Here is a 226,745-nt window from a genome sequence, read left to right as displayed (position 1 = left end):
ACCGCCCACACGATCCTGCTGGACGCCGGGGAGAAACGGCTGGCGCGCGCGGTCCGCGCCAAGTTCCTCGACCACGACCTGCGCATGTACGTTCGCGAGCTGCCGCTGCGCGACGAGGCCTACCGCCGCGCGTGGTGGGCGCACACCCGCGACCACCTCGCGGAGTACGACGCCGCCGACCGCTCGGGCGACCCGGCCGCCCCCGGCACGCTGCTCGCGCGGGTGCTGCTGGCCTCGCCCGAGCCCCGCGACCTGCCCCGGCTGCGGGACCTGGCCGCCCGCCCGGCACGCCTGTGCCCCCCGTACGCCCGCACGGCCGACGGCACGCCCTGCTGGTCGCCGGACCTGCCCCAGGTCACCCTGGAGTCCCTCCCGGAACGCCCCGTCCGCCTGCTGCCGGTCGCCGTCGACGCCGAGCTGCGCGCCCGCACCCGCCTGCTGCGGCTGCGCCTGCACGAGCTGTACGGCGCGGTCGGGCGGGCCGGCCCGGTGGACGCGGAGGTGGAGTGGCGCCACCGCGACCGCGCGGGCCTGGTGCTGCGCCGTACGGTCCCGCTGCGCCCGACCGCCGACGACACCTGGACCGCCGAGGCGCCCGTCCCGCTGGAGCGGCTGGCATCGCTCGCCCCGGGCGCCTGGGACCTGCGCCTGCGCCTCCGCTTCCGCGACGGCGCGACCCGCACGGTCTCCGCCCACGCCCTCACCGGCCCCGGCCTCCTCCGCCCCCACGCCACCCCCAGCCCCCGCCACGGCCTGATCCTGGTCCGCCCCCACCCCACCCACGGAGGCGCCCTGTCCCTCCGCCTGACGGCGGGCCCCCAGGGGGCGGGGCGGGTCCTGGCGGGGCGGCTGCGGCGGTGGTGGAGGTGAGGCGGGGCGGGCACCTGGAGAAGGCCCGGCCGGCCGCGAGGGCTTGACCGGGCGGCGCCCGAAGAGCCCGGCGGCCCAGGCGATCACCTCTAGGAAAGCCCTGGCGGTCACACGGGCTGAGGCCGCGCGCGCCGGGGCCGGAGGGCCTTGCAGACACGCGCCGCGCCGGGGCCGGAGGGCCTGGCAGACATGCGCCGCGCCGGGGCCGGAGAGCCCGGCGGCCCAAAGGATCGTCGCCGAGGGAGTCCGCGCGGTCGCGCGGGCGAGGCTCAGGGAGGCCGGCGGGCCCTGGGTGCCGGGGCGGACGCGAAGGAGCTGACCGGGGCCGGCCGGCGAGGGCTCAGGGGCCGAGGGGCCGAGGGCCGGGACCCGGGCAGACGCGGCCCGGGGAGCCCGGGGAGCCCGGGCGACCTGCTTTCAGAGGGCCCGGAGGGCCTGGGTCGTCGCGCGGGCCAGGCCGTCCAGGTAGCCCTTGGGCAGCTTCGGGCTGCGGATCACCACCGAGCGCCAGTACAGCGGCCCGGAGATCAGGTCCAGGGCCAGAGCGTGGTCCACGGCGGGGGCGATCTCGCCGCGCTCCTGGGCCGCCGTGACGATGCCCTTGGCGACTCCGTCCTGGCCCTCGCGCAGGGCCTTCTGCACGGCCTCGGCGATGTCGGGGTTGCGGGCGGCCTCGGCCTGGAGGTCGGGGAGGATCTGCGAGGCGACGGGGTGGCGCAGGGCGCGTGAGGTGACCTCGTAGAGCAGGCGCAGGTCGCCCTCCAGGGAGCCGGTGTCCGGCGCGGGCAGGCCCTGGACGGCGAGCGCGGAGACCACGTCGAGGACGACGTGCAGCTTGGAGCGCCAGCGGCGGTACACCGCGGTCTTGCCGACGCCCGCGCGGCGCGCGATGCCCTCGATCGACATCCGGGCGTAGCCGACGGCGGCGAGCTCCTCGAAGACGGCCGCCCGGATCGCCTCGGTGACGTCCTCGCGCAGGACGGCGGCCCCGGCGGGAGCCCGGCGGCGCGGACGTGGCTCGGGCGCGTCTGCGTTCGTCATGGGCTCCAGCATAGGCCGCCCGCGTAGCGACGATACGGTTGCGTTCCGACGTGCATTCGACCTACGCTCGTCGTCACGACGATACGGTCCCGTTCCGACGTCGGAACCGTCACCCCCCACCTCCCTCTAGCGAAAGCAGCGGATGTGAGTCAGGCACTCCACACACCGCCCGCCGCGTCGGCGCGCCCGGAACCTCCCGAGGCCGACCTCGCGGCCCTCGCCGCCCGCCACGGCCTCACGGTCAGCGGCGCCCGCCCGTCCCTCGGCGCGTACGTCCGCCAGCTGTGGGGACGGCGCCACTTCATCCTGGCCTTCTCGCAGGCCAAGCTGACCGCGCAGTACAGCAAGGCGAAGCTGGGCCAGCTCTGGCAGGTGGCGACGCCGCTGCTCAACGCGGCGGTGTACTTCTTCATCTTCGGCCTGCTGCTGGGCGCCCGTAAGGGCATACCGAGCGACGCGTACGTGCCGTTCCTGGTGACGGGCGTGTTCGTGTTCACCTTCACACAGAGTTCGGTGCTGGCCGGCGTGCGGGCGATCTCCGGCAACCTCGGCCTGGTGCGCGCGCTGCACTTCCCGCGGGCCTCGCTGCCGGTCTCGTTCGCGCTCCAGCAGCTCCAGCAGCTGCTGTTCTCGATGATCGTGCTGGTCGTCCTCATGGTCGGGTTCGGCAACTACCCCGCCGCGTCCTGGCTGCTCGTGCTGCCCGCCCTGGTGCTCCAGTTCGTGTTCAACACCGGTCTCGCGCTGATCTTCGCGCGGATGGGCAGCAAGACGCCCGACCTGGCGCAGCTGATGCCGTTCGTGCTGCGGACCTGGATGTACGCGTCCGGCGTGATGTTCTCCATCCCGGCCATGCTGGCGGACAAGAACGTCCCCGCCTGGCTGGCGGACGTCCTCCAGTGGAACCCGGCCGCGATCTACATGGACCTGGTGCGCTTCGCGCTGATCGACCAGTACGACTCGTCGTACCTGCCGCCGCACGTCTGGGCGTTCGCCCTGGGCTGGGCGGTGCTCGCCGGCGTGGTCGGCTTCGTCTACTTCTGGAAGGCAGAGGAAAGGTACGGCCGTGGCTGACACCCCCCAGGACAGGAGGCCGACGGTCGTCGCCGACGGCGTCGACGTGGTCTACCGGGTCAACGGCACCGGCGCGGGACGCGGCACCGCGACCGCCGCGCTCAACCGCATGCTCCGCCGCAAGCAGACCGAGAAGGCGTCCGGCGTGCGCCGGGTGCACGCCGTGCGGAACGTGTCCTTCGTGGCCTACCGTGGCGAGGCGATCGGCCTGATCGGCACCAACGGCTCCGGCAAGTCCACGCTGCTCAAGGCCGTCGCCGGACTGCTCCCGGTGGAGAACGGCCGCATCTACACCGACGGCCAGCCGTCCCTGCTCGGCGTCAACGCGGCGCTGATGGCCGATCTCACCGGCGAGCGCAACGTGCTCCTGGGCGGGCTCGCGATGGGCATGTCCCGCGAGGAGGTGAAGGAGCGCTACCAGGGCATCGTCGACTTCTCCGGCATCAACGAGAAGGGCGACTTCATCACCCTGCCGATGCGCACCTACTCCTCCGGCATGGCGGCCCGCCTGCGCTTCTCCATCGCCGCCGCCAAGGACCACGACGTGCTCCTCGTCGACGAGGCGCTCGCCACCGGCGACCGATCCTTCCAGAAGCGCTCCGAGGCCCGCATCCGGGAACTGCGCAAGCACGCCGGCACGGTGTTCCTGGTCAGCCACAACAACAAGTCCATCCGCGACACCTGCGACCGCGTGCTGTGGCTGGAGCGCGGCGAGCTGCGCATGGACGGGCCGACGGACGAGGTGCTCAAGGAGTACGAGAAGTTCACCGGGGCCCGGTAGCAGGCAGGGCGTTACCACGACCGGCGCGGGCGCGGCGAGCGCCGTTCGGGTGGACCTCCCCCGCCCGATTCGTCCCATAGGTGTCACTATGACTGGATACGACCGACGGGACCGTCCGCGCCGACGAGCAGCCGAAGGAGCCCCGTGATGCCCCAGCTCAGCGTCATCGTCCACGGGCCGAACACCCAGGACCACCTGACCGGCCTGCTCGACTCGCTCGTCGCCCACCCGCTGCCGGACGTGGAGGTCGTGGTCGCCGCCGTCGGCGACTGGGCCCGTGAGACGGCCGAGCGGCACGCCCCGCAGCTCCAGGTGGTCCCGCTGCCCGACGGCACGTCCGACGCGGCGGCGAGAGCGGCGGGGGCCGCGCGGGCCCGCGGCCGCTGGCTGCACTTCGTCCGCGCCAAGGACGGCCTGCCGCCCGGCAGCCCCCGCACGGTCGCCGAACGCACCGCCGAACTGCCGGACACCGTGGACGTCCTCCTCCTGGACCATCTGCGCAGCACCTGGCGCAGCTCCGCCCTGCCCTCCGCGGACGGCCCCCTCCTCGCCCGCGCCGGACGCACCGAGCCGGCCCTCGCCGACAGCGCCTACCTGCTGCGGCTCACCCCGCTGCTCGGCACGCGCGTGCTGCGCGCCGACTTCTGGCGGGCCCACGAGGAACGGCTCACCACCGACGACGAGCCGCGCGCCGCCCTCACCGCCCTGCTGCTCGCCGGGCGCGTCTCCTGCCTGCCGCACGTCGCGTACGAGGACCGGCGGCTGCGCCCCGCGAGCCTCCCGCCCGTCACCCCCGGGCAGCACCTCGCCGCCGTCGACCGCTACGAGGCCCTGCTCGACCTCGCCCAGGACCGGCCCGCCGTCTACACCGTGCTCTACGAAATCATGGTCCGCGACTGCCTGCGCACCTTCGCCCGCGGCGCCGTGCCCGAGCCGGCGGCGCGGGAGTTCTTCCTGCGGGCCGGCTCCGCCGCCGTACGCCGCCGCCCCGAGGGGTACCGCCGCCCCGGCGGTCCGGAGGGCGTGCGCCGCTCGCTGCTCGAGGAGGGCGCCTACACCCGCTACCGGGCCTTCCAGGCCGCCAACCACGCCCGCCGCGCCGTGCGGTCCACGGTGCGCGCGGGGCGGCGGCAGGCGGGCGCGCTGATCCGTGACCGGCAGTACCGCGCGGCGCTGCGCCGCCCCGTCGACCCGCACCTCGCGGTGTTCTCCGCCTACTGGAACCGCGGCGTCGCCTGCAACCCGGCGGCGATCGCCGCCACCCTCGCCGAACTGGCCCCGCACATCCACCCGGTGTGGGTGGTGACCGCCCGCAACGCGGCCCTGTTGCCGCCCGGCACCGACCACGTGATCCCCGGCACCCGCCGCTACTGGGAGACGCTCGCCACGGCGAAGTACCTCGTCAACAACGTCAACTTCCCGAACGCGGTGGTCAAACGCCCGGACGCGGTGCATGTGCAGACCCACCACGGCACCCCGCTCAAGCGCATGGGCCTCGACCAGACGGCCTACCCGGCCGCCGCGCAGGGCCTGGACTTCGACGCCCTCCTCGAGCGCGTCGACAAGTGGGACTACAGCGTCTCCGCCAACAGCCACACCACCCGCATGTGGGAGCGCGCCTACCCGTCCCGGTACGTCTCCCTCGACCACGGCTATCCGCGCAACGACGTCTACTACACGGCCGGCGCCGACGAGGTGCGCGCGGTCCGCGAGCGGCTCGGCATCGCCCCCGGCCGCCGGGCCGTCCTCTACGCGCCCACCCACCGCGACTACGAGGCCGGCTGGACCCCGCGCCTGGACCTCGCCGCGCTCGCCGAGCGGCTCGGCGAGGACACCGTCCTGCTGGTGCGCGCCCACTACTTCTACGACCCGGGCGTCTCGCCGCCGGCCGCCCTGCGCCGCTCCGGCCGCATCGTCGACGTGTCCGCGTACGACCCGGTCGAGGAGCTGTGCCTGGCCGCCGACGCCCTGGTCACGGACTACTCGTCGATCATGTTCGACTACGCCAACCTGGACCGCCCGATCGTCATCCACGCCGACGACTGGGAGACGTACCGCACCACCCGGGGGGTGTACTTCGACCTGATGGCCGAGGCGCCGGGGCCGGTGGCGCACACCCAGGACGACCTCACCGAGATCCTCGCCACCGACGCCTGGCGCGACGAGGGGGCGGCGAAGGCGCGGGCCGCCTTCCGCCGCCGGTTCTGCGAGTTCGACGACGGCCGGGCCGCCGAGCGGGTCGTGCGGAGAGTGTTCCTCGGCGAGGACGAGGCGTCCCTCCCGCCGGTGCTCCCGCTGGAGGAACGCACCCCGGCGCCGGCGCCCCAGGAGGTGACCGCGTGATGTCCGCGTCCCGCACACCCGACGTCACCGTCACGGTGATCGTGCACAACGACGCCGGGCGGCTGCCGCGCGCGGTGCAGTCCGTGCGCCGCCAGACCCACCGGAACGTCGAGATCGTGATCAGCGACGACCACTCCACCGACGACACCCCTCAGGTGGCGCGGGAGCTGGCGGCCGCCGACCCGCGCGTGCGGTACCTGCGGCTGCCGGAGAACAGCGGCGGGTGCAGCGCCCCCCGCAACCGCGCCCTGGAGATCGCCCGGGCCCCGTACCTGATGTTCCTCGACAGCGACGACGAGCTGCCGGAGGGGGCGGTCGCCGCCCTGCTCGCCGCCCACCGGGAGCGGGACATCGACTTCGCGATGGGCGCGGTGCGCCGGATCCGGGTGGACACCGGGCGCCGCTCCACCTGGATGCCGCACCTGGTGGGCGAGCGCCGCACCCTGGACGGCATCGAGGACGACCCGCGGCTGTTCTTCGAGCACCTGGCGACCAGCAAGATGTACGCCCGCGCCTTCCTCGACCGGCACGCACTGCGCTTCCCGGAGGGCATCCACTACGAGGACCAACTGTTCTCGGCGCAGGCCTACTGCCTCGCGGAGCGGTTCACGATCGTCCCCGAGCCGGTCTACCTCTGGTACATAGCCCCCTACGTGCGCTCCGACGCGGCGTCCATATCCAACCAGCGGCATCTGATCGGCAACGTCCGCGACCGGATCCACGTGCAGCGGCTGATCGACGCGTTCCTCACGGAGAGCGGGCACGCGGGACTGCGCGAGGACAAGGACCACAAGTTCCTCAAGCACGACTTCCGGATGTACGCGGGCGACCTGCCCTACCGCGACGAGGAGTGGCTGGCCGCCTTCGCCGACGAGGTGAACCCGTACCTGGAGACGCTGTCCCCGGGCGCGTACGCCCGGCTGCCCCGCGCCGAGCGGGTGGTGCTCCAGCTGGTCCGGGACCGCAGGCTCGCGGAGGCCGCGCTGGCGGCACGGGGGCTGGGATACGGCGTCGCCCCGAGGCGGCTGGCCGCCGACGCGGACGGCCGCGTCTACTGGGGCGACCGCGTGCCGGACACCGTGGCCGCCCGCCGCGAGCTGGACCTGACCGAGCTGGAGCCGGACACGCGCCCGTTCCCCGGCGCGCTGTTCCGGCACGAGATCACGGAAATCGCCCGCGTCCCCGGCGGCGGCGCCCGCGTCGACCTGACCGTGCGGACCTACGACCCGGCGCTTCGGCTCCCCGTCGGCCCGCAGCGGGCGAGCCTGGTGATCTCCCCCGGCCGGCGCCGCCTCACCGTGCCGTTCCGCCTCGACCCGGTGCGGCCCGGCGTGTTCGAGGGGACGGTACGGCTGGACCTGGCCGGGGCGCGGCTGCCGCTGGGCGGCTTCACCGGGGTCCGGCATCCGCTGGTCCGGCTCTCCGGCGCCGGCCAGGCCCACCAGGCGCTGCTGCTCGCCCCGCTGGAGTTCCCGGCGCTGACCGCCCGCGTCCCCTACCGCGCCGGCGCCGCCCCGCACCGGGTCACCGTCGAGCCGGAGGGCCACAACCCGGGCCGCCTGCAGATCCGCTGGGAACCGTCCGGCGCCGCCGCGGCACTCCGCCCCCTGGCCACCCACCTCACCCACCCACGCCTGCGCCGTGCGGTCCAACTGGCGACGGACGCACTCCACTGACGCCCGCCGGCCTCACGGCACGGCCAAGTTCCCCACGCCGCCTGCGGGCAGTCGTGCCGCTAGGGGCGGCACGGGTGGGCGCAGGCGGCACCCCTCCAGCGGGCCCGCGCCACCCCCCCGTACGGCCACCGGGGTGCCGGGCACTGTTGTAGGCCGGGTGCGGCCGCATCGTGGCTGGTCGCGCAGTTCCCCGCGCCCCTTGAGGCGCCTGCCGCCTGCGGGCAGTCGTGCCGCTAGGGGCGGCACGGGTGGGCGCAGGCGGCACCCCTCCAGCGGGCCCGCGCCGCACCGCCATACGGCCACCGGGGTGCCGGGCACTGTTGCACGCCGGGTGCGGGCCGCACGGGGCCGATCGCGCAGTTCCCCGCGCCCCTGAAGGGGCGCTGCTCCCGCCGCCTGCGGGCCCGCGCCACACCCCCGTACGGCCACCGGGGTGCCGAGGACTGTCGCACGCCGGGTGCGGCCACACCGTGGCTGGTCGCGCAGTTCCCCGCGCCCCTTATGGGCGCCGCCCTCACCGCACCGCGTACAGCACCTCCCCCCGCGGCCCCCGCGCCACCTCCCGCAGGGCCGGGTCGGCCAGCGCGCCGCGGCGGTCCAGTACCCACCGCACCTCGTACTCCCCCTCGATGCGCCGCCGCTCCGCCGCGGACGTGCCCTCGGCGAAGTACGCCTCTGTCGCGGCCGTGCGGCGCTGTTCGTCGGGAAGGAAGAAGTCGGGGTAGCCAGCCCGAGGGCCCGCCCGTAGGTGTAGTGGCCGCTCACCCAGCCGTACGTCACGACCGCGCAGTCCAGGGCGAACATCAGCAGCAGCGGGTCCCGCCACGAGCGCCGGGCCCGCAGCCACAGGGCCGGCAGCCCCAGCAGCGCCAGCCCGAACTGCCCGGGCAGGTCCAGATACAGCCGCCGGTGCATCGCGTCCACGCTGGTGTCCCCGGCGAGCGCGAACACGTCGAAGTACGGCCAGCAGGCCGCCGTCAGCAGCGCCACCGCTCCGGTCAGCGCCCACCGCCCGGCCAGCGCCGCCGACCAGCGCCGCTGCCACCCGGCGACCAGCGCCAGCGCGCCCAGCGCCGCCGCGACCGCGGTGATCGGGTGCACCAGCAGGATCAGCCCGTACAGCACACCGAGGCCCGCGTACCCGGACAGCGGGCGCAGGCCGCCCGGACCCAGGTAGCGCACGGCCCTCGTGCCCCGGGCCCGCGCGCCGGTCAGCGCCCACGCCCAGAAGGCGAGCCCGATCGCGAACGCCGACGGGTAGGGCAGATTGCCCGTCATCGACATCAGGTTCAGATAGCCGCTCCACCAGGCGCGCTCCACCCCCCACAGCAGCGCCGTCGCGGCGAGCGCCAGCACCGGCGCCCAGGGGCGCGGGGTCAGCACCCGCACGAAGCGGCCCAGACCGGTGAGCAGCACCAGCAGGTTCAGCGGCCCGGTGAGGCGCAGCACCTCCCAGCCGCCCAGCCCGGTCCACCGGGCGAACGCGCCCTGCGCGACGGCGTACGGCGAGTAGTACGGGCTGCCCGCGCCGGGCAGGTCCGCCATCGGGTGCCGGGGGTGCAGCAGATCGTCCTTGAGGCGCTCCACGACCGCCGCGTGCTGCCCGGCGTCGCAGCACAGCGGCACCCGCCAGAACGCCAGGGTCATCGTCAGGAAGAACAGGAAGCCGGCGCACTGGTACGGCGTCGGGCGCCAGGACCCGCCGCCGCGCAGCGCCGTGGCGCCGTCCACCGTGCGGCGCCGGACGAGGACGCCGGCGCTCATCGGACGCGAGAAGAAAGGGGCATTCGGGGCATTTGCCCAATGTTCCCGGATGCCGCCCGGCTGTGACCAGCCGTCACCGCTTCGGGTGACGCCCGGTCAGCCCTTGGGTCCACCAACGCGCCCCGCGCCGGTTCAGCCCACCGGCTCCACCGGCGCGCCCTGCGCGGGCACCACCGCCCGCCGCAGCACCGGCTCCAGCAGCAGCGGCACCCCCAGCACCGGCAGCAGCCAGGCCAGCGTGATCAGCCGGTCGCCCCAGATGTTGATGTCCGGGTGCCCCGCCTGGTTGAGGAACCCCGTGCAGGCCGCCGCCGCCAGGAACGCCCCGAACGCCGGCCGCCGCCGCGCCCCCAGCGCGCCCGCCGCCAGCGCCGCCAGGAACACCGGCTCCCACAGCTGCCGCCGCGCCCACTCCATCCAGAAGTTCCCCTGGAGCTGGAAGAACTCCGCCCACGGCTCATCCCGGTCGGGCCGGGAGAAGTGCCCGGTGAGCAGGTCCTGCACGCTCTCCGACACCGACGGATACCCCAGCAGCCGGGACACCAGCACCGTGCCGAGCACCCCCGCGCACCCCACCGCCGCGAGGGCGACCGGACCGCGCCCGGCCGGCATCCCCCGCCACCGCCGCCCCGCCACGACCGCCGCGCCCGCCGCCGCCAGGCACGCCCCGAGGAACAGCGCCTGGGAGTGCTTCACCGTGAACAGCGCCGCCGCCGCGCCCCCGACGAGCGCCAGACCCGCCCGGGGTCTCGTCCCGCCCAGCACCAGGGCGCAGCCCCACAGCGCGGCCAGCGTCAGCGCCAGCATCAGGCCCTCGGTCATCGGGCGCATCGCCGTCGTCCCGCACGGCAGGACGAGGTAGAGCGCCATGCCGGTGAGCGCGAGCGGCACCGGCGCGGCCAGCGTGCGCAGCACCAGATACGCGAACACCCCGCCCGCGCAGGTGATCACCACGCCGGCCGCCCACACCCCCCACGTCACCCCGAACAGCGCCACGAACGGCGCCAGGACCAGCGGATAGCCGGGCCGGACCTCGAAGATCCGCATGAACCGCTCCGGCATGAACGGCACCGTGTGCCCGCCGGTCTCCCCGGCCGCCAGCCGCGCCTGAACCTGCCGCCACTCCTGCTCCCGGCACTCCTGGAAGACCCGGGGCGCGGGGTCCGGGGCGTGGAAGCGCACCACGTCCACGTTCTGCGCGCGGTGCGCCATCGCCGCCTTCCCCGCGCAGTAGTGGTCGATGGTGGCGGTCGCCGCCTCCCGCTTGCCCAGGCCGGTCAGACTCAGCGCGTACGACACGTAGTTCTTGCTGTCGGGGGTGTCGCGGCCCTCCACGGTGGCCAGTTGCATCAGCGCGAACAGGGCCGCCAGCAGCAGCACCCAGGTGCGCGGCCTCACGACGGGGTCAGCAGGTCGCGGCCGGCGGTCTGCGCGGGCACCAGGCCGGGATCGCCCGCCGGCTCCGGCAGCGGCTCGCCCAGCATCACGGCGCGCACCACCCGCTCGGCGGCCCGGCCGTCGTCGTACTCGCAGAACCGCTCCCGGAACGCCGCCCGCAGCCGGTCCGACTCCTCGTCCGCCCAGGCGCCCGACGCGAACAGCCACGCCAGCTCCCGGTAGGAGCGCGTGACATGGCCCGGCGGCTCGGCGGTGACGTCCAGGTACGCGCCCCGGCTCGCCCGGAAGGCGTCCCAGTCGTCGGCGTGGACCACGACGGGCCGGTCCAGCAGGGCGTAGTCGAACATCACGGACGAGTAGTCGGTGACCAGGACGTCGGCCGCGAGCAGCACGTCCTGCACCTCCGGCTCGTCGGTGGCGTCCACCAGTACGCCCCGCCGGTGCAGCTCCGACAGACCCAGGCCGCGGGCCGGTCCGTCGGCGAGCGTGGGGTGCAGCCGGACCACCAGGGTGCGGCCCTCGCCCAGGTCGGCGGCGAACCGGGCCAGGTCGATCCGCTCCACCAGCCCGTCCCTGCGGTAGTCCCGGCGGGTCGGCGCGTACAGCACCACCGTGTCGCCCTCCGGGATCCCGAGCCGCTCCCGTGTGGCGCGGGCGCGCCCCTCGTCGCCGCGCACCAGCACGTCGTTGCGCGGGGAGCCCGACCGCAGCGAGGTGAAGTGGCAGGGAAAGGCCCGCTCCCACACCAGCTCGGAGTGGCGGTTGGCGACCAGGCTGTGGTCCCAGCGGTCGGCCCGGCGCAGCATCTGCGGCACGTCGAAGTGCAGCCGCGCGCCGGGCTTGTCCAGCAGATCGGCGCCCGCGTACTTCAGCGGGGTGCCGTGGTGGGTGTGGACGTGCACGCTGCCCGGCCGTTTCACCAGCGTGCCCGACCAGTTGACGTTGTTGACGAAGTACGTGGCCCGCTCGGTCACCCGGCGGTACTCCGGCGTGCCGGGCAGCACGTACGGGGTGTCCGGCGGCAGGGCGGCGGCCCGCTCCTCGTCGGCGACCACCCACACGCCCCGGATGTGCGGGGCGAGTTCGCGGGCCGCGCGGTACACGGCCGCCGGGTCGCCGAGCATCCCGCGGTGCGAGAACGCCGAGTACACCGCGAGATGGGGGTCCAGCGGGCGGCGCAGCAGGGACCGGGCGCGCACCGCACGCGCCGCCGTCGCCGCCCGCGCCTGCCGGGCCCGCCGCTGGAGCTCCCGCCCGGTCCGGGTGGCCCTGCGGCGCAGCACGTAACCGGCGTAGGTGCCCTCAAGGACCCGCAGTTCCGGGGGGATCCGGGCGCCCGGCGGGCGGTGCGCGTGGAACATCCCGGCCGTGCGGCGGAAGAACTCGGCCCGGTCCGACGGCGGAAGCCGGTCCGGCTTGGACAGGATGTCGAGACAGTGCTCGCCCATCTTGGCGTGCAGGAACGGCCGCCAGTGCGCCAGCGCCGGGCGGGCGTCCACGAACCGGAACACCCGCGCGTACTGCTCGTGCACGTCGAAGTGCTTGCGGCTGGTGGTGGACAGGATGTTCCCCTGGCGGCGCTGCCGGTAGTACAGGCAGATCCGGTCCAGGGTGGCGATGCGCTCCGCGCTGAGCAGCACCGGGAACGTCCAGGGCGTGTCCTCGTAGTAGCCGGGCGGGAAGGAGAAGCCCTCCCGCTCGACGAAGTCGCGGCGGTAGACCTTGTTCCACACCACCATCAGCAGGTCGAGGATCTCCGGCCGCTCGGCGGCCGTGAAGGTGCTCCCGGCGGCCTCGGCCAGCACATGGGCCAGCACGTTGCGCCGGGTGCCGCCCCACCAGTAGGTGCGGGCGTAGTCGAAGACCAGCACGTCCGGGTCGCCGGTCTCGTCGAGGCGGTCCGCGAGGGCCCGCAGCGCGCCCGGGGTGAGGGTGTCGTCGCTGTCGAGGAACAGCAGGAAGTCGCCGGTCGCGTGCGGCATCCCGGCGTTGCGGGCCCGGCCGAGCCCCACGTTCTCCTCCAGGTGCAGCACCCGCACCCGCTCGTCGCGGGCCGCGTAGTCGTCGAGGATCGCCCCGCAGCCGTCCGGGGAGCGGTCGTCGACGGCGATCACCTCGAGGTCGCGGTACGACTGCCCGAGCACCGAGTCGAGACAGGCGTGCAAGTAGCCCTGCACGTTGTGCACGGGGACGATGACGCTGAAGCGGGGCACGTCAGCTCCTCACCAGGGTGGCGGCCGCGGGGGCGGGGACGCGCTCCGCGAGCGGGATCACGGGCGGCAGGGCCTCGGGCGGCTCGCCGAGCAGCACCCGGCGCACCACCCGCTCGGCGGCCCGGCCGTCGTCGAACGGGCAGAACCGCTCCCGGAACGCCGCCCGCAGCGCCGCCGCCTCCCCGTCCGCGTACGAGCCGTCGCGGAACACCTGCGCCAGCTCCTGAGGCGTCCGCGCGACCCGGCCCGGCGGGGCGGCCATCAGGTCGAAGCAGACGCCCCGCGTCTGCCGGTACACCTCCCAGTCGTCGGCGTACACCACGATCGGGCGGTCCAGGTTGGCGTAGTCGAACATGATCGACGAGTAGTCCGTGACCAGGGCGTCCGCGGCCAGGCACACGTCCTCCGAGGAGCGGTGCGCCGACACGTCGATCACCCGGCCGGACCGCCGGCCGCTCCCGCCCCCCTGGTCGTAGAAGTAGTGCGCCCGCAGCAGCACCACCACGTCCTCGCCGGCCGCCTCGCAGAACGCCTCCAGGTCCAGCCCCGGCTCGAAGCCGGTGAGGTGGTCGCGGTGGGTCGGCGCGTACAGCACCGCCCGCGCCCCCTCCGGGACGCCCAGCTCGGCGCGGACCCGGGCCACGTCGTCGGCGCCGGCCGTCACGTACACGTCGTTGCGCGGATAGCCGTACTCCAGGTGCTCGTACGAGCCGGGGAAGGCGCGCTCCCAGACGCGGGTGGAGTGCGGGTTGGAGGAGAGGTTGTAGTCCCAGCGGTCCACCCGCCCGAGCAGCTTGGTGAAGCTGCCCGTGGCGGCCGCGACCACCGGGTACACCGACTGGTCCACGCCCATCGTCTTCAGCGGCGTGCCGTGCTGGGTCTGGAGGTGCACGCTGCCGGGGCGTTTGACCACGCCCTCCGCGAAGTTGGCGTTGTTGACCAGGTACGTGGCGCGGGCGAGCAGCTCCCAGGCGCGGCGGCTGCCGAGGACCGCGTACTCCACGCCGTCAGGCACGGTGTGCGCCTGGTCGGCCTCCACCAGGAACACGCCCCGCAGGTGCGGGGCGAGTGCGCGGGCCTTGGCGTGGATCGCGGCCGGGTTGCAGGCGTACCCCCGGCCCCAGTACGCGCAGTACACCGCGAGGTCCGGGTCGAGCGGGCGGCGCAGCTGGAGGCCGTAGTGCAGCCGGGTGCGCAGTCCGCGCGGGCGGGGCAGCGCGGCCGCCGCACGCCCGGCCGCGCGCCGGGTGTCGCGCAGCGCCGCGAACGCCTCGTACGACCCGGCCGCCAGCAGCCGGTGCTGCACGCCCAGGCTGCCGCCCGGCGGCCGGAACCCGGCGGGCCGGTGCCGGCGGTACAGGGCGCTCGCGCGGCGGAAGAACTCCCGCCGCCCGGACGGCAGCCGCCGGGGATGCGCGGCCGTCTTCAGCACCGCCGCGAACAGCTGCTCGAACAGCGGCCCCGACCGCTCGTCCGGCAGCCCCAGTCCGGCGGCCTCCTCGAGCACCCGCTCCGCCTGGTCCAGCAGGTCGTGGTGGTGCGCCCCGGGCAGCCGCAGCCGGTCGCCCTGGCGGCGGGCCCGGTGCCGCACCAGCACCCGGCGCGACACCGCCACCCGCTCCGCGCGCAGCAGCGCCCGCCCGCACCAGCCGACGTCGGTGAACCACCCGGGCGGGAAGGCCAGTTCGTGCTCGGTGACGAAGGCGCGCCGCCAAGCCGCGCTCCACGCGGGCAGCCGCACCCCGGTGAGGTGCGGGGCGCGGGCCGGGGCGAAGGCGCCGGCCGGGGCGCGCTCCAGCAGCGGCGCCACGGGGCGGGTGGGCTCGCCCTCCCACCAGGGGACACGCTCGTGCTCGCAGGGCAGCACGTCCACCGGGCCGGTCTGGGTCAGCCGCGCGTCCAGGGCCGCCAGCGCGCCCGGCGCCAGCACGTCGTCCCCGTCCAGGAACAGCAGATACGACCCGGTCGCCGCCCGCACGCCCGCGTTGCGCGCACCCGCCAGCCCCTCGGACGGCGGCGCGTGCACGGGCGCCACCCGGGAGTCCCGCTCGGCGTGCCCGGCGGCGACACCGGCCGCCGGTGACCTGGCCGCGTCGCAGACCGGGATCAGCTCGAAGTCTCCGAACGACTGGGCGAGGACCGAGTCCAGCGCCTGGCCCAGCCGGCCTGCGACCCCATGGGACGGGACGATGATGCTGAAGCGGGGCATTCTGCTCTTTCCGTTGACGAGGGCGTGACGGCGGCCGCTCAGCGGGCGGGCCGCCGCCCGGGCCGCCCCGTCGGACGCCGCGCGGGCGGCCGGGCCGGGGCGGGCCGTGACGAGCCGGGGGACATGCGTACTCCCAGTGGGGCAACGACGGGCGGACGGGGTGAGTGACGGCCGACGGGACGAGTGACGGTCAGAAGACCGCCGGCTGCGGCGGCAGCGACACCACGGGGGCCACCGGCGCGACGGCGGCCGCCGGCACCGGGCGGCGCCGCTCCGGGGGGACGGACCGCGGCTCGGCGAACTCCCCGAGCAGCACCGTGCGCACCACCCGCTCCGCGGCGCGGCCGTCGTCGTGCGGGCAGAAGCGGTCCCGGAACGCCGCCCGCAGCCGCGTCGCGCGCGGCCCGCACCAGCGGCCCCCGGCGAAGATCTCGATCAGCTCGTCCTCGCTGTCCGCGACCGCGCCCGGCGGGACCGTCCACGGGTCCACGTACAGGCCGCGGGCCGCCGCGTACGCCTCCCGGTCCTCGGCGTGCAACACGATCGGCCGGTCCAGGCCCGCGTAGTCGCACATCAGCGGGGAGAAGTCGGTGACCAGGGCGTCCGAGGCCAGGCACAGCGTCATCACGTCCGGGTGGGCGCTCACGTCCACCACCCGGTCGGAGGCGGCCTCCGGCGGCTCGTCAGGGGAACGCCCGGCGAGGGACAGGATCACGAACCGGGGGCCGAGCCGCCGCACCACGCGCTCCAGGTCGAGCGTCCGCACCGGGGCGCGGCGGTAGTCGCGGGGCGCGGGCGCGTACAGGATCGCCACCGCGCCGGAGGGGACGCCGAGGGAGTCCCGCAGCACGGCCACGTCCGCCGGGGTCGCCGTGTGGAACCGGTCGGTGCGCGGCCTGCCGTACTCCAGCGTCCGGTACCGGCCGGGCAGCACCCGCTCGTAGGTCAGCGTGGAGTGGCGGTCGCCGGTGACGACGTGGTCCCACTGGTCGACGCCCGCCAGCAGTTCCGCGAAGTCCGTGTCCCGGGCCGCCGCCGGACGGTCCTGGAGGTCCAGCCCCGCGTACGCCAGCGGGGTGCCGGGCGGCGTGTGCACCAGGATCTGCCCCTTGCGCTTGACCAGGCCGGGCACCCGGTGGCGGTCGGTCACCAGGTACGCGCTGCGGGCCAGCGCGGTGAGATGCGCGGCGGTGCCGGGCACCAGGCGGCGGGTGGCGGTGGGCAGGGTGTGGTGCAGCTCGCGCCGGGCCGCCCACGCGGTGCGGACGTGCGGCGCGTGGTCGCGCACCGCGGACTCCAGGGCGGCCGGGTCGCCTCCGTAGCCGCCGTCGTCCTCGACGGTGAACAGGACGCGGCCGGTGTCCAGCGGGAGCAGCCGCTGCACCCGGTAGTGGGCGCCCAGCAGGACGCGGCGCAGACCGCGCAGCGCCCGGCGGCGCAGCCGGCCCGCGCGACGGCCCAGGGCCGAGGCCAGCCGCAGCGTGCGGTAGGTGCGGTGCAGCCCGAACCGGACCAGCGCGTGCCGCACCCGGGCGCGGGCGGGGACGGGCGCGCCGGGCGTGCGGTGGCGCCGGTACTGGTCGCGGGCCCGGCGCAGGAAGCGGGCGCGGGAGCCGCGCGGCAGCCGGTCCGGGCGGGTGTAGACGGTCAGCAGGTGGTCGACCATGCGGCGGAACAGCACCGGACGCCAGCGCTCCAGGTCGGGGTGTTCGTCGAGGTGGGCGAAGACCCGGTCGTACTGACCGAAGACCTCGAAGTGGCGCTCGCTGGTGGTGTGCAGGATGCCGCCGGCGCGCCGCTGCCGGTAGTGCACGCACACCCGGTCGAGGGTGGCGATCGTCCCCGCCGTCATCAGCACCGGGTACGTCCAGGGGGTGTCCTCGTAGTACCCCGGCGGGAAGGCGAACCCGGCGCGCTCGACGAACTCCCGGCGGTACGCCTTGTTCCAGGCCACCGCGAGCAGGTTGAGCAGCCCGGGCCGGTCGGCGAGGGTGAACGGCGCCGGGCCGTGCTCGGCGAGCAGGGCGGCGACCTGGTTGCGCACGGTCTCGCCGGTCCAGTAGGCGCGGGCGTAGTCGTAGACCAGGACGTCCGGGTCGCCGGTCTCCTTCAGCCGGTCGGCGACGGCGAGCAGCGCGTCCGGGGTGAGGGTGTCGTCGCCGTCCAGGAACACCAGGTAGTCGCCGGTCGCGTGGGCCATGCCCGCGTTGCGGGCGGGGCCCAGGCCGACGTTGGCCGGCAGGTGCACGGGCCGCACCCGCGGGTCGCGGGCCGCGAACTCGTCGATCACCGCTCCGCAGGCGTCCGGCGAGCAGTCGTCCACGGCGATCAGTTCGAGATCCGGGTACGACTGGGTCAGCACCGACTCCAGGCACTCGCGCAGATACGCCTGAACCTGGTACGCGGGGACAATGACACTGAACCTGGGCAAGGGGCATCCAACGGTCGGTGCGGGCGTTCTGCCCGGCAACGCCCGTTGGCCCGCCTTGGTTACGCCCCCTGCGGCATCCGGGGGAACCTCGTCGCACGAAGGGGCGGACCTCGGCAGGTCCGCCCCTCAACTGCGCTCATGATGTGCCTACTTGACGGCGCCCGCCATCACGCCGGAGACGAACTGCCGCTGGAACGCGAAGAACACCACCAGCGGCACCACCATCGAGATGAACGCGCCCGGCGCCAGCACGTCGATGTTGTTCCCGAACTGCCGCACCTGCGTCTGGAGCGCGACCGTGATCGGCTGGCTGCCCGAGTCGGTGAAGATCAGCGCGACCAGCATGTCGTTCCACACCCACAGGAACTGGAAGATGCCCAGCGCGGCGATCGCCGGACCGGCCAGCGGCATCACTACCCGCACGAACAGCCGCAGTTCGCCCGCGCCGTCCAGCCGGGCCGCCTCCAGCAGCTCCTTGGGGATCTCCGCGAAGAAGTTCCGCAGCAGGAACACCGCGAACGGCAGACCGAAACCGACGTGGAACAGGATCACACCGGTCAGCGAGCCGAAGATGCCGAGGGCGCCGAAGAGTTCGGCGATCGGGATCAGCGCCACCTGCACCGGCACCACCAGTAGCCCCACCACCGCCAGGAACCACCAGTCGCGGCCCGGGAACTCCATCCACGCGAACGCGTACCCCGCGAGGGAGCCGATCACCACCACCAGCACGGTCGCCGGCACGGTGATGTACGCCGTGTTCAGCAGCGAGCCGGTGATGTCGTCGTTCTCCAGCAGGGTCTCGTACGCGCCGAAGGTGAGCTGCGAGGGCTCGGTGAACACATGCCACCAGCCGTCGGCGGCCATGTCCTCCGGGGCGCGCAGGCTCGCCAGCAGCAGCCCGACCGTCGGCACCAGCCAGAACAGGCCGACGACGATCAGGAACACGCGGACCGCCCCGCCGCTCACCCACCGGGCGAGCCGCGACCCCAGGGACGGTTCCGTCCGGACGGGCTCGGCGGGCCGCACGCCCGCCTTCGTGACGCTTCCGGCGTCCGCGCTCATCGCCGCACCTCCCGCCGCAGCCGGCGTACGTTGAACCACATCACCGGGATGACGAGCAGCAGCAGGAACACCGCGATCGCGCTGGCGATGCCCGGCTGGTCCGACGCGAAGCCCTTGCGGTACAGCTCCAGCGCGAGCACGTTGGCGTCGTCCTGGGACGAGCCCGGCGCGATGATGAACACCAGGTCGAACACCTTGAGCACGTTGATCATCAAGGTGACGGTGACGACCGCGAGGACCGGCGCCAGCAGCGGCACCGTGACCCTGCGGAACACCTGCCACTCGTTCGCGCCGTCCACCCGCGCCGCCTCCAGCAGCTCCCGGGGCATCCCCGCGAGCCCGGCGGCGATCAGCACCATCGCGAAGCCCGCCCACATCCAGATGTACGAGCCGATGATCGCGGGCGTGACCAGCGACGGGCCGAGCCAGTCCAGGCCGTTGTACGGCTCCTTGAAGTTGCTCGCCGGGAGCCTGAGGTGCGCCCCGTCGGCCTTGGACGAGAAGGAGAACGTGCCGTCGGAGGCGGCCGTGGCCGTCTCCACCACCGTGCCGTCCTTCACCGCCTCGATCCTCATCCCGGCGTAGCCCAGCTCGGAGGCGTCCACCTGGTTCAGGGCGCCGACGCCCTTGCCGCGGGTGAAGTCCTGCCAGGTGCTGCCGGTGATCCGGTCGCCCTCCGGCTTCGGTGCGGCGGCCGGTGCGGCGCCGTCCGGCATGGCGTCCGGGGCGACGCCCACCAGCGGCAGCGTCACCGTGTCACCGGCGCTCACCGTGCCCTTGGTGACGAACGCGCCCCCGCCGGCCGGTTCCAGCGGCGACTCACGGCCCGGGTGCGCCTTCGGGAACGCCGACGACTGGGCGAAGGTGTCGTGCACCCCCACCCACACGGCGTTCGCCACGCCCTTGTCCGGGTCCTGGTCGTAGACGAGGCGGAAGATGATGCCCGCCGCCAGCATGGAGATGGCCATCGGCATGAAGACGACCAGCTTGAACGCCGTACCCCAGCGGACCCGTTCGGTGAGCACCGCGAAGACCAGCCCGAGCGCGGTCGCGACCGTCGGGGCGAACACCACCCAGATGATGTTGTTCTTCAGCGCGGTGCGGATGCCGTCGTCGGTGAACAGCGCACGGTAGTTGTCGATCCCGGCGAAGGAGTCGCCGGACTGGTCGTAGAAGCTGCGGACGACCGAGTACCCGATCGGGTAGACCACGAGCGCACCGAGCAGCACCAGGGCGGGCAGCAGGAACAGCGCCGCCACGGTCCTGCGGGTGCCGGTGACGCTCTTGCGCGACCTGGGAGCGGCAGGGGCCGCCATCGGCGCCCCTGCCGTCGTGTCCGACGCCATCGCCGGATCAGTTCCCGTACGCCGCGGCCGCGTCGGCCTCCAGCTTCGCCTGCGTGCCGGCGATGTCCTTCGGGTTCTTCAGGAAGTCCTGGAGCGCCTTCCACTCGCCCTTGCCGGGCGTGCCGCCGAAGGCCTGCGGGGCCTGGTCGGACATGTCGAAGCGGAAGTCGTCCCCGGACGCCACCAGCGCCTCGGCGATCTTCTTCTGCACGTCGTTCGGGTACGCCGACGGGTCGACGTTCTTGTTCGGGGAGACGAAGCCGCCCAGCTTCGCGTGGATCTCCGCCGCGTCGGGGGAGGCCAGGAAGGTGACCAGCGCCTGCGCCGCCTTCGAGTCCTCGAGGATCACGGCCGCGTCGCCGCCGGAGACCACCGGCGCGGTGTCACCGACCGCCGGGAACGGGAACACCTTGGCGTCCGTGCCCACCTTCGCCTTGGCCTCGACGATGTTGACCTGCGCGAAGTCGCCCTCGTAGACCATGCCGGCCTTGGGCTGGTCGCCGCCGGTGAACGTCTGGGTCACGGAGGTCGGGAAGTCGGTGCCCAGGGCGCCGGTCGCGACGTAGTCCTTCGTGCCCCAGATCCCGGCGAGCGTGGTCAGCGCCTCCTTCACGGACGGGTCCGTCCACTTGATCTCGTGCTTGGCCAGCTGGTCGTACTTCTCCGGGCCGGCCTGCGAGAGGTAGACGTTCTCGAACCAGTCGGTGAGGGTCCAGCCGTCGGCCCCGCCGACGGAGAACGGGGTGACGCCGGAGTCGTAGACCATCTGCGCGGTGTTCAGCAGCTCGTCCCACGTCTTCGGCTCGGCCGCGCCCGCGTTCTCGAAGACCTGGGCGTTGTACCAGATCAGCGACTTGTTGGCGGCCTTGTAGTAGACGCCGTACTGCTTGCCGTCGACCGAGCCGATGTCCTGCCAGCCCTGGGAGTAGTTCTCGGCCAGCGCCTTGGCGGCCTCCGGGCCGAGCGGCTTGGCCCAGTTCTTCTCCACGGCCTGCTTGATCGCGCCGGGCTGCGGCAGCATCGCCACGTCCGGCGGGGCGCCGCCCGCGATCTTCGACCCGAGGAAGTTGATGATCGGGTCCTGGGCGGGGACGAAGGTCACCTTGGCGCCGGTGCGCTTCTCGAACTCCGCGAGGACCGCCTTGAAGTTCTTCTGCTCCGCACCGGTCCACACGGCCGCGACCTCGAGGGACTGGCCGTCCAGCTTCGGCAGGGTGACGGTCGTTCCGGTGTCGCCGGTCGCCTTGCCCTTGTCGTCGTCACCGCCACCGCCGCCGTCGTCGCCTCCGCAGGCGGTGAGGGAGACCGCCAGCACACCGGCGGCCAGGGCCGCGGCGGCCCTGACGGCCCGTCGGGTGGGGGGAGTCGGCCCGTGCGGCTCGGGCGACCTGCGTATCCGGATGATCCTGCTCGTCCTGCGCATCACTGCCCCGTTCTCGTACTCCGTCGTACTCCGTCGTACTTGGCCGAACGTTCGAGCGCTGTCCCGTGCGGTCTGGTCTACGCCCGGCACGTGGGGGTGGCAAGAGCGCGTCCCGTGTCAACTCGCCGATCGTGACCGCGTCGTGATCGGGCGTCATGTACGCCGCGGCCCCCGGTCGGTCGGTGGCTGGTCGCGCAGTCCCTCGCGCCCCTGGGTGTGTCTGCGTCGCGGTCGCTGTAAGCAGATCCCCGCCGCGCACCTCTGGCTCGAGCGAGCCGGGAGTGGGGGAGAGTGGGGGGCACCCTTTGCAGCGCCGGGCGCGGGTGGTCGGTGGCTGGTCGCGCAGTTCCCCGCGCCCCTGAGGGGTGCTTCCGGCGCGGCCTTGGCATCCCGCGCCGGGGCGTCACGCGCGGGCGCCTACAGCAGCGACGGCACGCGGGTCGCCGCGACCTGGCGGGCGGCGCGGTCCAGGGCGCTGGCGAGGAGGGCCAGGTCCGTCGGGCCGTTGCCCAGTTCACGGACCTGGCGGCGGGCCGGCGGGTCGCCCATGCGGTGCCACTCCAGCGGGACCACCGTCGGCCGCAGCGTCGCCGTGCGCGGGATGCGGCCCGTCACCCGGCCGCCCTGGAACGCCGTCTCCCCTCCGTCCGGGAGGGCCAGCCTGCCGCGTCCCGGCGCCGGGTCGTCCGGGCCGCGCCCCGCGACCGGCGCGTCCAGCGTGACCCGCAGCGACGCCTGCTTCACCGGCTCGGTCTGCGCCGTCCGGGGGCAGGGCGCGGTGGCGGCCACCAGGTGCACCCCGAGCCGCTCGCCGTCCCGCGCCACCGCCTCCAGCGCCCGCATCACCGATCCGGCGGCCGGGCGGCCCGGCGCGCCGAGCGCGGGCGAGACCAGCTGGTCGAGGTCGTCCACGACCACCACGAGCCGGGGCAGCGGCGGCGCGGCCCGCGTCCCGCGCCGGTCCGCGCCCGGACGCAGCCGCACGGTCGCGCTGGGCGGGCTGTCCAGGTCGCCGTTCGCGGCCGAGCGCTGGGCGACCATCCGGTCCGCCAGCTCCCGGCCCGTGTGCCACTCGGCGAAGTCCGAGCGGCCCAGCAGCTCCGTGCGCCGCTTCAGCTCGGCGCTCAGCGACTGGGCGAACTCCCGCATCCGCACCGGGTCGTCGGCGCTCAGGTGGGTGGAGACGTGCGGCACGTCCGTGCACACCCGCAGGCCCTCGCCGGGCCCGGAGCCGGTCGCCGGGCCGCCCCGCCCGTCGACCAGGACGACGCCCAGCCGGTCGGGCCGCTCGGCCGCGGCCAGCGAGGCGACGACCGCCCGCAGCAGCTCCGTACGGCCGCTGCCGGACGGGCCCTCGACCAGCAGGTGCGGTCCGTCGGCGACGAGGTCGGCGGTGACGGGGCCGCGCGGTCCGGCGCCCAGGACGGCGGTGGCGCGTCCGCCGAGCGCCCGCGTGTCGTCCGCCGCGTCGGCCCAGCGGGCCATCAGCGACGCCGGCGTGGCCCGGGCCAGGCCCAGCTCGTCCAGCAGCCGCGCCGACGGGGGCAGCGGCGCCGACACGCGCGGGTGCCCGCCGGCCGCGGGACCGTCGGGCCGCAGCGGGGCGAGCGCCCGCGCGAACCGCTCGGCCCAGGCCGCGGACACCGCGTCCACGGTGGCGAGGGTGCCGTGCCCGACCGGGCCGGGCGGGGAGCCGTCGCCGGTCCGCGCCACCCGCAGCAGCCGGAGCGCGGTCGCCACGTCCCCGCTGAGCAGGGCGACCGCCCCGCAGTCACGGAACGCGGGAGCCACCGCGCACGCCGCCTCGTACGTCTTCGTCACCGGGGACGCGGGCGAGGCGGCGGGCGTCTCGGCGAGGCACAGCAGATGGACGCCCGCGCGCGGCCCCTCGTGCGCCAGCCGCGCGACGGCCTCCCGCACGTCGGCGCCGCCCGGGTCGCCGTCCACCACGACCACCGTGTACGGGGCGTCCGCCGGGGCGCCCGCGTGGTCGTGGTCGGCGAGGCGGCGCAGCAGCTCGTCGGCGCGGGCCGCGGCCTGCTCCCGGTCGTGGGCGAGGAGCAGCCGGCAGTCCTGGCCGTGCCCGGGCCGCAGATGCGGCAGCCAGCCCAGCCAGGACCACTCGGCGGTGCGCTCGTCCGACGGACGGGACGGGTCCGCCGCGATCAGGACGATCTCCAGCGTGTCGGGGGAGTGCAGCGCGGCCAGCTGCGCGAGCGCCGCACGGGCCAGTCCGGCGAGCCGCTCGCGCGGACCGGCGAGACCCAGTGCGCCGACCTCGCGCAGACCCACGGTCACCGGGACCGCGGGCAGCAGCCCGGAGCCGTCCGGCGCGGGCCGGTCCGCGGTGCCGAGCCGCACCGCGAGCGCCTCGGGGTGGTCCGGGCCGCGCTCCCACAGCCGGGGGCCGGGGCCCAGCGCGGTCAGCAGCAGCGTGGCCGGGTCCGGCCAGGTCTCGGGCTGCGCGGGGGCGACGGGGGCCGGGGCGTACGCCGGTTCCTGAGCGGGGTCGTCGTACCCGGCCGCGTCCGCCTCCCGCTCGCTCCGCCCGCCGGTCAGCCGGCGCGCCCAGGCGCCGATCCCGCCCCGCTTGCGCGCCCGAGGCGGCTCGGGGACGTCGGTGCCCCGTACGGGGGTGCCTTTGCGGGTGCCGTCGGGGGCGTCGGAGGCCTGCGCGGCGACGGCGTCCGCGTACCGCCCGTCGCGGGCGTCGCCGGTGGTGCGGCCGGTGGGTCCGGCGGGCGGCGTCCCGGGGCGGGCGGTGGGCGCCTCGTCCCGCGTCTGGCCGTGCGCCTGGTCGGCGTACAGGCCGTGCGCCCCGCCCCGGCCCGCGTGGGTCTCGTCGGCCGGGGCGGGCCGGGACACGCGCCGCCCCTGGGGCATGCGGGGCACGTCTCCCTGGGCGGCGATGCGCACGGTGCGCTGTCCGGGCGTCGCCCCGTCGCCGCGCCGCTCGGCCTCCGGAGGGCCGCTCTGCTCGGGCACGTGCGGGACGGGGCCGGGCGCGGCGGTCGTTCGGGGGCCGGGCGCGGGGCCGGCGGGGCCGGGTGCCGCGTCCGCGCGGGCGGGCGTGGCCCAGCCGGCGGAGCCGTAGGCGTGGCGGGTCGGGGCGCGCGGCCCCTCGGGGCCGCTTCTCCCGGGGCCCGGCGTCCCCACGGCGGCGCGCGCGCCCTCGGTGTCCGCCGCGCCCGGTCCCGGCACCCGTACGTGCCCCTCCCCGTCCGGGGTGGCCGCCGTCCGGGCGGACGGGCCCTCCGCCAGGGTCAGCCGCAGGGCAGACTCGCCGATGCGCAGCAGCGCGCCCGGGGCGAGCCGCACCGGGCGGGGGCCCACGAAGCGGCCGTCCAGCAGGGTGCCGTTGGTGGAGCCGAGGTCGGCCACGGCCACGCGGCCGTCCGCGCCGACCGTCACCGCGCAGTGCAGCCGGGAGACGTCCGGGTCGTCGAGCGGCACGTCGGCGTCGGCCGAGCGGCCTATGCGGATCTCTCCGCCGTGCAGCAGGTGCACCCCGCCCGCGTCGGGCCCCGCGACCACGTGCAGCCGGGTGGGGGTCACGTCCAGCTCGGGGTGCGGCTCGGGCTCGCCCGGGGCGCCCACCGCCAGCACCGCGCCGTCGATCAGCGGGGGCTCGCCCAGCGTGCAGCGCTGGGCGTCCAGGCGCTGGTCACCGGCGTACAGCACGGGCGCGCCCGTGGAGCCGGAGGAGCCGTCGCCGCCGGAGACCGCCGAGGCGAGCGCGGAGGCGACCGCGGCGAGCGCCGTGCCCGCGGGCGCCGTGACCAGCACGTCGCAGCTCACGGCCCGCTCCCGGGCGGGGGAGGAGGGGCCCAGCGGGTCTACGACGGTCAGCCGGATCTGCATCGCCGTCAGCGGTCCCTTCTGCGCGGGCGCCCGCGACACGGGGGACGAAGCCGCCCCGCGGTCCCCCTCCGCGGACTTCCCCCACCGCCACACGCGCACGTACGGCCAGTACTGCCCGCATCCTCGCACCTGTCACCGACAGCGCGCCCGCCTCCGGGCATCAAATGATCTTGATTGGTCGGCTCTGCCCGTAAAAATGCCTGACCAGTGACGCGCGGATGATCGTTGTGCGCCGACTTGAGATCGGTCACGTCCGGCCCGCGGCAACCAACGGACCGGGTCGGGCGTCTTTCCTCCCGACTCCGCCTACCCGCCAAGGCGGCGGGACCGCGGAATCAACGGAACCGTCGAACAGGAACGGGCACCGGCGCGTACCACCCCGCACAGGGCGACGCGTAAGTCGGCCGGCCGGTGTCCCGCGCGGCGGCACTACAGTGGGTCGGAACATTCAGCAGGGTGGACCACGGTGTACGCCAGCCAGCAAGCAGCAGGGAGCGCATGACGTGCGGCCGGTAGGGAGCAAGTACCTGCTCGAGGAGCCGCTCGGACGCGGCGCCACGGGCACCGTCTGGCGCGCGCGCCAGCGGGAGACCGCGGGCGCCGAGGCGGCCGTGCCGGGCCAGCCCGGCGAGACCGTGGCGATCAAGGTCCTCAAGGAGGAGCTGGCGGGCGACGCCGACGTCGTCATGCGCTTCCTGAGGGAGCGCTCTGTCCTGCTGCGGCTCACCCACCCCAACATCGTCCGGGTCCGCGACCTGGTGGTCGAAGGCGAGCTGCTGGCGCTGGTCATGGACCTCGTCGAGGGCCCTGACCTGCACCGCCACCTGCGGGAGAACGGCCCCTTCACGCCCGTCGCCGCGGCCCTGCTGACCGCGCAGATCGCCGACGCGCTCGGGGCCAGCCACGCCGACGGCGTGGTCCACCGCGACCTCAAGCCCGCCAACGTGCTGCTCAAGCAGTACAACGGCGAGCTGCACCCGATGCTCACCGACTTCGGCATCGCGCGCCTCGCCGACTCCCCGGGCCTGACCCGCACCCACGAGTTCGTCGGCACCCCCGCCTACATCGCGCCCGAGTCCGCCGAGGGCCGCCCGCAGACCTCCGCCGTCGACATCTACGGCGCCGGCATCCTGCTGTACGAGCTGGTCACCGGCCGTCCGCCGTTCTCCGGCGGGTCCGCCCTCGAGGTGCTGCACCAGCACCTGAGCGCCGAGCCGCGCCGCCCCTCCACCGTCCCCGACCCGCTGTGGACGGTCATCGAGCGCTGCCTGCGCAAGAACCCCGAGCAGCGGCCCAGCGCCGAGAACCTCGCGCGCGGCCTGCGGGTCGTCGCCGAGGGCATCGGCGTGCACGCCACCTCGGCGCAGATCTCCGCCGCGGAGAACGTCGGCGCGCTCCTCGCCCCCGACCCGGCGCCCGCGCCGGTCCCCGGCGAGCCGTCCGCCCCCGGTGTCTCCGACCCCACGCAGGTGCTGCCGCAGAACCCGCCCGGCGCCTACGACCCCAACGCCGCGACCAGCGTCCTGCCGCAGACCGGCCCCAACGGCGCGGCCGACCCGACGGCCGTGATGCCCCCGGTGCCGCCCGGGCAGCCCGGCGGCGGCCCCGAGGACCCGCACCCCTGGCAGAGCCAGCTCCGCGCGGCCCGCGACCGCAACGAGCAGACCCAGGTCCAGTACCTCGACCCCAACGAGGACCCGCTGCGCCGCCGCCCCCAGCGGCAGGTGGCCCGGCCCCAGCAGCCGCCGCAGCGCCACCCCCGGCAGCAGCCGCAGCCCGGCCCCGGGTACGGCTACCCGCAGCAGCCCCCGCCGCAGCAGTACGCCCCGCCGCCGGAGCGCCAGCGGCGGCAGCAGCCCCAGCCGCCGCAGCGGTACGCGCCCCCGCCGGAGCCGCAGCGCCCCGCGCGGGAGCCGCGGCAGCCCCGGCAGCGCAGCGCCAACCCGATGCGCATCCCCGGTCTGGGCTGCCTCAAGGGATGCCTGTTCACGCTGCTCATCCTGTTCGTGGCGAGCTGGCTGATCTGGGAGCTGAGCCCGCTCCAGGACTGGATCGGCACCACCAAGGGCTACTGGGAGCAGCTCAGCGACTGGTTCGGCTCGGTCACGGGCTGGATCGAGGACCTGGGCGGCCCCTCGGACCCGACGAACTGAAGCGTGTCTGCCGCTTTGTCGACATCCGGGGCCCGATTTCCGGGTCTGCGGTGAAGGTCACCTGTCCGGACGCGTAGCTTTGGCGACAACACGCGTCGGTAGGAGCAGTCTTGGCACGGAGAATCGGCAGCCGGTACACCGCCCATCAGATCCTCGGGCGGGGCAGCGCCGGCACGGTGTGGCTGGGCGAGGGCCCCGAGGGGCCCGTCGCCATCAAGCTGCTGCGTGAGGATCTCTCCTCGGACCAGGAGCTCGTCGGCCGCTTCGTGCAGGAGCGGACGGCGCTGCTGGGCCTGGAGCATCCGCACGTGGTGTCCGTGCGGGACCTGGTGGTCGACGGCAACGACCTCGCCCTGGTGATGGACCTGGTCCGGGGCACCGACCTGCGCACCCGGCTGGACCGGGAGCGCAGGCTGGCCCCCGAGGCCGCGGTGGCGATCGCCGCCGACGTCGCGGACGGCCTGGCGGCGGCGCACGCGGCCGGTGTCGTCCACCGCGACGTCAAGCCGGAGAACGTCCTGCTGGACATGCAGGGCCCGCTCGGCCCGGGCGGCTCGCACCGCGCCCTGCTCACCGACTTCGGCGTGGCGAAACTCATCGACACGCCGCGCCGCACCCGCGCCTCGAAGATCATCGGCACGCCGGACTATCTGGCCCCGGAGATCGTCGAGGGCCTCCCGCCGCGCGCCGCCGTCGACATCTACGCCCTCGCCACCGTCCTCTACGAGCTGCTCGCGGGCTTCACCCCGTTCGGCGGCGGCCACCCGGGCGCGGTGCTGCGCCGGCACGTCACCGAGACGGTCGTCCCGCTGCCCGGCATCCCGGACGAGCTGTGGCAGCTGCTGGTGCAGTGCCTGGCGAAGGCCCCGGCGTCCCGCCTGCGCGCGTCCGAGCTGGCCGCCCGGCTGCGGGAGCTGCTGCCGCTGCTGGCCGGGATGCCCCCGCTGGACGTGGACGAGCCGGACACCGACCAGCCCGAGGAGACCGCCGAGGAACTGTCCGGCGCCGCCCCCGCCGCCGGCCGGCCGGTACGCCGCGGCGCGGTCCCCCTGGTCCCGGGCGCCAAGCCCTCCGACTCCAACCGCGACACGCACACCTCGATGCGGGTCCCGGCGCCCGACGAGCTGGCCGGCGGAGCCCACGGCACGGCCCGCGCCCCCCGAGCGGCAGGCGCCCCCCGCCCCGGCTCGGCCCGCAACCGGGCGGTCACCCGCAGACGCCGCCTCACCCTGGCGGTCGCGGCCACCCTGGTGACGGCGGCAGCGGTGGGCACGTGGCTCGCCACCACGGAAGACACCCCACCCCCACCCCGGGACCAGAAGAACTCGGCCCCGGCGACCCCGTAGCCCATGGGAACGCGGGGAAGCAGGCACCCATAGGGGCGCGGGGAACCGCGCGAACGGGGGCCCGGGGGCGAAGCCCCCGAACAGGCCCGCACCCGGCCACGGAGGGAAGTCACCTCCTAGGGGCGCGGGGAACTGCGCGAACGGGGCCCGGGGGCGAAGCCCCCGAACCCACCGGCACCCGACCGCGCCGGGAAACCCCCTCAGGGGCGCGGGGAACTGCGCGAACGGGGCCCGGGGGCGGAGCCCCCGAACCCACCCGCACCCGGCCACGGAGGGAAGCGCCCTACAGGGGCGCGGGGAACTGCGCAAATGGGGATCCGCAACCGCACCCGACCCCGGAATCGGAAGCCGCCCGGCAAGGCCCCCGGCGGGAAGCCGTTACGCTGGAGGGCGTGGCAGTCGTCGACGTATCCGAAGAGCTCAAGTCCCTCTCCTCGACCATGGAGTCGATCGAGGCCGTCCTGGACCTCGACAAGATGAGGGCAGACATCGCCGTGCTCGAGGAGCAGGCGGCCGCGCCGTCCCTCTGGGACAACCCGGACGAGGCGCAGAAGATCACCAGCAAGCTGTCCCACCTCCAGGCGGAGGTCAGGAAGGCCGAGGCCCTGCGCTCGCGGATCGACGATCTCGCCGTGCTCTTCGAGATGGCCGAGGAGGAGGACGACCCGGACACCCGCGCGGAGGCCGAGTCGGAGCTCACCTCGGTGCGGAAGGCACTGGACGAGATGGAGGTCCGCACCCTCCTGAGCGGCGAGTACGACTCCCGTGAGGCTCTGGTCAACATCCGCGCCGAGGCGGGCGGCGTGGACGCCGCCGACTTCGCCGAGAAGCTCCAGCGCATGTACCTGCGCTGGGCCGAGCAGCGCGGCTACAAGACGGAGCTGATCGAGACCTCGTACGCGGAGGAGGCCGGCATCAAGTCGACCACCTTCGCCGTGCAGGCGCCCTACGCCTACGGCACCCTCTCCGTCGAGCAGGGCACGCACCGCCTGGTGCGCATCTCGCCCTTCGACAACCAGGGCCGCCGCCAGACGTCCTTCGCGGGCGTCGAGGTGCTCCCCGTGGTCGAGCAGACCGACCACATCGAGATCGACGAGTCCGAGCTGCGGGTGGACGTCTACCGGTCCTCCGGCCCCGGCGGCCAGGGCGTGAACACCACGGACTCCGCGGTGCGCCTCACGCACCTTCCCACCGGCATCGTGGTCTCCTGCCAGAACGAGCGGTCGCAGATCCAGAACAAGGCCACCGCGATGAACGTCCTCCAGGCCAAGCTGCTGGAGCGGCGCCGCCAGGAGGAACAGGCCAAGATGGACGCCCTGAAGGGCGACGGCGGCAACTCCTGGGGCAACCAGATGCGTTCGTACGTGCTGCACCCGTACCAGATGGTCAAGGACCTGCGCACGGAGCACGAAGTGGGCAACCCGGAGGCCGTGTTCAACGGCGAGATCGACGGTTTCCTCGAGGCCGGAATTCGCTGGCGCAAGCAGCAGGAGAAGTAGGACTCCTCCCGCACACCGATTTGTCGACAAGGCAACTGCCGCTCGCGTAGCGGCAGTTGCCTTGTCGTGTCGGGGATGTCCGGGATTTACATCACACTCACAGCTTCCCTGTCCGGCAAAGCGTGCGGAGCCGGACATCGCGCCCGCAACGCCCTTGACGTTCTTTTGGAAAGTGGGAAGGGTGAAGCGTGGCATGCGCATTTCTGGGGCGCATGTGAACCGGGGGGCGTTTCACGACAGTTACCTCCGTTGATCACGGCCCCGGGCGCCGCCTCACTGACGATGAGCTACTGGGGGTAGCAACCACATGACCAAGAAGACGCGGATCCGTGTCGCACGTATCGCGGCCGGTGCCGTGATAGCGGCCGGCGCCTCGCTCACGGCGGCCGGAGCCGCCTCCGCCCTCGAGATCGGCGTGAGCGCCGAGGCGAACGACGCGGGCCTCGGCCTGGGCCTCGGTCTGAGCGCCGGCGAAGAGGACCCCACCGGCACGCCCACCGACCCGGAGGAGCCCACCGACCCGCCGACCACCATCCCGGAGGACCCGACCGGGGACCCGACGGAGGACCCCACCGGGGACCCGACCGAGGACCCGACGGGCGACCCCACCGAGGACCCGACCGGGGACCCCACTGAGGACCCGACCGAGGACCCCACGGACGACCCCACCGAGGACCCGACCGAGGAGCCCTCCGAGTCCGCCCCCGGCGGCGGCCTCGACCCGGACGGCGGCGCCTCGCCGCAGGAGGAAGGCTCCTCCTCCCTGACCGACACCGGCGAGGAGGCCCCCGCGGCCTCGGCGCAGGGCAACGGCAAGGAGCTGGCCGAGACCGGTGCCGCCGAGACCACCTTCCTGGTCATCGGCGCCGCCACGATGATCGCCGGCGGTATCGGCTTCCGGGTGCTGCCGCGCCTGATGACCGGCCGCGGCGGCGCCGCAGCCTGACTGTGGCCGCGCGCGCACGCACCGTGCGCACGACATGACGCAAGGGCCCGGAGCGCCGCCGCGCTCCGGGCCCTCGCCGTGTTTTGTGTCCCCTGTCCGCCCAGGTCAGACGGTCTGATGGGCGAGCAGTGCCACCGCCGCGACCAGCACCGCCAGCAGGACGATCAGGGTCATCGGGGTCAGACCCGCGAAGAAGTTCTCCTGCTGCATCCGCTCGCGGTTCGCACGGCACACGGGGCACCGGCCCTCGCTCACGGGCGCGGCGCAGTTCGCGCACACCAGCCGGTCGTACGTCATGCGCTCGCCCTCCTCGCACCGGTTCCTGGGGTTCAACGCCCACCACCGTGTGAACGTTCCCCTTCCACTGTGCCAGGTTCCCGCCGCGACCGCGCCAGGTCCTCCCCAGTCAGGGCCCTTCCCAGAGGCGCCCCGGCTTCCCCTGGGAGCAGGCGCCGCCCGGAACAAAGGGCGCATCTCTTCCACAACCCCCTCCGGTGACTGCGCTCGGCTCCCCGGGTCGCGTAAGGTCACGCTCATCTACCCCCGGCTACCCGTGGTGCATCCGTGATCCGATTCGACAACGTGTCCAAGGTCTACCCCAAGCAGACCCGCCCAGCCCTCCGGGACGTCTCCCTGGAGGTCGAGAAGGGCGAGTTCGTGTTCCTCGTCGGGTCCTCCGGCTCCGGAAAGTCCACCTTCCTGCGGCTCGTCCTCCGCGAGGAGCGGGCCAGCCACGGGCAGGTGCACGTCCTCGGCAAGGATCTCGCCCGCGTCTCCAACTGGAAGGTGCCGCAGATCCGGCGGCAGCTGGGGACCGTGTTCCAGGACTTCCGCCTGCTGCCGAACAAGACGGTCGCCGAGAACGTGGCCTTCGCCCAGGAGGTCATCGGCAAGTCGCGCGGCGAGATCCGCAAGTCCGTGCCGCAGGTGCTCGACCTGGTCGGGCTCGGCGGCAAGGAGGACCGCATGCCGGGCGAGCTGTCCGGCGGTGAGCAGCAGCGCGTCGCCATCGCGCGGGCCTTCGTCAACCGGCCCAAGCTGCTCATCTGCGACGAGCCCACCGGCAACCTCGACCCGCAGACCTCCGTCGGCATCATGAAGCTGCTCGACCGGATCAACCGGACGGGCACCACCGTGGTGATGGCGACGCACGACCAGAACATCGTGGACCAGATGCGCAAGCGCGTCATCGAGCTGGAGAAGGGCCGCCTCGTGCGCGACCAGGCACGCGGCGTCTACGGCTACCAGCACTGACGCTCCACGGAAAGGCTTGATCAGACGCCATGCGCGCCCAGTTCGTCCTGTCGGAGATCGGCGTCGGTCTCCGCCGCAACCTGACGATGACCTTCGCGGTCGTCGTCTCCGTAGCCCTGTCGCTCGCCCTGTTCGGCGGGTCGCTCCTGATGAGCGACCAGGTGAGCACGATGAAGGGCTACTGGTACGACAAGGTCAACGTCTCCATCTTCCTCTGCAACAAGAGCGACGCCGAGTCCGACCCCAACTGCGCCAAGGGCGCGGTGACCGACGACCAGAAGGGCCAGATCAAGGCCGACCTGGAGAAGATGTCGGTCGTCGACACGGTGACGTACGAGTCGCAGGACGAGGCGTACAAGCACTACAAGGAGCAGTTCGGCGACTCGCCGCTGGCCAGTTCCCTCACCCCGGACCAGATGCAGGAGTCGTACCGCATCAAGCTGAAGGACCCGGAGAAGTACCAGGTCATCGCGACCGCCTTCGACGGGCGGGACGGGGTGCAGTCCGTGCAGGACCAGAAGGGCCTGCTGGACAACCTCTTCGGCCTGCTGGAGGGCATGAACATCGCCGCCCTCGCCATGATGGCGCTGATGCTGGTCGTCGCCCTCATGCTGATCGTGAACACCGTCCGGGTGTCCGCGTTCAGCCGCCGGCGCGAGACCGGGATCATGCGTCTGGTGGGCGCCTCCGGCTTCTACATCCAGGCGCCGTTCATCATGGAGGCCGCGGTCGCCGGACTCATCGGCGGCACCCTCGCGTGCGCCTTCCTCATCCTGGCGCGGTACTTCATCATCGACCACGGGCTCGCCCTGTCGGAGAAGCTGAGCCTGATCAACTTCATCGGCTGGGACGCCGTCCTGACGAAGCTTCCGCTCATCCTGGCGACCAGTCTGCTGATGCCGGCGTTGGCGGCGTTCTTCGCGCTGCGCAAGTATCTGAAGGTGTGACTCTTGCCAACAGGGGCGCGCGGCCAACGGGCCGTGCGCCCCTTTCGGTTGTCCTAGACTCACCGGCATGTCAGGTCGTGACCCGTTCTGTCGGCCCCGCAGCGTCCGCCGCGGCGCCGCCCTGACCTTGGTGTTCGCGAGCGTCCTCGTCGCCGGCGCGGCCACGGGCAGCCTTCCCGGCGCCGCCCGCGAGGACACCGCGGAGGGCGCCGCACAGGCCGCTCCCGTGGGCCACCACGCCGAGGTCACCCGCGCGGCCGAGGAGGCCGCCGCCCACGGGGCGTCCCCGCTGGAGGCCGCGGAGCGCGCGGTCAGCCGCAGCGGGGACCGCTGGGCCGCCGTCTACTCGCGCGGCGAGTACGAGACGTTCGAGGCGACCCTCGACGGCGCCTACACCGGCGTCGGCCTGTGGGCCCGCGAGCGGGACGGCCGCATCGAGGTGAGCAAGGTCGGCAGCGGCACCCCCGCCGCCGAGGCGGGCATCCGCGCGGGCGACCGGCTGCGCAGCGTCGACGGCGAGAAGGTCGACGGGCGGCCCGTCACCGAGGTCGTGTCCCTGCTGCGCGGGGACAGGGCGGGCAAGAGCGCCGGCAGCACCGTACGGCTCGGGCTCGAGCGCGGCTCGCGCTCGTGGAGCGAGACCGTGCGGCGCGCCCGGCTCTCCCGCAAGGCGGTCACCGTCCGCTCCCTGCCCTCCGGGGTCACGGTCGTCCAGGTCGCCGCCTTCACCAAGGGCTCCGGCGAGCAGGTCGGCGCCGCCGTGCGCGAGGCGCCGAAGGAGTCCGGCATCGTCCTCGACCTGCGGGGCAACCCCGGCGGCCTGGTCGCCGAGGCGGTCACCGCGGCCTCCGCCTTCCTCGACGGCGGCCTGGTCGCCACCTACGACGTCGCCGGCGAGCAGCGCGCCCTGCACGCCGAGCCCGGCGGCGACACGACAAGACCCCTGGTCGCGCTGGTCGACGCGGGGACGATGAGCGCGGCCGAACTGCTCACCGGCGCCCTCCAGGACCGCGGACGGGCGGTCGTCGTGGGCTCCCGCACCTTCGGCAAGGGCTCGGTGCAGATGCCCACCGAGCTGCCCGACGGCTCCGTCGCCGAGCTGACCGTCGGCCACTACCGCACCCCCTCCGGCCGCGGCGTCGACGGCCACGGCATCACCCCCGACCTGGAGGCCGGCGAGCGGGCGCTGGAGCGCGCCGAGTCGGTCGTCGGCGGACTCGGCCGGTAGCCCCCGATCGTTAATCGGCTTCCCTGGAAGCCCCTCCGTAGTGCGAAAATGGGCGCACTATGGCTAAGGAAAAAGGGCGCAAGCTGATCGCGCAGAACAAGAAGGCGCGCCACGACTACCTCATCATCGACACCTACGAGGCGGGCCTGGTGCTCACCGGCACCGAGGTGAAGTCCCTGCGCCAGGGCAGGGCGTCGCTGGTGGACGGCTTCGTCCAGCTCACCGACCACGAGGCGTGGCTGCACAACGTGCACGTCCCGGAGTACAGCCAGGGCACCTGGACCAACCACAGCGCCCGGCGCAAGCGGAAGCTGCTGCTGCACCGCGAGGAGATCGGCAAGCTGGAGGCCAAGTCCCAGGAGACCGGCCACACCATCGTGCCGCTCTCCCTGTACTTCAAGGACGGCCGGGCGAAGGTCGAGATCGCGCTCGCCAAGGGCAAGAAGGAGTACGACAAGCGGCAGACGCTGCGCGAGAAGCAGGACCGGCGGGAGACCGAGCGGGCGATCTCCGCGGTCCGCAGGAAGCAGCGGGCCTGAGATCCCGGGGCCCGGGGACCTCGCGGGAATAGGCTGGCATCGACCCGCGTTGGTCACGTACGATGGCAACGCACCTCACAGCGGGTGCGCGTCACCTCCTCCGGGAGGGTTTGACAACACAACATGGGGATGATCGGTTTCGACAGCGGCTGTCGAAGCAGGGGAAGCGTGTCGAGGAAGCGGCCATGATCTCGTAAACCACAGGCCGAAAAAAATAATCGCCAATTCCAAGCGATCTGTCTCCCAGGGCGAGCTCGCCCTCGCTGCCTGATCTTCAGGTAGCGAGCAGCGGCTCCCCTACTTAAGGGAGTGTCAGCCCGGGGGTGTTCCCGACCCGGATCCTGGCATCAGCTAGGGAACTAAACCTTGATCCCGGTCACGGGGTGAAGAGGGAAATCACACAGTGACTGGGCCCGTCGGAGACTTGTCGGCGTGATCTCCGGGGCCGAGAAAAGCACAGCCGACTGCACACGGAGAAGCCCTGGTTCCGCACCGTTGGACGCGGGTTCGATTCCCGCCATCTCCACTTACCCCATGTGGGCACAGGCCCCGTCGCGCGAGCGGCGGGGCCTGTGTCATGCGCGGCCACATGCGTGTGGCCCCGGGATGTGGGGGCCGCACCCATATCGGTGGGTGGTTCACGCTTCTACCTTCGCTCTCCATGACACAGACCAGAGCCGCACTGCGCCCCACCGTGCTGACGGCCCTCCTGGCCGCCCTCCTCTCCGTCCTGCTCGCCCCCGCGCCCGCCTCCGCCGCCTCCCTCCAGGAGGTCACCGGCTTCGGCAGCAACCCCGGCGCCCTGAAGATGTACCGCTACGTCCCCGACGGGCTGCCCGCCGGCCGCCCCGTGGTCGTCGCCCTGCACGGCTGCACCCAGAACGCCGCCGGGTACGCCTCCGGCACCGGCTGGACCACGCTCGCCGACCGCTGGGGCTTCTCCGTCGTGCTGCCGCAGCAGCAGAGCGGCAACAACCTCACCCAGTGCTTCAACTGGTTCCAGACGTCCGACATCGCACGCGGACAGGGCGAGGCCGCCTCCGTGGCCCAGATGGTCGACCGGCAGCTCGCCGACGTCTCCGGCGACCCGTCCCGCGTCTACGTCACCGGGCTGTCCGCCGGCGGCGGGATGACCGCCGTGATGATGGCCGCCTACCCGGAGAAGTTCGCCGCGGGCGGGATCGTCGCCGGACTGCCCTACGGCTGCGCCCAGGCCGCCGGCTCGCCCTACGTGTGCATGTACGTCGGGGCCACCCAGACCCCGGCGCAGTGGGGCGACCGGGTGCGGGCCGCGCGCCCCGGGTACACCGGGCCCTGGCCCGCGCTCACCGTCTTCCAGGGCACGGCCGACTACACGGTGAAACCGGCCAACATGACCGCCCTGGTCGACCAGTGGACCGACGTGCACGGCGCCGACCGCACCGCCGACGTCAGCGACACCGTCGCCGGCTACCCCCACCGCGTCTACCGGGGCCCCGGCGGGAACGCGGTCGTCGAGACGTACAGCCTCACCGGGATGGGCCACGGCCAGCCCGTCGACCCCGGGACCGGGGACGCGCAGTGCGGAGCGGCCGGGGCGTACTTCCTGGACGTGAACCTGTGCGCCGCCTACCGGCTGGGCAAGGCCTGGCAGCTCGGCTGAGTCTCAGTGCCCGCGCGGCGCCGTGCTCGCCCGCTCCGTCAGCCGGGGCGGCAGCAGGGTGGTGCCCGGTACGGCGGCCCCGGACAGCTTCCGTACCAGCAGATGCACCGCGCGGGCGCCCAGCTCGGCGGCCGGCACGGCCACCGAGGTGACCGGGACGCGGGCCGCCGCGGCGACCGGCGCCGGGCAGACGGCGATGAGGGACAGATCGCCGGGAATCCGCATCCCCAGCTCCCCGAACGCCTCGATCAGCGGGTCGATCAGCGGCTCGTTGTGCACCACCACCGCGGTCAGCGCCGGCAGGTCGCGCAGCAGCCGCTCCACGACCGCGCGGGCCGCGTCCCTGCCGGTGCCGCACGGCAGCACCGCCGACGCCAGCCCGTGCCGGTCGGCGGCCGCGGTGAAGCCCTCCACCAGCCGCCGGGCGAACGCGGTCCGCCGCACGTACACCTCCGGCGGCGAGCCGACCAGCGCCACCGCGCGGTGCCCCAGCCCCGCCAGATGGTCCACGCACAGCTCCCCGGCCGCCCGGAAGTCCAGGTCGACGCAGGTCAGCCCGTCCGCCTCGGCGGGCACCCCGATCAGCACGGACGGCACGGAGCGGGAGCGCAGCAGCGGTAATCGGGCGTCCTGCAACTGCACGTCCGTCACGATCACCCCGTCCGCCAGCCCCGTCTCCGTGACCCGCCCGAGGGACCCGTCGCCCTCGCCCTGGGTGAGCAGCAGCACGTCGTGGTCGCGGGCGCGGGCGGCGGTGACCACCGACACCGCGAACTGGGTGACCACCGGCACATGGATGCCGGGCCGCATCGGCACCGCCAGCGCGAGCACCTTCGCCCGGCCGCCCGACCGGGGCCGCCCGGCGCCGTCCGCGCGGTAGCCCAGCTCGCGCGCCGCGGCCTGCACCCGGCGCCGGGTCGCGTCCGAGATCGGCCGCTTGCCGCTCAGCGCGTACGAGACCGTACTGGGGGAGACGCCGGCGCGCCGGGCCACATCCGTGATCTTCACCATCGGCAGTCCTCGTGGGCACGGTCCGTGGGGGGAGTCAGCGGCCGACACGAGTGTCGAAGCGCTTCGACGGGTGAAGGTATGTGCGGGACCTGTGCCCGTCAATGGTGCCGACGGTCATCCGTGAAGCGGTTCGACGAGCCGAACGAGACGAGGGTTCCGGCGACCGCGAAGGCCGTCACCGCCGCCGCCACCGGCACCCCGTACCCGGCGGTGGCCGACACGTGCTCCACGATCCAGCCGCCGGCCGCGCTGCCGCAGGCGATCCCGCCCAGCAGCCCGGTGACCGCAAGGGTCATGCCCTCGTTCAGCCGCCCCTCGGGGGTGTACCGCTGCACCAGGGTCATCGTGGTGACCATCGTCGGCGCGGTGGCCATGCCCGCCACGAGCAGCGCGCCCGCCAGCACCAGGAGCGAGCCGGTCAGGGCCGCGGCCAGCAGCGGCAGCGTCATCAGCGCGGCCATCACGGCCAGGCACCAGCCCAGCCGGGTCAGCGCCGGCCCCGCCGGGCGCACCGCCCCGTACAGCAGACCCGCCACGCAGGAACCCGCCGCCTGGAGCGCCAGCACCGCGCCCGCCGCCGTACGGTGCCCCTGCCCGTCCGCGAACGCGATCGTCACGACCTCCAGCGAGCCGAACACCCCGCCCGTCGCCAGACAGACCAGCAGCAGCGGCCGTACGCCCGGCGCGCGCAGCGGGGCCCGCCCGGCGGCGCGGCGGACGGCCGGGGGCTCCGTGGAGCGCTGCGCGGTGAACAGCGCGACGCCCGTCAGCAGCAGCACCGCGCCCGTCAGCGTCCCCGCCTCCGGGAAGAACGTCCCGCACAGCACCGCCGCGAGCACCGGGCCGAGCATGAAGCACAGTTCGTCGGCGGCCTGCTCGAAGGAGTTCGCGGTGTGCAGCGCGTCGGGCCGGCCCTTCAGCAGATACGCCCAGCGGGCCCGGGACATGCCCCCGGTGTTCGGGGTGGTGGCGGTCGCGGCGTAGGCGGCGAACAGCGTCCAGTCGGGGGCGTCGTACCGCACGCACAGCACCAGCGCCAGCGAGCCGAGCACCGCGAACAGCGTGGCCGGCAGGGCGACACGGGCCTGCCCGTGGCGGTCCACCAGGCGCGCGGTCCACGGGGCGACCACCGCCGTGGCGGCGAGCCCGGTCGCGGTGACCGCCCCGGCCAGGGCGTAGGACCCGCGGCTCCCGGCGATCATCACGATCGCGCTCACCCCGAACATCCCCATCGGCAGACGGGCGAGCAGGTTCCCCGCCGTGAAGGCGCGGGCGCCCGGCACGGCGAACAGACGGCGGTACGGGCCCGGCTCGCGCGGGGCACGCGGTTCGCGGGGTTCGCGCGGTTCGCGCGGGGTGAAGTCGACGGCCACCAGGGTGTCGGAGGTGACGGTGAACAGGCGGGTGTCGCGGGAGGTCGGCTGCGGCATGGCACCACCGTCGCCCCGGGCCGGGCGGCCGGTCCAACACCTTCTCCGCACCGATTGACGCACCTGTGTTGTAGGTTCGCGGGATGTCCGCCCCCTCCCACGTCGATCCCCGCCTGCTGCGCGCCTTCGTCACCGTCGCCGAGGAGCTGCACTTCACCCGGGCCGCGGCCCGCCTCTACGTCGCCCAGCAGGCGCTCAGCCGGGACGTGCGGCGCCTGGAAGGGGAGCTGGGCTGCGAGCTGTTCGTCCGCAGCACCCGCCGGGTCACGCTCACCGCCGACGGCGAACGCCTGCTGCCGTACGCCCGCGCGGCGCTCCAGGCCCAGGACGACCTGCTCGCCGCCGCCGGACGGAGCCGCCCGCTGCTGGTGGACCTCAACTCCCCGGGCCTGGACACCCACCGCGAGGTGCTGCACCGGGCGCGCGAACTGGCCCCCGCGCACGAGCTGATGGCCCGCTACGAGAGCGGGCTGACCTGGGCGGCCGGGGAGCTGCTCGCCGGCCGCCTCGACGCGTCGTTCGGCCGGTTCGCGGGGCTCGCCAAGGCCGTGCGGGCCGGACTCGAACAGCAGCCGGTGCGGTACGAGCCGATGGCCGTGGTGCTGCCCGAGGACCACGCGCTGGCCGGACTGCCCGAGGTGCCGCTGGCCGCGCTGGCGGGCGAGACCGTCTACGCCGGGGCGGGCAACACCCGCACCGAGGAGTGGACGGACCTGGCGCGGCGGCTGTTCGACGGGCGGGACATCGCGCTCGCGCCGCCCGCGCCGCTCGCGGTGGGGGAGGAGGAGTTCCGGCGGATGATGGCGCGCACCCGGAATCCGATCCTCGCCGTGGTCGGTTTTCCGCCACATCCGGGGACGGTTTCCCGGCCCCTGGTGGACCCCGTACCCCTCTCACCTGTGTCTCTTGTGTGGCGGAAGGGAATGATCCACCCCGCTCTGACCGAACTGCGCAGGTCGGCGGCCGGCCTCTCCGCCGCGCGCGGCTGGCTGAGGCGACCTGCGGACTCCTGGCTTCCGGCGCAGGACGCCGAAGTGATGGGAGCGCACCCAATGTCTCGCTGCTGACACAAAAGGTCGCCGCGCAAACACACAACCTCCGCGTGCGCTACATTCGATGCCCGAGCACGGTGTGATAAACGGGGCGCTCGGAGCGGGTGGGGGCCCGGTCCGCCGACGGGTGCTCGGGTCGTACGCGCGCCGATGGTTCCGTTGGGGGGAAGGGCGAGCGCGTGGAAAAGTGGCGAGAAGACGCCCAACCGGGGCGGCCGCAGTCGGCCGACGGTTCCCGGAGGTTCGCGGACGCGGACGAGGACGCCCGTGAGACGCGGGTGCTGCCCCTGGCGGAGAGACCCGCCGGACCCGGCGTGAGAGACGGCGCGGAGAACCTCCGCGCCGGTTCCGGTTCCGGGTCCCTCGACGGTTCCGGGTCCCTGGACGAGCGCTGGGCGCGGCTCGGCGTGTTCCCGTCCGGGAACGGCAGGGACGACGACCGGACGCAGGTGCTGCCTGCCTCCGGGAGCGAGGACGGGACCCAGGTGCTCCCCGGCACGGGCGGCCGTCCGGGTCCGTCCGCCGCGTCCCGGCCCGGCCCGTCGGGTGCGTCCCGGCCCGGCGGTGAGGACCGTACGCAGGTGCTGCCCGAGGTGGGCGGCCCCCAGGCGCCGTCCTCGCGCCCCGGCCCGTCCTCCCGTCCCGGCCCGTCCTCCCGTCCCGGTACGCCGTCCCGCCACGGCACGCCGTCCGGCTCGGGTGAGGCCGGCGGCGCCCGGCGCGCCGACGGTCCCACGCCGTCCCCCGGCCGCCACCGCTTCGACGCCTTCGGCAAGCCGCCCGCGCCCGCCGCACGCCGGACCGCCGAGGACGCCTACGACTCCGAGCGCACCACCGCCCTGCGCGTGCCCCGCCCGGCCGCCTCGTCCGCCCCGGCCGCCGGCACGGCCGACGCCGGCGCCACGACCCGTATCCCCGCCGTGGACGCGCCCGGCCCCGGCGACGGCGGCACCGCCGTGCGCGACCCGTGGCAGGAGGAGCCCGGCAGCCTCGAGGCCACCCACGACCCGCACGAGGTGACGGTCCAGCTCGACGCCGTGCAGATCGGCGCCGGCGGTGTGCTGAGCCGTACACCCGGAGCGGGCGCGGCGCCCGAGGCGGCCCCCGTGTTCGTCGACGAGTCGGGCCGCCGCAACCGGCTCTACCGCCGCATCGGCCTGGCCGTCGGCCTCGCCTGCGCGGGCTACGCCGTCGTCATGGTCGCCACCCTGCTGTCCGGCAACTCCGACGCACCCTGGATGCCCGTCCCGGGCCAGGAGGACAAGCCGGCCGAGCAGGTCGAGACCACGCCCCGGCCCTCCGCGACCGACCCCGCGCCCGACGCCGGCACCAGTCTCGACCCCGGCGTCGGCACGCCCACCCCGGGCGCCTCCGACCTGCCCGGGCCCGGCGCCTCCGCCCCCGCGGCGGGAGGCACCGGCGGCACGGTGCGGCAGCCGGACGGCGACGCCCCGGCGTCCACCCCGGCCGGCCGTGCCAGCACCCAGCCCGCCACCGGCGGCGGCGACGCGGGCGGCGGCACCGCCGCCACCACGCCCCCGGCCGGCGGCGGCACCGCCACGCAGCCCACCACGCCGACCACCCCGGCCGGCACGACGCCTCCCGCGACGCCCGACCCCACCACCGGTGGCGGCGGCGAGGTCAACGGCACCGACAGCCTGTCCGCTCCCTCCGCCGACCACCCGGTCGCCGCCGAACCCGCCGCGGGCGCCGACTCCGCCCCCGCCGCCGCACCGTCCCCGGAGAACGTCCTCTGATGGCATCCCCGTCCCACCGCCGCAGTGCGCCCCGCCCGGACCGGCGCGGCGCACTGCGGCGCCGCGTCCCGCTGCGCCTGCTGCTGCCGCTGCTCGTCCTGGTCGCCCTCGCCGCCATGCTGATGCTGCGCGGCTACGTGCACAGCGAGATCCTCGCCGACCACCGCATCCAGAAGCCGGCGCCCACCACCGAGGTCCCCGAGGAGATACTCGAGGGCGGCCCGGTGATAGACGCCCGCAAGGGCAAGGCCGCCACGCTCAGCGTCCCGGACCACCGCCTGGTGCTCTCCTTCGACGACGGCCCGGACCCCACCTGGACGCCGAAGGTGCTCGACGTGCTGAAGAAGCACGACGCGCACGCCGTCTTCTTCGTCACCGGCACCATGACCTCCCGCTACCCCGACCTCGTCAAGCGCATGGTCGACGAGGGCCACGAGGTCGGCCTGCACACGTTCAACCACCCCGACCTGTCGCTCCAGTCCACCAAGCGCATCGACTGGGAGCTGTCGCAGAACCAGCTCGCCATCACCGGCGCGGCCGGCATCCGCACCTCGCTGTTCCGCCCGCCGTACTCGTCCTTCTCCGACGCCATGGACAACGAGTCCTGGCCGGTCACCCAGTACATCGGCAGCCGCGGCTACCTCACCGTCGTCAACAACACCGACAGCGAGGACTGGAAGCGGCCCGGCGTCGACGAGATCATCCGCCGCGCCACCCCGAAGGACGGCAAGGGCGCCATCGTGCTGATGCACGACTCCGGCGGCAACCGCAGCCAGACCGTGGCCGCGCTCGACCGGTTCCTGCCCGACCTGAAGGACAAGGGCTACGAGTTCGACAACCTGACCGAGGCCCTGGACGCGCCCAGCGCGCACAGCCCGGTCACCGGATCCGAGCTGTGGAAGGGCAAGGCCTGGATCTTCCTGGTGCAGGCCTCGGAGCACATCACCGACGTCCTGGTGGTCGGCCTCGCGATCATCGGCACCCTGGTCATCGCCCGCTTCGTGCTGATGCTGCTCCTCTCCGGCGCCCACGCGCGCCGGGTGCGCCGCAAGGGGTTCCGCTGGGGCCCGCCGGTCACCGAGCCGGTCACGGTGCTGGTCCCGGCGTACAACGAGGCCAAGTGCATCGAGAACACCGTCACCTCCCTGATGGCCAGCGACCATCCGATCGAGGTGCTGGTCATCGACGACGGGTCCACCGACGGCACCGCCCGCATCGTCGAGGCGATGGGCCTGCCCAACGTCCGGGTCATCCGCCAGCTCAACGCGGGCAAGCCCGCCGCCCTCAACCGGGGCCTGGCCAACGCCCGTTACGACATCGTCGTGATGATGGACGGCGACACGGTCTTCGAGCCGTCCACCGTCCGCGAGCTCGTGCAGCCGTTCGCCGACCCGAAGGTCGGCGCCGTCGCCGGCAACGCCAAGGTCGGCAACAAGGACAGCCTCATCGGCGCCTGGCAGCACATCGAGTACGTGATGGGCTTCAACCTGGACCGCCGGATGTACGACATCCTGCGCTGCATGCCGACCATCCCGGGCGCCGTCGGCGCCTTCCGGAAGTCGGCCCTCGAGCCCATCGGCGGCATGAGCGACGACACGCTCGCCGAGGACACCGACGTCACCATGGCGCTGCACCGCGCCGGCTGGCGCGTGGTCTACGCGGAGAACGCCCGCGCCTGGACCGAGGCCCCGGAGACCGTGCAGCAGCTGTGGTCCCAGCGCTACCGCTGGTCGTACGGCACCATGCAGGCCATCTGGAAGCACCGCCGCGCCCTCGTCGACAAGGGCCCCTCCGGCCGCTTCGGCCGGGTCGGCCTGCCCTTCGTCTCGCTGTTCATGATCGTGGCCCCGCTGCTGGCCCCGCTGATCGACGTGTTCCTGCTGTACGGCCTGGTCTTCGGACCGACCCAGCAGACCATCCTCGCGTGGCTGGGCGTCCTGGCCATCCAGGCGGTCTGCGCCGCCTACGCGTTCCGCCTCGACAAGGAACGCATGACCCATCTGATCTCGCTGCCGCTGCAGCAGATCCTGTACCGCCAGCTCATGTACGTCGTGCTGCTCCAGTCCTGGATCACGGCGCTCACCGGCGGCCGGCTGCGCTGGCAGAAGCTGCGCCGCACCGGTGTCGTCGGGGCGCCCGTGAACGGGTCCGTGCCGGGCGGCCAGGCGTACCAGGACGACCGGAGGCCGGTGGCATGACCCACGGACACCCGACCGGCGCCGGCCCGGTCCCGGACCCGGCCGGCCCCTACCCGCCCCCGTACGGCACCCACACGGACGTGGCCCCGCAGCCGGCGTACCCGTTCCCGCAGCAGCACACGGCTGAGCCGGAGCCTGCGGCGCCCGCGGAGACCCCGGTGGCCCCGAAGAAGCCGGGCCGGGACCGCTACCTGGACCTCCTGCGCTCCATCGCCCTGGTCCGCGTCGTCGTCTACCACCTCTTCGGCTGGGCCTGGCTGTCGATCGTGTTCCCGTCCATGGGCGTGATGTTCGCGCTGGCCGGCTCGCTGATGGCACGGTCGCTGAAGCGGGGCGCGTGGAGCGTGATCCGCGGACGCCTCCGCCGTCTGCTGCCGCCGATGTGGCTCTTCGGCGGGGTCGCGCTGACGCTGCTGTTCCTGAGCGGCTGGAACCCCGGGGACGACCCCGACCAGGGCGGCGGGTCCTGGGGCCTGGTCAAGTTGTTCCACTACCTGGTCCCGATCGGCGCCCCGCCCTACCCGTTCGAGGCCGGGGACCTGGGACCGCTCACCGGCGGCACCTGGGCGGACGACGCGGTGGGACCGCTGTGGTACCTGCGCGCCTACCTGTGGTTCGTACTCGCGTCCCCGCTGCTGCTGTGGGCGTTCCGCAGGGCGCCCTGGCCGACGCTGCTCGCCCCGCTCGGCCTGACGGCCGTCGTCGGCACCGGGCTGGTCACCATCCCCGGCGAGACCGGCAACGCGGTCACCGACTTCGCGGTCTACGGCTCCTGCTGGGTGCTGGGCTTCGCCCACCAGGACGGCATGCTCAAGCAGGTCCCGCGCTACATCTCCGTGTCCGGCGCCGCCTTCGTGATGGCGTTCGGCCTGTGGTGGGCCTCGGGCCACCTCGGCGACGAGGGCTGGGACCTCAACAACATCCCGCTGGCGCAGGCCGCCTGGTCGTTCGGGTTCGTGGTGATCCTGCTCCAGTACTCGCCCTCGTGGCAGGAGCTGCCGGGACGGCTCGCCAACTGGGACAAGCTGGTGACCCTGTCCAACAACCGCGCGGTCACCATCTACCTGTGGCACAACCTGCTGATCGCCCTCACCTTCCCGATCGTCGACCTGCTGTACGAACTGCCGTTCATGCAGAGCGAGCGCGGGGTGGAGGCGCTGAACAGCACGTACGAACTCTGGGCGTTCGCGTTCGTCTGGCCGCTGATCGGCCTGGTGATCCTCAGCACGGGCTGGGTCGAGGACCTGGCGGCGAAGCGCAGGCCACGCCTGTGGCCGAACGGCACGAAGCCCAAGCGCCCGGAACCGGCCGGCCGGGGCCGCCGCCACTGACGTGTCGGGCCGCTCCGCCTGCGCCTTCGGCGCCGGAGCGGCCCGTACGTCGGCGTACTCAGCCCCCTGGGGCGGTGTGCATGTCCCCGGCTCGTGCCACGATCCGCCTCATGAGTGACCGATCGCTTTCGCCCGCCTGGCTGGCCTCGTGGACAGACAGGGTCTCCGGGGCTCTCACGGCCATGACAGACGAGTTCGAGGATCGGCACGGCTTCCCCTGTGGGACCAACGCGATCCGGGCGGCTGACCACGACGACCAAGCGGCGGCTCGCAGGCTGGCCCAAGTCGCCCCTGTATCGGCCGACCTGATCACCTTCTACGACAGCATCGGCGATGTCACCTGGCCGGATGTCGGCAACGGCCATTTCCTCGAGCCGGCCGTTGACGTCCTGCACCGGCTCCAGGAGCACTGCATCACCGAAACCGGCCCGGGAAGGAAGATCCACGGTCTGGTCATCGGCTCGACCGGCGGTGGTCCGGCATACGTCGCGGGTCGAGACGGAGCGGTCTACCGCACGCGGACCGCGTCACTGGACGAACCGGAGCTCGACAAGGTGGCCGACGACCTACGCCAGTTCCTCGAGCTGCTGGAGCACGCCCTGACCCTGTTCATCGCGGACGGTGGGACGGGGAACCCGTAACCGCAACGGTCGCCGCCGCGGTATCCAGAATTCAGGCGCGGAACCGCGCCGGCGCGGCCGGCCCGTTCCTGTCACCGGCTCTTGAGTGCTCCCCTCGGTTCGAGGCCGTGGTCGTGGACGTAGCGGGCCAGGGCGACGCGGGAGCGGATGCCGAGCTTGCCGTAGATGCGGCGGAGGTAGTAGTTGACCGTGTGCGGCGATAGGTGCACGCGTTGGGCGACCTGACGGTTGGTCAGGCCCCGTGCGACGAACTCGGCGATGGTGCGCTCCATGTCCGTCAACGCCTCCGCGTCGCCGGCCGGACCGGGCTGCCGCTGGTGGGCCGTGGCGTCGACGAGGGCCATCCGGCCCGCGTGCTCGCGGATGGTCCACGGACCGGGTCGGGGCGATGACACCTGCCGTTCGTCCAGCAGAGCCGTCAGGTCCTCGGCCGCGCGGGCCCGGGTCCAGGCGTCGCCGTGCTCCGCAGCGACCCGCGCGATCCCCTCCGGGTCGCACTCGTACAGGCTGCGGGCGTACACGGCGGCCAGCCGGACGTCGGGAGCGTCCGGGTTGTCCGCCGCCAGTTTCTCCACGGCCTTGAGGGCCGTATCGGCGAGCGCGGGGTCACCGGCCCGGCGGGAGAAGCGGACGAACCAGGCCGCCGCGCCCGGCTCCGTCAGCAGCAGCGGGCGCGAGGACGGCAGCGGCACGGGGGCGGCGGCGAGCAGGCCGGCCGCCTCGCGGACCTCGTTCCGGGCGGCGTGCAGCAGCACGTCCAGCCAGTGGCAGCGCAGGGCCAGGTACGGGAGCGCCTCCAGGGCCGCCCGGTGTTCCCGGCAGCGGGCGAGGTGCCCGGCCGCCGACCCGGTGTCGCCCGCGAGCAGGTCGATGCGGCACAGCGTGGCCCACGCCCAGGCGGCGAGGCCCGACAGCCCGTCGTCGGACGCGGCCGACCGGACGTCCCGCGCCCGTCGCCGGGCGGCGTCGAGGTCCCCGGCCCGCAGATGCGCCGCCGCCCGTACCAGGTTCGCGGCCGGCCGGTGAACGGCGTCGTCGCTCTCCGCCGACACCTGCCCGAGCAGTACCTCCGCCTCCTCGGTCTCGCCCAGCGCGACGAGTTTGGCCGCCAGCGCAACCCGGGGATACGCGCCGCCGGCCGCAGGGACGGGCGGCAGCGGCTGGTCGACGGCCCGGCGGCCCCAGCGGACGGCTTCCGCCGTACGGCCCTCGGCCCACTCCAGACCTGACAGGACCACCGCGGCCGTTCGCCCGGCCTCCGGCCCCGCCCCCGCCAACTGGTCGATCACGGTGTCGGCCCAAGCATCGGCGAGCGGTACGGACCCGGCCGCCGGCCCGGCCGGGTCCGCCGCGTCCACCTGCCCGCCCGCCAGCAGAAAGTCGGCCATCAAGCCCCGCAGGACCAGTGTCTCCGGGGCCGGGAGCCGCCGGTCGAGCGCGCTGCGGACGAGCAGGACGGCCGACTCGGTGTGCCCGGTGCGCAGCAGCGTCCCGATCGCGCCCGTCGTCCCCGTGCCCCCTGGCGCCACCGGCGCGTCCTGCTCCCGTACGCTGCCCCGGCGCCCCGGCTTGCCCCGCCCGGGCTCGACCAGCCCCAACTCGACCAGCCCCGGCTCGGTCATGCCCAGGTCGGCCACAGCCTGGACGGAAGCGTGGGGCCGGCCCGCGCACCGCTGCGCATCCTGGTGCAGAGCGGCCCGTACGGTCGCCGGGATCGACTCGTACACGGCCCGCCAGAGCAGCGGCTGCTGGAAGCTCATCCCGTCGTCTGTGAAGGTCAGCAGCCCGGCGGCCACCGTCTCGTCGAGGGCGGGCAGCAGCGCGGCGGTGCCGGTGCCCAGCATGGCCGCCGCCTGCGACAGCGGGAAGGTACGGCCGAGGACGGTGCCGACCCGCAGCAGTTGCACCGACTCCTTGGACAACTGCCGTAGATGCTCGTCGACCGCGGCCCGCACCCGCGCCGGAAGCCGCCGCGGGGTGAGTCGGAGCAGCTCGCCCTCGGGCCCGATGCGGCCCTCCTCGGCCAGTCCCGCGACCAGTTCCACGATCAGCCGAGGATTGCCGTGGGCGCAGTTCACCACGTTCAGCAGCCCGGCCGTCGGCGGTACACCGATGAGGTCACGGACCAGGCCGCGGATCGTCCCGCCGGTCAGCGGCGACAGCTCCAGCGCGTGCACCTGGGCGCCGGCGGCCCCGTAGGGCGTGGTCCGGGCCGTGGCGGCGCGGGCGAGCAGCAGCGTCGGCGACGTCGCGGGGTCCTGCCGGACGGTTCGCAGCAGCGTCTGAAGCTCACTCGCGGTCAGGACCTCCACGTCGTCCAGGACCAGCAGCGCGCGGTCGCCGGGGGAGTGCGGGTAGCCCGGCACCGACCCGAGGTCCGCCGTGCGCGGATGGTGGACGGCCAGTCCGCGCCGGCGCGCGCACCGCGCCGCTTCGCTCAGCAGTCTGGTCTTGCCGATGCCGCTCTGGCCGCTGACGACCAGGATTCCGGGCACGTCGGATTCCGCCCGGTTGAGGAAGCCGGCGATGCGCCGCTGCTCCTCCTCGCGTCCGTGCAGCCTGACTTCGGGCATCTTGTACCCCCGTGACGACGTCCAGGACCAGGAACCGCCGGCCCGGGAACCGCCCGAACCGGTGTACCGGGAATCAACCATTCCGCACGCGGCGGCCCGACGCGGTGACGCCCCTCACCATCACGCCCGATCGTCTTGTTTCGCTACGACCCCGAGGTACGGGGATCCGGCTGCGCGGTCGGCCCACGGACGTCCCCAGCGATTGTCCACCGCGCTGTTCGGCCGCACTACTGGACCGGGTAATCCGCGCACGCCGACCGTTCTACTCACTTGGGTAGTGGCTCCCGGAAAGGACGGTGAACACAATGACGAAACACCTTGCCGGCAGAGAGAAAGCAAGCGTGGAATGGCTGACCCTCTGTGTGCGAAGGGCTGATCGCGTTGTCCGCACGACCCGGCTACCGGCAGCTGATGACCCGTGAGCTCCTGCTGTGGGCCGCGATCTCCCTGGCCGGCAAGGTCCCGGTGGCGATGGCCCCGCTGGCCCTGGTCTTCTTCAGCAGGGAGAGCCCCGGGGGGTACACCCTCGGCGCGAGCCTGGCCTCCGCGTACGTCCTCGGTGAGGTCGTCGGCGCCCCCCTGCTCGGCACCCGGCTGGGCGACGGCCGGATGCGGCGGGAGCTGTCCGCCGGGCTCCTGGCAGGCGCGCTCGCCTTCGGCGTCCTGCCGTTCGCGCACTCCGCCCCGTCGCCCGTCCTCCTGGCCCTCGCCTTCCTGGCCGGCGCGGCACCGGCCGCCTGCCCCGGCGGCCTGCGGGCCTCCCTGACCCGGTTGGTGGACGACGACCTGGTACCCCGCGCACTGAGCGCCGAGGCCACCCTCACCCAGTGCGTCTGGGCCGCGGCACCTGGCCTGGTGGTCCTCCTGGCCCTCCAGGTGCACCCCGGCGCCCCGCTGCTGCTGGGTGCGCTGCTCGCGGCCACCGCCTCCCTGCTGCTGTTCCTCCTCCCGGAGCAGAGGGTCCCCGAGTCCGCCGGGCGCTCCGCCGCGCCGATGACACGGACCCTGCTGTCCGGCTGGCCCGTGTACCTCACCAGCGCGGCCGCCATGGCGATGCTGGCCACCGCCGAACTCGTCCTGCCCGCGCTCCTGGAGGACCGGGACATCGCCGTCGGCTGGTCCGGCCCGCTGCTCGCCGGGTTCGCCCTGGCCGGCGCGGTCGGCGCGCTCTGCTACGGCCTGCGGACCTGGCCCGGCCCGGTGCGGGTGCAGAGCCTGGTTCTCCTCGCCGTCACCGCCGCCTGCGTCTGCCTGATCACCCTGCTGCCGGGCCTGGGCGGCATCGCCGCGGCACTGCTCCTGGCGGGTGTCCTCCAGTCCGGCGTCATGGTCACCCGCAACCTCAGCCTGCGGGAACGCCTGCCCGAACACGCCCACGCCGCCGCGTACTCGGTGATGTACGCCGTTCAGGGCGTGGGCTACAGCGCGACCGCGTCCCTGTCCGCAGTGGCCCTGGACCTGGCGTCCCCTTCGGTGGCGATCCTCGGCGGTGTCGCCATCACCCTCCTCATCACCGCCGTCAGCGCCCTCGCCGAACGTGGCCCCGAACCCCGTACCAACACCGACTCCGCCGCCCTCGCCGACGCGGACGACTGCACCTGACCCGTCCGTCGCCGGACCCGGCAGGTGCGGTCGGAGCCGCGGGGGCGAACTACCGAACTACCCGGTCATCTCTGGCCGGCGCTCCGCCAGGCCCGCCCCGCTTCTCAACGCCCTGTGGGATCGAGAGACATCCAAGACTTCGCTCAGTACGGGCGCATCGAAGTGCCCGGGGAAGCCACAGTCTGCGGGACGAGGATCGTTGTCCTCGTGAGCAAGTTCAAGCCATTGGCAATGGTGGCAGCCGATAACCCCGGCGCGTTCTTGGGAACGGATGAAGCGCGCGCTGAAGGCGAGCTCGCCGCGAGTGACCTTGAGAAGGTAGAGCAGGTGCTCGTTGCATCGGGGTACGTCACGGTTCCGCTGGACATGGTGACTTCACGTCTCCTTGGCGAGGCGGTGGATCAGGTCCCGGGACTCGGCAGGCTCGGGGGTGTTCGACTTCATGCGGTCGAGCACTGAACGGTACTTGCTGAACTGGTTCGAGGCGGGCCGCCGTGCCACACTGCCTCCTGTTGCTGAAGTGAACGGTGGGCCAGGGGGCGAGGGCGGATGAGCAAGCGGCAGACGCAGAAGATGCTGCAGTTGATGGCGAGCGGGGAGCCGGTGGAGCTCACCAGTCCCATGGCATCCGTGAAGAAACTCGCCCGACTCGCCTTCGTCGCCCAGCAGTTCGGGTACGAGTACGCGGATGTCCGGCAGGGCGGCGGGAACAACAGCCAGCTGAAGATGCTGATCGTGCCCGACCTCAGCCCGCAGGCCCAGACCCGCGCCGCGCAGAACTGGGCGCAGTACCCCAACGCCCACGACGGCGTCTCCCTGCCGCCGCTGGTGCCGGACGCCTTCGAACTGCTCAAGGCGCGCATCAACTTCGACCTCACCGGCAAGAACGCCGAGAAGCGGATGGGCTACGGCGCGATCGGCGTCTCCATCGGCGCCGTGATCATCGCCTACCGGCTGGGCGGCACCTCGGACGACTTCGTGATCGCGGCCATCATCTGGCTGGCCCTCATGGCGGTCTTCGGTATCGGGTTCGCCGTCAACCGCAAGCGCAACGCCAAGTTCGCCGCCCGCCTCCACGCGGCCGGCTTCACCCCGGTGACGGACGAGACGGGCCGCGTGCGCTATCTGCCCCCGGGCGGGCAGTTGCCGGGCCACGGCAACCCCTTCGGGGGCGGTCCGTACGGTCCGTACGGGGTACAGGCCCAGGGTGCGCCGCCGGTCCCGCCGCAGCCGCAGCAGCAGCCGGCACCGGGTTACGCCCCGCCCGCTCAGCAGCCGCCGGCGTACGGACAGCCCTTCCCGCAGCAGCAGCAACAGCAGCCCGGTCCGTACGCCCCCCAGCAGCCGCCCGCCTACGGGCAGCCCGGCCAGCCCGGCCCGTACAACCAGCAGCCCCCCGCCTACGGCCAGCCCGGCCCCTACGGCCAGCCCCCGCAGCACTGACCCCTCACCGCACCCCCGGTGACCGGTGACGGACTCCTCTCACCCCGCCCCCCGCCGGGGTGAGAGCAACGTTCCCTGCCGGTCACCGCGTGCCACAGACCGGAAACGCTCCCTCCCTACCTTCGGGACCAGCCCTCGCGGCACCGCCGCGCCCCGGAGAGCAGTGGAGGCCCCATGACAGCCCGCAGCGGCCGTTGGATCCAGCAGTGGGACCCGGAGGACGAGACCTTCTGGAACCGCACCGGCGAGCGGATCGCCCGCCGTAATCTCCTCTTCTCCGTGCTGTCCGAGCACATCGGCTTCTCGGTCTGGACCATGTGGTCCGTGCTCGTGCTCTTCATGGGACCGGAGTACGGGCTGACCCCGGCCGACAAGTTCCTGCTGACGTCGCTGGTCACGCTGGTCGGCGCGGTCGTCCGGGTCCCGTACACCTTCGCCGTGGCGGTGTTCGGCGGGCGGAACTGGACGATCGTCTCCGCCGGCCTGCTGCTCGTGCCGACCGTCGCCGCGTTCGCCGTGATGGAGCCGGGGACGTCCTTCTCCACCTTCCTCCTCGTCGGCCTGCTGGCCGGCATCGGCGGCGGCAACTTCGCGTCCTCCATGACCAACATCAACGCCTTCTTCCCGCTGAGGAAGAAAGGCTGGGCGCTCGGTCTGAACGCCGGCGGCGGGAACATCGGCGTGCCCGTCATCCAGCTCGTCGCCCTCGCGATCATCGGCGCGAGCGGGGGGCCGCGGGTGCTGCTCGGCCTCTACATCCCGCTGATCGTCGTCGCCGCCGTGCTCGCCGCGCTCTTCATGGACAACCTGGCCTCGGTGAAGAACGACACCGGCGCCGCCAAGGACGCCGCGCGCGACCCGCACACCTGGATCATGTCGTTCCTCTACATCGGCACCTTCGGCTCGTTCATCGGCTACAGCTTCGCCTTCGGGCAGGTGCTCCAGAACCAGTTCGACCGCACCCCGCTGGAGGCCGCGTACGTCACCTTCATCGGGCCGCTGCTCGGCTCCCTGATCCGCCCGGTGGGCGGCTCGCTCGCCGACCGGTACGGCGGCGCGCGCATCACCCTGTGGAACTTCGTCGCCATGGGCGCGGCGACCGCCGTGCTGATCGTCGCCTCGATGCAGAAGTCGCTGGTGCTGTTCACCGTCGCCTTCGTGGGGCTGTTCGTGCTGACCGGCCTCGGCAACGGGTCGACGTACAAGATGATCCCCGGCATCTTCCAGGCCAAGGCGCACGCGCTGGGCCTCGAAGGGGAGGCGGCGGCCGCGTACGGGCGGCGGCTCTCCGGGGCGTCCATGGGGCTGATCGGCGCGGTGGGCGCGCTCGGCGGCGTCGGCATCAACCTCGCCTTCCGCCAGTCCTTCCTCTCCTACGGCTCCGGCACCGGCGCGTTCGTGGCGTTCCTCGCCTGTTACGCGGTGTGTTTCGCGGTCACCTGGGCGGTATACCTCCGCCGGCCCGCCGCCCGCCCGGCCGGCGCGTCCCCCGCCACGGAGGAGAAGCCGCAGCTCAGCTATGCCGAGGTATGACGGCGGGTGACGTAACACTGGTGACATGAAGCCGAACCGAGCCTGTCATGGTTGGTTGACAGGCTCGTTCGGCACGGACGTGGAGCCGCACCTCCGTGCAGGACGCCGACTCGAGCCGGGACGAGAGTGATGGACGACGAACGAGAGCAGTCACCGGAGCACGGCCCCCTCGCGGGATTCACCGTGGGCGTGACCGCGGCGCGCCGGGCCGACGAGCTGGGCGCGCTGCTGGAGCGGCGCGGCGCGGCGGTGCTGCACGCCCCGGCCCTGCGGATCGTGCCGCTCTCCGACGACAGCGAGCTGCTGGCGGCCACCAAGGAGATCATCGGGCGGGCCCCGGACATCGCGGTCGCCACCACCGCCATCGGCTTCCGCGGCTGGGTGGAGGCCGCGGACGGCTGGGGGCTCGGCGAGGACCTGCTGGAGCGGCTGCGCGAGGTGCGGATCCTGGCCCGCGGGCCGAAGGTGAAGGGCGCGATCCGGGCGGCCGGGCTGACCGAGGAGTGGTCGCCGGCCTCGGAGTCGATGGCGGAGGTGCTGGACCGGCTGCTGGAGGAGGGCGTCGACGGGCTGCGCATCGCCGTCCAGCTGCACGGCGAGCCGCTGCCCGGGTTCGTGGAGTCGCTGCGCGCCGGGGGAGCGGAGGTGCTGGGCGTACCGGTGTACCGGTGGCTGCCGCCGGAGGACATCGGGCCGGTGGACCGCCTGATCGACGCGGCCGTCGCCCGCACCCTGGACGCGGTCACCTTCACCAGCGCGCCCGCCGCCGCGTCGCTGCTGTCCCGCGCCGAGGAGCGCGGACTGGCCGACGACCTGCTGGCCGCGCTCGGGCACGACGTGCTGCCCGCCTGCGTCGGCCCGGTCACCGCCCTGCCGCTCCAGGCGCGGGGCGTCGACACGGTGCAGCCCGAACGCTTCCGCCTGGGCCCGCTGGTCCAGCTGCTGTGCCGCGAACTCCCCTCCCGCGCCCGCACGTTGCCCGTGGCCGGGCACCGGGTGGAGATCCGGGGGCACGCGGTGCTGGTGGACGGCGAGCTGCGGCCCGTGCCGCCCGCCGGGATGTCCCTGCTGCGGGCGCTGTCCCGCAGGCCCGGCTGGGTCGTCTCCCGCGCCGAGCTGCTGCGCGCCCTCCCGGGCACCGGCCGTGACGAACACGCGGTGGAGACCGCGATGGCCCGCCTGCGCACCGCCCTCGGCGCCCCGAAACTGATCCAGACGGTGGTCAAGCGCGGCTACCGCCTCGCCCTCGACCCGGCGGCGGACGCCAAGTACGACGCGGCGGTCTGACCCGGCGGCACAAGCCGCCTCCGCCCCGCCGGACTCCTCCGCGCGGGGAGGCCGAGCCGAATGCACGCGGCAGGAGGGGTTCCGGGGGCCGGGACGGGCGGGCACTGTGGAGACAGAACGTTTCCCGGTTCGCGCACGGCCCCCACGCGCGCGGGGGCCCACCTAGGCGGTGGCAGGACATGGCACTGGGCACGGTCACGGCGTCCTACGAGCTGAGGTTCGACACCGGGCGGGTCTGCCTGGATCTGCTCGCGACCACCCATCCGGAGGAACGGCTGGGCTCCGTCGACGCGCTGCGGGCCTGGATCACCGGCGCCGGACTCGTCCCCGAGGGCACTCCGCTCACCCACGCCGACCCGTCCTGGCTGGACGCCTTCCGCGAACTGCGCGCGGATCTCGTCCCGTTGGTGCGCGCGCCCGGCTCCCCGTCGTACGGCCGCGCGCTCGCCCGGGTCAACGACCTCGCCCGCTCCGCGCCCCCGGCGCCCCGCGCGGTGCCCGGCGCGGACGGGACGCTGGTGCGCCGGCTCGACGGCCCGCCCGGCCGCGACGCGCTGCTCGGCGCGGTGGCGCGGGACGCGGTGGACCTGCTCACCGACCCGGCCGCCCGCGCGAGCCTGCGCCAGTGCGAGGGCGACAACTGCCCCATCGTGTACGTCGACACGTCCCGGGGCCGGCGGCGCCGCTGGTGCTCCAGCGAGGTGTGCGGCAACCGCGAGCGCGTGGCCCGGCACCGCCGCCGTACGGCAGCCCTCACCCGCGCCTGAACACCCGCGCACCCGTGCTCGAACACCCGCGCACCCGTGCCTGAACACCCGCGCCGGCCGTCGGCGCCCTCGTGCGTCCGATTGAACTCCCTTATCCCCTTCGCGGTTTTCGCGCGCCGGGAATCCCGAAAACCGCTCAAGTGATGTCCATCACGCCCCCGTTGGGCCCTTGCGCCCGCCCCTCGGCGCTCTCCCGCCCGCGCTGTGTCGGAAATGTGAAGGAGGGGCGGGGGGAATGTGGGTGCATGTCCCGGTCGTCGTGATCCCCGCGAGAAAACTGCCGTCTCTCTTTGAACACCCCACCCCCTCCGTGCGTACCGGTTGTCGAGCGACCGACTGGGGGATCCCCCGGACACCGGAGGTGGGCGTGCGCAAGGATGCGGCCGTGGCCAATGAACGTGGAACGAGGGCCCGACATCGCATGTCTTCACAGCCCTCGGAACCTGACGAGGAGCTGATGCGTGCGCTGTACCGCGAGCACGCAGGACCCCTTCTGGCGTACGTCCTCAGGCTGGTCGCAGGAGACCGGCAGCGCGCCGAGGACGTCGTCCAGGAAACGCTCATCCGTGCCTGGAAGAACGCCGGTCAGCTCAATCGGGCGACCGGTTCGGTACGCCCCTGGCTGGTGACGGTCGCACGCCGCATCGTCATCGACGGCCACCGCAGCCGGCAGGCCCGGCCGCAGGAGGTCGATCCGTCGCCGCTGGAGGTCATCCCCGCGGAGGACGAGATCGACAAGGCGCTGTGGCTGATGACGCTGTCGGACGCACTCGACGACCTGACCCCGGCGCACCGGGAAGTCCTCGTCGAGACCTATTTCAAGGGGCGTACCGTCAATGAGGCGGCCCAGACACTCGGCATACCGAGCGGCACCGTACGCTCGCGGGTGTTCTACGCCCTGCGGTCGATGAAGCTGGCTCTGGAGGAGCGGGGGGTGACGGCGTGATGAGTGTGTACGGGGGAAACCAGGGATTCGGCACGGGCGGGACGGGTATGTCTGGTGCCATGGAGGGATCACCGGTGCCGAACGAACACGAGACCGTCGGTGCCTACGCCCTCGGCATTCTCGACGACGCCGAAGCGACCGCCTTCGAGGCGCATCTGGCCACCTGTGAGTGGTGCGCCCAGCAGCTCGACGAACTCGCCGGGATGGAACCGATGCTGGCCGCGCTCGCGGACCTGCCGGACGCCGCCGGATCGCCCGCGATCGGCGAGTCGCTGTCCGCCAAGCCGTCGCCGCGCGTGGTGGAGAAGCTGGTCGACGAGGTCGCCGAGCGCCGTGCGCGCAAGCGCCGCCGGAACTTCTACATGGTCGCCGCGGCCGGCGCGCTGATCGTCAGCGGCCCGTTCGTGGCCGTCGCCGCGAGCGGCGGGGACGACGGCAGCGGCGGCGGGGGCAACACCAGCAGAACGCTGGCGGCCAACCCGGCGAAGGACGCCTTCGACAAGAGCTCCGAGAAGGTCACGGCGACCGATCCCGGCACCGGGGTGACCGCCACCGTGGCCCTGGCGGACAAGCTCTGGGGCACCGAGATCATCACCGAGCTGAAGAACGTCAAGGGCGAACAGAAGTGCTCGCTCATCGCCGTCGGCAAGAACGGCGAGCGCGAGACGGTGAACTCCTGGGCGGTCACGGGAGAGGGCTACGGACTGCCCGACGCCGCGACCGACAAGGGCAAGCAGCCGCTGTACGTCCAGGGCGGCGCCGCCTTCGAGCGCAACCAGATCGACCACTTCGTGATCGCCACCTTCGACGGCAAGACGCTCGTCGAGGTCGACGCGTAGCCTCACGGGGCCCCCTTCGCGTACGGTTGACGGCTGCCCAGCACGTCAGAAGGGGGCCCGGTGGCCGCTCAGGCTCAACAGGAATCCGCGGTCGTCCCGGTTCACGACTCCGTTCGCGACCGGGAGATCCGTGTGGAACAGGAACACCTGGACCGGGTGTACCGGCGCCTCGAGGAGAAGATCTCCGAGGCCGAGTTCCTCATGCGCGACGCCGCCCAGCGCGGCCATGTCGGCACGCCCGGCGCCCTCGCCGAGCGGGACGCCCAGGTCTTCCGGGCCGGCGTCCACCTCAACCGGCTGCACAACGAGTACGAGGACTTCCTCTTCGGCCGGATCGACCTGCTGCTCGGCAAGGACGGCAAGAAGGGCCCGGACGGCGCGTACACCGCCGTCGAGCCCGCCGAGGGCGCCGTCCGCCCCGACAACACCGCCGACATCGCCGAGACCCTGCACATCGGCCGCATCGGCGTCCTCGACGAGGACTACGCCCCGCTCGTCATCGACTGGCGGGCGCCCGCCGCGGCGCCCTTCTACCGCTCCACCCCGGTCGACCCGGGCCGGGTCGTGCGGCGCCGGGTGATCCGCTCCAAGGGACGCCGGGTGCAGAGCGTCGAGGACGACCTGATGCGCCCCGAGCTGACGGCCGCCCTCGACGGCCGGGAGCTGGCCGTGATCGGCGACGGCGCCCTGATGGCCGCGCTCGGCCAGGCCCGTACGCACACCATGCGGGACATCGTCGCCTCCATCCAGGCCGAGCAGGACCTGGTGATCCGCGCGCCCGCCGCCTCCGTCACCTACGTCGAGGGCGGCCCCGGCACCGGCAAGACCGCCGTCGCCCTGCACCGTGCCGCCTACCTGCTCTACCAGGACCGCCGCCGGTACGCGGGCGGCATCCTGATCGTCTCCCCGACCCCGCTGCTCGTCGCCTACACCGAGGGCGTGCTGCCGTCCCTCGGCGAGGAGGGCCAGGTCGCCATCCGCGCCATCGGCTCCCTCGTGGACGGCGCGGAGGCCACCGTGTACGACTCCCCGGCCGTGGCCCGGATCAAGGGCTCGTACCGCATGCTCCGGTTGCTCAGGAAGGCCGCGCGCGGCGCCCTGGAGCTGAACGATTCGCCGCAGCGGCTGCGGGTCGTCGCCTTCGGGCGGCGCCTGGAGCTGGAGGCGGAGGAGCTGGCGGAGGTCCGCCGCACCGCCCTGGGCGGCACCGCCCCGGTCAACCTGCTGCGCCCCCGCGCCCGCAAGCTGCTCCTGGACGCCCTGTGGGAGCGCTCCGGCGCCGGCAACCGGCACACCGACCCCGAACTCGCCGCCGAGCTGCGCTCCTCCTTCGACGAGGACATCACCTCCGAGGACGACTTCACCGCCTTCCTCGACGCCTGGTGGCCGGAGCTCACCCCCGCCGCCGTCCTCGACGCCATGGCCGACGAGCGGCGCCTCGGCCGCTGGGCCCGGCGCGTCCTCAACCCGGGGGAGGTGCGCAAGCTGGCGCGCTCCCTCCAGCGGGACGGGCGCTCCGTGCACGACATCGCGCTGCTGGACGAGCTCCAGGCGGTCCTGGGCGCCCCCGCCCGGCCCCGCAAGAAGCGCGAGATGGATCCGCTGGACCAGCTCACCGGCCTGGAGGAGCTGATGCCGGTGCGCGAGGAGACCCAGCGCGAGCGGGCCGAGCGGCTGGCCCAGGAGCGCGTCGAGTACGCCCACGTCATCGTCGACGAGGCGCAGGACCTCACACCGATGCAGTGGCGCATGGTCGGCCGCCGCGGACGCCACGCCACCTGGACGGTCGTCGGCGACCCGGCCCAGTCCTCCTGGTCCGACCCGGACGAGGCCGCCCAGGCCCGCGACGAGGCCCTCGGCACCCGTCCGCGCCGCCGCTTCGAGCTGACCGTGAACTACCGCAACCCGGCCGAGATCGCCGAGCTGGCGGCGAAGGTCCTCGCCCTGGCCATGCCGGGCTCCGAGTCGCCGCGCGCGGTGCGCTCCACGGGCGTCGAGCCGCGTTTCGCCGTGGCCCCGGGGGCGCTGGGCGACACCGTGCGCGCCGAGGCCGCCCGGCTGCTGGAGCGGGTGGACGGCACGGTGGGCGTGGTCGTCGCGATGCGGCGGCGCGAGGAGGCGCGGCGCTGGCTCGACGGGCTCGGCGACCGGGTGGTGGCGCTCGGCAGCCTGGAGGCCAAGGGCCTGGAGTACGACGCGACGGTGGTCGTCTCGCCCGCGGAGATCGCCGACGAGTCCCCGGCCGGCCTCAGGGTGCTCTACGTCGCTCTGACCCGGGCCACGCAGCAGCTCACCGTGGTGTCCGCCGAGCGGGACGAACCGGACGCCGCGGGGGTGCCCGACCTGCTGCGGGACTGAGCGGGCGGCGGCCGGGGCGGCCCGGCCGAGGGATGCGGGAAATATCCCCGCGTCATGGGAATGGCCCCGGGCGATCCGTTTGTTAGCCTGGACGTGGCACCGGCTCGATCCAAGCCCCCGGGCCCAACCTTAGTCGCTTCGAGCGACCACTTGCCGCGAGGCGAGCATGGCGGGTCGGTGTCACCAAGCGTTCGAAGGGCCCTCGTCACGAGATGTGACGGGGGCCCTTCTGGTGTGACGGGGGCCCTTCTGCTGCCCCGTCGGCCTCTCGTATGGTGGAACCCGCTTTCCGTCTGACGGCAGACGGCGATGAACACAACGTCCGCAATCCAAGGCGGCTACCACGTACTCGGTGGTAGGTGCGACGATCGGACGGCACGATTCGCGACACGGTTGAAAAAGCAGAGGAAGTCGGCCATGGCAACGGCGCCCAGCGTCTCCTACTCGATGACCATCCGGCTGGAGGTGCCCGCGGGAGGAACCGCGGTGTCCCAGCTCACCGGGGCAGTCGAGTCCCACGGAGGCCTGGTGACCGGCCTCGACGTGACCGCGTCGGGCCACGAGCGGCTCCGGATCGACGTCACCATCGCGGCCACCTCCACCGCCCACGCCGACGAGATCGTCGAACAGCTGCGCGGCATCGAGGGCGTCAGCCTCGGCAAGGTCTCCGACCGTACGTTCCTCATGCACCTCGGCGGCAAGATCGAGATGGCGTCGAAGCACCCCATCCGCACCCGTGACGACCTGTCCATGATCTACACGCCCGGCGTGGCCCGGGTCTGCATGGCGATCGCCGAGAACCCCGAGGACGCCCGCCGCCTCACCATCAAGCGCAACTCCGTTGCGGTCGTGACGGACGGCTCCGCCGTGCTGGGCCTCGGCAACATCGGCCCCAAGGCCGCGCTGCCGGTCATGGAGGGCAAGGCCGCCCTCTTCAAGCGGTTCGCCGGCATCGACGCCTGGCCGCTGTGCCTGGACACCCAGGACACCGACGCGATCGTGGAGATCGTCAAGGCGATCGCCCCCGGCTTCGCCGGCATCAACCTCGAGGACATCTCCGCGCCCCGCTGCTTCGAGATCGAGGCCCGGCTGCGCGAGGCCCTGGACATCCCCGTCTTCCACGACGACCAGCACGGCACCGCGATCGTCGTGCTCGCCGCCCTGACCAACGCGCTGCGGGTCACCGGCAAGTCCATCGAGAGCATCCGGGTCGTCATGTCCGGCGCCGGCGCGGCCGGCACCGCCATCCTCAAGCTGCTGCTGGCCGCCGGGGTCAAGAACGCCGTGGTCGCCGACATCCAGGGTGTCGTGCACGCCGGCCGCGAGGACCTGGTCGACGCCGCCCCCGGCTCCGCGCTGCGCTGGATCGCCGACAACACCAACCCGGAGAACCTCACCGGCACGCTGAAGGAGGCCGTGCGCGGCGCGGACGTCTTCATCGGCGTCTCCGCCCCCAACGTGCTGGGCGCCGAGGACGTCTCCGCGATGGCCGAGGGCGCGATCGTGTTCGCGCTCGCGAACCCCGACCCCGAGGTGGACCCGGCAATCGCCCGTCAGACGGCGGCGGTTGTGGCCACCGGCCGCTCCGACTTCCCCAACCAGATCAACAACGTGCTGGTGTTCCCGGGCGTCTTCCGCGGTCTGCTGGACGCCCAGTCCCGCACCGTCAACACCGAGATGATGCTGGCCGCCGCGCAGGCCCTGGCCGACGTGGTCACCGAGGACGAGCTGAACCCGAACTACATCATCCCCAGCGTCTTCAACGAGAAGGTCGCGGGCGCGGTCGCCGGCGCCGTCCGCGAGGCCGCCAAGGCCGCCGGCGCGTGACATCGGCGGCGATCCGCACGTTGTGAGGATCGCCACGGGGTTTGATCCGGCGCGTCGCGGAACCCGTAGTCCTGGCCGCCCTCTAGGGTGGCGGCCGGACCTGGGCTCCGGCCCCCTGTCTGTCCGCTGCCGGAAGCGGACGGAGCGTCACCGTGCGGAGGCCGTGGCGCTCTTCGTGTGACTCCCTCGGGTGTTCTCACGACTCCTGCGGGTGCCGGATTGGCATTACCGCCGCAGGTAGAGGCAGGATGCGTCCCTGGGCGCGAGGGTCCGACGAAGGACCCGGGTCCGGGGACTCACCGAGGAACCTGGCAGCATCGGCTTTCGCCGTGCCCGACATGCGGCTCCGCCGCGTGGCACGCCTCAACGGCAAGAAGAACACGGGAGTAACAACATGAACCGCAGTGAGCTGGTGGCCGCGCTGGCCGACCGCGCCGAGGTGACCCGCAAGGACGCCGACGCCGTGCTGGCCGCGTTCGCCGACGTCGTCGGCGACATCGTCTCCAAGGGCGACGAGAAGGTCACCATCCCCGGCTTCCTGACCTTCGAGCGCACCCACCGCGCTGCGCGCACCGCGCGCAACCCGCAGACCGGTGAGCCGATCCAGATCCCCGCGGGGTACAGCGTGAAGGTGTCGGCGGGGTCGAAGCTCAAGGAAGCGGCCAAGGGTAAGTAAGGCGCCTGCGCGCCTGCGCGTTTCAACGCCGTTCGGCCAGGTGCCCGTGGGCGGGTGCGGCGTCGTTGTGGCTTGTCGCGCAGTTCCCCGCGCCCCTGAAAGGGGCGTCGCAGTGAACGTCGATGGGGCGGTCACCCACACTGGGTGACCGCCCCATCGGTGTCTGCGCCGGGGTGTCTAGCCGAGGGCCTTGCCCGGGAGTTCCACCTTGGCGCCGAGGGCGGAGAGCTTCTCCATGAAGTTCTCGTAGCCGCGGTTGATCAGGCCGATGCCGTGGACGCGGGAGGTGCCCTGGGCGGCCAGGGCGGCGATCAGGTACGAGAAGCCGCCGCGCAGGTCGGGGATCACGAGGTCCGCGCCCTGGAGCTTCGTCGGGCCCGAGACGACCGCGGAGTGCAGGAAGTTGCGCTGGCCGAAGCGGCAGTCGGAGCCGCCGAGGCACTCGCGGTAGAGCTGGATGTGGGCGCCCATCTGGTTGAGCGCGGACGTGAAGCCCAGGCGGGACTCGTAGACCGTCTCGTGGATGATGGACAGGCCCGTGGCCTGCGTCAGGGCGACCACCAGGGGCTGCTGCCAGTCGGTCTGGAAGCCGGGGTGCACGTCGGTCTCCAGGGCGATGGACTTCAACTGCCCGCCCGGGTGCCAGAAACGGATGCCCTCGTCGTCGATCTCGAAGGCGCCGCCGACCTTGCGGTAGGTGTTGAGGAACGTCATCATCGAGCGCTGCTGGGCGCCGTGGACGTAGATGTCGCCCTCGGTGGCGAGCGCCGCGGACGCCCAGGAGGCGGCCTCCAGGCGGTCCGGCAGGGCGCGGTGGGTGTAGCCGCCGAGCTTGTCCACACCGGTGATGCGGATCGTCCGGTCGGTGTCCATCGCGATGATGGCGCCCATTTTCTGGAGGACGCAGATCAGGTCCTCGATCTCCGGCTCCACGGCCGCGTTGGACAGCTCCGTGACGCCCTCCGCGAGGACCGCCGTGAGCAGCACCTGCTCGGTGGCGCCGACGGACGGGTACGGCAGGGCGATCTTGGTGCCGCGCAGCCGCTGCGGAGCCTCCAGGTACTGGCCGTCCGCGCGCTTCTCGATCGTCGCGCCGAACTGCCGCAGCACGTCGAAGTGGAAGTCGATGGGGCGTCCGCCGATGTCGCAGCCGCCGAGACCCGGGATGAACGCGTGCCCGAGGCGGTGCAGCAGCGGGCCGCAGAACAGGATCGGGATCCGCGAGGAACCGGCGTGGGCATCGATGTCAGCGACGTTGGCGCTCTCCACGTAGGTGGGGTCGAGCACCAGTTCGCCGGGCTCGTCGCCCGGACGGACCGTCACGCCGTGCAGCTGGAGCAGACCCCGGACGACCCGGACGTCGCGGATGTCCGGAACGTTGCGCAGCCGGCTCGGTGAGCTGCCCAGCAGCGCGGCGACCATGGCCTTCGGCACGAGGTTCTTCGCACCGCGGACCCGGATCTCGCCCTCCAGCGGGGTTCCGCCGTGGACAAGCAGTACGTCATCGACGTCGTTGACGGTCATGAATCTCGCGTTCCGTGGAGTGGGGCAGAGGGTCAGAAGGGAAAGGGTAATCGCCCTTCACCCCCCTTCTGTAAGCCCGAGGAGGCCCTGGGAACGTCATGGGTCTGTCACAACACGAACCGTTCAACGGCGGCCACGCGGGGTCACCGCGCGGTGTCGTGCGCCGGGCGCGCTCCCGGACGCCCGTCCGCACCCCTTCACCTCGGCCGGACGACGCCCGACCTGGACGCTCTCGCGCGCGGCGGCCGTGTTCACTCCGTCACCCGCATTGCCTCCCCGCGCGGCGGGAAGATGCGGGATCATGTCTGGCATGACCGAGGTGTCCTCGCTCACAGGGCGGCTGCTCGTGGCCACTCCCGCCTTGGCGGACCCGAACTTCGACCGCGCGGTGGTGCTCCTTCTCGACCACGACGAGGAGGGCTCCCTCGGTGTCGTCCTCAACCGCCCGACGCCGGTGGACGTGGGCGACATCCTGGAGGGCTGGGCGGACCTGGCCGGCGAACCCGGCGTGGTGTTCCAGGGCGGCCCGGTGTCGCTGGACTCGGCCCTCGGCGTCGCCGTCGTCCCGGGCGGGGCGGCGGGGGAGGAGCCGCCGCTGGGCTGGCGCCGGGTGCACGGCGCGATCGGCCTGGTCGACCTGGAGGCCCCGCCGGAGCTGCTCGCCTCCGTCCTCGGCTCGCTGCGGATCTTCGCCGGCTACGCGGGCTGGGGTCCCGGCCAGCTGGAGGACGAGCTGGTCGACGGCGCCTGGTACGTGGTGGAGTCCGAGCCCGGTGACGTGTCCTGCCCGGCGCCCGAGCGGCTGTGGCGCGAGGTGCTGCGCCGGCAGCGCAACGAGCTGGCGATGGTCGCCACGTATCCGGACGACCCTTCGCTCAACTGAGCCGCGCGGGCTTCAGTACCCTTGGCTGTTATGAGCACTCTTGAGCCCGAGCGCGGGACTGGTACGGGGACCCTCGTCGAGCCGACGCCGCAGACCTCCCACGGCGACGGTGACCACGAGCGCTTCGCCCACTACGTCCAGAAGGACAAGATCATGGCGAGCGCCCTCGACGGCACTCCCGTCGTGGCGCTGTGCGGCAAGGTGTGGGTGCCCGGCCGCGACCCGAAGAAGTACCCGGTGTGCCCCATGTGCAAGGAGATCTACGAGTCCATGGGCGACGGCGGCGACGACAAGGGCAAGGACGGCAAGTAGTCCCCTTCCCCTCCTGACGGCCGGTCCGAGTCCTCCGAGGCCCCCGGGGTGCGCTTTGCGTGCCCGCGGGGGCCTTTGTGCTGCTTGCCCGTTGCGCAGGGTGCGCCGGCCGGTCACAGAGTGGTTGAGACCTCTTGTGGCGTGGTTCACCCAGTCCCTAGCCTCCGGTGTTGTTGTGCACAGCGAAATCGCCATTGCGTATGCTGCAACGCACTCGGAGGAGCACTCCATGAAGCTGTCCGTCCGCATGGTCGCCGTGGCGGCCGTCCTCGCCACCGCCGCCTGCGCCCCCCAGACCTCCGGCAACTCCTCCTCCGACAAGGACGAGAAGACCGGCACCCTGCGCGTCTGGCTCTTCCAGGAGGTCAACAACAAGCCCAAGGAAGAGGTCGTCGACTCCGTCCTCGCCGAGTTCGAGAAGGCGCACGAGGGCACCGACGTCACCGTCGAGTACATACCCGTCGAGACTCGCGCCCAGCGCATCAAGGCGGCCTTCAACGACCCCAAGTCCGCGCCCGATCTCATCGAGTACGGCAACACCGACACCGCGGGCTATGTGAAGGACGGCGGACTCGCCGACGTCACCGAGGAGTTCGCCGCCTGGGACGAGGCCAAGGACACCGACCCCACCGCCCGCCAGTCCGTCACCGTCGGCGGCAAGATCTACGGCGCCCCCTACTTCGTCGGCGTCCGCGCCCTGTACTACCGCACCGACGTCTTCGAGGAACTCGGCCTCGACGTCCCGAAGACACAGGCCGAGCTGATCTCCACCGCCAAGCAGATCCGCGCCGCGAAGCCCGAGCTGTACGGCCTCGCCGTCGGCGGCGCCTACACCTACGGCGCGATGCCCTTCATCTGGGCCCACGGCGGCGAACTCGCCACCGGCAAGGGCGGTTCGTACGCCGCCGCCATCGACAGCGCCGCCGCGCGCAAGGGCATCGAGGCCTACACCTCGCTGTTCGGCGACGACAACTGCCCGGCCGCCAAGTGCGCCGCGATGACCGGCAACGACACGATCACCGCCTTCGCCGCGGGCAAGGCGGCCATGGCGATCGGCGGCGACTTCAGCCACGCGGCCGTGGAGGCCGGCAAGGTCAAGGGCAAGTACGCGGTCGTCCCGCTGCCGGGCCTGAAGTCCGGGTCGATCGCGCCCGCGTTCGCCGGGGGCAACAACCTCGGCGTGCTCAAGTCCACCACGCACCGCACTCTCGCCGTCGACCTGATGAAGCGGCTCGCCTCCAAGGAGGCGCAGGGCGAGCTGTTCGAGGCGATGGGCTTCCTGCCGACCTTCTCGGACGTGCGGCAGCAGGTGGCTGCGAAGGAGGCGTTCGTGAAGCCGTTCGTGGCGACCTTGGCCGCCGACACGAAGTTCGTGCCGGCGTCGCCGGCGTGGGCGCAGATCGATGCGGGGCAGGTGTTGCCGTCGATGTTCCAGGAAGTGGTGTCCGGCAAGAAGGACGTGGCTACTGCGTCGGGGGATGCGGCGAAGAAGATGAACGACGCGTTCGGGTCGGTCGGGTGAAGGGGCCTACGGGGGCGGGGGTTCTGGAGCGTTCGCGGGTGCCGGTGCGTGGGGGGTTGGCGCGCCCACGCGGCGGTAGCCGCAAATTCGGTACAGCCCCGCGCCCCCGGAGGGGGCGCTCCAGCACACCCTGGTTGTATCTCGCGCCCGCCCTGGTGGTCCTCGGAGGGCTGCTCGCCTATCCCATTTACCAGCTCGGGCTCATCTCGGTCTTCCACTACACCCAGGCCCAGGTCAGCGGTGGTGAGCCGACCACCTTCGAAGGGTTCGGGAACTACTCCGCGCTGTTCTCGGACGGGCAGTTCTGGGAGGTGCTGCTGGCCACCGTGGTGTTCGCGGCGGCCTGTGTCGTCTCCACGCTGGCCGTGGGGTGTGCGCTCGCCGTGCTGCTCACCCGGGTGCGGGCGGTGCCGCGGCTGGCGCTGATGCTGGCCGCGCTGGGCGCCTGGGCCACTCCCGCGATCACCGGGTCCACGGTGTGGCTGTTCCTCTTCGACGCCGACTTCGGGCCCGTCAACCGGGTGCTGGGACTCGGCGACCACTCCTGGACGTACGGGCGGTTCAGCGCGTTCTTCCTGGTGCTGCTCGAAGTGGTGTGGTGCTCCTTCCCGTTCGTGATGGTCACCGTCTACGCCGGCATCCGTGCCGTGCCCGCCGAGGTGCTGGAGGCGGCCGCGCTGGACGGGGCGTCGCAGTGGCGGATCTGGCGGTCGGTGCTCGCGCCGATGCTCCGCCCGATCCTGGTCGTCGTCACCATCCAGTCGGTCATCTGGGACTTCAAGGTCTTCACGCAGATCTACGTCATGACGGGCGGCGGGGGCATCGCGGGACAGAACCTGGTGCTCAACGTCTACGCCTACCAGAAGGCGTTCGCGTCCTCGCAGTACAGCCTGGGCGCCGCGATCGGCGTGGTGATGCTGCTGATCCTGCTCGCCGTGACGCTGGTGTACCTGCGGCTGCTGCGCCGCCAGGGGGAGGAACTGTGAGCCTCGTGAGCCAAGACGCGGAACCCCGGGTGAATCTTCTGCGGCGGTTGGTCCGGCGCCCGGGCCGGACGGCGGCCGAGGTGACCGCCCTGGTGGTCGCCGCCGTGGTGGCGTTCCCGCTGTACTGGATGGTGCTGAGCGCCTTCAAGCCGGCCGGGGAGATCGAGTCCAGCGAGCCGCGGCCGTGGACGGCGGCGCCCACCCTGGACTCGTTCCGGCGGGTGTTCGGGCAGCAGGATTTCGGCCGCTACTTCCTCAACAGCGTCGTCGTCGCGGTCGCCGTGGTGATCGCCTCCGCGTTCATCGCGTTTCTCGCCGCGACCGCCGTGACGCGATTCCGGTTCCGTTTGCGGACCACCCTGTTGATCATGTTTCTGGTGGCCCAGATGGTGCCGGTGGAGGCGCTCACGATCCCCCTGTTCTTCGTGATGCGCGATCTCGGCCAGCTGAACACGCTGTGGTCGCTGATCCTGCCGCACATCGCCTTCTCGCTGCCCTTCGCGATCTGGATGCTCAGAGGCTTCGTGAAGGGCGTTCCGGAGGCGCTGGAGGAGGCCGCGTACATCGACGGCGCGAGCCGCGCGCGGTTCCTTTGGCAGATCCTTTTCCCGCTCGTCCTGCCGGGCCTCGTGGCCACCAGTGTGTTCTCGTTCATCTCCGCCTGGAACGACTTCCTGTTCGCCAAGTCGTTCATCATCAGCGACATCTCCCGGTCGACCCTGCCGATGGCGCTGCTGGTGTTCTACAAACCCGACGACCCCGACTGGGGCGGGGTGATGGCGGCGTCCACCGTGATGACCATTCCGGTGCTGGTCTTCTTCGTACTCGTGCAGCGGCGTCTGGTCTCCGGACTGGGCGGCGCGGTAAAGGACTGACATGGTGACGACTTCACTGATTCCGGCGCCCCGGCACGTCGTCCCCGGCGCCGGGGAGACGCGCCTGACGGCGGACTCCGCGCTCCACGCCGGCGCCGGGACGGAGGGCGTGGGGCGGTGGCTCGGCGCCGCGCTGCGGGCCGCCACCGGACTGCCCTGGCCGGAGGCGCGGGAGCCCGCGGAGGCCGAGGGCGGCGTCCGGCTCGCCCTCGCGCCGGGGCTCGGCGCGGAGGCGTACCGGCTCGTCAGCGACCGTACGGGCGTCCTCGTCGAGGGCGGCGACGCGGCAGGCGTGCTGCACGGCGCGCAGACGCTGCGGCAGCTCCTCGGCCCCGACGCGTTCCGCCGGGCGCCGGTGCGCCGCGACCGGGTGTGGACCGTGCCGCACACGACCGTCGAGGACGCGCCCCGCTTCCGCTGGCGCGGGCTGATGCTGGACGTGGCACGCCACTTCATGCCGAAGGAAGGCGTGCTGCGGTATCTCGATCTGATGTCCGCGCACAAACTCAACGTGCTGCATCTGCACCTCACGGACGACCAGGGCTGGCGCGTGGAGATCCAGCGGTATCCGCGCCTCACCGAGGTCGGATCCTGGCGCGCCCGCACCAAAATCGGCCACCGCGCCTCGCCGCTGTGGGACGAGAGGCCGCACGGCGGCCACTACACCCAGGACGACCTCCGCGAGATCGTCGCCTACGCCGCCGAACGGCATATCGGCGTCGTCCCCGAAATCGACGTGCCGGGACACTCGCAGGCCGCCATCGCCGCGTATCCGGAACTCGGCAACGGTGATGTCGTCGACACCGCCGCGCTGACCGTCTGGGACACCTGGGGCATCAATCCGAACGTCCTCGCCCCCACCGAGGACACCCTGCGCTTCTACGAAGGGGTGCTGGAGGAACTCCTGGAACTGTTCCCCGCCGACGCCGGGCCGTTCTCGCCGTTCGTGCACATCGGCGGCGACGAATGCGTCAAGGACCAGTGGCGGGCGTCGAAGACGGCGCGGGAACAGATCGCGAAGCTGGGGCTCGCCGACGAGGACGCTCTCCAGTCCTGGTTCATCGGCCACTTCGACCGCTGGCTGGCCGAGCGCGGACGGCGGCTCATCGGCTGGGACGAGATCCTCCAGGGCGGGCTCGCGCCGGGCGCCGCGGTGTCGTCCTGGCGCGGCTACGCGGGCGGGGTCACCGCCGCCCGCGCGGGCCACGACGTGGTGATGTGCCCCGAGCAGCAGGTGTACCTGGACCACCGTCAGGACGCGGGCCCCGACGAGCCGGTGCCGATCGGGTACGTGCGCACCCTGGAGGACGTCTACCGCTTTGAACCGGTCCCGGCGGAGCTGACGCGTGAGGAGCGGGCGCGCGTGCTGGGCACGCAGGCCAACGTGTGGACCGAGGTGATGGAGGACCAGGGGCGCGTGGACTACCAGACGTTCCCCCGGCTCGCCGCGCTGTCCGAGGTCGCCTGGAGCGAGCTGCCGGCCCCCGCCGACCGGGACTTCCCCGGCTTCGAGCGGCGCATGACCGAGCACTACCGGCGCCTGGACGCCCTCGGCGTCGCCTACCGCCCGCCCACCGGCCCCCGCCCGTGGCAGCGCCGCCCGGGCGTCCTGGGCCGCCCGATCGACGGGCCGCCGCCGGCCGGGTAACCGCGTCCCCCCCGTCGTCAGCCGCGTACCCCGCTCGTCCCCCGGTGCTCCTCTGCCCCGGGGGACGACCCGTGCCACACGCGTTCGCTGCGGGCCGAACAGGTCGGGCCATAACGGAACAAGAGCTTCCGAAGGCTGAGATTCCGCGGCGCCACGGTGATTCGGGGACTGAATCGGCCAGGTCCGGGCCCAGGCGGGCGAATGCCTCCTAGCGGACCCCCGTCTTCGGCACCTGCCAAGATGTGCCAGAGTTGCCACGTCCGCCCTGTCAGCACGTACCGTACGGCGCACGGGCGGGACCAGGTGGGGCAGCGGGAAGGGGCAGCCGGTTTTGAGCACGCACGCACCGCAGGCGGCGCAGGCCGTGACGCTGCCCACGACGCTGGACGAGGCCGTGGCGGCCCTCACCGCCATGCCCGCCGCCGTGCCCGTCGCGGGCGGCACCGACCTGATGGCCGCCGTCAACTCCGGGCAGCTCAGGCCCGCCGCGCTGGTCGGCCTCGGCAAGATCAGCGAGATCCGCGGCTGGCAGTACCTGGACGGACACGCGCTGCTCGGCGCCGGACTCACCCACGCGCGCATGGGGCGCCCCGACTTCGCCGCGCTCATCCCCGCGCTCGCCGCCGCCGCGCGGGCAGCGGGACCCCCGCACATCCGCAACGCCGGCACCCTCGGCGGCAACATCGCCTCCGCCGCCCCCACCGGGGACGCGCTGCCCGTGCTGGCCGCCCTGGAGGCGACCCTGATCGTCGCGGGACCGGGCGGCGCCCGCCGCGAGGTCCCGGTGTCGCACCTGCTGGCCGGCATGGACGTGCTGCGCCCCGGCGAACTGATCGGCTACGTGCGCGTGCCGCTGCTGCACGCCCCCCAGGTCTTCCTGAAGGCGACCGGCCGCACCGGACCCGGCCGTGCGGTCGCCTCCGTCGCCCTCGTGCTCGACCCCGCCCGGCGCGGGGTGCGCTGCGCGGTGGGCGCCATAGCGCCGATGCCGCTGCGGCCCCTGGAGGCCGAGCAGTGGGTCGCGCAGCTCATCGACTGGGACAACAACCGCGCGATCGTGCCCGAGGCGCTCAGCGCGTTCGGGGAGTACGTCGCCGCGGCCTGCATCCCCGACGCCGCGCCCGGCGAGGACGGCACCGTCCCGCCGCTGCCGCCCGCGGTACTGCACCTGCGGCGCACCGTCGCCGCGCTGGCCCGACGAGCACTGGGGAGGGCGTTGTCGTGACCGACGACCAGCACGGACAGGGCGGCACGCCTCCGGGCGGCAGCCGCTGGGACCCGCTGCCGCAGGGCGACTACGACGACGGCGCCACGGCCTTCGTGAACCTCCCGGAGGGCGGCATCGACGCCCTGCTGGACGCCATGGAGAGCCCGCTGGCCGCGCCCGGCCACGGCTACGTGCCGCCGCAGATCACGGTCACGCCGGCCACCACCGCGGGCACCGACCCGGCGGCCACCGGCAGCTGGGCCACGCCCGGCGCCCCCGTCGACGGCGCCGGCTGGCACGACCGGGGAACGGCGGAGCCCGACGCGACGGCGGGCGACCGGTTCGCCTACGACCCGGGCGCGAGCGGGCAGTGGGCCTACGACCCGAACGCGGCCGGACAGCAGCACGCGCAGGGTCAGCAGCACGCGCAGGGACAGCAGCACCCGCAGGGACAGCACCGCGCGCCGAGCCAGGACCCCGTCGGACAGCACCAGGGGCACGGCCAGGCGCCGGGGCAGGACGTCACCGGGCAGTGGTCGATCCCCGTGGCGGGCGGCGACCTGCCGGACGAGTCGGGTGAGTTCACCACGTCCGCCCTGGTCGAGCAGTGGGGCGGCACCCCTCCGGCGACCCTCCCGGGCGGCGCCGCGGCCCCCTGGGCCGAGTCCCAGTCCATCGGCACCCCGTGGGGCCCCGGCGTACCGGGCGTGCCGCAGGACCACGAGCAGCAGGGCGGTGCGTACGGGCCGCAGGGCGGCGCCCACCCGGGCCAGGGCGGCGCGTACGGCCACGAGGCCGGCGAACACGGCCCCGCGTCGGAGACGCAGGACCCCACCGCGCACCAGCACGCGGGCGCGCCCGGCTCCGCCCCGGAGCAGCCGCAGGCCCGCCCCGCCGAGGACGCCTCCGCGCACGACGCCCCGCACGCGTCCCAGCCGCTGCCCGCCGAGGAACACCCGGAGCACCCCGGGCCGTCCGGGGCCGAGCAGCCGTGGCAGTCCGGCGACGGTACGGACGGCGGGAACGGCGCGGTCGGCGCGGACGGTGCCGCCGACGCGGACGCCGAGAACGCCGGGGGCCGCGAGCACCCGCACGCCCCGCAGGGCGCCGAGGAGCCCGCCTCCGGGGCGTCCGACGCCGACGGCGGCCCGGAGGACGCCCAGGCCCCCGCCGAGCCCTCCGAGGGGCCCTCGGAGCCCCCCGCCGACGACGACGCGCCCGCCGCGGACGGTCCTGGAGGCCCGGACGGTCCGGAGGCCTCCGACGCACCGGACGCTCCCCCCGCGGCCGTCCTCGTCGCCCCTCACGAGGACCACCCCCTCGCCTCCTACGTGCTCCGCGTCAACGGCGCCGACCGGCCCGTCACCGACGCGTGGATCGGCGAGTCGCTGCTCTACGTGCTGCGCGAGCGGCTCGGCCTGGCCGGCGCCAAGGACGGCTGCTCGCAGGGCGAGTGCGGCGCGTGCAACGTGCAGGTGGACGGCCGGCTCGTCGCGTCCTGCCTGGTCCCCGCCGTCACGGCGGCCGGCAGCGAGGTGCGCACCGTCGAGGGACTGGCCCAGGACGGCCGCCCCTCGGACGTGCAGCGCGCCCTCGCCCGCTGCGGCGCCGTGCAGTGCGGCTTCTGCGTGCCCGGCATGGCGATGACCGTGCACGACCTGCTGGAGGGCAACCCGGCGCCGACCGAGCTGGAGACCCGCCAGGCCCTGTGCGGCAACCTGTGCCGCTGCTCCGGCTACCGGGGCGTGGTGAACGCCGTGCAGGAAGTCGTCGCCGAACGCGAGGCGCAGGCCGAGGCCGAGGCGGACGACGGCGACGGCACCGCGCGCATCCCGCACCAGGCGGGCCCCGGCGCCGGAGGGGTCAACCCCTCGGCGTTCGGCGTCGTACCGCAGGACCGGTCCTACGGCCAGGACGGAGGCCAGGCGTGAGCAACGAGGCAGCCACCGTGCAGACCGCCGAGGCGGCCACCGAGGAGGAGGCCCTCCCGCGCGGGCTCGGCGCCTCCCTCCCGGCCGCCGACGCGCGCGCCAAGACCGAGGGCACCTTCCCGTACGCCGCCGACCTGTGGGCCGAGGGCCTGCTGTGGGCCGCCGTGCTGCGCTCGCCGCACCCGCACGCGCGCATCAAGTCGATCGACACCACGCACGCGCGCGAGATGCCCGGCGTCCGCGCCGTCGTCACCCACGAGGACGTCCCCGGCACCCCGGTGCTCGGCCGCGGCACGGCCGACCGCCCGGTCTTCGCCTCCGAGGTCGTACGCCACCACGGCGAGCCGCTCGCCGCCGTCGCCGCCGACCACCCGGACACCGCGCGCATGGCCGCCGCCGCGGTCATCGTCGAGTACGAGCTGCTCGACCCGGTGACCGACCCCGAGCAGGCGTTCGAGGCCGAGGCGCTGCACCCCGACGGCAACCTGATCCGGCACATCCCGCTGCGCCACGGCGACGCGGACGCGGTCGGCGAGGTCGTCGTCGAGGGGCTGTACCGCATCGGCCGCCAGGACCCCGCCCCCATAGGGGCCGAGGCCGGGCTCGCCGTGCCCCGCCCGGACGGCGGAGTCGAGCTGTACCTGGCGTCCACCGACCCGCACGGCGACCGGGACACCGCCGCCGCCGCGTTCGGCCTCCAGCAGGACCAGGTCAAGATCGTCGTCACCGGTGTGCCCGGCGCCACCGCCGACCGCGAGGACCAGAGCTTCCAGCTGCCCCTCGGGCTGCTCGCGCTGAAGACCGGCTGCCCGGTGAAGCTCGCCGCCACGCGCGAGGAGTCCTTCCTCGGCCACACCCACCGCCACCCCACCCTGCTGCGCTACCGCCACCACGCCGACGCCGAGGGCAAGCTGGTCAAGGTCGAGGCGCAGATCCTGCTCGACTCGGGCGCCTACGCCGGCACCTCCTCCGACGCCCTGGCCGCCGCCGTCGCCTTCGCCTGCGGCCCGTACGTCGTGCCCAACGCCTTCATCGAGGGCTGGGCGGTGCGCACCAACAACCCGCCCTCCGGCCATGTGCGCGGCGAGGGCGCGATGCAGGTGTGCGCCGCGTACGAGGCGCAGATGGACAAGCTCGCCAAGAAGCTCGGCCTGGACCCGGCCGAGGTGCGCATGCGCAACGTGATGGCCACCGGCGACGTGCTGCCCACCGGCCAGACCGTCACCTGCCCCGCCCCGGTCGCCGAACTGCTCGAAGCCGTACGGGACTTCCCGCTGCCGCCGCTGCCCAAGGACACCCCGGCGGAGGAGTGGCTGCTGCCCGGCGGCCCCGAGGGCGCGGGCGAGCCGGGCGCGGTGCGGCGGGGCGTGGGCTACGGCCTGGGCATGGTGCACATGCTGGGCGCGGAGGGCGCCGACGAGGTGTCCACGGCCACCGTGCGCGTGCAGAACGGCGTGGCGACCGTGCTGTGCGCGGCCGTCGAGACCGGGCAGGGCTTCTCCACGCTGGCCCGGCAGATCGTGCAGGAGACCCTCGGCATCGACGAGGTGCACGTGGTGCCCGTCGACACCGACCAGCCCCCGGCGGGCGCGGGCTGCCGCGGCCGCCACACCTGGGTGTCGGGCGGGGCCGTGGAGCGCGCGGCCAAGATGGTCCGCACCCAGCTCCTCCAGCCGCTCGCGCACAAGTTCGGCATGTCCACCGAGCTGCTCCAGATCACCGACGGCAAGATCACCTCGTACGACGGCGTGCTGTCCACGACCGTCACCGAGGCGATGGACGGCAAGGAGCTGTGGGCGACCGCGCAGTGCCGGCCGCACCCCACCGAGCCGCTGGACGACGCGGGGCAGGGCGACGCCTTCGTCGGCATGGCCTTCTGCGCGATCCGCGCGGTCGTCGACGTCGACATCGAGCTCGGCTCGGTGCGGGTCGTGGAGCTCGCAGTCGCGCAGGACGTGGGCCGGGTGCTCAACCCGGCGCAGCTCGCCGCGCGGATCGAGGCGGGCGTCACCCAGGGCCTCGGCGCCGCGCTCACCGAGAACCTGCGCACCCCGCGCGGCCTGATCCGCCACCCCGACCTCACCGGGTACGCCCTGCCGACGGCGCTGGACGCGCCCGACATCCGGATCGTGAAGCTGGTGGAGGAGCGGGACGTGGTCGCGCCGTTCGGCGCGAAGGCGGTCAGCGCGGTGCCGGTGGTGACCTCGCCGGCCGCCATCGCCTCCGCCGTGCGCGCCGCGACCGGCAGGCCCGTGAACCGGCTGCCGATCCGCCCGCAGGCCGCCGTGGTGACCGGCGCCTGAGCGCATTCACGGCGTGATCGCCGTCTCCTGGGCGGTCCTGGGCAACGCGAGAGGCCTCTCGAGCGTCTTGTAGGACAGGGCGCAGGCCGCGCCCCGCGGTTCTGAGGCGTTGTCAGTGGCGCCGCGTACTCTTCTGAGCAGTGGGGGACGGCCGTGGGCCCGGCAGGGCGCGGGCCGTCCTGCCCGGGGCGGGACGTTCGCGGGCCCGGGACCGAGCACACGTATCGCGGGGGAATCATGAGCACGACCGACACCGTTGTCGCGAGCGCGATCACCTTCACCGAGGACGACCTCGGTCCCCGGATCACGCACGCCTCGACGCGGCGCTGGCTGACCGGACCCGGACTGCCGTGCGGAAACGGCCTGTTCCGCTTCACCGAGCCGGGCCGCCCGGGCGGCCCGCACACGGTCGCCGAGGCGACGGGCGCGGCCGACCGGCTGCCGCCCGCGCTGCGCGACCAGCTCGTCATCGGCGCGTTCGCCGTCCCGGCGGGCCTGGAGCCGGAGTCGGTGCTGCTCGACGGCGCGACCGGCGAGGTCTCCACGACGTACGTGCACGACCGGCCCGACCTCATGGACTGCCGTCCGCTGGCCCCCTCCCTGCCGACCCTGGTCCGCTTCGCCGCGGCCACGGACGAACTGGCCGGGCTGCGCGGCCAGTTCGCCGCCTACGCCGGCCGCTACGGCACCAAGGCGGTCGCGGAGGCCTCCCGGCAGCTGCTCGCGGTGTTCGAGGAGGGCGCGGACGGCGAGCCGGCGCCGTTCTGGCGGATGGCCGCACTGATCCGCCCCCTCGCCCTGGTCGCCGGCCCCGGCACGGCCTCCGGTCTCGCCCTGGACCTCCCCCTCCGCCTGCTCGACGACGAGTTCGGCCGGCGCGGCGTGGTCCGCTTCGAGGACGTCGACTTCCCCGCGACGCTCACGCACGAGCCGACCCGCCGCTTCCTGCGCGAGACGGGCCTGCCCGAGGACGGCTTCCTGTTCTCCCTGGACACCGACCAGCCGCTGCGCACGCTCACGGAGTACGCGGCCGACGACTGCGGGGGCGGCTTCCCGCCGGGCCACCTCCCGGCCCACGCCGACCGCCTGATACGCGTCGGCCACCTGATCGACGACCACAGCCTGGTCGTCGACGGGGCCACCGGAGCGGTGCTCAGCTGGAGCGAGGGGGACGCGGCGCTCCGCCCGCTGAACACGGACATCTCCACGCTGGCGTTCACGCTGTGGCTCCTGCACCGGGAGCGCTCCCTCGACGAGGCCTCCGGCCACGCGCTCACGAGCGACGCCTACGACCAGCTCGCCCTCACGATGATCCAGGTCCTCGCCTCGGTCGACCCCACGGGCACGGGGTCGGACACGGACTGGCACTACTGGACGTGCCTGTTCCAGGACGAGGCGGGCGGGGTTCTTTGACGCGCGCGTGAAAGGGCGGGCGTTCCGGAGAACGCCCGCCCCCTGTGGAGGCCGTGGCGGGAATTGAACCCACGTAACTCGCTTTGCAGGCGAGCCCCTGAACCACTCGGGCACACGGCCGTGTCGGTGAGGGAAGGTGCCGTCCCCGACCGGTGTGTCGACCGTACGGCCGTCCGCTCGCGGGGCTCAAGGGAACACCGGGGTGTGCAACGTGACTGCCATGCCTCGTTCACAGTCCCCCGTTCACAGTCCCCCGGTCCTAGGACCAAGGTCCCGGTTCCGGTCCCGACCCCCGACAGGGGTCAAACAGGGCTGTGGCCCTTACTCTGGCGGGCATGACCGCCCCGAACCCCCGCGACACGGGTGTCGCCGAACCCGCCGGCGCCTCCGCCCCGGCCGTCGTCCCCGACGACACCGTCCTCAGCCGCCGGTACCGGGCGCTGAGCATCGGGGTCGTCTCCGTCGTGCTGCTGATCGCCTTCGAGGCGACGGCGGTGGGCACGGCCATGCCCGTCGCGGCCCGCGAGCTGAACGGCGTCCCGCTGTACGCCTTCGCGTTCTCCGGGTACTTCACCACCAGCCTGTTCGGCATGGTGCTGTCCGGCCAGTGGTCCGACCGGCGCGGCCCGCTCGCCCCGCTGACCTGGGGCATCGCCTCCTTCGCGGCGGGGCTGCTGATCGGCGGGACCGCGGGCTCGATGTGGCTGTTCATCCTCGGGCGTGCGGTGCAGGGCCTCGGCGGCGGCCTGGTGATCGTCGCCCTGTACGTGGTCGTCGGACGCGCCTACCCCGAGCGGCTGCGCCCGGCGATCATGGCGGCGTTCGCGGCGGCGTGGGTCGTGCCCTCCATCGTCGGACCGCTCGCCTCCGGCGCGGTGACCGAACACCTCGGCTGGCGCTGGGTGTTCCTCGGCATCCCGGTGATCGTGGTGCTGCCGCTGGCCCTCGCGCTGCCCCAGATCCGGCGGCTCGCCTCCGGGCCGGTCGGGGACGCGGCCGAGGCCCCGGCCTCCTTCGACCGCCGGCGCATCAGGCTGGCGCTCGCGATCTCCTTCGGCGCGGGCCTGCTCCAGTACGCCGCCCAAGACCTGCGCTGGCTGTCCCTGCTCCCGGGTGCGCTGGGCGTGGCCCTGCTGATCCCGGCGGTCCTCGGCCTGCTCCCGCGCGGCACGTACCGGGCGGCCCGCGGCCTGCCCTCGGTCGTCCTCCTGCGCGGGGTCGCGGCGGGCTCGTTCATCGCGGCGGAGTCCTTCGTCCCGCTGATGCTGGTCACCCAGCGCGGCCTCAGCCCCACCCTGGCCGGCTTCTCCCTCGCGGCGGGCGGCGGCACCTGGGCGCTGGGCTCCTGGGTGCAGTCCCGGCCCCGCCTGGAGCGGTACCGGGAGCGGCTGATGACCGTCGGGATGCTGCTGGTCGCGTCCGCCATCGCGGCGGCGCCGAGCGTGCTGATCCACTCCGTGCCGGCCTGGACGCTCGCGGTCGCCTGGGCGTTCGGCTGCTTCGGCATGGGGCTGGTGATCTCCTCCACCAGCGTGCTGCTGCTCCACCTCTCCGCCCCTGAGGAGGCGGGCACCAACTCCGCCGCCCTCCAGATCTCCGACGGCCTCTCCAACGTCCTCCTCCTGGCGATCGGCGGCGCCGCGTTCGCTGCCCTCGGCGGCGGCACGGTCAGCCACACGGCCACGGAGGCCACGGGTTCGCACCCGGCCGCGTTCGCGGCGGTGTTCCTCCCGATGGCGGCGGTGGCCCTGGCGGGCGCCTGGATAGCGACGCGGCTCCATCCGGTGCCGGACGGCAAGGTGTGACACCGGGTGGTACCACGTAGTACCGTCGAGTCATGGCTGGACTGAACGTGCGTTTCACCGATGAAGAACTCGACGCGCTGCGCGAGCGCGCCTCTGCCGAGGGGCGCAGCATGCAGGCCTTTGCGCACGACGCGGTGGTGGCGGCGATAAACGAACATTCCAGGCTGTTCAATGAGGCGGCCGACCATGTGCTGAAGGCGAGTGCGGAGCTGAACCGGAGGCTCGCCTGATGCACTACCTCACCTTGCCCGAGCTGCTGAACCTCGCAAAGCGACTCGGGGAGGAGACAGTGCGCGACTACGGACTGCTGGACTCGGCGCTGGCACGCCCGCAGTCGAGCGTGTTCGGCCAGGACGCCTATCCCGACGTGTGGCAGAAGGCCGCGGCCCTGATGGAGTCTCTCGCGCGCAACCATGCGCTCGTCGACGGCAACAAGCGTCTCGCCTGGTACGGGACCTGGGTCTTTCTGCACATGAACGGGCACCCGCTCGACCCGGAGTTCGACGTGGACGAGGCCGAGCGGTTCGTGCTGGACGTCTGCCAGGGTGAGCTGGACGTGCCCAAGGTCGCAGCCCTGCTGCCGCGCTTCGCGCGGTGACTGTGATGTGAATCCCACCCTCGGGCGACGCGGGGCTTCGGCGGCACGTCGGGGGGTGGGCCATCGGTAGGGTGGCCCGGTTGTCATCCGTACCGAGCCGCCCGACCACCCCACGGAGACCGTGACTACCACCGCCAGCTCCGCGTCCCACTCGCACCACCTGTCCCCGGCCTTCCCCGGCCGCGCCCCCTGGGGCACCGCCGGCAAGCTGCGCGCCTGGCAGCAGGGGGCGATGGAGAAGTACATCCAGGCGCAGCCCCGGGACTTCCTGGCGGTGGCCACCCCCGGCGCCGGCAAGACGACCTTCGCGCTGACGCTGGCGTCCTGGCTGCTGCACCACCATGTCGTGCAGCAGGTGACGGTCGTCGCGCCCACCGAGCATCTGAAGAAGCAGTGGGCGGAGGCCGCCGCCCGGATAGGCATCAAGCTCGACCCCGAGTACAGCGCGGGCCCGCTCGGCCGGGAGTACGACGGCGTCGCCGTGACGTACGCCGGTGTCGGCGTGCGCCCCATGCTGCACCGCAACCGGGTCGAGCAGCGCAAGACGCTCGTGATCCTCGACGAGATCCACCACGCCGGCGACTCCAAGTCGTGGGGCGAGGCGTGCCTGGAGGCGTTCGAGCCGGCGACGCGGCGGCTCGCGCTGACCGGTACGCCGTTCCGGTCGGACACCAACCCCATCCCGTTCGTGACGTACGAGGAGGGCGACGACGGGATCCGCCGGTCGTCCGCCGACTACACCTACGGGTACGGCTCCGCCCTCGCCGACGGCGTCGTCCGTCCGGTGATCTTCATGTCGTACAGCGGCAACATGCGCTGGCGCACCAAGGCGGGCGACGAGATCGCCGCCCGGCTGGGCGAGCCCATGACGAAGGACGCGATCAGCCAGGCCTGGCGCACCGCGCTCGACCCGCGCGGCGAGTGGATGCCGTCCGTGCTGCGCGCCGCCGACCAGCGGCTCACCGAGGTCAGGAAGGCCATCCCGGACGCCGGCGCCCTGGTCATCGCCTCCGACCAGGAGTCCGCCCGCGCCTACGCCAAGCTGATCCGCGACATCACCGGCCACAAGGCCACGCTGGTCCTCTCCGACGACGCCGGCGCGTCGAAGCGGATCGACGACTTCAGCGCGAGCGACGACCGCTGGATGGTCGCCGTCCGCATGGTGTCCGAGGGCGTCGACGTCCCGCGCCTCGCGGTCGGCGTGTACGCCACCACCATCTCCACGCCGCTGTTCTTCGCCCAGGCCGTCGGCCGTTTCGTACGGTCCCGGCGGCGCGGCGAGACCGCGTCCGTGTTCCTGCCGACCGTGCCGGACCTGCTCGGCTTCGCCAACGAGATGGAGCGCGAGCGCGACCACGTCCTCGACAAGCCCAAGAAGGAGGGCGAGGAGGACCCGTACGCCGAGTCCGAGAAGGAGATGGACGAGGCGAACAAGCAGCAGGACGAGGACACCGGCGAGCAGGACATGCTGCCCTTCGAGGCGCTGGAGTCCGACGCCGTCTTCGACCGCGTCATGTACAACGGCGCCGAGTTCGGCATGCAGGCCCACCCCGGCAGCGAGGAGGAGCAGGACTACCTCGGCATCCCCGGACTCCTCGAACCCGACCAGGTGCAGCTGCTGCTCCAGAAGCGGCAGGCCCGGCAGATCGCGCACAGCAAGAAGAAGCCGGCCGAGGAGGCCGACCTGCTCGAACTGCCCGCCGAGCGGCGGCCCGTGGTCTCCCACAAGGAGATGATGGAGCTGCGCAAGAAGCTCAACACCCTCGTCGGCGCCTACGTCCACCAGAGCGGCAAGCCGCACGGCGTGATCCACACCGAGCTGCGCCGGGTGTGCGGCGGCCCGCCGTCCGCCGAGGCCACCGCCGGGCAGCTGCGCCAGCGGATCGCCAAGGTGCAGGAGTGGGCCACCCGCATGCGGTGAGACGCCCGGGCGCCGTCCGTGGACGGTGAGGCGTGCCGGACCGGTGCCGGAGCGGTCACCGCGCAAGCGCACCGGGACAAAAGTGACCAGTTTGTTCAACTGGTGACCGGATTCTGGACGGAGCCTTCCGCTCAGCGGACCGGCTCGCTACTGTCCCGCTACGCACACGCCCCGTGGCAGCGCCGCCGCGGAGCGCAGCCGTGAAGCGACTGTGCCCGGGACTGGTCCGGGCCGCCGGCCGATCGGCGGCCTCTGAAGCGCGTGACCGCCGGGACCGGTGACGCACATGCAGCGAGGGGCCGTCGACCTCACCACTGAAGGAGTGGGCGTCGTGACCGCGGAGACCTCTCAGACGCTCGACAGGGGCCTACGGGTCCTCAAACTGCTCGCCGACACGGACCACGGGCTGACCGTCACCGAGCTTTCCCACAAACTGGGCGTCAACCGGACCGTGGTGTACCGGCTGCTCGCCACGCTGGAACAGCACGCCCTCGTCCGCCGTGACCTGGGCGGGCGGGCCCGCGTCGGGCTCGGCGTGCTGCGGCTGGGACGGCAGGTGCACCCGCTGGTACGGGAGGCGGCGATGCCGGCGCTGCGGTCCCTCGCGGAGGACATCGGCGCGACCGCCCATCTGACCCTGGTCGACGGGGCGGAGGCCCTCGCGGTGGCCGTGGTCGAGCCGTCGTGGACCGACTACCACGTGGCGTACCGGGCGGGGTTCCGGCACCCCCTGGACCGGGGGGCGGCGGGCAAGGCGATCCTCGCCGCCCGGCAGAAGACCCCCGGCGACCCCGGCTACACCCTGACCCACGGTGAGCTGGAGACCGGCGCGTGCGGGGCGGCTGCGCCGCTGGTGGGGGTTACGGGGGTCGAGGGGAGCGTGGGGGTGGTCATGCTCGCGGATGTCGTGCCGGAGCGGGTCGGCAAGCGGGTGGTGGAGGCGGCCCGGGAGGTCGCCGAGGCCCTGCGCTGACCGCCCCTCCAGGGGCGCGGGGAACTGCGCGCCCAGCCCCGTACGGCCTGCACCCGGCGTGCAACAGTTGCCGGCACCCCGGTGGCCGCCCGGGGGCGCGGCAGCGCGCCCTTCAGGGGCGCGGGGAACTGCGCGATCAGCCACGGTGTGGCCGCACCCGGCGTGCAACAGTTCCCGGCACCCCGGTGGCCGTACGGGGGTGGGGGCGCGGGCCCGCTGGAGGGGTGCCGCCTGCGCCCACCCGTGCCGCCCCAGCGGCACGACTGCCCGCAGGCGGCGGGGAACCACGCGGCCGGCCCTGACGCCCGTCACGTTAGATTGGCTGCGTGCTCACTCGCCTCACACGCCCCCAGGCCCTGGCCGTCTGCGCGACCCCCGTCGCCGCGCTGCTGGCCACCGCCGTGCTCGCGCCGCTGCCCTTCTCCGTGGCGCAGCCCGGGATGACGGCCGACGTGCTCGGCGAGAACAAGGGGCAGCAGGTCATCACCATCTCCGGCGCCCCCGTACGCGAGACCACCGGCCAGCTGCGCATGACCACCATCGAGGCGACCTCGCCGGACACCCGCGTGAACCTGCCGCAGGTGATCGACAGCTGGTTCCGCACCGACGAGGCGGTCATGCCCCGCGACGCCGTCTACCCCAGCGGGGACGACGTGCGGGAGATCGAGCAGTACAACCAGAAGCAGATGAAGGAGTCCCAGGACGAGGCCACGCGGGCCGCGCTGACCTACCTGGGCCGGGAGAACGAGGGCATCGACGTCACCCTGAAGCTCGCCGACGTCGGCGGCCCCAGCGCCGGACTGCTGTTCTCCCTCGGCATCGTCGACAAGCTGGACGGCGACGGCAGCGGCGGCGACCTCACCGGCGGCCGGGTCGTGGCCGGCACCGGCACCATCGACGCCCAGGGCAGGGTCGGCGCGGTCGGCGGCGTGCCGCTGAAGACGCAGGCCGCCGAGCGGGACGGCGCCACCGTCTTCCTGGTCCCGCGCGACGAGTGCGGCGAGGCGAAGGCGGAACTGCCCAAGGGCCTGCGCCTGGTCCCGGTGACCACGCTCAAGGGCGCCGTGGACGCGCTCGTCGCGCTGGAGAAGGGCACCGGCACGGTCCCGAGCTGCTGACCCGGCGCCCCGCGCCCCGCTACCCCTCCTTCACGAACCCCTCGGCCACCATCCAGTCCAGCGCGACCTGGTGCGGGTCCTCCCCGTCGACGTCGACCCGGGCGTTCAGCGTCTGCGCCACGTTGTTGTCCAGCTTCTGAGTGACCGGGGCCAGCACCTCGGCGATCGCCGGCCACTTCTTCAGCGTCTCGCTGTTCACGGTCGGGGCGGCGTTGTAGTTGGGGAAGAACTTCTTGTCGTCCTCCATCACCACCAGGTTCATCGACTTGATCCGCCCGTCGGTGGTGAACACCTCGCCGTAGGTGCAGGCGCCCTTGGCGGTCTGGGTGTAGATGATCCCGGTGTCCATCTGCGTGACGTTGCCCGCCGGGATGTCCATGCCGTACGCCTTCTCCATGCCGGGCAGCCCGTCCGCGCGGTTGGCGAACTCGCCCTCCACGCACAGGGTCACCGCGCCCGGGTCGGACTTCGACAGCTCCGCCACCTCCGAGAGGGTGCGGGTGCGGTACCGCTCGTAGTTGGCCTGGTTCATGGCCAGCGCGTACGTGTTGTTCAGCCGCGACGGCTCCAGCCAGGTCACGCCGTTCTTCGCGTCGGCCTCCCGCACCGCCAGCCACTGCTCACGCGGGTCCGGGATCGGCCTGCTGTTGCCCTGGTACGTGATCCACGCCGTGCCCGTGTACTCGAACCCGGCGTCCGCCTCGCCCTTGACGACCGCCTCCCGCGAGCCGACCGAGCCCTGGATGCCGGTCCGGTCCACCACCTCCGCGCCCGCCGCCTGGAAGGCGATGCCCATGATCGCGCCGAGGATCAGCTGCTCGGTGAACTCCTTGGAGGTGACGGTCAGGCTGGCGCCCTCGAGCGGCTTGCCCTGTCCGACCGTGCCCGGCTCCACGTCGTCGACCATGGGCGACCCGCTGGTCAGCCCGCACCCCGACACCACCGCCAGCAGCACCACCGCCACCGTCAGCCGCACCCCCGGCCGCACCGCCCGCACCCCCGGCCGCACCGCCCGCACCCCCCGCCGCCCGCTCACGGCCCGGCCTCCAGCCCCCGCGGCCGCAGCAGCAGCTCCGCCAGCGACGCCAGCCAGTCGACCAGCAGCGCCAGCGCGACGGTGAGCACCGAGCCCACCACGAGCACCGGCATGCGCTGGCTGGTGATCCCGGTGGTGATCAGCACGCCGAGCCCGCCGCCCCCGCCGAAGGTGGCGAGCGTGGCCGTGCCCACGTTCAGCACCAGGGCGGTGCGTACGCCCGCGAGGATCAGCGGCACGGCGAGCGGCAGTTCCACCCGGGTGAGCACGCCGAGCGGGGACATGCCGATGCCGCGCGCCGCCTCCAGCAGCGCCGGGTCGTTGGCCTTCAGACCGGCGATGGTGTTGGACAGCACCGGCAGCACGGCGTAGGCGATGATGCCGATCAGGGCCGCCCGGCGGCCGATGCCCAGCCAGATCACCAGCAGCGCCAGCAGACCGATCGCCGGGGTGGCCTGGCCGATGTTGGCGAGCCCGATGACCACCGGCGTGGCCCGGCCGGCCTGCCCCCGGGTCAGCAGGATGCCCAGCGGGATGGCGATGATCAGCACGAAGAACGTCGAGATCACGGTCAGTTCGATGTGCTGCCACAGCGCCTTCGACACCCGCCCGTCGGAGAGCGCGTTGCGGGTGAGGGCGTCCAGGTCGGCCTGCTCGAACCACAGCCAGGTCGCCAGCAGCACGGCGATGAGCAGCACCGGCAGCAGCGTCAGCTTCTGCCAGCTCACCCGGGAGGGCGCCACGGCCGGCCGGAACAGGGGAGGGGTCTCCTCGCCGTCCGGCTCCGCGTCCTCGGGCGCTCCGGGCCCGTCCCCGCCGAGCCGCCCCTCGGAGGTTCTCACGCCTGCGCCTCCCCGCCCGCGTCCGAGGGGTGCGCGCCCTCCTGCTCGGCGTGCGTCTGCCCGGCCCGCTGCTCCTCGAGCCCTGCCTGCGACTCCCGCGCCTCCAGCCGGTCCGCCTCCAGCAGTTCGTGCACGGAGTTCATCAGCGTCTCCACGTCCACGACACCCTCGTACGCGCCGCGCCGCCCGGTCACCGCGACCCGGCCCGTGTTGTCGGTGAGCACCGCCTCCAGCGCGTCCCGCAGGGTCGCGTCCCGGGTCACCGTGTCGTGCACCAGCACGCCCGCGCGGGCCAGCGAGCCCTGGGCGCGCACGATGTCGCCGCGCCGCAGCCACTTGTAGGGGCGGCCCTGTTTGTCCAGCACCAGCACCTCGTCCGTGCCGGCGGAGCGCAGCCGGGCGGAGATCTGATCCAGCGGGTCGTCGACGCCCACCGTCGGGTAGTCGGTGATCGTCACGTCCCCGACCCGGGTGAGGTTGAGCCGCTTCAGCGCCGCCCCCGCGCCGACGAAGCCGGACACGAAGTCGTCGGCGGGGTTGGTGAGGATCGCCTCCGGGGTGTCGAACTGGGCGATGTGGGACTGTTCGCGCAGCACCGCGATCCGGTCGCCGATCTTGATCGCCTCGTCGAAGTCGTGGGTGACGAAGACGATCGTCTTGTGCAGCTCCCGCTGGAGCCGGATCAGCTCGTCCTGGAGGTGGTCGCGGGTGATCGGGTCGACCGCGCCGAACGGCTCGTCCATCAGCAGCACCGGCGGGTCCGCCGCCAGCGCCCGCGCCACGCCGACGCGCTGCTGCTGGCCGCCGGAGAGCTGGCGCGGATAGCGGTCGCGGAACTCGCCGGGGTCGAGGCCGACCAGGTCCAGCATCTCCTCCACCCGGTCCCGCACCCGCGCGGACGGCCAGCGCAGCATCTTCGGCACCAGGGCGACGTTCTGCGCCACGGTCATGTGCGGGAACAGCCCGCTCGCCTGGATCGCGTAGCCGATGGTGCGGCGCAGCTTCACCGGGTCCATGTCGGTGACGTCCTCGCCGCCGATGCGGATACGGCCGCCGGTCGGCTCGATCAGCCGGTTGATCATCTTCAGGGTGGTGGACTTCCCGCACCCGGAGGGGCCGACGAAGACCACCGTCTCGCCCGCCCCGATCTCCATGCTGACGTTGTCGACGGCGGGCCGGTCGCTGCCCGGGTAGCGCTTGGTGAGGCCCTCCAGCTCGATGGGCGCCCCGACCGACGTGGGGCCGGCCTCGGTCGTCTCGGGCTCAGGCACGGATCCCCCTGGAGATGGTCAGCCGCCCGATCAGGACGTACGCGGCGTCGAACAGCAGGGCGAGGACGACGATCCCGAGGGTGCCGGCGAGCACCTGGTTCAGCGCGTTCTTGCTGCCCAGGGAGGCGATCCCGCGGAAGATCAGGTTGCCCAGGCCCGGTCCGGAGGCGAAGGCGGCGATGGCGGCGATGCCCATGAGCATCTGGGTGGAGACCCGGATGCCGGTGAGGATCGGCGGCCAGGCCAGCGGCAGCTCGACCCGCACCAGCCGGGACAGCCGGGACATGCCGATGCCGGTGGCCGCGTCCACCAGCGCCGGATCGACCCCGCGCAGCCCCACGATCGCGTTGCGCACGACGGGCAGCAGCCCGTACAGGGTCAGCGCGATCACCGTCGGCGGCACGCCCAGTCCCACGATCGGGATGAGCAGGCCGATCATCGCCAGCGCCGGCACGGTCAGCAGGGTCGCGGTGACGGTGGTGGCGAGGCTGCCCGCCCACTCGCTGCGGTAGGTGAGGATGCCGATCAGCACGCCGATGGCGGTGGCCACCACCATGCACTGGAAGACGACGCTGGCGTGCTGGTAGGCGTCGGTGAGCAGTTGCTGATGCCGGCTCTCCAGGTACTCCCAGAAGTTCACATCCGCTCACCCCAGCTCGGCCAGGTCCGGTCACTCGCCGAGCGCGGCCTGCTCCACCAGCGGGATGATCCGCAGCGGAACGGGGTTCTCCATGACGATCGCCGTGGAGGCTCGGACGATGCCATCAAAACCGACGACGCGGTCGATCACCCGCTGAAGATCGGCGTTCGAGCGAGCCACCAGCCGGCACAGCATGTCACCCGTGCCGGTGGTGGTGTGCAGCTCCAGCACCTCGGGGACGGTCGCCAAGTGGGCCCGTACGTCGGCCCCTTGACCCTGTCTGATCTGCAACGTGGCGAACGCGGTGACCGGGTAGCCGAGGGCCGCGGGATCCACCTGGGGGCCGAATCCGCGGATGACTCCGTTCGACTGAAGCCGGTCCAGGCGGGCCTGCACCGTCCCGCGCGCCACCCCCAGCCGGCGGGACATCTCCAGCACCCCGATCCGCGGCTCGCGCGCCAGCAGCAGGATGATCCGCCCGTCCAGATGATCGATCGCCATACCGCTCTCCCCAGTGGTCATCCTGTACAGAAAGCCCGCCGATACGGGTCTCCGGCTGTGCATGTTGCCCAGCGATTGCGCGAACTATTGCGCACCTTGCAGGGCTGTTCCACCCTGCCCCTATGACGCAGACCACACACACCGCTCCCGACACCGCACGGCAGGCAGACCCCTTCCCGGTCAAGGGAATGGACGCGGTCGTCTTCGCCGTGGGCAACGCCAAGCAGGCGGCGCACTACTACTCCACCGCCTTCGGCATGCAGCTCGTCGCCTACTCCGGACCGGAGAACGGCAGCCGCGAGACCGCCTCCTACGTGCTGGAGAGCGGCTCGGCCCGCTTCGTGTTCACCTCGGTGATCAAGCGGTCCACCGAGTGGGGCGCCTTCCTCGAGGAGCACGTGGCCGCGCACGGCGACGGGGTGATCGACCTCGCCATCGAGGTGCCGGACGCCCGCGCCGCGTACGCGTACGCCGTCGAGCACGGCGCCACGTCCGTCGCCGAGCCGTACGAGCTGAAGGACGAGCACGGCACCGTCGTGCTGGCCGCGATCGCCACCTACGGCAAGACCCGGCACACCCTGGTCGAGCGCACCGGCTACGACGGCCCCTACCTGCCCGGCTACGTCACCGCCGCCCCGATCGTCGAGCCGCCGGCCAAGCGCTCCTTCCAGGCCGTCGACCACTGCGTCGGCAACGTCGAGCTCGGCCGGATGAACGAGTGGGTCGAGTTCTACAACAAGGTCATGGGCTTCACGAACATGAAGGAGTTCGTGGGCGACGACATCGCGACCGAGTACAGCGCGCTGATGTCGAAGGTGGTGGCCGACGGCACGCTCAAGGTCAAGTTCCCGATCAACGAGCCCGCCATCGCCAAGAAGAAGTCCCAGATCGACGAGTACCTGGAGTTCTACGGCGGCGCCGGCGTCCAGCACATCGCGCTGAACACCAACGACATCGTGCACACCGTCCGCCAGATGCGCGCCGCCGGCGTGCAGTTCCTGGACACCCCGGACTCGTACTACGACACCCTCGGCGAGTGGGCGGGCGAGACCCGCGTGCCGGTGGAGACGCTGCGCGAACTGAAGATCCTCGTCGACCGCGACGAGGACGGCTACCTGCTCCAGATCTTCACCAAGCCGGTCCAGGACCGCCCGACCGTCTTCTTCGAGATGATCGAGCGCCACGGCTCCATGGGCTTCGGCAAGGGCAACTTCAAGGCCCTGTTCGAGGCGATCGAGCGCGAGCAGGCCAAGCGCGGCAACCTGTAGGCGCCGCACCCCGCGCCCCGCACCGCGCCCTGCCCCGCGCCCTCAGGAGGACTGCGGGCCCGCCTGGACGGACGGCTCACCCAGGCGGGCCAGCGCCTCCTTCGCCCGAGGCGCGTGCAGCGGCGAGAACCAGGGGTTGATCTGGAGCGCCTCCGTCAGATGGCGGCGCGCGGCCCCGTACCGCTCCACGGCGTGCTCGATCATCCCCCGGTGGTAGGCGAACAGCGCGCTGCGCACGCCCCCGCCCTCGGTGCCCTCCGTGGCCCGCACCGCGAACGGCAGCGCCTCCTCGTGCTCCCCGGCCCGGTGCAGCGCCCAGCCCAGCGCGTCCGCCACCTCCGTCGACGGCTGCCGCTTCCACTCCGCCCGCAGCCGCCGCACCGCCGCCCCGGCGTCCCCGTGGTCGGCCTCGAACCGGCCCAGCACCAGCTCCTCGTCCCCGCCGTGCGCGGCGGCCAGCCGGACCCGCTCCCGCAGCAGCCCGTACTGCACCTGGGCGGCCGGCCGCATCCCCAGCGACTCGTACAGCTCGCCCAGCTCCAGCGCGTACTCCGGCCGCGGGCGCCGCGCCAGCGCCGTCCGGTACGCGCTCAGCGCCTCCGTGGTGCGGCCCAGCGCCGCCAGCGCCCTGCCCTGCCCCGCCTGCGCCGCCCGCTGGTCGGGATCGGTGCGCACCGCCTCCTGGAAGTGGCGCAGCGCGTCCTCCCGGTCGCCGCGCTCCCAGGCGAGCTGCCCGGCCCGCTCCAGATAGGCCGCCCGCTCGACGGGCTCCCCGGCGGCCGAGGCGGCGTCCGCGAGCTTCGCCGCCGCGTCCTCCCGCCAGCCACGGTCCCGGTACACGGCCGCCGCCCGCGCCATCACCGCCGGACCCGAGCGCAGCTTCGCGAGCCTCTCCAGCAGGCGGCCGGTCTCCTCGTCGTCGCCGAGCCCGGCGGACGCCTCGATCAGCGGCGGGTACGTCGTCCACCGCTCCGGCTCCAGCTTCCGCGCCGCCTCGCCCCAGGCGCGGGCGTCCTCGTAGTCACGGCGGGCGTTCGCGAGGACGGCCATCCCCCGCAGCGCGGGCACGCTGTCCTCGCGTACCTTCAGCGCGGTGCGCAGCGCCTTCTCGGCGCGCGGCCAGTAGCGCGGGTCGGCCAGCCGCAGCCCCTGCTCCGTGCGGGCCGCGCCCAGCTCCGCCCAGGCCCGCGCGTCCCCGGGGTGCGTGCGCAGATGCCGCTCGCGCTCGGCGGCCAGCGCCTCCAGGTCGGGCAGCGCTGCCGGGACGCCGCTGGTCACCGCGGCCAGGGCGCGCTCCGGCGGGGTGGGCGCCGGGGGCGGCGCCTGCTCGCCCCACGGCAGTGTCACCAGCACCCCGCCCAGCACGGCGGTCCCGGCGGCCGAGGCGAGCAGCGCGCGGCGGAGCCGCCGCCGGCGCGCACGAGGCGTGTCGTTCATGGCGCACACTGTGCGTCACACCCCGCGTCCATATGATCATCACACTCCGGGGCGACGCGTCCGGCTCCACGGGGTTCACACCGATGGCCCCGGGTGCGACGCTGTGATCATGAGCCGTATCGAAGCGCGACGCGATGAAGACACGGTGGCGGCCGGACCTCTCGTCGACCGGCTGCTCGGCGGCCTGCCCCCGGAGGCCGTCCTCACCGACCCCGACGTCACGGCCTCCTACGCCCACGACATGGCGAGCTTCTGCCCGGCCGGCAGCCCCGCGGTGGTGGTGCTGCCCCGGACCGTCGAACAGGTCCAGCACGTCATGCGCACCGCCACCGAGCTGCGGGTGCCGGTCGTCCCGCAGGGCGCCCGCACCGGCCTGTCCGGCGCCGCCAACGCCACCGACGGCTGCGTCGTGCTCTCGCTGACCAAGATGGACCGCATCCTGGAGATCGACCCGGTCGACCGGATCGCGGTCGTCGAACCGGGCGTGATCAACGCCGCCCTCTCCCGCGCCGTCGCCGAGCACGGCCTCGCCTACCCGCCGGACCCCTCCAGCTGGGAGATGTGCACCATCGGCGGCAACATCGGCACCGCCTCGGGCGGCCTGTGCTGCGTGAAGTACGGCGTGACCGCCGAGTACGTCCTCGGCCTGGACGTCGTCCTCGCCGACGGGCGGCTGCTGTCCACCGGCCGCCGCACCGTCAAGGGCGTCGCCGGCTACGACCTGACCCGGCTGTTCGTCGGCTCCGAGGGGTCCCTCGGCATCGTCGTCCGCGCCGTCCTCGCGCTGCGGCCCAAGCCGCCGGAGCAGCTGGTGCTGGCCGCCGAGTTCGCCTCCGGGGCCGCCGCGAGCGACGCCGTGTGCCGCATCATGGCCGGCGGCCACGTCCCCTCCCTCCTCGAACTGATGGACCGCACCACGGTCAAGGCGGTCAACGACATGGCCCGCATGGGCCTGCCGGAGACCACCGAGGCGCTGCTGCTGGCCGCGTTCGACACCACCGACCCCGCCGCCGACCTCGCCGCCCTCGGCGCGCTGTGCGAGGAGGCCGGGGCCACCCAGGTCGTCCCCGCCGAGGACGCCGCCGAGTCGGAGATGCTGCTCCAGGCCCGCCGGATGTCCCTGGTCGCGCTGGAGGCCGTCAAGGGCACCACGATGATCGACGACGTGTGCGTGCCCCGCTCCCGGCTCGGCGCGCTGATCGAGGGCGTCGAGCGGATCTCCGAGAAGCACGGGCTGACCATCGGCGTCGTCGCCCACGCCGGCGACGGCAACACCCACCCCACGGTCTGCTTCGACGCCTCCGACCCCGACGAGTCCCGGCGCGCCCGCGAGTCCTTCGACGAGATCATGGCGCTCGGCCTGGAACTCGGCGGCACCATCACCGGCGAGCACGGTGTCGGCGTGCTGAAGAAGGAATGGCTGGCACGGGAGGCCGGCCCCGTCAGCATGGAGATGCAGCGGGCCGTGAAGCACGCCTTCGACCCGCTGAACATTCTGAACCCGGGCAAGCTCTTCTGAACGAGAAGGTGCCCGAAAGGGGTGGGGTCCGGTCGGACGGGACATCCGGTCCCCGCCCGTCTGATAGATGTGGTGGCCCCCGACCCATCCCTCGAGCAGATACGGGACGACGGACATGAGCGCCCCAACCCCGGCACCCGGAGACGACACACCCCGCGAGGGGTACTACCCGGACCCCTCCATTCCCGGATACGTCCGGTACTGGAACGGCGCCTCCTGGGTGCCGGGCACCAGCCGTCCGGCCCCCGCCGACGGCGAGCCGCTCGCCCCGCCGCCCGGCGCCGCACCGGCGACACCGCACGGCGCGGCCCCGGCCACGCCGTCCGTGGAGGAGACCGGCCCGCACTTCTTCGACGAGGACCCGGACGACGCGCCCGCCCCGGCGGCCCCGTCCCCGGCCGACGCCCAGCACGGCAGCCGGCCCGAGCCCGCCTCCGCCTGGGGCGCCGACCGCTCCCGTCAGTCCGGCTTCGGCGGCGACCAGGACCGCAAGGTCTCCTGGGGCGCCGCCGGCGCCGACCCCCGGGTGCCGCACACCCCGCCGGCCGCGCAGAGCGGCCCGGCCGCGTCCGAACCGGCGGCCGCCGCCCCGGACGCCCCGCGGGCGGACGGGACGTTCGTGTTCCGCAGGCCGACGGCCGGCTCCGCGCAGGCGCCGGCCCCCTCCGGCGGCGCGGCGGCGTCCCCCGACGAGGGCACGATGACCTTCCGCGCCGTCTCCCCGCGCGCCGGGGAGACGAACACCGGCGGCACGCCCGGGGCCGGACGGCCCGGCTTCGCCGCCGGAAAGGCCGCGGCCGAGCGGGCCGCCGCGGCGTCGTCGGCGGCGTCCGCGCCGGCCGCCCCGCCGTCAGGACCGCAGCAGGCCACCGCGCCCGGCGTGCCCCCGCAGGCCGCGGCACCCGCGCCCGCCCCGGCGGCCCCGGCCGCCTCCGCGCCGCTGACGTCCGGTCCCGGAGGCGGGCAGCCCTCCTGGCCGCAGCAGGTGCACCGGCTCGCGGGCGCCGCCCCGGAGGCGCCGGCCGCGCCCTGGAAGCCGCCGGTCGAGGACGTGTTCCAGGCCGCCGCCCGCCGCCAGGCCGCGGCCCGCCCCGCCGCCCTGGGCCGGCGGCTCGCCGCCCGGCTGCTCGACACGGTCGTCCTGGGCGCCGTCACCGCCGCGGCCGCGGTGCCGCTCGGCATGAAGGCCCTGGACCACGTCGACGCGAAGATCGAGGCGGCCAAGCTGTCCGGACGGACCGTGACGGTGTGGCTGATCGACGGCACCACCTCCGTCCACCTCGGCATCGTCCTCGCCGTCCTGCTGCTCGGCGGGGTGCTCCTCGAGGTGCTGCCCACCGTCAAGTGGGGCCGCACGCTGGGCAAGAAGGCCATGGGCATCGAGGTGCGGGACATCGAGGCGCACGAGGCCCCGGAGTTCGGCGCGGCGCTACGGCGCTGGCTGGTCTACAGCGTGCCCGGGCTGCTCGTCGTCGGGGTGGTCGGCGTGCTGTGGTGCCTGTTCGACATGCCCTGGCGCCAGTGCTGGCACGACAAGGCCGCCCACACCTTCGTCGCCGCCGCCTGACGCGGGGACGTTCCGCCCGACGCGGGGCTGCTTCGTCCGACGCCGGACCGCTCCGTCGGGTGGTGGCGGTAGTCGGGGTTGCGCCCAGTACTCCGGCCTGCGCCTGGTACTCGGGACGGCGGCCCGCCGGGTGCGGTGACCTTCCGCCTGACGCGGAGCTGCCTCGCCTGACGTGGCCCGCCTTGTCCGACGCCGGGCCGCTCCGTCGGGTGGTGGCGGTCCTCGGGACGGGGCCCGGTACTCGGGACGGCGGCCCGCCGGACGCGGGGACGTTCCGCCCGACGCTGGGCTGTCACGTCGGACGTCGGACGTCGGACGTCGGACGTCGGACGCCGGACGCCGGGCGTCGGGCTGTCGCGCCTGACGCGGGGTCGTCTCGCCCATCCCGGGGCCGCCTTGTCCGACGCCGGGCCGCTCCACCAGGCGGTGGCGGTCCTCGGGACGGGGCCCGGTGTTCGGGACCGCGCCGGTACTCCGGACGGCGGCCTGCCGGATGCGGGGATGCGGGGTTCGGGATCGGATCGGGGCATGACCACCGAACCGCCCCCCGGCTCCGGTCAGCAGCCGCCGGACGAGGACCCGTTCCGGAAGCAGCCGCCGCCGGACGACGACCCGTTCAGGAAACAGCCCCCTCCGGGCGCCCCCGGCCCGGGCTCCGGCTCCGGCTCAGGGTCCCCGTACGACGCCCCCGGCGGCGGCACGCCCCCGCCCGGGCAGGGCGGCAGCAGCCCGTACGAGGGCGGCGGGGCCCAGGGGCCCTACGGCGGCGGGGGAGCGGGCGGTCCCTACGGAGGCGGCCCCGGCGGCCCCGGCGGCCCCGGCGGCCCGTACGGAGGCGCTCCCGGCGGGGGTCCCTACGGGGGCGGGCCCGGCGACCCGCTGGCCGGAATGCCCCCGCTCGCCGACAGCGGCCGGCGCACGCTGGCCCGCATCATCGACATGATCCTCGTCGGCATCGTCGTCTGGCTGCTCACCTGGCCGGTCGGGGTGAGCGAGTACAACTTCGACGGCGACGACGTCAACGTCGGCAGCGGCTTCGCCCAGTCGGTCATCGCCGCCGCCCTCTACATCGCGTACGACACCTTCATGGCCGTCCGCTACGGCCGCACCCTCGGCAAGAAATGGCTGGGCATGCGGGTGGCCAACCTCGCCGACGGCTCCAACCCCTCCGTGCAGACCGCGCTGGTCCGCGCGGCCGTGCTGTGGCTGCCGTTCGCCTTCTGCTGCGCCTGCGTGTGGACCGCGATCTCGGGCGGCTGGAGCTACTTCGACCGGCCCTACAAGCAGGGCCTGCACGACAAGGCGGCCAGGACCGTGGTGGTCACGGCGCGGTGAGACCGGGCGTCAGGACGCCGCGCGCTCGTGGACCGGCTCGCGGACCTGCTCGCGGGACGGCGACGGCACCGTGGCCCGCACCGGCAGCGGCGTCGCGGGCCGGGCCGGGGCGGGGCGGCGGGCCGCGGGGCCCGGTACGCGCACGGCCACCAGGAGTCCCAGGGCGAGCGCCACGACGGCGACCACCGCGACGCCCGCGCCGGAACGCGTCCCGGACAGCAGCAGCAACGCGAAGGTCGACAGGATCACGGCGCACGAGCCGTAGACGAACTGAGCGACAGTCGGACGGGGCATGGCCATCGTGTCCTCGGAAGTCGGGGGCTGTCGGCCTGGCTTTCCACCGGCTCAAGGGCGTTCCGCCAAGCGACTCTAACCGCGAGCGTGCCCGAGGGGAACGGACAGTAAGCGTGACCTGACCTACAGGGCCGGTGCACAGGGGGCGCACGGATTCATGGCGCCCCACACGGGGCCGGGCGGACGCGCCCGCCGGGGTTTCGCACGGAACTGTCCGTTATGCGGATCGCCACTCCGCATAACGCGATTGATCTGTTCAAGTCAAGGTCTGTTTTTTCTGACGAACCTCTAGTCAAATGACGTCACTTGACTACACGCGTTGATCACGTGCGTGCGGGACCTTCCCTGACGGAACCTCCTTCATCCGCGCGCACGCACGCGGGAGGGGATCTCAAGTGACCAGTAGACCCTGGACGTTCAGAGCGGCCGCGATAGGCGTGGCCCTCGCGGCGGCCACCGCCACCTGCTCTGCGTTCACCACGGCCCAGGCCGACACGGCCGGCGCGGCCGGAAGCCCGAGCGCCGTGGACCGGCAGGACCCGGCGTCGCACAACCACGTCGAGCACGACCTCGAGGGCCCGCTCTCCAAGACGCAGGCGGCCCAGCGTGAAGAAGCCCTGAACCAGGTGCTGTCCGGCAAGACGTCGGTCAAGAACCGCGGCGGTTCGAAGGTCGTCGGGCTGAAGAGCAAGAAGGGCGACACCAAGTACGTCGAGCTGGGCCGGGAGAAGACCGACAAGATCTTCACCATCCTGGTCGAGTTCGGCGACCAGGTCGACAGCCGCTACGGCGGCACCCCCGGCCCCCTGCACAACCAGATCGCCAAGCCGGACCGCAAGGTCGACAACTCCACGGCCTGGCAGGAGGACTACGACCAGCAGCACTTCCAGGACCTGTACTTCGGTTCCGGCAAGGGCGTCGACTCGGTCAAGACGTACTACGAGAAGCAGTCCTCGGGCCGCTACTCGGTCGACGGCGAGGTCTCCGACTGGGTCAAGGTGCCCTACAACGAGGCCCGTTACGGCTCCAACTACTGCGGCGACACCAACTGCTCCAGCGTGTGGAACGTCGTCAGCGACGGCCTCAACGCCTGGGTGGAGCAGCAGAAGGCGGCCGGCCGCACCGACGCCCAGATCAAGGCCGACGTGGCCCGCTACGACGAGTGGGACCGCTACGACTTCGACGGCGACGGCAACTTCAACGAGCCCGACGGCTACATCGACCACTTCCAGATCGTGCACGCCGGTGAGGACGAGTCCGCCGGCGGCGGCGTCCAGGGCGAGGACGCGATCTGGGCCCACCGCTGGTACGCCTTCGGCACCGACGCCGGCGCCACCGGCCCCGAGTTCAACAAGCTCGGCGGCGCGAAGATCGGCGACACCGGCATCTGGGTCGGCGACTACACCATCCAGCCGGAGAACGGCGGACTCGGCGTCTTCGCCCACGAGTACGGCCACGACCTCGGTCTGCCGGACCTCTACGACACCGCGGGCGGCGAGAACTCCACCGGCTTCTGGACGCTGATGTCGTCCGGCTCCTGGCTCGGCACGGGCCAGAAGGAGATCGGCAACCTCCCCGGCGACATGACCGCCTGGGACAAGCTCCAGCTGGGCTGGCTGAACTACGACACCGCCAAGGCCGGGGTCAACTCCTGGCACAAGCTGGGAGTCGCCGAGTACAACACCAAGCACAAGCAGGCCCTGGTCGTGACGCTGCCGAAGAAGGCCGTCACCACCGAGGTCATCGAGCCGTCCGAGGGCCAGTCCCAGTGGTGGAGCGGCAGCGGTGACGACCTCAGGAACACCCTGAGCCGCACGGTCGACCTGACCGGCAAGTCCTCCGCCGAGCTCACCTTCGACGGCTGGTACGACATCGAGGCCGGCTACGACTACCTCTACACCGAGGTGTCCACCGACGGCGGCGCCAACTGGACGCCGGTCGACGGCACGATGAACGGCCAGCCGATCCCGCGCGACGGCAGCGACAAGCCCGCCCTGAACGGCACGATCGAGGGCTACCAGAAGTTCGCGTACAGCCTCGACGCCTACGCCGGCCAGAAGATCGACCTGCGCTTCCGCTACCAGACCGACGGCGGCGTGGCCCAGAAGGGCTTCACGGCCGACGCGATCGCGCTGACCGCGGACGGCGAGGCGGTGTTCACCGACAACGCCGAGACCGCCGACGACGCCTGGAAGGCCACCGGCTTCTCCCGCATCGGCGCGTCGTTCACCAACGACTACGAGCAGTACTACATCGCCGAGAACCGGCAGTACGTGTCGTACGACAAGACCCTGAAGGTCGGCCCGTACAACTTCGGCTTCACCGCCCGCCCGGACTGGGTCGAGCACTACGCGTACCAGAACGGTCTGCTCATCTGGAAGTGGGACACCTCCCAGCTGGACAACAACACCAGCCAGCACCCGGGCGCGGGTCTGATCCTCCCGATCGACTCCCACCCGACCGCGCTGAAGTGGTCCGACGGCACCCTGATGCGCAACCGCGTCCAGGCCTACGACTCGCCGTTCAGCACCTTCCGCACCGACGCGATCACGCTGCACAAGGCGGACGTCGCGAAGTACATCTCCGGCTCGAAGGGTGTGTCGGTCTTCAACGACCGCACCAACACCTACTGGGACCCGGCGAACCCGACCGGCAGCGTCCAGGTCACTGACACCAACACCAAGATCAAGATCACCAAGGAAGCCAAGAACGGCTCCACGATCGAGCTCGAGGTGGGCCCTGCGGGCCGGTAAATAGCGTTCTCGCAGGTCAGAACATGATCGGCGGTGACCCCCTGGCGGGTCACCGCCGATCCGTGTTTAGGTGCCTCCTGTGGCTCTCTTATTGACACCTGCTGACACGGGGGTATGACCGCATGGCCGCTGGAGGCTTCAGCAAGCTGCCGAACGGCACGGTGGTGGTGGCACTCAACCTGCCCAGCCCCGCCGCCGACGCCCCCGCCGGGGTACGGGTGCTGGTCCACGCGCAGAACCGGGCGCGCGCCCTGACCAGGCTGCGCAACCTGGGCCTGCGCGCGGTCTACCTGCGCGGGAACACCGCGCCGCCCACGCCCGACGAGATCACGGCGGTCCTGCACCATCCCGACGGCCTGATATGGCGCACGGCGCCCGCCGGGGGAGTGCTGTCGGTGGAGCTGTGGCACCCCATCCGGGCGCTGATCAAACGCCCCGCCGCCTCCACCTGACCAGGCTCACCGCACGACCGACGCGGCTCACCGCACGCCTGCCCCGGCTCACTGCACGACCGGCTTGCCGGTCAGCTCCACGCCGGCCTCCCGCAGCTCCTCCAGCGCCCGCTCGGTGGTCTCCCGGGACACCCCCGCGGTGAGGTCGAGCAGCACATGGGTGCGGAAGCCCTCCCGCGCCGCGTCCAGCGCGGTGGCCCGTACGCAGTGGTCCGTGGCGATGCCCACCACGTCCACCTCGTCGACCTCCCGCTCCCGCAGCCACCGCGCGAGCGGCGTGCCGTTCTCGTCGGCGCCCTCGAAACCGCTGTAGGCCGCCGCGTACGCCCCCTTGTCGAAGACGGCGTCGACGGCCCCGGAGGTGACGGCGGGCGCGAAGTTCGGGTGGAAGCCGACGCCCTCGGTGCCGGCGACGCAGTGGGCCGGCCAGGAGCGCTTGAAGTCGGGGTGGGCGGAGAAGTGGTCGCCGGGGTCGACGTGGTGGTCCCGGGTGGCGACCACGTGCCGGTACCCGGCCGTCGCCTGGCCGATCAGCTCGGTCACGGCGGCGGCCACGTCGGCGCCGCCGGCGACGGCGAGACTGCCCCCCTCGCAGAAGTCGTTCTGCACGTCTACGACGATCAGTGCGCGGCGCATGGTCGGTGTCCTTCGGCTCTCGGCGGACGGATGGATGCGGCGGGACCGGCGAGCGTGCCTCGGGCCCCGGGACGGGCGGCGGGCGGACGGGGGGCGCGCGCCTTCGGCTTGCCTTTAGCTACCCGACGGCACGGGCGCGTACTCCGTCGGGAGGACGGGTTCCCCGCGCGACAGCTGTGTCGCGGACAGCGGGAGCCCGGCGCGGGCGGCGGCGTGCCGGTCGCGGACCACGTCCAGCGGCTCGCGGGCGATCACCTCGCCGCCCCGGACCAGCGGTACCAGCAGCTGCCGTTCGGCCAGCTCCGGCGGCACCTCGCCGGTGCCGATCACCTCGGCCTCGGCGACGCCGTCCGCGTCCAGCCGGCGCGCGGCCCACTTGCGGCCGCCGATCGACGTCTTGCCGCCGGTGGACTTCTTCGCCACCGACATCAGCGGGGCCCCCGGCTCGGCGGACTCGGCACGGGCGACCAGCTTGTAGACCATGGAGGCGGTCGGATGCCCGGAACCGGTCACCAGCTGCGTGCCCACCCCGTACGCGTCCACCGGCGCCGCGGCCAGCGAGGCGATGGCGTACTCGTCCAGGTCCGAGGTCACGACGATCTTGGTGTCGCGGGCGCCCAGCTCGTCGAGCTGCTGCCGCACCCGGTGCGCCACCAGCAGCAGGTCGCCGGAGTCGATGCGCACCGCGCCCAGCTCCGGTCCCGCGACCTCGACGGCCGCGCGGACCGCCTCGGTCACGTCGTAGGTGTCCACCAGCAGCGTGGTGCCCGCGCCGAGGGAGTCCACCTGGGCGCGGAACGCGTCCCGCTCGGTGTCGTGCAGCAGCGTGAAGGCGTGGGCGGAGGTGCCGACGGTGGGGATGTTGTAGCGGAAGCCGGCCGCCAGGTCGGAGGTGGAGGAGAAGCCGCCGATGTACGCGGCGCGGGAGGCGGCGACGGCGGCCAGCTCGTGGGTGCGCCGGGCGCCCATCTCGATCAGCGGCCGGCCGCCGGCGGCGGACGACATCCGGGAGGCCGCGGCGGCGATGGCCGAGTCGTGGTTGAGGATCGACAGGATCACCGTCTCCAGCAGCACGCACTCCGCGAAGCTGCCCTCCACCCGCATGATCGGCGAGCCCGGGAAGTACACCTCGCCCTCCGGGTAGCCCCAGATGTCGCCGGAGAAGCGGTAGCCGGCCAGCCAGTCGAGGGTCTCCTCGTCGACGACGGCCTTGTCGCGCAGGAAGCGCAGCACGCCCTCGTCGAAGCGGAAGTTCTCCACCGCGTCGAGCACCCGTCCGGTGCCCGCCACGACGCCGTAGCGGCGGCCGTCCGGCAGCCGCCGGGTGAAGACCTCGAACACGCTGTGCCGCCCGGCCGTGCCGGCCTTCAGCGCCGCCTGGAGCATCGTCAGTTCGTACTGGTCGGTGAAGAGCGCCGTCGACGGAACATTCACCGGCAACCCAAGGTCCGCTGTGTCCATGGCGAGGATGGTACCCCCATTTCGTCACTCTGACGATTTAAGTCTCCCGGACGGTCGCCGCCCGCCCCGCGCACCGCTCCGGACGGCGCCTGTGGCGGGCCGGTTTGTGCGACCACCCCCCTCCGGTGGCAGCATGGGCTGTGTGACGTCACCCGCACCCCTGGAGATCGAACGCACCGAGTCGGCGGAGGAGGTCTTCGCCGTACCCGAGCCCGACGTCCCGTGGGTCACGATCGTCCACAACGATCCGGTCAACCTCATGAGCTATGTGACGTACGTCTTCCAGACGTACTTCGGCTACTCCAAGGACAAGGCCACCAAGCTCATGCTCGACGTCCACCACAAGGGCCGGGCCGTCGTCTCCAGCGGCACCCGCGAGGAGATGGAGCGCGACGTCCAGGCCATGCACGGCTACGGCCTGTGGGCCACCCTCCAGCACGACCGGAAGTGACGCCGGACATGACCGCACCGGACGTGGCCCGACCCCGCCCGCAGGACCGGAAGTAGCGAATCGTCTCCATGCCAGGAACCTTCGAACCGCTCCCCGGCGGCGGCGCGGCCGTCGCCCTCGACGACGTCGAGATCTCCATCATCCGCTCGCTGGCCGTGCAGCTGATGGAGATCATCGGCCCCGGGCCCGCCGAGGAGTCCGGCGGCGACCCGCTCGCGGAGCTCTTCGCCGACGGCCCCAGCGAGCCGCCCTCCGACCCGGTGCTGCGCCGCCTCTTCCCGGACGCGTACGTCGACCCGGAGGGCGCCGAGCGGCCCGAGGAGGCCGAGGAGCAGCGGGCGCACTCCGCCGAGTTCCGCCGCTACACGGAGAACGACCTGCGGGCCGGCAAGCGGGACAACGCGCTGGCGGTGATCCGCTCCCTGGACGGACTGAGGGCGGCCGGCGAGGGCGGCGCGGTGCTGAAGCTGTCGCCGGAGGAGTCCCTGCGCTGGCTCGGCGCGCTGAACGACCTGCGCCTGGCGATCGGCGCCCGGCTGGAGATCACCGACGAGGACGACAGCGACCTGCTGTTCCACCTCCCCGACGAGGACCCGCGCAAGCCGATGGTGATGGCGTACCTCTGGCTGGGCGGCCTCCAGGAGACGCTCGTCTCGACGCTCATGCCGTAAGTCCGAGCGGCATGACGTGAGTCCGGGCGGCATGCCGGACATCCGGGGGGAATGTCCGGACAAGTCCGCTCACGCGTTCGCTCAGAGGACACTCAAATCCGGATAACGATCGCGTCAAATGGCCCGCCTTCTATGGGCTCTTCAGGTGCCTTTTGTTCGCTTCTTCCTGTGGGGCGCGTCACAGCGCCCCTCTGTGATCAGGATGGCGGCCGTGATACATCTTCACGACCGCCCGGCGAACGCCACCCGAACGTTCGGCCGGGTGCGCCACCGAGCCGGTCACCGCCGGCCTGGCACGAGCGGGCCCGCGCGCCCGCTCAGCTCCATCAGTCCGGGGGGATCGAGACCCGATCCGCGGCCGAGCAGCGGCCCGGGTCGGCATGGAGAAAGGCGCACGACACATGACCTCAGCGAAGGTCACCGAAGCCTCCGAAGAGGGCTACGAGCGGGGACTGGGCAGCCGCCAGGTCCAGATGATCGCGATCGGCGGCGCCATCGGCGTCGGCCTCTTCATGGGCGCCGGGGCGAACATCGCCAAGGCCGGCCCCAGCATCATCCTCATGTACGCCCTCGCGGGCGTCGTCATTTTCTTCATCATGCGGGCCCTGGGAGAGCTCCTCCTCTACCGGCCCGTCTCCGGCTCCTTCGCCGAGTACGCCCGCGAGTTCCTCGGCCCGTTCTTCGGGTTCGTCACCGGCTGGACGTACTGGCTGATGTGGGTGGTCACCGGCATGGCCGAGCTGACGGCCGCCGCCATCTACATCCACTTCTGGTTCCCCGAGATCCCGCAGTGGGTCAGCGCCCTGGTCTTCCTCGTCGTGCTGTTCGGCGTGAACCTGATCTCCGTCAAGATCTTCGGCGAGGTCGAGTTCTGGTTCTCGATGATCAAGGTCACCGCCATCATCGGCATGATCGTCATCGGTCTCGGCGTGCTCACCCTCGGCTTCTCCGACGCCGGTGACACCGCCGCCGTCTCCAACCTCTGGTCGCACGACGGCTTCTTCCCCAACGGCATCGGCTCCAGCCTGATGACCCTCCAGGGCGTCATGTTCGCCTACCTCGCCGTCGAGCTGGTCGGCGTCACCGCGGGCGAGTCCGAGAACCCCGAGAAGACCCTGCCCAAGGCCATCAACACCCTGCCCTGGCGCATCATCGTCTTCTACGTCGGCGCCCTGCTGGTGATCCTCTCCGTCGTCAAGTGGACCGAGTTCTCCGCCGGCGAGAGTCCCTTCGTCCACGCCTTCGGCAAGATCGGCATCCCGCTCGCCGCGGGCATCGTCAACTTCGTCGTGCTCACCGCGGCCCTGTCGTCCTGCAACTCCGGCATGTACTCCACCGGCCGGATGCTGCGCGACCTCGCCGCCAACAACGAGGCCCCGCAGGCCTTCGGCAAGCTCAACGCCCGCAGGACGCCCGCCGTCGGCATCACCGTCTCCGTGGCGCTCATGGGCATCGGCGTGATCCTCAACTACGTCGTCCCGGAGAAGGCGTTCGCCTACGTCACCTCCGTCGCCACCGCGGCCGGCATCTGGACCTGGATGATGATCCTCGTCAGCCACATCCGCTACCGCCGCGCCGTCGACGCCGGCCGGCTGCCCGCCTCCTCCTTCCCCGCCCCCGGCGGCGCCCTGTTCAGCTGGGTCGCGCTGGTCTTCCTGATCGGCGTCACCGTCATGATCGCGGCGGACGCGGACGCGCGCGTCTGCCTCTACGTCGCGGCCGGCTGGGCCGTCGCCCTGGGCATCGGCTGGACCGTGCTGAAGCGGAACAACCCGGCGCTCGCGGACCGCGACGAGAGCCGGTTCGAGAAGGTCGGCTGACCACCCCGAAGGACACCGGCGCCGGGGAGCACTCGTGGGGTTCCCCGGCGCCACCCGCTCAAGGTGTCCGGCATCCGGGCCGTTCCGTACCACCCCTCGGTACGGGACGGCCCGTCTGCTTATCCTGAGCCCCATGCTGACCATCACCCAGGCCCTGTACGACCGGATCGTCGCCCATGCCCGCGAGGACCACCCCGACGAGGCGTGCGGCGTGGTGGCGGGCCCGGTGGGCGCCGGCCGCCCCGAGCGCTTCATCCCCATGCTGAACGCGGCCCGCTCGCCCACCTTCTACGAGTTCGACTCCCAGGACCTGCTCAAGCTGTACCGGGAGATGGACGACCGCGACGAGGAGCCGGTGGTCATCTACCACTCCCACACCGCCACCGAGGCCTACCCCTCCCGCACCGACATCTCCTACGCCAACGAGCCCGGCGCCCACTACGTCCTGGTCTCCACCGCCGACACCGACGGCGCCGGCGAGTTCCAGTTCCGCTCCTTCCGCATCGTGGAGGGCGAGGTCACCGAGGAGGAGGTCAAGGTCGTCGAGGCGTACTGATCCCGCATGGCGGATGGTTGACGTCCAGGATGTGGGATCACACTCCGGATCCCGGACGGGGAATCGATACGATGCCCGCATGGTTCTCTTCGACGTGGACGACAAGGCGCCGGGCACCCTGCTCGTGGCGCGGCTCCACGTCGACCTGTGCAGGCTGAACAGCGCCATCTGTTGACGTTCCGCCGCCGCCCGCGGCCGCGAGCCGCGGCGCCGCCGTGTGCCCTTACGCAGAACCCACGACACCTTCCGACAGGAGCCCTCAGCCATGGCCATCGAGGTCCGCATCCCCACCATCCTCCGCCAGTACACCGACGGTCAGAAGGCGGTGGAGGGCACCGGGGACACCCTCGCCGAGCTCTTCGCCGACCTCGAGACCCGGCACGCGGGCATCCAGGCCCGCATCGTGGACGGCGGCCAGCTGCGCCGGTTCGTCAACGTCTACCTCAACGACGAGGACGTCCGCTTCCTCGACGGCATCAACACCAAGCTGAGCGACGGCGACAACGTGACGATCCTGCCGGCGGTGGCCGGCGGTATGGCCTGATCCCCATGCGTTACGACTCCCCGCTGGCCGCGGTGGGCAACACCCCTCTGGTGCGCCTGCCGCGGCTGTCGCCGTCCGCCGAGGTCCGCATCTGGGCCAAGCTGGAGGACCGCAACCCCACCGGCTCGATCAAGGACCGCCCGGCCCTGTTCATGATCGAACAGGCGGAGAAGGACGGCCGCCTCACCCCCGGCTGCACCATCCTCGAGCCCACCAGCGGCAACACCGGCATCTCCCTCGCGATGGCCGCGAAGCTCAAGGGCTACCGCATGGTCTGCGTGATGCCCGAGAACACCTCCCAGGAGCGGCGCGACCTGCTCGGCATGTGGGGTGCGGAGATCATCTCCTCCCCGGCCGCCGGCGGCTCCAACACCGCCGTCCGCGTCGCCAAGGAGCTGTCCGCCGAGCACCCGGACTGGGTGATGCTCTACCAGTACGGCAACCCGGACAACGCGGGCGCCCACTACGCGACCACCGGCCCGGAGATCCTCGCCGACCTCCCGTCCGTCACCCACTTCGTCGCGGGACTCGGCACCACGGGCACCCTGATGGGCGTCGGCCGCTTCCTGCGCGAGCACAAGCCCGACGTGAAGATCGTCGCCGCCGAGCCGCGCTACGACGACCTCGTCTACGGCCTGCGCAACCTCGACGAGGGCTTCGTGCCGGAGCTGTACGACGCCTCCGTCCTCACCACCCGCTTCTCCGTCGGCTCCGCCGACGCGGTCACCCGCACCCGCGAACTCCTCCAGCAGGAGGGCATCTTCGCCGGCGTCTCCACCGGCGCCGCCCTGCACGCGGCGATCGGCGTCGCGAACAAGGCGCTCAAGGCCGGCGAGAGCGCCGACGTCGTCTTCGTCGTCGCCGACGGCGGCTGGAAGTACCTGTCGACCGGCGTCTACACGGCGGCGACCACGGAGGAAGCCATCGACACCCTCCAGGGCCAGCTCTGGGCGTAGTGCGTCAGGCGTGACGTGAGGGGCCGGGGAACGCACCCCGGCCCCTCACGCGTTCTCGGCGTACGTCACTCCGCCTCACCGTCCCGCCGCGCGCGACGGTCTCTGCGAGGGCGGTGCCCCCGCCCCCAGCCGTCCACGAGAGCGGTGACCAGGGCGAGCAGGACCACCGCGGCGAGCGCGAGCCACCAGGCCGTGTTCATGACCAGACCGTACCGGCGCGGGCCGCGAGCGCGCGCCCCCTCCCGCCCCCGGACGCGCCCCTTCCAGCCGAACCGGTGACAGCGCAGGTGAGTTCGCCCACAACGGCGCCTGGCGGAGGAGCGACCGCAGGTTTTGCGCCTTACGCTCGACGAACCGCACGACCCCCGTCTTCCCACACCCGCCAGCGGAGGTTTCTGCTTCATGAAGCTCACCGTCGTCGGCTGCTCGGGGTCGTTCCCGTCCGCGGAATCGGCCTGCTCGAGCTACCTCGTCGAGGCCGACGGCTTCCGGTTGCTTCTCGACATGGGCAACGGCGCCCTGGGCGAGCTGCAGCGCCACTGCGGTCTCTACGACCTCGACGCGATCTTCCTCAGCCACCTGCACGCCGACCACTGCATCGACATGTGCGCCTACTTCGTGGCGCGTTACTACCGGCACGACGGCGGCCGCTGCGCCCCGCTGCCGGTCTACGGCCCCGAGGGCACCGAGCACCGGCTGACCACCGCCTACGCCGACACCCCCTCGGCCTCCTCCATGAGCGAGGTCTTCGACTTCCACACGGTCAAGCCGTCCACCTTCGAGATCGGCCCGTTCCTCGTGCACACCGAGCGCGTCGCGCACCCGGTCGAGGCGTACGGCATCCGCATCGAGCACGGCGGCAGGACGCTGACCTACTCCGGCGACACGGGAGCGACCCCGCTGCTGGACGACCTCGCCCGGGACACCGACCTCTTCCTGTGCGAGGCCGCCTTCACGCACGGCAAGGAGAACATCCCGGACCTGCACCTCAACGGCCGCGAGGCGGGCGAGTCCGCGGCCCGCGCCGGGGCCCGCCGGCTGATCCTCACGCACATCCCGCCGTGGACCGACCCGCAGGTCAACCTCACCGACGCCCGCGCGGTGTACGACGGCCCGGTGGGGCTGGCGGCGCCGGGGGCGACGTACGAGATCTGAGCACGCCCGCGCAAAGGGGAGGGCCCCGGAACCGACTCGGTACCGGGGCCCTCCCCTTCGTACGGGGACCGCTCACGCCTTGGTGAGGTCCTCGACCTCCTCCTCGGGCTCGCGGCCCGGCGTCGGGAGGTTGAACTTGTTGATCGCGAAGCGGAACAGCACGTAGTAGATCGCCGCGAAGACCAGGCCGATCGGGATGATCAGCCAGGGCTTGGTCGCCAGGTTCCAGTTCAGGGCGTAGTCGATGAAGCCCGCCGAGAAGGTGAAGCCGGCGTGCACACCGAGCGCCCAGGTGATCGCCATGGACAGCGCGGTCAGCACCGCGTGGATCACGTACAGCGCCGGGGCGATGAACATGAACGCGAACTCGATCGGCTCGGTCACACCGGTCACGAACGAGGTCAGCGCGAGCGAGAGCATCATGCCCAGCACGGCCTTGCGGCGCTCGGGACGGGCGGCGTGCGCGATGGCGAGCGCGGCGGCCGGCAGACCGAACATCATGATCGGGAAGAAGCCCGACATGAACTGGCCGGCGTCCGGGTCACCGGCGAAGAAGCGGTTCAGGTCACCGTGGACGACCTCGCCCGCCGCGTTGGTGAAGTCACCGATCTGGAACCAGGAGACGGTGTTCACGAACTGGTGCATGCCGATGGGGATCAGCGCGCGGTTGATCAGACCGAACAGACCCGCGCCGGCGGCGCCGAGACCGGTGATCCACTCGCCCGCGTCGGAGATGAGCTCGCCGATCGGCTCCCAGACCAGGCCGAAGAAGACACCCACGAGCGTGCCGACGAACGCCATGATGATCGGGACGAGCCGGCGGCCGTTGAAGAAGCCGAGCCAGTCCACCAGCTTCTTGCGGTGGTACCGCTGCCACAGCGTCGCGGCCAGCAGACCCATCAGGATGCCGCCGAGAACACCGGGGTTGTTGTACGTCGCGGCTATGTCCGCGCCGTCCTGCACCTTGGCCTCGGTGACCGGGAAGGCCTTGAGGACGTTGCTGTAGACCAGGAAGCCGACGAGCGCGGCGAGGGCGGTCGAGCCGTCGGCCTTCTTGGCGAAGCCGATGGCCACACCGATGCAGAACAGCATCGGCAGGTTGTCGAAGATGGCGCCACCGGCGGTGGCGAAGACGGCTGCGACCTTGTCCCAGCCGAGGCCGTCCGCGCCGAACACGTCCGGCTGGCCGAGGCGCAGCAGAATGCCCGCCGCCGGCAGCACGGCGATCGGGAGCTGAAGGCTGCGGCCGACCTTCTGCAGGCCCTGGAAAAGGCCGGATCCCCGCTTCTTCGCGGGGGCCGCCGAGTCGGTGGCGGTGCTCATACTTCCTCCATCGGTGGTGGTCTACACCACTAGTGGTGTAGACCTGTTGTAGCACGATGAAGGCCACGTAAGGAACCCGCGAATCCGCGACCGTGGGACTACACACCGTGCCTCCACCGAAGGGTCGGAGAGACCCCCTCACGGGCACACCGAAAAGCCCCCGGAACTTAAGGTCCCGAGGGCTTGGACAGCCGCCGCCAGGCTACGGGATCAGCGCCGCGCCGCGTCCTCCACCTCCTCCTCCGGCTCCCGCCCCGGAGTCCGCAGATCGAACCGCGTGATGGCGAACCGGAAGACCACGTAATACACAGCCGCGAACACCAGCCCGATCGGAATGATCAGCCACGGCCGCGTCGCCAGATTCCAGTTGATGACGTAGTCGATCAGACCCGCCGAGAAACTGAACCCGTCGTGCGCGCCCAGACCCCACGTCACCGCCATCGACACCCCCGTCAGCACCGCGTGCAACGCGTACAGCAGCGGCGCGACGAACAGGAACGAGTACTCGATCGGCTCCGTGATACCCGTGACGAACGACGTCAGCGCCACCGACAGCATCAGACCGCCGATCTCCTTGCGCCGGTCAGGACGCGCACAGTGCGTGATCGCCAGCGCCGCCGCCGGCAACGCGAACATCATGATCGGGAAGAACCCCGACAGGAACTGCCCCGCGTCCGGGTCACCCGCCAGGAACATGTTGATGTCACCGTGCACCACCGTCCCGTCCGGCCTCGTGTACGAACCGAACTGGAACCAGATGGGCACGTTCAGGAACTGGTGCAGGCCGATCACCAGCAACGCCCGGTTCGCCACACCGAAGACGCCCGCACCCCACGCGCCCAGCCCCGTCATCCAGTCGCTGAAACTCTCCAGCGCGTCACCGATCGGCGGCCACACCCACAGACACAGCGCCGCGAACACGATCGCCGCGAACGCCATGATGATCGGCACCAGACGCCGCCCGTTGAAGAACCCCAGCCAGTCCACCAGCTTCGTCCGGTGGAACCGCTGCCACATGTACGCCGCCGTCAGACCGATGACGATGCCGCCGAACACCCCCGGATTCTGGTAGTCGAACGCCGTCACCGTCCCGTCCGCCAGCTGACAGCCGACATTCGGCACCGCCTGAGACCCCTCCGGACAGTCCTTCGGGAACTGCCGCAGCACATTGAAGTAGACGAGAAACCCCGTCACCGCCGCCAGCGCCGTCGACCCGTCCGCCTTCTTCGCCATCCCGATGGCCACACCCACGCAGAACAGCAGCGGCAGCCCCAGCGAACCGTCCAGCAGCGCCCCGCCCGCGCCCGCCATCACCTTCGAGACGTTCGTCCACCCCAGACCGTCGTCCCCGAACACGTCCGGCTGCCCCAGCCGGTTGAGGATGCCCGCCGCCGGCAGCACCGCGATCGGCAGCTGAAGACTGCGGCCCATCTTCTGCAGGCCCTGGAACAACCGGTGCCAGCGCTCCCGCAGCGGGCTCACCCCCGCACCGGCACCCGCGGGGCTCTCGGTACTCATCAAGTCCCCTTCGCTGGACGACCCTGAGGGTTTGGCGGCAGTCCACCCGGTGGTGTAGACCAGTGAGGCAGGACGGTTCCGCTGTCGTGACGCCCATCATCGAGCGCCCACGACATGACCGCTCGCAAAGATGGGCCAACTGTGGGTTACTGCGACAAAGCGGTTCGGATCAGGGAGTACGAACATGGCCACCAAGGCTGAGAAGATCGTTGCCGGGCTCGGCGGCATCGACAACATCGAAGAGGTCGAGGGCTGCATCACCCGCCTCCGCACCGAAGTCGTGGACCCCTCCAAGGTCGACGACGCCGCCCTCAAGGCCGCCGGCGCCCACGGCGTCGTCAAGATGGGCAGCGCCATCCAGGTCGTCATCGGCACCGACGCCGACCCCATCGCCGCGGAAATCGAAGACATGATGTGACCCACGGCCACACCTTCGGGGCCCCTCCCACACCTGTGGAAGGGGCCCCGCCCCTTGTACGGCTAGGCTCGACGCCATGTCTCGCATCGACGGCCGCACCCCCGACCAGCTCCGCCCCGTCACCATCGAACGCGGCTGGAGCAAACACGCCGAAGGCTCCGTCCTCGTCTCCTTCGGCGACACCAAGGTCCTCTGCACCGCCTCCGTCACCGAAGGCGTCCCCCGCTGGCGCAAGGGCAGCGGCGAGGGCTGGGTCACCGCCGAATACGCCATGCTCCCCCGCGCCACCAACACCCGCGGCGACCGCGAGTCCGTCCGCGGCCGCATCGGCGGCCGCACCCACGAGATCAGCCGCCTCATCGGCCGCTCCCTGCGCGCCGTCATCGACTACAAGGCCCTCGGCGAGAACACCGTCGTCCTCGACTGCGACGTCCTCCAGGCCGACGGCGGCACCCGCACCGCCGCCATCACCGGCGCCTACGTCGCCCTCGCCGACGCCATCGGCTGGGCCCAGGGCAAGAAACTCGTCAAGCCCGGCCGCAAGCCCCTCACCGGCACCGTCGCCGCCGTCTCCGTCGGCATCGTCGCCGGCGTCCCCCTCCTCGACCTCTGCTACGAGGAAGACGTCCGCGCCGACACCGACATGAACGTCGTCTGCACCGGCGACGGCCGCTTCGTCGAGGTCCAGGGCACCGCCGAGGCCGAACCCTTCGCCCGCGACGAACTCAACGCCCTCCTCGACCTCGCCGTCACCGGATGCACCGAACTCGCCGCCGCCCAGCGCGCCGCACTCGATACCCTTCTCGAAAGGTAAAAGGCACCCCAAGGACACCGGTCGGCGCGAGCAACCGCGCCGACCGCCGCCGCGTCTGACGGGATACGGGCGTACGGGCACCCCCCGCGCGCCCCGCCGACACAGCGGGCCCCACCGGCCCGACGAGGGAGGGAACGTTCCATGGCAGCGAGCCGCCGACGCCGCACCGCAGCCGTCGCCGCCACCCTGGCGGCCGTCGCGCTGACCGCCGGACTCACCACCGGCTGCGACGCCGTCGACAAGGCACTGGACTGCGTCCAGACCGCCGACGCCATCGCCGACAGCGTCACCGACATGCAGCAGGCCGTCGAAAGCGCGGGCAACGACGTCACCCAGCTCGAGGAATCCCTCGACTCCATCGACAAGAACCTCACCGAGATCGGCGACAAGACCGACAACGCCGACGTCTCCAAGGCCGTCGACGACCTCGACAAGGCCGTCGACAACGTCCGCACCTCCGTCGAGAACGGCGACGCCACCCCCGACATCGGCCCCGTCACCGACGCCGCCGGCGAACTCACCAAGGTCTGCACCCCTTGAGCAACAGGCCCGGTCATGCGCCCAGGGATACTGGGCCCATGACCCGCCTGATCCTCGCCACCCGCAACGCCGGAAAGATCACCGAGCTCCGCTCGATCCTCGCCGACGCGGGCCTGCCCCACGAACTCGTCGGCGCCGACGCCTACCCCGACGTCCCCGACGTCAAGGAAACCGGCGTCACCTTCGCCGAGAACGCCCTGCTCAAGGCCCACGCCCTCGCCCAGGCCACCGGCCTGCCCGCCGTCGCCGACGACTCCGGCCTCTGCGTCGACGTCCTCGGCGGCGCCCCCGGCATCTTCTCCGCCCGCTGGTCCGGCACCCACGGCGACGACAAGGCCAACCTCGACCTCCTCCTCGCCCAGCTCGCCGACATCGACGACGCCCACCGAGGCGCGTACTTCGCCTGCGCGGCGGCGCTCGCCCTGCCGGACGGCACGGAAAGGGTCGTCGAGGGCCGCCTCCCGGGCACCCTCCGCCACACCCCCACCGGCACGAACGGCTTCGGCTACGACCCGATCCTCCAGCCGGAGGGCGAGACGAGGACCTGCGCGGAACTGACCCCGGCCGAGAAGAACGCGATCAGCCATCGGGGCAAGGCGTTCAGGGCGCTGGTGCCGGTGGTGCGGGAGCTGCTGGGCTGAGGGCATGGCAGAGGCTCGGCACCTTCGATGTGAAGGCGCCGAGCCTCTTCTTCCTGTGGGCCCGGTGGGACTCGAACCCACGACACACCGGACCTAAACCGGCGCCCTCTGGGCCAGCTGGGGTACGGGCCCGCAGCGGTGCCTACTCTACTGGGCACTGAGACGGGACCGTCGGCCTCCTCTGCACCACGTAGTGGTGACCGCGTGACAGTTGGGGCAGAGCAACCGGAGATTCTCGCGCCGGTTGTCACGCCAGTCCCCGTTGATGTGATCGACCTCCAGGGTCATCGGCCTGCCGAGCCACTCGGGGGCGGTGCCGCACCTGGCGCACAGCTCGGGAACGCCGACATCGCGAAGCGCGCGCCGCAGCAGAGTGGTTTTGGTTCGGCGTGTGCCGTCGTGCCGGATCAAGATGTCCTCGGCGGCTTTGGCTGTCGAACTCGATCTGCCGCGCTGGTGCGCCTGTCCGAGGAAGTGCGACGTGTCGATGCCGTCTTCTGCCACCCATTGATGAAACAGCGCGCGTAGCCGGCCATTGTTGGGTTTGCCCAGAACGTTCAGTGCGCCGGCGATGGAGATGCTCTCAGCGACGGCACTCCGCAGCTCCTCAGAGGTTGGTCTGAGGGAAGAGCCCGGCCCCCGTTGTCGGCGCGGGAAATGGGAGATGTCGATGCCGAAGTGCTCGAAGCGCTTGCGCAGGTACCGACGTAGACCGCCGTAGGGCCGGGTGCCGAAGAAGGCGATGACCTCGTCGACGTCGGAACAACTGGCAGCGGCTTCGACGAGCCGCTCGCGGGTGTACGGCGTGCCGGCCATCACGAGGCCCGCCCTTTGCGGCGGCCTCGGTAACTGTCCGTCGTCGAGTGGCAGTTGGGGCAGAGCATGCGAAGGTTCTCGATCCGGTTGTTCCGCCAGTTGCCGTCGACGTGGTCCACCTCGAGAGGGAGTGGCTCCCCGAGCCATACCGGCTCGATGCCGCACAGTGCGCAGCGCTCCTCCACCCCGAGTTCATGCATCGCCCTTTTCAGCCGGCGGCCCGGGATGCGTCGGGCGTGGCCGGAGGTGTCCTCTACGAGGATCTCCGCAGCGGTCCGGCGGCGCTGGTTGTACCGCTGCCGCTCCGTACGAGCGGCTGGTGTGAAGTGCGAGGTGTCGATGCCGTAGGTCTTGATCCGGTGGGAGATGTTCGTGTGGTGCCCACCGACCGGGTCGAGGCCGAGCCGACGGAGCACCTCGTTGACGCTCGTCGATGCGGCGACGACGGGCTCAAGAATCTGCCTCGTCCACTTCGCTCCCTCGCGCTCGAAGTGCGAGACGTCCACCCCCAGCTTCCTCATCCGGTCGAAGATGTACCGCCGCTTCCAGCTCTTAGGATCCACCCCCAGCCGCTCCAGCGCCTCCGTCAACGTCCGTGCTCCCCGAGCCGCCTCTTCCAGCCGCTCCTTGGTGTACGCACTGGCCCCCATCGACCCCTCCGTTCCCCGGCCACCCGTTCGTGGCCTCGCACGGAGTAACGAACCGGATATCGGACGGTCACGTACGAAAAACGGAACGGCCCGTACCGGGGTGGCGGTACAGATGGGTGGTCTCGTCGTGTCAACTGAGAGCGTCCGCGACGACAGGTGCGGGCAGTTTGAGCGGCTGCTCCCCGGGCGCCGCACGCCTGGCGGGTGCTGGGTTCGGCCAGGGTGACCTGGCGTAGCTGGACGTGCGGACGCTGGTTGAGACAGCAGAACTTCTCCTCGAACATTGGCGACCTCGGCGACCTTGGGAGAACGCTCCAGCTAGGAGCTGTCTGGCCGATCACAGTCGGGGGCGGTCCGGCATGATGCCAGGGTGAGCGTCATCGTCCAGTTCTTCGCTGCTCCGGATGACGCGTCAGCGGCTTCGGCTCTTCAGACCGGGCCACGACGCGCCTTCGAGTCGCTCTCCTTCGGCAACTTCGATCCAGAAGAAGCTGTGGTCGAGTGGGAGTGCCTGCTTTCCGGCGGCAGCTTCGAGGAACTCGTCGAAGCCGGCGAGCCTCGTCTCATCGTTGGCGAAGACGATGACGGGGGCATCGTCTTCGCGATGTCGTCTCGCCTGTTTGCCGCACTCGCCGAGGCCGAGCGGTCCGAGTTGAGGGATGCCGCTGCCGCATGGTCCCTGCAGCGGGCGGAGGACGGGGAGGTCATCGACACGGAGATCGCCGAAGTGATCCTGAGCAATCTGGCGGCTTTCGCCAGCAGAGCCCGACGCCAGGGCCACGACGTGTACTGCTGGGTCGGGTAGGAGCTCACGTTCGGAGCCGGATCGCAACGGACGCCGCGGTGGCGGCGACGGTGGCGAGGCGGACGCAACCGCGCTTGCCGTAGCGGGTGGCAACGGCCCGAGCCTCCTGTAGCGGTCCGCGTCGAAGCCGCAAGGCCGTCCGTCACGTGATCATTGGTGCAGGCGGGCGGCCCGGCTGTCGGTCCTCTCCGGGATCGGCGCAGGCTCTCACCTGCAGCACCACCTCCATCAGGCGGGCGACCAGGCTCTGCCACGGTGTTTCGCCGGACACACGTCAGCGGCGAGGACGGGGTGCGCACCGAGGCCTACGAAGGCGCACCCGTCCGCTGGACAACCCACAAGTGCCACAAGTGGAGGCCGGGACAACTCGTCAACCTGATCGAGCAGGCCGGCCTGAGCTCGGTTGCCGAACTGCGACTCCTACAGCGGCCCCGGGCTGATCGTCATGGCCAAACGTCCCGGCTGACGATCAGGCGGCGAAGGGCTGCCGTACAGGCCGTTCCGCGGGCTCGGCGGACTCAGATGCCCAGGTCCTTGATGATCTTGGCTACGTGGCCCGTCGCGCGGACGTTGTAGAGGGCGTGTTCGACCTTGCCCTGTTCGTCGACGACGATCGTGGAGCGGATGACGCCCATGTAGGTGCGGCCGTAGTTCTTCTTCTCGCCGTACGCGCCGTAGGCGTCCAGGACCTTCTTGTCCGGGTCGGCGAGGAGGGTGACCCTCAGGGACTCCTGCTCGCGGAACTTGGCGAGCTTCTCCGGCTTGTCGGGGCTGATGCCGATCACGTCGTAGCCCGCGCCGGCCAGCAGGTCGAGGTTGTCCGTGAAGTCGCACGCCTGCTTGGTGCAGCCCGGGGTCAGCGCCGCCGGGTAGAAGTAGACGATGACCTTGCGGCCCTTGTGGTCGGCCAGGGACACCTCGTTGCCGTCGGCGTCGGGCAGGGTGAAGGCGGGGGCCTCGTCCCCGGGCGTGAGGCGTGCGCTCATCGGTCTCGTCTCCTCGTACGTGCACTGCGTGGATCGGGTGCCGGGATCGAGGGTAACCGGGGGTCCTGACAGTGCGGCGCGGCCTGAAGCTGACAGACTGTCCGGCACAGGCAACACAGCGGATCGTGGAGGCGACACGGTGGCGGACACGGCGGACACCAGGACCCCGGCGCAGATCGAGGCGGACATCACGCGTCGCCGGGCGGCGCTCGCGGAGACCCTGGACGAGATCGGGGTGCGGGTGCACCCGAAGACGATCGTGGGGGACGCGAAGGCGAAGGTCGTGTCGCACGTGGACCACACGCTGGGGCGCGCCTATGTGGGCGTCAACCGCGCGGTGAGCCAGGTGAAGGCGCAGTTCGTGGACGAGAAGGGCGCGCCGCGGCTGGAGCGGGTGGTTCCGGCGGGGCTGCTGGTGGTGGGGGTCGTGGGGCTGCTGGCCCTGGGGACCCGTAAGCGGCGGCGCTGAGATGCGGTCCGACGGTGCCCCCTCCCGCGTGCGTCCGTCGTCGAGGCAGGTAGGTTTCAGGCTGTGAGCGCCAACAGAAACGACAGTTCCCCGCACGACAAGCTGCCGATCCGGATGCTGCACGACCGTGTGCTCGTGCGGCAGGAGACAGGTGAGGGCGAGCGGCGTTCGGGGGGCGGCATTCTGATTCCCGCGACGGCGGCGGTGGGCCGTCGGCTGGCCTGGGCCGAGGTGGTCGCGGTGGGGCAGAACGTGCGGACGGTGGAGCCGGGTGACCGGGTGCTGTTCGACCCGGAGGACCGTGCGGAGGTCGAGGTGCGCGGGACGGCGTACGTGCTGATGCGGGAGCGTGATCTGCACGCGGTGGCCGCGGACCGTTTCGAGGGGTCGGAGGATTCGACCGGGCTGTATTTGTAGGACGCGCAGGTGCGTGGCGAGGGGCCGGTGACTGCCGTCACCGGCCCTTCGTGTGTGGTGGGGTAGCGTGGGACGTCCTGTGCGGCCCGGCCGTGCGGGCCCCGACGAGACGCGCCGTACCGGGGTGATGGCGAAGACGACGCACCCCCGTTTCGCTGTCTCGTCCCGGAGGTGCCTGTCATGGCCTGGGTGTTGTTGGTGGTCGCCGGTCTGCTGGAGGTCGGCTGGTCGGTCGGCATGAAGTACACGGACGGCTTCACGCGTCTGTGGCCGAGCGTGCTGACGGGCGCGGGCATCGTGACGAGCATGCTGTTGCTGTCGTACGCGGCGCGGACGCTGCCGATCGGGACGGCGTACGGCGTGTGGGTGGGGATCGGCGCGGCGGGGGCGGCGGTGCTGGGCATGGTGGTGCTGGGGGAGCCGGTGACCGCCGCCCGGATCTTCTTCATCTGTCTGCTGCTGGTGGCCGTGGTGGGTCTGAAGGCGACCTCCGGTCACTGAGCCGAGCGGGAAACGCGGGAGTCCCTAGTCCCAGCGGCGTCCGTCGAGGGCGCCGCTGAGTCCGCCGGGGCCGGGGAGTTCGTCGCGGTTGGAGTCGTCGGTGGCGCCGCCGGTGTCGTCGCCGCCGGTGCCGGTGCCGGTGCCGCCGTCGCCCGTGTCGCCGCTCTGGCCGCCGCTGGGGGACCCGGTGCTGGTACCGCCGCTGCTGTCCTGCCCTTCGCTCTCCGCGCCGTCGTCGCCGCTGCCGGTGTCGCTGCCGCTGCTGTCGTCGTCGGGGGTGCTGCTGCCGGTGTCCTCGTCGTCGGGGTCACCGGTGGCGGGGGCGGAGGGGTCGTCGGAGGAGGACGGTCCGCCGCTGGAGTCGGGGGCGGGGGGCTGGCTCTCGTGGGCGCCGGGCTGGAGGCGCAGGCTGAAGGAGCTCACGGGTTCGCCGGCGAGGGCGTCGCGGGTGTACTGGCCCCAGATCTCGGCGGGCGCGCCGCCGCCGTTGACGCGGGGCAGGCCCATGGCGCCGTAGAGGGACTTGTGGCCGGCGGTGACGGGGTCCTGGCCCATGACGGCGACGACGGTGGCGAGGTCGGGGGTGTAGCCGGCGAACCAGGCGGCGGTGTCCTCCTCGGCGGTGCCGGTCTTGCCGGCGGCGGGGCGTCCGGAGGTCTGGGCGGCGGTGGCGGTGCCCTTCTCGACGACGCCCTTGAGGACGGAGGTGGTGGTGTCGGCGGCCTCGCGGCTGACGGCCTGCCGGGTGCGCCGTTCGGGCAGGGCGATGTCGCGGCCGTTCTGGGTGATCTTCTCGACGAGGGTGTACGGGGTGTGCTTGCCGTGGTTGGCGAGGCTGGCGTACGCCTGGGCCATGTCGAGGACGCTGGCGTTGGCGACGCCGAGGGCGATGGAGGGTCCGGCGCCGTCGAGGTCGGGGGTGTCGGGGGAGAGGCCGAGGTCGACGGCGGTCTTGCGGACCTTGTCGGGGCCGACGTCGACGGCCATCTGGGCGTAGACGGCGTTGACGGACTTGTCGGTGGCCTCGCTGACGGTGATGTCGCCGTAGTCCTCGTGGTCCTCGTTCTCGGGTGCGTAGCGGGGGCCGGCCCAGCCCTGGACGGGGCGCTCGCTGTCGCCGTTGTAGCGGGTGTTCGGGGTGATGCGGCGGCCGTCCTGGGTGCGGGAGCCGTTCTCGACGGCGGCGGCGAAGACGAACGGCTTGAAGGAGGAGCCGACCTGGAAGTCCCGGCGGGTGGCGTTGGGGGTGTACTGCTTGACGTAGTCGATGCCGTTGTACATCGCCACGACCTTGCCGGTCTTGGGTTCGATGGAGGCGCCGCCGGCGCGGACGTAGGTGTCGACCTTGCGGTTCTCCTTGTCGAGGCGGTCCATGAGGTTGTCGTTGACGGACTCGACGAAGGCGTCCTGCTTGTCCTTCTCCAGGGTGGTGGTGATGCGGTAGCCGCCGGCGTCGAGGGCGGCTTCGTCGACGATCTTGTTTGCGGTCAGGTGCTGCTTGACGATGTTGACGATGTAGCCGCGCTGCCCGGACATGCCGGTGGAGTGGGTGGTCCGCTTGGGCACGGGGAAGGTGAGGCGGGCGCGTTCGGCGGGGTCGAGCCAGCCTTCGTCGACCATGCCGTCGAGGACGTAGTTCCAGCGGTTCTCGACGAAGGCGCGGTTCTCGGGGTGGGCGACGACGTCGTACTGGCTGGGGGCGTTGACGAGGGCGGCGAGGTAGGCGGCGCGGCCGGCGTCGAGTTCGGAGGCGTCCATGTCGTAGTAGGCGTGGGCGGCGGCCTGGATGCCGTAGGCGCCGCGGCCGAAGAAGCTGGTGTTGAGGTAGCCCTCGAGGATCTCGTCCTTGGACTGGTTGCGGTCCAGCTTGATGGCGATGAAGAACTCCTTCACCTTGCGGGTGACGGTCTGTTCCTGGCGCAGGTAGTAGTTCTTCACGTACTGCTGGGTGATGGTGGAGCCGGACTGCTTGCCCTTGCCGGTGACGGTGTTCCAGGCGCCGCGGATCATGGCCTGGGGGTCGACGGCGGACTCGGTGTAGAAGTCGCGGTCCTCGGCGGCGAGGATCGCGTGCTGGGCGTCCTTCGAGATCTGGGAGAGCGTGACGTTCTCGCGGTTGACCTCGCCGTCGCGGGCGATGACGGAGCCGTCGGCGTAGAGGTAGACGTTGGCCTGCTGGGTGGCGAGGGCGTTGGCGGCGGGGATCTGGACGAGGGCGTAGCCGAGGAGGAAGCCGCCGACGACGAGCAGGGCGGTGACGAGGAACGTGCCGCAGACCATGCGCCAGGTGGGGACGAGGCGGCGCCAGCCGGTGCGGCGGGCCCTGAGGGCGGCCCGGCGTTCGTCGCGGGCGGCCTTCCTCGCGGAGGCGCCGGCCGTTCCGGAACCGCCGGCAGTCGCCGTGGCGGGACCAGTCCCGTCCTTCCCGCCGGATTCCGCGTCGGATTCATCCGATCGTGGGAGGGCGGCTTCGTCCGTCCGGGTGTCGTCCCTGGCGTCGTCGGGCGTGTCGGCCGCCTGCGGCTTGTGCGATGCCCAGCCCGGGCGGGGCTTCTTCGGCTGCGGCTCGTCGCTCATGTCGTGCACGGACTCCTGATTCGCCTTGGTTCGTTCCCGTACGCCTCATGCGTGGGCGTACGCGTCGTGTGTGCGCGTACGCCTCATGCGTGCCTCTTATTGAAGACTGTCGCATCCGTCGCCGCCTTCGCCGGGCGGCGACGCGCGCCGTGCGCCGTGCGGGGTGCGCCGTGCGGGGACCGGCGGGCGGCCCGGAAAACCCGTGGCGGCCTCTTCGTCGCGCGTACTAGGCTCCTGCGCTTCGGTGTCCATGGCGGGAAGGGGAGGAAAGGGTGGGTTCGGCACGGTTGTACCTGGCCGTGGCGGCCCGGGGCTTCCGGCGGTACGCGTCGTACCGGGCGGCGACCGCGGCCGGGGTGTTCACCAACACGGTGTTCGGGCTGATCCTCGTCTACACGTATCTGGCGCTGTGGGACGAGCGTCCGGACCTCGGCGGGTACGACCAGGCGCAGGCGGTGACGTACGTGTGGCTGGGCCAGTGCCTGTTCGCGGCGCTGGCGCTGCAGGGCGGCGGCGTCGAGTCCGAGCTGATGGAGCGCATCCGCACCGGTGAGATCGCGGTGGACCTGTACCGGCCGGCGGATCTCCAGCTGTGGTGGCTGGCGAGCGACCTGGGCCGGGCGGCGTTCCAGCTGCTGGGGCGCGGGGTGGTGCCGTTCCTGGTGGGCGGGCTGTTCTTCCCGACGGCGCTGCCCTCGCGGTTCGACTCCTGGGCGTGGTTCGCGGTGGCGCTGGCGCTGGCGGCCCTGGTGAGCTTCGGCATCCGCTACCTGGTGGCGCTGAGCGTGTTCTGGCTGCTGGACGGTACGGGTGTCAACCAGGTGATGATGATCTGCGGGGTGTTCTTCTCCGGCATGGTGCTGCCGCTGAACGCCTTCCCGGGCGGGTTCGGCGACGTGGTGCGGGCGCTGCCGTGGGCGGCGCAGCTCCAGGTCCCGGCGGACGTGCTGATGGGGGAGACGGGCGTGGCGGGGGCGTGCGCCTTCCAGGCGATGTGGGCGGTGGTGCTGCTCGCGGCGGGCCGGCTGGTGCAGTCGGCGGCCACGCGACGGGTGGTGGTGCAGGGTGGCTGAGCGTGCCGGAGTGGCTGAGCGTGCCGGAATGGCCGGGCGTGCCGGGATGGCTGAGCGCGCCGGGGTGGTGGAGGGCCTGCGGGCCTACCGGATGATCGCCGGGATGTGGGTGCGGTCCGGGATGACCTACCGGGTGTCGTTCGTGGTCACGCTGTTCGGCAACCTGGTGATGACCGGAATGGACTTCGCCGGAATCCTGCTGATGTTCTCGCAGGTCGACTCGCTGGCCGGCTGGTCGCTGCCGGAGGTGGCGTTCCTGTACGGGGCGTCGGTGACGTCGTTCGGGCTCGCGCATCTGGCGGCCGGGTCGATGCCGCATCTCGGTCAGCGGATCCGGGACGGCTCCTTCGACGTGCTGCTGGTGCGTCCGGTGCCGGTGCTCGCGCAGGTCGGCGGGGACCGGTTCTCGCTGCGCCGGCTGGGCCGGTTCGTGCAGGGCGGGGCGGTGCTGGGCTGGTCGCTGGTGGCGGCGGACATCGACTGGACGGTGGCGAAGGCGCTGCTGGTGCCGCTGATGGTGGTGTCCGGTGCGGCGATCTTCGTGGCGGTGTTCGTGGCGGGCGCCGCGTTCCAGATCTACGCGCAGGACGCGGCCGAGGTGCAGAACGCGTTCACGTACGGCGGGACGACGATGCTCCAGTATCCGCCGTCGGTGTTCGGGAAGGACCTGGTGCGCGGGGTGACGTTCGTGCTGCCGCTCGCCTTCGTCAACTGGGTGCCCGCCGCGCACGTGCTGGGGCGCCCGTACCCGCTGGCGCTGCCGGGGTGGACGGCGTTCGCGTCGCCGCTGGTGGCGGCGGGGTGCTGCGCGCTGGCGGGGCTGGCCTGGCGGACGGGCCTCAGGTCGTACAGGAGTGTGGGGAGTTGAGAGGGCGGATGGACACGACAGCCGAACCGGGGACCGGCGGAGAACCGGAGGCCGGCGGAGAACCGGGGACCGGCGGGAAACCGGAGGCGTTCATCGCGCTGGACCGGGTCGAGAAGGTCTTCGACGTGCGCAGGCGCAAGGGGCTGCTGCGGCGGGAGCGGCACCAGGTGCGGGCCGTGGACTCGCTGTCCTTCACGGTGGCGCGCGGCGAGATGGTCGGCTACATCGGGCCGAACGGCGCGGGGAAGTCGACGACGATCAAGATGCTGACGGGCATCCTCACCCCGAGCGGCGGCCGGCTGCGGGTCGCCGGGATCGACCCGTCGCGGGAGCGGACCCGGCTGGCGCACCGCATCGGGGTGGTGTTCGGGCAGCGCACCACGCTGTGGTGGGACCTGCCGCTGATCGACTCGTACAAGCTGATGCACCGCATGTACCGCATCCCCGACGGCCGGTACCGGGAGAACCTCGGCCGCCTGGTCGAACTGCTCGACCTGGGCGAGTTGTTGGAGGTGCCGGTGCGGCAGCTGTCGCTGGGGCAGCGGATGCGCGGGGACATCGCGGCGGCGCTGCTGCACGACCCGGAGGTGCTGTACCTGGACGAGCCGACGATCGGCCTGGACGTCGTCTCCAAGACGCGGGTGCGGGAGTTCCTGCGGCAGGTGAACGCCGAGCGTTCCACGACGGTGCTGCTGACCACGCACGACCTTCAGGACATCGAGCAGGTCTGCTCCCGCGTGATGGTCATCGACCACGGCCGCCTGGTGTACGACGGGGGGCTCGCCGGGCTGCACGAGGTGGGGGAGAGCGAGCGGACGCTGGTGGTGGACCTGGAGCGGGAGTGCCCGCCGGTGGAGGTGCCCGCGCCCGCCCGGGTGGTGCGGGTGGACGGGCCCCGGCAGTGGGTGGCGTTCCCCGCGTCGGAGTCGGCGGCCGGGCTGGTCGCGCGGATCGCCGAGCGCTGTCCGCTGGTCGACCTGTCGGTGCGGGAGCCCGACATCGAGGCGGTCATCGCGAAGATGTACGCGGAGCGGGCCGGGCGGACGCCCACGCAGTCCTCGTAGCCCTGTGACGGGGACAACTCGTAGGCTGCTGGGTATGACCGACGACGCACCCGCACCGGACCTTCGCGCCTCCGACGCCGACCGCGAGCAGGTCGCCGAAGTCCTCCGGGAGGCCCTCGCCGAGGGCCGCCTGGACATGGAGGAGTTCCAGGAGCGGCTGGACGCCGTGTACCGGGCGCGCACCTACGGGGAGCTGGCGCCCCTCACCCGCGACCTGCCCGCGTCGGGTGCGACGGTCGCGCCCGCCGTGTCGCTGACGAAGGACCCGGTGGCGGGCGGCGGTTGGGCGGGCCGCATCGTCGGCGGCGACGACTCGGGGACGTCGACCTGGGCGGTCGCCGTGATGAGCGGCTTCCAGCGCAAGGGCCGGTGGACGGCGCCCCGGCGCTTCAACGCGTTCGCCTTCTGGGGCGGCGGCGAGATCGACCTGCGCGAGGCGAACTTCGCGGACCGGGAGGTCGTCGTGAACGCCGTCGCGATCATGGGCGGCATCGACGTGATCGTGCCGCCGGGCGTGGAGGTCGTGGTGCGCGGCATCGGCGTCATGGGCGGCTTCGACCACCGCGAGGAGGGCGTGCCGCCCGAGCCGGGCGCCCCGCGCGTGATCGTCACCGGGTTCGCCTTCTGGGGCGGGGTCGGCGTGCAGCGCAAGCTGCCCCGCGCGGAGCGGCAGCGGCTGCGGGAGGAGCGCCGCCGGGAGAAGCAGGCGCTCAAGGAGGAGCGGCGGCGGGAGCACCTGGAGCGGGCGGAGGAGCAGCGGCGGGAGCACCTGGACAGCGCCGAGCGGCACCGGCGGGAGCTGGAGGCGTCCCGCCGTCCGCACGACCCGCTGAACCTGCACGACCCGCTGAACCTGCACGACCCGCTGGACCTGCACGGTCCGCGCAAGCAGCACGAGCGGCGGCCCGAGGACGACTGAGGGGATCGCCCCCCGTCCGCCGGCCCGCTGGTTGTCAGAGCCGGGCGGGCGCCCCGCCCTTGAGCGCCTCCAGCTCGAACGCCTCCGCCATGCGCGCGTAGCCCGCGTCGCTGGGGTGCAGCCCGTCCCCGGAGTCGTACCCGGCCCGGAAGCGGCGCGGGTCGTACGCGTCCCGCACCGCCTCGTCGAAGTCCACGACCTCGTCGAACACGCCGCCGTCGCGGATCTGCGCGTTGACCCGCTGTCGTACGTCCTCGCCGTACGCGGTGTACCCGTGGTGCCCCCGGTACGGCATGAGCGTCGCCCCGACGACCTTCAGCCCGCGCGCGTGCGCGCGCTCCGTGAGGGCCGTCAGCCCGCCGACGATCCGGTCCGGGTCGGCGGTGTCCGGCGCGCGGAGGATGTCGTTGACGCCCAGCACGACGACCACGACCCGGACGTTCGCCCGGCCCAGCACGTCCCGGCCGAAGCGGCGCAGGGCGCTGGGGTTGCGGGGCGGGCGGCCGGGCCCGTCGGCGAGCACGCGGTTCCCGCTGAGTCCGGCGTTGACGACGCTGTAGTGGGGGAGGTCCCGTCCGGACGTAAGCGCGGTGCGCAGCCGGTCGGACAGCACGTCGGGCCAGCGGGCGTCGGCGCCGACGGTGGCGGAGATGCCGTCGGTGAGGGAGTCGCCGAGGACGACGACCGTGCCCTCGGAGTCGTCGCTCAGCACGTCCAGCGCGGTCACGTACCGCCAGACGGTGCTCTGCCCGTCGTAGGGCGCCCCGGTGGTGTCGGCCGTGTGCTCGCCGTCGGCGACCCAGGAGATCTGCCGGGCGTGCTTGTGGTACGTGACCGGCCCGGACGGGACGGGGGAGTACGTGCTGATCAGCACGTGCGCGTCGCGCGGGATGCGGACGCGCACGGCGTCGCTGACCACCTGCCCGCCGGCCGGGACGACGACCGTGGGGTGCCCGGCGAAGGTGAGGGGGCGCATGGTCTCCGCGAGCGCGGCGGCCGTGTCCGGGTCGGCGGAGACGGCGAGCGAGGCGTGCGTGAGGGTGAGCGGGGCGCGGCCGTAGAGGTTGGACAGCGTGACGCGGGCGCGGGTGCCGCCGGCACTGGTGTGCACGACGTTCCGCACGGACAGCCCCGTGAGCCCGCCGCCCTCCGTCCCGGGCTCACCACCACCCGGCGCGGCCGCCCAGGCGGTGACCCAGGCCCCGGCGGAGGCGGGAGCGACGGGATTGCCGGCCCCACCGCCGTCCCGGACGGGGGTGTCCCGCCCGTACAGACCGTCGGCGGACACCCCGACGAAGATCACGGCGCTCACGGCGAGCACGGCGGCGAGCATCGCGGCCAGCAGCGCGGAGTACCGTCCGGGCCGGCCTTGCGGGGAGGGGGGCTCCGGTGCGCGGGGCGGCGCCGCCGTGTCCCCGTCACGGGTCATGCTGTGCTGTTCTCCTCGGGAAGCGGGAGCCGCGGGCGGCTCCGTGCGTCGCACCATCGTGGGTCAGGGCGGGGGAGGCCGGGTGCGGGACACGGCCGAAGATCATCCGGGCGGACCCGGACCCGGACCCGGACCCGGACCCGGACCCGGACCGGACCCGGACCCGGACCCGGACCGGACCCGGACCGGACCCGGACCGGATTCGGACCGGACCCGGATTCGGACCCGGACTTGACCCCGGACCCGGCCCGGAGCCGACCCCGCACGCGCCCCCGACCCCGCCTTCGGGTGGTGCTTCCCGGCGGGCCGGGGTGGCCGGGCGGCGCCCGGGGTACCCCTAGGTGACGTCCCTGGACAATCCCCCCACCGACAGACGCCGGGAACTCCTGTTCCGTTCCAGGAGTCGGTCAGGAAGGGACAATGTGTGAGGGATCACCGAACGGGTGGAGCGGATGGAACGGACTGAGACGGCAGACACCGAGGACCGGGACGCCGCCGAGCAGCATGCCCGCGCGGCGCCCGCCACGAACCGCGCGATGACCACGTTCAGCCCCGCGGACGAGGAGAAGCAGCGCGGCGTGCGCCGCATGAAGCTCACCGCCACCGCCCTGCTGCTGTTCGTCGCCCTCGTCTACGTCCTCGCCAAATGGGCGTCCCACCAGGGCGCCGGCGCCTGGGCGGGCTACGTCGCCGCGGCGGCGGAGGCGGGCATGGTGGGCGCGCTGGCCGACTGGTTCGCCGTCACCGCGCTGTTCCGGCACCCGCTGGGCCTGCCCATCCCGCACACCGCGATCATCCCGACCAAGAAGGACCAGCTCGGCACGGCCCTCGGCGACTTCGTCGGGGAGAACTTCCTCTCCGAGGACGTCGTCCGCGGACGGCTCCGCGCCGTCGGCATCGGCAGCCGCCTCGGCGCCTGGCTCGCCGTCCCCGAGCACGCCGACCGGGTCACCGCCGAGGTGTCCGCGGCCCTGCGCGGCGCGCTGACGGTGCTGCGCGACTCCGACGTGCAGGCGGTCGTCGGGGAGGCCATCACCCGCCGCGCCAACACCCAGGAGATCGCGCCCGGCATGGGCAAGATGCTGGAGCGGATCGTCGCCGACGGCGGCCACAAACGTGCGGTGGACGTGGTCGTCGCCCGCGCCCACGACTGGCTGGTGCTGCACAACGACACCGTGATGGACGCTGTGCACGGCGGCGCCCCCGGCTGGACGCCCAAGTTCGTGGACCGCAAGGTCGGTGAGCGCGTCTACAAGGAGCTGCTGCGGTTCGTCACGGAGATGCGGGACATGCCGGGCCACCCCGCGCGCGGCGCCCTGGACCGCTTCCTCACGGACTTCGCGACCGACCTCCAGTCCGACACGGACACCCGCGCCCGCGTGGAGCGCCTCAAGGGCGACATCCTGGGCCGCAGCGAGGTGCAGGACCTGATCGCGTCCGCCTGGACGGCCGTACGGGGCATGATCGTCTCGGCGGCGGAGGACGAGCGCAGCGAGCTGCGGCTGCGCCTGCGGGCGTCGCTGCTGTCGCTGGGCGCCCGCATGTCGCTGGACCCGAAACTCCAGGGCAAGGTCGACGGCTGGCTGGAGAGCGCCGCGGTGTACGTGGTGACGACCTACCGCAAGGAGATCACGTCCCTGATCACGGACACGGTGGCGAGCTGGGACGCGGAGCACACGACGAAGAAGATCGAGGCCAACATCGGCCGCGACCTCCAGTTCATCCGCATCAACGGCACGGTGGTCGGCTCGCTCGCGGGCCTGCTGATCTACACGATCTCGCGGGCGCTGGGCGCGTAGCGCGTACGGGCGCGCGGGCCGGGGCGTGAAACCGGCGGGCACGGGGCACACGAGGTTCACTTCGCCGAGGAGGGAGCCCATGGCCACCGCGCAGTCCGGCACCGGACGCACCATCACCACCAGAATTCCCGCCCGACTCGACCGCCTTCCGTGGTCCCGCTGGCACTGGTCCGTCGTCATCGGCCTGGGCACCGTGTGGATCCTCGACGGGATGGAAGTCACCATCGTCGGGAACATCGCGGCCCGGCTGTCGGAGCCCGGCAGCGGACTGCCCATCACCTCCGGCGAGGTCACCGGCATCGGCGCCGCCCTCTACGTCACGGGCGCCTGCCTGGGCGCCCTCTTCTGGGGCCGGCTCACCGACGTCTACGGCCGCAAGAAGCTGTTCCTGATCACGCTGGCCGTGTACCTGGCCGCGACGGCCCTGACCGCGCTGTCCTTCGACACCTGGTGGTTCTTCCTCTTCCGCTTCCTCACCGGCTTCGGCATCGGCGGCGAGTACGCGGCCATCAACTCCGCGATCGACGAGCTGATCCCCGCCCGGTACCGGGGACGCGTGGATTTGCTGATCAACGGCAGCTACTGGCTGGGCGCGGTCGCCGGCGCGCTGCTGTCCATCGTCGCCCTGGACACCTCGATCTTCCCGGCGAACGTCGGCTGGCGTCTCACCTTCGCGCTGGGCGCGGTCCTCGCCCTGGTGATCCTGCTCGTACGGCGGCACGTCCCGGAGAGCCCGCGCTGGCTGCTGATCCACGGCCGGGACGAGGAGGCGGAGCGGATCGTCGGCGGTGTCGAGGAACGCGTCACGGCCGACGGCGGCAAGGAACTGCCGCCCGCCGAGCACGAGATGACGATCCACCAGCGCTCCGGCACCACGTTCACCGAGATCGCCCGGACCGTCTTCGGCCGCTACCGCAGGCGCTCCACCCTCGGCTTCGCCCTGTTCATCGGCCAGGCGTTCCTCTACAACGCGATCACCTTCGGCTTCGGCGCGATCCTCACCCAGTTCTTCGACGTGCCGTCCGGGAACACCGGCTACTACTTCGCGGTGATCGCGGCCGGCAACTTCCTCGGCCCGCTGCTGCTGGGCAAGCTGTTCGACACGGTCGGCCGGCGGATCATGATCTCCGGTACGTACGTGCTGTCGGGCGCGCTGCTGTTCGGCACGGCGTGGCTGTTCGACCGCGGGTCGCTGACCGCGGCGACGATGACGGCGTGCTGGTGCGTGGTGCTGTTCTTCGCCTCGGCCGGCGCCTCCAGCGCCTACCTCACGGTCTCGGAGATCTTCCCGATGGAGACCAGGGCGATGTCCATCGCCTTCTTCTACGCCCTCGGCACCGCCGCCGGAGGCATCAGCGGCCCGCTGCTGTTCGCCGAGCTGACCGGCACGGGCAAGGTCGGCGACACGGTGCTCGCGTTCCAGATCGGCGCGGGCCTGATGGTCGCGGCGGGGATCGTCGCGGCGCTGCTCGCGGTGAAGGCGGAGCGGCGGTCCCTGGAGGACATCGCCGCACCGCTGTCGGCGGCGACCGGACCGCAGGGGGCGGCGGCCCGTCCCTGAACGCCCCCGGAGATCGCCGGACGTCCGCGACGGGCCGGGCCCCTGACGCTCTCAGCCCCGCCGGTCGGCCACCGCCCACGAGGCGAGGGCGACCGCGCCGGCCACCGAGAACACGGCCGGCCAGGCGCCGACCTTCTTCGCCAGCGGGTGCGACCCGGCGAAGGCGGCCACGTACGCGGCCGACAGCACACCGGCCGCCGTGCCGCCCGCACGCGCGCGCCACTGCTGGGCGGCGGCGACCCCGGCGGCGGCCAGCACGACCCCGCCGAGCTGCCGCTTACGGGTCCAGCGGGCCACGCCGTACCCGCCGACGAGCCCGCTCGCGGCCACGACCGAACTGGGAACCTTCGCCATGCCTGCTGCCTCCTGCCACTGCGCCCCGCGCGGGGCGCGGGAAATCACGGATCTCCGAGGCTAACCCGCCCGGCGGAGCCCTCTCCCACCAGCCCCGGAGCAGCCGCCCGCCCGAAGCTGAGTCGAGGGTTGTCAACTTTCCAGCGGGTGAGTTATATAAGGAAGTGATCCGTAGGGCATCGCACAGACGACCTCACCACGAAAGGAGTGGACTGTGATGCTCATGCGTACCGACCCGTTCGCCGAGTTCGACCGGCTGACGCGGCAGATCCTCGACCCGGCCGCCCGCACCTCGGCGATGCCGATGGACGCCTACCGGGCGGGGGACGACGTCATCGTCCACGTCGACATCCCCGGCATCGACCCGGAGACCATCGAGCTGGACGTCGAGCGCAACGTCCTGCGCGTCCGCGCCGAGCGCCGTTCGCCGGCCCCCGAGGACGCGGACATGGTGATCGCCGAACGTCCGACCGGCGAGTTCACGCGGCAGCTGTTCCTCGGCGACACCCTGGACACCGAGCGCATCGACGCCACGTACGACGCCGGCGTCCTGACCCTGCGCATCCCGGTGGCCGAAGCGGCCAAGCCGCGCCGCATCCAGATCACGGGCGGCGACCGCAAGCAGCTCACCGGCTGACCGGCCCGCCCCTTCCACGCGTCCCGCGGCTCCCCTTCCCGCGGGACGCGTCCACGCGCCGTCGTACGCCCCCGGCGGGCGATGCGACACCGGACGATCGGAACCCCTTCCAGAACCGCATACCGCAGCAGGAGAGGAGCTTCGGATGACCACGATGACGCCGCACAAGCCCGTGCCCCCGCGCCCGGCAGGCGCCGTCGCCCCGGCGGCGCCCGAGCCGCGCCCGGCGCAGGACCCCGCCTGGCGTGACCTCGTCGACGCCGTACGGGAGGCCGGGCAGTACAGGACGCGGGCGGAGGCGGAGAGCGTCACCCGCGTCGTCCTGTCAGCCCTGGGCGGCCACGTCGTCGGGGACGAGCGCGTCGACCTGGCCCGCGCCCTGCCCGAGGAGGCCGCGCGGGTGGTCGCCTCGCAGATACCGGCGACCCGCCGGCTGACGGCGGCCGAGTTCGTCGACTCGGTGGCGGCCCGCATCGAGGGCGCGACACCGGCCACGGCCCGCTGGGACGTCAGCTCCGTGCTCAGCGTGCTGCCGCCGCTGGTGGGCGACGAGCTGGTGACGCGCATCCTGGACCAGCTCCCGCCCGGCTACGCCCTGCTGTTCGGCCGCGTGGAGCTGCCACCGGCGGCGTGACGACCCGCCGCGGCTCCCCCTCCTCACCGACAGGCGCCCCCCGCACCGCACCCGGCGCGGGGGCGCCGTCGTGCGCCGGGAACGTACGCCCGTACCCTCCGGGCGACGAGAGCGTACGATCGTACGCATGACGACGGACCACTTCGCGGGCGATCCGCGGACGAACCTGGAGCGGATGCTCGCCGGCGACCTCTACATCGCCGACGACCCGGAGATCGGCCGCCGGCAGGAGCGCGCCATGCGGCTCGCCGCCCGCTACCAGGCCACGTACCTGGACGAGCGGGTCCAGGCCCAGGCGGTCCTGGCCGAACTCCTCGGCTCGGTCGGCGAGGACGTGGAGATCCGCCCCCCGCTCTACGTCGACTACGGCAGCAACATCAGCATCGGCGCCCGAACCTTCGTCAACTACCACCTCACCGCGCTGGACGTCGCCGCCATCACCATCGGCGAGGACTGCCAGATCGGCCCGAACGTCCAGCTCCTCACGCCCACCCACCCGGTGGAGCCGGGGCCCCGCCGCGACAAGCTGGAGGCGGCGCGGCCCATCACCATCGGCGACAACGTCTGGCTCGGCGGCGGCGCGATCGTCTGCCCCGGCGTGACGATCGGCGACAACTCGGTGATCGGCGCCGGCGCGGTCGTCACCAAGGACATCCCCGCGAACGTCGTGGCGGTCGGCAACCCGGCCCGCCCGGTCCGCTCCCTCTGAGCGCATGGCCACCGGACACGCCGACCCCCGCCGCCGCGAACGGATCCTCGCGGCGGCGCTCGACCTGATCGCCGAGGAGGGCGTCGCCGGCGTATCCCACCGCAAGATCGCCGCCCGCGCCGGGGTCCCGCTCGGCTCGATGACGTACCACTTCACCGGCATCGACGAGCTGCTCCTCGAGGCGTTCACCGGGTACGCCGACCACGTGGTCGGCGTCTTCGAACAGCACCTCGCGGGCGCCACCACCCCGGAGGAGGCGCGCGAGGCGGTCACCGACCTCGTCCACACCCTCTCCGGCGGCCCGCGCCGCGACCTGATCCTCGTCCAGGAGCTGTACACGCTGGCGGCCCGCCGGGAGCCGTACCGCGCCCTGTGCGCCCGCTGGATGCGCCGCAGCCGCGCCCTGCTGGAAGCGCACTTCCCGCCGGACACGGCCCGCCACCTGGACGCCCTGATCGAGGGCCTCACCCTCCACCGAGCCCTGGACGACGATCCGCCGGAACGGTCGGTGACGCGGGAGGCGGTCGAACGGGTCACCGCGGCGCCCTGATCCCGCAGGCAGCGGCGGTGGGCGTCGCCCGTGGTCCCCAGCAGTCGTGACGCGGTGACCGGGGGAGGGTGATCTCCGGTGCCGCTCTCAGGCCCGGGCGGTGTCACCGACCTACCGGAGACGGGCGGCGACGCGTACGAGCAGGTCAGCGTCGCGTCCGGTGACCATCAGGATGTGTCTGCCCATGACCTTGATCACCGCGGAGTCGACGTCCTTCTCGCCTGCGACTCCCGGCCGGTACAGATACGTGCGGGGCTCGAGGACGCGTAGCGAGCCGGTCGGGTCGGCCCACGGCAGGTCGACCTCGACGAGCCGGCCGGCGGTCAGCGGGTCACCGGCCACCCACTGCACACGGACGTCGAAGATCTCCTGCTGGTTAGCCGACGGCGTGGCGAACCGGCACGCGGACGGGCGGGGGAGCTGCACGCCGAACACTTCGCGACTGTCGCGTACGGGCAAGCGCACGTAGCCGGGTCCGACCGCGGCGAGCGCGCGGTTCGACAGGAGGGTGCAGGCATCGGGCCAGTCCGAGGGCGGCACGCCTCCCAGGGACGGGTTCGCCGAGCGCCGGTGCTTCAGCCGTAGACCACTGAACAGATTCCCGTCACGCATCTCCCTCTGAGTGATCAACACGTCCCCTGAGAGACCCACGACCTCCCCTCCGCCGGGGACGGGCAGCACCCGTCGCCTGCCGGTGACATCGTGAATCACGCTCTCGACCGGGCGGCCGAGCCCGACGACGGAGTAGGGACTGTCCGCCCAGGTCTGAACGGAGACGAGCGTCCCGTCCGCCAGTACCTGCGGGATTCCCAAATCGTCGAGGGTGTCCCTCCGCGAGGCTGTGCCGCCGCCGACAGGCACGGTGTGGACGGCGTCCCCGAGATGGAGAAGCAGGGTGTTCCCCGATCTCCCGATCATCGTCAGGTCGTGCGGCCGCGATGCCGGAAGGCCGACCTTCGTCGTGGCCAGTCGCCTGCCCGTCTCGTCCAGGACACTGATCGTGCGCCGGCCACGGACTCCCTCGCTGGTTCCGTTGACACCGATGAGTTCCGCGCCGACCGAGAGGGCCGCATCCTCCAGCTCCCCGAATTTTCGCTGCCAGGCGGCACGGCCCGTTTCCGGGTCGATGGCCTCGAGCACGGTCTGCTCGCCCGCGCACTCCCGCAGCATGAGCACGTGACGCCGGGTGACCGCGTAGGCGAGCCGTGGCCGGCCCTCGCGGCACCGTGTCTCCTGTTCCTCCCGCGTCCATGTGTTCCGTCCGGTCCACGCGTCCTGGCCGGCCGACCACGCCCCCTGGATCGCTACGACACCTTTCTCGGTGAGGGCGAGGCCGGAGGGCGGGGAGTACTCGACATCGGCCATGCTTCTTCCGCCCGCGAGCAGGAAGCGGTCCACCGGCCCCCGCTGCTGCCAGAGCAGCCGGCCGGAGGACCCGTCGTACGCGCTCAGGGCACCCCCCTGAGCCATGCCGTCGTCCGGCCATCCGTAGACGTCGGCGGCCCGGTACTCGAAGAGCAGGTCGCCCACTCGGAACGCCTCGGGAGGATAGGCGCCCTGGGGGGTGTTCATCGTGGTGATGAGGCGACCGGTGGCGGTGTCGAACATGTCCACGGCGTCCGTCCGGCGCACCGTCAGTGTCCGGTCGGGGCCCAGCTCCACGGGCGGATACTGGGGCCCCCAGCCGGTGTAATACCCCTCTGCTTTACGGAAGACGGTCCACTCGGGCTCCCAGACGAGCGCATCGTCGGTGACGGGCGGAGGGGGCGTGCCGGTGGTGCCGCCGTCGTCCCCGGACAGGCCTGCGCCCACGAGGACGCAGAACGCGAGCAGGAACAGCGGGGCACGACGCCGCATCAGCACTCCTCCTTCGCTCCTGAGGCGTCGCACATCTCCCGGGCGCTCATCCGGCTGCTGCCGGTCACCATGTAGAGATAGCCGAGGTCGTAGGTGCTGCTGGGAGCCGTCACCGCGTACGCGTCGCCGCTCGGCGGCTGAACGGCCAGTGACCTGCGCTTGCCGTCGACGGTGTACCGGACGACGAGATCGAACTCCCGGTACCCCTCGTTCGCCAGGAACGTGGCCTTGACGGCGACCTGTTCCTGGGGCGCCAGCGTGATCGTGTGCCCGGCGAAGTGCCGAACGGACGGAGAACCCTCCTTGTACAGATAGGGAGCCGGAGCGTCCATGTCCGCCGCAAGCTCGATCTTGGCCGCCTCGCCCTGACCGCCCGAGCACAGCAGCACCCCGTCGTAGGGAGGCGCCACCTCAGGCGTGCGGGGCATGACGTCGATCGAATTGACCGTCAGCCCCCGCCGACCGCCCTGGAGCGTGATGTCGATGACCGACTGCCCGACCATGGCGCCGCCGTGTCGCTCGGCGAGTTCGAAGGGGCCGCTGTCGGCCGCCGCCAGTTCCGCGCGGTCGGCCAGGGATGTCGGAGGGTCCGCGAGCGCCATGCAGGCCGAGTCGTCGGGAGCGGAAACGGCCGTCACGTACAGGTCCGGCTCGCTCGGCGAGGGGGACGCCGACGAGGAGCCCGCGGCCGGCTGTGCCGCGGAACCGCCGTCGTCCGGGCCCCAGACGTCCACGACCAGGGTGACCACGGCCACCAGGGCGGAGAGCACGCCGACGAGGAAGCTCCAGGCGGCCGTCCGGTGCTCGGTGCCGGTGAAGAACGTGACCACGTGCCTGAGTCGGCGCCGTACGGGCCCCGGGCCTGACGGCGGGGCGGGGTCCGGAGGCCCGGGGTGCGGGTCCGCCGGCGGTCCCGGCGCCGGGTCCGGAACCGGCGGATCGGGTTGCGGACCCGGCTGCGGGTCCGGCTGCGGCGGATCGGGACGCGGCGCGGGTAATCCACCTGTTCCACCTGCTGCACCCGACAAGGAGGCCTCCACGAGATCACGTCGGTATGTGCATCACGCACGCAGCATCAGGTTGCCCCGTAGCAAGTCCGTTCCCACGCAAGCCAGTTGTTGGATATCGCACCGTTATGGAACGCACGTGCGGTGGCCGTGAGGGCGGGGAGGGTCACGGGGGAGGAACGAGGGGAGCGGTGTCAGCTCCACATGTTCCAGACGACGGCGGAACGGGCTTCGGAGACGAGCGCGTCGAAGGCGATGTCGCTGCCCGTGGGTCCCTGCGGCCGCTGCGAGGCCTTCTCCGGGGTGATGTTCCACAGCGGCTCACCACCGGGGACGGCGGCGACTGCCGGGAACCGCAGATCACCGGCGATCCACAGCACCCCCCGTCCGTCGGTCATCTCCATCCACACTCGGTGCGGGACCTGTCCCCGGAAGACCGCGGCAACGCTCCTGTCCGGTGCCAGCAGCACCAGACGGCGCTCGAGCACCTTGCCCTCGACCTCTTCGAGCCGGCACGGCCACACCTGCCAACGGCTGGTCTCCAGAAGGCGCAGCAGCTGGGTGGGTTTCATCCGTACGTTCCAGACATAGCCGGACGCCGTGCCCAGGAGAACCGCACCTGCCACGGCGAGCACGATGGAGGGCGTCTTCAGCATCGCGCCCATGACCGCGACGACGACGAGGGCGAACGCGGTCCCCGACCACTGCAGGCGGCTCGCGGTCTTCCTCTGCTGTTCCACCTGCTCCCGGACGCCGGGTGTCTCGGCGGCCGGCCGTGGTGACACCTGGTATCCGTACTCCTCGGCCAGCATGCGTTCCCCCGAAGTCTCCGCTGCGCCTGATGGGATGAGCGCATCGTAGGGCAGCTCTTCGGACCAGAACCAGACCTGAACTAGTGCTGCACACATGAGGGTTGACGGCCGGCGACCTAGGTCGAAAGTCCGTCTGGCGTGCGGTGCCCGCCGCCCGCCAGGATCGGCGCATGGTCGACGTCCATCACCTGCTCGCCTTCTGCACGATGTCCCTGCTGCTGTCCGCCGTCCCCGGGCCGAGTGTGCTGTTCGTGGTCGGACGGGCACTGGCCCACGGGCGGGCGACGGCGCTGGCGTCCGTGCTGGGCAATGCGCTCGGGGGATACGTCCTGGTCGTGGCCGTCGCGCTGGGCGTGGGGAGCCTCGTCGAGCGGTCGGCGGTGCTCTTCCACACGATCAAGCTGCTCGGCGCCGCGTATCTCATCGTGCTGGGCGCGAAGGCGGTGCACGCGAGTTGGCGGGGCCGGGACGTAGCCGGGCGGACGGCGGACGTCAAGGGCGGTGACGGCACGGCCGGTTCGGTCCGGGCGGGGTTCTGGGTCGGGGTGACGAACCCGAAGAGCGTCGTGTTCCTCACCGCCGTCCTGCCCCAGTTCGTCGACCGCGAGGCCGGTCACGCGACGGCGCAGATGCTGGTGCTCGGTCTGGCGGGCGCCCTGTTGCAGCTGCTCTCCGACGGTATCTGGGGGCTGACCGCCGCCACCGCACGGGACTGGCTGGGCCGGTCACCGCGCAGGACGGCGGCGATCGGCGGCACCGGCGGCCTGGCCATGATCGGCCTCGGCGCGTCGGTGGCGTTCACGGGCCGCGCCGAGTGACGGAGAGGCCCGGGGCGGACACGGAACGCGTGTCCGCCCCGGGCCGTCCCGGTCAGAGCCGCCGGTAGTACACGACCGTCGGCAGGGCGGTGCAGCCGAGGCGCTCGTAGAGGGCGCGGGCCGGTGCGTGGAAGGGGTCGCCGCCGGTGCCGATCTCGACCACCTCGGCGCCGAGGCCCCGCATCTGGGCGAAGGCGTGCTCGCACAGGGCCGTGCCCACGTGGTGGCGGCGGTGCCCGGCCGCGACGGCGAGGTGGCTGACGGTGCCGTTGCGGCGGTCCGGGTCGACGCTCCACGCCACGTATCCAGCGATGCCGCCGTCGTCGGTCTCGTCCTCGGCGACGGCGACGTACAGGTGTCGCTCGGGGGCGTGAAGTTCGGGGACCTGGCGGCGGTAGTCGTCGCGCCAGTCGCCGTGCTGGTTGGTGAAGACGGCCTCACCGACCAGCGGGCGGAAGGAGTCCTCGTAGAAGGGCCGGAACGTCTCGACGGTCAGGTCGGTGACGGCCGTGAGGTCCTGTGGAGTGAACGCGCGGATGCGCATGGGAGTGTGCCTTTCGGGCTGAGGGCTGGACGCCCGTACGGGAAAAGGGCATCGGTCGGCCCGCTCCCGGCCGTGAACCGGCGCCGGTGAGCGGGGCCCTCAGTGACGCGTACGAAAGGCGGCGAAGCACTCCATGGGCTCCAAGGTACCCCTCGGAGACGACGGCAGGACGGGTACGTGACCTTCTGCTCGACCGGTGATGATCGTGGACCTGCTGTCGCCAGGGTTACGCGCCCGCTCGGCCGCCGGCCGGCCGGGCGGGCGCACCCTGCCCCAGGATCACCCGAGCGTTTCCTCCGTCACCGCGGCGGGCACGGAGATCCGCCAGGCGACGCACCCGGCCGCCGCGAGCCCGGCGACGGCCAGGAAGCTGCTGGCGAGGAACGGGTCGGCGCCGACCAGGGCGGGAGCGAACCCGATGCCGACGTAGAGCGTGATGCCGGTGGAACCGCCCAGCTGGTCGGCGGCTCGCTGGACGCCGGAGGCGATGCCGGCGTCGTCCTCGGTCACGCCGGTCACCGCGACGTACTGCAGCCCGACGATCCCGAACCCCATCCCGGCCGCGACGAGCGTCATGGCCGGGATCATCGCCCAACCGGTGGCCCCCAGGGAGGAGACCAGGGCGATGGCCGCCATCGCCAGCGCGGTGAAGCCGATCCCGGCCAGGACACAGGCCCGGGCACCCCACCGTCCGAGCAGCCGGGGAACCAGCACCGAGGCCACGATCAGGCACACCGCCAGGGGCAGCATCGTCAGACCGGCCTGGAGCGGGCCTGCGCCCAACCGGTCCTGCAGGTAGTACGTGAACAGCAGGAACGAGGTGGACAGTGCCGCGCTCGGCAGAGCGGTGGCGAGGTTCGCCAGGACGCGCGGCCGGTTGCGGAAGAACCGCAGCGGCACGAGCGGGTTCCGTGAACGGCGCTCGACCCTGACGAACAAGGCTCCGGCCGCCACCGCGCCGGCCAGCGCCACCGGCGGCAGCCAGGACAGGGTTCCGTCCTCCTGTCCCGCCTCGATGACGCCGAGGGTGAACAGCAGCGGGGCCGCGACCAGCAGGAGCGAACCGGGAAGGTCCAGCGGTGCGGGCTCGGCGGGCCGTTCGCCCGGCACGAGGAGGACCGCCGCGGCGAGCACGACCAGGATGAACGGCACGGCCACCAGGAAGACCCACCGCCAGCCGAGCAGCTCGGTGACGATCCCGGAGACCACGAATCCGAGGACGAGGCCACAGCTCGCGACGGCCGCCCACACGCTCAGCGCCCGCGACCTGCGCGGCCCCTCGGGGAACATCAGCACGATCACGGCCATCGCCGCCGGAAGCGCGATCGCTTCTCCGGCCCCCTGCAACAGCCGGGCCGCCACCAGCACGGCGAAGGACGGCGCGAGCCCGGCCAGCAGGGACGCGGCACCGAAGAGCGCGGTGCCGAGCAGGAGGATGCGGCGCCTGCCGAGCACGTCGCCCAGTCGCCCGCCGAGCATCAGCAGCCCGCCGCCGGTGATCGTGTACCCGACCACGACCCAGGTCAGGGCGTGCCCGTCGACCCCGAAGTCGGCGCCGATCGAGGGCAGGGCGACGTTGACCACGGTCACGTCGACCGCGATGAAGAACTGCAGCATGGCCATGCAGCACAGCACCAGCCACGCGCGCACCGGGGACGATCCGTCCCCGCGCGAAGAGAGAATGCCTTGAAACACCGAGTGCTCCGTTGCCCAGAAGAGGTTCCGAGCAGCACGAACGTGCCGCTCCGGTTCAACCACGGAGCGACGGAACGTTCATCGGAAGTGAGAGGAACGCCCCGCCGCTAGCGGAGCGTCCTCGTCACCGCGGCACAGGCCGCGCACGAGGCAGCAGACATGCCGCCGATGCTACCGGAGCAGGCGGTAGGTGATCCTTCGGCGTCACTGCGCCGCGGACGTACCGGGCGCCCGCCACCCCCCCCGCATCACACCCGGCCCCTGCCCCGCCCTCGTCACGCCCGGCCGAGCCGGCGCCGGCGGGGTCCGTCGGTCCCGTCAGTTCCGTTTGTCCCGTCGGTTCCGTCGGGTCTGGGGGGGCAGAACTCCCGCCTGTCCGCGCGGGATCTCTTAATCGATTGCCGCCGGGCGGCACGCGCGGATAGGAAGGGCGGCATGCTGAGGGGAACCAGGGTCGGCCTCCGGGACCGGCACGAGGACGACATACCGGTGCTGCGGGCCGAGCTTTACAACGACGTGGTCAACGCGGCGCGCGCCGAGGGCGGCCCGTGGCGGCCGGTCACGGCGAAGGACCCGCGGCTCGCCGTCGACAACCCCCCGGACAACCTCGCGCCCTTCTCCGTGGTGGAGCTCGACGGCGGCACCCTCATCGGCACGGCGAACCTGTGGGGCATCGACACCCACAACCGTAACGCCCACATCGGCATCGGCCTGCTCCCCGCCGCCCGCGGCAAGGGCTACGGCACGGACGTCGTGGCGACGCTCTGCCACTACGGCTTCGTCGTACGTGGCCTCCAGCGCCTCCAGATCGAGACCCTCGCGGACAACGAGGGCATGATCCGCGCCGCCGAACGCAACGGCTTCGTCCGCGAGGGGGTGCTGCGCTCGTCGGCGTGGGTGTTGGGGGAGTTCATGGACGAGGTGGTGTTGGGGCTGGTGGCGGGGGAGTGGGAGGGGGTGGGGGTGGGCTAACACCTGCCGGTACTGCGACTCCGTCAGCATTGACACGGACGGGACTGCACATCCCTCTGAGCCGGTACGCGTGGCGCGGTCACCGCGCAGGCACGCCCGCCACAAAGTGCGCCCAGGCACGCCGGGACAGTTCAAGGCGCGGCCCCGACGACCGCTTTGAATCTCTTATGAGGACACCGTCGGGCGTGTAGGCCGCCTCCAGGCACTCAGTCGCGTTGCCGCCGCTGTAGGACGACTTGAACCACTTGGGCCGATGAGCGGGCGGCTGGCCGACTGACATTCACAGCTCCTCGTAAACGCGCTGGATCAGGGAAGACGACGCCTCCATGTCCAACGCTTGTGCGCGGAGGTACTCGAACGCAACCCTGTATCGGTGCAGTTCCTCTTCCTTCTCCAGGAAGAGCGAGCCGGTGTGGAAGTCGACGTACACGACGTCGAGAGCCGACTCGGGGCCGCCGAGGATGACGAAACTGCCGAGCGCGGCGGAGTGGGCGCCCTTGGAGAACGGCAGCACCTGAAGCGTGATGTGCAGGGACTCGTTCGCCTCGAGCAGCCGCTCCAGCTGTTCCTTCATGGTCTCCGGCGATCCGACGACACGGCGGATGACGGACTCGTCGAGGATCGCCCACAGCCGCGGCGGGTCGGGACGGGTGAGGATCTCCTGCCGCTTCATGCGGATGTCGACGAGCCGCTCGATCTCCGCCGGCGCCAGCGGGATCTCGTTAGCCTTCTGCAGAGCGGTGCTGTACGCGCGGGTCTGCAGAAGACCGGGGACGTACACGCAGGAGAAGTGATCCTCCCGTACGGCCTCATCCTCCAGCGTGAGCAGCAGGTTCATGCTCTCCGGGATGGAGTCGGAGAAGGAACTCCACCAGCCCTGCTGCTTGGCGTCCTTGGCCAGTCTGACGACGGCCTCCCGCTCGGCGTCCGTCGCTCCGTACTCACGGCACAGGGCGTCGACGACGATCCACTTCACCGGTCCGGCCTGCGTCTCGTAACGGCTGACCGTGGCCTTTGATACACCGACCAGCCGTCCGGCCTCCTCAAGCGTCATGCCGCTGCGGGCGCGCAACTTGCGCAGCGTTGAGCCCAGTTGGCGGCGGCGGGTTGTGGTCCTTCCGGACATGGAACTCCTCTGAGGCATAGGCCAGGCGGCCGTTCGGGGCGAGAACAGGCTAGGGAGGCCAGGCCCGCACCACGCACAGATTCACCCGATCGAGGCTCGTGAGAAGTTACACGGTGAGAGTTCTCTGTGCCATTCTCGGTAACGCACCGCCACGCAACGCATCTGGATCGGCACGATGCGTACTCGGCAAGTGGCGCGGGAGGGAGACTTGCTGTGTCCGGGACTTACATGGAGAGCGTGCAGCGCCGATGTGTGCTGCCCTTCGAAGCGCTGCCCAGCGAAGTCCGTCTGCTGCGGAGGGCGGCGGCCGCCCAGCTGAGCCAGTGGGGCGTGCCGGCCGCCGGAGATGCGGCGCAGCTCGTCGTGACGGAGCTGGCGACGAACGTCATCAAGCACGTCGGTGAGGGCTCTGCGGCGACGCTAATCCTCGAGCGGAAGCGTGAGCGGCTGCGAGTCGAGATGCATGACAAGGCCAGATCGCTGCCTTCGCTGCGTGCTGCCGACTGCGACGCCGAATGCGGCCGTGGCCTGCACATGCTGGCTGCGATGGCCGTGGACTGGGGAGCGGTGGCCACGGCCATCGGCAAAGCGGTGTGGTGCGAGATCGAACTTGGTCAGGACGTCGGCTGCCTTCGCATGGAGCGCGCCGCCGACGCACTGGAGAGCTACCGGGCGCGCAGCGGGACGCTTCCGCAGGGCCAGTGCGACGCCGTCCTTGCGGAGTCAGCCGTCGAGCTGATCGCTGACCTGCTGCACTGGACCAGCGCGCGCGGCCTGGACCCGGACGACGTTCTGGACCGGGCGCAGATGCACTATGAGGCTGAAGCGGAGGCCGCCTAGTGGACGGCATCCCCGGTGGGCTTGCGCATCAGCTCACGGAGCGCATCCGGCGTACGCCAGGATTCTCCTGGGCGGATTCTGTGACACATGCGGTGGCAGTTAGCGCACAGGCACGCGAGGTCGTCCAGCTTCGTCTCCCTGACTCCGGAGACATGAAGAGGAGTGATGTGATGCACCTCGATGTAACCGTCCCCGAGGTCTCCGTACGCTTGGGCGAAGTCGAAGGCGCAAACCTCACATCGCAGGGGGAGTCCTTGCCCTCGCGCTTGTCCGATCTTGCGGGCGCGCAGCTTGGGGTCACGCTCACGTGCGAGCGCCCGCCGGACGAGAAGGCGGCCTTCGATCGCCGACGCGCCCGTCTCGTCCACCTCCTCGGGCTGGGGCGGAATGCGGTACAGCTCGCCAGAGCCAATGGCATCCCTGAGGGCCTCCGCGGCGAGACACATCTCCGTCTCCCGCTCGGTGAAGGCTTGGATCATCAGCAGGGTGGGTTTCCCGCACCGTGTGGCCTTACCGGTGTAGGACGGGTGGTTGGTCATGAAGTCCGTCGTCTTACGGCTCACACTGTCCGGCGACCGGAAGCTGGGAACGCTGCGGGCCTCCGGGGCGTGGAGGGGCAGCGAGCGGAGCAGGTCAGACAGTTCCTGGACCTCGGGCTCCCCGGTCCTCAGCTCGCGCCAGCCGTTCTTCACGACCAGGGCGCCCGCAAGCACAAGTTCGTCCTCGGTCCAGGCAGGTATCCGCATGGGCAATATCGTATGAGTGTTCGGCGTGGCGGAGGGTGCGTTCCGGGAACGGCGAGGCGTGCTGCACACTTGGTCAGGTCTCGTTGTCAGTGGGGTCTGTCACCCTCAGTGATGGTGGATTGCAAGATGTGTCTGCCGCTGCACGGCTGTAAGGAGGGGGCATGACCCACACGAAGGAAGCTCACGGCGTCCAGGCGACGCCGATGGAGCCTCAGCTCACTTCGATCGAGATCTGCGCTGGGGCTGGAGGTCAGGCCATCGGTCTCCATCAGGCGGGCTTCGGACACTTGGCCTTGGTCGAGATCGACGCCCATGCGGTCGAGACGCTCAAGCTGAACATCGAAGATCATGAGGTGTGGGCCTGGGAGCGGGAACACTGCGACGTTCTGGCCGGTGACGTCAAAGAGTTCGACCCTTACCGGGACGTCAAGAAGAGTGCCGAGCTGCTGCGGATGCGAGGCCTCGATCTGCTGGCGGGTGGCGTGCCCTGCCCGCCCTTCTCTCACGCCGGCAAGCAACTCGGCAAGGATGACGAGCGGGATCTTTTCCCGCGCATGCTCGAATTGGTCGAAATCCTCAATCCCCGCGCCGTCATGATTGAAAACGTGCGCGGGATCATGGACCCCAAGTTCTCGGACTACCGGGACTGGATCACGGCCCGGCTGCAGGGTGGCGAGTACCGAGGCGACGACGGCCAGATGGCCAAGGACCCCGGTCTCGGCTACACGGTCGCGAAGTGGGGGGTCCTCGAGGCCAGCGACTTCGGAGTGCCGCAGCTCAGACCGCGCGCCATCCTCGTGGCCTTCCGTGAGGACATCATCAAGGATTTGAAGTACGAGTGGCCGACACCGACGCTCGAGGAGCCGGTGAGTGTGGCTGCAGCGCTTCAGCCTTCGATGCTGGAGCGGTACTCGCGGTATTTCGAAGGAATTCATGCACAGCGAGCCCGTGAAGCATACGAAAAGTGGCTTCACAAGGCGCAAAAACGAGACGCCGAGCTGAAGGGAAAGGGCGGCGGAATCGCCCCGACTCTCGTAGGAGGATCCAAGAAGCATGGCGGCGCAGACCTGGGGCCGAGCCGCGCGAAGGAGGCCTGGCGTCAGCTCGGCATCTCCGGCCTGGGCGTCGCCAACGACATCGAGACCTGCGAGAAGAAGCACACCGAAGACCGTGATCTCTTCCGCCCCGACGGGCCGATGCTTACGGTGCGGCAGGCAGCCATCGTCCAGGGCTTCCCGAGGGAGTGGGACTTCTTCGGCGGGAAGACGGCGCAGTACCGGCAGGTCGGTAATGCGTTCCCGCCGCCCGTGGCCAGGGCCGTGGGGCAGTCGATCGCCGATGTGCTCAGGGCAGCACAGGAGCGTGACCGCGCCGAGGCTAAGTCTGCTTAGGCCTCGCCTGCTTGCCCTGGCTGCGACGCTTTCCGACCTCCGCAGCGATGCGTGCGGCGCACTCCTCTGACGCCTCGTGCTCCCAGAACCGGAGCACCGTCCAGCCTGCCTCTGCCAGGCGCTGGTCGGTGTCCCGGTCGCGGGCCACGTTCCGAGCGACCTTGTCCGACCAATAGCCCTCGTTGGTCTTCGGCGGGACGTAGTGCTCAGGGCATCCGTGCCAGTAGCAGCCGTCGATAAAGACGGCCAACTTCGCCGGACGGAAGACCATGTCAGCCGTCCGGCGAAGGTCGGGCAGCGGCCTCGCTGCCACGCGGTAGCGCAGTCCCTGCGCATGAACCAGCCGCCTGATCAGCTTTTCGGGTGTGGTGTCCCGGCTGCGGATGGCCTGCATGTTGCGCCGCCGGGCCGCGGAGGAGGCCCAGGAACCGGCGGGCGGCACCCAGACCTCCTTGCTGACCGTGACGGCAGCAGTGGTGTCCCGGTCAGTGTCTTGCTGATCACGCTTCTTCTTCACCGACGACCTTGGGTAGACGAGGTGCTGTGACCACGGGGTCGCTGGGATCCGCGAGGACCCATTCGCGGCCCTCCAGCTCGACACGTGGACGGTCGCCATGATGCGGCATGGCCTCGGCTACCCGGAAGCTGACGAACTCACCACGCTGGGGAACCACGGCTCCGACCTGCCTGGCGATGTCACGGTGCTTGGTGTACGGGCCGGCTATGACGATGCCCTCCTGGCGGAGAACCGTCCGCGCTCGGCCCTCACCTTCCCGCAGTCGTGCCATGTAATCGAGCTGCTGGGCCGCCGTCCGGACTGTTCCCCGTCCGATGCGACGGTTCTGGACTCTGCGGAACAGCTCAATGACACGCTTCTGGCCGGACTTCTCGCTGAGAATGGCGGTGCGTGTGGCCTCTGGCAAATGCAGCAGGACGTTCTCAGGAAGCTCCGCGTCGCGCCAGATCCAGTGCACCGCGTCTTCCCGGTGCTCGGCTTTCAGTGTCAGCTTCTTGTCGCGGTTGCTGCCACTGTTGAGATACTCCTTGCGCACTCGGAACACCCCTGCGCTCCACTTGCTCTTGCTGTCATCCGCCCAGACCAGCAGGCAGAGATAATGCATGGCTTCCGGAGGGATCATCCACCCGCCGAAGCTCTGCGAGAACTTGCAGTCCACGTCAACGTCGCAGATGCGATAGTCCATGGGGTGCTTGTCGCCGCCGTTACCCACGTCGCCACCGTCGCAGAATTTGAACTCGCGTTGCAGGTTGATCTCAACGAGAGTGCCTGCGTGGGTCTTCTCCGTTTTGAACAGCTGATCCCAGGCGTATCTGCCGGTCACCTCACCGTTCAGTAGTTGGTCGATGGTGTCCCGGAGAACTGCGCCGAACCTCTTCCCGTCCGGATCAAGGGAGAGGATGTGATCAGCCACCTTTTGCACGTCGAGGTCCTGCTCCAGCGCATCCTGCCTCGCAATGCGGGCCGCTGCTTGGGCGGTGACGTCTTCGTCGAAGGGCAGCAAGGTCCGTCCTGTTCGTCTTCTCTGGTCTTGTTTGATTGTTTGGGTGCGTGCCGCCTACGAGGAGGGCCCCGAAGGAACCGTGGGCTCCCCCTCCAGGCGGGAGTTCTTGGCTCGGAAGCGGACTAGGCGCCGGTCGCCACTGGCGGCCGACCGCGGCGGAATCAGGGTGAAAGCCATCACGATCCTCGACGGATCGGCGACGCCGTTGTGGACCGCGGCCTGGACGTGTTCCTGGCTGCTGCCCTCCACGACGGGGTAGAGCAGAGCCACGCCCGTCCTCGGCCTGACGAGAGAGCTGCCCCCGGCAGCGGCTTCATCGATGAGCCGCTGAGCTGCGGTCCGGTGCTCAACGCTGGCAATGCGGCCGAAGCTGCTCTTGCCGGCCTGGATGCTCCGTCGGACGAGAGACAGCGGGGCTGAGCCGAGGACGCTCGCCTCAATGCGGTTCTCAGAGGCCAGCCGGGGCGAGATAAGCAGCCAGTCATCCACCCGTGCGAGGGTGCCGTCGAGCTGCTGCAGGTAGGTCAGGTGCGGGTCGAAGTACTTGGGCCGCTCCCACTCGAGCTTGCACAGCACACTCAGCAGGTCGCCGTGGGTAACGGTGCCAGTGAGCGCTGTGAAGGTGCGCGAGAGGGGGCTTGAGTTGTCCGGCGGGTTGTTGAACGGCACGGGCTCTGGGGCCAGTGCGCGCAGCAGCGGCAGCCAGTGCTCGGTATTGCGCTTGGTCACCGAGCCTGACAGGGGGTACGAGGCAGGCTCGATCGGGCGGCCGGGAGAGCGGATCTCCACCAGCTCGGCGTTGAACATCTTGTTGCGTGCCGAGGGCTTGAGCCAGGGCAGGTGCTGCGCCACGAGCGGCGGGATCTGGACAGGGGTGACCTGAGGCTTGCCGTCGACGAGCACGGCGTACTGCGCCAGCTGCTCGCGGAACGTCTCCTCATCCCGGCAGACGGCCTCGTACGCCTCATAGAGATCGACGTACTTGTCACGGCCGAACGGCTCCTCACGGCCGATGTAGAGCCGGACGAGGTCTCGGTACCCGGGGCGGAAGCCGAACCAGCGTCCCATCTGCATGAGTGTGTCGGCCTGCTGGGTGGTGCGGCGGTAGTAGGTGACGGTCAGGCCCTCGACCGTGAAGCCGCGGGACAGCTTGGTGCCGCCCACAAGGATCTTCCAGACGTTCGGAGTCCGGTCGAAATCAAGGTCAAGCTGGGCGAAGTACCGGTCGGTGTCTCCGTTCACCACGATGACCGGCTGGCCTCCGCTGCCGATGCGCTGCCGTGCGGCATGGACATAGGGCCGCAACTCCTCGTAGGAGGCCGGCGAAGGCAGGTCGCTCGCCTGGGCTGCACTGACCGGGCCGAAGTCGCTCTCCCAGAGCGCTGCGAGACGTTCATGTCCCGCGGTGGAGCTGTAACCCGCCTGGTGCCACATGGTGTTGATGCGCAGCGCCAGATCAGCGTGGTCGTCCTGCCGCACTGACTGGTGGGCGAGCATGGTGTGGTGCCGGAAGGCCGCGTCAGGCACACCGTGATCCGCCCGGTAGAGCTTAAGAGCGCCGGACAGCACGAAGGCGTCCATCGCTTCCTGGAGTCTGTCACCAGTCGAGTCGTAGACCCCTCGCACGTGCGCCTTCTCCTGAGAGTTGGCGTACGTGCGCTGGTCGGCGGGCACGGGGGAGTTCAGGTCGTGGAAGTCCTGGACTCCCATGTACCCGGCCGGCCGGGGCAATGAAATCAGGAAGTCGCTGGGGAAGATGTCCATGTCGTCACCGGGGTCGATGAAGACGTTGGCGAACGGTGTCGCGGTGTAGCCGACGTACTGGGCACGCGGCAGCAGCCCGAGCAACTTGGAGATCAAGCCGTTGATCGCAGTGCGTTCGGTGGATCCCCGCTCCCACTTCTTGGGGTCGGAGGTGTTGACGGACGCCTGGTCGGACTCGTCGTCGATGATGAGGGCCGGCAGTTCACCCAGGATGCCGTGGATCTGCTTGAGGTCCTTGACCAGTTTGGTAAGGACGCTCTTGTTCTTCTTCACCACAAGAATCCGCGCCGCGGCATGGTGCAGGTTCGCCGGATCATGCAGCGGCTGAGTCGGGACGCGCTTCTCGAACTCCAGCGCGCGGATGCCTTGCGCCAGGCTCTTGTAGTCGTTGTCACGAGTCGTCAGGCGCTCGATGTCGAAGGCGCCGAGCGTGGAGGGGCGGGCACCGTGGCGGACGAAGTCCGGCCAGCCCTCGTCATCGCCTACGTAGTCCACGCCCACGAGGGAGTCCCTGTCCGAGACGTCGGCGCCACGCAGGATGTTCTCCTGGCCGATCAGCTCCATGTCCAGGCGCCGCTGTGTCTGGGCACGCAGCAGGTTGAGAGTGCCGCCCAGCACGATGACCAGGCGGTACCCGGCGTCGATCGCCTTGGCGGCCACCCCGGTGAAGTTTGCTGTCTTGCCGGACTGGACGTAGCCCACCACCAGGCCCTTCGCCTGTCGGGCCGCCGACTGTTCTGGATCGGCGAGGCGCTCGACGACCGCCCGGCTCGCCTGGTCCAGGCTGGCGATGGCCGCTTCGGACCAGCCCTTCTCACGAAGCTTGCGTTCGTGAGCTGTCCAGTAGAAGCTCCTGGCGGCTGCGCGTTCAGCGGTGTACCAGGGAGTGAACTCCCGGGTGATCACCGTTGCTCCCGGCACCTTCGCCACGGGCACGGCCTGGTCCAGCGCCTTGCAGACGTCGCTGCCGAATCCCAGGTGCTCGTAGATCACGGCACGCCGCTCGTCCGTGCGGGCAGGAGTGCTGCTCCCCCAGGGCGGGTTCTCGGCGAAGTCCCAGGCAGTCAGGTGTCGGCTCCACAGGGCGGTCAGCGCTTCGTCCCCGTTGAGGAGACACGAGCGGAACAGTTCCTCGCTCAGATCCGCGTCCGGGTACACCTCAGCGGCGAGCTTGGCCCAAGAGGCGAAAGTGCGCGGCAGGCTGCCCATTCCGGCCAGCGCAGAGGTGTGAATGTCGAGCAGCACGGCGGAAGAAGTGGTGGTCATAATCCCCCCAGTCAGGACTGTCGTAAGAGTGGTACTGGATCAGTCATCTGTCTGCGTACGGCGCTCTCGGTGCGCGCCTGCAGCGGCCAGCAGAATGGTGTTCCAGTAGTCCATCCGGTCCTGCCGGCCTCGCTCCCAGCGGCCGAGCCCGAAACAGTCCTCAAGCAGCAGGTACAGAAGTGTCTTTGTCACAGGTGCGTCGTTACTTCCGCCGCGCCTCCCGTCGTTGAAGTCGTTGCGGAAGGACCTGTTGAGCAGGACGACGTTGTTCTCGCGGTCGAGGTCGAAGAACTTGTCCGCCGGCAGTGCGGCCCAGGTGAAGGCGATCGGCTCTTCACCCGGCTTCTCAGGGAGTTCCTCTTTGATGACGCGCTTGATCTTCGGGTCCATGCCCTTGCCCGGAGGCGTCACGGCCTTGCGCACGATCTCGTTGCGCTTGGCCCCTTCCCGGTAGGTGGCTTCAGCGTCGCTGAGGTACTGGTGGAAGGTGTGGCCGTCTGCATCCACCGCCTTCTCCACGCCGAGCGTGAAGGCAGGCGTAACGGTGACGCTCTCCTTCTTGACGTCCAGGCTCAGAACGCTGTTGCTGTGGGCGGGCAGGTCGACTTCCACGCGGGCGAGCGCGAGATGGCCCTCGGGATTGCGCAGGCCGTTCCAGCCGCCCGCTTGGACGAGGCGGTTGTTGCGGTAGAAGTAGAACCCCTGCCGGTCAGTGAGCGAGCCGATCTGCCGGAACCCCGCCTGCTTCGACTTCGCGGGCCAGATGTGCGCGGTCAGCTGGATGTCGCCCAGACCCTCGACGGGAGCGGTGAACGTACGCGGGTAGCGCGCCTTTCCGGGCACCTTGTACCCAAAGGGATCCAGCGCCTGGACGGCGATGTGGTCCACTTCCTCGCCGAGTTCCCCCTCGGAACTGCTGATGTCCCACACGGCGATGTCGAGGTTGAGGCCGTTCTGCAGGAAGCGGTGCAGGTAAAGACCCAGGTGAGTTTCGAGGCGCGCGATGGCCTTCGACAGGAAGTGGTCGCTCTGGCCAGTCGTCACGGTCTCGAAGACGCGCACCTGGTCCCAGCGCACGATCGTGCCCTGCCACTCGATGACGCCGTCGTACCGGTCCACGAGTTCCTGCGCGTAGCGTGGATCAACCGTGTCGCATCGGAAGCTGTCCTCGATGCCCTCAGCCGTGAGGCGTCGCCCGGCGGCGCGGCTGCGCTTGGTGCGGCTGACGACGGTGAGGGAAGCCGCGTGGGAGAGCGAGGCCGCTTTCAGCCCCGTTCCGTACATGCCGAGGGCGTCGTCCCCGTAGTCACGGCGGCGCCCTACCGTCATGGCCGCGTCCAGGCCCACGTCGTCCATGCCCTTGCCGTTGTCGATGACCAGGAGGGTGAGGATGCGCTCGGCATCGCGCAGGAAGTGCACGACTATCTTGTCGGCCCCGGCGTCGATCGAGTTGTCGACCAGGTCGGCGATGGCGACCTCGAAGCCGTAGCCCTGATTCGTCAGGGCCTTGCCGTAGCCGGCGTCTGGCGGCAGATGCGTGCTGCCGGTGGTGGGGACCTCGTACTGCCAGACAGTGCCGGGCTCGTAGGGCATGGGCTTCCTCAAATACACAGGTCTGGGCCTTGTCAGCGCATGACGGCCCTCCGCTTCGGTTGGTTCGTGTGACGGTACTGCAAAGGTCGGACATTGAAGCTGCCGAGCCATGAAGTGGGGTGATTAGTCCCGAATTTGCCACCGTGAGGTGCTCCGTCCTGCGCTTTCACCGCATGAAGTGAGGCGGAGCCGGGGCGGTCATGTCGGCCTAAGCTTCACCTCATGGTGCAAAGCAACGCGACCGACGTCGACGCCTACCTCGCCGAGGTCTCCGACGACCGCAAGGCCGTCCTGACGCGGCTGCGTGAGCTGTGCCGGGCCGAGCTCAAGGGGTTCACCGAGGTCATGGCCTACGGGATGCCCGCGTACGAGCGGGACGGAGTCGCCGAGATCGCCTTCGCGAGTCAGAAGCAGTACATCTCCGTCTATCTGATGCGCGCCGACGTCCGGGACGCCTTCGCCGAGCGGCTGGCCGGCCAGGACATGGGCAAGGGCTGCCTCCGCTTCCGTAAGCCCGAGCGCGTCGACCTCGATCTGGTCCGCGACCTGTTGCGGGCCACCGCGGCGGCCCCCGGCCAGATCTGTTAGCAATGCCGCCGCCCCCGCGCCCTGCCACCCCTCGCGTCTCAGGCGCAAAGCACCCGTTCAGATCTCCGGGATTGAGACCTCCCGCAGGTCGGAAATGATGCGCTCGAAATCTGCCAGCGCCCGCCTGCAGAACTCTTGGTCCTGGGTGATGATGAGCTCGAGCGCCTTCGAGAAGGCAGGGTTCGCAAGTCCCCGTGCTTCGTTCGAAACCCTACTGGGTAGCAACACCCAGTTCCTCCTTGACGTGTCGAGGGTCCATTCCACTTGAGTGGAGGATGCTCGCACCGATTCGCGTATCAGTTGCGCTGTTCGCTCACTGCGTGCCTTGAAACGCCATTTCATGAGTGGCACCTGAAGGTAGCCGTGAACAGGGTTCGACTCCGCTGACAGCCCGTACCATTCCAGCTCACCGAACCTACTCAAGGTGCGTGCCGCGAGGGCGCTTCGCTTCGACATGTCTATACCTGTTCTGCGCTATGGGCGGCCTGGGGTTCGCGGATGCGACGGGCCGTGTCACGGCCGTACCGTCGCGCTCGACCTGGGGCCGGCCGCCGGGTCGGTGCGGAAGTTCAGTTCGCGAGCAACCGTTACCGAAATCTCCACCAGGGTCTCCTGCTTCACAGCGGGGATGCGATACCTGTGATCGCGTATGAAGTTCACGAAATCCTGAGGGAGTTGGATGCGGTGATACTGCACGTATGAAGCGAGGTCCAGTCGCCAAGCGTGGGACCCGTCGGTCAGCACGGACGATCCTCCCGGGACTCGGAAAGAACCACCGATCATGTCCGTCGTCAGTTCCATTACGTCGAGAACCGGGTAGCCGGACCTGAGGTACCGGCTGACCTCGGCACTCGGGTAGTTCACTCCTGAACCTGGCGACGGGATACCGTCCTTGTAGACGTCGGCATTTCCGTTCGTCAGCTCTCGAAAGAATCCAATGAACTGCATCAGTTCGGCCCCGTAATGTTGCGCTATCCCTGAACGGTCGGACCCAGAATGGCAGAACGGTTCCCTGAGTGACAGGCGCTCCCGCAGGTGCCGCGGTGGATCCGCGCAGTGGTCGCGTCGGTGGGGGTCATGCCGGCCGTGTGGGCCGCGCGGCGGTCGAGGCCGTCGTAGGTGTGCGTGAGGGGGCGGCCGGCGAAGTCGGATCCGTGCGTGCCAGGCGGACCCTGCCAGGTCTGTTGACGGCCCCGCCGCCGGCCGCACACGTCCGACGCGTCTCCGGCGCACCGCGGCCGAATTGGTTGTGTGCAATCCAGTTGCGCACAACCGAATGGCGCGCTATCTTCTTCATCGTGCTCACCGCACACAGACCTCAGAGAAGAAGGGCACACACCATGCCGTTCATCACCGTCGGTCAGGAGAACAGCACCAACATCGACCTGTACTACGAGGACCACGGCGCCGGGCAGCCGGTCGTGCTGATCCACGGGTACCCGCTCGACGGTCATTCCTGGGAGAAGCAGACCGCCGCCCTGCTCGCCGCCGGCTACCGGGTCATCACCTACGACCGGCGCGGCTTCGGGCAGTCCAGCCAGCCCACCACGGGCTACGACTACGACACCTTCGCCGCCGACCTGAACACCGTGATGGAGACGCTCGACCTGCGGGACGCGGTCCTCGTCGGGTTCTCCATGGGCACCGGCGAAGTCGGCCGCTACCTCGGCACCTACGGGTCGGAGCGCGTCGCGAAGGCCGCGTTCCTCGCCTCGCTCGAGCCGTACCTGCTCAAGACGGACGACAACCCCACGGGCGTCGACGCCTCCGTCTTCGCGGGCATCGAGAAGGCCGTCGCCGAGGACCGGTACGCCTACTTCACCGCGTTCTACCAGGACTTCTACAACCTGGACGAGAACCTCGGCACCCGCATCAGCGAAGAGGCCCTGCGCAACAGCTGGAACGTGGCCGCCGGGTCCTCCCCGTACGCGTCCCTCGCCGCCGTCGCAACCTGGACCACCGACTTCCGGGCCGACCTGGCCAAGATCGACGTCCCGGCGCTGATCCTGCACGGCACCGCCGACCGGATCCTGCCCATCGAGTCCACCGGCGAGCCCTTCCACCGGGCCCTGCCCCAGGCCGAGTACGTCGTCATCGACGGCGCCCCGCACGGCCTGCTGTGGACCCACGCCCAGGAGGTCACCGACGCCCTCCTCGCCTTCCTCGCCAAGTGAGTCAGTAGCAACACCGCAAACAGCGAGTGCGCCCGGCCGCCGGATCCACCGGTGGCCGGGCGCACCCGTACGCGCGCGTCCGCGAACCGGGCTACACCCCGTGGCACTCCCCGTACGCCCGCCCCGACCCGCACCAGCACGCCTCCGCCCGCTCCGGCGGCCACGCCACCGCACGGCCCCGCGCCGCCAGCGTCGTCGCGTACTGAGGGAGGAGGGAGGAGTCGGACGGCGAGGCCAGCTCCGAGGCCGCGAACGCCTCGTACGACGGGACCGTGCCCCGCACGATGCCCAGGTTCGGCGTGCCGGAGGCGGCCAGTTCGCGCAGGGCCGCCTCCGTCGCCTCCAGGTGGGCCGCGTACGACGGGTACTCCTCGGTGAGGTCCGGGTACGCCTCCGTCAGCTCCGTCAGCTCGTCGGCCGGCCAGTGCAGCACCGCCACCGGGAACGGGCGGGACAGCGCCTCCCGGTACGCGCCCAGCTCCGCGCGCAGCCGCAGGATCTCCGCCTCCAGCTCCTCAGGGTTCTCCGAGCCCAGCGACCACACGCGCTTGGGGTCGTGCAGCTCGTCCAGGCCGACGGGGAGCTTGTGCACGGAGTCCGCGAGCGCGTCCCACTCGTCGTGCGACGCGCCCAGCATCCTGCGCACCCGGTGGCGGCCGAAGAGCAGCGGATACGTGGCGCGCGGCGGCTCGTCCACGCCGGACAGCAGCAGGCGTACCGCCTCGGTGAACGTCTCGTGCGCCTGCTCCAGCTCGTCGTGCGCCTCCAGCGCCTCCGCGACGATCACCCAGGGGGCCGGGTCGCGCGGGGACGCCATGCGGATGCCGTCGATGATCGCGCGGGCCTCCGCCTCGTGGCCGTACTCCCACAGGTTGGCGGCCTTCAGGGCGCGGACCAGGTACGGGTCGTCCAGGTCCGGGCCCGAGGCCAGCAGGCGGTCGTAGAGCGCCGTCGCCGCCGGGCGGTCGCCGGCCAGCTCCCGGTGCGCGGCGGCCCGCAGGAGCAGGGCCTCGGCGTCCTCGGGGTAGCGGTCGGCGGTCCGCTCCAGACGGGCGGCCTCGTTGATGTGGTCGACGTTTTCGGCAGGCGTGTCGGGGCGCATGGGGGACACCGTACTGCCGACAGGTGACAGAAGTGAGGGGCCCATGGGCCTCGCCTCCGCGGACGGCCGGAGGAGGCCCGGGCGCCTCTCGGCCGGCCGAAGACCGGGCCCGGCCCGCCTTACCCCCGCTCCCGCAGCCCCAGCACCGCCACCGCCGCGACCAGCGCCAGCACCGCGGACACCACCATCGCGATGTCCGTGCCGTGGGCCGGGCCGCCGCTCGACGACGTCGCCACCGCGATGGTCAGGGAGACGCCGGCGCACGAGCCGATGTACCGCAGGGTCTGCTGCGCGCCGGAGCCCATCGCGGCCCGGGCGGCCGGCACCGACTCGACCGCGAGCAGGGGCAGCGCCGCGTTGAGCAGGCCGCTGCCGACACCGGCGATCATCATGCCGGGGACGAAACGGGTCGTGGAGCCCGCGTCGATCGCGCCGAGCATGGTGATCACGCCGACGGCGTGCAGGGCGAAGGCGAGGGCGAGCTGGACGCGGGTCGGGACACGGCCGGCCAGGCGGCGGGCCTGGAGCGCGACGACGAAGGCGAGGCCCGCCCACAGCAGGGTCAGCAGCGCCGTGTCCATCGCGGACATCCCGAGCACCCGCTGGAGCACCGCCGGCAGGAAGCTGAACAGGCCGATCACCGACAGGCCCGTGAACAGGCCGCCGACGGACGAGGCGAGGAAGCCGCGGTGGCGGAGCAGGGACAGGTCGATCATCGGGGTCGCCGTGCGCCGCTCCACCAGGACGAAGGCGGCGAGCAGGACGACGGTCGCGCCGAGCAGCAGCCACACCGGCGTCCGCAGCCAGCCGTCCCGGCCCAGCGTGAGCGCCGCCACCAGGGAGACCAGCGCCGGTCCGAAGGTCGCGGCCCCGGCGTAGTCGGGCCGGCCGCCGCGCGCGGACCGCGACTCGGTGAGCGCGCGGGTGCCGAGGAGGGCGATCACCAGCGCGGCGGCGCCGAGGACGCCGTAGACCGCGCGCCAGTTCGGTATGCCGGCGGCGAGCAGCGGGCCCACCGCGATGCCTCCGGTGACGAACGCGCCCCACACGCCCGTCGCCCGCAGCCGTCCGGCGGGCGTCGGGAAGGCGTGCACGATCAGGCCGAGGCTGCTGGCCAGCAGGGCCGCGCTGGCCGCGCCCTGCGCGATCCGGGCCAGGGTGAACAGCCAGGTGTCGGTGGCGAGGGCGCCGAGCGCCGTGGTGATGCCCAGCGCCAGGGTGCCCCAGACGAAGATGCGGCGGCGGCCGTAGTCGTCGGCGAGGCTGCCGGCCACCAGCAGCAGCGCGGCGAGCCCCAGCGGGGTGCCGTTCAGCAGCCACGCCTGCGCGGACAGCGGGGTGTGCAGGGCCGCCGCGGTCGCGGGCAGCGTGACGATCGGGGCGGTGTACGTCATCAGCGCCACGGCTGTGGCGGCGCTGGTCAGGGCCAGGGTGGCGCCGGGGCGCGGCGGTGAACCGGGGGCGGAGGCGGTACGCGCGGTCGCCTCCCGCGCCTGGGCTGCGGTGGCCGGTGTGGCCGATGTGGCCGGAGTGGCCGGAGTGGCCGATGTGGCCGGCGGTGTGGCCGGAGTGGCCGGAGTGGCGGTCATGTCGTCGGCGGTCCTCTGCGGATCGGGGCGGGGCCTTGGGTGAGGGATGACGTGAGGGCAGGTTCGTTCATTGAACCTACCGGGACCGGATCACCGTAACACTGTCGGTTCGGTCACTGAACCAACCGCGGGAAAAGTGGTTACAGTGGACGGCATGGCACTGGGCAAGGACTACGCGACGCAGGAGTGCTCCATCGCGAGCGCCCTGGAGGTCATCGGCGAACGCTGGACGCTGCTCGTCATCCGCGACGCGTTCTACGGCGTGCGCCGCTACAACGACTTCCTCGTCCACCTCGGCATCCCGCGCGCGGTGCTCGCCTCCCGCCTCCAGGCGCTCACCGCCCAGGGCATCCTGGAGAAGCGCCGCTACCAGGAGTCCCCGCCCCGCGACGAGTACGTCCTCACCGACCGCGGCATCGCCCTGTGGCCCACCCTCCGCGCCCTCGGGGTGTGGGGACGCGAGCAGCTCACCAAGCGGCAGCTGCGGATCTTCCGGCACGCCGACTGCGGCACCGAGCTCGGCCCGTTCAGCGAATGCCCCGCCTGCGGAACCGTCGTGCCCGTCCCGGACGTCGAAGTGGTGCCGGGCCCGGACCTCAACCGGGACCCGGCCGACCCGGTCAGCCGGGCGCTGCTCAAGCCCAAGCGGCTGCTTCAGCCCGTGGAGGCCGACGCCGCCTGAGGCTCGGCTCACGCCGCGCTGACACGAACGCCTGGCACAATGCGGTGCACGACGCGGTACGAGACGCGGTACGAGACGGGAAGACGGAGAGAGGGGGGACACGGCCCATGACGCGGTTCACGACACGGCCGACGACAGCACGGCCGGTGACAGCACGACCGACGACGGCACGGCTGACGACGGCACGGCACTCGACCGCCGGGCGGCCCGCCCCGCGCCCCGTGCGCACCCTCCTCGCCGTGCTCTTCCCGCTGCTCCAGCTCGCTTTGCTGCTGACCCCGGCCCCCGACGGCGGCCTCTCCCTGGTCCACGTCACCCTCGCCGCGACCGCCGCGGCCGGGGCCGCCCTCAGCCTGTGCTCCGTGGTCGCCGCTCGCAGCGCGCCCGCCGTGCCGCCCACCCGGGTGCGCACAGCCCTGCGCGACCGCGACCGGCGCACCGCCTTCCTCCCTCAGCGAGATCCCGACGCCAAGGGCCGCACCCGGCCCCGAGCGCCCGGACACGCCCTCCCGGCGACCGCCGCGTAGGGCAGCAGCACCTCGCGGGACTCCCGTTCACCGGACGCACGTCCCCAGGACCCACGTCCACAGGACTCCCGTTCAACGGTTCCCCCCTTCCCCACGCCCTGCGCGCGGGTCGTCATGCCGACCTTCCCCGTCCCGTCCCGGCCGTTCGCCGCGCCGGGACCTCCGGCACGACGAGACCCCCGGAGGGCTCACCCTTGTCTGTCTTCGCCACCCTGGTCGAGCAGCTCGCCGACCTGCTCCGCCCCCTGTTCGGCCTGTCCGCCGCGGCCGCCGCGATCGTCGCGTTCACGGCCCTCGTACGCCTCGCCGTCCACCCGCTGTCCCGGGCCGCCGCGCGCGGCCAGAAGGCGCGGGCCGCGCTCCAGCCGCGCATCGCCGAACTGCGCCGCAAGCACGGCAAGAACCCCGAGAAGCTCCAGAAGGCCGTCCTGGAACTGCACGCCCAGGAGAAGGTGTCCCCGCTGTCCGGCTGCCTGCCCAGCCTGCTCCAGCTCCCCGCGTTCTTCCTGCTCTACCACCTCTTCTCCAGCGGCTCGATCGGCGGCGAGCCCAACGCCCTGCTCAGCCACCAGCTGCTCGACGCGCCCCTCGGCGGCCGGTGGGCGGACGCCCTCGGCGACGGCGGCGCGTTCGGCGGGGCCGGCCTGGTGTACCTCGGCCTGTTCGCCGTCGTCACGGTCGTCGCGTACTTCAGCTACCGGCTCTCCCGGCGCATGACGGCCGCCTCCGCGGCGTTGGCGGGCGCGGGGGGCGCGGGCGGAGCGGGCGCGGACCCGCAGATGCCGGGCGCCGCCGCGATGGGCGGGGTGATGCGGGTGATGCCGTTCATGTCCTTCTTCACCCTGGTCACCGTCGCCGTCGTCCCCCTCGCCGCCGCGCTGTACGTCGTCACCTCCACGACGTGGAGCGTGATCGAGCGGTCCGTGCTGTACCGGTGAGCGTGCGGCGGGCGCGGTCCAGTACGTGAACCGGGTCTTGCGGAGTGGAGCGTCCGGCCTGGAAGATCGGCCGGTCCTCCGACGGCCGCGCCCGCCGCACCGGTCGTCCCCGTCGGGCGGGCGCCCGCGAGCGAGGGAGACACGACCATGAAGCTGCTGCGCGTCGGTACGGCGGGACGGGAACGGCCCGCGCTGCTCGACCCCGACGGAACCCTGCGGGACCTGTCCGGACTCGTCGCCGACATCGACGGGACGCTCCTGGCGGACGAGGACGCCCTCGGCCGGATCAGGAGCGCCGCCGAAGCCGGCGAGCTGCCCGCGCTGGACGCGGCGGGACTGCGCACCGGGCCCCCGCTCGCGCGGATCGGCAAGATCGTGTGCATCGGGCTGAACTACCACGACCACGCCCGCGAGACCGGGGCCGAGCCGCCCGCCGAGCCGGTGATCTTCTTCAAGGCCCCGGACACCGTCGTCGGCCCCGACGACACCGTGCTGATCCCGCGCGGGTCGGTGAAGACCGACTGGGAGGTCGAACTGGCCGTCGTGATCGGGCGGACCGCGCGGTACCTGGAGTCGGCGGAGGAAGCACTCGCGCACGTCGCCGGGTACGCCGTCGCCCACGACGTCTCCGAGCGGGAGTTCCAGATCGAGCGCGGCGGCACCTGGGACAAGGGCAAGAACTGCGAGACCTTCAACCCGCTCGGCCCCTGGCTGGTCACCGCCGACGAGGTGCCCGACCCGCAGGACCTGTCACTGCGGCTGTGGGTCAACGGCGAGCTGAAGCAGGACGGCACGACGGCCGAGCAGATCTTCCCGGTCGGGGAGGTCGTGCGCTACGTCAGCCGGTTCATGACCCTGTACCCGGGCGACGTCCTCAACACCGGCACCCCGGCCGGCGTGGCGATGGGCCGCCCCGAGCCCAAGCCGTACCTGAGGGCCGGCGACGTGGTCGAGCTGGAGGTCACGGGGCTGGGGCGGCAACGGCAGGTGCTCGCGCAGGCGTAGCGGCCCGCGCCGGGCGGGTTCGAGACCCGCCCGGCGCGACGTCACGCCCCCGGCAGCAGGCGGCTCGGCCCGATCTCGTGCAGATGCACCAGCGCGTCCGCCGCCCGCAGCAGGGACACCTCGTCGAGGTCGCGGGGCCAGTGCGTGCCGATCTCCCGCTTCGGGCGGGGCGTGGCGAAGAAGGCGCGGGCGGCGGGCGGCGCGGTGCGCAGGTCCAGGAAGAAGTCCCGGCCGTCCACCGCCTCCAGCGTCTCCTCGGCCGACCCCGCCGCCACCGGCCCCGAGTGGAACACCCTCACGTCCGCGTCCTCCGGGTCCGAGACACCGGGCGCGGCGGCCAGGAACGCACCGCGGCCGAACGACAGCCCCACCACCCGGTAGCCGTCGCCGAGCGCCCGGCGGAGCAGGCCGCCCTGGATCACCGGGTAGTCCGGGTCGAAGCCCTCCAGATAGACGTGGCCGTTGTGGGCGGCCAGCACGGCCCGCTCACCGGTGTGCCGCAGCCACCACAGGGTGTTGTCCGTCATCACCTCGTCGCGGTAGCCGAGGGCCGCGCTCGCGTCGGCCGGGTCGTCGTAGTCGAAGGCGTTCTGCCGGGCGACCTGATGGACGATCTCCGCGTCCCGCACGGCCTCGGCCTGCGCGGTCCCGGCCGCCACGGTGCGCCCGGCGAAGGACCGGGCGCGCAGCAACTCCACGACCCGGCCGGTCCGTTCGGCCTTCTCCCGCCGGACGGCCAGGGGTTCGGCGATGGCGGCCAGCATGTGCTCACCGGCGGGCCGGGTGGGCCGCAGCCCCCGGTACAGCTCGGTGACGGCCGGCAGCAGGTCCGGGTGGGCGCGGCGGACGTACCCCGTCACGCGGTCGTACAGGCCGGGGCCGGCCCAGCTGCTGTCGTTCCCCGCGAACCGCACCGGATCGTCCGGGTGCCGGACGTTGTACGCGCGCATCCACCGCACCAGCTCCAGCACCTCGGGCGTCCGCATGAACAGGTACGCGTTGTGGAACTCCTCCGCCATGATCCGCGCCGGGTCGCCCCGGCCGGTGCGTACGTGGTCGTCGAGGCGGAGCCCGGCGCTCCAGGGCGCCTCCAGCACGAACAGCCGGAAGCCCTCCTCCTCCACCAGGTACCGGAACATCCGGTGCTGCAACGCGAGGAAGTCCCGGCTCCCGTGCGCCGCCTGACCGATGCCGACCAGCCGGGCGTCGCCCACGATCGCCTTCAGCGGCCGCAGGTCACCGAGCGGGCCGTCCGGCTCGACGGTGCGCAGGGGGCGGGCGGCCCGCCGGATCGCGGTCACCGGGTCGGCGCAGGCGCAGTCCTCCGGCGACCGCGCGGTCCCGCCGGGCGCGGTGCGGTCGAGACGGGTGCTCGGGGTGATCGCGTGCAGGTGCACCAGCAGGTCCGCCGACCTCGCCAGGCTCACCCGGTCCTCCCCGGGCGGGTAGTCCGTGCCGATCTCCCGCTTCGGCCGGGCCACGTCCAGCCAGGCGCGGGCGGCCGGCGGGGCGTCCCGCAGATCGGCGTACCAGGCGCGGTGGCTCACCTGGTCCAGGGTGTGCTCGACGAACCCGGGCTTCGCCGGCTCCACCTCGAAGCGCCGCACGTCGGCGTCGGCCGGATTCTGGAGCCCCTCCTCGGTGGCGTGCACCGCGCCCCGGTCGAAGGAGACCGCCACCGCCCGATAGCCGTCGCCCAGCCGCTCCCGCAGCACCGTGCCCTGCGCGAGAGGCAGACTCGGGGTGGAGGTGAGCGTGTAGACGTGACTGTCGTGGCCGCCGAGGACGACACGGTGACCGGTGTGGCGGTGCCACCACAGGGTGTTCTCCGCCATCACGGTGTCCCGGTACACCATGACGTCCGGCACCACCCCGGGGTCCGCCAGGTCGAACGCGTACAGCCGCGCCACCTGATCGACGGCGGTGGCGTGCCGGACCGCGAGCGCGTGGTCGCCGTCCGCCCCGGCGGGCCCGCGGGCGCGCAGCAGGGCGAGGACCCGGCCGGTGCGCTCGGCCCGCTCGCGGCGCTCCTCCAGCGGCGTGGTCACGGCCGTGCGCATCCACGCGCCCATGGGCACGTCCGGACGCAGCCCCCGGTACAGCTCCGTCACGGTCGCCAGCAGGTCCGGGTGGGCGCGGCGGACATGGTCGACGACCCGGTCATACAGCTCCGGCCCGGCGTAACCGATGTCGTCCCCCGCGAACCGGAGCGGATCACCGGGGTGTTCGACGTTGTACGCGCGCATCCACCGCAGCATGTCCAGGTACTCCCGGCTGTGCAGCAGCAGATGCGCGTCCTGGAACTCCTCCGCCATGATCCGTACGGGATCGCCGCAGCCGGTGCGCAGATACGCGTCCAGGCGGGCGCCCGCGCTCCAGTTGGCCTCCAGGACGAAGGAGCGGAACCCCTTCTCCTCCACCAGGTACCGCAGCATCCGGTGCCGGACGGTCACGAACTCCCGCGAGCCGTGCGCCGCTTCGCCGACCCCGACCACCACGGCGTCCCCGACCGCCTCCCCGAACGGGCGCAGGTCGTCGGTCGGGCCGGAGGGGCCGGTCGTGCGGAGCGGGCGCGCGATCCGCTCCAGGTCCCGTACGACCTCGCCGTCGGGCGCGTCCGACGCCCCGGTGTCCCCGCCGGCCGGGACCGCGGCGGCCGTTCCGGGGAGCGCGGTCACCCACACGAGCAGCGCGACGGCCAGCCGCCGCCCCAGAGAGCACGTCATGCCGTCAGCGTCACCGGCCACCGGCGCGTCCGCGCCCCGAGTGTCACCTGATTGCCCCACCGGCCCGCCCGCGCCCCCGCACGCGCCCTTTTCCGCCGGGCCCCGCCCCGCCACACTGGATGCGCTCCACGCCGGTCCACGCCCGCATCGGGGCGGGGCGCGGCGCGAACCGGGGGGAGTGAGCGGCGTGGCGATGGGTGCGGATCCGTCCGAGGACGAGGTGCGGGCGGCGTTGGACGCGCAGTTGGCTCGCCGCAACGGCAAGGGAAGCGGCCGCACCGCCGAGGACTTCAGCCTCACCCGGCTGCACCTGCTCGACGCCTCGATCACCCGGTACGTCGAGCAGCGCACCGAGGCGACACGGCATGAGCCCGGTGCCGTCGACCTCACCGACCGGCCGGTCTACGACGTGCTGCGGGACCACGAACTCGGCCCGGACGAGAAGCCTCTCGACAAGCCGCTGGAGCTCGTCCGGCGGGGCACGGTGCACATGGGGTCCTGCGGGTGCGGCAACGGCCGACAGCAGTGCCCCGACTGCAAGGGCATGACGTACCGCACCTGCGAGCCGGCCCAGCCGTGTCCCGTGTGCGAGGGCGTCTCCCCGTGCAGCCAGTACCTCAAGCACGGCGGCCTGCCGGGCACACCGCCCCGGCCGCCCAAGGCGCGCAAGGCGGCGAACCCCGAGGAGCCCGTGACCTGCGACGCCTGCCACACCCCCGACAGCGCCTGCCCGGGGTGCCGGGGCTGGGGGAGGGTCAAGTGCGAGAGGTGCCAGGCACGGGGGCGCATCCCGTGCGGGCCCTGCAAGGCCACCGGCACCGTCACGTGCGGGACGTGCAAGGGCCACGGGCGGACGACGTCCTGGACGGCCGGGCGGATCGTCTGGGAGCGGCGGACCGAAAAGGTGACCCACCCCGACCCGTGGCCCCGGCGCGTGGTGAACGACCTGGGAGCGGGGGACTGGCGCACCGACCGGCTCGGCGCGGGGGACCCGCTCCCCGAGGACCTCTCCGACGACCACCGCGCGGTCCTCGCCCATCTCCTGCGGAAGCCGAAGGCCGAGCAGGACCGCACGGTCGTCATCAAGCGGCTCACCGTCGTCAGGGCGACCCCACGGGGCAGCGGGAACCGCGACTACTACCTCTTCCGCGGCTGCTCCGGAGAGCTGGAGGTCCTGGCGCGGATCTCGGACGAGGGCAGAGGGAAGGCCGTGGCGGCCGCAGTGGCGGCCGTCGTCCTGCTCGTCCTCGTCCTCCTCCTCGTCAAGTGACCCGGGCTACGCCCGTGACAGGAAGTGCTCCAGCGCCTCCACCACCAGCCGGTGGTCCTGGAGCTGCGGCAGGCCCGAGACCGTCACCGCGCCGACGACGCCCACGCCCTCGACCGTGACCGGGAACGAGCCGCCGTGGGCCGCGTAGACGTCCGGGTCGAGGCGGGACGACTCCTCGAACGTCGTGCCCTTGGCCCGGAACCGCGCGCCCACCAGGTAGGACGCGGCGCCGTACCGCTCCACCACCCGGCGCTTGCGGGCGATCCACGCGTCGTTGTCGGGTGAGGAGCCCGGCAGCGCCGCGTGGAACAGCTGCTGGCCCGCACGGTGGATGTCGATCGCGACCGGCGCCTGCCGCTCCCGCGCCAGCTCCACCAGCAGCGAGCCGAGCGCCCACGCGTCGTCGTACGTGAACCGGGGGAAGACCAGGCGGCGTTCCTGCGCCTCCAGCTCCTCCACGGTCGGGGCCAGCTCCGGGGACTGCTTCGGGGTGGTCACAGGGTCACCGTCACCTTCTCGGCGGCCGAACGGCGCGCCGCCTCCAGGATGTCGAGCGTCGCGGCGGCCTCCAGCGCGGTCACCGGGTTGGCGCCGTCGGAGAGCAGGGCACGCGCCACGGCGGCGTAGTAGGCCGGGTAGTCGCCCGGCAGGGTGCGGACGGGGCTGCCGCCGCCGGTCACCGGGGACTCCCCGGCGCCGAGACGGCCCCACAGCTCCTCCGGCTCCGCGCCCCACTCGGCTCCGGACGCGCCGGGGCGCAGACCGTCGCGCAGGGCGGCCTCCTGCGGGTCCAGGCCGTGCTTGACGTAGCCGGCCTTCGAGCCGAGGACGCGGAAGCGCGGGCCGAGCTGGGCCGTGGTCGCGGAGACGTACAGGTGCGAGCGGACGCCGCTCGCGTGGGTGAGCGCGACGAACGTGTCGTCGTCGGTCCGCGCGCCCTCGCGGCGGACGTCCGCCTCCGCGTACACCGACGTCACCGGGCCGAACAGGACCAGCGCCTGGTCGACGACATGGCTGCCCAGGTCGTACAGCAGGCCGCCGATCTCCGCCGGGTCGCCGGACTCCCGCCAGCCGCCCTTGAGCTGCGGACGCCAGCGCTCGAAACGCGACTCGAACCGGTACACCTCGCCCAGCTCGCCGTCGGCGATCAGGCGGCGCAGGGTGAGGAAGTCGTTGTCCCAGCGGCGGTTCTGGAAGACCGACAGCAGCAGGCCGCGCTTCTCGGCCAGCTCCGCCAGCGCGCGGGCCTCCGCCGCCGTGCCCGCGACCGGCTTGTCCACGACGACCGGCAGACCGGCCTCGAGCGCGGCGGTGGCGAGCGGGACGTGCGTCCGGTTCGGGGACGCGACGACGATCAGGTCCAGTTCGCCCGCCCGCGCCCACAGCTCGTCCGCCGAGGCGGCGACCGTGACGTCCGGGTGCTCGGCGCGGGCCTGCGCCTGTCGCTCGGGGTTCGAGGTGACGACCGTGTCGAGCGTGAGGCCCTGGGTCGCGGCGATCAGCGGGGCGTGGAACACGGAACCCGCGAGGCCGTAGCCGACGAGGCCGACGCGAAGGGGAGTGCCAGTCATGGTCCTACTTTCGCAACAGTGTTGCCAAAGTGCAAGACCGGGACACAATGGGCAGGTGAACAGGACGTACGGCGGTGGCATGCGCGGCCCGGGCGGCGGGGCCAACCTCCTCGCCCTGCGCAGCCACAACACCACGCTGGTGCTGGACCTGCTGCGCACGGCCGGGGCGGAGGGCATCAGCCGGCTGGAGCTCGCCGAGCGCACCGGGCTCACCCCGCAGGCGGTCAGCAAGATAACCGCCCGGCTGCGCGAGGAGGGCCTCGCGGCGGAGGCCGGGCGCCGGGCGTCCACGGGCGGCAAACCGCGCACGGTGCTGCGGCTCGTCCCGGAGGCCGGGCACGCGGTGGGCGTGCATCTGGACCGGGACGAACTGCGGGCCGTGCTGGCCGATCTCGACGGCACGGTGGTGGCGCGGCGGCACGCGCCGCTGGATCTGGGGGCCGGGGCGGAGGCGGTGCTGGGGCGGGTCGCGTCGGTGGTGGAGGAGTTGGGGGCGGCGGTGGTGTCGGGCGCGGTGCTTCCGGGCGCGGTGTCGGGTGCGCGGCCGCTGTTGGGGGTGGGGGTCGCGCTGCCCGGGCCGCTCGACCATCGGCGGGGGGTGCTGCACCGGGTGACCGGGTTTCCGGAGTGGGACGGGTTTCCGCTGCGGGACGCGCTGGCCGAGCGGCTGGAATCCGTGCCGGTCGTGGTCGACAAGGACACCAACGCCGTCGCGCTCGGGCTCGCGGTCGCGGGCGAGGGCGGGTCCTTCGCCTATCTGCACCTCGGTACGGGGCTGGGCGCCGGGCTGGTGATCGGCGGGAGCGTGCACCGGGGGCCGCGGACCGGGGCGGGGGAGTTCGGGCACCAGGTGGTGCAGCTGGACGGGCCGCCGTGCGGGTGCGGGGACCGGGGGTGCGTGGAGGCGCTGTGTCTGGCGGCCGTGGCGCGGGGGGAGTTGGCGGAGGCCGCGCGGGTGCTGGGGACCGGGGCGGCGAATCTGGTGGGGCTGCTGGACATCGACCGGGTGCTGGTGGGCGGGCGGACGGTGGAGGGGGCGCCGGGGGTGTTCGTGCGGGGGGTGCGGGGGGTGTTGGAGGCTCGGGCCCGTCGGACGGGGGAGGAGGGTGTGGGGGTGCGGGTGGTTGCCGGGGAGGGGCGGGTAGCGGAGGGGGCGGCGCAGTTGGTGCTGGCGCCGGTGTTCGGGCAGGACGGTTAGCTGCGCAGGCGGGGTTTGAACAGTGCGCGGCGCGGGTGCTGGGCGGGGGGTGGTGCGCAGCCCGGCGCCGGCGGGGTGCCGTCCGCCCACCCGTGCCGCCCCAGCGGCACGACTGCCCGCGACTGCGCCCGTTTAGGCTGGGGCCCACTAGGTCGTTGACGGCGGGAGATTCGCGCTTATGTCTGATCGCAGGCCCATCGAGTCCTGGCTCACCGACATGGACGGGGTGTTGATCCACGAAGGGGTGCCGATTCCCGGGGCCGATGCCTTCGTCAAGAAGCTGCGCGAGTCCGGGCGGCCCTTCCTGGTGCTCACCAACAACTCGATCTACACCCCGCGCGACCTGCACGCCCGGCTGCGCCGGATGGGGCTCGAGGTGCCGATCGAGAACATCTGGACGTCCGCCCTGGCCACCGCCAAGTTCCTCGACGACCAGCGGCCCGGCGGGTCGGCGTACGTCATCGGCGAGGCCGGTCTGACCACCGCGCTGCACGACATCGGCTACATCCTCACCGACCACGACCCCGACTACGTGGTCCTCGGCGAGACCCGCACGTACTCGTTCGAGGCGATGACCAAGGCGGTGCGGCTGATCAACGCCGGGGCCCGGTTCATCTGCACCAACCCCGACGAGACCGGCCCCTCCACCGAGGGCCCGCTCCCCGCGACCGGCGCGGTGGCCGCGCTCATCACCAAGGCGACCGGCAAGCAGCCGTACTTCGCGGGCAAGCCGAACCCGCTGATGATGCGCACCGGGCTGAACACCATCGGGGCGCACTCGGAGAGCAGCGCGATGATCGGCGACCGGATGGACACCGACGTGCTCGCGGGCATCGAGGCCGGCATGAAGACGTATCTCGTGCTCACCGGGCTGACCCGGCCCGAGCAGGTGGAGAGCTTCCCGTACCGGCCGTCCGAGGTCGTCGACTCCATCGCGGACATCGTCGACCTCGTCTGAGCGCCGTCGATCGCCGTCGATCGCCGTACCGCCGTTCCAGCACACCTCGTTCACCCGCCCGGCCCAGTGCCGCGCGTACGAGGTGCGGGAGCGGAGCGGGCGGGGGAACCTCCAGAGTGTCTGGAGGTTCACGATGGGTGGTAAGCGGCGACTCGCTCTGTGCGCGGGTGTCCTGGCCGTCACCGCGTTCGGTCCCGCGGCCTGTGCGGCGTACGCGGCGGACGGCGGAGGCGTCCTGGTGGTGCCCGCGGCCCCCGCGCCCGGCGCCGACATCGCCCTCGGGGTGACCGGGTGCGACGCGCGCGAGGCGGTCGCGCAGTCCCCGGCGCTGGTGTCCGACGCCCGCCTCACCCCCGCCGGCGACGGCCTGGCGGGCGACGCGCGGGTACGGTCCACGCTCACCGCCGGGACGTACGAGGTGACCGTCGCCTGCGACGGCACGGAGCACAAGGGGACCCTCGAGGTCGTCCGGAAGCACAACCCCGCGGCGGGCGCGCAGCCTTCCGCGCACCCGTCGCCCGTCGCCCCCGTGAACGCCGGGGGCGGCGGCGCCGCGCGGGTCCTCGCCGACAGCCGTGAGGAACACGGGCCCGGCACGGCGCAGACGGTGGTCGCGCTCGCCCTGGCGGGGACCGCCGCCCTCACCGTGCACCGCGCGGCCCGCCGCCAGGCGCGGTCCGGCCGGGGGACGGGTTGACCGGCGTCATGCGCGACCTGACGAAACGGCTGCCCGCCGGCGTGGTGTGGGTGGCGCTGCTGCTCGGGCTGTGGCTGTGGGGGAACGGGCTCACCGAGGTGCCCGCAGGGACGGCCGGACCCGCCACCGGCGACATGGCGGCGGCCGGACGCCCGCCCCTGACCGACCTGCCCACCGTGCACCGCCCGCTGGCGTCCGCCGAGCCGCTCACCCTCGACATCCCCGGCCTGAACCTGCGCGCCCCGGTCGTCGCCCGCGGCCTGGACGAGCGCGGCGCCCCCGACCCGCCGCCGCTGGACCGGGCGGGCGAGGTCGGCTGGTACGCGGCCGGGACCGCCCCCGGGGCGGAGGGCGCCGCGCTGATGGTGGGGCACGTCGACACCGAGACGCGGCCCGCCGTCTTCCACCGGCTGGACACGCTGGAGCCCGGTCAGCAGATCCGGGTCGCCCGCGCCGACGGCACGGTCGCCGAGTTCACCGTCGAGGACGTCCGCGTGCTCGACCGGGACGGCTTCGACGCCCACGAGGCGTACGGCCCGCGCCACGAGGGGCGCGCCGAACTCCGGCTGATCACCTGCGGCGGCGCCTACGACCCCGCCGCCGGCGCCTACGAGGCCAACGTGGTGGTCTCCGCGTACCTGACCGACGCGTCGGAGCCCCGCACCGCCGCGTGAGCATGCGACCGCGTGAGCATGCGACCGCGTGAGCGTGCGGGAGAGCGCGCCCGGTCCCGGCCGACGGCCTGCTCCCCGGAGGCCGCCGGCCGGGCCGGTCCTCGACCGCGCGGCGCACGGGCCGCGGGAGGTGACCCGGCGGGACGCGCGGGAGGTACCGGGAAGGCACACGGGAGCACCGGCCGCGTCGGCGGCCGGCCCGGTGCACCGACTCTAGAGGGAAAGCCGGGCCCGGCCCAGGGGCCGTCCGACGTCAAGTACCGGACCGGTCGCCTTGCGTGATCGGCGCAGGTGGGCGCTGATCCGGCCACCCCGCGCGCAGGGCCCCGGTCCCTGTAACAGGCCGTGGACAAGCGGCGGTCGGCCGTCCTGGCGGGCCGTGAGATATGCCAGGATTGGGGCTCGGAACACTTGGAACAAGTGCACCCAAGGGGGGTTGGATGTACGGCAGCAGGGGGGTCGGGGCGTTCGCCGGGGGGCGGGCGTCCGCAGCGGTGCTGGGGGCGGCGCTGCTGCTCGCGGGATGTTCCTCCGGGGGTGACGACGGGGAGGGCTCGGCCGGTTCGGCCGTGACGCAGCAGCCGAAGGAGGCGGCTCCCTTCTGGGTCAACCCGGACGGTCTCGCCGTGCGCAAGATCGCCGAGCTGCGGGAGGACGGCAAGAAGGCCGAGGCCGAGCAGCTCCGCAAGATAGCCGAGCAGCCGGTCGCGGAGTGGATCAGCCCGGAGAACCCCGAGGAGCAGGCGCGGGGGTTCACCGAGGGCGCCGACAAGGCCGGCCGCCGGGCGGTGCTGGTCCTCTACAACATCCCGCACCGCGACTGCGGCCAGTACTCGCAGGGCGGGGCCGCCGACGGCGACACCTACCGGGAGTTCGTCGACGCGGTGGCCGAGGGCATCGGGGACCGCCCGGCGACGGTGGTGCTGGAACCGGACGCGGTGCTGCACCTGGTCGACGGCTGCACCCCGCAGGAGTTCCACGAGGAGCGTTACGACCTCCTCAAGGGCGCTGTCGCCACGCTCAAGGGCCTGAAGAACACCAAGGTGTACCTGGACGCGGGCAACGCGGGCTGGGGCAACCCCGACCAGATCCACGAGCCGCTGAAGTGGGCCGGGATCGAGCAGGCCGACGGCTTCGCGGTGAACGTCTCGAACTTCTACACCACCGAGGACTCCATCGCCTACGGCAAGGAGCTGTCCGCCAAGGTCGGCGGAAAGCACTTCGTCATCGACACCAGCCGCAACGGCAACGGCCCCTACACCGGCGGGGATCCGGACGAACGCTGGTGCAACCCGCCCGGCCGGGCGCTCGGCGAGACCCCGACGACCCGCACGGCCGACCCGCTCGTCGACGCCTACCTGTGGATCAAGCGCCCGGGGGAGTCGGACGGCGAGTGCAAGGGCGGCCCGAAGGCCGGCGAGTGGTGGGAGGACTACGCGCTGGACCTGGCGCGCGCCTCCACGTCGTAGCGGCCCGGGAGCGGCGGACGAACCGACGTACGAGAGGGGCGCCGTGCGGTCCGCACGGCGCCCCTCTCTCGTGTACCGGCGGGCGCGCTACGGCACCTGCACCCACTGGGCCTTGCTGGGCGTGCCGTTGGCGTCGGTGACGAACAGCATGTACCAGCCGGACTGCACCAGGTTCCGGTTCTTCGGCACGGTCACCGTGACCTTGTCGCCGTCGGTGGTGAAGTCCAGGGCGATCGAGCGCTGGTCCACGTCGGTGACGTGGGTGGTGGCGCTCGGCCGGATCAGCCGCACCTTCTTGACCGACGCCGCGTCCCGCGAGGTGAACGTGCCGGACCCGCCGCGCTTGATCGTCTGCGGCCCGCCGGACAGGTCGGGCTGCTCGTCGTCCCCGTACAGGTACGGCGGGGTGTAGATCTCGATGCGCTGCTCGAACTCGCCCGGCTTGGTGTTGGCCTTGTCCGCGTAGAGCGAGTCGGAGCCGAAGAACATCACGCGGCCGTCGGGCAGCAGGATCGAGCCCGAGTGGTAGTTGCGGCCCACCAGCGGGTCGGCGACCCGCCGCAGCTCGTTCTTCTCCGTGTCGTAGATCCGGGCCTCGAGGATGTTGGAGTCGCTGCGGCCGCGGTAGTCCTGCGAGCCGCCGGAGATCAGCACCTCGTCGTTCGGCAGGATCGACGCCTGCGGGTAGCGGGTGCCCTTGTCCAGCGACGGCCCGTCCACGAACGCCGGGTCGTCGGCCTTCAGGTCGACGATCCGGGTCTTCTCACTGGACTTCTGGGACTCGCCCACCCCGCCGCCGCCGATGACCATGTATCTCTCGTCCTGGGCGGGCGGCAGCAGCACCGTGTTGGACGTCTCCATCAGGTCGGGGTCGCTCAGCCCCGGGACCTTCTTGAACTTGTTGGTCTTCACGTCCCAGACGCCCGGGTCGCGGCCGACGTCGTCCGGCCCGTAGCCCGCGTTCGACCCCGAGTAGAAGATCTTGCCGTTCTGCATCAGGAACAGCGCCGGGTAGGTCGGGAACTGCCGGACCTTGTCGGTGTACTCCCACTCCTTGGTCTCCGGGTCGTAGATCTCGTTCTTGCCCGGGACCAGCTGGCCGATGTCGTCGAGGCCGGAGACGCTGAGGATCTTCCCGTCGCTCAGGGTGGTGAGCGTCGGGTACCAGCGGGCCTCCTTCATCGGGTCGACCTTGATGTACTTCTCGGCGACCGGGTCGAACTCGTAGGCGTCCCTGATCCCCTGGAAGTCCTTCTTGTCCAGGGCGAGCTTCTCGGCGATGCCGTACGTGTTGCGCGCGTCGGCGCCGGTGAGGCCCTGCACCCGGTAGTTGTCCTGGGTGCCGGTCTCGTACTTCGCGCCTTCCTTCTGCGCCTCGACGTAGATGCGGCCCACGCCCGGGGTGGTGCCGAGGAACTCGCCGGTGGCCGGGTCGAACTTCTTCTCGGCGCGCGGGACGAGCACCGGGTCCTTCGAGACGAAGGTCTTGCCGTTCTCCTTGCCGGTGAACTCGGTGCCCGCCGGAAGGGTGATCGGCTTGTCCGGGTTCTCGTTGTGGACGAGCATCAGGCCGCCGGCCTTCTTCACGTCACCCTTGAGCTTCTCGTACCGCTTGGTGCCGCCCGCGATCAGCAGGTTGCCGTTGGCGAGCTGCGTGTGGCCGGTGCAGAACAGGTCGGTCGGCGTCGGCACCTTCTTGATGGTCCCCTTGACGGGGTCCCAGATCCGGGTGTCGTACTTCTTCGCGTCGAAGTTGTCCTGGTTGTTGCCCGACCCCGCGACGAGCAGCACCTTGCCGGTGCGCAGCAGCGCCGCGTGAATGGTGTTCTGCCGGTACTTCTCGGGAAACTCGATGATCTCCCACTTGCCGTTCGCGGCCTTGTACTCCGGCTGGTTGATCTTGTACTGGTGATATTTCTCGGTGCTGAAGCGGTACAGCCATGGGCCGTTCATCCCGGCCAGCGCCAGCACCACCGCCGTGCCTATCGCGATCCGACGGGCGCGACGGCGGCCTGCACGGTCCTTCATTCCTTACGTCCCCCAAGTCCACCAAGGGCGATCTGCATGGTCTGGTCGTCACCGGGGTGGCCGCCCCCGGGCCCTCCCGGGCCCCCGGGGCCCCCTGGTCCGCCCGGTGCGCCGTGGGAACCGGCCCACTGGGGCCGGGGCTGCGGCTGGTGCGGGGCGTGCTGCTGCTGCGGCATCCGCACGCCGTCGGCCGGGGTCGCGTCCGCGCGGTGCGCTCCCGCCGCGTGTGCGCCGGGCTTCTTCCGGGCCTGCCGCATGCCGTGCCGCCAGGCGAACATCGGCGCGGCGGTGATGAGCAGGGCGAAGGTGGCCCAGATGACCATCGCCGGGTGCGAGTGCCCGTAGACGAAGCCCGCGGCGATGGAGCCGGCGAAGATCGCGATGAAGTACCAGTGGTACCGGAAGGTGCCGAACCAGGTGTCCGGGCTGGCCGAGTCGCCCTTCGGGGTCACCACGAACTTGCTCTTGCGGCGGAGCACCGAGTCGATCAGCGCCTTCGCGTACAGCGGGGCCGACAGCGCCGACATCACCATGCCGGCCACACCGCCGGAGCCCTCCGGCTCGTGCGGGGAGACGTTGTGCCGGCGGTTCCAGACGTACAGGCCGATCTGGAGCGCGGAGGCGTTGCCGTAGAGCATCAGCCACACGGCGGGGTCGATGTTCACACCCGAGGCGCCCAGGCCCAGGAACAGCGCGCAGCTGAGCGCCGCGAGGATCCAGTTGAGGGCGGACATCGGGTAGAAGATGATCATCATCGTGTAGTTGAAGAGCTTGCTCGGCGGGAGCGAGTACCAGCCCTTCCAGTACTGCTTGAGGATCGTCTCGTACGTGCCGCGGGACCAGCGCATCTGCTGGGTGAAGAAGTCGGTCCAGGCGTTGGGGCCCTCACCGACCGCGAGCACGTCCGGGGTGTAGACCGAGCGCCACTTCCGGCCGGTCTCCGGGTTCCGGGCGCGGTGCATCTCGAACCCGGTCGCCATGTCCTCGGTGATCGAGTCGTACAGGCCGCCGATCTGCTTCAGCGCCTTGATGCGCACGGCGTTGGAGGTGCCGACGAACATCGGGGAGCCGTAGCGGTTGCCGGCCCGCTGGATCAGCGCGTGGAAGAGGAACTGCTGGGACTCGGCGGCCTTGGTGACGAAGTTGTCGTAGTTGCCGTAGACCTGGGGGCCGATGACGAAGCCGACGTCCGGGTCGCGGAAGAAGCCGAGCATCCGCTCCAGGTAGTTCGGCAGCGGCACGTGGTCGGTGTCCACCGAGGCGAAGTAGTCGTAGTGGTCGCCGTGCGCGTCCAGCCAGGCGTTGTAGTTGCCGTGCTTGGTCTTGGCGCGGTGCGGGCCCTTCTTCTGGTTCCACTTCGCCACGCCCTTGCGGGAGAAGTGGTGCACGCCGAGGCGCTCGCAGACGGCCTTCACCTCGGGGTCGTCGCCCTCGTCGAGCAGCCAGACGTGCATCAGGCCCCGGTGGCGGATCTTCACGGCCGCCTCCAGGGTCTTCGTCACCATCTCCAGCGGCTCCTTGCCGGGCACGAAGGAGGTGAGGAAGGCCACCCGGGTGCCGGTCTCGGGCACCACCGGGACCGGGTCGCGGGCGACGAGTGTGGCGTGCGCGTTCGACAGCACGTTCATGCAGCGGAAGAACTCGATCAGACCGATCGAGACGAGCATCACGACGTCGAGGGCGGGCAGCCACTCGAACGCCGGATAGTCGCGCTCCGTCCAGTGCGACGGCTGGAGCAGCCACACCAGCAGCACCAGCGACAGCACGGGGGCCGCCAGCAGCATCAGCGCGATGCGGATGCGGTGCGGCTCCTGCGAGATCAGCGAGCGGTACTGGACCGTGTACGGCTTGTTCGGATCGGGCTGGGTGAGGGGACCCGCGAGGCGGCTGTAGTGCTCGTAGTCGTATCTGGGCAGCGCTTTCTTGATCCGGCGGAACGTCCCCGTGTTCCAGTTCCGATGGCCGGGCACCCTCAGCTGGGTGGTCTGGGACGGGTCGTCGTCCCGGTGGGCGCCGGTCGGCGTCGACGTCATGAGTCATTCCCCCCACACGCGGCGAACCGCGTGTTTCGTCGCTTGCTTACGTCCGGGCCGGTCCCCCTCGACCTCCGGACGTGTCAGTGGCGGACCGCGGTCACCACGTCACGCACACCTTATAGACACGATCCCGTGCCTTCCGGTTGCATGATCCCCCCTCGGTGCCGGCGCGGGGGAACGGGGTCCCTCACCCCGTCCCGGCCAGGCGGCCGGCACGCCCCCGGTCCCTCCAACGGCCGCGATGGCGCGGTGCGTTGAAAGGACCAGGTTCCCGGTTCGCTCCTCATGATCGCAAGGTGCGAAACACGGTGCGGACCAGGCAAAAGGGGCCAATGGGACGCCCGAGGGTGTCCTGTGGTGTCACAGTTCCGTACGGGGCGCGAGAGCGTCACGCTCAACGAGGGCGAGAGAGTTTCCGGCCAAAAAACGACGGGCCCCTCGGTGAACGAGGAGCCCGTCGTGTCGGTGCGCCGCCAGGGACTCGAACCCCGGACCCGCTGATTAAGAGTCAGCTGCTCTAACCAACTGAGCTAGCGGCGCCTGCTGACGGCAGAACTCTACAGGACTCCGGAGGGTGCTCGTGACGGCCCCCGGCCCGGCACCCGCCTCCCGGGGCGTCCGGGGGAGGGCGCTTTACATCATTCGGACCGTCAAAGTGCGCGCCCGGACGACCGTTGCGACACTGACGCTCGTGCGCGGCTACGGAGAAACGTTCCGGGAATGTGAGGGAAATCGCATGGGGTCTCCGGTGTGCGAGGAATTCGGTGCGGCCGGGGACTGCGCGTGCCCCGGCTGCGCGGGGGAGCGGCCGCGCAGCCGCGGGGGTCGCCCGCGGCGCTCGCCGGCGCACCGCACCGCCCTCCTCGTGGCCGCGGTCACGTCCGCCGCGCTCGGCGCCCACCCGGTCCCTGCGGTCGCCGCCCACGACTCCCGGGTCTCCGCGGGCCAAGGCGTTCCCGCAGATCAGGGGAGCGGCGGCGGGCAGGGTGCGCCGGGGCCGCTGTTCGGCGCCGACGGGCGCACGGGTCCCGCGCTGCCGCCCGGCGGCCCGGTGACGCTTCCCGCGATCAGCCGGACCGACATCGTCAGGCGGGCCGCCTCCTGGGTCGGCCAGAAGGTCCCTTACGGCGTCTCCTCCTACTGGTCCGACGGATACCGGCAGGACTGCTCGGGCTATGTCTCGATGGCCTGGAAACTGCCCGGCAACGAATGGACGGGCAGCCTCGCGCAATACGCCGAGAGAATCACCAAGGCGCAACTCCGGCCGGGTGACATCCTCCTGTTCCACAATGCGGCCGACCCGTACAACGGTTCGCACGTCGTCCTTTTCGGCGGGTGGGCGAACTCCTCCCGCACCCGGTACGTGGCCTACGAGCAGGCCCCGCCGCACACCCGCCGGACGACCACTCCGTACGCCTACTGGAACAACTCGGCGCGCTATGTGCCCTACCGCTACAAGGGCGTGACCGACGGAACGGCGGGGGCGGCCCCGGAGACCGCCGCGCCCGCCCGGCCCGCGGATCCGGCCGGGCCGCCGGTGGCGGATTCCGCACCTGTCACCGGGGGCGCGGACGCCGGGGAGGCGCTCGGCGGGGCGTTGGTGCCCGCCCTTCCGGACGGTCCGCGCGGATCGGAGGCCGGGGAGGGGGCGGCGGGTGTGGCCCCGGCGCGGCGAGGGGTCGGAGCGGACGGTGCGGAAGATGCGGGCGGTGCTGACGGACCGCCGGCCGGGAGGTCCGCAGGGGCCCCGGATGCCCTAAACGGAGGTTCCGCTTCTGCCGCCGCGCGCCTCGCCGCGCCCTCCTCGCACGGGGCGCCGGGTCCGGAGACCTGGCGGCGGCTCTTCGCCTGACCCGACCGGGGCGCCGGGCGTCCGCCCCGTCCGAGTCCCTCGATGTGACGCATCTGGCGCGGAGGCTGGAGGCACGCATGACCACCACGACATCCCACATCCCCGAGCACGTCCCCGAGTCCGAGGAGCCCGCCGACGGCGTCGCGGCCGCCCGCCCGGCCCGGCTGATCCACACCGAGTCCACCACCGAGATCCCCGTCCACCTGCTGTTCCGGGAGGAGCCCGCGGAGCGCCCGGCGGAGGCGCTGCCACGGCCCGCGGCCGTCGCGCACCGCCCCGCGCCCGACCCCGCACCCGACAAGGAGGACCGGGACACGCGGGACATCGGCGTACGGGCGCGCGCTGCCGCGTCCGGCGTCGACCCGGAGATCGCGGAGCGGCCCGCGCGGGTGCTGCCGGGCATCGCCGGGGTGCTCGCGGGGGTGTGCGGCGCGGCGGGCTGCGCGGTCACCGCGTGGTGGGCGGGGGTGCTGCCGCCGCTCGCGGTGGAGGCGCTCGGCCTGTCCGTGCGGGCCGGCGGCCTCGGGCCCGCGCAGTGGGCGGCGTTCGCCGGGGCCGGGGCGCTCGGACTGTTCGGCTTCGGCGGGCTGGCCCGCGGACGGACCGGGCGGGCCTGGGTGCTGGAGCTGTTCGGCCGCTACCGGGGGACCGTGCGGGGCACCGGACTGCTGTGGGTGAACCCGCTGGTGCTGCGCCGCCGGATCGACGTGCGGCTGCGGCACTGGCGCGGTGAGCCGCTGCCGGCCGCCGACCGGGGCGGGGTCGCGCTGCGGGTGGCGGTGCTGGTGGTGTGGCGGGTGCGGGACACCGCGCGGGCGGCGCTGGGCGTCGAGGACCACGAGGGGTATCTGCGGGCGTGCGTGGAGGCGGCGCTGCTGCGGGTGCCGGTGGCCGCGCCGGGCGCCGGGCGGGGCGCGGTGCAGGCGACGCAGGACGCGCTGACCCGGCTGGTGGCGGCGGACGCCGGGCCGGTGGGCGTGGAGGTGTGCGCGGTGCGGCCGCTGCGGGTGGAGTACGCGCCCGAGGTGGCCGCCGCGATGCACCGGCGCCGGATCGCGGCGCTGGACGCCCGGCACCGGGCGAGCGTGGTCGGCTCCGTCGTGGACTCGGTGGAGGACACCGTGACCCGGCTGACCATGCGCGGTCTGCTGGATCTGGACGACGACGAGCGCCAGGTGCTGGTGAAGGACCTGACGGTGGCGTTCTGCGCGGGGCGGGGCGAGACCGGGCCGTGAACGGCCGGGGGCCTGGTGAGACCGGGCCGTGAACGGCGGGGGGCCGGGGTGGGAAGGACGGGAAAAACAAGCCCTGCGATTGGTATGGACATGTTCAACTACCGTCCTTACGCTGAGACTTGGTCTAGACCTGCACCCTGAACGACTCCCCCACACTCCAGGAGCGGCAGCATGCGTAAACGGACCAAGCTGTACGCGGCCGCGGTGGGACTGGCCACGACCGGAGCGCTCATGCTCTCCTCCGGCGGCGCCAGCGGCCACGGCTACACCGACCTGCCGGTCAGCCGGCAGAAGCTCTGCCAGAACGGCGGGGTCTCCAACTGCGGCGCCATCCAGTGGGAGCCGCAGAGCGTCGAGGGCCCGAAGGGCTTCCCCTCGGCCGGCCCCGCCGACGGCAAGCTCTGTTCGGCGGGCAACGCGTCCTTCGCGCCCCTCGACGCCCCGCGCACCCCGTCGGGCGGCGCCTGGCCCACCACCCGGGTGACCGGCGGCCAGGACTACACGTTCCGGTGGCAGTTCACGGCGATGCACGCCACCACCGACTTCAAGTACTACGTCACCAAGCCGGGCTGGAACCAGAACCACAACCTGTCCCGGTCCGACCTCAACCTCACGCCGTTCCTGACCGTCCCCTACAACGGCCAGCGCCCGCCGCAGACCCTGTCGCACAGCGGCCGGCTGCCCACCGGGCTCAGCGGTCACCACGTGATCCTCGCGGTGTGGACGGTCCACGACACGGGCAACGCGTTCTACGCCTGCTCGGACGTGACCTTCTAGCGGCCGGCCGGGTTCCGGGCACGTCAAAGGGCCTCTCGCTCCCACGAGAGGCCCTTCTCGGTGCGCCGCCAGGGACTCGAACCCCGGACCCGCTGATTAAGAGTCAGCTGCTCTAACCAACTGAGCTAGCGGCGCATGACTCCCGCCGTCCGCTTCCGCGGCCGGCGACGAAGAAAATACTACCTGGTCCCCGAGGGTGCTCCGGACCACCGCCCGCGGCTCAGGAGACGGGGCCGTTCTGCTCCCTTTCACGTCCCTTTCACGCCCGTGGAGCGACCGTGCGCCTGTTGCCCGGCCGTGCGGGAGATCGTTTGGCGGGGTGAGAGGCGCATGGCCGAGGGCACGTGCGCGTATGACGAGCACCAAGGGCGAGACCCATGACGACGAGCAGTCCCGACAACAGCTCCACGACCCCTTCCGACCCCGCCGCGCAGCCGCCCGAGGGCAGGCGCAGGTGGAACAGCGCGACCTCCGTGGCCCTCGCCGTGGCGGTCGTCGGCGCCGTGGCGGCCGCCGTTCTCTCCCCGCTCGGCGAGCACGTCGTGAACGCGCTCCTCGACGAGCCCACCTGCCCGGGTGAGGCCTGCGAGGGGAAGAACCCCGGCCGCCAGGGCTGCGACGACGGCGCCACCACCTTCAAGCCGCCCGCCGGCAACCCCGCCGAGCTCTCGATCCGCTACAGCGAGGACTGCCAGGCGGTCTGGGGGAAGATCGAGCACGGCGCCAAGGGGGACCTGGTCACGGTCGAGGCCACCGGAGGCACCGAGCGCGCCGCCGAGATCAAGTACGACGACGACACGTACACCCCCATGGTGCGCGTGGGTGACGGCGAGTTCGAGGTCACCGTCTGCGCGGTCCCCAAGGCCGGCGGCGCGAGCACGTACGAGCGCTACTGCATCCACGGAACCGAGGCGACCGCGTGGCGGTGACGGCCGGGCCGTCGCTCAGATCGCCAGCGACAGCAGCACCGGTGCTGCGTTGCGGTTGAGGGTGTCGGCGGCCCGGCGCAGGCGGTGGGCGTGCTCCAGCGGCAGGGACAGCGCCAGGCATCCCGCCGTGGACCCCGCCGTGAGCGGGACGGCCGCGCAGACCGTGCCCACCGCGTACTCCTGGAGGTCCAGGACCGGCACCGTCGGCGGCTGCGCGGCGAGCTTCGACAGCAGCAGCCGGTCGCTGGTGATGGTGCGCGAGGTGAGACGGGCCGGGCGGTGCCGGGACAGGTGGTCGCGCCGGCCCTCGTGGTCCAGCTGGGTGAGCAGGCTCTTGCCGACCGCCGTGGCGTGCGCGGAGTAGCGGAAGTCCACCCACTCGTTCACCTTCGGGGCGGCCGGGGAGTCGGCGTACTGGGTGACCCGGACCTCGCCGTCGACGTACCGGCTGAGGTAGACGGCGGCGCCCACGGAGTCGCGCAGCCGGTCCAGGGTGTGCTGAAGGGTGTCCCGCAGGGCCTGCTGGTGTCCGTCGGCCGCGCCCAGCCGGGCGAAGGCCGCCCCGGTGACGTATCCGCCGTCGGCGATCTGCTCGACGTAGGCCTCGCGGCGCAGCATCCGCAGGAGGGTGGTCAGCCGCTCCGTGGCGATGCCGGTCTCGCGGGCGAGTTCGGTCTCGTTGATTCCTGTGCTGTGCCGCGCCACCGTCTCCAGGACGCGCAGCGCGTCCTGGACCGAGTGGTACGACGCGGTCGGCTCGTGCCTCAGCGCCACGGTTTCCCCCCTGCGCTCGCTCGTAGACCCGAGGGGCCCGTCCCGGCCGCCGGGCGGACGGGGGCGGTGCCCTGGGGCCTGGGGCCGCAATCCGGTCAACGAATCCCCTCCACGATAGCCGTCAAAGGCCTCGTGGAAGGCGGGGGTTGACAAGATTGCGGCCCTCTGAACTGCGACGGCGACCCGCTGGCACATGCCGGCGGAATGACCCACATCGCGGACCTCGGGCAATGCCCCGAGCACCGCCCGTGACTACAGGACCGCGCTGAGGAATTCCCGCGTCCGGTCGTGCTCCGGCTCGTTGAAGATCTTCTCCGGCGAGCCCGCCTCGATGACCCGGCCCGAGTCGAACATCAGCACCTGGTCCGAGATGTCCCGCGCGAAGTTCATCTCGTGGGTCACGCAGAGCATCGTGATGTCGGTGGAGCGGGCGATGTCCCGCAGCACGTCCAGCACGCCGGCCACCAGCTCCGGGTCCAGGGCCGAGGTCACCTCGTCCAGCAGCAGCACCTGCGGGCGCATCGCCAGCGCCCGGGCGATCGCCACCCGCTGCTGCTGGCCGCCGGAGAGCTGGGCGGGGTGCTTGTCGAGATGGTCGGTCAGCCCGACCATCTCCAGCAGCTCCCGCGCCCGCTCCTCGGCCGCGTCCTTGGACATGCCGAGCACGGTGACCGGGGCCTCGGTGATGTTCCGCAGCACGGTCATGTTCGGGAACAGGTTGAACTGCTGGAAGACCATGCCGATCTTCTTGCGGACCTCGCGGACCTGCTTCTCCGGCGCCGGGAACAGCTGCTGCCCGTCGACGGTGATGACGCCCTCGTCGGGCTTCAGCAGGGTCATCAGCAGCCGCAGGATCGTGGTCTTGCCGGACCCGGACGGGCCGATCAGCGTCACGTGCTTGCCGGCGTCGACCGAGAAGTCCAGGTTGTCCAGGACCGTGTGGTCCCCGAACCGCTTGGTGACCCGCTCCAGCCGGATCAGCTCACCCGTCGCGCGCGGGGTCTCGGGCTTCTCGTCGAACGGGGCGTGGGTGTCAGTGGACAAGGCGTCGCTCCAGGGCTCGCAGGGCAAGGGAGGCCAGGTAGGAGATGACGATGAAGGCCACGCCGATCACCGTCAGGGGCTCGGTGAACTGGAAGTTCTGCTGGGCGAACAGCCGTGCCTGGCCGAGCATCTCCAGCACGGTGATGGCCATCAGCAGCGGGGTGTCCTTCAGCATCGAGATGACGTAGTTGCCGAGCGCGGGCACCACCCGGCGCACGGCCTGCGGCAGGATCACCACGGTCCACGTCCGGCGCAGCGGCAGGTTCAGCGCCGTCGCCGCCTCCCACTGGCCCACCGGCACGGCCTCGATACCGGCGCGGTAGACCTGCATCGTGTACGTCGAGTAGTGCAGCCCGATGGCGAAGACGCCGGTGGTCAGCGCCGAGAAGGTGATCCCCCACTCGGGCAGCACGTAGAAGAGGAAGAACAGCTGCACCAGCAGCGGGGTGTTGCGGACGAACTCGGTGACCGCGCCGACCGGCCAGGTCACCCAGCGGGTCGGCGTCCGCATCAGCAGCGCCCACACCAGGCCCAGCGCGAAGGAGATCAGCGAGCCGAACACCAGGATCTGCAGGGTGACCAGCAGACCGTCCCAGAAGTACGGCATGAAGTCGGCGACCGCGCCCCAGTCCCAGGTCATGAGACACCACTTCCCTCGGGCACGCGCGCGGCGGCGTCGGCCTTCTTCTTCGGCGTCTTGCCGACGCCCGCCTTCAGCTTCCTCTCGAGCCCGCGCATCGAGCGGGTGAGCAGGAAGGCGATGACGAAGTAGATGATCAGGATGTACGTGTAGATCTCCGCGCTCTCCTGGAGCGCCAGGCGCACCAGGTTGGCGCTGAACGCCAGGTCGCCCATGCCCATGACCGACACCAGGGCGGTGCCCTTGAGCAGCTCGATCAGCAGGTTGGAGAACGGCGGGATCATCTCCGGCACCGCCTGCGGCAGCAGGATGAGCTTCATCCGCTGCCAGGGCGTGAAGCTGAGGGCGATGCCGCCCTCACGCTGCGCCGGGTCCACCGCGGCGAGCGCGCCGCGCACGATCTCCGAGCCGTACGCCCCGTAGGTCAGGCCGAGCGCCAGGGTGCCCGCCCACAGCGGCACGAGCTGCCAGCCGAAGGCCGGCGGCAGCACGAAGAACACCCAGAAGATCATCACCAGCGCGGAGGTGCCGCGGAACACCTCGGTGTAGAAGCCCGCGAGGAAGCGGACGATCCACAGCCGGTGGGTGCGGGCGACGCCGACCACGAACGACACCGCGGTGGCGAGCAGGGCGCTGAGCACGAGCAGCTGGATCGTGACCCAGACGCCGTCGAGTACGCGTTCCCAGAGTCCGGAGGTCATCCGCCGCAGAGCTCCTTCGCGGTCAGATCCGTCATCTCGTCCTCGGTGAACCCGAAGGGCTTGAGGATGCGCAGCAGCTCGCCGCTCTTCTTGAGCTTCGCCAGCTCCACGTTGAAGGCGTCCCGCAGCTTCGTCTCGGTCGGCCGGAACGCGAACGCGCCGCCGTCGACGTGCGGCTTGCCTCCGACGAGGGGCTTGAACGGCTCGGTGGCCTCGGCCTTGGACGACTTCTTGACCACCTCGCGGGTGGTGAGGGCGGTCCCGGCGAAGACGTCGACACGTCCGGCCTCGACGGCGTTCAGGCCGGCCACCTGATCGGGGACGATCAGGATGTCGCTCTCCTTGTAGCCGGCCTCCACGGCGTACGCGATCTCCGCGTAGCCGGTGCCGGTGGCGAACTTCGCCTTCTTCCCGACGACGTCCGCGTAGTCGCGCAGCCCCAGCGGGTTGCCCTTGCGGACGATGAACGAGTCGAGCATCTGGTAGTCGGGGTCGGAGAAGATGACCTGCTCACAGCGCTCGGGGTTGACGTACATCCCGGCGGCCACGACGTCGAACTGCTGGGAGTTCAGCCCGGGTATGAGCGAGCCGAACTCGGTGGGCACGGGCTGCACCCGGTCCACCCCCAGCCGCTTGAAGATGACCTTGGCCAGCTCGGGCGCCTCGCCGGTCAGCTCACCGTCCTTGTCGATGTAGCCGAACGGGATCTCGCCGGCGATGCCCAGCCGGACCACGCCCGCCGCCCTCAGCCGCTCGAGCAGGTCGCCGCCGTCCGTCGTGGAGGCGGTCGGCACGCGGGAACACCCCGCCGCGCCCAGCGCGCCGAGCGCCGCGACCCCCGCGAGCAGCGACCGACGCGAGGGCCCGGAGGTCCCTGTGATTCGTCTCAGTGGGTGAAGTGGTGGAGCCATGGCGGCGCGGCTACCCGAAGCGATGCGAGTTATTCCGGCCAATTTCGGCCCCGTCCGGCGGTGGGGCGGTCTTGACCGGCACGGGACCATGGAGTGCATGGCCGACCGATTCCTCGAGATCTCCCTGGTCAAGCGTGAGGTGACCGGCATCGCGCGGCTGCTCGACGAGCGTGCCCCGATCACCTGCGAAGCCGTCTGGAAATCTCTCCCGCTGTCCGGCGACGTCTACCACGCCAAGTACGCGCGCAACGAGGTCTACGCCCTCTTCCCGCCCTTCGCGGACCGGGAGCCACCCCTGGAGAACCCCACAGTCACCCCCATTCCGGGCGACCTGTGCTATTTCACCTTTTCCGGCGCCGAGTTGGGCACCACGTCCTACGGCTACGACCGCGAGGTCCGCCCCGGCGGCACCGTGGTGGACCTCGCCCTCTTCTACGAACGCAACAACCTGCTGCTCAACGGCGACGTCGGCTGGGTGCCCGGCATCGTCTGGGGGCAGGTGGTGGAGGGCCTGGACGCCCTGGCCGACGCCTGCAACGACCTGTGGCGCACCGGCGCCGCCGGCGAGACGCTCAGCTTCCGGAGAGCGTGAACCCCGCCTCGTACAGCGCGTGCGCCGCCCGCAGCACCAGGTCGTCCCGGTGCCGCGCGCCCACCAGCTGCAACCCCACGGGCAGCCCGTCCACCAGGCCCACCGGCACGCTCGCGGCGGGCTGCTGCGTCATGTTGAACGGGTAGGTGAACGGCGTCCACCCCGTCCAGCGCCGGAGCCCCGACCCCCGCGGCACCTCCGCGCCCGCCTCGAACGCCGTGATGGGGAGCGTCGGGGTGACCAGCAGGTCGTACGTCTCATGGAAGCGGCCCATCCGGCGGCCCAGATCCATCCGTACGTCCGTCGCGGCCAGGTAGGTCTGCGCCGACAGCCGTCCGCCCTCCCGGCAGATCTCCCGCAGCCCCGGATCGAGCCGCTCCCGCTGCTCCCGGCCCAGGTGCCCCGTCACCCGCGCCGCGCCCGCGAACCACAAGGCGTGGAAGGCCTCCACCGGGTCGGCCAGGTCCGGGTCGGTCTCCTCCACGTACGCGCCGAGCCCCGCCAGCCGCTCCACCGCCTCCCGCACCACGCCCGCGACGCCCGGGTCCACCCGCACCTGTCCGCCCAGCGACGGCGAGAACGCCACCCGCAGCCCGCGCACCCCGCCGCCCAGCGCCTTGGCGAACGACCCCGGCGCCGGGGGCAGCGCCGACCAGTCGCGCGAGTCCGGCGCGGCGATCGCGTCCATCAGCAGCGCCGCGTCCGCCGCGTCCCGGGTCATCGGACCGACGTGCGCCAGCGTCCCGAACGCGCTCGCCGGATACAGCGGCACCCTCCCGTACGTCGGCTTCAGCGCGAAGATCCCGCAGAACGCCGCCGGGATACGGACACTGCCCCCGCCGTCCGTGCCCAGCGCCAGCGGCCCCGCGCCCAGCGCCACGGCCGCCGCCGCGCCCCCGCTGGACCCGCCCGCCGTACGGGACGGATCGCGCGGGTTGCGGGTGATGCCGCTGAGCGGGGAGTCCGTCACGCCCTTCCAGCCGAACTCGGGCGTCGTCGTCTTGCCCAGGAACACCGCACCCCGCTCCCGCAGCCGCGCCACCGACGGCGCGTCCTCGTCCCAGCGGCCGGCCGGGTCGATCGTCCGTGAACCCTTCAGGGTGGGGGCGCCGCGCAGCAGCAGGATGTCCTTCACCGTGACCGGCACCCCGTCCAGCGGCCCCAGCGGCTCGCCCCGCCGCCACCGCTCCTCGGACGCGGCCGCCCGCCGAAGGGCGTCGTCGGCGAGCAGCCGCACGAACGCGTTCACCTCGGGCTGGATCTCCTCGGCCCGGCGCAGGGCGGCGCGGGTCACCTCCACGGGGCCGAACTCGCCCTTGCGGTAGCCGTCGAGGAGCCGGGCCGCGGTCAGTTCGGTGAGCTCGGACATCCACACTCCCTGGGTACGACGTCAGTGACCCGGTACATACCCGCGCCGCTTGTCCACCACGTTCACCAGCGGCCGCCCCGCCGCCCACAGCTCGAACAACTCCACGAACTGGGCGGCCAGTTCGTCCCGCCAGCCGACGGTGTCCCCGCTCATGTGCGGGGAGACGACCACGCCCTCCAGCTCCCACAGCGGGGAGCCGGCGGCCAGCGGCTCGGCCGCGAACACGTCCAGCGCGGCCCCCGCGATCCACCTCTCGCGCACCGCCCGCACCAGCGCCTCCTCCACCACCAGCTCGCCCCGGCCGACGTTCACGAAGTGCGCGGACGGCTGCATCACCCCGAACCGGCGGGCGTCGAACATCCCCCGCGTCTCCTCGGTCAGCGGCGCCGCGGCCACCACCCAGTCCGCGCGCGCCAGCAGCCGGTCCAGCTCCTCCCGGCCGTGCACCCCGTCCCGCGCGGCGCGGCCCACCAGCGCGGTGCGGACGCCGAGCGCCTCCAGCGCGCCGGCCACCGCCCGGCCGATCGGCCCGGACCCCACCACGCACGCCCGCGTCCCCGCCACCCGGCGCGTCTCCCGGTGGAGCCAGGTCCGCTCCCGCTGGAGCCGCAGCGTGCGCGGCAGGTCCTTGGCGAAGGCGAGGACGAGACCGGCGACGTACTCGGCGATCGGCCCGTCGAAGACACCGCGCGCGTTGGTGACCACCGTGTCGGACGCGGCGAGTTCCGGGCAGAGCAGATGGTCCACCCCGGCGCTCGCCGTGTGCACCCAGCGCGGCCGGGGACCCTCGCCCGGCCACGCCTCGCGCACCGCGTGCGAGGTGAAGTCCCACACCAGCAGCACGTCCGCGTGCGGCAGCCGCTCGGCGAGGGTCGACGCGTCGGCGTGCTCGACCCGGACCCGGCCGGTGAGCCGGCCGAGGCGGGGCGGCGGTTCGGCGTCGAGGACGAGCAGCGTGGGGGTGGTCATGGCCTCGTCTCCTCGCGGCGCGGTGCGGTACGGCGGCCGGGGCACGGGCCGGTGACGGCGAGTCGGCCGGGTGCCGGCCGGCGGGCGCCCCGCGCGGATTGACCGCGCCCCCGCCCGAACCTACCGTCGTCGGCACGGGTCTTTCCGCGTTCCCTCGTGTGCTCGTCTCCCAGCGTGAGGCCGGTGCCTGGCATGGACGTCTCCCTTCTCGGCGGCCCGAGCCCGCAGCGCGGGGTCGGGGTGGTGGCCCCTTTCGACTTCGCGCTGGACCGGGAGCTGTGGCGCTGGATCCCGGACGGCGTCTCCCTGCACGTCACGCGTACCCCGTACGTGCCGGTCGAGGTCGGTCTCGATCTGGCGCGGCTGGTCAGCGAGCACGAGACGCTGGGCGACGCCGTGCGCGCGCTGAGCGCCGTCGCCCCCGAGGCCGTCGCCTACGCCTGTACCTCCGGCAGCTTCGTCGGCGGGATCATGGGCGAGCGGGCCATGTGCGAGGCGATGAGCCGGGCCGGCGCGGTCCCCGCGATCACCACCTCGGGCGCGCTCCTGGAGGCCCTGGTGGAGCTGGACGTACGCCGGGTCGCCCTGGTCACCCCGTACACGGTGTCCGTCACCCGGGCGCTGGAGGCGTACGTGGCGCGGGCCGGCGTCACCGTCACCGGCTGCGCGTACATGGGGCTGACCCGGCACATCTGGAAGGTCACCTACCGCGAGGTGGTGGACATGGCCCGGCGGGCGGTGAGAGGCCGGCCCGGCGCGGCCGACGCGCTGTTCCTCTCCTGCACCAACCTGCCGACGTACGACGTGATCCCCCAACTGGAGGCGGAACTGCGCATCCCGGTCATCTCGGCCAACCAGGTGACCATGTGGGCTGTGCTGCGCCGATTGGGTACCCGGGCGGTGGGACCGTATCAGGCGCTGATCGACGCGTCCGCACGCTCCGGGACCGTCACGCCGGGCCAAGCGCCGGCCGTGCCGCCCGGCCGGGCGGCGCCCGGACCGGTGCCAGCGGACGCGCCAGGAGAGAAGCAGCAGGAAGGCTGGACATGACCGCACTGGGATTCCTCTACCCCGGCCACTCCGCGGAGGACGACTATCCGCGCATCGAGCAGTTGCTGAGCAGCGACATCCGCCTGGACCTGGTGCACACCGACATCGGCGAGGACGCGCACCGGGTGGACGCGCTGCGCGAGATGGGCTCGCCCGAGCGGCTGGCGGCCGGCCTGGAGCAGCTGCGGCTGTCCGGCGCCGAGGCCGTGGTGTGGGCCTGCACCAGCGGCAGCTTCGTGCACGGCTGGGAGGGTGCCCACGAGCAGGTGCGCGGTCTCGCCCGGGCCGCGGGCATGCCCGCCTCCTCCACCTCCTTCGGCTTCGTGCACGCCCTGCGGGAGATCGAGGTCCGGCGGGTCGCCGTCGGCGCCACCTACCCCGACGACGTCGCCGAGCTGTTCGCCGGGTTCCTGCGCGCCGGGGGAGCGGAGGTCACCGGGGTGCGCGGCGCCGGGATCGTCACGGCCGCCGAGGTGGGCACCTGGGGCGAACCCGAGGTGTTCGCGCTGGCCCGCGCCGCCGACACCCCCGACGCGGAGGCGCTGCTCCTGCCGGACACCGCCCTGCACACCGTCGCCCACGTCCCCGCCCTGGAGAAGGAGCTGGGCAAGCCGGTCCTCACCGCCAACCAGGTCACCGCCTGGGAGGCCCTGCGCCTGACCGACCGCCGCGTGAACGCGCCCCAACTCGGCGCGCTCTTCACCCGGGAGCCGGTCGTCCAGGTGTGACACCCGCGTACGTACGTCCGCCCGCGCGCCCGGAGCGCGTTCCGGTCGCTGTCTTTGTGCGCCCCGCGAGCTGGGTAGTCACCGTTCGGCGCGCCCGCACCGGCCGGCTTCCGGCGGGCCGGACGCCCTCTTGCGGGGGCGCGGGACAATGGACGGTGGCCCTCCGGCACCCGGGGGCCACCGCGACGTACGAAGGAGAAGTCATGGCGGAGCACACGCCGCGCCCGGACCAGCCGCGGCTACGCCCCGCGCCCCTGCTGTTCGAGCCCGCGCAGGCGGCCTCGGATCCCGAGCACTTCTTCGACCTGGAGTCGATCGAGGATCCGCGCGCGCTGCTGGAGCGGGCCACGGAGCTGACGCTCGCGTTCCGGGCCGCCGCGGACCGGGCGACGGAGTTCCAGGCGATGGCGGCGGCCCAGCTCGCCGATCCCCGGCGCTTCGACCGGCTGTCGACGGCGGACATCGCCGAGCGCGCCGAGTGGACCGAGGACTACGCGAAGCGGATGGTCGAGTTCGGCCGCGACCTGCTGCGCGGCGGCGAGGGCGCGGAGCACGCCGATCCCGTGTGACCCGAGGCCCCCTGCGGAGCCCTGGCCCCCCTCGAACGCGTGTGGCATATGCCGGGTGACAGGGTACGCGCTCGGCGGGCCCTTCGTCAGGAAATGCGGCAACTCTGCGGAACCGTTCTCTCACGGCGCGTAGAAATATCTGTATGAGCAGCACACCGAATGTCTCCGACGTCAGCGGTGTCACCCCGGACGGAGCCGCCTGGCTCGCCTCGGCCGGCGCGGGCCCGCACGGCGCCCGCCTCCTGCGCGGCGAGCGGCCGGACACCCCCGTGGTCCTGCTCTGCGGCGTGGTCTTCGACGTGGTGAGCGTGCCCGCGATCTTCGGACGCCGGATGCTGGACCGCCTGTGGGCGGAGGGGCCGGGTTCGGGTCCCGTGGCCGAGTACCGCGGCCGCACGCTGCTGTTCGGCGCCGTGGGCACGGCCCAGCGGCTGCCCGCCCTGCTGAGGTGGGAGGAGTGGGGCGCGCACGGCAGCCGCACGGACGGCGTCCCGCCGCTGCTGTGCCACGGCGCCGGCGACGCGGTGACCGTCCCCGCCCCGGCCGGACCCGGACGTCCCGACCCGGCGTCCCCCGCCCGCTGGCTGGTCGCCCCCGACAGCCGCAGCCCCTGGCTGCCGGGCCCGGAGGTGCTGCTCTGGGCGGCGGTGCGGGCGGCCCGGGCGGCCGTGCGGATATCGATTTTTCCTCCCGCCGATCGTGATGCTAATGTCTACGACGTCAGCAGGCGCCGCTAGCTCAGTTGGTTAGAGCAGCTGACTCTTAATCAGCGGGTCCGGGGTTCGAGTCCCTGGCGGCGCACGACACGAAGAAGGCCCCCCCTCAGGCGGGGGCCTTCTTCGCGTGCCCGTCACGCTTCCGGTCGGTACGCCCGGGCTCGGTACGCCCATGCTCAGTACGCCCGTGCGGCCCGCTCGCCGGTGGTGATCTTCACCGTCCAGGCGCCCGAGGGCGTACGGCCCTCCACCTCGACGCGTACCGACTCGCCGGGGACCGTGAAGCTCTCGCCCAGGGCGACCGGGGCGTCCGCCAGCGGCGGATAGACCGAGTCCTCCCAGCACGCCTCGGTGTGCGGATGGGCGTCGATCACCTCGATGGGCCCGCGCCCCGAGCGGGTGCCGCTGTGCACGCGGTAGACCAGCACCCCCGGCCGGCAGGCCGCCCGGTCGTTGCCGAACGGTCCGCGCACCTCGAAGGCCAGGGCCGAGTCCGCGCCCGTACGCACCACCGCGAGCTTGGTGCCCCGCCCCAGACCGAACGACGGCGCCCCCGCCGAGCCCGTCACCGGCGCGCCGGGCCCCGCCCCCAGCGGCTCCAGCGTCAGCCGCACCGGACCGCCCTCCTGCACGCACCGCACCTGGCGCGGCTCCAGCCAGCCCAGCTTCCACTTGTGCCAGCCGAACAGGTCCGGCGCGAGCGCGAACTGACTGCCCATCAGGTCCCAGTCCCCGACATGGGTGTCCCAGTCGCCCTTGCCGTCCACCGGCCGGTGGTACAGATCGGGCAGGTCGAAGACGTGCCCCGTCTCGTGTGCCAGCACCAGCCGGTCCGGCGGATGGTTCTCGAACACGGTGACGACCCGCCGGATGTCGGTCCCGTCCGCGCGCATCGGACGGTCCAGGTTGACCACCTTCGTGGCGTCCGAGTCCACCCCCGGCGCGTCCGGGTCCGCCACGAAGTACACGACGTCGTAGCGCGCGTAGTCGACGTGCGGATCGGACGCGGCGAGCGCGTCCCGCAGATACGCCGCCCGGTGCGCCACCGTCCAGTCGCGCTGTATGGCGTACGCCGTCGAGGGGCGCGGCATGCGGATCCACCGCTTCACCGGGTGCGCCCGCAGGCTGAACTTGCCGTAGGAGGCCCGGGCGAAGAAGCGGCTGGTCATCGGGAAGTGGTCGGCGGCCAGCTCGTCCGGCGAGGTCAGCGGGTGCGAGTCGGGGAACGACAGGAACACCATCACCGCGTCCAGCCGTCGCGTCGGACGCGGATAGGCCGCGTTCCAGGTGTCCAGGCCCTCGGAGTGGTGGGCGTCGGTCCGGGTCAGCGCGCAGGGCTCCGCCGAGAACGGCTCGGGACCGGACGGAACGCTCACCAGGGACGTCGCCGCGAGCGCCGACATCGTCGTGCACATCGCCGCCGTGGTCCGCAGCCGGGGCCGCACACCCGAACGGCCGAACCGCTGCCGCAGTGCCTCACGACCGAGTCCTCTCGGGGTGAGCTGACGCGGCACAGGGACCTCCGGGAGACGGTTCGCGGGACACCGCACCCAGAGTGGGATGATTTGTCGTACTACGCCCTGTTCAGCTGCACCGGTCGGGTGAGAACAGCGGGAAAACGGGCGGGACCGCGCGCGGTTCGCACCGCCCGCACTCACGGAACGTCACAACTGGTCGGAGCGGTGGCGGAAGGCGTCCTCGCCCGCGCAGAAACGATCTGGCAGAGATGCGGAACCGGCTCCGAGGCCGGACAGTGGCTGGAAGGGCCCTCCGCGGGCCTCTATGATCGGCACACTTTCCGGGTGCGGAGAGAGTTTTCCTGCACGACAGCGAGCGAATGCACTGCGGGAGCGAGTGGTGAGCGGAACGTCCGAAGGGCCGACGCCCGCGACTGAGCTCGGCCGAGCGGTCGTCACGGAGAGTGAGATTCTGGCGCCGTCGGGTGCGGAGTTCGCGGGGGCCGTCGAGGCCGTCGAGGCCGCCGGGCCTGTGCCTGACGAGGCCGTCGAGCCCGGCGCGCCGGACGGGCTCGCGGAGTCCCCCGCCCCGCGCACGCCGTCACCCCCGTCCTACCGCTCCGTCTTCACCGCCGCCCCGCTCGCCATGGCCGTCGTCGACCGCGAGGGCACGGTCACCGGCGCCAACGCCGCCCTCGCCGACCTGCTGGGCCGGGACCAGGACACCCTGACCGGCGCCGTCGCCGCCGACCTGGTCGACCTCGCCTCCGACGCCCGCACCTGGCACGCCTACCGCGAACTTTTGCGCGGCCGCCGCGCCCGGCTGCGCTGCACCCGGCGGCTGAAACACCCCGAGGGGCACGCGCTGTGGGTGCGGGTCACGGTCGCCCCGCTGCCCGCCGGCGACGGCGGCGTCCTCGTGTCCGTCGCCGACGTCAGCGACCACCGCGCCCTCCAGGCCCGGCTGCGCCACCTGCGCATGCACGACCCGGTGACCCGGCTGCCCAACCGCACCCTGTTCTTCGAGCGCCTGACCACCGCCCTGGAGGCGGAGTCGTACGCGGAGAGCGGCACCGGCCGGATCGGGCTCTGCTACCTCGACCTGGACGGCTTCAAGGCCGTCAACGACACCCTCGGCCACCGCGTCGGCGACCAGCTGCTGGCCGCCGTCGCCGACCGGCTCACCCGGTGCGCGCAGGACGCGGGGCGGACCCGGGCCGGGATCCCGCTGGTCGCCCGGCTCGGCGGCGACGAGTTCGCCCTGCTCGTGGAGGACTCCACCGGCACCGAACAGCTCGCCGACCTCGCCGAGTCGCTGCTCGACGCGATCCAGGAGCCGTTCGACCTGTCCGGCCGCCGTCTTTCGGTGTCCGCGTCCATCGGCGTGGTCGAGCGGCACGCCGCCGGGACCACCCCCACCGCGCTGATGCAGGCCGCCGACACCACGCTGTACTGGGCGAAGGCCGACGGCAAGGCCCGCTGGACGCTGTTCGACCCGGAGCGCAACGCCTCCCGCGTCACCCGCCAGGCGCTCGCCTCCTCCCTCCGCCCGGCCATCGACCGGGGCGAGTTCGCCCTGGAGTACCAGCCGCTGGTGGGCATGGACGACGACCGCGTGCACGGCGTGGAGGCCCTGATCCGCTGGCACCACCCCCGCTTCGGCACGCTCACGCCGAATCGGTTCATCTCCCTGGCGGAGGAGGACGGTTCGATCGTGCCGCTCGGCCGCTGGGTGCTGCGCACCGCCTGCCGGCAGGCACGCGACTGGCAGACGCGGTACCCGGACGAGCCGCCGATCTTCGTCAGCGTGAACGTGGCGGTCCGTCAGGTCTGGGACTCCGACCTGGTCGCGGACGTCGCCGACACCCTGGAGGAGACCGGCCTGCCCCCGCGCCTGCTCCAGCTGGAGCTGACCGAGTCCGCGGTGATGGGCTCCTCGGGCCGGCCGCTCCAGGCCCTCAAGGCGCTCAGCGACATGGGTGTCCGCATCGCCATCGACGACTTCGGCACCGGCTACTCCAACCTCGCCTACCTCAGCAGGCTGCCGGTGTCCGTGCTGAAGCTCGACGGCTCCTTCGTACGGGGCTTCCAGATCGAGGACCGCACGGCGCAGCCCGGCGCCGCCGACGAGGTGATCGTCGAGGCGATGGTGCAACTCGCCCACCGGCTGGGGCTGACCGTCACCGCGGAGTGCGTGGAGACCTCCGCGCAGGCCACCCGGCTGCGCCGCATCGGCTGCGACACCGGGCAGGGCTGGCTGTACTCACGGCCCGTCCCGCCCGACCGCATCTCCGAACTGCTCGGCACACCCGGGGTTCAGGCGGGCGTCGGCAACCCGTAGGCGTCGGCGATCAGTTCGTACGACCGCACCCGGACGTCACCGCCGTGCGCGTTGGCGGTGAGCATCAACTCGTCGGCGCCGGTGCGCTTCTGGAGGTCGTCGAGGCCGGCCCGGACCTCGTCCGCCGTGCCGTGGACGACGTTGGCGTTCCAGGACTCCACGAACTCCCGCTCCATGGGGCTGAAGTCGTACGCCTCCGCCTCCTCGGGCGTCGGCACGAGCCCCGGGCGTCCGGTGCGCAGCCGCACCATGTTCAGCGCGGCGGCCAGCACCTGGCGGCGCGCCTCCTTCTCGTCGTCGGTGGCGAGCGCCGAGACGCCGATCAGCGCGTACGGCGCGTCCAGCACCTCGCTCGGCCGGAAGCTCTCCCGGTACAGGTCGAGCGCCGGGACGGTGTTCTGCGCGGAGAAGTGGTGGGCGAAGGCGAACGGCAGGCCGAGCATGCCGGCCAGCCGGGCGCTGAACCCGGAGGATCCGAGCAGCCAGACCGGCGGCCGGTGCGGGGACTGCACCCCGCCGGGCGAGGTCGCCTGCACCGGGCCGGGCACGGCGTGGATACGGCGGTAGGGGTGCCCGTCGGGGAAGTCGTCGTCCAGGAAGCGGGTCAGCTCGGCGAGCTGCTGGGGGAAGTCGTCGGCGCCCTCGTTCAGATGGTCGGTGCGGCGCAGGGCGGCGGCGGTCGCCCCGTCGGTGCCGGGCGCCCGCCCGAGCCCGAGGTCGATCCGCCCCGGCGCCATGGCCTCCAGCGTGCCGAACTGCTCGGCGATGACGAGGGGCGCGTGGTTGGGCAGCATCACCCCGCCCGACCCGAGCCGGATGCGGTCCGTGTACGCGGCGAGGTGCGCGAGGATCACCGCCGGCGAGGAGGAGGCCACGCCCGGCATGGAGTGGTGCTCGGCCACCCAGTACCGGTGGAACCCGCGCCCCTCGGCGAGCTTCGCCAGCTCCACGCTGGTCGCCAGCGCGTCGGACGCGGTCCGCCCGGCTCCCACCGTGACCAGGTCGAGAACGGAGAGGGGAACGGGGGCGGTGCCGTGCGTCGTGCCCCTGATCTCGTCGCCTGCGGTCACGTGGGTGCCTCCTGTCGGACGTCCTCGCACTAGGTGCATGTGCGGTGGGGGCAACCGGGGGCGGGCGCCGGTTATTCCCGGGCCGGAACCCGAGGGGTGTAGGCGTGCTCGACTGCGCACTCGCGGCGGAGAGACGCCACGTCGGCCGACGAGGGGTCCGTATGTCTGGCATCTGCGTGGTGATGCGCTGCGCTTCCCACTCGAACTGTGATGCACCTCATACTGAGCCAAAATGTGAACAAGGCTCACTTACTCATTCTCAAACGTAACGATCATCACGCGCGCTACACGAATTCGCGACGCCAATGTCCATTTACTACCCGTTGACCTGACGTTCGGTAACAGGGTGAGGCACTGCAGGTAACTGTGTGGGCTTTGTGGGTGGGGTGTGGCGGGGATGTGGGACCGAAGTCGCGGCAGGACCATGGTCATTGGTGTCGTGATGGGCACGGCGTTGGCCGTCGGGTCGACTCCGGCGCTGACCGGTGAGGCGTTCGCCGGTGCACCGAACGCACCGGTATCACCGTCAATCGGGGCGAAGACTGACAGCCATGGCGCCGGTGGCTTCACGGAGGCTGAAGCGATGGCCGAAGCCAAGACAACCGGCGTACCCGTGGAGGTCGTGTCGCTGCGCGGGGAGGCGAGCGAGGTCTTCGCGACTCCGGACGGTCGGTTGCAAGCGCGTGAGTATCTACGTCCGGTCTGGACCCGTATCGACGGCGGCTGGAAGCGGATCGACACCGAACTGGCGGCCACCAGCGAGGGTACCGTCGCCCCCGAGGCGTCGACGGTGGATCTGGAGTTCTCCGGCGGAGGAGAGGGCCCGCTGGTGCGTATGAAGCGCGCCGGGCGTGAGTTGAGCCTGACCTGGCCGACGTCGCTGCCGAAGCCCGAGGTCGAGGGTCCGGTCGCCACGTACCCGTCGGTGCTGCCGGATGTCGATCTGCGGATGACGGCGCAGCAGGACGGGTTCACCCAGTTGCTGGTGGTCAAGTCGGCGGAAGCTGCCGCGAGTCCGGAGCTTGCCCAGTTGCGTCTGGAGCTGGATACACGCGGTCTGTCGGTGGAGGAGACCGAAGAGGGGGGACTGCAGGCACTCGACAAGGGAGCCGAGTCGCCGGTCTTCGAGGCTCCGCGGCCGATGATGTGGGATTCAAGCCCGGGAGAAAGCCCGGCAGGCGCGGAATCGAGCAAGGCAGCACCAGTTGAGAAGGCGGAGGGCAGCAGTGCGTCCGCCGACGCGGCAGCGACCGCGGGTGATCAGCCGGGCGCGGGGGAGTCGGGCAAGCTCGCCCCTGTCGGGGTCGACGTGGCGGAAGGGCAGGACGAACTGGTTCTGACGCCGGACGCGGATGTGCTGAAGGGAGAGGACACCGAATACCCGGTCTTCATCGACCCGCAGTGGTACACCCCCAAGGCCTCCGCGTGGACGATGGTGTCCAAGTACTGGGCGGATGCACCACAGTGGAAGTTCAACGGTGACTCCGACTCGGGCCTGGGCTACTGCAACTGGAACTACTGCAAGCCCCACGACACCAAGCGTCTCTTCTACCGCATCCCTGTATCCAAGTTCGCGGGACGCAGCATCCTGTCGGCGGAATTCGTCGTACGCAACACCTGGTCGGCGTCGTGCTCCGACCGTGGCGTGCAACTGTGGCGTACCAAGGACATCAGCTCGTCCACCACGTGGAACTCCCAGAACGTCTCGGGCTTCTGGATCGACCACCTCAAGACCGAGGAGTTCGCGTACGGGTACGAGGGGTGCGCTGCCAAGGACGCCGAGTTCGATGTGAAGTCGGCTGTCCAGCAGGCCGCGAACGGCAAGTGGTCGACGATGACCTTCGGTCTGCAGGCATCGAGTGAAAGCGACGGCTACGGATGGAAGCGGTTCTCGGACAACGCCTATCTCCGGGTCGAGTACAACCGTCCCCCGGCCCAGCTGAAGATGTCGCAGCTCACGATGACGTACGGCGGTACCTGCAAGACCCCGTACCCTCTCGCCCGCGTTCGCACCCTGGGCACGATCCGCGCGAACAACGTCACCGATCCTGACGGGGACAATGTCGGCGTACAGTTCCAGGCGAAGTGGGACGGAGGCTCGTGGAGTCCGACCCGCGCGGCAGGCAAGGCGTCCGGATCGTCGTTCGCGATCTCCCTGCCGTCGTCGATACCGAAGAACAAGACCGTCCGCTGGTACGCCAGGGTCTTCGACGGGGCACAGTACTCACCGTGGTCACATGCCGGAGCCGCGTCGGCATGCTACTTCGTCTACGACACCAGCGTGCCCCAGGCGCCGATGGTGAGCTCGGGAGAGTATCCGGAGTCTGATCCGGCCAACCCCGAGGACCCCTGGTACGACGGGGTGGGCCAGTACGGGTCGTTCACCGTCGACGGGGTCGACTCGGACGTGACGACGTACTGGTACGGCATCAACGGGGACCCGACCTCAAGAAACAAGATCACCACCTCGGGCGGTGCCGCGCGGATCGCGAAGGTGCTGCCGGCCAGACCCGGCGTGAACTTCTTCACGGCGCAGGCCTTCGACTCCGCCGGTAACGGCAGTGAGATCCGCACCTACCAGTACCGGGTGAAGGCCGGGCAGCCCGACAGGGCGACATGGCAGCTGGACGAAGGCGCGGGCTCGAGCCAGGCGAAGGGATCGACACCTCCGCGGACCCTGAAGCTGCTCGGTGGCACGACTGCCGAAGCCGAAGGCGCGGTCGGCACAGCGGTGCGGTTCAACGGCACGGACGGATATGCCGACACCGACCTGTCTCCGGTCAACACCACGCAGGGCTTCGCCGTCTCCGCGTGGGTCAACTTCGACCAGCAGCCCACACACTCGATGGTGGTGGCGACCCAGCCGGGCAACGTCATGGCCGGCTTCGAGCTCTATTACTCCCCGGTGCACGGCTGGGTGTTCAACCAGCATGCATCGGACACCGCCGGTGCCGCATCGGTCATGGCGAAGGCTGCCACCCCCGCCCCGGTCACGGTGGGCAAGTGGACGCACGTCGCCGGGTCCTACGACGCGACCGTGGACCGACTGCGCCTGTACGTCGACGGTCAACTGGTCGGCGAGAAGTCCTGGTCCACCCCCTGGAACGCCCGCCGAGGTCTGAGGATCGGGGCCGGCTCCTACACCGGGACGCCCGGCAACTTCTTCTCCGGCGCCATCGACGACGTGCAGATCTTCAACCGGCAGCTGGAGGACAGCGAGGTCACTCAGCTGCACGCGATGCAGACCGTCGGCGACCCGGGCCAACCCGCGCTCGCGGTGTTCCCCATGGACGAGGCAGTCGGCGCGACGGAGATCGTCGGACACGGCGGAGTGATCCCGGCGACCTATCACGGAACGGTCAGCACGGGCGTGCCGGGAGTCGCGGGCAAGGCCGCCCACTTCGACGGCACCACCGGCTATGCGAAGGTCGGCGAAACGAGCGCCCCGCACGTCAATACCTTCCGCAGCTTCACCGTCTCGGCCTGGGCCAAACTGGACTCCCTGGCGGCCGAAAGCGGCGTGGTGGTGCTGCAGGCCGGCAAGGAGCGGCCCGGGATGGAGCTGTACTACTCCGCCGCCGCCCAGCAGTGGGCCTTCGCCCAGTACACCGCGGACTCGGCGGACGCGGGCATCACCCGCGTCACGCAACCCGTTGGCGCGCAGGCCTATGCCGGGGAATGGGCGCACCTGGTCGGCGTGCACGACACGGACGACAACACGCTCACCCTGTACGTGAACGGCACGAAGGCCGGCTCCGTCACCCAGAACAGCCCCTTCTTCGCCGACAGATCGATGTACATCGGCGTCGGCGAATACAGCGGAGCGACGCAGTACCACTTCCCCGGCACCGTTGACGACGTACGTGTGATGGACCGGCCGGTCTCCGCCGAGGAGGTGCAGCAGATGTTCAAGCAGCGGCCTCTCCTCACGAGCCGGTGGACCTTCGAAACAGCATCCGGCACCCCGCTGACGACCCCAGATGCCTCCGCATCGGGCAACGACATGACGCTGAACGGCGGTGCGACTCTCGGCTCCGGATGGGTCGACGGCGGCGTCGACCTCGACGGTGTCGACGACTACGGCGCGACCTCGGTTGTTCCGGTCGATACCAGTGCAAGCTTCACGATCTCCGCATGGGCCCAGGCAGCCGCCCTCCCCAACCGTAGCGCTGCCCTGCTCAGCGTGCCTGGTACGACCCAGAGCGCCTTCACTGTCCGATACGAACCAAGGGCCTCGGATGGCGGCCCCGGACACTGGCGGATCGCGATGGCTTCGGCGGACTCCGCAGACGCCACCGTCGACCATATCGACAACGGTCAGTTCTTCAGCCCCACTGAGTGGACACATGTGGCCCTCGTCTATGACGGCTTTGCCAAACACCTCTCGCTCTACGTCAACGGTCAGCTCGAAGAGGTCGCCTGTACGGATGATGACGGTGACGGCGAGTCCGACGACACGGCCTGCGAGGACCGGCTGTCCTGGGCGGACGACGTGCTCTCGTTCAAGTCGGCGCAACCGATGCAGCTCGGTCGCGCCCAGAGCGGAAGCAACACCTGGGGCGACTACTGGCCGGGGGCCGTGTCCGATGTGTGGGCTTTCCAGGGCGCACTGACGGAAACCCAAGTTCAGCACCTTGCCGAGGGTCTGCCCGGCGCGCCCACAGAGGTACCCGACGGGGACTTCTGAGGAGAACGGTGCCGGGATTGGACCCGGCGCGGCCGCCCCTTCTTCGTGCACCACACAGACCCACAGCCCATTCCCTGTGCCGCCGGGCAGAACGGCCCGAAGCGAAACGAAGGAATTAAGACAGCATGAACGGCAGATTCGCCAAACCGCTTCGGATACTGCGGCGACGAATAGCACTGGCCTCAGCCGCCCTTATGGTCGGTACCCTCCTTCAAGCCGTGACGCAACCCGCCGCCGCTGTGGGCGACGACGTGCCGGTCGATCCCGCAGCCTTCGAGAAGCCCATCCCCGGGAGCACGGGCAAGACCAAACCGCGCGCCCTGACCACGGGCCCCCGAACCCCCGCTAAAGCGCCTGAGGATGCTTGGCCGAAGGCGACTGTGGTGTCGACGGAACTTCCCGAGCCCCACGGGAAGACACGCGGCAGGCAGGCCGTCCATGTCCCGGGTACACCACTGACCCTGGATGTCGGGGCAGCAGCTGGTACAAGGAGGGCTCGCGGCAGTGTCGAGACGCACGTCCTCAGCCGCAAGACGTCCGAGCGGGCCGGGATCGACGGTGTCCTCTTCACCCTGCAAGGCAAGGACACACCGGCTCGCGCAGGACAGATCCGCAGCACAGTGGACTACTCCTCCTTCGCCGGAGCGTATGGTGGCGGCTATGCCTCCCGGCTGACCCTGGTGGAACTTCCCGAATGCGTGCTCACGACCCCCGACAAACAGGCCTGTCGTGTGGCCAAGCCCGTCGAGACGGTCAACGATCTCGAGAAGCAAACCCTCACCGCGTCCAGCGTGTCCCTGCGGCCGACCGCTCCCACCGTTCTGGCGGCCGTGGCCGCGACGGAGAGCGCAAAGGGGGACTACAAGGCCACCTCCCTCTCAGCGTCAGCGACCTGGAACACCGACCTCAACACGGGTAACTTCGGTTGGTCCTACAACATGCCGGTGCCTGATGTGCCGGGCGGCCTGACCCCGAATGTCGGGTTGTCCTATTCCTCCGGCTCCATCGACGGACGAACTGGCAACACGAACAACCAGGCCTCCTGGGCGGGCGACGGGTTCGACCTGTGGCCCGGTTTCATCGAACGCCGTTACAAGCCCTGTGCCGATGACGGACAGACGGCGGACGACGGCGTCAACAAGCCGGGTGACCTGTGCTGGGCCTATGACAACGCCTACCTGTCGCTGAACGGCAAAGCCGGCGAGTTGGTGCCCAACGGCACGGACAAGTGGAAGCTGAAGCGCGACGACGGCACGAAGATCGACCGGCTCCGCGGTTCCGGCCGGGAGAACGGCACCCACGACGGTGAGTACTGGAGAGTCACCACTCCGGACGGCACCCTCTACTACTTCGGCTACCACCGACTTCCCGGCTGGTCGGACGGCAAGGAGACCACCGACTCCACCTGGACCGTGCCGGTCTACGGCGACGACACGGGTGAGCCCTGCCACGCCGGGACATTCGCGGATTCCTGGTGCCAGCAGGGCTGGCGCTGGAACCTCGACTACGTCGTGGACACCCATGGCAACGCCGTCACCTACTTCTACGACAACGAGGTCAACTACTACGGCCGGAATCTGAAGGCCGAAGACGGCACCCCCTACGTTCGTGGCGGCACCCTCGACCGCATCGAGTACGGCCTGAAGTCGTCCTCGCTCTATGAGACGAAGCCGCTGGCCAAGGTCATCTTCACCAACGACGACCGCTGCCTGAAGGACTCGAACACCACCTGCTCCGACATCGACGCCGACTCGGCCTACTGGTATGACACCCCCTGGGACCTGAACTGTGACAGCGGCGAAGACTGTGACCAGGGGCGCCTGTCGCCAGCCTTCTTCACCACCGAGCGTCTGACCAATGTCACCACCCAGGTCCTGGACGGCAGCACCTACAAGGATGTCGACTCCTGGGCGCTGACGCACCGCTGGGGTATGGCCGATACCGATTACCAACTGCTACTGGACTCCGTGCAGCGCACCGGGCACAGCGCCACACCGGCGATCACCCTCCCGAAAACCACGTTCGGGTACGTCCAGCGCGCAAACCGGCTCGACGAGACCGGTGACGGCTTTGCCCCGTTCATCAAGGACCGTTTGAACAGCGTCGCCGACGAGGCGGGCGGCCAGATCGACGTCGGTTACTCGGCGCCGGTCTGCGATGCGGGGGCCCTGCCCACTCCGCAGACCAACACCACCCGTTGCTTCCCGCAGTACATCGGCGGCAGCGCCAGCGACGACCCCGAACTCCAGTGGTTCAACAAGTACGTGGTCACCTCGGTGACCGCCACCGACCGCACGGGCGGAGCCCCCGACCAGGTCACCAACTACAGCTACCTAGGTGGTGCCGCCTGGCACTACGACGATGACGACGGCCTGACGAAGGAGAAGTTCAAGACCTGGTCCCAGTGGCGCGGCTATGGGCATGTGCGGGTTCAGACCGGCGGCCTTGGTGGCGCCCCGGCCATGAAGTCTCAGCAGGACAGCTACTTCCTGCGCGGCATGGACGGCGACCGCGAGGAGGCTTCGGGCGGCACCAAGGATGTCACCGTCTCCCTAGACGCCGGCGAAGGAGACCCGATCACCGATCACGAGTCGGCGGCGGGCTTCGCCTACAAGACCGTCACGTACTCCGGCCCTGGCGGCAAGGTGCTGGGCAAGACAGTCAACCGGCCGTGGCATCACCAGACGGCGAAGAAGGAACGCTCCTGGGGCACGGTGACCGCCAACTTCACCGGCACCGCGCACAGCCGCACCTGGACCTCGCTCGACGACGGCTCGGGCGCCAAGTGGCGCACGACCTCCTCCGCCACCACGTACGACACCGTGGCCGGCCGTGTCGTACAGGTCGACGACCACGGCGACAACAGTGTTACTGAGGACGACACCTGCACCCGCACCACCTACGCAACGAACCTCACTAAGAACATCCTCGGACTGCCGTCCCGGGTCGAGACCGTTTCCACCGGATGCGGCACCACACCCAGCCGCCCCGGTGACGTGATCTCCGACGTGCGCTCCGCCTACGACGGCGGCTCCTACGACGCGGAACCCGTCAAGGGCGACGTTTCGGCCACCGCGGTGTTGAAGAAGTACGACGGCACCACCGCCGTCTACCTCGAATCCGGCGCCACTCATGATGGATACGGCCGCACTCTCACCAGCACCGACCTCACCGCGAACGTGACGGTGACAGCGGCCGGAACCCTCACCCGCTCCCCGCGCGACGACGGCCGCACCACCACCACGGTACGCACCCCGACCACCGGCTTCCCCACCACCGTCAGTACCACCACGCCCCCCGCCACGCCTGGCGACGCGTCCACGGCGCAGACCTCGACCACCACTCACGAGGTCCTGCGGGGACTGCCCCTGGCCCAGACCGACACCAACGGCAAAGTCACCAATTTCGCCTACGACGCGCTGGGCCGCTCCACCAAGGTCTGGCTGGCCGACCGCCGAACCGACCAGACCCCCACTTACGAGTTCACCTACACGATCACCGAGGACAAGCCCGTCGCCGTCGGCACCAAGACAATCGGGAACGGGGGCGCACAGAGCACTTCCTACGTCCTCTACGACGGCTTCCTGCGGCCACGGCAGACCCAGGATCCGGGCCCGGACGGCGGGGCCCTGCTCACCGACACGTTCTATGACGAACGAGGTCTCGTCACTTATGAGTTGGCCACGTACTACATCGTCGACGAGCCCTCGGGCAGACTGTTCCTGCCGGACGACGCCCTGAGCGTCGAGACACAGAAACGCACCACCTACGACGGTCTCGGCAGGGCCGTGGAGAGCAGGCAGATCGCCGGCAACGGCGACGGCGGTACCGTCCTTGGAGTCACCAAGACTCTGTACGGCGGCGACCGCGTCACCACCATCCCGCCTGTCGGCGGCACCGCCACCACCGTCCTCACCGACGCCCGCGGACAGACCACCGAACTGCGTCAGCACCACGCCCGCAGCGCCACCGCCGCCTACGACACGACCCACTACCGGTACACACCGCGCGGCGAGCTGGACCGAATCACGGATCCGGCCGGCAATTCATGGACCTACACCTACGACCTGCTCGGCCGGCAAACCAAGTCCGTCGACCCGGACAAGGGTACGACCGTCAGTGAGTACGACGACCGTGGCCAACTCATCCACACCGACGATTCCCGTCCCGACGCCGATGCGCCGTCCCTGTGGTACTCCTACGACGGCCTCGGCCGGAAGACGGAGCTCCGCGAGAACTCAACGACCGGACCCCTCCGCGCCGCGTGGGTCTACGACACCATCAGCGGGGCCAAGGGCCACCTCGCCGAGTCCACCAGATACGACGACGGAAACGCCTACACCAGCGAGGTCGTCGCTTATGACCGCCTCTACCGTCCGCAGCGCACCTCCATCACCATTCCCGCTGCTGAGGGCGCTCTGCAAGGCACCTATCTGAGCACCGCGACCTATAACGTTGCCGGCTTGGTCCAAGGCAGTGGCTACCCCAAGGCCGGCGGCCTGCCCGCTACTTCGGTCACCTACACCTACGAGGACCAGACTCTGCGGCTCATCGGCACGAGCAGCAGAGAGAGCATCGGATCCACCGTCAGTTACAGCCTCACAGGCAAGCCCCACACGTACAAACTGACGCACGGCAGCAATAAGACGGTCGAAGCCAAGAACACCTATGAATGGGGGACCCAGCGCCTGGCCACCTCGCGCGTCGACCGTCAGGACGTAAGCGGCGTCGACCAGCACAACACCTACCATTACGACGAAGCCGGCAACGTCCTGTCCGTATCGGACGTCTCACGCTCCGGCACCGACACCCAGTGCTTCACCTACGACGGACTGCGCCGCCTGACCGAAGCTTGGACCCAGGCCGTTCCGACCTGCTCCACCGCCCCCAGCGGCACCTCCTTGGGCGGCCCCGCCCCCTACTGGCACTCGTACACGTATGACAAGGCGGGCAACCGCCAGACCGAAGTCATCCACGATGTCACTGGAAACACGGCCAAGGACACCGAGCGCACCTACACCTACCCCGGCGCGCCCAACGCCCAGCCGCACACCCTGACCTCGGTCACCACAGCCGGCCCGACGGGGGAGTCAAAGGACACCTACACCTACGACGCGGCCGGCAATACCGCGACCCGCACACTCGGCGGCGACACCCAGAGGCTCACCTGGGACGCCGAAGGGCACCTCGCCAAGGTCACCGAGCCGGTGGAGGGAAGCGCCGACAAGGTCACCGAATACCTCTACGACACCGAGGGCAACCGTCTCATCGCCCGGACACCGACCGAGACCACCCTCTACCTGGGCGCCACCGAGCTCACTCTGGCCAAGGGATCCACCACCCCGAAAGCCACGCGCTACTTCGACCTCGGTGGAGGCCATCAGGCCGTCCAGCAGGACGACGGCAGCGTCTCCATCACCCTCGCTGACCACCACGGCACAGCCCAGCTCGCCATCGGCACAACCACCCAGCAGCTCACCCAGCGCCGCACCCTTCCCTTCGGCGGCCTCCGCGGCACAGCACCGACCAACTGGCCAGGCACGAAGGGCTTCGTCGGCGGCACCGACGACACCAAGACCACCGGCCTGACCCACCTCGGCGCCCGCGAGTACGACCCGTCAACCGGCCGCTTCATCAGCGTCGACCCACTCCTGGAACTCGACAAACCGCAAACCCTAAATGGCTACACCTACGGGGCTCAGAACCCGCTCACCTTCACCGACCCCACGGGACTCGGCCTGGCCTGCGGCGGAAATGGTGACAGCACAGGTTGCCCGAAACGCAACGACGGAACCGAGGGGAACGGACGCCCCAACGAAGCCGCCAACCCAGCAGACGTTTGTGTCGCTCCTTGCGGGCCTGTCACAGTCAATAACGATGATTGGGAAGACCTGTGCACTGACGAATGCGCTGCCTGGATTCTAGGTGAAGGTACACCTCAAGCGCCTACCCTTCCCGTGAACATGTGCGGAGTATCGGTCAGCGACGGCTGTGATGACGATTTCCGGCAGAGGGTGAGACACGCGTATGCAGAGATGACGGTCATAGATGACTATTTCAATTGAACTATTCATCACGATCAGGGTGCTTGCGATACCGCTGGAGCTGCTTTCTCCTCAGGGGGTGGAACTTGGGCGGCAAGTATTGCCTTCGGCTTCTTCGGTACGGCAAAAAATCGCTTGGCCATAACGGGGACGAGGACGGCTACTGAGCTTAGGAATTCTCCAGGAGCAGTAACAGGGGGAGGGCGCCTATCTCGCGTCTCAGGGGGATGGCTCAAGGGGACTCATGGAAGTGCAGGGAAGATTCCAGGGCAGATTGCCAGGCAGCTGCAAGGTAAGCATTTTAAGAACTTTCGTGATTTTCGAGAAGCATTTTGGATGGCGGTCTCTGCCGATCCGGGCTTGGCGGGCGGTTTTAGTAAGGCAAACAGGACGCGCATGGCTGCAGGTAGGGCACCGTTTGTAGTGAAGCAGCAGGCTGTAGGGAAGAATAACAAGTATGTCCTGCATCACGTGACCCCCATCCAGCGTGGCGGCGGTGTCTACGACCTGGACAACCTCATAGTTGTGACTCCTCGGTATCATGCTGAGGTACTAGACCCTGATTATCATCAGTGAGGGTGTGAAGGCGTGCGAGACGTCACTCGTGATCAACTTATCGAAATTGTTCGCAAAATTATGGCAGGGGACGGAACAGAGGATGAAGTGGATGGGCTTGTGGAGATCCTCGAAGCGAGCGTTCCTCATCCTCGCGTGTTGAATCTCATCTACCATCCTGATGTCGAAGGGGTTGGGGGCGATTTGACGGCAGAAGAGGTTGTCGACGTAGCTTTGGCGTATACCCCTTTCGCTCAATGAGGGTCGGTGCCGAGCTCGTGGGGTTTGCGCTTCCTGCTCGCTTCCGCTTCGTATAGAGGTCGTATCATGATCATGATCAAGTCTTCTTGAGACGTCTCCAAGAGATCAGGCTGCAGGTCGGAGAGGCAAAGGCGTACTGGAGTTTGGTGCGTCGTCCCAGCGGACCGCGAGACGTTCCTGCGAGTGGAGCAGGGCGAAGGTCTGCTCCACCACGCAACGAGCTTGTCCATACCCTTGATGCTGGGGGCGCCCTTGTGGGAGACGTCTCTAAGCTGAAGTTGTGCGTATCCGACTATAAGTAACGCGCCCTCTGTCTCTGCACCAGCTGCTGGTGCAGAGACAGAGGGCGCGCGGGCAGTGCTTAGACCGTGTCCTACGTGGTGAGGCGGATGAGTCGCTTGTAGCAGCACAGGGCGGCGGCGAGGCCGAGAAAGGCCAGGTAGTTGCGGGGATCTCGCTCGTAGCGAGGACTCAAGCGGCGGTAGCCGGACAGCCACGACATGGTGCGTTCGATCACCCAGCGGCGGCGCCCTAATCGCTCGCTGGACTCGATGCCCCTGCGGGCGATGCGCACGCCGATCCGCTTCCCTCGCAGCCATCTGCGCAGGTCGGCCCGGTCGTAGGCTTTTGTCGGCGTGCAGGCGCTGGGGCTTGAAGTACCGGCCGCGGTGGGGGTCGTGTCTCGTTTGGTGACCCTCCACCATCGGCTTCAGCCCTTCGCTGTCGTGGGTGTTGCCAGCCGAGACGCCAACGAGGAGGGGCAGTCCGTTCGTGTCCGACAGGATGTGCATCTTGGAACCCGGCTTGCCCCGGTCCACGGGGCTTGGACCCGTGTGTTCGCCCCTTTTTTCGCCCTCACGTGGGCGGTGTCGAGGACGACGCGGGTGACGTCGAGGAGGCCAGCGTCGTCGAGCCGATGCAGCACGGCCTCGTGCAGCCGGCCCCAGACGCCGGCTCTCGACCAGATGAGGAACCGCCGATGGGCGGTCGACTTCGATATCCCGAAGCAGGGTGGCAACGCACGCCAGGCGCAGCCGGACACCAGGACGTAGATGATCGCGGCGAACAGCGTCTCATCTGGAGTGTCCTGTGTTCCGCCGCCCTGCGGCCGCGCACCTTCGACTGCGGGATCAGCGGCTTCGCGATCTCCCACAACCCGTCCGGAACAATCCAACTCGACGTACCCCGCCCCATACCGAGTTCAACGACGCCTCACCACGTAGGACACGGTCTTAATCATGCTTCAGGGCCCGCCGCCTCTGGCGGGACGGTATCTCGATCGCCCGGACGGCTTCCGCGTGAGATCCTCCGCCCGTGGCTACGGAGACCGAGGCGGGGGAGCTGTTGCACCAGCGCGGCTGGCGAACGGCGTTCACGGTCACTGAAAGGGTGAACGCGTGGGCCGCCCTGGTCAACGTCATCGAGCGCGGCTACAGCGACGACATCTACGAGTACACCAACGACCTCTACTGCCGGAACTGGCTGCACGAGGCATGGGTCCTGCTGGACGAACACATCGTCCAGCTCTGGACCCCGCGGATCAAAGCTCTGGACGACCGGTACAGGGCCGCGACCGACGATGACGACGGCCAAGCACTCGACCAGTTCCACAGGCTGCCCGGCCCCGACCTGTGGTGGTGGCGGCGACACCCGCACATCCTCACCGGAGACCTCGGGCGTTCCCTTCGCTCGGCCGGCGCCATTGGCACCGACCCTGACGCAGCATGACCCTCAGCCTCGTGGGCTTACGGGACAACCTTTAGTTAGGTGACGGAATTATTAAATACCTGGCACTTTCTCAGTTGGTGCGGATGGTGATCGCCATTGTGGTGTTTTCGGGGATTGTTCATCGGCAGTGCCGGCGACTGATGCGAACCGCGTATACGGGTGGACCGGTGCGTGTGGGCGATGCATCAGGCTCCAGGCCGCCGCGACTGTGAGCCGTCCGCAAGTACGTCGAGGGCAAGGGCGGCGCGGTGGTGGTTGGCCATCGCGTAACCGTCGGGAGGGTCAGCGAGTGGCGTCTTCGGTACCCCTGTCATCCCGTCCTTTCACCCTCGGCGTCACAAGACATCTACTGCCGGGAGAGTCCGGCCGGATCGATCGCGATCGGGAACGGGACGTCCAGGTGGGTGGTCGTGCCCGCGAGTGCGGTGGTCCGCTCTACGTAGCGACCGGCCTGCAGGTCGTAGATGACGAGCATGGGGGCGGGGTCGAACTCCAGGCGCCAGAAGTGCGGGATGGCGGCCTCGGCGTACAGCATGGGCTTTACTTTGCGGTCCATGGTGCTGTTGCCGGGGGAGACGAGTTCGACGACAAGCTGGACCGCGTCGATGTCGATGGTGACAGGGTCGTCGGCGGTCGCGCCGGCGTCGGCTACGACCAGGTCGGGCACGACCAGTCCGGACGGCAGGACGACGTTGACGCCTTCCAGGATCTCCACCGGTGCGCCGACGGCTCGGGCGGCCGCGTCCAGAGCGACGTGGAGGCGGAACGAGGCCCTCTGGTGGCGGACGCCGGGGGCGGGGGACATGACGAGGGACTCCCCCAGCAATTCGTAGCGGACGGCGCGGTCTTCGGGCAGGGCCAGGACATCGGCGACGGTCCAGGGCCCGGTGTGGTCGATGGCAACGCTCATTGCCTTCACCTCCTCATCCGACCGGCGGTCCCGGTGTGACCTCGACGGGTGGTACACGGCCAGCATACGGGCGCTTTCACGCGCGAACATGAGGGTTCGCCGTTGCGAGCGAGGCCTCGAACAACCGTGCCACTCAATGGTGCGCCCGCCGCCAGGCCACCCGGTGCTCCGCCAGATGCGACAGCACCGCGTGGTTCGCCTCCCAGCCGTCCGGGAACTTGACCAGCGTTCCGAGCTGGACCGGTTCCGTGGACGGGTAGTCGTCCAGGAGGTCCGTCACGCCCTCGCGGCAGACGACGATGCACGCGTGCCGGTGCCGGGAGGCGAGGACGCAGAGGCGGCCCGTCTCCAGGTGGAAGGCGGTGGCGTCGGGGCGGCCGGAGAGGGGGTGGAGGACGACCGTGACGTCGTACTCGCGGCCCTGGAGGCGGTTCGCCGTGTCGACGGTCACGTCGCTGACGCCCAGGTCCGCCAGCGCCGCGCGCACCGCCGCCGCCTGGTCGCGGTGGGCCGTGCCGACGGCGACACGGTCCGCGGTGAGCGGGGTTGGGTCGGGGGAGCGTTCGGAGACCGCCGCGCCGCCCCGGTCCAGCAGGCGGCGGACCACCTGGGCGACCGCCCCCACCGCCTCCGGGTCGGTGCGCGGGGTGTGGCGGGCGGGCAGCTCCAGCAGGCCCCAGCCGGTCTCCGCCGCCTCGTCGATCACCCGGTCCGGGCCCGAGCCGTCCGAAGGCACGGCGAAGGTCAGGGCGCGGTCGCCGTGGTCCGTGCCGCTGCGGAACGGCGTGAACGGGTAGAACGCGTCCGACACCAGCGGCGCCGCCGAGGCGGGCAGCCGCCAGGACACCGGCAGACGGTGCTGGGGGAGGTCCGGGTTGTGCGCCAGGAGGGTGGTCACCGCCGACCCCGACGGGTCGTACGACAGGCCCGCCCACTGCTCCGCGCCCACGATGGAGAACGGGTCCAGCTGCCCCGGGTCGCCCACGAACAGCGCCCGCTCGAACAGCCCGGCCACCGCGAGCAGCGCGTCCGAGCGCATCTGGTACGCCTCGTCCACGATCGCGTGCTGCCACGGCTCCACGTTCTTCACGTGCGCCCACTTCGCCGCCGTCGACAGCACCACCGGCAGCCCCGCCAGGTCCGCCGCCTTCGCCGACGTGCGCACCTGGTCCAGCGCGTCCAGCGCCTTGTCGTACGGGTCGGTGTCGCTGCTGTGCAGGCGGCCCACCGGCAGGTCCGGGTTCTTCTCGGCGAGGCGCAGCACCAGGTCGTCGACCTGCGCGTTGGTCTGCGCGACCACCATCAGCGGGCGGCCCGCCTCCGCCAGCTCCAGCGCCGCGCGCACCACCAGCGTGGACTTGCCGGCGCCGGGCGGGGAGTCGACGACGACACCGCGCGCGGGGCCGTGGAGCGTGTCGTGGAGGATCGCGTCCGTGGCGCGGGCGGCCGAGGAACCGGGGTCGAACGCCGTCTCCTCGACGGGGGCGGTCACAGCAGGTCCTCCTCGGTCACCGGGTCGGCGGGCTCGGGGGCGGGCTCCTCACCGGGCGGGCCGCCGTGCGTCCACGGCGTCTCCTCCGGGTCGGGCAGCTTCGCGCCGCCGCGCGGCTCGTGCTCGAAGAGCGTGAAGCACAGCCGGTCGCCCTTCTCCGGCACCGAACCGGGCTCCGGCTCCTTGCCCCGGCCCATCTTGTCCATGATCCGCAGAATTAGCAGACCGTCCTCGGGGCCCGCCTCGTACCCCGCGAACTCCGCCGTCTGCGGCTTCCCGCCCAGCGAGCGGTACACCTTCACGCGCTCGCCGAGATGCGGCCGGTCGTCCGTGCGGACCGTGACCAGCGGGCGGGGGCTCGGACGCTTGCTCTCGCTGTACGCCATCACCACGTCGACGACCTCACCGGCGAACGCCTCCCCGGACAGCCGCCGCGCCGCCATCACCAGCGGGTCGTCCAGCGCCTCCTGGGCCTCCAGACGCGCCTGCTCCCGCTCGCGGGCGGCCAGCTTGTTCGCCGCCGTCACCGCGTCGTCGCGGCGCGGCTGCGGCGGCTCACCGGCCGCCACCCGGTCCCGGTGGCTGGTGAACGACCAGCGGTCGCGCGTCCAGCGCTCCTCCACGCGGGCGCCCTCCGGCAGCCCCCGCAGCAGGTCGAGACCCCGCCACACCGCGTCCCAGGTGGGCCGGGTCCGGCTCTCCACCAGCGCGCGGATCTCCCGCTCGGCGGCGGTCAGCGCGCCCAGCCGGTCGTCGGCCTCCACGCCGTCCTCGGCGGCGTCGAGCGCCGTACGCGCGCGGTCGTAGCGCTCGATGGCCGGGGCGAGCAGCTTGTTGTCGAACGCCGGGTCGGTCGCCGGGCCCGCGGGCGGGCACACCAGCTGCCCGTCGGCGTCCCGCGCCAGCTCCGCCTCCTCGGCGGCCTCCGCGCCGGAGCGGCCCTCGGGCGGGTCGATCCAGGCGAGCAGCGCCCCCAGATGCTGGTCCTCCAGGGTGGACTGGCCGGTCGCCCAGTGCCGGCCCAGCACGTCCGTCATGGCGAGCAGCAGGCAGGAGCCGGGCACCCGTGCCCGCTCCCCGAAGTGCGTGAGCCAGCGGCCGAGCAGCGGCACCCGGGGCGGCGCCGGGAACGGGGCCTCCGGGTCCTGCTCCGCGGTGCGCCGGAACCGCATGGACCGGCCCAGCAGCCGCACCAGGTCGACACCGGCCCGGCTCGGCACGATCAGCTGGGGCGCGTCCGCGCACAGCTCGACCTCGACCTTGACCCGCTTGCCGGTCTCCGGGTCGGTCTCCGCGCGCTCGGCGGCCTCCACGGCGTCCGCGAAGTCGTCCACGTACGGCAGGACGACGTCCGCCAGCTCGGCGAGGAACGCGAACCGCAGCTCGCGGTCGCGCGGCTGCGGCACCACCAGCAGCCGCGGCGCGTCCCGGTCGGTGCCCACCAGCGCGCCCAGCGGGGCACCGGCCTCACCTGCGGTGATGAGCGGCACGAACACCAGCGGCCGCTCCGAGAGATGCCGGTGCCGGACGGTCGCGGCCGGCTGGGCGCGGCCGGTGTCGACCGCCTCGAGCCGGGCGAGGGTGGAGATCAGCGACACGCGGCCACCTCCCGCGTCCCGTCGGCCCCGGCGGTCTCGCGCGCCGTCCCGGCGGCGGATTCCAGCGCCTCCGCGCGCAGAGCGGCGGCCCGGCGCAGCGCGGCCACCGCCGGGTCGTCGGGGTCGCCCGCCTCGCCGCGGGCCGCCGCCAGCACGTCGCCGACCGTCGTCAGCCCGCCCAGCTCCGCCCGGACCGGACGGCCCAGGGAGGTCACGGCGCCGGCCGCGCGGGAGCGGTCACGGCAGTGGAAGGCCAGCTCGCACGCGGACAGGCACTCCGGCGCGTACGTCGCGGGGACCGACTCCACGGCCTGTTCGAGCTGCTCGGCGGGCAGCTCGGGGGAGAAGCAGGTGCCCTCGGGGAGGGTGTCGGCGATCTCCTCGATGCGGGTGAGCCGGGCCAGCTGCCGCTGGGTGACCGCGCGCTGCTTGCGCACGTCCACGGCGGAGGCGGTGGGCAGGTTGGAGAAGTTTTTGGGGCACACCAGCAGCACGCGGTGACGCACCCGGGGCGGCGGGTCGAGCCGCTCGGCGACCCGCTCCAGCGCCAGCACGTACACCGCGGCCTGGCGGGCGGCGGCGCCGACCTTCGCCGGGTCGGCGGCCCCGTCCAGCATGGGGAAGGACTTGATCTCGACGACCGTCCAGCTGCCGTCCGGATGCACCACCACCGCGTCCGGCTCCAGAAACGCGAGGGAGCCCGCCACGTCCAGGGCGAGCATCGGATGGTCGAGCAGCGTCCAGACGCCGGGCTCCCCGGCGGCCTCGCGCAGCGCCAGCTCGGTGCGCGCGGTGCGGCCCTCGGGGCCCTGCGCGGTGAGGTCGGGCACGCGCGCCTCGGCGGGCGGCTCGGCTCCCCGGTCCAGCTTCTCGTGGGCGAGGCGCAGCAGCTCCGTGCCGCCGTCGGCCTTGACCTTCGCCTCGAAGGCGTTGCCCCGGACGAACGCGAACTGCGACTGGCCGAAGACCGAGGGCGAGCCGAGCGCGCTCGCCAGCGCCGCCTTGTTCACCCCGGCGCCGTCGAGGATCGCGCGCCGTCTGCACCCCGGGTTCGCGGCGAGGGCGGCCAGGGCGCGCGCGTCCAGCGCCTTGGCCTGCGTCTCGGGACCGCGCAGCTCAGCGAGCCGGTGCCGGAGCCCCTTCCCCCGCGTCCGAGGGGGAGGCACCCGGTCCGGCTCCTGGTCCGTACCGCGACTCGGGCTGCCGCTGCCGTGGAATTCGCTCACCCGCGGAAGTCTGGCATCCGGCACTGACAATCGTGGCATCCGTGGCCGCGGAGGCCGCTGGGACGGCCGCCGGGACGTCCGGCGCGCCGGACCGGAAGCGGGCCTTCACGGCGTCCGCGTACCGCAGCACGTACGGGGCGAGCAGGAAGCCCGCGCCCATCACGGCGGCGCCCGCGGCGGCGTCGAGGAAGTAGTGGTTGGCGGTGCCCATCACCACGATCGTGGTGACCAGCGGGTAGACGACCGCGGCCGTCCTGGTCCAGCGCCCCCGCCCGTACTTCCAGAGGATCACCCCGCACCACAGCGCCCATCCCACGTGCAGGCTGGGCATCGCCGCGTACTGGTTGGTCATGCCGCCGAGGCCTCGCGGGGCGCTCGCCTCGCCGCCCCACCAGCCCCAGGAGCTGTAGTACGCCATCGTGTCCACGAAGCCGTGGCTCGGGTCGAGGAGCCGGGGCGGGCAGGTGGGCAGCAGGGTGAAGCCGATCAGGCCGATGAACGTCGACGTCATCAGCCAGGTCCGGGCCGCCCGGTAGTGCACCGCCCGGGAGCGGAACAGCCACACGAGGAGCGCCGGGGTCACCAGGTAGTGCAGGGAGGCGTACCAGAAGTCGGCGGGTATGCCGATCCACGGTTCGCTGGTGAACAGGCGGTTCAGCGGGTGCTCGGCGTTGAGGAACAACGCCTTCTCTATTCGCAGCAGCGCCAGGCCGTGGTCGACGGCGTCGGAGACGTCGCCGCGGACGACGAGCCGTCCGGCGGAGTAGCAGGCGTACACGAGGAGGATGAGCGGCAGCTCCGTCCACCAGCGCATCCGGGTCGCCGGGACCGCCTCGGTGCCCGGTGTCTCGGTGTGCGGCATCCGATCGCTCCCCCTTCGTCCTCGTGCTGTCCTGGTCGGCGGCCAGCCACTCTACGGTGTGTGCGCGCCTTCCCGCGTACACGCCTTCGGAACCGGATAGACGCGGAGATCGCCCCCCGGGTTGCCCGTGACCAGCGTGAGCGATGATGGACGGGTCCCGCCTGTGAATTTCCCGGAAGGTTCCCCATGGCTCCGCGCATCCTGCTGGCCCGGCACGGACAGACCGCGTGGTCGCTGTCCGGCAAGCACACCGGCAGGACCGACGTGCCGCTGCTGGAGGAGGGCCGCAGCGGGGCGAAGCTGCTCGGGGAGCGCCTGCACCGGCCGCCGTACGACGGGCTGCCGGACGCCGAGGTGCGCACCAGCCCGCTCTCCCGCGCGCGGGAGACCTGCGAACTGGCCGGCTTCGGCGACCGCGCCGAGCACTGGGACACGCTTCTGGAGTGGGACTACGGCGCCTACGAGGGCATGACCCCGGCGGAGATCCAGGCGGTGCGACCGGGCTGGCTCATCTGGCGGGACGGGGTGCCGGAGGGCGAGACGCTCGCGGAGGTGACGGCCCGCGCGGACGAGGTGGTCGCCTGGGCTCGCTCCGCCGACCGTGACGTGCTGGTCTTCGCCCACGGCCACATCCTGCGCTCGATCGGCGCCCGCTGGCTGGGCCTGCCGCTCGACTTCGCGGCCCGCATACGCCTCAACCCGACGTCCCTGTCGGTTCTGGGCTGGGCGTACGGCGAACCGGCCGTGGAGAGCTGGAACGACGTGGGGCACCTCGTCGCCTGACGCGGCTCTCGAGCCCGTGTGACGCGTCTCTCGAGTGCGCCTGACGCGCTTCTCCACGCGCGCGTAGGGCGTCGTCACGCGCGCGTCACGCGCGTGACGCCGCGCCGCCCGCCGTGAGCAACGACTCGACACCGTGCAGGAAGGTCTCGCCGACCAGTTCGGGGTCGAAGAGGCAGCCGGCCGCCATGGCGCCGTCGCGGAGCATCACGAAGTGCCGTCCCGCCGCGTCGGCGGGCTCCATGCCCACGCGGCCGAGCAGCTCCGTGACGGTCTCGAGGAACCACTGCCGGTGCGCCAGCACGGCCCGGTGCACCGGATGGTCCGGGTCGGGGTACTCCGCCACCGCGTTGAGGAACGCGCAGCCCCGGAAGCCGGGGGAGCGGATGCCCTCGGTGATGGCCCGCGCGACCGCCCGGACGTTGTCCGCCGGGGCGGCGTCCGCGGCCTGCGCGCCGGTGATCTGCGCCCGTATGCCCTGGTCCGCCAGGTCGAGATAGGCGAGGACGAGCTCTTCCTTGCCCTTGAAGTGCCGGTACAGCGTCGCCCGGGTGACCTCGGCCTCCTCGATGATCCGGTCGACGCCCACGGAGTGGATCCCCTCGGCGTAGAAGATCTTCGTCGCCGTTCCGAGCAGCCTGGTCCGCGCCTCGGACGGCTTGCCGCTTCGTGTGACCCGACTCATGGGTGCGAGCGTACCAAATGTATGAGGGAGAACGTTCGGTCTTGACGAGCGGGCGGTCATGGGTCTTGAATCGAGGGAGACCGAACGTTCTCCCTCGCTCGGCTCCGTCGAGCTCCGCCGCCTTCGCCCGCCACCTTCGCCCCCTTCGCCACCGAGAGGCCTCACCCGTGGACACCCTCGTCACCACCACCCACGCCCCCGCCCCCACCGCCGCTTCCGCCGCGCTGCGCCGGCTGTACTTCGTGCGCTTCGCCTTCGCCGCCGTCTGGGCCGCGCTGCTGTTCGCCACCGCCGACACGCTCGGTCCGCTCAGCGCGACGCTCCTGGTGATCTATCCGCTGTTCGACGTCGCCTGTGCCGTCGTCGACGTGCGGTCCGCCGCCGCGGACGGCGGTCCTGTGCGGAACCTGTACCTGAACATCGCGCTCAGCTCCCTCACCACGGTCGGCCTCGCCCTCGCCGCCACCTCCGGCATCCCGGCGGTGCTGCGGGTCTGGGGTGCCTGGGCCGTCACGGCCGGCCTGGTGCAGCTCGTCGTGGGCGTCGCACGGCGCCGGATGGGCGGGCAGTGGGCGATGATCGCGAGCGGCGGCATCTCGACCCTCGCCGGCGCCTCGTTCGCCGCGCAGGCGGGCGGCGCCGACGCCTCCCTGAAGTCGCTGGCCGGCTACGCCTTCCTGGGCGGTGTGTTCTTCCTCGTCTCCGCCCTCCGCCTGGGCCGCGCCGCGAAGAGCGCGTGACCCGGCCCGGACACCGCGGGGCCCCGCCGGCGTTCCCCCTGCGCCGGCGGGGCCCCGCGGCCCGTCCCCCGTGTCATACGTCCCCTGGGGTCACACCATGCGCGGCAGGGAGGCGTGGCGGTCCAGGAACTCCGAGACGCCGGACGTACGGCGGTGCGGCAGCAGCACGCGGGAGGTGCCGGACAGCATGGAGCGCACGCGGGACGACTGGACCTCGCCCAGCAGGTCCAGGGCGCGCATCCCGGCCTGCGCGGCCTCCTCGGGCCGCCCGTCACGGGCCAGGTCGTCGGCCAGCTCCGCCGTGTACAGCGCGATGTTGCGGGTGAAGTGCGGATCCTGGAGCTCCGCCGCCCGCCGGGCGTGGCGCGCCGCGCGCGTCCAGTCGCCCAGCGTGGACCAGCACTGCGCCTCCAGGCCCTCCAGCTCGGCCTCCCCGTAGAAGGTCATCCACTCGGGGTCCGCCTCCCCGGGCCCGCGGTCGAAGTACGCCTGGGCCCGCACCAGCGCCTGCTCGCAGCCCGCGCGGTCGGCGAGCCCGGCCCAGCCGCCCGCCTCGCGCAGCGCCAGCAGCGACATCAGCCGGGGCGAGCCGAGTGGCCGCGCCGCCCGCTGGGCCGCCTGCGCCGCCCGCACCGCCTCCCGGGGGCGGCCCGCGTCCCGGGCGAGGAACGCCGTGTTGCAGAACGCGTGCGCCTCCAGCGCGGCGTCGCCCGTCACCCGGGCGGTCGCCAGCGCCTCCGCGTAGTGTGAGCGCGCGTCGTCGAAGCGGCCCGAGTCATGCGCCAGCCAGCCCACCGAGATGGCCAGTTCCCCCGCGCCCGAGTACAGCCGGTCCGCCGTGCGCTGCCGGGTCGCCCCCGCGTCCAGCAGCGCGTACGCGGCCCGCAGCGGGGCGGCCGCCCTGCGGTAGAGCCCGTCCGCCCCGTGGCGGTCGTCGAGCACCCGGATCCGGCGCACGGCCTCCTCCAGGGCGCACGCGTCCGACGTCCCCGCACGGCGCACGGGGCGCTGTGCCGCCGAAGCCTCCGGGGCGAGCCCGTACGGGCTCAGGGTGGCGGCGGCCACCGTGGCGCCACCGCCGGTCATGAATGCGCGACGCAGCACGTCGCTCTCCTCGTGGTCGTGCGGGTCGTACTCGTCGTACGGGTCGTACCTGTTGTGCGTCTCATACGGCTCGCACGCCCCGCTGGTCTCACTCGTGGCGTTCGCCGGGTTCTCGGGAGGGGCCGCGGGCTGGTCCCCGGCAGCCCGGGCCCGGCGCCCGCGGACCGACGAGCGGGGCGCGAAGCCCAGGTCGGTCAGCGTGCGGCCGGGGAACATGTGCAGAAAGACCCGTTCGTAGGCGTAGTTGGGGCAGCGGATCTCGCCCGCCTCCACCCGGTGCACGTACCGCGCGTCACAGCTGACCCGCTCGCCGATCTCGCGGGCGGCCCGCCGTACCGCCGCGGCGAACTCGGCCGGCGAGCGCGAACCGCGCAGGCGCCGGAAGACGAGATTCGGCCGCGACGGCCGAGCTGGCTGGGACGAGGGCACCGATGACGACGCCATGGCCGGGTCCTCTCTGCGAACCGTCGAACCATGCCGGGAACGGGGCGGCTTGTCCGAGAGCCACCCTGTTTCCGGCGGGCATGAACGTACCTGCTGTGACGAGTTGAGTACGCTGAGTTTGACTACATACCGGATATGTCATCCGTGATCTGCCATGAAGTGCCATCCTTTGCGGCGGACTTCCGGCGTAGCCCTTGACGGCGCGGGTCGTTGAACGCTGTGGACCGGGAGCCCCCCGACTCCCGGCCCCTCGTCCGAGCGTGATCCGTGTGGTGGAGGCCGGGATGATGACGAGAAGGCGGAAGAACGACCCCCTGGAACCCGCTGGTCCGGACTGTGACGTGGTCACCGTCCCGGCCCGGCAGGGCCTGGAGGCGGTGGACATCCTGCGGCGCGGAGCAGGAGACGCGGTGGGTCCGGTGCTGCACGACGGCGGCTGCGGCACCCTCGGCTTCCTGGTGCCGCCCGGCACCGCGGCCGCGTGGGACGTCCCCGGCAGCGTCTGCACGGAGACCGACGGCCGCGGCATCCGTCTCACGCCCGACCGGCCGGAGGAGGGCTCCGACTGGCTGGTGCCCCCCGGCGAGGCGGACCTGGCGACCGATCCCGCCGTGCTGCGCGAGGCCCTCGGGGAGGCCCAGCGGATGATCGAGGCGGCGGACGGCTGCAGTTGAGCGCCCGCGCGGCCGGTGAGCGGCCGGCCGCCGGGCCCCGGCGGGGTGCGGACGCGCCGCCTGGGACAATGACTGCATGGCACGGGGCAGGAGCAGCGCACGGGGACAGGCGGTCACCGAGCAGGTCGACGGAGGAACCGCCCGGCTCGTCCCGGACCGCGACCGGTCACGCGCCTGGACGCTGCTGATCGACGAGGCGCCCCAGTCGCACGTCGACCTGGACGACCCCGCCCACCTCTCCTTCGAGTACCAGCGCCGCTTCGGGCACGTCGTCGACCTCGCCGCCCCGCCCGGCAGACCGCTGAAGGTCGTGCACCTCGGCGGCGGCGCCCTCACCCTCGCCCGGTACGTCGCCGCCACCCGCCCCCGCTCCACCCAGCAGGTCGTCGAGCGCGACGGGGCGCTGGTCCAGCTGGTCCGTCGGGAACTGCCCCTCGACCCCGAGGCGCGGATCCGGGTGCGCACGGCGGACGCCCGCGAGGGGCTCGCCAAGGTGCCCGACGGCTGGGCGGACCTCGTCGTCGCCGACGTCTTCAGCGGCGCCCGCACCCCCGCCCACCTGACCTCCACCGAGTTCCTCGACGAGGTGCGCAGGGCCCTCGCCCCCGGCGGCGTCCACACCGCCAACCTCGCCGACGGGCCCCCGCTCACCCACCTGCGCGGCCAGATCGCCACCGCCGCCGCCCGGTTCGCGGAACTCGCGCTGATCGCCGACCCGGCCGTACTGCGCGGCAAGCGGTTCGGCAACGCGGTCCTGGTCGCCTCCGACGCGCCCCTGCCGATCGCCGAGCTGACCCGCCGGGCCGCCTCCGACCCGCACTCCGGCCGGGTCCAGCACGGCCGGGAGCTCACCGACTTCACCGGCGGCGCGGTCCCCGTGACCGACCTCAGGGCGGTCGCCTCACCGGCCCCGCCCGCCGACGCGTTCCGCTGAACACGCGCCAACAGGCCCTGCCACGGCGTCAGTACGTCGCGATCTCCACCCGCGGCGGGCCGTCGTGCCAGGTGCAGAACACCGTCACCCGGTCCGCGCCCGCGGCGAACTCCACCCGGATCCACGTCTCCGTCTTCCACACCTGCATCGACCAGCCGGCCCCCGGCGTCGCCGACACCAGCGACGCGGACGTCGCCCCGATGTCGAACACCGCCCGGCCGCCCCGGGTGTCGTAGGGCTTGATCTCGCCCGCGGCGGTCGGTCCGGGCGAGGTGGGCGTCGGTGTGGGGGAGGGGGTGCGCGAGGGAGCCGGAGCGGGCGGGGGCGGCTCGGTGGACGGCGTCCGCGACGGCTCGCGGGGCGTCTCCGACGGCTTCCGGTCCTCGTCCTCCGAACGGCCGGCGGACGGGCGGTGCGTGGACGACACCGCCTGTGCCTGCTCGTCGCCCGCCGGGATCGGCAGGGCGCGCGGCGGGTCGTAGGCCGTGCCCTCCATCACCGTGCTGACGCCCCACCACGACAGCGTGACTGCCGCGCCCGTGGCGAGCAGCCAGGCCAGTACGTGTAGAAGTCCTCTGCGCATCGTCGGCCCATACTGCCCCACGCGCCCCATCCGTGTCCTGCCCCCGGAAGGTCTGGATCGCCCGTCCCCGGGCCTTCGGGCGGCTCGTCCGGAGTTGTCCACAGGCCCCGGCCGCCCCCGTCCGGCATGGCGTACGGTGCGGCCCATGGCAAGTGTTCTCGTGGTCGAGGACGACCAGTTCGTACGTTCGGCGCTCATCCGGCAGCTGACCGACGCCTCGCACACCGTGCGCAGCGTCGGGACCGCGCTGGAGGCGCTGCGCGAGGTCGCCCATTTCCGTTTCGACGTGGTCGTCCTGGACCTCGGACTGCCGGATCTCGACGGCTCCGAGGCCCTGAAGATGCTGCGCGGCATCACCGACGTCCCGGTCATCGTCGCCACCGCCCGCGACGACGAGACGGAGATCGTGCGGCTGCTCAACGCCGGCGCGGACGACTATCTGACCAAGCCGTTCTCGGTGGAGCACCTCTCCGCCCGGATGGCCGCCGTGCTGCGCCGCGCCCGCTCCGGCGGCGGCGAGGCCGCGCCCTCCCCGGTGATCCGGGTCGGCGGCCTCACCGTCGACCCGCTGCGCCGCCAGGCCGAACTGGACGGCGTCCGGCTCGACCTGACCCGGCGTGAGTTCGACCTGCTCGCCTTCCTCGCCGGACGGCCCGGCGTGGTCGTGCCCCGGCGGGAGTTGCTCGCCGAGGTGTGGCAGCAGTCCTACGGCGACGACCAGACCATCGACGTCCATCTGTCCTGGCTGCGCCGGAAGCTGGGGGAGACCGCCGCCCGCCCCCGCTACCTGCACACCCTGCGGGGCGTCGGCGTGAAGCTGGAGCCGCCGGCCGACGCCCCCGGAGCCGCGCACGCGTCGGGAGCGGAGCCGCCGCGATGAGATGGGCTTTGGTGAAGGTGTCGCTGGCGGTGACCGCGATGGTCGTGGTGGCCTTCGCCGTCCCGCTCGGCCTGGTCATCCGCGAGATGGCCCGGGACCGCGCCTTCGCCGGCGCCGAGCGGGAGGCCGCGGCCGTCGCCCCCGCGCTGTCCATCACCACCGACCGCGCCCAGCTGGAGCGGGTCGTCGCCTCGGCCGGCTCCGACGCCGCCATGGCCGTGCACCTCCCGGCCGTCGCCGGCGAACAGCCCCTGGACATAGGGCGGCGCAGGGCCTCCGACAAGGACATCGCCGCCGTGCGGCAGCTGGGCCGCGCCTCCACGTCCGCCGTGCCCGGCGGCTCCGCCCTGCTCCAGCCGGTCGCGCTCAGCACCGGGGAGATCGCCGTCGTCGAGGTGTTCGTCCCGGAGTCCGAGGTCACCAACGGCGTCGGCACGGCCTGGGCGGTCCTCGCGGCCGTCGGCGCCGCCCTGATCGTCGGCTCGGTCGCGGTCGCCGACCGGCTGGGCGTGCGCATGGTGCGCCCCGCCCAGCGGCTGGTCGAGGGGGCGCACGAACTGGGCGAGGGCAAGCTGGGCGCCCGCGTGCCCGAGGAGGGGCCGACCGAACTGCGGCTGGCCGCCGTGGCGTTCAACTCCATGGCCGACCAGGTCGTCCAGCTCCTCGCCAACGAGCGGGAGCTGGCCGCCGACCTGTCCCACCGGCTGCGCACCCCGCTCACCGTGCTGCGGCTCAACGCCGCCTCCCTGGGCGACGGTCCGGCCGCCGAGCAGACCCGGGCCGCCGTCGAGCAGCTGGAGCGCGAGGTCGACACCATCATCCGCACCGCCCGCGACGCCAAGCCGCAGACGGCCGCCGCCGGACCGGGCGCGGGCTGCGACGCGGCCGAGGTGGTGCGCGAGCGGATGGCGTTCTGGTCGGCGCTCGCCGAGGACGAGGGCCGCAAGTGGCGGGTGGCCGGGGCGGACCGTCCGGTGCGCATCCCCGTGGCCCGCGCCGACCTGGCCGCCGCCCTCGACGCCCTGCTCGGCAACGTCTTCCGGCACACCGCCGAGGGCACCGCCTTCGCCGTCGACGTGCACAACGGCGAGGACGCGGTGATCGTGCTGGTCTCCGACGCGGGCCCCGGCATAGCCGACCCCGAGACGGCGATGGCCCGCGGCCGGGGCTCCGGCACGGACGGCTCCACCGGGCTCGGCCTGGACATCGTGCGCCGTCTCGCCGAGTCCACGGGCGGCGACGTGCGCATCGGCCGCTCGGTACTCGGCGGCACCGAGGTGCGCATCTGGATCCAGCTCGACGGCCGCGACCGCTCGCCCCGGCGGCGCGGGCACCGGGGAAGCGTCCGCCGGCGCCGCACGGGCCGCGGCGCCCTGTCCTTTAACCGTTCCCGATCCCTTCCTTAAGCGGACCCTAAGGTTCCCTGCCGCCGTCCGGATCACGCGAGTTGTCCGTTTCCCGGTCACTAGCGTGCTGCCGCAACCTCCCCCCACGAACGGCAACGAAGGCAGGCATGCGATGAGCACGCACCGGCGCAGGATCAGCGGCAGGAACAAGGCGATCGGCGCGGTGGCGGCCGCGGCCGTCGCCGCCGGCGGGGCGTTCCTGTTCACCAGCACCGCACTGGCCACCGACGACCCCGCCACCAAGGCGGCGGACGGCGCGGGCTTCGCCCCGTACGTCGACACCTCCCTCAGCCCGGCCTACGACCTGCTGGCGAGCGCCGAGGCGACCGGCGTGAAGGAGTACACCCTCGCGTTCGTCACCGACGGCGGCGGCTGCACCCCCAAGTGGGGCGGCACCGGCGGCCTCGGCGACAACCCGGTGGCCGCGCAGATCGGCGCGCTGCGCGAGGCGGGCGGCGACGTCCGCGTCTCCTTCGGCGGCGCGGCCGGCTCCGAACTCGGCACCACCTGCGGCTCGATGGAGGCGCTCACCGCCGCCTACACCCAGGTCGTCGACACCTACCAGCTCACCAAGGTCGACTTCGACGTCGAGGGCGGCGCCCTGCCCGACACGCAGGCCAACACCCGCCGCGCCCAGGCGATCGCCGCCCTCCAGAAGTCCCACCCCGACCTGGACGTCTCCTTCACCCTCCCGGTGATGCCGCAGGGCCTCACCCAGGACGGCGTGAACCTGCTCGCCGACGCCAAGGCGAACGGCGTGCGCGTCGACGCCGTCAACATCATGGCGATGGACTACGGCCCCGCCTTCAGCGACGACATGGGCACCTACGCCGAGCAGGCCGCCACCGCCACCCAGGCGCAGATCAAGGACGTCCTCGGGCTCGACGACGCCGAGGCGTGGAAGACGGTCGCGGTCACCCCGATGATCGGCGTCAACGACGTCGTCACCGAGATCTTCAAGATCGAGGACGCCACCCAGCTGGTGGAGTTCGCCAAGGCCAAGGGGCTGGGCCGGCTGTCGATGTGGTCCGGCACCCGCGACCAGCAGTGCGCCGAGGGCGAGAAGCCGGCCGCCGACGCCACGTGCAGCTCGATCCTCCAGGAGAAGTTCGCCTTCTCGAAGGCGTTCGCGGCCTACAACTGAGCCTGACCGCGCCTGATCACCCAGGCCACGAGCCACCGCGGGCAACGGGGAACGCGTGCCCCGGCCGGACCTACCCCCCACCCGGCCGGGGCACCCGTGCGTCCGGCGGCAGGCCGAGGCCCGCGTGGCAGGACCCGGACGCACGAGCGGGGCGCGGCACTCCCCAGGGACCGCCGCGCCCCGCCCCCCGAACCCCGCGCCCCGTTCCTCCCGGACCCGAGGGCGGGTCAGATGCCCTCGGGGTCCGGAAGCGCACCCGCCTTCGCCGCCCGCGCGTACCACAGCGCGCTCGACTTCGGCGTCCGCTTCTGGCTCACGTAGTCGACGTACACCGCGCCGAAGCGCTTCTCGTAGCCGTACGCCCACTCGAAGTTGTCCATCAGCGACCACAGGAAGTAGCCGCGCACGTCGGCGCCGTCGGCGATGGCCCGGCGCACCGCGGAGAGGTGGCCGTGCAGATAGGCGACGCGCTCCGGGTCGTGGACCTTGCCGTCGGCGTCCGGCTTGTCGTCGTAGGCGGCGCCGTTCTCCGTGATGTAGAGGGGCAGGCCGGGAGCGTCGCGGTGGTAGCGCATGATCAGCTCGTGCAGCCCGGTCGGGTCGACCGACCAGCCCATCTCCGTCTGCTCGCCCGGCGACTGGTGGAAGGCCACGTCGTCGGCGGCGGGCCACGGCGAGTGCTCGCTCGCCCCGTGACCGTCGGCGCGCGGGCCCTTGTCGTCCGGGTCGGCGGCCGACACCAGGGTCGGCGTGTAGTAGTTGAGGCCCAGCGCGTCGATCGGCTGGTGGATGGTGTCCAGGTCGCCGTCCTGGATGCACGACCAGTCGGTCACCGAGGAGGTGGCCTCCAGCAGCGTCTCCGGGTAGGCGCCGTGCAGGATCGGGCCGTGGAAGATGCCGCCCGACAGGTCGTCGATCTTGCGGGCCGCCGCCAGGTCCGCCGGGTCGTCCGGGTTCAGCGGGCGCACCACGGAGGTGTTGAGGCTGAGGGAGATCTGGTTGCGCACCGGCATCACCGAGCGCAGCGCCCTGGTGGCCAGGCCGTGCGCCAGGTTCAGGTGGTGGGCGGCCTTCAGCGCGGCGGCCGGGTCGGTGCGGCCGGGGGCGTGCACCCCGGAGGCGTAGCCCAGGAAGGCGCTGCACCAGGGCTCGTTGAGCGTCATCCACGACTCGACGCGGTCGCCGAGCGCCTCGCCCACGATCTGCGCGTACTCCGCGAAGCGGTAGGCGGTGTCGCGCTCCGGCCAGCCGCCCGCGTCCTCCAGCTCCTGCGGCAGGTCCCAGTGGTAGAGGGTGACGGCCGGCTTGATGCCCTTCTCCAGCAGCTCGTCGACCAGCTTGCGGTAGAAGTCCAGACCGCGCTGCACGGCCGGGCCGCGGCCGGTGGGCTGCACCCGGGACCAGGACACGGAGAAGCGGTAGGCCTGGAGGTTGAGGCCGGCCATCATCGCCACGTCGTCGCGGTAGCGGTGGTAGTGGTCGACGGCGACGTCACCGGTGTCGCCGCCCGCCGTCTTTCCCGGCGTGTGGCTGAAGGTGTCCCAGATGGAAGGGGTACGTCCGTCCTCCCGCACCGCCCCCTCGATCTGGTACGCGGAGGTCGCGGCGCCCCAGAGGAAGGCCGGAGGAAAGGTCACCGGGTTCGCCGGCGTGGCGGAGTCAGACATGGAAGCGCTCCCATAGAGGTCGCATAGGGGTCGTGGACGACCGACGGATACGTGAGAGGAAGGAAGGGGGCCGAGACGGCGGCGACCCGGCCCCACCGGAATGCGGGTGCGGGCGTCAGCCCTTGACCGCGCCCTGCATGATGCCGCCCACGATCTGCTTGCCGAAGATCGCGAAGACCAGCAGCAGGGGCAGCGTGCCGAGCAGCGCACCCGCCATGATCAGGGACTGGTCGGGGGTGTACCCGCGGCCGAGACCCGCGACGGCGACCTGCACGGTCGGGTTGCCGGTCTGCGTCAGCACCAGGAACGGCCACAGGAAGTCGTTCCACGCCTGCACGAACATCAGCATGCCGAGCACGGCCATGGCCGGCCGCGCGGCGGGGAACACCACGTGCCACACCACGCGCCAGCTGCTCGCGCCGTCCACCCGCGCGGCCTCGATGACCTCGTCGGGCAGCGCCTGGAGCAGGTACTGCCGCATGAAGAACACGCCGAACGCGCTCACCAGCGACGGGAAGATGACCGCCTGGAGCTGGTCGGTCCAGTCCAGCTTGGCGACCAGCATGTACAGCGGGATGATGCTGAGCTGCGGCGGCACCATCATCGTGCCGATCACCAGCAGCATCAGGGCGTTGCGGCCCTTGAAGCGCAGCTTGGCGAAGGCGAACCCGGCGATCGTCGACAGCACGACGATGGTGGCGGCGGAGATGCCCGCCACGATGGTGGTGTTGAGGAACGCCTCGCCCAGGTTGGCGTCCTGCCAGGCGATCTCCAGGTTCTTGAACAGGTTGGACCCGAACCACAACGGCGGCGGGTTCTCCGCCAGGCGCTGGTTGTCACGGGACGCGGCGATCGCGGTCCACACCAGCGGGAACAGCGACACGAGCGTGAACACGGTGAGGATCACGTACGCGAGCGGTCCGCCGTGCAGGGTGCCGCCGGCCCGCGCCGACTTCGGCAGGCGCGAGCGCTTCTGTTCCTTGGCGATCGGTGTCTCGGGGGGCGTCGCAGTCGTCGTCACGGCCACACTCCTTAACTGCTGGCGCGCAGCCGGCGCGAGATGAGCTGGTTGATGATGCCGATGACGATCAGGATCGCGAACATGGTCCAGGCGATCGCCGAGGCACGGCCCAGGTGCTGGTTGACCCAGCCCTGCTCGTACAGGTACAGGCCGAGCGTCTGGAACTGGTGCTCCGCGCCGCCCGACGCGCCCTTGTTGGGGTCGAACAGCAGCGGCTCGCCGAACACCTGGCTGGCGCCGATCGTCGAGACGACCACGGTGAACAGGATCGTCGGACGCAGCGAGGGCAGCGTCACGTGCAGGAACTGCCGCCAGCGGCTGGCGCCGTCCAGCGCCGCCGACTCGTACAGGTCCTGCGGGATCGCCTGCATCGCGGCCAGGTAGATCAGCGCGTTGTAGCCGGTCCAGCGCCAGATGATGATCGTGGAGACGGCGATCTGGCCGGGCCACTTGTCGTCCTGCCAGCCGATCGGGTCGATCCCCACGGCGCCGAGCGCCCAGTTGATCATGCCGTAGTCACGGCCGAAGAGCAGCACGAACACCAGGGTCGCGGCGGCGATCGAGGTGGCGTACGGCGCGAGCATCGCGACCCGCCAGAACGTGGACGCCCTCAGCTTGTAGTTGAGGATGTGGGCGATGCCCATGGCGATCATCAGCTGCGGGACGGTGGAGATGATCCCGATGGTCAGCGTGTTCTGCGCCGCGTTCCAGAAGAAGTCGTCGTCGAAGATCCGGGTGTAGTTCCGCAGACCCACCCAGTCCATGTCGGTCGGCGCGGTCAGCTCGACCTGGTGCAGCGAGGCCCAGCCGGTGTAGATCAGCGGGAACAGCCCGAAGGCCGCGAACAGCAGGAAGAACGGCGAGACGAACGCGTACGGGCTGAAGCGGGCGTCGCGCTGCCAGCGGCGCGACAGCTTGGCCCGGCGCCGGTCCTCCTTGTCCGCGGGGCGGCTGCCGGGCGTACGGCCCGGGGCCGCGCCCCCCTTGACGGGGGACGCGGCGATGTCGGAGCGGGTGGCCATGCGGGTCACTGGTCCAGGTTGTTGTCGATGGTCTTGGTGGCCGTCTCCCACGCCTCGTCGGCCGACTTGCCCTTGGTGACGAGGATGACGCCGTTGTCGGTCAGACCCTGCTGGATGATCTGGTCCTTCGGGCCGATCACCTGGACCGGGATCTGCTTGGCGGCCTCGGAGAAGATCTCGCCGATCGGCGCGTCACCGGTCATCTCGTTGGTGGCGCCGGTCACCTCGGGGCTGGTGTACGCGGCCGGGGCGCTCGGGAAGCTGCCCTGGACCTTGAACAGCTTGGCCTGCTGCGCGGGCGCGGTCAGCCAGGCGACCAGCTTCTGCGCCTCCTCGACGTTCTTGCCGCTCTTCGGCACGCCCAGGAAGGAGCCGCCCCAGTTGCCGGACTTGGGGGCCACGGCGACGTCCCACTTGCCGGCCGCGTCGGGCTTCGACTTGCCCTTGATGTAGCCGAGCATCCACGGCGGGCAGGCGACGGTGGCGAACTTGCTGTTGGCGATCGTGGTGTCCCAGGCCGGCTGGAACTGCGTCTGCGACTGGACCAGGCCCTTCTCGGCGGCCTCGGCGGTCAGGTCGAAGGCGTCCCGCACGGCCGGGTTGGTCTTGTAGATGACCTTGCCGGAGGCGTCGTAGAACTTCTCCTTCTCACTGCTGAGCACGGCGTTCAGCAGGCCGCCGGGGGAGTCCATGAAGAAGGTGTTCTTGCCGGCCGCCTTCTTGTACTTCTCACCGGTGGCGATGAACTTGTTCCAGTCGCCGGCCCACAGCTTGCCGACCTCCGCGCGGTCGCTGGGCAGGCCCGCCTTCTCGAAGAGGTCCTTGCGGTAGCAGATGGCCATCGGGCCGACGTCCGTGCCGAGACCGATGGTCTGGCCGTCCTTGGTGGTGGCCTGCTCCCACTTCCAGGGCAGCCAGCCGTCCTTCTTCACACCCTCGACCTTGGACATGTCCGTGAACTTGTCCGCCTGGGTGCCGACGACCTCGGCGATGTTGGCGACCTCGATGGCCTGCACGTCCATCAGCCCGCTGTTGGTGGTCAGGTGGTTGACGAGAGCGGGGTAGTAGTTCTCGTTCCGCTCGACCACGTTCTCTTCGATCTTGATGTCCGGGTTGAGCTTCTCGTACTCGGCGTAGAGACCCGCCTCCTTGAAGCCCATGGTGCCGAACAGACCCAGGGTGATCGTGGTCTTGCCCTCGCCGGACGAGGAACCACCGGAGCTGTCGTCTCCGCCGTCGTCGGCGCAGCCGGCCAGCAGCCCGGTGCCCAGCGACACGACGGCCGCGACGGCCAGCGCCTTGCGGGCGAAGGGCTTCCCCCCGCCCGACCGCTGCCTGGTGAGGGGCAGGGTACGTGCTCGCATTGCGTCCTCCTGTTGCCCTGACGTGCCGACCCCCCGGCCAACGGCGTTGTTGACCCGTATTCTGCGCGTTGCGGCTCGGGCGGGGAACGTGCGGGTTGTGTATGTGTCAGGTACTGTGGGAGCGCTCCCACAAGTGATGTGTTGAAGAGTCGCGGGTCCGGGCGGGGGTGTCAAGGGAACAGACGCGGCAAAGTGCGTTCAGTTATCTGCCCGTTAACTTGGCCCGGGGCGCCGCCCCTCCGGAACGCCGGGGTCCGCGCGGACGCCCTCGCGGGTGGTCACCGTCACTGCCGGGGCTGTTACATTCCAGGCCAGGGTGACACACAAAGGAAGGCGGGGGCGGATGGCAAGCCACGGAGTGCGGGGCCGGAGCGGTGGCCGCCCCACCCTCGAAGAGGTGGCGGCGCGCGCCGGAGTGGGCCGCGGCACCGTGTCACGCGTGATCAACGGCTCCCCGCGGGTGAGCGAGGCCACCCGCGCCGCCGTCGAGGCGGCCGTCGCCGAGCTGGGCTACGTCCCCAACACGGCCGCCCGCGCCCTCGCGGCCAACCGCACCGACGCGATAGCGCTCGTGGTGCCCGAGCCGGAGACCCGGTTCTTCACCGAGCCCTACTTCTCCGACATGCTCCGCGGCGTCGGCGCCGCGCTGTCCGACACCGAGATGCAGCTGCTGCTGATCTTCGCGGGCAGCGACCGGGAGCGGCAGCGGCTCGCCCAGTACCTGGCCGCGCACCGGGTGGACGGCGTGCTGCTGGTCTCGGTGCACGCCGACGACCCGCTGCCCGACATGCTGTCCCAGCTGGAGATCCCCGCCGTGATCAGCGGCCCCCGCTCCGCCGACGAGACGCTCACCTCGGTGGACTCCGACAACTACGGCGGCGCCCGGCAGGCCGTCGAGCACCTCCTCGCCCGGGGCCGCCGCACCGTCGCCCACATCACCGGCCGGCTGGACGTCTACGGCGCCCAGCGCCGCGTCGACGGCTACCGGGACGCCCTGCGCGAGGCCGGCCACGCGGTGGACGAGCTGCTGATCGAGCCGGGCGACTTCTCCGAGGGCGGCGGCCGCCGCGCGATGCAGGCCCTGCTGGAGCGCCGCCCCGACCTGGACGCGGTCTTCGCCGCCTCCGACGTCACGGCGGCCGGCGCCCGTCAGGTGCTGCGCGAGGCGGGCCGCCGCATCCCCGACGACGTGGCGCTGGTCGGGTACGACGACTCCGCGATCGCCCGCCACATGGAGCCGCCGCTGACCAGCGTGCGCCAGCCGATCGAGGAGATGGGCCGGGCGATGACCGACCTGCTGCTCGCCGAGGTCGCCGACCGCCGCCCCTCCGCGACCCGCGAGCTGCAGCGGCGTCAGATGGTGCTGGCGACGGAACTGGTGGAGCGCGCCTCGTCCTGAGCCCGTGCCGCCGGACGCGGGCGGCGCCGTCCGCGTCCGGGGAGGAGGGCGCGTG

At 72.0% G+C, this 226,745-nt stretch carries 192 protein-coding genes, 5 tRNA genes, 1 other RNA gene, 1 pseudogene and 1 riboswitch (1 of these 200 running past the window's edge); of the genes and pseudogenes, 119 read left to right on the top strand and 80 right to left on the bottom strand.

Going from position 1 to position 226,745, the window contains the following annotated elements:
- A protein-coding gene (locus ACFOSY_RS09075; RefSeq protein WP_394306213.1) for a glycosyltransferase family 2 protein crosses the window boundary here: on the top strand, positions 1-870 show its 3' portion. It extends 753 nt beyond the left edge of the window; only the last 870 of its 1,623 coding nucleotides appear in the window; its start codon lies beyond the left edge, outside the window; the stop codon is at positions 868-870.
- Positions 871-1,287: 417 nt separating this feature from the next.
- Here the strand turns inward: ACFOSY_RS09075 and ACFOSY_RS09070 are convergent, their stop codons facing one another.
- Entirely contained in the window at positions 1,288-1,923 is a 636-nt protein-coding gene (locus ACFOSY_RS09070; protein ID WP_394306212.1) for a TetR/AcrR family transcriptional regulator, read from the bottom strand.
- A 132-nt stretch (positions 1,924-2,055) separates the two neighbouring features.
- On the opposite strand from ACFOSY_RS09070, the gene ACFOSY_RS09065 reads away from it, so the two are divergent.
- The 4 genes from ACFOSY_RS09065 to ACFOSY_RS09050 all read left to right on the top strand — a co-directional run bounded on the left by ACFOSY_RS09065 (position 2,056) and on the right by ACFOSY_RS09050 (position 7,785).
- Positions 2,056-2,985: an ABC transporter permease gene (locus ACFOSY_RS09065; RefSeq protein WP_394306211.1), complete on the top strand. Its 930-nt coding sequence runs from the start codon at positions 2,056-2,058 to the stop codon at positions 2,983-2,985.
- Positions 2,978-3,766 carry an ABC transporter ATP-binding protein gene (locus ACFOSY_RS09060; protein WP_394306210.1) on the top strand — a complete coding sequence of 263 codons (789 nt, stop codon included), beginning with the start codon at positions 2,978-2,980 and terminating at the stop codon, positions 3,764-3,766. The genes ACFOSY_RS09065 and ACFOSY_RS09060 overlap by 8 nt, the downstream gene beginning before the upstream one ends.
- Before the next feature lie 147 nt (positions 3,767-3,913).
- Positions 3,914-6,109 carry a CDP-glycerol glycerophosphotransferase family protein gene (locus ACFOSY_RS09055; protein WP_394306209.1) on the top strand — a complete coding sequence of 732 codons (2,196 nt, stop codon included), beginning with the start codon at positions 3,914-3,916 and terminating at the stop codon, positions 6,107-6,109.
- Positions 6,109-7,785: a glycosyltransferase gene (locus ACFOSY_RS09050; RefSeq protein WP_394306208.1), complete on the top strand. Its 1,677-nt coding sequence runs from the start codon at positions 6,109-6,111 to the stop codon at positions 7,783-7,785. The genes ACFOSY_RS09055 and ACFOSY_RS09050 overlap by 1 nt, the downstream gene beginning before the upstream one ends.
- Before the next feature lie 12 nt (positions 7,786-7,797).
- On the opposite strand, the gene ACFOSY_RS09045 is transcribed toward ACFOSY_RS09050, so the two are convergent.
- The 9 genes from ACFOSY_RS09045 to ACFOSY_RS09005 form a co-directional block, all read right to left on the bottom strand.
- Positions 7,798-9,549, bottom strand: a complete 1,752-nt coding sequence (locus ACFOSY_RS09045) for a hypothetical protein (protein WP_394306207.1) — start codon at positions 9,547-9,549, stop codon at positions 7,798-7,800.
- Positions 9,550-9,681: 132 nt separating this feature from the next.
- On the bottom strand, positions 9,682-10,947 hold the full coding sequence (locus ACFOSY_RS09040) for a hypothetical protein (RefSeq protein ID WP_394306206.1): 1,266 nt from the start codon (positions 10,945-10,947) through the stop codon (positions 9,682-9,684).
- Positions 10,944-13,160 (bottom strand): bifunctional glycosyltransferase/CDP-glycerol:glycerophosphate glycerophosphotransferase, encoded by a 2,217-nt coding sequence (locus tag ACFOSY_RS09035; protein WP_394306205.1) that lies wholly within the window; start codon positions 13,158-13,160, stop codon positions 10,944-10,946. The genes ACFOSY_RS09040 and ACFOSY_RS09035 overlap by 4 nt, the downstream gene beginning before the upstream one ends.
- Before the next feature lies 1 nt (position 13,161).
- A complete protein-coding gene (locus ACFOSY_RS09030) occupies positions 13,162-15,369 on the bottom strand; it encodes a bifunctional glycosyltransferase/CDP-glycerol:glycerophosphate glycerophosphotransferase (RefSeq protein ID WP_394306204.1) in 2,208 nt (735 codons plus the stop codon).
- Positions 15,370-15,559: 190 nt separating this feature from the next.
- Complete coding sequence (locus tag ACFOSY_RS09025; RefSeq protein ID WP_394306203.1) at positions 15,560-17,800, bottom strand: bifunctional glycosyltransferase/CDP-glycerol:glycerophosphate glycerophosphotransferase; 2,241 nt, start codon at positions 17,798-17,800, stop codon at positions 15,560-15,562.
- A gap of 147 nt (positions 17,801-17,947) precedes the next feature.
- Positions 17,948-18,862 (bottom strand): carbohydrate ABC transporter permease, encoded by a 915-nt coding sequence (locus ACFOSY_RS09020; protein ID WP_394306202.1) that lies wholly within the window; start codon positions 18,860-18,862, stop codon positions 17,948-17,950.
- Entirely contained in the window at positions 18,859-20,208 is a 1,350-nt protein-coding gene (locus ACFOSY_RS09015; RefSeq protein ID WP_394306201.1) for a carbohydrate ABC transporter permease, read from the bottom strand. The genes ACFOSY_RS09020 and ACFOSY_RS09015 overlap by 4 nt, the downstream gene beginning before the upstream one ends.
- 7 nt (positions 20,209-20,215) lie before the next feature.
- Positions 20,216-21,631 (bottom strand): ABC transporter substrate-binding protein, encoded by a 1,416-nt coding sequence (locus ACFOSY_RS09010; protein ID WP_394306200.1) that lies wholly within the window; start codon positions 21,629-21,631, stop codon positions 20,216-20,218.
- 417 nt (positions 21,632-22,048) lie between these two features.
- Positions 22,049-25,492 (bottom strand): FHA domain-containing protein, encoded by a 3,444-nt coding sequence (locus ACFOSY_RS09005; RefSeq protein ID WP_394306199.1) that lies wholly within the window; start codon positions 25,490-25,492, stop codon positions 22,049-22,051.
- A 503-nt stretch (positions 25,493-25,995) separates the two neighbouring features.
- Here ACFOSY_RS09005 and ACFOSY_RS09000 point away from each other — a divergent pair.
- The 4 genes from ACFOSY_RS09000 (at position 25,996) to ACFOSY_RS08985 (ending at position 31,436) form a co-directional block, all read left to right on the top strand.
- Positions 25,996-27,645, top strand: coding sequence for a serine/threonine-protein kinase (locus tag ACFOSY_RS09000; RefSeq protein ID WP_394306198.1), 1,650 nt, complete (start codon positions 25,996-25,998; stop codon positions 27,643-27,645).
- Positions 27,646-27,755: 110 nt separating this feature from the next.
- Positions 27,756-28,991, top strand: coding sequence for a serine/threonine-protein kinase (locus tag ACFOSY_RS08995; RefSeq protein WP_394306197.1), 1,236 nt, complete (start codon positions 27,756-27,758; stop codon positions 28,989-28,991).
- 392 nt (positions 28,992-29,383) lie between these two features.
- Entirely contained in the window at positions 29,384-30,490 is a 1,107-nt protein-coding gene (gene prfB, locus ACFOSY_RS08990; RefSeq protein WP_006132406.1) for a peptide chain release factor 2, read from the top strand.
- A gap of 307 nt (positions 30,491-30,797) precedes the next feature.
- Positions 30,798-31,436 carry an LPXTG cell wall anchor domain-containing protein gene (locus ACFOSY_RS08985; RefSeq protein WP_394306196.1) on the top strand — a complete coding sequence of 213 codons (639 nt, stop codon included), beginning with the start codon at positions 30,798-30,800 and terminating at the stop codon, positions 31,434-31,436.
- Between the two features lie 105 nt (positions 31,437-31,541).
- Here the strand turns inward: ACFOSY_RS08985 and ACFOSY_RS08980 are convergent, their stop codons facing one another.
- A complete protein-coding gene (locus ACFOSY_RS08980) occupies positions 31,542-31,733 on the bottom strand; it encodes a hypothetical protein (RefSeq protein ID WP_019525816.1) in 192 nt (63 codons plus the stop codon).
- A 267-nt stretch (positions 31,734-32,000) separates the two neighbouring features.
- Here ACFOSY_RS08980 and ftsE point away from each other — a divergent pair, with 267 nt between their 5' ends.
- The 6 genes from ftsE (at position 32,001) to ACFOSY_RS08950 (ending at position 37,046) form a co-directional block, all read left to right on the top strand.
- On the top strand, positions 32,001-32,690 hold the full coding sequence (gene ftsE, locus ACFOSY_RS08975) for a cell division ATP-binding protein FtsE (RefSeq protein WP_006132401.1): 690 nt from the start codon (positions 32,001-32,003) through the stop codon (positions 32,688-32,690).
- Positions 32,691-32,719: 29 nt separating this feature from the next.
- The gene (gene ftsX / locus ACFOSY_RS08970) at positions 32,720-33,637 is read left to right on the top strand and encodes a permease-like cell division protein FtsX (RefSeq protein WP_394306195.1); all 918 of its coding nucleotides are present in this window, start codon (positions 32,720-32,722) and stop codon (positions 33,635-33,637) included.
- Between the two features lie 67 nt (positions 33,638-33,704).
- Positions 33,705-34,865, top strand: coding sequence for a S41 family peptidase (locus tag ACFOSY_RS08965; RefSeq protein ID WP_394306194.1), 1,161 nt, complete (start codon positions 33,705-33,707; stop codon positions 34,863-34,865).
- A gap of 59 nt (positions 34,866-34,924) precedes the next feature.
- Positions 34,925-35,404, top strand: coding sequence for an SsrA-binding protein SmpB (gene smpB / locus ACFOSY_RS08960; protein ID WP_006132397.1), 480 nt, complete (start codon positions 34,925-34,927; stop codon positions 35,402-35,404).
- A 125-nt stretch (positions 35,405-35,529) separates the two neighbouring features.
- Positions 35,530-35,933, top strand: a transfer-messenger RNA (tmRNA) gene (ssrA, locus tag ACFOSY_RS08955).
- A 132-nt stretch (positions 35,934-36,065) separates the two neighbouring features.
- The gene (locus ACFOSY_RS08950; RefSeq protein WP_394306193.1) at positions 36,066-37,046 is read left to right on the top strand and encodes an extracellular catalytic domain type 1 short-chain-length polyhydroxyalkanoate depolymerase; all 981 of its coding nucleotides are present in this window, start codon (positions 36,066-36,068) and stop codon (positions 37,044-37,046) included.
- A gap of 3 nt (positions 37,047-37,049) precedes the next feature.
- On the opposite strand, the gene ACFOSY_RS08945 is transcribed toward ACFOSY_RS08950, so the two are convergent.
- Together ACFOSY_RS08945 and ACFOSY_RS08940 are read right to left on the bottom strand one after the other, a co-directional pair.
- Positions 37,050-38,057, bottom strand: a complete 1,008-nt coding sequence (locus ACFOSY_RS08945; RefSeq protein WP_394306192.1) for a LacI family DNA-binding transcriptional regulator — start codon at positions 38,055-38,057, stop codon at positions 37,050-37,052.
- A gap of 98 nt (positions 38,058-38,155) precedes the next feature.
- Positions 38,156-39,487 carry an MFS transporter gene (locus ACFOSY_RS08940; protein ID WP_394306191.1) on the bottom strand — a complete coding sequence of 444 codons (1,332 nt, stop codon included), beginning with the start codon at positions 39,485-39,487 and terminating at the stop codon, positions 38,156-38,158.
- Between the two features lie 83 nt (positions 39,488-39,570).
- Between ACFOSY_RS08940 and ACFOSY_RS08935 the strand changes: the two genes are divergently transcribed.
- From ACFOSY_RS08935 to ACFOSY_RS08915, 5 genes are all read left to right on the top strand, one after another.
- Positions 39,571-40,554, top strand: a complete 984-nt coding sequence (locus ACFOSY_RS08935; RefSeq protein WP_394306190.1) for a LysR family transcriptional regulator — start codon at positions 39,571-39,573, stop codon at positions 40,552-40,554.
- Between the two features lie 164 nt (positions 40,555-40,718).
- Positions 40,719-42,296, top strand: a complete 1,578-nt coding sequence (locus tag ACFOSY_RS08930; RefSeq protein WP_394306189.1) for a hypothetical protein — start codon at positions 40,719-40,721, stop codon at positions 42,294-42,296.
- Positions 42,296-44,494, top strand: a complete 2,199-nt coding sequence (locus ACFOSY_RS08925; RefSeq protein ID WP_394306188.1) for a glycosyltransferase — start codon at positions 42,296-42,298, stop codon at positions 44,492-44,494. Before ACFOSY_RS08930 ends, ACFOSY_RS08925 begins: the two co-directional genes overlap by 1 nt.
- Positions 44,491-45,825, top strand: a complete 1,335-nt coding sequence (locus ACFOSY_RS08920) for an acyltransferase family protein (protein ID WP_394306187.1) — start codon at positions 44,491-44,493, stop codon at positions 45,823-45,825. The genes ACFOSY_RS08925 and ACFOSY_RS08920 overlap by 4 nt, the downstream gene beginning before the upstream one ends.
- 110 nt (positions 45,826-45,935) lie before the next feature.
- The gene (locus tag ACFOSY_RS08915) at positions 45,936-46,466 is read left to right on the top strand and encodes an SMI1/KNR4 family protein (protein WP_394306186.1); all 531 of its coding nucleotides are present in this window, start codon (positions 45,936-45,938) and stop codon (positions 46,464-46,466) included.
- 71 nt (positions 46,467-46,537) lie between these two features.
- On the opposite strand, the gene ACFOSY_RS08910 is transcribed toward ACFOSY_RS08915, so the two are convergent.
- A complete protein-coding gene (locus tag ACFOSY_RS08910) occupies positions 46,538-49,039 on the bottom strand; it encodes a LuxR C-terminal-related transcriptional regulator (RefSeq protein WP_394306185.1) in 2,502 nt (833 codons plus the stop codon).
- A 381-nt stretch (positions 49,040-49,420) separates the two neighbouring features.
- Here ACFOSY_RS08910 and ACFOSY_RS08905 point away from each other — a divergent pair, with 381 nt between their 5' ends.
- The 11 genes from ACFOSY_RS08905 to ACFOSY_RS08855 all read left to right on the top strand — a co-directional run bounded on the left by ACFOSY_RS08905 (position 49,421) and on the right by ACFOSY_RS08855 (position 62,317).
- Positions 49,421-50,641: an MFS transporter gene (locus ACFOSY_RS08905; RefSeq protein WP_394306184.1), complete on the top strand. Its 1,221-nt coding sequence runs from the start codon at positions 49,421-49,423 to the stop codon at positions 50,639-50,641.
- A 207-nt stretch (positions 50,642-50,848) separates the two neighbouring features.
- A complete protein-coding gene (locus tag ACFOSY_RS08900) occupies positions 50,849-51,100 on the top strand; it encodes a hypothetical protein (protein ID WP_394306183.1) in 252 nt (83 codons plus the stop codon).
- Between the two features lie 90 nt (positions 51,101-51,190).
- Complete coding sequence (locus ACFOSY_RS08895; protein ID WP_394306182.1) at positions 51,191-52,084, top strand: hypothetical protein; 894 nt, start codon at positions 51,191-51,193, stop codon at positions 52,082-52,084.
- Between the two features lie 174 nt (positions 52,085-52,258).
- A complete protein-coding gene (locus ACFOSY_RS08890) occupies positions 52,259-53,617 on the top strand; it encodes a nitrate/nitrite transporter (RefSeq protein WP_394306181.1) in 1,359 nt (452 codons plus the stop codon).
- A 129-nt stretch (positions 53,618-53,746) separates the two neighbouring features.
- Positions 53,747-54,904 (top strand): uroporphyrinogen-III synthase, encoded by a 1,158-nt coding sequence (locus ACFOSY_RS08885; protein WP_394306180.1) that lies wholly within the window; start codon positions 53,747-53,749, stop codon positions 54,902-54,904.
- Positions 54,905-55,083: 179 nt separating this feature from the next.
- Positions 55,084-55,671, top strand: coding sequence for a CGNR zinc finger domain-containing protein (locus tag ACFOSY_RS08880; protein ID WP_394306179.1), 588 nt, complete (start codon positions 55,084-55,086; stop codon positions 55,669-55,671).
- 361 nt (positions 55,672-56,032) lie between these two features.
- Entirely contained in the window at positions 56,033-56,617 is a 585-nt protein-coding gene (locus ACFOSY_RS08875) for a sigma-70 family RNA polymerase sigma factor (protein WP_078492847.1), read from the top strand.
- Between the two features lie 74 nt (positions 56,618-56,691).
- Complete coding sequence (locus ACFOSY_RS08870; protein WP_394306178.1) at positions 56,692-57,456, top strand: zf-HC2 domain-containing protein; 765 nt, start codon at positions 56,692-56,694, stop codon at positions 57,454-57,456.
- 60 nt (positions 57,457-57,516) lie between these two features.
- Positions 57,517-59,814 carry a HelD family protein gene (locus tag ACFOSY_RS08865; RefSeq protein WP_394306177.1) on the top strand — a complete coding sequence of 766 codons (2,298 nt, stop codon included), beginning with the start codon at positions 57,517-57,519 and terminating at the stop codon, positions 59,812-59,814.
- 417 nt (positions 59,815-60,231) lie between these two features.
- Positions 60,232-61,641 carry an NAD-dependent malic enzyme gene (locus tag ACFOSY_RS08860; protein ID WP_394306176.1) on the top strand — a complete coding sequence of 470 codons (1,410 nt, stop codon included), beginning with the start codon at positions 60,232-60,234 and terminating at the stop codon, positions 61,639-61,641.
- Positions 61,642-62,035: 394 nt separating this feature from the next.
- Positions 62,036-62,317, top strand: coding sequence for an HU family DNA-binding protein (locus ACFOSY_RS08855; protein ID WP_003990598.1), 282 nt, complete (start codon positions 62,036-62,038; stop codon positions 62,315-62,317).
- Between the two features lie 177 nt (positions 62,318-62,494).
- On the opposite strand, the gene murA is transcribed toward ACFOSY_RS08855, so the two are convergent.
- Complete coding sequence (gene murA, locus ACFOSY_RS08850; RefSeq protein ID WP_394306175.1) at positions 62,495-63,841, bottom strand: UDP-N-acetylglucosamine 1-carboxyvinyltransferase; 1,347 nt, start codon at positions 63,839-63,841, stop codon at positions 62,495-62,497.
- Between the two features lie 310 nt (positions 63,842-64,151).
- Between murA and ACFOSY_RS08845 the strand changes: the two genes are divergently transcribed.
- From ACFOSY_RS08845 to ACFOSY_RS08800, 10 genes are all read left to right on the top strand, one after another.
- Positions 64,152-64,724, top strand: a complete 573-nt coding sequence (locus tag ACFOSY_RS08845; RefSeq protein ID WP_006134440.1) for a YqgE/AlgH family protein — start codon at positions 64,152-64,154, stop codon at positions 64,722-64,724.
- 30 nt (positions 64,725-64,754) lie between these two features.
- A complete protein-coding gene (locus tag ACFOSY_RS08840; protein ID WP_394306174.1) occupies positions 64,755-65,036 on the top strand; it encodes a DUF3039 domain-containing protein in 282 nt (93 codons plus the stop codon).
- A 229-nt stretch (positions 65,037-65,265) separates the two neighbouring features.
- A complete protein-coding gene (locus ACFOSY_RS08835; RefSeq protein WP_394306173.1) occupies positions 65,266-66,558 on the top strand; it encodes an extracellular solute-binding protein in 1,293 nt (430 codons plus the stop codon).
- 44 nt (positions 66,559-66,602) lie between these two features.
- Positions 66,603-67,544: a carbohydrate ABC transporter permease gene (locus ACFOSY_RS08830; protein WP_394306246.1), complete on the top strand. Its 942-nt coding sequence runs from the start codon at positions 66,603-66,605 to the stop codon at positions 67,542-67,544.
- A gap of 29 nt (positions 67,545-67,573) precedes the next feature.
- On the top strand, positions 67,574-68,419 hold the full coding sequence (locus tag ACFOSY_RS08825) for a carbohydrate ABC transporter permease (RefSeq protein ID WP_394306245.1): 846 nt from the start codon (positions 67,574-67,576) through the stop codon (positions 68,417-68,419).
- A gap of 1 nt (position 68,420) precedes the next feature.
- Positions 68,421-70,067 (top strand): beta-N-acetylhexosaminidase, encoded by a 1,647-nt coding sequence (locus ACFOSY_RS08820; protein WP_394306172.1) that lies wholly within the window; start codon positions 68,421-68,423, stop codon positions 70,065-70,067.
- Positions 70,068-70,398: 331 nt separating this feature from the next.
- Positions 70,399-71,292 carry an FAD binding domain-containing protein gene (locus ACFOSY_RS08815; RefSeq protein WP_006134432.1) on the top strand — a complete coding sequence of 298 codons (894 nt, stop codon included), beginning with the start codon at positions 70,399-70,401 and terminating at the stop codon, positions 71,290-71,292.
- The gene (locus tag ACFOSY_RS08810; protein ID WP_394306171.1) at positions 71,289-73,205 is read left to right on the top strand and encodes a 2Fe-2S iron-sulfur cluster-binding protein; all 1,917 of its coding nucleotides are present in this window, start codon (positions 71,289-71,291) and stop codon (positions 73,203-73,205) included. Before ACFOSY_RS08815 ends, ACFOSY_RS08810 begins: the two co-directional genes overlap by 4 nt.
- Positions 73,202-75,508: a xanthine dehydrogenase family protein molybdopterin-binding subunit gene (locus ACFOSY_RS08805; protein ID WP_394306170.1), complete on the top strand. Its 2,307-nt coding sequence runs from the start codon at positions 73,202-73,204 to the stop codon at positions 75,506-75,508. Before ACFOSY_RS08810 ends, ACFOSY_RS08805 begins: the two co-directional genes overlap by 4 nt.
- Before the next feature lie 237 nt (positions 75,509-75,745).
- Complete coding sequence (locus ACFOSY_RS08800) at positions 75,746-76,921, top strand: SUKH-4 family immunity protein (RefSeq protein WP_394306169.1); 1,176 nt, start codon at positions 75,746-75,748, stop codon at positions 76,919-76,921.
- 45 nt (positions 76,922-76,966) lie between these two features.
- On the opposite strand, the gene ACFOSY_RS08795 is transcribed toward ACFOSY_RS08800, so the two are convergent.
- Positions 76,967-77,041, bottom strand: a tRNA-Cys gene (locus ACFOSY_RS08795).
- Positions 77,042-77,256: 215 nt separating this feature from the next.
- Between ACFOSY_RS08795 and ACFOSY_RS08790 the strand changes: the two genes are divergently transcribed.
- From ACFOSY_RS08790 to ACFOSY_RS08765, 6 genes are all read left to right on the top strand, one after another.
- The gene (locus ACFOSY_RS08790) at positions 77,257-78,726 is read left to right on the top strand and encodes an MFS transporter (RefSeq protein ID WP_394306168.1); all 1,470 of its coding nucleotides are present in this window, start codon (positions 77,257-77,259) and stop codon (positions 78,724-78,726) included.
- A gap of 32 nt (positions 78,727-78,758) precedes the next feature.
- Positions 78,759-78,956 carry a hypothetical protein gene (locus ACFOSY_RS08785; protein ID WP_394306167.1) on the top strand — a complete coding sequence of 66 codons (198 nt, stop codon included), beginning with the start codon at positions 78,759-78,761 and terminating at the stop codon, positions 78,954-78,956.
- A complete protein-coding gene (locus tag ACFOSY_RS08780; protein ID WP_394306166.1) occupies positions 78,956-79,324 on the top strand; it encodes a type II toxin-antitoxin system death-on-curing family toxin in 369 nt (122 codons plus the stop codon). Before ACFOSY_RS08785 ends, ACFOSY_RS08780 begins: the two co-directional genes overlap by 1 nt.
- A gap of 121 nt (positions 79,325-79,445) precedes the next feature.
- Positions 79,446-81,245 (top strand): DEAD/DEAH box helicase, encoded by a 1,800-nt coding sequence (locus ACFOSY_RS08775; protein WP_394306165.1) that lies wholly within the window; start codon positions 79,446-79,448, stop codon positions 81,243-81,245.
- 331 nt (positions 81,246-81,576) lie between these two features.
- The gene (locus ACFOSY_RS08770; protein ID WP_394306164.1) at positions 81,577-82,218 is read left to right on the top strand and encodes an IclR family transcriptional regulator; all 642 of its coding nucleotides are present in this window, start codon (positions 81,577-81,579) and stop codon (positions 82,216-82,218) included.
- Between the two features lie 326 nt (positions 82,219-82,544).
- Positions 82,545-83,336, top strand: a complete 792-nt coding sequence (locus ACFOSY_RS08765; RefSeq protein ID WP_394306163.1) for a S16 family serine protease — start codon at positions 82,545-82,547, stop codon at positions 83,334-83,336.
- Positions 83,337-83,355: 19 nt separating this feature from the next.
- On the opposite strand, the gene ACFOSY_RS08760 is transcribed toward ACFOSY_RS08765, so the two are convergent.
- From ACFOSY_RS08760 to ACFOSY_RS08740, 5 genes are read right to left on the bottom strand one after another with little or no spacing between them, the layout of a single operon-like run.
- Positions 83,356-84,324, bottom strand: a complete 969-nt coding sequence (locus ACFOSY_RS08760) for a glycine betaine ABC transporter substrate-binding protein (protein WP_394306244.1) — start codon at positions 84,322-84,324, stop codon at positions 83,356-83,358.
- 44 nt (positions 84,325-84,368) lie between these two features.
- Positions 84,369-85,214, bottom strand: coding sequence for an ABC transporter permease (locus ACFOSY_RS08755; protein WP_394306162.1), 846 nt, complete (start codon positions 85,212-85,214; stop codon positions 84,369-84,371).
- Positions 85,211-86,485: a betaine/proline/choline family ABC transporter ATP-binding protein gene (locus ACFOSY_RS08750; RefSeq protein WP_394306161.1), complete on the bottom strand. Its 1,275-nt coding sequence runs from the start codon at positions 86,483-86,485 to the stop codon at positions 85,211-85,213. The genes ACFOSY_RS08755 and ACFOSY_RS08750 overlap by 4 nt, the downstream gene beginning before the upstream one ends.
- A complete protein-coding gene (locus tag ACFOSY_RS08745) occupies positions 86,478-87,125 on the bottom strand; it encodes an ABC transporter permease (RefSeq protein WP_394306160.1) in 648 nt (215 codons plus the stop codon). Before ACFOSY_RS08745 ends, ACFOSY_RS08750 begins: the two co-directional genes overlap by 8 nt.
- Positions 87,126-87,155: 30 nt before the next feature.
- The gene (locus tag ACFOSY_RS08740; RefSeq protein ID WP_006134418.1) at positions 87,156-87,626 is read right to left on the bottom strand and encodes an Lrp/AsnC family transcriptional regulator; all 471 of its coding nucleotides are present in this window, start codon (positions 87,624-87,626) and stop codon (positions 87,156-87,158) included.
- A 122-nt stretch (positions 87,627-87,748) separates the two neighbouring features.
- Here ACFOSY_RS08740 and hppD point away from each other — a divergent pair, with 122 nt between their 5' ends.
- The gene (gene hppD / locus ACFOSY_RS08735; protein ID WP_394306159.1) at positions 87,749-88,894 is read left to right on the top strand and encodes a 4-hydroxyphenylpyruvate dioxygenase; all 1,146 of its coding nucleotides are present in this window, start codon (positions 87,749-87,751) and stop codon (positions 88,892-88,894) included.
- Between the two features lie 42 nt (positions 88,895-88,936).
- Here hppD and ACFOSY_RS08730 read toward each other — a convergent pair whose 3' ends face one another.
- Positions 88,937-90,331, bottom strand: coding sequence for a tetratricopeptide repeat protein (locus ACFOSY_RS08730; RefSeq protein WP_394306158.1), 1,395 nt, complete (start codon positions 90,329-90,331; stop codon positions 88,937-88,939).
- Between the two features lie 103 nt (positions 90,332-90,434).
- Here ACFOSY_RS08730 and ACFOSY_RS08725 point away from each other — a divergent pair, with 103 nt between their 5' ends.
- From ACFOSY_RS08725 to ACFOSY_RS08715, 3 genes are all read left to right on the top strand, one after another.
- On the top strand, positions 90,435-91,850 hold the full coding sequence (locus ACFOSY_RS08725) for an FAD-binding oxidoreductase (protein ID WP_394306157.1): 1,416 nt from the start codon (positions 90,435-90,437) through the stop codon (positions 91,848-91,850).
- 115 nt (positions 91,851-91,965) lie between these two features.
- Complete coding sequence (locus ACFOSY_RS08720) at positions 91,966-93,417, top strand: RDD family protein (protein ID WP_394306156.1); 1,452 nt, start codon at positions 91,966-91,968, stop codon at positions 93,415-93,417.
- 528 nt (positions 93,418-93,945) lie between these two features.
- Positions 93,946-94,752: an RDD family protein gene (locus ACFOSY_RS08715; RefSeq protein WP_394306155.1), complete on the top strand. Its 807-nt coding sequence runs from the start codon at positions 93,946-93,948 to the stop codon at positions 94,750-94,752.
- 9 nt (positions 94,753-94,761) lie between these two features.
- Here the strand turns inward: ACFOSY_RS08715 and ACFOSY_RS08710 are convergent, their stop codons facing one another.
- Positions 94,762-95,052: a hypothetical protein gene (locus ACFOSY_RS08710; protein WP_394306154.1), complete on the bottom strand. Its 291-nt coding sequence runs from the start codon at positions 95,050-95,052 to the stop codon at positions 94,762-94,764.
- A gap of 389 nt (positions 95,053-95,441) precedes the next feature.
- Between ACFOSY_RS08710 and ACFOSY_RS08705 the strand changes: the two genes are divergently transcribed.
- Together ACFOSY_RS08705 and ACFOSY_RS08700 are read left to right on the top strand one after the other, a co-directional pair.
- Positions 95,442-97,799, top strand: a complete 2,358-nt coding sequence (locus ACFOSY_RS08705; RefSeq protein ID WP_394306153.1) for an immune inhibitor A domain-containing protein — start codon at positions 95,442-95,444, stop codon at positions 97,797-97,799.
- 122 nt (positions 97,800-97,921) lie between these two features.
- Complete coding sequence (locus ACFOSY_RS08700) at positions 97,922-98,251, top strand: hypothetical protein (RefSeq protein ID WP_369156170.1); 330 nt, start codon at positions 97,922-97,924, stop codon at positions 98,249-98,251.
- Positions 98,252-98,299: 48 nt separating this feature from the next.
- Here the strand turns inward: ACFOSY_RS08700 and ACFOSY_RS08695 are convergent, their stop codons facing one another.
- Positions 98,300-98,887 carry an isochorismatase family protein gene (locus ACFOSY_RS08695; RefSeq protein WP_394306152.1) on the bottom strand — a complete coding sequence of 196 codons (588 nt, stop codon included), beginning with the start codon at positions 98,885-98,887 and terminating at the stop codon, positions 98,300-98,302.
- A gap of 114 nt (positions 98,888-99,001) precedes the next feature.
- Entirely contained in the window at positions 99,002-100,348 is a 1,347-nt protein-coding gene (locus tag ACFOSY_RS08690) for a nicotinate phosphoribosyltransferase (protein WP_394306151.1), read from the bottom strand.
- Between the two features lie 133 nt (positions 100,349-100,481).
- On the opposite strand from ACFOSY_RS08690, the gene clpS reads away from it, so the two are divergent.
- From clpS to ACFOSY_RS08655, 7 genes are all read left to right on the top strand, one after another.
- The gene (gene clpS, locus ACFOSY_RS08685; RefSeq protein WP_093767120.1) at positions 100,482-100,799 is read left to right on the top strand and encodes an ATP-dependent Clp protease adapter ClpS; all 318 of its coding nucleotides are present in this window, start codon (positions 100,482-100,484) and stop codon (positions 100,797-100,799) included.
- 68 nt (positions 100,800-100,867) lie between these two features.
- Positions 100,868-101,470, top strand: coding sequence for a DUF2017 domain-containing protein (locus ACFOSY_RS08680; RefSeq protein WP_394306150.1), 603 nt, complete (start codon positions 100,868-100,870; stop codon positions 101,468-101,470).
- 401 nt (positions 101,471-101,871) lie between these two features.
- Positions 101,872-103,290, top strand: a complete 1,419-nt coding sequence (locus tag ACFOSY_RS08675) for an amino acid permease (RefSeq protein WP_394306149.1) — start codon at positions 101,872-101,874, stop codon at positions 103,288-103,290.
- A 133-nt stretch (positions 103,291-103,423) separates the two neighbouring features.
- Positions 103,424-103,846 carry a Mov34/MPN/PAD-1 family protein gene (locus ACFOSY_RS08670; RefSeq protein ID WP_394306148.1) on the top strand — a complete coding sequence of 141 codons (423 nt, stop codon included), beginning with the start codon at positions 103,424-103,426 and terminating at the stop codon, positions 103,844-103,846.
- A 79-nt stretch (positions 103,847-103,925) separates the two neighbouring features.
- Complete coding sequence (locus tag ACFOSY_RS08665; protein WP_006131669.1) at positions 103,926-104,021, top strand: putative leader peptide; 96 nt, start codon at positions 103,926-103,928, stop codon at positions 104,019-104,021.
- A gap of 90 nt (positions 104,022-104,111) precedes the next feature.
- Complete coding sequence (locus tag ACFOSY_RS08660; protein ID WP_394306147.1) at positions 104,112-104,390, top strand: MoaD/ThiS family protein; 279 nt, start codon at positions 104,112-104,114, stop codon at positions 104,388-104,390.
- Between the two features lie 5 nt (positions 104,391-104,395).
- The gene (locus ACFOSY_RS08655) at positions 104,396-105,346 is read left to right on the top strand and encodes a PLP-dependent cysteine synthase family protein (protein WP_394306146.1); all 951 of its coding nucleotides are present in this window, start codon (positions 104,396-104,398) and stop codon (positions 105,344-105,346) included.
- A 65-nt stretch (positions 105,347-105,411) separates the two neighbouring features.
- Here the strand turns inward: ACFOSY_RS08655 and ACFOSY_RS08650 are convergent, their stop codons facing one another.
- Positions 105,412-105,546 (bottom strand): hypothetical protein, encoded by a 135-nt coding sequence (locus ACFOSY_RS08650; protein ID WP_086016123.1) that lies wholly within the window; start codon positions 105,544-105,546, stop codon positions 105,412-105,414.
- A 202-nt stretch (positions 105,547-105,748) separates the two neighbouring features.
- Here ACFOSY_RS08650 and ACFOSY_RS08645 point away from each other — a divergent pair, with 202 nt between their 5' ends.
- Positions 105,749-106,501: an MBL fold metallo-hydrolase gene (locus ACFOSY_RS08645; protein WP_394306145.1), complete on the top strand. Its 753-nt coding sequence runs from the start codon at positions 105,749-105,751 to the stop codon at positions 106,499-106,501.
- Positions 106,502-106,573: 72 nt separating this feature from the next.
- Here the strand turns inward: ACFOSY_RS08645 and ACFOSY_RS08640 are convergent, their stop codons facing one another.
- Positions 106,574-107,824, bottom strand: coding sequence for a PTS transporter subunit EIIC (locus ACFOSY_RS08640; RefSeq protein WP_394306144.1), 1,251 nt, complete (start codon positions 107,822-107,824; stop codon positions 106,574-106,576).
- 210 nt (positions 107,825-108,034) lie between these two features.
- The gene (locus ACFOSY_RS08635; protein WP_394306143.1) at positions 108,035-109,342 is read right to left on the bottom strand and encodes a PTS transporter subunit EIIC; all 1,308 of its coding nucleotides are present in this window, start codon (positions 109,340-109,342) and stop codon (positions 108,035-108,037) included.
- 184 nt (positions 109,343-109,526) lie between these two features.
- Between ACFOSY_RS08635 and ACFOSY_RS08630 the strand changes: the two genes are divergently transcribed.
- From ACFOSY_RS08630 to rdgB, 4 genes are all read left to right on the top strand, one after another.
- Complete coding sequence (locus ACFOSY_RS08630) at positions 109,527-109,760, top strand: glucose PTS transporter subunit EIIB (protein WP_006131663.1); 234 nt, start codon at positions 109,527-109,529, stop codon at positions 109,758-109,760.
- Between the two features lie 76 nt (positions 109,761-109,836).
- Positions 109,837-110,574: a ribonuclease PH gene (rph, locus tag ACFOSY_RS08625; protein WP_394306142.1), complete on the top strand. Its 738-nt coding sequence runs from the start codon at positions 109,837-109,839 to the stop codon at positions 110,572-110,574.
- A gap of 141 nt (positions 110,575-110,715) precedes the next feature.
- The gene (locus ACFOSY_RS08620) at positions 110,716-111,114 is read left to right on the top strand and encodes a hypothetical protein (RefSeq protein ID WP_394306141.1); all 399 of its coding nucleotides are present in this window, start codon (positions 110,716-110,718) and stop codon (positions 111,112-111,114) included.
- A 38-nt stretch (positions 111,115-111,152) separates the two neighbouring features.
- Complete coding sequence (rdgB, locus tag ACFOSY_RS08615; protein WP_394306140.1) at positions 111,153-111,755, top strand: RdgB/HAM1 family non-canonical purine NTP pyrophosphatase; 603 nt, start codon at positions 111,153-111,155, stop codon at positions 111,753-111,755.
- Between the two features lie 56 nt (positions 111,756-111,811).
- On the opposite strand, the gene ACFOSY_RS08610 is transcribed toward rdgB, so the two are convergent.
- From ACFOSY_RS08610 to ACFOSY_RS08600, 3 genes are all read right to left on the bottom strand, one after another.
- Positions 111,812-111,887: transfer RNA gene (locus tag ACFOSY_RS08610), tRNA-Leu, on the bottom strand.
- A 15-nt stretch (positions 111,888-111,902) separates the two neighbouring features.
- A complete protein-coding gene (locus ACFOSY_RS08605) occupies positions 111,903-112,571 on the bottom strand; it encodes an HNH endonuclease (RefSeq protein ID WP_394306139.1) in 669 nt (222 codons plus the stop codon).
- Positions 112,571-113,221: an HNH endonuclease signature motif containing protein gene (locus tag ACFOSY_RS08600; protein ID WP_394306138.1), complete on the bottom strand. Its 651-nt coding sequence runs from the start codon at positions 113,219-113,221 to the stop codon at positions 112,571-112,573. The genes ACFOSY_RS08605 and ACFOSY_RS08600 overlap by 1 nt, the downstream gene beginning before the upstream one ends.
- A gap of 370 nt (positions 113,222-113,591) precedes the next feature.
- On the opposite strand from ACFOSY_RS08600, the gene ACFOSY_RS08595 reads away from it, so the two are divergent.
- The gene (locus tag ACFOSY_RS08595) at positions 113,592-114,026 is read left to right on the top strand and encodes a hypothetical protein (protein WP_394306137.1); all 435 of its coding nucleotides are present in this window, start codon (positions 113,592-113,594) and stop codon (positions 114,024-114,026) included.
- A 518-nt stretch (positions 114,027-114,544) separates the two neighbouring features.
- Here the strand turns inward: ACFOSY_RS08595 and bcp are convergent.
- Positions 114,545-115,012 (bottom strand): thioredoxin-dependent thiol peroxidase, encoded by a 468-nt coding sequence (gene bcp, locus ACFOSY_RS08590; protein WP_394306136.1) that lies wholly within the window; start codon positions 115,010-115,012, stop codon positions 114,545-114,547.
- Positions 115,013-115,151: 139 nt separating this feature from the next.
- Here bcp and ACFOSY_RS08585 point away from each other — a divergent pair, with 139 nt between their 5' ends.
- From ACFOSY_RS08585 to ACFOSY_RS08575, 3 genes are all read left to right on the top strand, one after another.
- Positions 115,152-115,481, top strand: coding sequence for a DUF3618 domain-containing protein (locus ACFOSY_RS08585; protein ID WP_394306135.1), 330 nt, complete (start codon positions 115,152-115,154; stop codon positions 115,479-115,481).
- A 114-nt stretch (positions 115,482-115,595) separates the two neighbouring features.
- Complete coding sequence (locus tag ACFOSY_RS08580; RefSeq protein WP_156698885.1) at positions 115,596-115,898, top strand: GroES family chaperonin; 303 nt, start codon at positions 115,596-115,598, stop codon at positions 115,896-115,898.
- Between the two features lie 79 nt (positions 115,899-115,977).
- Positions 115,978-116,044, top strand: a riboswitch (guanidine-III (ykkC-III) riboswitch).
- A 34-nt stretch (positions 116,045-116,078) separates the two neighbouring features.
- Entirely contained in the window at positions 116,079-116,399 is a 321-nt protein-coding gene (locus tag ACFOSY_RS08575; RefSeq protein ID WP_019525098.1) for a DMT family transporter, read from the top strand.
- A 24-nt stretch (positions 116,400-116,423) separates the two neighbouring features.
- Here ACFOSY_RS08575 and ACFOSY_RS08570 read toward each other — a convergent pair whose 3' ends face one another.
- Positions 116,424-118,976 (bottom strand): transglycosylase domain-containing protein, encoded by a 2,553-nt coding sequence (locus tag ACFOSY_RS08570; protein WP_394306134.1) that lies wholly within the window; start codon positions 118,974-118,976, stop codon positions 116,424-116,426.
- A gap of 272 nt (positions 118,977-119,248) precedes the next feature.
- On the opposite strand from ACFOSY_RS08570, the gene ACFOSY_RS08565 reads away from it, so the two are divergent.
- The 4 genes from ACFOSY_RS08565 to ACFOSY_RS08550 are packed head-to-tail and all read left to right on the top strand — an operon-like array spanning position 119,249 to position 122,900.
- Entirely contained in the window at positions 119,249-120,049 is an 801-nt protein-coding gene (locus tag ACFOSY_RS08565) for an ABC transporter permease (protein ID WP_394306133.1), read from the top strand.
- A gap of 46 nt (positions 120,050-120,095) precedes the next feature.
- Positions 120,096-120,917 (top strand): ABC transporter permease, encoded by an 822-nt coding sequence (locus ACFOSY_RS08560; protein WP_394306132.1) that lies wholly within the window; start codon positions 120,096-120,098, stop codon positions 120,915-120,917.
- Between the two features lie 8 nt (positions 120,918-120,925).
- Positions 120,926-121,981: an ABC transporter ATP-binding protein gene (locus ACFOSY_RS08555; protein ID WP_394306131.1), complete on the top strand. Its 1,056-nt coding sequence runs from the start codon at positions 120,926-120,928 to the stop codon at positions 121,979-121,981.
- A 34-nt stretch (positions 121,982-122,015) separates the two neighbouring features.
- Positions 122,016-122,900: a DUF1707 SHOCT-like domain-containing protein gene (locus ACFOSY_RS08550; protein WP_394306130.1), complete on the top strand. Its 885-nt coding sequence runs from the start codon at positions 122,016-122,018 to the stop codon at positions 122,898-122,900.
- Positions 122,901-122,934: 34 nt separating this feature from the next.
- Here ACFOSY_RS08550 and ACFOSY_RS08545 read toward each other — a convergent pair whose 3' ends face one another.
- Positions 122,935-124,233, bottom strand: a complete 1,299-nt coding sequence (locus tag ACFOSY_RS08545) for a GDSL-type esterase/lipase family protein (protein ID WP_394306243.1) — start codon at positions 124,231-124,233, stop codon at positions 122,935-122,937.
- Between the two features lie 548 nt (positions 124,234-124,781).
- Here ACFOSY_RS08545 and ACFOSY_RS08540 point away from each other — a divergent pair.
- Positions 124,782-126,128, top strand: a complete 1,347-nt coding sequence (locus ACFOSY_RS08540) for a DUF445 domain-containing protein (RefSeq protein WP_394306129.1) — start codon at positions 124,782-124,784, stop codon at positions 126,126-126,128.
- A 79-nt stretch (positions 126,129-126,207) separates the two neighbouring features.
- The gene (locus ACFOSY_RS08535) at positions 126,208-127,689 is read left to right on the top strand and encodes an MFS transporter (RefSeq protein ID WP_394306128.1); all 1,482 of its coding nucleotides are present in this window, start codon (positions 126,208-126,210) and stop codon (positions 127,687-127,689) included.
- Between the two features lie 51 nt (positions 127,690-127,740).
- Here ACFOSY_RS08535 and ACFOSY_RS08530 read toward each other — a convergent pair whose 3' ends face one another.
- On the bottom strand, positions 127,741-128,043 hold the full coding sequence (locus ACFOSY_RS08530) for a hypothetical protein (protein ID WP_031019431.1): 303 nt from the start codon (positions 128,041-128,043) through the stop codon (positions 127,741-127,743).
- A gap of 217 nt (positions 128,044-128,260) precedes the next feature.
- Here ACFOSY_RS08530 and ACFOSY_RS08525 point away from each other — a divergent pair, with 217 nt between their 5' ends.
- The 4 genes from ACFOSY_RS08525 to ACFOSY_RS08510 all read left to right on the top strand — a co-directional run bounded on the left by ACFOSY_RS08525 (position 128,261) and on the right by ACFOSY_RS08510 (position 130,573).
- Entirely contained in the window at positions 128,261-128,680 is a 420-nt protein-coding gene (locus ACFOSY_RS08525) for an Hsp20/alpha crystallin family protein (protein ID WP_394306127.1), read from the top strand.
- Between the two features lie 145 nt (positions 128,681-128,825).
- Positions 128,826-129,314 (top strand): DUF2267 domain-containing protein, encoded by a 489-nt coding sequence (locus tag ACFOSY_RS08520; protein WP_394306126.1) that lies wholly within the window; start codon positions 128,826-128,828, stop codon positions 129,312-129,314.
- 127 nt (positions 129,315-129,441) lie between these two features.
- On the top strand, positions 129,442-130,023 hold the full coding sequence (locus tag ACFOSY_RS08515; protein WP_394306125.1) for a sugar O-acetyltransferase: 582 nt from the start codon (positions 129,442-129,444) through the stop codon (positions 130,021-130,023).
- Between the two features lie 4 nt (positions 130,024-130,027).
- Positions 130,028-130,573 carry a TetR/AcrR family transcriptional regulator gene (locus ACFOSY_RS08510; protein ID WP_394306124.1) on the top strand — a complete coding sequence of 182 codons (546 nt, stop codon included), beginning with the start codon at positions 130,028-130,030 and terminating at the stop codon, positions 130,571-130,573.
- 111 nt (positions 130,574-130,684) lie between these two features.
- Here the strand turns inward: ACFOSY_RS08510 and ACFOSY_RS08505 are convergent, their stop codons facing one another.
- From ACFOSY_RS08505 to ACFOSY_RS08495, 3 genes are all read right to left on the bottom strand, one after another.
- Positions 130,685-132,430, bottom strand: a complete 1,746-nt coding sequence (locus ACFOSY_RS08505; protein WP_394306123.1) for a hypothetical protein — start codon at positions 132,428-132,430, stop codon at positions 130,685-130,687.
- Complete coding sequence (locus ACFOSY_RS08500) at positions 132,430-133,260, bottom strand: hypothetical protein (protein ID WP_394306122.1); 831 nt, start codon at positions 133,258-133,260, stop codon at positions 132,430-132,432. The genes ACFOSY_RS08505 and ACFOSY_RS08500 overlap by 1 nt, the downstream gene beginning before the upstream one ends.
- A gap of 371 nt (positions 133,261-133,631) precedes the next feature.
- Positions 133,632-134,249, bottom strand: coding sequence for a hypothetical protein (locus ACFOSY_RS08495; protein ID WP_394306121.1), 618 nt, complete (start codon positions 134,247-134,249; stop codon positions 133,632-133,634).
- Positions 134,250-134,419: 170 nt separating this feature from the next.
- Here ACFOSY_RS08495 and ACFOSY_RS08490 point away from each other — a divergent pair, with 170 nt between their 5' ends.
- A complete protein-coding gene (locus ACFOSY_RS08490; protein ID WP_394306120.1) occupies positions 134,420-135,067 on the top strand; it encodes a LysE family translocator in 648 nt (215 codons plus the stop codon).
- Between the two features lie 52 nt (positions 135,068-135,119).
- On the opposite strand, the gene ACFOSY_RS08485 is transcribed toward ACFOSY_RS08490, so the two are convergent.
- Together ACFOSY_RS08485 and ACFOSY_RS08480 are read right to left on the bottom strand one after the other, a co-directional pair.
- Positions 135,120-135,611, bottom strand: coding sequence for a GNAT family N-acetyltransferase (locus ACFOSY_RS08485; RefSeq protein WP_394306119.1), 492 nt, complete (start codon positions 135,609-135,611; stop codon positions 135,120-135,122).
- A gap of 279 nt (positions 135,612-135,890) precedes the next feature.
- Positions 135,891-137,234, bottom strand: a complete 1,344-nt coding sequence (locus ACFOSY_RS08480; RefSeq protein ID WP_394306242.1) for an MFS transporter — start codon at positions 137,232-137,234, stop codon at positions 135,891-135,893.
- A gap of 507 nt (positions 137,235-137,741) precedes the next feature.
- Between ACFOSY_RS08480 and ACFOSY_RS08475 the strand changes: the two genes are divergently transcribed.
- Entirely contained in the window at positions 137,742-138,278 is a 537-nt protein-coding gene (locus ACFOSY_RS08475) for a GNAT family N-acetyltransferase (protein ID WP_394306118.1), read from the top strand.
- Between the two features lie 79 nt (positions 138,279-138,357).
- Here the strand turns inward: ACFOSY_RS08475 and ACFOSY_RS08470 are convergent, their stop codons facing one another.
- Positions 138,358-138,558, bottom strand: coding sequence for a DUF397 domain-containing protein (locus ACFOSY_RS08470; protein ID WP_394306117.1), 201 nt, complete (start codon positions 138,556-138,558; stop codon positions 138,358-138,360).
- The gene (locus ACFOSY_RS08465; protein WP_394306116.1) at positions 138,559-139,404 is read right to left on the bottom strand and encodes a helix-turn-helix domain-containing protein; all 846 of its coding nucleotides are present in this window, start codon (positions 139,402-139,404) and stop codon (positions 138,559-138,561) included.
- 228 nt (positions 139,405-139,632) lie between these two features.
- Here ACFOSY_RS08465 and ACFOSY_RS08460 point away from each other — a divergent pair, with 228 nt between their 5' ends.
- Positions 139,633-140,244, top strand: a complete 612-nt coding sequence (locus ACFOSY_RS08460) for an ATP-binding protein (protein ID WP_394306115.1) — start codon at positions 139,633-139,635, stop codon at positions 140,242-140,244.
- Here ACFOSY_RS08460 and ACFOSY_RS08455 read toward each other — a convergent pair.
- A complete protein-coding gene (locus ACFOSY_RS08455) occupies positions 140,241-140,990 on the bottom strand; it encodes an HNH endonuclease (protein WP_394306114.1) in 750 nt (249 codons plus the stop codon). The genes ACFOSY_RS08460 and ACFOSY_RS08455 overlap by 4 nt on opposite strands.
- 161 nt (positions 140,991-141,151) lie before the next feature.
- Between ACFOSY_RS08455 and ACFOSY_RS08450 the strand changes: the two genes are divergently transcribed.
- On the top strand, positions 141,152-142,381 hold the full coding sequence (locus ACFOSY_RS08450; protein WP_394306113.1) for a DNA cytosine methyltransferase: 1,230 nt from the start codon (positions 141,152-141,154) through the stop codon (positions 142,379-142,381).
- On the opposite strand, the gene ACFOSY_RS08445 is transcribed toward ACFOSY_RS08450, so the two are convergent.
- The 4 genes from ACFOSY_RS08445 to ACFOSY_RS08430 are packed head-to-tail and all read right to left on the bottom strand — an operon-like array spanning position 142,368 to position 148,524.
- Positions 142,368-142,823: a very short patch repair endonuclease gene (locus tag ACFOSY_RS08445; RefSeq protein WP_394306241.1), complete on the bottom strand. Its 456-nt coding sequence runs from the start codon at positions 142,821-142,823 to the stop codon at positions 142,368-142,370. The genes ACFOSY_RS08450 and ACFOSY_RS08445 overlap by 14 nt on opposite strands.
- A 58-nt stretch (positions 142,824-142,881) precedes the next feature.
- Positions 142,882-143,901: a NaeI family type II restriction endonuclease gene (locus tag ACFOSY_RS08440; protein ID WP_394306112.1), complete on the bottom strand. Its 1,020-nt coding sequence runs from the start codon at positions 143,899-143,901 to the stop codon at positions 142,882-142,884.
- 54 nt (positions 143,902-143,955) lie between these two features.
- Entirely contained in the window at positions 143,956-146,931 is a 2,976-nt protein-coding gene (locus ACFOSY_RS08435) for a Z1 domain-containing protein (protein WP_394306111.1), read from the bottom strand.
- Between the two features lie 39 nt (positions 146,932-146,970).
- A complete protein-coding gene (locus ACFOSY_RS08430) occupies positions 146,971-148,524 on the bottom strand; it encodes an ATP-binding protein (protein ID WP_394306110.1) in 1,554 nt (517 codons plus the stop codon).
- A gap of 222 nt (positions 148,525-148,746) precedes the next feature.
- Here ACFOSY_RS08430 and ACFOSY_RS08425 point away from each other — a divergent pair, with 222 nt between their 5' ends.
- Positions 148,747-149,112 carry an iron chaperone gene (locus ACFOSY_RS08425; RefSeq protein ID WP_394306109.1) on the top strand — a complete coding sequence of 122 codons (366 nt, stop codon included), beginning with the start codon at positions 148,747-148,749 and terminating at the stop codon, positions 149,110-149,112.
- Positions 149,113-149,169: 57 nt separating this feature from the next.
- Here the strand turns inward: ACFOSY_RS08425 and ACFOSY_RS08420 are convergent, their stop codons facing one another.
- Together ACFOSY_RS08420 and ACFOSY_RS08415 are read right to left on the bottom strand one after the other, a co-directional pair.
- A complete protein-coding gene (locus ACFOSY_RS08420) occupies positions 149,170-149,568 on the bottom strand; it encodes a hypothetical protein (protein ID WP_394306108.1) in 399 nt (132 codons plus the stop codon).
- Between the two features lie 57 nt (positions 149,569-149,625).
- Positions 149,626-150,060 (bottom strand): hypothetical protein, encoded by a 435-nt coding sequence (locus ACFOSY_RS08415; RefSeq protein ID WP_394306107.1) that lies wholly within the window; start codon positions 150,058-150,060, stop codon positions 149,626-149,628.
- Between the two features lie 392 nt (positions 150,061-150,452).
- On the opposite strand from ACFOSY_RS08415, the gene ACFOSY_RS08410 reads away from it, so the two are divergent.
- Entirely contained in the window at positions 150,453-151,286 is an 834-nt protein-coding gene (locus ACFOSY_RS08410; RefSeq protein ID WP_394306106.1) for an alpha/beta fold hydrolase, read from the top strand.
- A gap of 91 nt (positions 151,287-151,377) precedes the next feature.
- On the opposite strand, the gene ACFOSY_RS08405 is transcribed toward ACFOSY_RS08410, so the two are convergent.
- The gene (locus ACFOSY_RS08405; protein ID WP_394306105.1) at positions 151,378-152,388 is read right to left on the bottom strand and encodes an SEC-C domain-containing protein; all 1,011 of its coding nucleotides are present in this window, start codon (positions 152,386-152,388) and stop codon (positions 151,378-151,380) included.
- Positions 152,389-152,507: 119 nt separating this feature from the next.
- Entirely contained in the window at positions 152,508-153,977 is a 1,470-nt protein-coding gene (locus ACFOSY_RS08400; protein WP_394306104.1) for an MFS transporter, read from the bottom strand.
- A gap of 154 nt (positions 153,978-154,131) precedes the next feature.
- Here ACFOSY_RS08400 and ACFOSY_RS08395 point away from each other — a divergent pair, with 154 nt between their 5' ends.
- The 4 genes from ACFOSY_RS08395 to ACFOSY_RS08380 all read left to right on the top strand — a co-directional run bounded on the left by ACFOSY_RS08395 (position 154,132) and on the right by ACFOSY_RS08380 (position 157,129).
- Positions 154,132-154,659 (top strand): winged helix-turn-helix transcriptional regulator, encoded by a 528-nt coding sequence (locus ACFOSY_RS08395; protein WP_394306103.1) that lies wholly within the window; start codon positions 154,132-154,134, stop codon positions 154,657-154,659.
- A 146-nt stretch (positions 154,660-154,805) separates the two neighbouring features.
- Positions 154,806-155,186 (top strand): DUF6412 domain-containing protein, encoded by a 381-nt coding sequence (locus ACFOSY_RS08390; protein WP_394306102.1) that lies wholly within the window; start codon positions 154,806-154,808, stop codon positions 155,184-155,186.
- A gap of 194 nt (positions 155,187-155,380) precedes the next feature.
- Positions 155,381-156,124, top strand: a complete 744-nt coding sequence (locus ACFOSY_RS08385) for a YidC/Oxa1 family membrane protein insertase (protein ID WP_394306101.1) — start codon at positions 155,381-155,383, stop codon at positions 156,122-156,124.
- Positions 156,125-156,271: 147 nt separating this feature from the next.
- Complete coding sequence (locus tag ACFOSY_RS08380; RefSeq protein WP_394306100.1) at positions 156,272-157,129, top strand: fumarylacetoacetate hydrolase family protein; 858 nt, start codon at positions 156,272-156,274, stop codon at positions 157,127-157,129.
- 41 nt (positions 157,130-157,170) lie between these two features.
- Here the strand turns inward: ACFOSY_RS08380 and ACFOSY_RS08375 are convergent, their stop codons facing one another.
- Entirely contained in the window at positions 157,171-159,855 is a 2,685-nt protein-coding gene (locus ACFOSY_RS08375; RefSeq protein WP_394306099.1) for an erythromycin esterase family protein, read from the bottom strand.
- A gap of 193 nt (positions 159,856-160,048) precedes the next feature.
- Here ACFOSY_RS08375 and ACFOSY_RS08370 point away from each other — a divergent pair, with 193 nt between their 5' ends.
- Complete coding sequence (locus ACFOSY_RS08370) at positions 160,049-161,125, top strand: hypothetical protein (protein ID WP_394306098.1); 1,077 nt, start codon at positions 160,049-160,051, stop codon at positions 161,123-161,125.
- Positions 161,126-161,131: 6 nt separating this feature from the next.
- On the opposite strand, the gene ACFOSY_RS08365 is transcribed toward ACFOSY_RS08370, so the two are convergent.
- Positions 161,132-161,623 carry a heme-degrading domain-containing protein gene (locus ACFOSY_RS08365; protein ID WP_394306097.1) on the bottom strand — a complete coding sequence of 164 codons (492 nt, stop codon included), beginning with the start codon at positions 161,621-161,623 and terminating at the stop codon, positions 161,132-161,134.
- The gene (locus ACFOSY_RS08360) at positions 161,620-162,696 is read right to left on the bottom strand and encodes a Gfo/Idh/MocA family protein (protein ID WP_394306096.1); all 1,077 of its coding nucleotides are present in this window, start codon (positions 162,694-162,696) and stop codon (positions 161,620-161,622) included. The genes ACFOSY_RS08365 and ACFOSY_RS08360 overlap by 4 nt, the downstream gene beginning before the upstream one ends.
- Positions 162,697-162,775: 79 nt before the next feature.
- Here ACFOSY_RS08360 and ACFOSY_RS08355 point away from each other — a divergent pair, with 79 nt between their 5' ends.
- From ACFOSY_RS08355 to ACFOSY_RS08335, 5 genes are all read left to right on the top strand, one after another.
- Positions 162,776-163,894, top strand: coding sequence for an ROK family transcriptional regulator (locus ACFOSY_RS08355; RefSeq protein WP_394306240.1), 1,119 nt, complete (start codon positions 162,776-162,778; stop codon positions 163,892-163,894).
- 178 nt (positions 163,895-164,072) lie between these two features.
- Entirely contained in the window at positions 164,073-164,852 is a 780-nt protein-coding gene (locus ACFOSY_RS08350) for an HAD-IIA family hydrolase (RefSeq protein WP_086684952.1), read from the top strand.
- 133 nt (positions 164,853-164,985) lie between these two features.
- Complete coding sequence (locus tag ACFOSY_RS08345; protein ID WP_394306095.1) at positions 164,986-165,549, top strand: hypothetical protein; 564 nt, start codon at positions 164,986-164,988, stop codon at positions 165,547-165,549.
- Between the two features lie 8 nt (positions 165,550-165,557).
- Positions 165,558-166,223 carry a class F sortase gene (locus tag ACFOSY_RS08340; protein ID WP_394306094.1) on the top strand — a complete coding sequence of 222 codons (666 nt, stop codon included), beginning with the start codon at positions 165,558-165,560 and terminating at the stop codon, positions 166,221-166,223.
- Positions 166,224-166,663: 440 nt separating this feature from the next.
- Positions 166,664-167,692, top strand: a complete 1,029-nt coding sequence (locus ACFOSY_RS08335; RefSeq protein ID WP_394306093.1) for a glycoside hydrolase family 6 protein — start codon at positions 166,664-166,666, stop codon at positions 167,690-167,692.
- 87 nt (positions 167,693-167,779) lie between these two features.
- Here ACFOSY_RS08335 and ACFOSY_RS08330 read toward each other — a convergent pair whose 3' ends face one another.
- From ACFOSY_RS08330 to ACFOSY_RS08320, 3 genes are all read right to left on the bottom strand, one after another.
- Positions 167,780-169,720, bottom strand: coding sequence for a galactose oxidase-like domain-containing protein (locus tag ACFOSY_RS08330; RefSeq protein WP_394306092.1), 1,941 nt, complete (start codon positions 169,718-169,720; stop codon positions 167,780-167,782).
- Complete coding sequence (locus ACFOSY_RS08325; protein WP_394306091.1) at positions 169,717-171,753, bottom strand: glycosyltransferase family 2 protein; 2,037 nt, start codon at positions 171,751-171,753, stop codon at positions 169,717-169,719. The genes ACFOSY_RS08330 and ACFOSY_RS08325 overlap by 4 nt, the downstream gene beginning before the upstream one ends.
- A gap of 469 nt (positions 171,754-172,222) precedes the next feature.
- A tRNA-Lys gene (locus tag ACFOSY_RS08320) sits at positions 172,223-172,296 on the bottom strand.
- A 325-nt stretch (positions 172,297-172,621) separates the two neighbouring features.
- Here ACFOSY_RS08320 and ACFOSY_RS08315 point away from each other — a divergent pair.
- The 3 genes from ACFOSY_RS08315 to ACFOSY_RS08305 all read left to right on the top strand — a co-directional run bounded on the left by ACFOSY_RS08315 (position 172,622) and on the right by ACFOSY_RS08305 (position 175,620).
- Positions 172,622-173,608, top strand: coding sequence for a hypothetical protein (locus ACFOSY_RS08315; protein ID WP_394306090.1), 987 nt, complete (start codon positions 172,622-172,624; stop codon positions 173,606-173,608).
- 77 nt (positions 173,609-173,685) lie between these two features.
- Positions 173,686-174,843 carry an SPFH domain-containing protein gene (locus tag ACFOSY_RS08310; RefSeq protein WP_394306089.1) on the top strand — a complete coding sequence of 386 codons (1,158 nt, stop codon included), beginning with the start codon at positions 173,686-173,688 and terminating at the stop codon, positions 174,841-174,843.
- Positions 174,844-175,014: 171 nt separating this feature from the next.
- Complete coding sequence (locus ACFOSY_RS08305) at positions 175,015-175,620, top strand: lytic polysaccharide monooxygenase auxiliary activity family 9 protein (RefSeq protein ID WP_394306088.1); 606 nt, start codon at positions 175,015-175,017, stop codon at positions 175,618-175,620.
- Positions 175,621-175,681: 61 nt separating this feature from the next.
- Here ACFOSY_RS08305 and ACFOSY_RS08300 read toward each other — a convergent pair.
- Positions 175,682-175,755: transfer RNA gene (locus tag ACFOSY_RS08300), tRNA-Lys, on the bottom strand.
- Between the two features lie 242 nt (positions 175,756-175,997).
- On the opposite strand from ACFOSY_RS08300, the gene ACFOSY_RS08295 reads away from it, so the two are divergent.
- Entirely contained in the window at positions 175,998-176,549 is a 552-nt protein-coding gene (locus tag ACFOSY_RS08295; RefSeq protein ID WP_394306087.1) for a DUF2690 domain-containing protein, read from the top strand.
- Positions 176,550-176,564: 15 nt separating this feature from the next.
- Here the strand turns inward: ACFOSY_RS08295 and ACFOSY_RS08290 are convergent, their stop codons facing one another.
- The 5 genes from ACFOSY_RS08290 to ehuB all read right to left on the bottom strand — a co-directional run bounded on the left by ACFOSY_RS08290 (position 176,565) and on the right by ehuB (position 180,619).
- The gene (locus tag ACFOSY_RS08290; RefSeq protein ID WP_394306086.1) at positions 176,565-177,323 is read right to left on the bottom strand and encodes an IclR family transcriptional regulator; all 759 of its coding nucleotides are present in this window, start codon (positions 177,321-177,323) and stop codon (positions 176,565-176,567) included.
- A 252-nt stretch (positions 177,324-177,575) separates the two neighbouring features.
- Entirely contained in the window at positions 177,576-178,367 is a 792-nt protein-coding gene (gene ehuA / locus ACFOSY_RS08285) for an ectoine/hydroxyectoine ABC transporter ATP-binding protein EhuA (RefSeq protein WP_102640529.1), read from the bottom strand.
- Positions 178,357-179,007: an ectoine/hydroxyectoine ABC transporter permease subunit EhuD gene (gene ehuD / locus ACFOSY_RS08280; RefSeq protein WP_031017356.1), complete on the bottom strand. Its 651-nt coding sequence runs from the start codon at positions 179,005-179,007 to the stop codon at positions 178,357-178,359. Before ehuD ends, ehuA begins: the two co-directional genes overlap by 11 nt.
- The gene (gene ehuC, locus ACFOSY_RS08275; protein WP_394306085.1) at positions 179,004-179,708 is read right to left on the bottom strand and encodes an ectoine/hydroxyectoine ABC transporter permease subunit EhuC; all 705 of its coding nucleotides are present in this window, start codon (positions 179,706-179,708) and stop codon (positions 179,004-179,006) included. Before ehuC ends, ehuD begins: the two co-directional genes overlap by 4 nt.
- The gene (gene ehuB, locus ACFOSY_RS08270; RefSeq protein ID WP_031017361.1) at positions 179,705-180,619 is read right to left on the bottom strand and encodes an ectoine/hydroxyectoine ABC transporter substrate-binding protein EhuB; all 915 of its coding nucleotides are present in this window, start codon (positions 180,617-180,619) and stop codon (positions 179,705-179,707) included. Before ehuB ends, ehuC begins: the two co-directional genes overlap by 4 nt.
- A 97-nt stretch (positions 180,620-180,716) precedes the next feature.
- On the opposite strand from ehuB, the gene ACFOSY_RS08265 reads away from it, so the two are divergent.
- Positions 180,717-181,211, top strand: a complete 495-nt coding sequence (locus ACFOSY_RS08265) for a DUF3830 family protein (protein WP_394306084.1) — start codon at positions 180,717-180,719, stop codon at positions 181,209-181,211.
- Here ACFOSY_RS08265 and ACFOSY_RS08260 read toward each other — a convergent pair.
- Both ACFOSY_RS08260 and ACFOSY_RS08255 read right to left on the bottom strand, forming a co-directional pair.
- Positions 181,192-182,580 carry an amidase gene (locus tag ACFOSY_RS08260; protein WP_394306083.1) on the bottom strand — a complete coding sequence of 463 codons (1,389 nt, stop codon included), beginning with the start codon at positions 182,578-182,580 and terminating at the stop codon, positions 181,192-181,194. The genes ACFOSY_RS08265 and ACFOSY_RS08260 overlap by 20 nt on opposite strands.
- A 21-nt stretch (positions 182,581-182,601) precedes the next feature.
- The gene (locus ACFOSY_RS08255; protein WP_394306082.1) at positions 182,602-183,549 is read right to left on the bottom strand and encodes a D-2-hydroxyacid dehydrogenase; all 948 of its coding nucleotides are present in this window, start codon (positions 183,547-183,549) and stop codon (positions 182,602-182,604) included.
- Between the two features lie 192 nt (positions 183,550-183,741).
- Here ACFOSY_RS08255 and ACFOSY_RS08250 point away from each other — a divergent pair, with 192 nt between their 5' ends.
- From ACFOSY_RS08250 to ACFOSY_RS08230, 5 genes are all read left to right on the top strand, one after another.
- Positions 183,742-184,599, top strand: coding sequence for a maleate cis-trans isomerase family protein (locus ACFOSY_RS08250; RefSeq protein ID WP_394306081.1), 858 nt, complete (start codon positions 183,742-183,744; stop codon positions 184,597-184,599).
- Positions 184,596-185,327, top strand: a complete 732-nt coding sequence (locus tag ACFOSY_RS08245) for a maleate cis-trans isomerase family protein (protein WP_394306080.1) — start codon at positions 184,596-184,598, stop codon at positions 185,325-185,327. Before ACFOSY_RS08250 ends, ACFOSY_RS08245 begins: the two co-directional genes overlap by 4 nt.
- A 203-nt stretch (positions 185,328-185,530) precedes the next feature.
- Complete coding sequence (locus ACFOSY_RS08240; protein ID WP_006131596.1) at positions 185,531-185,896, top strand: hypothetical protein; 366 nt, start codon at positions 185,531-185,533, stop codon at positions 185,894-185,896.
- 143 nt (positions 185,897-186,039) lie between these two features.
- On the top strand, positions 186,040-186,633 hold the full coding sequence (locus ACFOSY_RS08235; RefSeq protein ID WP_394306079.1) for a hypothetical protein: 594 nt from the start codon (positions 186,040-186,042) through the stop codon (positions 186,631-186,633).
- Positions 186,624-186,697, top strand: a tRNA-Lys gene (locus ACFOSY_RS08230). The genes ACFOSY_RS08235 and ACFOSY_RS08230 overlap by 10 nt, the downstream gene beginning before the upstream one ends.
- A gap of 91 nt (positions 186,698-186,788) precedes the next feature.
- Here the strand turns inward: ACFOSY_RS08230 and ACFOSY_RS08225 are convergent.
- A complete protein-coding gene (locus ACFOSY_RS08225; protein ID WP_394306078.1) occupies positions 186,789-188,027 on the bottom strand; it encodes a M6 family metalloprotease domain-containing protein in 1,239 nt (412 codons plus the stop codon).
- 439 nt (positions 188,028-188,466) lie between these two features.
- Between ACFOSY_RS08225 and ACFOSY_RS08220 the strand changes: the two genes are divergently transcribed.
- Entirely contained in the window at positions 188,467-190,410 is a 1,944-nt protein-coding gene (locus tag ACFOSY_RS08220) for a putative bifunctional diguanylate cyclase/phosphodiesterase (protein ID WP_394306077.1), read from the top strand.
- Here ACFOSY_RS08220 and ACFOSY_RS08215 read toward each other — a convergent pair.
- Positions 190,386-191,519, bottom strand: a complete 1,134-nt coding sequence (locus ACFOSY_RS08215; protein ID WP_394306076.1) for an LLM class flavin-dependent oxidoreductase — start codon at positions 191,517-191,519, stop codon at positions 190,386-190,388. The two genes, ACFOSY_RS08220 and ACFOSY_RS08215, sit on opposite strands and share 25 nt — an antisense overlap.
- A gap of 544 nt (positions 191,520-192,063) precedes the next feature.
- Here ACFOSY_RS08215 and ACFOSY_RS08210 point away from each other — a divergent pair.
- From ACFOSY_RS08210 to ACFOSY_RS08195, 4 genes are all read left to right on the top strand, one after another.
- Positions 192,064-196,167: a LamG-like jellyroll fold domain-containing protein gene (locus ACFOSY_RS08210; protein WP_394306239.1), complete on the top strand. Its 4,104-nt coding sequence runs from the start codon at positions 192,064-192,066 to the stop codon at positions 196,165-196,167.
- A 194-nt stretch (positions 196,168-196,361) separates the two neighbouring features.
- On the top strand, positions 196,362-202,232 hold the full coding sequence (locus ACFOSY_RS08205; protein ID WP_394306238.1) for an RHS repeat domain-containing protein: 5,871 nt from the start codon (positions 196,362-196,364) through the stop codon (positions 202,230-202,232).
- Between the two features lie 114 nt (positions 202,233-202,346).
- On the top strand, positions 202,347-202,787 hold the full coding sequence (locus tag ACFOSY_RS08200) for a hypothetical protein (protein WP_394306075.1): 441 nt from the start codon (positions 202,347-202,349) through the stop codon (positions 202,785-202,787).
- A gap of 12 nt (positions 202,788-202,799) precedes the next feature.
- Entirely contained in the window at positions 202,800-203,027 is a 228-nt protein-coding gene (locus ACFOSY_RS08195) for a hypothetical protein (RefSeq protein ID WP_394306074.1), read from the top strand.
- Positions 203,028-203,400: 373 nt separating this feature from the next.
- Here the strand turns inward: ACFOSY_RS08195 and ACFOSY_RS08190 are convergent.
- Positions 203,401-204,221 (bottom strand): annotated as a pseudogene (locus ACFOSY_RS08190) (IS5 family transposase).
- A 120-nt stretch (positions 204,222-204,341) separates the two neighbouring features.
- On the opposite strand from ACFOSY_RS08190, the gene ACFOSY_RS08185 reads away from it, so the two are divergent.
- Positions 204,342-204,755: a hypothetical protein gene (locus tag ACFOSY_RS08185; protein WP_394306073.1), complete on the top strand. Its 414-nt coding sequence runs from the start codon at positions 204,342-204,344 to the stop codon at positions 204,753-204,755.
- A 346-nt stretch (positions 204,756-205,101) separates the two neighbouring features.
- Here the strand turns inward: ACFOSY_RS08185 and ACFOSY_RS08180 are convergent, their stop codons facing one another.
- The 5 genes from ACFOSY_RS08180 to ACFOSY_RS08160 form a co-directional block, all read right to left on the bottom strand.
- On the bottom strand, positions 205,102-205,665 hold the full coding sequence (locus ACFOSY_RS08180; protein ID WP_394306072.1) for a Uma2 family endonuclease: 564 nt from the start codon (positions 205,663-205,665) through the stop codon (positions 205,102-205,104).
- Positions 205,666-205,798: 133 nt separating this feature from the next.
- A complete protein-coding gene (locus ACFOSY_RS08175) occupies positions 205,799-207,157 on the bottom strand; it encodes an AAA family ATPase (protein ID WP_394306071.1) in 1,359 nt (452 codons plus the stop codon).
- Positions 207,154-208,755, bottom strand: a complete 1,602-nt coding sequence (locus ACFOSY_RS08170) for a hypothetical protein (RefSeq protein ID WP_394306070.1) — start codon at positions 208,753-208,755, stop codon at positions 207,154-207,156. The genes ACFOSY_RS08175 and ACFOSY_RS08170 overlap by 4 nt, the downstream gene beginning before the upstream one ends.
- Entirely contained in the window at positions 208,746-209,921 is a 1,176-nt protein-coding gene (locus tag ACFOSY_RS08165; RefSeq protein ID WP_394306069.1) for a hypothetical protein, read from the bottom strand. The genes ACFOSY_RS08170 and ACFOSY_RS08165 overlap by 10 nt, the downstream gene beginning before the upstream one ends.
- Positions 209,872-210,843, bottom strand: coding sequence for a phosphatase PAP2 family protein (locus ACFOSY_RS08160; RefSeq protein WP_394306068.1), 972 nt, complete (start codon positions 210,841-210,843; stop codon positions 209,872-209,874). The genes ACFOSY_RS08165 and ACFOSY_RS08160 overlap by 50 nt, the downstream gene beginning before the upstream one ends.
- Before the next feature lie 186 nt (positions 210,844-211,029).
- Between ACFOSY_RS08160 and ACFOSY_RS08155 the strand changes: the two genes are divergently transcribed.
- Positions 211,030-211,626: a histidine phosphatase family protein gene (locus ACFOSY_RS08155; protein ID WP_394306067.1), complete on the top strand. Its 597-nt coding sequence runs from the start codon at positions 211,030-211,032 to the stop codon at positions 211,624-211,626.
- Between the two features lie 85 nt (positions 211,627-211,711).
- Here the strand turns inward: ACFOSY_RS08155 and ACFOSY_RS08150 are convergent, their stop codons facing one another.
- Complete coding sequence (locus ACFOSY_RS08150; RefSeq protein WP_394306066.1) at positions 211,712-212,308, bottom strand: TetR/AcrR family transcriptional regulator; 597 nt, start codon at positions 212,306-212,308, stop codon at positions 211,712-211,714.
- A gap of 167 nt (positions 212,309-212,475) precedes the next feature.
- Between ACFOSY_RS08150 and ACFOSY_RS08145 the strand changes: the two genes are divergently transcribed.
- Positions 212,476-213,048, top strand: a complete 573-nt coding sequence (locus tag ACFOSY_RS08145; RefSeq protein ID WP_394306065.1) for a hypothetical protein — start codon at positions 212,476-212,478, stop codon at positions 213,046-213,048.
- Between the two features lie 90 nt (positions 213,049-213,138).
- On the opposite strand, the gene ACFOSY_RS08140 is transcribed toward ACFOSY_RS08145, so the two are convergent.
- Positions 213,139-214,596: a hypothetical protein gene (locus ACFOSY_RS08140; RefSeq protein WP_394306064.1), complete on the bottom strand. Its 1,458-nt coding sequence runs from the start codon at positions 214,594-214,596 to the stop codon at positions 213,139-213,141.
- Positions 214,597-214,880: 284 nt separating this feature from the next.
- Here ACFOSY_RS08140 and ACFOSY_RS08135 point away from each other — a divergent pair, with 284 nt between their 5' ends.
- Entirely contained in the window at positions 214,881-215,270 is a 390-nt protein-coding gene (locus ACFOSY_RS08135) for a hypothetical protein (protein WP_394306063.1), read from the top strand.
- 76 nt (positions 215,271-215,346) lie between these two features.
- A complete protein-coding gene (locus tag ACFOSY_RS08130) occupies positions 215,347-216,204 on the top strand; it encodes a spermidine synthase (RefSeq protein ID WP_394306062.1) in 858 nt (285 codons plus the stop codon).
- 28 nt (positions 216,205-216,232) lie between these two features.
- On the opposite strand, the gene ACFOSY_RS08125 is transcribed toward ACFOSY_RS08130, so the two are convergent.
- On the bottom strand, positions 216,233-216,787 hold the full coding sequence (locus ACFOSY_RS08125; protein ID WP_394306061.1) for a hypothetical protein: 555 nt from the start codon (positions 216,785-216,787) through the stop codon (positions 216,233-216,235).
- Between the two features lie 145 nt (positions 216,788-216,932).
- Here ACFOSY_RS08125 and ACFOSY_RS08120 point away from each other — a divergent pair, with 145 nt between their 5' ends.
- The 3 genes from ACFOSY_RS08120 (at position 216,933) to ACFOSY_RS08110 (ending at position 220,217) form a co-directional block, all read left to right on the top strand.
- Positions 216,933-217,667 (top strand): response regulator transcription factor, encoded by a 735-nt coding sequence (locus ACFOSY_RS08120; RefSeq protein WP_394306060.1) that lies wholly within the window; start codon positions 216,933-216,935, stop codon positions 217,665-217,667.
- Positions 217,664-219,073 (top strand): sensor histidine kinase, encoded by a 1,410-nt coding sequence (locus tag ACFOSY_RS08115; RefSeq protein ID WP_394306059.1) that lies wholly within the window; start codon positions 217,664-217,666, stop codon positions 219,071-219,073. The genes ACFOSY_RS08120 and ACFOSY_RS08115 overlap by 4 nt, the downstream gene beginning before the upstream one ends.
- A gap of 112 nt (positions 219,074-219,185) precedes the next feature.
- Positions 219,186-220,217, top strand: a complete 1,032-nt coding sequence (locus tag ACFOSY_RS08110) for a chitinase (RefSeq protein WP_394306058.1) — start codon at positions 219,186-219,188, stop codon at positions 220,215-220,217.
- Between the two features lie 227 nt (positions 220,218-220,444).
- On the opposite strand, the gene ACFOSY_RS08105 is transcribed toward ACFOSY_RS08110, so the two are convergent.
- The 4 genes from ACFOSY_RS08105 to ACFOSY_RS08090 all read right to left on the bottom strand — a co-directional run bounded on the left by ACFOSY_RS08105 (position 220,445) and on the right by ACFOSY_RS08090 (position 225,291).
- Positions 220,445-221,884, bottom strand: a complete 1,440-nt coding sequence (locus ACFOSY_RS08105) for a GH1 family beta-glucosidase (RefSeq protein WP_394306057.1) — start codon at positions 221,882-221,884, stop codon at positions 220,445-220,447.
- A gap of 115 nt (positions 221,885-221,999) precedes the next feature.
- Positions 222,000-222,905: a carbohydrate ABC transporter permease gene (locus tag ACFOSY_RS08100; protein ID WP_394306056.1), complete on the bottom strand. Its 906-nt coding sequence runs from the start codon at positions 222,903-222,905 to the stop codon at positions 222,000-222,002.
- 11 nt (positions 222,906-222,916) lie between these two features.
- Positions 222,917-223,927 carry a carbohydrate ABC transporter permease gene (locus ACFOSY_RS08095; protein ID WP_394306055.1) on the bottom strand — a complete coding sequence of 337 codons (1,011 nt, stop codon included), beginning with the start codon at positions 223,925-223,927 and terminating at the stop codon, positions 222,917-222,919.
- 5 nt (positions 223,928-223,932) lie between these two features.
- Positions 223,933-225,291, bottom strand: coding sequence for an ABC transporter substrate-binding protein (locus ACFOSY_RS08090; RefSeq protein WP_394306054.1), 1,359 nt, complete (start codon positions 225,289-225,291; stop codon positions 223,933-223,935).
- A 343-nt stretch (positions 225,292-225,634) separates the two neighbouring features.
- Here ACFOSY_RS08090 and ACFOSY_RS08085 point away from each other — a divergent pair, with 343 nt between their 5' ends.
- A complete protein-coding gene (locus tag ACFOSY_RS08085) occupies positions 225,635-226,690 on the top strand; it encodes a LacI family DNA-binding transcriptional regulator (protein WP_394306053.1) in 1,056 nt (351 codons plus the stop codon).
- Positions 226,691-226,745: the final 55 nt, after the last annotated feature.

This window comes from Streptomyces lusitanus (assembly GCF_042647945.1).
Lineage (GTDB): Bacteria > Actinomycetota > Actinomycetes > Streptomycetales > Streptomycetaceae > Streptomyces > Streptomyces pseudogriseolus.
This window is presented reverse-complemented; position numbering and strand designations above follow the sequence as displayed.

Excerpts from the sequence above, each read along its gene's own strand:
- ACFOSY_RS09070 (WP_394306212.1), bottom strand. The coding sequence starts at position 1,923 with ATGCTGGAGCCCATGACGAACGCAGACGCGCCCGAGCCACGTCCGCGC.
- ACFOSY_RS09055 (WP_394306209.1), top strand. The coding sequence starts at position 3,914 with ATGCCCCAGCTCAGCGTCATCGTCCACGGGCCGAACACCCAGGACCAC.
- ACFOSY_RS09050 (WP_394306208.1), top strand. The coding sequence starts at position 6,109 with ATGTCCGCGTCCCGCACACCCGACGTCACCGTCACGGTGATCGTGCAC.
- ACFOSY_RS09045 (WP_394306207.1), bottom strand. The coding sequence starts at position 9,549 with ATGAGCGCCGGCGTCCTCGTCCGGCGCCGCACGGTGGACGGCGCCACG.
- ACFOSY_RS09030 (WP_394306204.1), bottom strand. The coding sequence starts at position 15,369 with ATGCCCCGCTTCAGCATCATCGTCCCGTCCCATGGGGTCGCAGGCCGG.
- ACFOSY_RS09020 (WP_394306202.1), bottom strand. The coding sequence starts at position 18,862 with ATGAGCGCGGACGCCGGAAGCGTCACGAAGGCGGGCGTGCGGCCCGCC.
- ACFOSY_RS09015 (WP_394306201.1), bottom strand. The coding sequence starts at position 20,208 with ATGGCGTCGGACACGACGGCAGGGGCGCCGATGGCGGCCCCTGCCGCT.
- ACFOSY_RS09010 (WP_394306200.1), bottom strand. The coding sequence starts at position 21,631 with ATGCGCAGGACGAGCAGGATCATCCGGATACGCAGGTCGCCCGAGCCG.
- ACFOSY_RS09005 (WP_394306199.1), bottom strand. The coding sequence starts at position 25,492 with ATGCAGATCCGGCTGACCGTCGTAGACCCGCTGGGCCCCTCCTCCCCC.
- ACFOSY_RS08985 (WP_394306196.1), top strand. The coding sequence starts at position 30,798 with ATGACCAAGAAGACGCGGATCCGTGTCGCACGTATCGCGGCCGGTGCC.
- ACFOSY_RS08980 (WP_019525816.1), bottom strand. The coding sequence starts at position 31,733 with ATGACGTACGACCGGCTGGTGTGCGCGAACTGCGCCGCGCCCGTGAGC.
- ftsX (WP_394306195.1), top strand. The coding sequence starts at position 32,720 with ATGCGCGCCCAGTTCGTCCTGTCGGAGATCGGCGTCGGTCTCCGCCGC.
- ACFOSY_RS08965 (WP_394306194.1), top strand. The coding sequence starts at position 33,705 with ATGTCAGGTCGTGACCCGTTCTGTCGGCCCCGCAGCGTCCGCCGCGGC.
- smpB (WP_006132397.1), top strand. The coding sequence starts at position 34,925 with ATGGCTAAGGAAAAAGGGCGCAAGCTGATCGCGCAGAACAAGAAGGCG.
- ACFOSY_RS08950 (WP_394306193.1), top strand. The coding sequence starts at position 36,066 with ATGACACAGACCAGAGCCGCACTGCGCCCCACCGTGCTGACGGCCCTC.
- ACFOSY_RS08945 (WP_394306192.1), bottom strand. The coding sequence starts at position 38,057 with ATGGTGAAGATCACGGATGTGGCCCGGCGCGCCGGCGTCTCCCCCAGT.
- ACFOSY_RS08940 (WP_394306191.1), bottom strand. The coding sequence starts at position 39,487 with ATGCCGCAGCCGACCTCCCGCGACACCCGCCTGTTCACCGTCACCTCC.
- ACFOSY_RS08935 (WP_394306190.1), top strand. The coding sequence starts at position 39,571 with ATGTCCGCCCCCTCCCACGTCGATCCCCGCCTGCTGCGCGCCTTCGTC.
- ACFOSY_RS08925 (WP_394306188.1), top strand. The coding sequence starts at position 42,296 with ATGGCATCCCCGTCCCACCGCCGCAGTGCGCCCCGCCCGGACCGGCGC.
- ACFOSY_RS08920 (WP_394306187.1), top strand. The coding sequence starts at position 44,491 with ATGACCCACGGACACCCGACCGGCGCCGGCCCGGTCCCGGACCCGGCC.
- ACFOSY_RS08915 (WP_394306186.1), top strand. The coding sequence starts at position 45,936 with ATGAGTGACCGATCGCTTTCGCCCGCCTGGCTGGCCTCGTGGACAGAC.
- ACFOSY_RS08910 (WP_394306185.1), bottom strand. The coding sequence starts at position 49,039 with ATGCCCGAAGTCAGGCTGCACGGACGCGAGGAGGAGCAGCGGCGCATC.
- ACFOSY_RS08895 (WP_394306182.1), top strand. The coding sequence starts at position 51,191 with ATGAGCAAGCGGCAGACGCAGAAGATGCTGCAGTTGATGGCGAGCGGG.
- ACFOSY_RS08890 (WP_394306181.1), top strand. The coding sequence starts at position 52,259 with ATGACAGCCCGCAGCGGCCGTTGGATCCAGCAGTGGGACCCGGAGGAC.
- ACFOSY_RS08885 (WP_394306180.1), top strand. The coding sequence starts at position 53,747 with ATGGACGACGAACGAGAGCAGTCACCGGAGCACGGCCCCCTCGCGGGA.
- ACFOSY_RS08880 (WP_394306179.1), top strand. The coding sequence starts at position 55,084 with ATGGCACTGGGCACGGTCACGGCGTCCTACGAGCTGAGGTTCGACACC.
- ACFOSY_RS08860 (WP_394306176.1), top strand. The coding sequence starts at position 60,232 with ATGGCAACGGCGCCCAGCGTCTCCTACTCGATGACCATCCGGCTGGAG.
- ACFOSY_RS08855 (WP_003990598.1), top strand. The coding sequence starts at position 62,036 with ATGAACCGCAGTGAGCTGGTGGCCGCGCTGGCCGACCGCGCCGAGGTG.
- murA (WP_394306175.1), bottom strand. The coding sequence starts at position 63,841 with ATGACCGTCAACGACGTCGATGACGTACTGCTTGTCCACGGCGGAACC.
- ACFOSY_RS08845 (WP_006134440.1), top strand. The coding sequence starts at position 64,152 with ATGACCGAGGTGTCCTCGCTCACAGGGCGGCTGCTCGTGGCCACTCCC.
- ACFOSY_RS08840 (WP_394306174.1), top strand. The coding sequence starts at position 64,755 with ATGAGCACTCTTGAGCCCGAGCGCGGGACTGGTACGGGGACCCTCGTC.
- ACFOSY_RS08835 (WP_394306173.1), top strand. The coding sequence starts at position 65,266 with ATGAAGCTGTCCGTCCGCATGGTCGCCGTGGCGGCCGTCCTCGCCACC.
- ACFOSY_RS08820 (WP_394306172.1), top strand. The coding sequence starts at position 68,421 with ATGGTGACGACTTCACTGATTCCGGCGCCCCGGCACGTCGTCCCCGGC.
- ACFOSY_RS08800 (WP_394306169.1), top strand. The coding sequence starts at position 75,746 with ATGAGCACGACCGACACCGTTGTCGCGAGCGCGATCACCTTCACCGAG.
- ACFOSY_RS08790 (WP_394306168.1), top strand. The coding sequence starts at position 77,257 with ATGACCGCCCCGAACCCCCGCGACACGGGTGTCGCCGAACCCGCCGGC.
- ACFOSY_RS08785 (WP_394306167.1), top strand. The coding sequence starts at position 78,759 with ATGGCTGGACTGAACGTGCGTTTCACCGATGAAGAACTCGACGCGCTG.
- ACFOSY_RS08780 (WP_394306166.1), top strand. The coding sequence starts at position 78,956 with ATGCACTACCTCACCTTGCCCGAGCTGCTGAACCTCGCAAAGCGACTC.
- ACFOSY_RS08740 (WP_006134418.1), bottom strand. The coding sequence starts at position 87,626 with ATGGCGATCGATCATCTGGACGGGCGGATCATCCTGCTGCTGGCGCGC.
- hppD (WP_394306159.1), top strand. The coding sequence starts at position 87,749 with ATGACGCAGACCACACACACCGCTCCCGACACCGCACGGCAGGCAGAC.
- ACFOSY_RS08730 (WP_394306158.1), bottom strand. The coding sequence starts at position 90,331 with ATGAACGACACGCCTCGTGCGCGCCGGCGGCGGCTCCGCCGCGCGCTG.
- ACFOSY_RS08720 (WP_394306156.1), top strand. The coding sequence starts at position 91,966 with ATGAGCGCCCCAACCCCGGCACCCGGAGACGACACACCCCGCGAGGGG.
- ACFOSY_RS08715 (WP_394306155.1), top strand. The coding sequence starts at position 93,946 with ATGACCACCGAACCGCCCCCCGGCTCCGGTCAGCAGCCGCCGGACGAG.
- ACFOSY_RS08710 (WP_394306154.1), bottom strand. The coding sequence starts at position 95,052 with ATGGCCATGCCCCGTCCGACTGTCGCTCAGTTCGTCTACGGCTCGTGC.
- ACFOSY_RS08700 (WP_369156170.1), top strand. The coding sequence starts at position 97,922 with ATGGCCGCTGGAGGCTTCAGCAAGCTGCCGAACGGCACGGTGGTGGTG.
- ACFOSY_RS08695 (WP_394306152.1), bottom strand. The coding sequence starts at position 98,887 with ATGCGCCGCGCACTGATCGTCGTAGACGTGCAGAACGACTTCTGCGAG.
- ACFOSY_RS08690 (WP_394306151.1), bottom strand. The coding sequence starts at position 100,348 with ATGGACACAGCGGACCTTGGGTTGCCGGTGAATGTTCCGTCGACGGCG.
- clpS (WP_093767120.1), top strand. The coding sequence starts at position 100,482 with ATGGGCTGTGTGACGTCACCCGCACCCCTGGAGATCGAACGCACCGAG.
- ACFOSY_RS08680 (WP_394306150.1), top strand. The coding sequence starts at position 100,868 with ATGCCAGGAACCTTCGAACCGCTCCCCGGCGGCGGCGCGGCCGTCGCC.
- ACFOSY_RS08675 (WP_394306149.1), top strand. The coding sequence starts at position 101,872 with ATGACCTCAGCGAAGGTCACCGAAGCCTCCGAAGAGGGCTACGAGCGG.
- ACFOSY_RS08670 (WP_394306148.1), top strand. The coding sequence starts at position 103,424 with ATGCTGACCATCACCCAGGCCCTGTACGACCGGATCGTCGCCCATGCC.
- ACFOSY_RS08665 (WP_006131669.1), top strand. The coding sequence starts at position 103,926 with ATGGTTCTCTTCGACGTGGACGACAAGGCGCCGGGCACCCTGCTCGTG.
- ACFOSY_RS08660 (WP_394306147.1), top strand. The coding sequence starts at position 104,112 with ATGGCCATCGAGGTCCGCATCCCCACCATCCTCCGCCAGTACACCGAC.
- ACFOSY_RS08655 (WP_394306146.1), top strand. The coding sequence starts at position 104,396 with ATGCGTTACGACTCCCCGCTGGCCGCGGTGGGCAACACCCCTCTGGTG.
- ACFOSY_RS08650 (WP_086016123.1), bottom strand. The coding sequence starts at position 105,546 with ATGAACACGGCCTGGTGGCTCGCGCTCGCCGCGGTGGTCCTGCTCGCC.
- ACFOSY_RS08645 (WP_394306145.1), top strand. The coding sequence starts at position 105,749 with ATGAAGCTCACCGTCGTCGGCTGCTCGGGGTCGTTCCCGTCCGCGGAA.
- ACFOSY_RS08640 (WP_394306144.1), bottom strand. The coding sequence starts at position 107,824 with ATGAGCACCGCCACCGACTCGGCGGCCCCCGCGAAGAAGCGGGGATCC.
- ACFOSY_RS08635 (WP_394306143.1), bottom strand. The coding sequence starts at position 109,342 with ATGAGTACCGAGAGCCCCGCGGGTGCCGGTGCGGGGGTGAGCCCGCTG.
- ACFOSY_RS08630 (WP_006131663.1), top strand. The coding sequence starts at position 109,527 with ATGGCCACCAAGGCTGAGAAGATCGTTGCCGGGCTCGGCGGCATCGAC.
- rph (WP_394306142.1), top strand. The coding sequence starts at position 109,837 with ATGTCTCGCATCGACGGCCGCACCCCCGACCAGCTCCGCCCCGTCACC.
- ACFOSY_RS08620 (WP_394306141.1), top strand. The coding sequence starts at position 110,716 with ATGGCAGCGAGCCGCCGACGCCGCACCGCAGCCGTCGCCGCCACCCTG.
- rdgB (WP_394306140.1), top strand. The coding sequence starts at position 111,153 with ATGACCCGCCTGATCCTCGCCACCCGCAACGCCGGAAAGATCACCGAG.
- ACFOSY_RS08605 (WP_394306139.1), bottom strand. The coding sequence starts at position 112,571 with ATGGCCGGCACGCCGTACACCCGCGAGCGGCTCGTCGAAGCCGCTGCC.
- ACFOSY_RS08600 (WP_394306138.1), bottom strand. The coding sequence starts at position 113,221 with ATGGGGGCCAGTGCGTACACCAAGGAGCGGCTGGAAGAGGCGGCTCGG.
- bcp (WP_394306136.1), bottom strand. The coding sequence starts at position 115,012 with ATGAGCGCACGCCTCACGCCCGGGGACGAGGCCCCCGCCTTCACCCTG.
- ACFOSY_RS08580 (WP_156698885.1), top strand. The coding sequence starts at position 115,596 with ATGCTGCACGACCGTGTGCTCGTGCGGCAGGAGACAGGTGAGGGCGAG.
- ACFOSY_RS08575 (WP_019525098.1), top strand. The coding sequence starts at position 116,079 with ATGGCCTGGGTGTTGTTGGTGGTCGCCGGTCTGCTGGAGGTCGGCTGG.
- ACFOSY_RS08570 (WP_394306134.1), bottom strand. The coding sequence starts at position 118,976 with ATGAGCGACGAGCCGCAGCCGAAGAAGCCCCGCCCGGGCTGGGCATCG.
- ACFOSY_RS08560 (WP_394306132.1), top strand. The coding sequence starts at position 120,096 with ATGGCTGAGCGCGCCGGGGTGGTGGAGGGCCTGCGGGCCTACCGGATG.
- ACFOSY_RS08555 (WP_394306131.1), top strand. The coding sequence starts at position 120,926 with ATGGACACGACAGCCGAACCGGGGACCGGCGGAGAACCGGAGGCCGGC.
- ACFOSY_RS08550 (WP_394306130.1), top strand. The coding sequence starts at position 122,016 with ATGACCGACGACGCACCCGCACCGGACCTTCGCGCCTCCGACGCCGAC.
- ACFOSY_RS08545 (WP_394306243.1), bottom strand. The coding sequence starts at position 124,233 with ATGCTCGCCGCCGTGCTCGCCGTGAGCGCCGTGATCTTCGTCGGGGTG.
- ACFOSY_RS08540 (WP_394306129.1), top strand. The coding sequence starts at position 124,782 with ATGGAACGGACTGAGACGGCAGACACCGAGGACCGGGACGCCGCCGAG.
- ACFOSY_RS08535 (WP_394306128.1), top strand. The coding sequence starts at position 126,208 with ATGGCCACCGCGCAGTCCGGCACCGGACGCACCATCACCACCAGAATT.
- ACFOSY_RS08530 (WP_031019431.1), bottom strand. The coding sequence starts at position 128,043 with ATGGCGAAGGTTCCCAGTTCGGTCGTGGCCGCGAGCGGGCTCGTCGGC.
- ACFOSY_RS08525 (WP_394306127.1), top strand. The coding sequence starts at position 128,261 with ATGCTCATGCGTACCGACCCGTTCGCCGAGTTCGACCGGCTGACGCGG.
- ACFOSY_RS08520 (WP_394306126.1), top strand. The coding sequence starts at position 128,826 with ATGACCACGATGACGCCGCACAAGCCCGTGCCCCCGCGCCCGGCAGGC.
- ACFOSY_RS08515 (WP_394306125.1), top strand. The coding sequence starts at position 129,442 with ATGACGACGGACCACTTCGCGGGCGATCCGCGGACGAACCTGGAGCGG.
- ACFOSY_RS08510 (WP_394306124.1), top strand. The coding sequence starts at position 130,028 with ATGGCCACCGGACACGCCGACCCCCGCCGCCGCGAACGGATCCTCGCG.
- ACFOSY_RS08505 (WP_394306123.1), bottom strand. The coding sequence starts at position 132,430 with ATGCGGCGTCGTGCCCCGCTGTTCCTGCTCGCGTTCTGCGTCCTCGTG.
- ACFOSY_RS08495 (WP_394306121.1), bottom strand. The coding sequence starts at position 134,249 with ATGCTGGCCGAGGAGTACGGATACCAGGTGTCACCACGGCCGGCCGCC.
- ACFOSY_RS08490 (WP_394306120.1), top strand. The coding sequence starts at position 134,420 with ATGGTCGACGTCCATCACCTGCTCGCCTTCTGCACGATGTCCCTGCTG.
- ACFOSY_RS08485 (WP_394306119.1), bottom strand. The coding sequence starts at position 135,611 with ATGCGCATCCGCGCGTTCACTCCACAGGACCTCACGGCCGTCACCGAC.
- ACFOSY_RS08480 (WP_394306242.1), bottom strand. The coding sequence starts at position 137,234 with ATGGCCATGCTGCAGTTCTTCATCGCGGTCGACGTGACCGTGGTCAAC.
- ACFOSY_RS08475 (WP_394306118.1), top strand. The coding sequence starts at position 137,742 with ATGCTGAGGGGAACCAGGGTCGGCCTCCGGGACCGGCACGAGGACGAC.
- ACFOSY_RS08470 (WP_394306117.1), bottom strand. The coding sequence starts at position 138,558 with ATGTCAGTCGGCCAGCCGCCCGCTCATCGGCCCAAGTGGTTCAAGTCG.
- ACFOSY_RS08465 (WP_394306116.1), bottom strand. The coding sequence starts at position 139,404 with ATGTCCGGAAGGACCACAACCCGCCGCCGCCAACTGGGCTCAACGCTG.
- ACFOSY_RS08460 (WP_394306115.1), top strand. The coding sequence starts at position 139,633 with ATGGAGAGCGTGCAGCGCCGATGTGTGCTGCCCTTCGAAGCGCTGCCC.
- ACFOSY_RS08455 (WP_394306114.1), bottom strand. The coding sequence starts at position 140,990 with ATGCGGATACCTGCCTGGACCGAGGACGAACTTGTGCTTGCGGGCGCC.
- ACFOSY_RS08450 (WP_394306113.1), top strand. The coding sequence starts at position 141,152 with ATGACCCACACGAAGGAAGCTCACGGCGTCCAGGCGACGCCGATGGAG.
- ACFOSY_RS08435 (WP_394306111.1), bottom strand. The coding sequence starts at position 146,931 with ATGACCACCACTTCTTCCGCCGTGCTGCTCGACATTCACACCTCTGCG.
- ACFOSY_RS08430 (WP_394306110.1), bottom strand. The coding sequence starts at position 148,524 with ATGCCCTACGAGCCCGGCACTGTCTGGCAGTACGAGGTCCCCACCACC.
- ACFOSY_RS08425 (WP_394306109.1), top strand. The coding sequence starts at position 148,747 with ATGGTGCAAAGCAACGCGACCGACGTCGACGCCTACCTCGCCGAGGTC.
- ACFOSY_RS08420 (WP_394306108.1), bottom strand. The coding sequence starts at position 149,568 with ATGTCGAAGCGAAGCGCCCTCGCGGCACGCACCTTGAGTAGGTTCGGT.
- ACFOSY_RS08415 (WP_394306107.1), bottom strand. The coding sequence starts at position 150,060 with ATGCAGTTCATTGGATTCTTTCGAGAGCTGACGAACGGAAATGCCGAC.
- ACFOSY_RS08410 (WP_394306106.1), top strand. The coding sequence starts at position 150,453 with ATGCCGTTCATCACCGTCGGTCAGGAGAACAGCACCAACATCGACCTG.
- ACFOSY_RS08405 (WP_394306105.1), bottom strand. The coding sequence starts at position 152,388 with ATGCGCCCCGACACGCCTGCCGAAAACGTCGACCACATCAACGAGGCC.
- ACFOSY_RS08400 (WP_394306104.1), bottom strand. The coding sequence starts at position 153,977 with ATGACCGCCACTCCGGCCACTCCGGCCACACCGCCGGCCACATCGGCC.
- ACFOSY_RS08395 (WP_394306103.1), top strand. The coding sequence starts at position 154,132 with ATGGCACTGGGCAAGGACTACGCGACGCAGGAGTGCTCCATCGCGAGC.
- ACFOSY_RS08380 (WP_394306100.1), top strand. The coding sequence starts at position 156,272 with ATGAAGCTGCTGCGCGTCGGTACGGCGGGACGGGAACGGCCCGCGCTG.
- ACFOSY_RS08375 (WP_394306099.1), bottom strand. The coding sequence starts at position 159,855 with ATGACGTGCTCTCTGGGGCGGCGGCTGGCCGTCGCGCTGCTCGTGTGG.
- ACFOSY_RS08370 (WP_394306098.1), top strand. The coding sequence starts at position 160,049 with ATGGGTGCGGATCCGTCCGAGGACGAGGTGCGGGCGGCGTTGGACGCG.
- ACFOSY_RS08360 (WP_394306096.1), bottom strand. The coding sequence starts at position 162,696 with ATGACTGGCACTCCCCTTCGCGTCGGCCTCGTCGGCTACGGCCTCGCG.
- ACFOSY_RS08355 (WP_394306240.1), top strand. The coding sequence starts at position 162,776 with ATGCGCGGCCCGGGCGGCGGGGCCAACCTCCTCGCCCTGCGCAGCCAC.
- ACFOSY_RS08350 (WP_086684952.1), top strand. The coding sequence starts at position 164,073 with ATGTCTGATCGCAGGCCCATCGAGTCCTGGCTCACCGACATGGACGGG.
- ACFOSY_RS08345 (WP_394306095.1), top strand. The coding sequence starts at position 164,986 with ATGGGTGGTAAGCGGCGACTCGCTCTGTGCGCGGGTGTCCTGGCCGTC.
- ACFOSY_RS08340 (WP_394306094.1), top strand. The coding sequence starts at position 165,558 with ATGCGCGACCTGACGAAACGGCTGCCCGCCGGCGTGGTGTGGGTGGCG.
- ACFOSY_RS08335 (WP_394306093.1), top strand. The coding sequence starts at position 166,664 with ATGTACGGCAGCAGGGGGGTCGGGGCGTTCGCCGGGGGGCGGGCGTCC.
- ACFOSY_RS08330 (WP_394306092.1), bottom strand. The coding sequence starts at position 169,720 with ATGAAGGACCGTGCAGGCCGCCGTCGCGCCCGTCGGATCGCGATAGGC.
- ACFOSY_RS08325 (WP_394306091.1), bottom strand. The coding sequence starts at position 171,753 with ATGACGTCGACGCCGACCGGCGCCCACCGGGACGACGACCCGTCCCAG.
- ACFOSY_RS08310 (WP_394306089.1), top strand. The coding sequence starts at position 173,686 with ATGACCACCACGACATCCCACATCCCCGAGCACGTCCCCGAGTCCGAG.
- ACFOSY_RS08305 (WP_394306088.1), top strand. The coding sequence starts at position 175,015 with ATGCGTAAACGGACCAAGCTGTACGCGGCCGCGGTGGGACTGGCCACG.
- ACFOSY_RS08295 (WP_394306087.1), top strand. The coding sequence starts at position 175,998 with ATGACGACGAGCAGTCCCGACAACAGCTCCACGACCCCTTCCGACCCC.
- ehuD (WP_031017356.1), bottom strand. The coding sequence starts at position 179,007 with ATGACCTGGGACTGGGGCGCGGTCGCCGACTTCATGCCGTACTTCTGG.
- ehuC (WP_394306085.1), bottom strand. The coding sequence starts at position 179,708 with ATGACCTCCGGACTCTGGGAACGCGTACTCGACGGCGTCTGGGTCACG.
- ehuB (WP_031017361.1), bottom strand. The coding sequence starts at position 180,619 with ATGGCTCCACCACTTCACCCACTGAGACGAATCACAGGGACCTCCGGG.
- ACFOSY_RS08265 (WP_394306084.1), top strand. The coding sequence starts at position 180,717 with ATGGCCGACCGATTCCTCGAGATCTCCCTGGTCAAGCGTGAGGTGACC.
- ACFOSY_RS08260 (WP_394306083.1), bottom strand. The coding sequence starts at position 182,580 with ATGTCCGAGCTCACCGAACTGACCGCGGCCCGGCTCCTCGACGGCTAC.
- ACFOSY_RS08255 (WP_394306082.1), bottom strand. The coding sequence starts at position 183,549 with ATGACCACCCCCACGCTGCTCGTCCTCGACGCCGAACCGCCGCCCCGC.
- ACFOSY_RS08250 (WP_394306081.1), top strand. The coding sequence starts at position 183,742 with ATGGACGTCTCCCTTCTCGGCGGCCCGAGCCCGCAGCGCGGGGTCGGG.
- ACFOSY_RS08245 (WP_394306080.1), top strand. The coding sequence starts at position 184,596 with ATGACCGCACTGGGATTCCTCTACCCCGGCCACTCCGCGGAGGACGAC.
- ACFOSY_RS08240 (WP_006131596.1), top strand. The coding sequence starts at position 185,531 with ATGGCGGAGCACACGCCGCGCCCGGACCAGCCGCGGCTACGCCCCGCG.
- ACFOSY_RS08235 (WP_394306079.1), top strand. The coding sequence starts at position 186,040 with ATGAGCAGCACACCGAATGTCTCCGACGTCAGCGGTGTCACCCCGGAC.
- ACFOSY_RS08225 (WP_394306078.1), bottom strand. The coding sequence starts at position 188,027 with ATGTGCACGACGATGTCGGCGCTCGCGGCGACGTCCCTGGTGAGCGTT.
- ACFOSY_RS08215 (WP_394306076.1), bottom strand. The coding sequence starts at position 191,519 with ATGCACCTAGTGCGAGGACGTCCGACAGGAGGCACCCACGTGACCGCA.
- ACFOSY_RS08210 (WP_394306239.1), top strand. The coding sequence starts at position 192,064 with ATGGCCGAAGCCAAGACAACCGGCGTACCCGTGGAGGTCGTGTCGCTG.
- ACFOSY_RS08205 (WP_394306238.1), top strand. The coding sequence starts at position 196,362 with ATGGTCGGTACCCTCCTTCAAGCCGTGACGCAACCCGCCGCCGCTGTG.
- ACFOSY_RS08180 (WP_394306072.1), bottom strand. The coding sequence starts at position 205,665 with ATGAGCGTTGCCATCGACCACACCGGGCCCTGGACCGTCGCCGATGTC.
- ACFOSY_RS08160 (WP_394306068.1), bottom strand. The coding sequence starts at position 210,843 with ATGCCGCACACCGAGACACCGGGCACCGAGGCGGTCCCGGCGACCCGG.
- ACFOSY_RS08155 (WP_394306067.1), top strand. The coding sequence starts at position 211,030 with ATGGCTCCGCGCATCCTGCTGGCCCGGCACGGACAGACCGCGTGGTCG.
- ACFOSY_RS08150 (WP_394306066.1), bottom strand. The coding sequence starts at position 212,308 with ATGAGTCGGGTCACACGAAGCGGCAAGCCGTCCGAGGCGCGGACCAGG.
- ACFOSY_RS08140 (WP_394306064.1), bottom strand. The coding sequence starts at position 214,596 with ATGGCGTCGTCATCGGTGCCCTCGTCCCAGCCAGCTCGGCCGTCGCGG.
- ACFOSY_RS08135 (WP_394306063.1), top strand. The coding sequence starts at position 214,881 with ATGATGACGAGAAGGCGGAAGAACGACCCCCTGGAACCCGCTGGTCCG.
- ACFOSY_RS08130 (WP_394306062.1), top strand. The coding sequence starts at position 215,347 with ATGGCACGGGGCAGGAGCAGCGCACGGGGACAGGCGGTCACCGAGCAG.
- ACFOSY_RS08125 (WP_394306061.1), bottom strand. The coding sequence starts at position 216,787 with ATGCGCAGAGGACTTCTACACGTACTGGCCTGGCTGCTCGCCACGGGC.
- ACFOSY_RS08120 (WP_394306060.1), top strand. The coding sequence starts at position 216,933 with ATGGCAAGTGTTCTCGTGGTCGAGGACGACCAGTTCGTACGTTCGGCG.
- ACFOSY_RS08115 (WP_394306059.1), top strand. The coding sequence starts at position 217,664 with ATGAGATGGGCTTTGGTGAAGGTGTCGCTGGCGGTGACCGCGATGGTC.
- ACFOSY_RS08110 (WP_394306058.1), top strand. The coding sequence starts at position 219,186 with ATGAGCACGCACCGGCGCAGGATCAGCGGCAGGAACAAGGCGATCGGC.
- ACFOSY_RS08105 (WP_394306057.1), bottom strand. The coding sequence starts at position 221,884 with ATGTCTGACTCCGCCACGCCGGCGAACCCGGTGACCTTTCCTCCGGCC.
- ACFOSY_RS08095 (WP_394306055.1), bottom strand. The coding sequence starts at position 223,927 with ATGGCCACCCGCTCCGACATCGCCGCGTCCCCCGTCAAGGGGGGCGCG.
- ACFOSY_RS08090 (WP_394306054.1), bottom strand. The coding sequence starts at position 225,291 with ATGCGAGCACGTACCCTGCCCCTCACCAGGCAGCGGTCGGGCGGGGGG.
- ACFOSY_RS08085 (WP_394306053.1), top strand. The coding sequence starts at position 225,635 with ATGGCAAGCCACGGAGTGCGGGGCCGGAGCGGTGGCCGCCCCACCCTC.